Source organism: Pseudothauera nasutitermitis (genome assembly GCF_004801295.1).
Lineage (GTDB): Bacteria > Pseudomonadota > Gammaproteobacteria > Burkholderiales > Rhodocyclaceae > Pseudothauera > Pseudothauera nasutitermitis.
Genome location: NZ_SSOC01000001.1, coordinates 1 through 225,337 on the forward strand (window position 1 = coordinate 1; position 225,337 = coordinate 225,337).

The window sequence follows — 225,337 nt, forward strand, 5'->3', positions numbered from 1 at the left end:
CATCCCGAACAGGACCGTGAAACGAGAACGCGCCGATGATAGTGAGGCTCCCCTCGCGAAAGTAGGTCATCGTCAGACTAACCACATACCAAGCCCGCTTGCTCAGCACAAACAGCAAGCGGGCTTCAGTTCGTCTACGGGCGGGAAAGCAAAACCTACAAAAAATACGTACTCTCACGGGGGCGGCATTTCGTCTCATTGGTTCTTTCCTGGCGGTGCTATCGTCGATGGCATCTTGCGTGGTCCAGGGGAGAAGCTTGATGAAGGTCCAGCCTGTGATTCTGTGCGGTGGGGCTGGCACGCGCCTGTGGCCGATGTCCCGCGATCAGCATCCCAAGCAACTGCTGTCCTTGCTGGGGGAGCGGACCTTGCTGCAGGCTACTGTCGGACGGGTCGAGCCCCTGGGAGCATTGTTGGAAGTCGAACGCTCGCCAATCGTGGTCTGCAATGAGGCCTACCGCTTCATCACTGCGGAGCAGCTACGCCAGGCCGGGGTGCCACAGCCGACGATCCTGCTGGAGCCGGCGGGGCGCAATACCGCACCGGCACTGACTCTCGCGGCGCTTCAAGTGGAGCGACAGGCGGAGGATGCATTGCTGCTGGTGATGCCGGCCGATCATTTGATCGATGATTCGGCTGCCTTTGCCGACGCGGTGCTCCGCGCAGCGGAGTGTGCCGCAGCCGGTGCCGTGCTGACGTTCGGTATTCGCCCTCGCCGGGCCGAGACCGGGTATGGCTATTTGCAGGTAGAGAGGGATGATGGCGGTTCTGGCGTGCCCTTGCCGGTTCTGGCCTTCGTTGAGAAACCGGATGCGCCCACTGCCGAACGCTACATGGAAGACGGCTCTTACCTCTGGAACAGCGGAATCTTCTTGCTGCGCGCCTCGGTGTGGCTGAGGGCGATGGAACGTTTTGCGCCGGACATTCTGGCCCAATGCCGAAAGGCCATTGATGCGGCGCAGGCCGACATGGATTTCATCCGGGTCGCCTCGGATGTGTTCACCGCATGCCGGAGCGAATCGATCGACTATGCGGTGATGGAACGCTTGTCCGGGGATGCGGAAAGCGGTATCGACATCGCCGTTGTGCCCATGGAGGCCGGTTGGTCGGACGTAGGGACCTGGGATGCGCTCTGGGAGGCCGCGCCACGTGATGACGAGGACAACGCGCTGCGGGGCGATGTTCTGGCCCAGGATACGGAAGGCTGCCTGGTGCAGGCCACGCACCGGATGGTGGCCTGCGTGGGAGTTCGCGATTTGATCGTGGTGGAAACGGCCGATGCGGTGCTGGTTGCGCGCCGTGGAAGCGGCCAGGGGCTGCGCGAGGTAGTGGCACGGCTGAAGGCGGAAGGGCGGACGCAGTACGCCGTGCATCGCAAGATCCACCGTCCGTGGGGCTGCTATGACGCCATCGATGCCGGAGAGCGCTTCCAGGTCAAGCACATCATTGTCGAGCCCGGCGCCACGTTGAGTCTGCAGATGCACCATCACCGCGCGGAGCACTGGGTCGTGGTGCGTGGTACGGCCAAGGTGACGCGTGGGGACGAGAGCTTCCTGCTGGCCGAAAACGAGTCCACCTACATTCCCATCGGCGTGCATCATCGGCTGGAAAACCCCGGAAAGCTGCCCTTGGAACTCATCGAGGTACAGTCGGGCAGCTATCTTGGGGAGGACGATATCGTCCGTCTCGAGGACTACTACGGACGCGATTGACCGGGGGCCTGAAAAGAAAAGGGCCGGACGGTGCCGGCCCTTGCGGGTTCAGACTGCTTGGCGAATCACCAGAGTTGCCACCACGGGCGGCTGTCCTTGGGGCCTCCGGACAGATGCACGCTGTTGGGGAAGTTGGCGAGGAGCACGCGATTGGCGTCGTCGCGCAGATCGGTCATGCCGAGCACTTCGTAATTCTTGACCAGCAGATACAGGGCCTCCTCGACAGCCGGCGCATGGGGGTAGTTGGCGATGGCAGCCTGGGCGCGGTTGATCGATGCCACATAGGCGCCACGGCTGTGGTAATAGCGCGCCACATGCACTTCGTGGCTGGCCAGCGAATTCACCAGATAGGTCATGCGCTGCTGGGCATCGGCAGCGTAGCGGCTTTCCGGGTAGCGGGTGACCAGTTCCTTGAAGGTATCGAAGGACTCCTGCGCGCCCTTGGGGTCGCGTTCGGACAGATCCTGATTGGCCAGCGCGCCCAGCAGGCCGAGATCCTCGTTGAAGGTCACCAGCCCCTTCAGGTAATAGGCGTAATCGACATGTGGATGGTTGGGATGCAGGCGGATGAAGCGGTCCACCGCGGCGATGGCCAGCGCAGGTTCGCCGGACTTGAAATAGGCATAGGCGATTTCGATCTGCGCCTGCTGTGCGTAACGCCCGTAGGGGTAGCGTGCCTCGAGTTTTTCGAACAGCTGGATGGCGCGGTCGTACCCGCCTTCCACCATCGAGGATTTTGCCTCGGAGTAGAGTCTCTGGGCGTTCCAGCCGGTCGTCTCATCGACCTGTTCGGGCAGCAGGCCGCAACCGCCGAGCAGCAGGGCGCCGATAACCGCTAAACTTCGCAGGGTGAACCTAGCCATCGAAAACACTCGCGTGAATGAACGCGACGATTATAGCCTAGAGGACGAAGCGTCCTCGCTCTGCCGACTCCGGATTCCGGAGGAATGTGCAGGCCAGCGCCTGGACCAGGCACTGGCCCGTCTGTTCCCTGAGCATTCGCGTAGCCGTCTGCAGGCCTGGCTGAAGGCCGGCCGGGTCATGCTCGACGGTACGCAGCCGGACGCCCGGCATCGCGTCCATGGCGGCGAGCAGTTGGAAATCGACCTTGCGCCGGCGCCGGAGGATCTGGCCATGGCTGCCGAGCCGATTCCGCTCGCGGTGGTGTACGAGGACGACGCCATCCTGGTGATCGACAAACCCGCCGGGCTGGTCGTGCACCCGGGGAGCGGGAACTGGAGCGGGACGCTGCTCAATGCCCTGCTGCATCACGCGCCGTCATTGGGCGCGGTGCCGCGTGCGGGCATCGTGCATCGGCTGGACAAGGATACTTCCGGGCTGCTCGTGGTGGCCAAGACCTTGCCCGCACAGACCGATCTGATCCGCCAGCTCCAGGCGCGCACCGTCAGTCGGCGCTATCTTGCGTTGGTACAGGGGGTTGTCGATCAGGGGGCACGCGTCGATGCGCCCATAGGGCGACATCCCGTGCAGCGTACGCGCATGGCGGTGGTGTCGTCCGGCAAGGAGGCCGCGACGCGCTATCGGGTGCGGGAGCGCTTCAGGCGTTGTACCTTGGTCGAGTGCGAGCTGGAAACGGGCCGCACCCACCAGATTCGGGTACACATGGCGCACGCCGGTTTTCCGCTGGTCGGGGATCCGGTCTACGGTGCGCGGCGCAATACGGGCGATGTGCTGCTCGACGGCTTTCCACGTCAGGCGCTGCACGCCTGGCGGCTGGGGCTCAACCACCCCGTGGGCCGTGTACCGATGTCCTGGGAGTCGGCGCTTCCCGGGGACTTCAGCGCCCTGCTCGCCACCCTGCGCCTGGAGGAGGGCGGGTGAACGCAGAATCCTGGATCGTGCCGGAATGGCCCGCCACGCCGCGCGTCGGCGCGCTTTCCACCACACGCCTGGGCGGGGAGGGGGCGGCGCCGTACGACCGTTTCAATCTGGCGCTGCATGTCGGCGACGATCCGCTCGTCGTCGCCGGTAACCGGGCCTTGCTGCATGCCGCCCTGCCCGCCGAACCGGCGTGGCTGGAGCAGGTGCATGGCGCCGATGTCGTCGATCTGGACTGCTTGCCGGCGGGGGAGAACCCGCCGCCGCGCGTGGATGCCGCCTTGAGCCGCCAGCCGGGTCGGGTGTGCGCAGTGATGACCGCCGACTGCCTGCCGGTACTGTTCCGCGATCTCGACGCCACCGTGGTGGCTGCCGCGCACGCGGGGTGGCGGGGGCTGCATGCCGGGGTGTTGGAGAATACCGTGCGTGCCATGGCAGTGGCTCCCGAGCGCCTGTGTGCATGGCTGGGGCCGGCAATCGGCCCGGCAGCCTTCGAGGTGGGCGATGAGGTTCGGGAAGCCTTCCTGTGTGATACGCCCGCTGCAGTCTCGGCCTTCCAGCCGGGGGAACGGCCGGGCAAATGGCTGGCGGATCTGTACGGATTGGCCCGCCTGCGGTTGGAAGCCGTAGGGGTCCGGCGTCTCTACGGTGGTGGGTTGTGCACGTACACGGACGCCGCACGCTTCTTTTCCTACCGGCGCGATGGTGCGACGGGGCGAATGGTCTCGGTGATCTGGCTGCGTCCGTGAATGCGGGGGGGTGACTATTGATTGCCTGCGGAATCGGCTCTATCGTTGTGGCTCGCCTCCTCGTCGGTCCGCCTGGCGGCCGCCCTGCGGCGCGCCGGCGTGCCGAACAGCCACAGGTACAGGGCCAGCGGAAGGATGCCGCCGAACAGGAAGGTGAGCACGCCGCCCACCGTGCTGGGGTTGGCGATGGCGACGAGGAAGGCCACGTAGAGCCAGGCGATGGCGATGATGTACATGGCTAGATTCTACCCCGCTGGCGATTCCCGCCACGGGAACGGCGGGGCCGGGCCCCGTGTATGCGATACCTCAGGGAGGGGTGATGTCGGATTCCGGTGACAAGTTTTCCACGGCGGCCATGCAGGGCATGCTGCAGTTCGGTCAGACGATGGCGCAGGGCTTCTTCGATGCCTTGGCCCGCCAGCACGCTGCCATGGAGGATTCCAGCGGTTCGGCGGCGCCCAGTCTGCAATTGCCGGACACCGAGGTGTTCGCCGCCTTGCAGAAGGAGCTTGCCGAGAAGCACATGGCGCTGTGGTCGTCGATGCTCGCTCGTACAAAGGACGAGCCCGCCCAAGCAGTGGTGCAGCCGCAGCCGGGCGACCGGCGTTTCAGTGCCCCGGAATGGGCGGAAAGCCCGGTGTTCGATTACGTTCGCCAGGCCTATCTGCTCAATTCCGGCTTCCTGCAGCAGGTCGCGGAGCACATGCCGATCGCCGACGGCCGCGCCAAGTCGCGCATCCAGTTCCTGACCCGGCAGTACGTGGATGCGCTGGCACCCACCAATTTCGCCGCGACCAACCCGGAGTTCATCAAGACCGCAGTGGAAACCAAGGGCGAAAGTATCGCCCGCGGCATCCAGAACATGCTGGCCGACCTGGAAAAGGGGCGTATCTCGATGACCGACGACGCGGCCTTCGAAGTCGGCCGCAATCTCGCGCTCACCCCGGGGTCGGTGATCTACGAAAACGAGTTGATGCAGCTCATCCAGTACGCGCCGCTCACCGACAAGGTGGCCCAGGTACCGCTGCTGATCGTGCCGCCGTGCATCAACAAGTTCTACATCATGGACCTGCAGCCGGAGAACTCGCTGGTCCGCTTCGTCGTCGAGCAGGGCTTCACCGTCTTCCTCGTGTCGTGGAAGAACCCCGGCCAGGCGGAAGCGCGGGCCACCTGGGATGATTATCTGGAGAAGGGGCCGCTGGCCGCGCTGGAGGTGGTGCGGGCGGTCACCAAGGTCGCCAAACCCAACGTGCTGGGTTTCTGCGTCGGCGGCACGCTGCTGACCTCCGCGCTGGCGGTGGCGCGCGCGCGTGGTGAAGACCCCGTGACCAGCCTCACGCTGATGACCACGCTGCTCGATTTCGCCGATGCCGGAGAACTGGGCTGCCTGGTCGACGAGGCCAGCGTCACCGCCCGCGAGGCGGCCATCGGCAAGGGCGGGCTGCTCAAAGGCCAGGAGTTGGCCAATGTATTCTCCGCGCTGCGTGCCAACGATCTGGTCTGGCAGTACGTGGTGGGCAACTACCTGAAGGGCAACACGCCGCAGGCCTTCGACCTGCTGTACTGGAATTCCGACAGCACCAACCTGCCGGGACCCTTCCTTACCTGGTATCTGCGCAACATGTACTTGGAGAACAACCTGCGCGTGCCGGGGCGTCTGAAGATGCTGGGCGCGAAGGTGGATCTGGGCAAGGTGGAGGTGCCGGCCTACGTCATGGCGGCCCGCGAGGACCACATCGTGCCGTGGAAGAGCGCCTACCTGTCACGCAATCTGCTGGGCGGCGAAACCACCTTCGTGCTGGGCGCCAGCGGCCATATCGCCGGCGCGATCAACCCGGCGGGCAAGAACCGGCGCAGCTATTGGATCAGCGAGGCGGGCGCGAGCGATCCGGATGAGTGGCTGGAAGGCGCAACCGAGCAGCCGGGCAGCTGGTGGCGGCACTGGGCCGAATGGCTGCGCGCGTTTGGCGGCAAGCAGGTCGCCGCGCGTGGCCGCATGGGCAATGCGAAGTACAAGCCGATCGAGCCCGCGCCGGGCCGTTATGTGAAGGAAAGGGCCTGACACAGAGCGGTCGCCGCAAGATCTCCAAGAACAAGACGGCAGCGGTGGCGGGAAACCGGCGGGACGCCACCGCATGAATTGCGAATCCCCCGGAGAGACTGCAAGGGAGGAGAAGACATGACCAGAGTTGCACTCGTGACCGGCGGCATGGGTGGTCTGGGCGAAGCGATCTGCATCAAGCTCGCGGCGCTCGGCTATCGCGTGGTGACCACCCATTCGCCCGGCAACGGCAAGGCCGCGGAATGGCTGCAGACCATGAACAACATGGGCTACGGCTTCAAGGGCTATTCCTGCGACGTGGCGGATTTCGATGCCTGCACGGCCTGCGTCGAGCAGGTGAGCGCCGAGGTGGGGCCCGTGGATGTGCTGGTCAACAACGCCGGCATCACCCGCGACATGACCTTCAAGAAGATGACCAAGGCGGACTGGGACGCGGTGATCGGCACCAACCTGGACAGCGTGTTCAACATGACCAAGCAGGTCATGGAGGGCATGGTGGCGCGGCGCTGGGGCCGGGTGATCAACGTCTCGTCGGTGAACGGGCAGAAAGGCGCCTTCGGGCAGACCAACTACTCCGCCGCAAAGGCCGGCATGCACGGCTTCACCAAGGCGCTGGCGCTGGAAGTGGCGCGCAGCGGGGTGACCGTGAACACCATCTCGCCGGGCTACATCGGTACCAAGATGGTCATGGCCATTCCGCAGGAGATCCTCGACTCCAAGATCCTGCCGCAGATTCCGGTGGGCCGCCTGGGCAAGCCCGAGGAAATCGCCGGCCTGGTGGCCTATCTGGCATCGGAAGAAGCGGCCTTCGTCACCGGCGCCAACATCTCCATCAACGGCGGCCAGCATATGTTCTGAACCTGCCAGGGTTCCATGGCGAATGCACGCGCCCTCCGGGGCGCGTGTTTTTTGCCGCCGGGCCGCCCCAAGGCAAAAAACGCCCCCCCGGGGGGCAGCGACCCGCGCAGCGGTGGAGCGTGGGGTTTTTTTGCGATGCAGCATCCGTCATCCAAAACCGTTTATAATCGCCGGCGCGGTGGCTTGCGCAGCGCCGCAGCGTGTCATCGAAAGGGCGGTTCGCGCCGTGCGCTCCGGCCCCTCTTCAACCGAACTGCAGCAAAAGGACTTGAAAATGACTCAGAAAGTCGCGCTCGTCACCGGTGCCATGGGTGGCCTCGGTACCGCCATCAGCCAGTCGCTGGCCAAGGAAGGCTACAAGGTGGTGGCCAACTGTCTGCCGGGCTTCCCGCAGAAGGATGAGTGGCTGGCCCAGCAGAAGGCCGCCGGTTTCGATTTCGTCGCCGCCGAAGGCGACGTGTCCGACTACGAATCCTGCAAGAACATGGTTGCCAAGATCGAAGCCGAAGTCGGCCCGATCGACGTGCTGGTGAACAACGCCGGCATCACCCGCGACAAGTTCTTCCCCAAGATGGAAAAGGCGCAGTGGGACGCGGTGATCAGCACCAACCTGAACAGCCTGTTCAACGTCACCCATCACATCTCCGCGAAGATGGCCGAGCGCGGCTGGGGCCGCATCATCAACATCTCCTCGGTCAACGGCGTCAAGGGCCAGGCCGGGCAGACCAACTACTCCACCGCCAAGGCTGGCGTGCTGGGCTTCACCAAGGCGCTGGCGGCCGAACTGGCCACCAAGGGCGTTACCGTGAACGCCATCGCCCCGGGCTACATCGGCACCGACATGGTCATGGCCATCCGCGACGACATCCGCCAGGCGATCATCGACACCGTGCCGATGAAGCGTCTCGGCAAGCCGGAAGAAATCGGCGCGCTGTGCGCCTACCTGGCCTCCGATCTGGCCGGCTACGTGACCGGCGCGACCATCAACATCAATGGCGGCCTGCACATGTGCTGATGCGGTCGTGGCCGTGCATGCCACCCGTGAATCAACCCCGTCCCGCGACGGGGTTTTTTATTGCGCGGCGCGGTATAATTTCGCACCATGAGAGTGCGGTCGAACCGCCGCCGAGGAGATGACCGAAAATGGCCGAACAAGTGCGCCTGATCAAGAAATATCCGAATCGCCGCCTGTATGACACCCGTACCAGTTCCTACATCACGCTGGCTGATGTGAAGGAGCTCGTGCTGGGCAGCGAGGAATTCCAGGTGGTCGATGCGAAGTCCGGCGAGGACCTCACGCGCAGCATCCTGCTGCAGATCATCCTCGAGGAAGAGGCAGGCGGCGCGCCCATGTTCACCAGCGACCTGCTCGCCCAGATGATCCGTTTCTACGGCAACGCCATGCAGGGCATGCTCGGCAAGTACCTGGAAAACAACATCAAGGCCTTCACCGACATGCAGGCCAAGCTGCAGGAGCAGGCGCGCGCGATCTACGGTGAGAACAGCCCGATCAACAAGGATTTGTGGACCCAGTTCCTCAACTTCCAGGGGCCGGCCATGCAGAGCATGATGGGCGCCTACGTGGAACAGAGCAAGAAGATGTTCCAGCAGATGCAGGACCAGATCGAAAGCCAGACCCGCAACATCTTCACGGGATTCCAGTTCCCCCCCTATACCAGCAAGACCGGTCAGGACGAGCAGGCCGAAGAAGCCTCCTCCACCGGCAAGGGCCGCAGCGGCAATTCCTGACGCCGCCGGCCACGGGCGCCGCCCGGGAGGGGGCGTGCGCCTTCCCGGAGTTTCCCCCGACAGCATGAACAAACAGACCATCCGGGACGTGCCGCGCGTCGGCTTCGTCTCTCTCGGTTGCCCGAAGGCGACCTCCGATTCCGAACACATCCTCACCCGCCTGCGTGCCGAGGGCTACGAGATCTCCGGCAGTTATGACGCCGCCGATCTGGTGGTGGTGAATACCTGTGGCTTCATCGACGCGGCCGTCGAAGAATCGCTCGACGCCATCGGCGAGGCGCTCACCGAGAACGGCCGGGTGATCGTCACCGGCTGTCTGGGCGCCAAGGACGACGTGGTGCGGGCCGCCCATCCGCAGGTGCTCGCAGTGACCGGCCCGCACGCCACCGAGGAGGTCATGCGCGCGGTGCACCAGCACCTGCCCAAGCCGCACGACCCCTTCGTCGATCTGGTGCCGCCGCAGGGTGTGCGCCTGACCCCGCCGCACTATGCCTACCTGAAAATCTCGGAAGGCTGTAACCACCGCTGTACGTTCTGCATCATCCCGTCGATGCGCGGCGATCTGCTCAGCCGGCCCATCCACGACGTCATGCGCGAGGCCGAGGCGCTGGTGGACTCGGGTGTGCGGGAAATCCTGGTGATCTCGCAGGACACCAGCGCCTACGGCGTGGATGTGAAGTACCGCACCGGCTTCTGGGGCGGCAAGCCGCTCAAGACCCGCCTGCTGGACCTGGCCAACGCACTGGGCGAACTGGGCGTGTGGATCCGCATGCACTACGTCTATCCCTACCCCAGCGTGGATGAGTTGATCCCGCTGATGGCCGAGGGCAAGATCCTGCCTTACTTGGACGTGCCCTTCCAGCACGCCAGCCCGCGCATCCTCAAGGCCATGAAGCGCCCGGCCAACGCCGAGAACGTGCTGGAGCGCGTGCGCAAGTGGCGCAGCATCTGTCCGGAGCTGACCATCCGGTCGACCTTCATCACCGGCTTCCCCGGCGAAACCGAAGAGGATTTCGAACTGCTGCTCAACTTCCTGGAAGAGGCGCAGCTCGACCGTGTCGGGGCCTTTGCCTATTCTCCGGTGGAAGGTGCGGCGGCCAACGATCTGGCCGAGCCGGTGCCCGACGATGTGCGCGAGGAGCGCCGCATGCGCCTGATGGCTTTCCAGGAAGACATTTCCACCCAGCGCCTGGAAGCGCGCATCGGCAGCGAAATGACCGTATTGGTCGACGACGTGGATGAGGAGGGCGCGCTGGCGCGCTCGCCCGGCGATGCGCCGGAGATCGACGGCCTGGTCATCGTGCCCGATGGCGACGGGCTGGAACCCGGTGATTTCGTGCGTGTGCGCATCACCGACTGTGACGTGCACGACCTCTACGCCGAGCGTCTCGACTAGAATCTTCCCATGCTCGATCTTGCCCACCTCCCGCGCAAGGAACACGGACCGATCATCGGCCTGGCGCTGGGTGGCGGTGCCGCGCGCGGCTGGGCCCATCTGGGCGTGCTGCGCGCGCTGCGCGCGGAAGGCGTGGAGCCCGATGTGGTGTGTGGCTGCTCCATCGGCGCGCTGGTCGGGGCCGCGTACGCTTCCGGCAAGCTCGACGAAATGACCGCGTGGACCGAGGCGCTCGACTGGCAGGGCGTCGTCGGCATGCTAGACATCAGCCTGAAAGGCGGGCTGGTGCGCGGCGACCGGGTCATGCAGTACTGTGCCAAGAATTTCATCGCTGAAAGCTTCACCGACCTGCGCCTGCCCTTCGCCTGCGTCGCCACCGAATTGTCCAGCGGGCGGGAGATCTGGCTGCGCGAAGGCAACGTGGCCGATGCGGTGCGCGCCTCGATCGCCCTGCCGGGGCTGATCGCTCCCGCGCTGCGCGAAGGCCGCGTGCTGGTCGATGGCGGCCTGGTCAACCCGGTGCCGGTGTCGCTGTGCCGCGCCATGGGCGCGGAGCTGGTGATCGCGGTGGACCTGGGCTCCGATCTGGTCGGCCGTCCGCTCAAGCGCAGGCCCAAGTCCAAGCAGGAGCCGCCCGCCGACGGCTGGACCCAGCGCCTGCTGGCGATGGCCGGGCTGGGCAATGGCAATGCGCAGAATGTCGATGAAGAGGCCAATCTGCCGTCGCTCGCGGCCATCCTCACCGGCAGCATCAACATCATGCAGATGCGCATCGCACGCAGCCGCCTGGCCGGAGAACCCGCCGACATGATGATCACCCCCAGAGTGGCGCAGCTCGGCATCATGGACTTCGACCACGCGGCCGAAGCCATTGCGGAAGGCGAGGCGGCCGTGGAGCGTGCGCGGCCCATGCTGCACCATCTGTTCGGCAGGGAACACGGATGAATGCCGATGCGCAGCTGCTGGCCGCCCTGGCCGGCGTGGTCGGCGCGCCCAACGTATTGAGTGCGGCCGGCGATCTGGCGCCCTATGTGAATGACTGGCGAGGCCGCTACAGCGGCCGCGCATGCGCCGTGGTGCGCCCGGGGAGTGCGGCGGAAGTCGCCGAGGTGGTGCGTCGATGCGCCGCGGCCGGCGTGCCGCTGGTGCCGCAGGGTGGCAATACGGGGTTGTGTGGGGGGGCCACGCCGGCGGACGACGGCCGGGCCGTGCTGATCAGCTTGTCACGCTTGCAGCGCATCCGCGCGGTCGATCCCGACAACAACACCCTGGTGGCGGAAGCCGGCTGCACCCTGGCGGCCGTGCATGAAGCGGCCGAGCGGGTCGGCAGGCTGTTCCCCCTGTCGCTGGCCGCCGAGGGCAGTTGCCAGATCGGCGGCAATCTGTCCACCAATGCCGGCGGGGTGCATGTGCTGCGCTACGGCAACATGCGCGAACTCACCCTCGGGCTGGAAGTGGTACTGCCCGACGGCCGCCTGTGGGACGGCCTGCGCGGTCTGCGCAAGGACAATACCGGCTACGATCTGAAGCAGCTGTTCATCGGCGCGGAAGGCACGCTGGGCATCATCACCGCCGCCGTATTGAAGCTGTTTCCGCTGCCCCGCGCGCAGGCGGTGGCCTGGGTCGCCACGGCTGATCCGGCCACGGCGGTGAGCCTGCTGGGTTTTCTGCGCGATCGCCTCGGCGAGCGCCTGAGCGCCTTCGAACTGATCGGTCGCGCGGCGCTGGATCTGGTGCTCGAGCACATCCCCGGCGCCCGCCCGCCACTGGCCGAAGTGCCGGAATGGTCGGTGCTGATCGAATTGGGCGATCCGGATGCTGGAGTCCGGCTGGACGAACTGCTGGAGCAGGCCCTCGCCGATGCGTTGGAGGCCGGTTTGATCGCCGATGCCGTGGTGGCCGCCAGCCTGGCGCAGCGTGCCGCCTTGTGGGCGTTGCGTGAAAATGCCTCGGAAGCGCAGAAAATTGAAGGCGTCAGCATCAAGCACGACATCGCGGTACCGGTCGGGCGCATCCCGGTCTTCCTCGAACGTGCCGGCGAAGCCTTGCGCCAGGTCTGGCCCGGGGTGCGCATCGTCGCCTTCGGGCATCTCGGCGATGGTAATCTGCACTACAACCTGTCGCATGGGCGGGAGGCAGAAAACACCGCCTTTATCGCCCGCGGCGGCGAAGTGAACCGCATCGTCCACGACCTTGTGGATGCACTCGGCGGCTCCATTTCTGCGGAGCACGGCATCGGCCAGTTGAAACGCGGTGAACTGCAGCGCTACAAGTCGGCCGTGGAGCTCGATATGATGCGCGCGCTCAAGCAGGCGCTCGATCCGCAGGGCCTGATGAACCCCGGCAAGGTGCTCTGAGCGGAAACGCAAAAAAGCGCGCCGGGGCGCTTTACACGGCCCTGGGCTGTTCATATAATGCGCGCTCTTTCGCGGTCGGGGGTATAGCTCAGCTGGGAGAGCGCTTGCATGGCATGCAAGAGGTCAGCGGTTCGATCCCGCTTACCTCCACCAGTCCGAAAGAACAGGTCCCCATCGTCTAGAGGCCTAGGACACCGCCCTTTCACGGCGATAACCGGGGTTCGAATCCCCGTGGGGACGCCAGAACATGGCGAGCCTGCGATGAGCAGGCAAGCAAACCGGCAGCGATGCCGGGCAGGTCAGCGCGGAGTGGTAGTTCAGTTGGTTAGAATACCGGCCTGTCACGCCGGGGGTCGCGGGTTCGAGTCCCGTCCACTCCGCCACGTAGTACCCGTGAAGTCGGCATGATTCGCGGTTCCGGACGAAGATGAAATCCGGAAGAGCTTGCGGTGGCATCGACCGCTTGCTATAATCTTCGACTCTGTTGGGGGTATAGCTCAGCTGGGAGAGCGCTTGCATGGCATGCAAGAGGTCAGCGGTTCGATCCCGCTTACCTCCACCAACACTAGGTCCCCATCGTCTAGAGGCCTAGGACACCGCCCTTTCACGGCGATAACCGGGGTTCGAATCCCCGTGGGGACGCCAGAACATGGCGAACCTGCGAAAGCAGGCAAGCAGACCGGCAGCGATGCCGGGCAGGTCAGCGCGGAGTGGTAGTTCAGTCGGTTAGAATACCGGCCTGTCACGCCGGGGGTCGCGGGTTCGAGTCCCGTCCACTCCGCCACCAAGTAGAACGGGAAGCCTTCTGGCTTCCCGTTTTGCTTTTGTGCGCCGTCATCGCATGCGTCTCCCTGTGCTGGTTCCGCCTGTAAGTTCTGCCTCCTGTGGCGGGCTTCGTTGTCGTTACCTGGATTTCAGGGCTGGCGTGCTTAAGGCGAGTTGCGCTACATTGCCGTCCATACGTAACGGTATGGTGGTGCATGCCGGGGCGTCTTGAATTCGTCACAGGGGAGAGAAGCGAGATGGCAATCCAGAAAATCGGCGTGATCGGCGCGGGCACCATGGGCAACGGTATCGCCCAGGCATTCGCGGTGGCGGGCTACCAGGTGGTGATGACCGACGTGGCCGAGGCGGCCCTGCAGCGTGGCGTGGCCACGGTGAGCGGCAGCCTGGACCGCCTGATCAAGAAGGAAAAGATGACTGCCGCCGAGAAGGACGCGGCGCTCGCGCTGATTTCCACGTCCACGGATCTCGCGGCCGTGGCCGGTTGCGATCTGGTGATCGAGGCGGCGACCGAGAATCTCGAACTGAAGCTGAAGATCTTCGCCCAGCTCGACGCCGCACTGCAGCCGGGGGCGATCATCGCCACCAACACTTCGTCGATCTCGGTGACCAAGCTGGCGGCGGCCACCGGGCGTGCGGACCGGGTGATCGGCATGCATTTCTTCAATCCGGTGCCGCTGATGGCGCTGGTCGAGCTGATTCGTGGCCTGCAGACCTCCGATGAAACCTATGCGGAAGTCGAGGCAGTGTCGCGCGCGGTGGGCAAGACGCCGGTGCAGGTGAAGAACAGCCCGGGCTTTGTGGTGAACCGCATGCTGTGCCCGATGATCAACGAGGCGATCTTCACGCTGGGCGAGGGGCTGGCCACTGCGGCGGAGATCGACGAAGCGATGAAGCTGGGCTGCAACCATCCGATCGGCCCGCTGGCCTTGTGCGACCTGATCGGCCTGGACGTGCAGCTTGCGGTGATGCAGGTGCTGTTCGAGGGCTTCAAGGATCCCAAGTATCGTCCGGCGCCGCTGCTGGTGGAAATGGTCGAGGCGGGCTACCTGGGCCGCAAGACCGGCCGAGGTTTCTTCGACTACTCGAAGTAGGCGCCGGCGAGCGGAAAACGAAAAAGCCACCCGCGGGTGGCTTTTTCATTGGACGCCCGGGCGGGGCGTTCAGCGGCCGGAGCGCATCGCGTCGAAGAACTCCGCGTTGCTCTTGGTGGCCTTGACCTTGTCGAGCAGGAATTCCATCGCGTCGATGTCGTCCATGCCGTACAGCAGCTTGCGCAGAATCCACACCTTTTGCAGCACGTCGGACTTCATCAGCAGCTCTTCGCGGCGGGTGCCGGAGCGGTTGACGTTGATCGCCGGATAGACGCGTTTCTCGGCCATGCGGCGGTCGAGGTGGAGCTCCATGTTGCCGGTGCCCTTGAATTCCTCGTAGATCACATCGTCCATGCGGCTGCCGGTGTCGATCAGCGTGGTGGCGATGATGGTCAGCGAGCCGCCTTCCTCGATGTTGCGCGCCGCGCCGAAGAAGCGCTTGGGCTTCTGCAGGGCGTTGGCGTCCACGCCGCCGGTGAGCACCTTGCCGGAGGCCGGCTGCACGGTGTTGTAGGCGCGCGCCAGGCGGGTGAGCGAGTCGAGCAGGATCACCACGTCGCACTTGTGCTCGACCAGGCGCTTGGCCTTTTCGATGACCATCTCGGCGACCTGCACGTGGCGGGTGGCCGGCTCGTCGAAGGTGGAGGCGACGACCTCGCCCTTCACCGAGCGCTGCATTTCGGTCACTTCTTCCGGGCGTTCGTCGATCAGCAGCACGATCAGCGTGACGTCCGGGTGATTGGCCGTGATGGCGTGGGCGATGTGCTGCAGCATGACCGTCTTGCCGCTCTTCGGCGGTGCCACCAGCAGGCCGCGCTGGCCCTTGCCGATGGGGGCGATCATGTCGATGATGCGGCTGGTGACGTTTTCCTCGCCGCGCATGTCGCGTTCGAGCTTCAGGCACTCCTGCGGGTGCAGCGGCGTGAGGTTCTCGAACAGGATCTTGTGCTTGCACTCTTCCGGCGGGCGGCCGTTGATCTTGTCCAGCTTCACCAGCGCGAAATAGCGCTCGCCATCCTTGGGCGTGCGAATCTCGCCCTCGATGGTGTCGCCGGTGTGCAGGTTGAAGCGGCGGATCTGCGAGGGCGACACGTAGATGTCGTCGGTGCCGGCCAGATACGAAGCTTCCGGCGAACGCAGGAAGCCGAAACCGTCGGGCAGTACCTCCAGGGCGCCGTCGCCGTAGATCGGCTCGCCTTTCTTGGCGCGGTTTTTCAGCAGCGCGAATACCAGTTCCTGCTTGCGCAGGCGGTTGGCGCCTTCGATTTCATTGGCGACGGCCATCTCCAGCAGTTCGCTGACGTGGAGGGCCTTGAGCTCCGATAGATGCATGGCAGCGGACGGGTTCGAGACGTCGGTGGAAGAGTCGATTGCCGGAGAGGGCAGAGGAGGGGGTGTTTCACGGCGCCGCGTGGTGCGGCGAACGGGGCGGGGGGCGCCGTCGGCGGTGGCCGGAGCAAGCTCCGGCTCCAGGTTAGAGATTGCTGTCAATGAATGCCGTCAGTTGAGATTTGGACAGGGCGCCGACCTTGGTGGCTTCCACATTGCCGCCCTTGAACAGCATCAGCGTGGGGATGCCACGAATGCCGAACTTGGCGGGGGTGTCCTGGTTTTCGTCGATGTTGAGTTTGGCAACCTTGAGTTTGCCGGCGTATTCCTTGGCGACTTCGTCAAGGATCGGGGCGATCATCTTGCACGGACCGCACCATTCGGCCCAGTAGTCCACGAGTACGGGCGTGGACGACCGCAGCACTTCGGACTCGAAGCTAGCGTCGGTCACGTAATGGATATGCTCGCTCATGATTCCTCACGTCAGGGGGCTGTGTTGCTGAATCGGGTCGGAGATCGGGGCCGGAGCGGCCCGTCGGGGCAAGGCCGGGAATCCGGTCTTGCTTGAGAATTTTGCGAAAGTTATGCGAACCCGGGGCCGGCGTCAAGAAAATATGGGGGTTTGGCGCGTGCGCCGTCGCCTGGCGTGGCGAAAATGGGATGCGCTGGACTATATTGAAGGCCCGGCCGCGCCCTGAAGTGCGTTGCGCCAACGGAGATAGAGAAAATGGCTTATGTGGTGACCGAGGCGTGCATCCGCTGCAAATACACGGATTGTGTGGATGTATGCCCTGTGGACTGTTTTCGTGAAGGCCCCAATTTTCTGGTGATCGATCCGGAGGAGTGCATCGACTGTACGCTGTGCGTGGCCGAGTGCCCGGTGGAGGCCATCTACGCGGAGGACGACGTGCCCGACGACCAGCGCCGTTTCATCGCGCTCAACGCCGAACTGTCCCGTGAGTGGAAGGCCATCGTCGAGCGCAAGGAACCGCTGCCCGACGCGGACGAATGGGCAAAGGTGAAGGACAAGCTCGATCAGCTGGAGCGCTGAGTTCCGCTGGAAATGCCGGGCGGGTCCCGCCCGCCCTTTTCGCTGTGGCGCCAATGCACTACCATGGCGCACAACCGTGGCAACCGTACCAAGAGGATGAACATGCTGGTCAGCGAAATTCTCGCGATCAAGGGCAAGGTGCTCTACACCATCGCGCCGGGCCGCAGTCTGGCCGAGGCGGTGGAGGTCATGACCGAACAGGACGTCGGCTCGCTGGTGGTGTTCGACCAGGGCCGCATGACCGGCATGCTGACCTTCCGCGAAGTGCTCGGCGCCGTCCATGCCGGTGGCGCGCAATGGCAGGAAATGACGGTGGAGCAGGCCATGCTGCGCGATCCGCAGACCGCTTCCCCGAACATGGAAATGGACGAGTTGCGCCGGCTGATGGTCGATCGCCGCCAGCGCTATCTGCCGGTGATGGACGAAGGAACGCTGCTTGGCGTGGTGTCCTTCCACGACGTGGCCAAGGCGGTGCTCGAAGAGCAGAGCTTCGAGAACCGCATGCTGAAGAACTACATCCGTAACTGGCCTGCCGAGGCCAACGAACAGAACTGAACGGCTGACAGCCGTCTGCCGTGTCGCACGCCGCAGGGGGGCGTGCGATGCGGGAACAACAATAAGGTCCGGACCTCTACGGACAAACAGGTTGGAAACCGGGTGGCCGTTTTGCGGCACCCGGATCGCCTTGGGAGGGCGGTGCCGTGATCCGCGTATGTCGCGGCCGGCATTTTTTCCACCAAGAGGAGGAGACAACTTGGACAAGATCTGGCTGAAAAGCTACCCCCCTGGCGTACCGGCCGAGGTCGACATGGGCGAATTCCGTTCGCTGGTCGACCTGTTCGAACACGGCGTGCGCAAGTTCGGTCCCAAGACGGCCTATGTCAACATGGGCAAGTCGATCAGTTACGACGAACTGGACCGGCTGTCGGCGCGTTTCGCCGCCTGGCTGCAGAGCGAGCTCAAGCTGGAGCACGGTGCCCGCGTGGCGCTGATGATGCCCAACGTGCTGCAGTACCCGGTGGCCATGTTCGGCGCCCTGCGCGCCGGCTGCACGGTGGTCAACGTCAATCCGTTGTACACCGCCCGCGAACTGGAGCACCAGCTGCGCGACTCCGGGGCCGAGGTCATCGTCATCCTGGAGAACTTCGCGCGCACACTGGAGCAGGTGCTGCCCAAGCTCGCGTTGCGCGCGGTGGTGGTCACCAGCCTGGGGGAACTGCTCGGTTTCCCGAAGGGGGCACTGGTCAATTTCGTCGTGCGCCGCGTGCGCAAGATGGTGCCGCAGTGGAAGCTGCCTGGTCATGTCCGGCTGAGTGATGCCCTGGCGCGCGGGGCCGCGCACGCGCTGCGGCCCGTGGCGCTCAGCCACGATGACGTGGCCTATCTGCAGTACACCGGCGGCACCACCGGAACGGCCAAGGGCGCGGTCCTCACCCACGGCAACATCGTCGGCAACCTGCAGCAGGCACACGCGTGGATCGGCCCTTACGTGAAGGAGGGCGAGGAGATCATCATCACCGCGTTGCCGCTCTATCACATCTTCTCGCTGACCGCGAACTGCCTGACCTTCTTCAAGATCGGCGCGACCAATGTGCTGATCACCAACCCGCGCGACATTCCCGGATTCGTCAAGGAACTCGGCAAGGTTCCGTTCACGGTGATCACCGGGGTGAATACGCTGTTCAACGCCTTGCTCAACAATCCGGATTTCGCCCGCCTGGACTTTTCCTCGTTCAAGCTCGCGCTGGGCGGCGGCATGGCAGTGCAGCAGGCGGTCGCCGACAAGTGGCAGGAAGTGACCGGCAAGGTGCTGCTGGAAGCCTACGGGCTCACCGAGACTTCGCCGGCGGTGACCATCAACCCGCTGGATCTGCCCGCCTTCAACCACACCATCGGCCTGCCGGTGTCGTCCACCGAGATCAGCATCCGCGACGACGAGGGCAACGAGGTGGCGCTGGGCCAGCGCGGCGAACTGTGCGTGCGCGGTCCGCAGGTCATGCGCGGCTACTGGAACCGCCCGGAGGATACCGCGCGGGTGTTCACCGCCGACGGCTATCTGCGCACCGGCGACATCGCGGTGATGGACCCGAAGGGCTTCATCCGCCTGGTCGACCGCAAGAAGGACATGATCCTGGTGTCCGGTTTCAACGTCTATCCGAACGAGGTGGAGGACGTGGTGGCCAGCCATCCGGGGGTGATGGAGGTGGCGGCGGTCGGCATTCCGGACGAGCGCAGCGGTGAAGCGGTGAAGGTTTTCGTGGTGCGCAAGGACCCCGAACTCACCGCCGAGGCGCTGATCGCCCATTGCCGGGAGAATCTCACCGGCTACAAGGTGCCGCACCACATCGAGTTCCGCGATGAACTGCCGAAGACCAACGTCGGCAAGATCCTGCGCCGCGCGTTGCGGGACGAACCGGATCGGACAGGCTGATCGGCAGGTGGGCCAGCCGCACGAATGCCCCGGTCGCAAACGCCGCCGATTGCTCGTTGAGAATCCGGTGTTTGCACGGGGGGCTGTTCATAACGATTTGATATGAATGGTATTTTCTGGCTGAATCAATAAGCGCCGGCCGTCCGCGAGCGGATGGCCCGGCCGCGTCTTTTTCCGGCATGTCTTATCATTGCCGGCATCATGAAAATCCTGATCGTTGACGACGAGCCGGCCATCGCCGACACGCTGGCCTACGCGCTCAAAGGCGAAGGTTTCGCCAGCGCGCACTGCGCCCTGGGCGGCGAGGCGCTCGACCGGCTGGCGCCGGCGCGGGCCGGGGACTTCGCGCTGGTCGTGCTCGACGTCGGTCTGCCGGATATGAGCGGCTTCGACGTCTGCCGGCGGCTGCGCCGTCATTCGGACATCCCGGTGCTGTTCCTGACCGCTCGTGCCGACGAGGTCGATCGCATCGTCGGGCTGGAGTTGGGCGCTGATGACTACGTTCCCAAGCCGTTCAGCCCGCGCGAGGTGGTGTCGCGCATCCGCGCCATTCTGCGCCGCCTGCGTCCGGACACCCGGCAACCCGCCGCAGCCGGCAACCAGCCGGCAACCGACAGCCGCTTCGCCGTCGACCGCGCCGGCCTGCGCATCGCCTTCCACGACCGCTGGCTCGATCTGACCCGCTACGAATACCTGCTGCTGGCGCTGCTGCTTGAATGTCCCGGGCGCATCCTGTCGCGCACGCAGATCATGGAGGCGGTCTGGCAGGACGGTGGCGAAAGTCTCGAACGCACCGTCGACACGCACGTCAAGACCCTGCGCGGCAAGCTGCGCGCGGTGTGCGACGAGGAGGTCATCCATACCCATCGTGGCCTTGGCTACAGCCTGCGCGGATGAGGGCGCGGTGAACATCTCCGTACGGCTGTTCTTCGGTTATTTTCTGATCGTCGGGCTGGCCGCCTGGTTCGTGCTCAACACCTTCGTGAAGGAGAGCGAGCTGGGCATCCGCCAGGCCACTGAGGAAACCTTGGTCGATACAGCCCAAGTCCTGGCCGAGATGGCGGCGGGCGACCTGGCCGCTGGCCGGATCGAGCACGGGCCGTTCGCCGAGGCCGTGCGCGAAGCGCTGCGGCGCCGGCCGCAGGCCGAGATTTCCGGTGTATACAAGGAAAGCGTCGACCTGCGCATCTATGTCACCGACGCGCGCGGCATCGTCGTCTACGACTCGAAGCGGGCCGCCGTTGGCGAGGATTTCTCGCAGTGGCGCGACATCGCCCGCGTTCTGCGCGGTGAGTACGGCGCCCGCCAGACGCGCGAGGATCCGTACGATCCGAGCACCTCGGTGATGCACGTCGCGGCGCCTGTCGTCTACCTCGGCGAGCGGATCGGCGTACTGTCCCTGGCCAAACCGATGTCGTCCCTGGCGCCCTACATCGAGCGCGCCGCAGGTCGCGTCAAGGCTTCCGGGCTGATCCTGCTGGCGGCGACGGCGGCCATCGGCCTGCTGTTCACCGCCTGGCTGAGCTGGTCGATCCATCGCCTGCGAGATTACGCCCGCGCCGTCGCCAGCGGCCACAAGGCCAAGGTGCCGACCGGCGGTGGCCGGCAACTGTCGGAGTTGGCCTGCGCCCTGGCGACGATGCGCGAGAAGCTCGAAGGCAAGCAGTACGTCGAGCGCTACGTGCAGAACCTGACGCACGAGATGAAAAGCCCGCTGACCGCCATCCGCGGCGCCGCCGAGATTCTTGAAGGCGACCCGCCGGCCAAAGACCGCCGCCGCTTCGTCGACAGCATCGTCGAGCAGGCGCAGCGGCTACAGGCGACCATCGAGCGCATGCTGATGCTGGCCCGCGTCGAACAGTTGCAGGCGGCGGAAGGCCCGCAGACGCTGCAACCGGCCGCGCTGCTCAAGGGCTGCCTCGAACTGCGCCGGCCAGCCCTGGCCGCGCGCGGCCTGCACGCCCGGCTGCAGCTCGACGAGACCCGCCAGATCAAGGGAGACGCCTTTCTGCTGCAGCAGGCGCTCCTCAATCTGCTCGACAACGCCATCGAATTCTCGCCGGACGGCGGCGACATCGAACTCGCAGCCCGCGGGTGCGGCGACATGGTCGAATTTTCGGTACGCGATCACGGCGACGGCGCCCCCGACTATGCCCTGCCGCAACTCTTCACCCGTTTCTACTCGCTGCCCCGGCCTGCCTCCGGCAAGAAGAGCACCGGCCTGGGCCTCGCCCTGGTCCGCGAAGTTGCCCGCCTGCACGGCGGCGAGGCAGGGTTCGCCAACCACCCGGAAGGCGGCGGAGAGGCCTGCTTCCGGGTCGCTGCGGCCTGACGCGGCCCCGCTTAGGGGGGGACACCCCCTAAGCGGCCGCACCGTCGTCGAGGCGGAACAGCCGCGCGCCGGGATGATCGCGCTGGAGCCGGCGGTTCTCCTTGTCGGCCAGCAGAAAATCGGGCCACTCGGATCCCCGCCGGAAACAGAAACGGCGCGGCAGATCGGTGTACAGCGAACGCGGCGGCGATTGCCACCTGATGCGCTTCAACAAACGGCCGCTGTCTTCGCTGTGGTAGTAAATGGTACGCAAGCCCAGTTCGTCCCGCAGGAAGGCGACGGCCGCCCAGAGCATGGCCTCGGCCCAGATGGGGTTGTAACGTTCGCCGACAAGGCGGCAGTAGTCGAGCGTCGGGCGCAGGCGAACTTGATGGCGGCGGTAGGGAATCAGCGCATCGTCAGCGGCCTCGGCGCGGCGGCGCGCCAGCAGCCAGCGTTCGAGATCGGCCGCCCGGCGCAGCCAGTCGGTCTGGATTTCCTCGATCAGCGCGCTGCCGCTGGCCCAGTCGAGGTCGATGCGCGCCCAGGCCAGCGTGCTGCGTTGGCGGGCAATGGGATGGCCGTAATACTGGAACAACCCGTCAACCTCGCCGAGGCGGCGGTAATGCAGTTCGTGTTCGCGGTTGAAATTGAGCTGCAGGACGAGATTGACTCCGGGGCGCGAGGTCTGCTGGGCGTGCCAACCGCTGCGGCGTTCGCCGCCCCAGGTGGACAGGGTGAGGACGAAGGCGGTCTGGGCGGCGTCGTAGTCGCTGGCGGCGAGTACGGCGTCGTCGAGGGCGTGGCTGCAGCCGGCGAGGATGGCGCGGATGCGCGGCTTCTCCAGCAGGCCGGCGTAGGCGGAACGGCGCAGCGCGGCGATCGGGGCGCGCTGGCCCGGCTGCCGGCGGCAATGGTGCCGCAGCAGGCCGATGCCGTAGCGGTCACGATAATAGGGATAGACGGTGCGTTCGCCTTGCAGGCAGGCGACGATTTCGTCGGCGAGTTGACGCTGCATGGATGGCTCCGTGGGATGCGCTAAAAAATGGCTGGCTGTGCGTTATTTCGGGCAGGGTTGTCATGGTTTTCTCCTTGGAGAAGTCCGCCGCCGTAGCGGCGGATGGTTTTTTCAGTCGATTTCGAATTCGGCGATATCACCGGCGAGGAGCGCCGCCAGAGATTGCTGCGTGCGCTGTCGCGCCTGTTGGCGGGCGGCCTTGCGGGTGTTGCCGTGCGGCCCGGCGCGGCGGGTCAGTCCGGGCACCCGCAGCGGGTTGCGCGGCCGGCTTTGCGGCAGGACGAGGGTGAGGTTTTTCTTGGTCATCGCTCACCCCTTCACGCACAGGACCTGTTTCAGGGTATGGACGACTTCCACCAGATCGCGCTGGTTGTCCATGACCCGGTCGATGTCCTTGTAGGCAGCCGGGATCTCATCCACGACGCCGCCGTCCTTGCGGCACTCGACCCCCACCGTCTGCGCTTCCAGGTCGAAGCGGGAAAACCGCCGTTTGGCGGCGCTGCGGCTCATGCGCCGTCCGGCTCCGTGCGCGCATGAACAGAACGATCGTTCGTCGCCCAGTCCGCGCACGATGTAGGAACGCGCACCCATGCTGCCGGGGATGATGCCCAGTTCGCCCGTCCGTGCCGAAATGGCGCCCTTGCGGGTGATGAACAGATCTTCCCCGAAGTGCCGTTCGCGGGCCACGTAGTTGTGGTGGCAGTTGATCGCCTCACCGTCGAGGCGGAAGGGCGGCAATTGCGCCTTCAGCACGTCGAGCACGGCGGCCAGCATCTGCCGGCGGTTGAGCAGCGCGTAATCCTGCGCCCACTCCACCGCCTCCACGTAGTCGTCGAACAGGTCCGAGCCCTCGCTGAAGTAGGCGAGGTCGCGGTCCGGCAGACGGATCTGGTGACGCCGCATGTCTTTCTGCGCGGCGGCAATGAAGTAGCGCCCGATGACGTTGCCGATGCCGCGCGAACCGGAATGCAGCATCACCCACACCGTATCGGTCTCGTCCAGGCACAGCTCGATGAAGTGGTTGCCGCCGCCCAGCGTGCCGAGCTGGCACAGCCAGGTTTCGTTGAAGCGGCGCAGCATCTTCATCAGCCCCGGATGCTTGCCGACGGTGGCATCCAGCCGTGCGTCGAGCGCCCGCCCGGCCCGCTGCAAAGCGCTGCCGCGCATGCGGCTGGCGGCGTGCTGCGCGAAGCCGCAGGGTACCGCGCCCTCGATGCCCAGGCGCAGGGCACGCAGGGTATCGGGCAATTGCCCGGCGCGCAGCGACGTGCGTACCGCGTTCATGCCGCAGCCGATGTCGACGCCGACGGCGGCCGGAATGATCGCCCGCTTGGTCGGAATCACGCTGCCGACAGTGGCGCCGATGCCGGCATGCACGTCCGGCATCGCGGCGATGTGGCCATGCACGATCGGCAGGGAAGCCACGTTCAGCAGTTGCTGGATGGCCTCGGGTTCGATGTCGCGCGCCCATACCTTGACCGGAACGCGCCCTTTGTTGAGCTCGATTTGAATGCCCATGTTGGATTCCTGGGTGTTGCTTTGGATTGGAATCCGGGCAGCGACGGCGATGCTGCGGTCAACCGCCGGCGGAAAAGAAAAAACCCCGGCAGTCGGCCAGGGTTTTCATTCCCGGCCCGGATTCGCTTGGCAGCGCGTTCCGGGCGACGACTCGCCTGCGGCTCAGCGCTGGAAAACCTCGTTGGCAATGGCGGGCATGTCGTGTTCCTTGCGGTGAAATGGGTGGGTGAAGCGAAGTGGCAGTGTCGCGGCTGAAGAATGACAAGGTCAAGTGAAGGAAGCATCGGAAATAGCGTACAAACAATACTTGTTGCGAACATGCAACAACTGTGATCTGTCCGGAAAACGTCTGGCAGAAATTCCGCCGCCGGTTGCCCGGTCTCTCTTCACTCCCGCTTCACACGGCTTCACCGCCGCTTCGCCATGTCCTCACCCGGCGGCCCGAGACTGCTCCCGTCACTTCAACCGGGGAGTCCATCGTGGATCGCAAACTGTTCTACAAGATTCTTGCCGTCGCCGGCCTGACCGTCCTGCTGCTGATCCCTCTCGCGCTGGTCGAAGGCCAGATCCGCGAACGCAGCCAGCGCCAGGAGGAAGTACAGCGGAACATCGCCCACAGCTCGGCCGGGCCGCAGACGCTGATCGGGCCGGTGATCCTGCTGCGTACCCGCGAGCGCGTGCCGGAAATCCGGCGCGACACGGACAGCAACCTGCCCGTCACGACCACCAAGACCGTCGAGCACACCCGGCTGATCGCCCCGGAAACGCTGAGCATCGAGGGCGAGGCCAAGGTCGAGACGCGCCATCGCGGCATCTACCAGGCGCGCCTGTTCCACCTCGACGCGGCCAGCCAGAGCCGCTTCAGCGTCAGCGTGCCGGCGGCCGACGCCAACGAGCGGCTGATCGACGCCGAGGCCGTGCTGATTCTCGGCCTGTCCGACCCGCGCGGCGTCGATAGCGACCCGGACGTGTTGATCAACGGCCAGCGCCACCGCTTCGGCACCGGCAAGCCGGCGGGCGACGCGCTGCCGCTGGCGCAGTTGAGCGTGCCGCTCGGCCGGTTGGAACTGGGCAAGACGCACAATTTCGCGGTCAGCTTTCCGCTGCAATTGACCGGTACGACGCGCCTGAGCATCGCGCCGACCGGCGAGACCAACCGCATCCGGCTCAACTCGGCCTGGCCACATCCCAATTTCGGCGGCCGCTTCCTGCCGCGCGAACGCAGCGTCGGCGCCGGCGGCTTCGAAGCCCGCTGGGAAGTCTCCCATCTCGCCCGCGATTTCGCCAACGCGCTGAACCCGAACAGCGGCGAAGCGCTGTCGATTGATTTCATCGACCCGGTGAACGTTTACCTGCAATCCGAACGCGCAGTGAAGTACGGCGTGCTGTTCATCGTGCTGACCTTCGCCGGCTTCTTCCTGACCGAGACTCTGCGCCGGGCGCCGATCCATCCGCTGCAATACCTGCTGGTGGGCCTGGCGCTCGCCATCTTCTTCCTGCTGCTGATCGCCTTCTCCGAACACATGGCTTTCGCCGCCGCCTACGGCCTGGCGGCCGGCGCCTGCATCGGGCTGATCGCCTGGTACCTGGCCGGCGCGCTCGGCGACTGGCGCCGGGGCGCCGCCTTCGGCGCCGGGCTGACCGGCCTCTACGGCGTGCTCTACGGCGTGCTGCTGTCGGAAGACAACGCCTTGCTGATGGGCAGTTTGCTGCTGTTCATCGCCCTCGGCGCCGTGATGCTCGCCACCCGCCGGCTGGATTGGTACGGGCTGGGTCAGCGCCCGCCGGAGCGGGCGCAATGAGCGGCCTTGCGCCGAGTCGCGCCCCGGCGTGGCGCTTGACCGGGCTGCCGGGCCTGGTCAGCGCCGCATTGCGGGCAATGTGGCCGATCGTCCTGCTGCTGCCGGCCTGGTACTACAAGCATCCGCTGCTGTTCGGGCTGCGCCATCTGGAAACGGCGGCATGGATCGCCCTGGCCGTTTTCGCGCTGTGGCGCTGGAAGCACTGGATGCCGGCCGCCCGCATCCTGTTCGCCACCGCCCTGCTGCTGGCCGGCGGCCAGGAACTCGCCTGGCGCCTGCAGCGCGAGGCCGTGCTCGCCGCCGGACCGGCGATGCAGGCCGTCGGCCGGCATTTCATCGTCGGCTACACAGACTTCGCGGAGGTCGCCGAACTGGCGGAAAAGGGGCTGATCGGCGGCATCTACGTCGGCCGGCGCAACATCCGCGACCGCAGCTTTGCCGAAGTCCGCGCCGAGATCGCCGCGCTGCAGGAACGGCGGCGGTGGGCCGGGCTGCCGCCACTGCTCGTCGCCGCCGACCAGGAAGGTGGTCGGGTCAGCCACCTGTCGCCCCTGCTCGACCGGCTGCCGCCGCTGGCCATGCTGGCGGAAGAACCCGATCCCGGCCGGGCGGCGCGGGCCTACGGCCAGCGCCAGGGCAGCGCGCTGGCGGCGCTCGGCGTCAATCTCAATTTCAGCCCGGTGGTCGACCTGAAGCCGGCCGGGCGGCCGGACGGCGACCTGTTCAGCGACATTCCGGCGCGTGCCATCGGCACCGATCCGGAAGGCGTCGCCGAAATCGCCGCCGGCTATCTGGACGGGTTGTCGGCCGCCGGCGTGCGCGGCACACTGAAGCACTTCCCCGGCCTGCGCCGCATCGACCGCGATACCCACCTGCACCCGGCCCGCCTCGCCGTCAGCCCCGGCGAAATGGCCGGCGACTGGCTACCCTTCCGTACCCTGGCCGGCCATGCCGGCAGCGCCATGATGCTCGGCCACGTGACCCTCGAAGCTCTCGACCCCCGGCATGCTGCCTCGCATTCGCCGGCCGTCGTCGCCGGCCTGTTGCGCGGGGACTGGGCCTACGACGGCATCCTGCTCACCGACGATCTCAACATGGGCGCGGTCTACAACCTCGGCATCGGCCGGGTGGCGGCCGAAGCGCTGGCCGCCGGCGTCGATCTGGTGCTGGTCACCTATGATCCGCGCCAGGTATACCGGGCACTGTACGGCGCGGCGGCGGCTTTCGAGGACGGTCGCATCGCCGCCGCGAGACTGGCCGAGAGCGCCCGGCGGCTGGCCGATTTCCTCGCCGCGGTGCGCTGATCGGTGGACGGGCCAATCGCACGAATGCCCCGTGATGCTTGCCAGCCGCCCGCGATTCGTGGTTAGATCGCTGCCACCGGTCCGCAAGGCTTCGTAATGAACCGCTTCACCCGCAAGCTCGCCGTAGTCCTGTCCGTACGCGTAGTAGTAGGCGTAGGCAGTCGCGCGTCGTAACGGGTCCAGGCACACCGCAGCAACCGTATCCAGAACCCCCGTCGGCGCGCAGGCCGGCGGGGGTTTCGTTTTTTGCGCCGCCGGTCTTGACGCCACGGACCATCCGAGGAGAGAGACCATGAAGCAGATGTCCGGCGCCGAACTCATCGTGCGCCTGTTGGAACGCCAGGGTGTGCGCACCATCGCCGGGATTCCCGGCGGCGCGATCCTGCCCTTGTACGACGCGCTGTCCGGCAGCGAACTGATCCACCACGTGCTGGCGCGCCACGAGCAGGGCGCGGGCTTCATGGCCCAGGGCATGGCGCGGGTGTCCGGCGTGCCGCAGGTGTGCTTCGCTTCCAGCGGCCCGGGGGCCACCAACCTGGTCACGGCGATTGCCGATGCACGGCTGGATTCCATTCCGATGGTGGCGATCACCGGCCAGGTGCCGCTGTCGATGATCGGCACGGATGCCTTCCAGGAAGTGGATATCTACGGCATGACCGTGCCGATCACCAAGCACAACTTCCTGGTGCGTTCGGCCGAGGAACTGCTGGAGGTGATTCCCGCCGCGTTTCGCATCGCCATGTCGGGCCGTCCCGGCCCGGTGCTGGTGGATGTGCCCAAGGATGTGCAGAACCAGCAGGTGAGTTTCGAGGATTTTCCGCCGCCGGCCGCCGCCGAGGCGCTGCCGGCCTCCGACCGCGCGGGCATCGAGGAGGCCGCGCGGATGATCAACGCGGCCGAGCGCCCGGTGCTCTATCTGGGCGGGGGCGTGGTGCATTCGGGGGCGTCGGCGCAGGCCGTGGCGCTGGCCGAGAAGGCCGGGCTGCCGACCACGATGACGCTGATGGCGCTGGGCACCATGCCGGTGGACCATCCGCTGTCCATCGGCATGCTGGGCATGCATGCCGCGCGCTACACCAATTTCGTGCTGGAAGAGGCCGACGTGCTGGTGTGCGTGGGCGCGCGCTTCGACGACCGTGCCATCGGCAAGGCCGCCAGGTTCTGCCCCGACGCGCGCATCGTGCATATCGACATCGACCGTTCCGAACTGCACAAGATCAAGCAGGCCCATGTGGGCATCCATGGCGATGTGGGGCAGGTGCTCGAAGCGCTGGCGCCGCTGGTCGATGCGAATCCGCGCCCGTCCTGGCTGGCGCGCGTGAATGAACTGAAGGCGGGCCATCCGGTGGAATGGGCCACGCAGAACGATCCGCGCACCCATTACGGCCTGGTGCGCACGGTGGCCGCCGCGCTCGACGACGAAGCGGTGATCGCCACCGACGTGGGCCAGCACCAGATGTGGGTGGCGCAGGCCTATCCGTTCCGCCGTCCGCGCCAGTGGCTAACTTCCGGTGGGTTGGGGACCATGGGCTTCGGCGTGCCGGCGGCCATCGGCGCGGCGCTGGCCGAGCCGCAGCGCACGGTGGTGTGCTTTTCCGGCGACGGCAGCCTGATGATGAACATCCAGGAATTCGCCACGCTCGCCGAGGAATGGCTGAACGTGAAGATCGTGCTGATGAACAACAACTCGCTGGGGCTGGTGTACCAGCAGCAGAACCTGTTCTACGGCAAGCGGGTGTTCGCTTCCAGGTATCGCGGTGCACCGGATTTCGCGCGCATCGCCGAGGGCTTCGGCGTGCCGTCGGTCGATCTGGACAGCGCGCCCAATCCGCGCGGGGCGCTGACCCAGGCGTTGACCACGCCGGGGCCGTGCCTGATCCATGTTTCCATCGACCGCGAGCAATTCGTCTATCCCATGGTGCCGCCGGGTGCCGCCAACACTGAAATGATCGGAGGCTGACCATGATCGAACAGGTCGCTGAACCCCTGCGCCAATCCACCTTCGCCAAGGTGGTGCTGGAAATCGACGTGAACAACCACCCCGGGGTGATGAGCCACATCTGCAACCTCTTTGCGCGGCGTGCGTTCAACATGGAAGGCATCCTGTGCATGCCGGTGTCCGACGGCAAGCGCAGCCGCATCTGGCTGCTGGTCTACGACGACCAGCGTCTGGAACAGATGGTGCGCCAGCTGGAGAAGCTGAACGATGTGCGCGCGGTGCGCCGCCACGGTGCCGAGCACGAGGTCTTCGAACGTCTGGAGGACTTCTTCCACTGAGCGCCGGCCGGCGGGGCGGCAGGGGCGCTGTGCTAAACTGCCGACCCTTGCGCCCCCGCGTTTCCCGCACGAGTTCAACGATGTCCGGCAATACCCTAGGCACGCTGTTCACCGTCACGTCCTTCGGCGAATCCCACGGCCCGGCCATCGGCTGCGTGGTCGATGGCTGCCCGCCGGGACTGGCGCTGGACGCCGCTGACATCCAGGCGGAACTGGATCGGCGCAAGCCGGGCACGTCGCGCCACGTTACCCAGCGCCGCGAACCGGACGAGGTGGAAATCCTTTCCGGCGTGTTCGAGGGCCGCACCACCGGCACCCCCATCGCGCTGCTGATCCGCAACCAGGATCAGCGCTCCAAGGACTACGGCAACATCGCCGAGACCTTCCGCCCCGGGCATGCCGATTACCCCTACTGGCAGAAGTACGGCATCCGCGATCCGCGCGGCGGCGGACGCTCCTCGGCGCGCGAGACCGCGGTGCGCGTGGCTGCCGGGGCGATCGCGCGCAAGTGGCTGCAGGAGCGCTACGGCATCGTCATCCGCGGCTGGATGGCACAGCTCGGGCCCATCGAGATTCCCTTCGTGGCCTGGGAAGAGCTCGACAACCCGTTCTTCGCGCCCAATGCCGCCATCGTGCCGCAGCTGGAAAGCTACATGGACGAGTTGCGCAAGTCCGGTGATTCCATCGGCGCGCGCATCAACGTCATGGCCCGCGGCGTGCCGGTGGGCTGGGGCGAGCCGGTGTACGACCGCCTGGATGCCGACATCGCCCATGCCATGATGGGCATCAACGCGGTCAAGGGTGTGGAGATCGGTGCCGGCTTCGCCTGCATCGCGCAGCACGGCAGCGAACATGGCGACGAGCTGACACCGGACGGTTTTCTGTCCAACCACGCTGGCGGTGTGCTGGGCGGCCTCTCCACCGGACAGGACGTCCTGGTGAGCATGGCGATCAAGCCGACTTCCAGCATCCGCCTGGAACGCCGCTCGATCGACAAGCAGGGCAAGCCGGCCATCGTCAGTACCCATGGCCGCCACGACCCCTGCGTGGGCATCCGCGCCACGCCGATCGCCGAGGCCATGCTGGCGCTGGTGCTGATCGACCACGCCTTGCGCCATCGCGCGCAGTGCGGTGACGTCGTCACCACGACGCCGAAGATCGACGGCCTGGCGCCCGACGGGGAACAGTGGCCTCCATCGCCGCGTTGAGGGTGCGAGCGCGCGTCGGTTGACCGTTGTCTACCGCTCTTTGTGCCAGAGCGGGTATGCTGGAGGCGACCTGCAGATTTTTCCCTGTACTACCAAGGAGGCTGCATGGTGCTCGAACCCCACGATCTGCACAGTGAATTTCCGGAATATCAGCAACAGATTCACGATCTGAAAGTGGCGGATGCGCATTTCGCCAAACTGTTCGATGAGTATCACAGCGTGAATCGTCACGTCCAACGGATCGAACTCGATGCCGAATTGGCCACCGATCTTGAACTCGAAGTGCTCAAGAAGCGGCGGCTGATTCTGAAGGACGATCTGTACCGGATGCTGGTCGCGCAAGCGGCAGGCTGAGTGTGCGCCGGGTTGCTGCGGCATGCCGTGCCGCAGCCCCGGAGTGCGGGGCGGCCCGCGCGCGGTTAAAATCTCCCGGATGTTCCCGTATTGGCGCCTGTCCGCCTACTATTTCTTCTACTTCGGTTTCATCGGCGCGTTCTCGCCGTACTTCACCCTGTACCTGCAATCCCTGCGTTTCTCGGCCACCGACATCGCCATCCTGATGTCGCTGATGCAGGGGATGCGCATGCTCGCGCCCAACCTGTGGGGCTGGCTGGCGGATCGCCTCGGGGTGCCGGTGCTCATCGTGCGCCTGTCGGCGTTCGCCAGTCTGGCGGGCTTCTCGATCTTCTTCCTCACCGAATCCTTCGCCGGCGTGTTCGTCGGCATGGCGCTGATGGCGTTTTTCTGGAGCGCTGCGCTGCCGCTCATCGAGGGTGTCACCTTTGCCCATCTCGGCAGCCAGGGCAACCGTTATGGCAGCATCCGCGCCTGGGGTTCAGTGGGCTTCGTGGTTGCCGTGCTGGGCATCGGCTATGGACTCGACCATCTGCCCATCGCTTCGGTGCTGTGGATGACCGCGCTGGTGCTGGGCGGCATCCTGTTCTGTGCGCTGTGGCTGCCCGATGCGCCGCGTGCGCTGGTGCGCAGGGATGGCGGGGCCAGTCTGGGCGAGACCTTGCGCCGCCCCGAAGTGCGCGCCTTGCTCGGGGCGTGCTTCTTCATGTCGGCCGCGCATGGCGCGCTGTACGTGTTCTATTCGATCTACCTGGTCGATTACGGCTACGGCAAGGCGCTCGTGGGCTGGATGTGGACGCTCGGGGTGGTGGCGGAGATCGCCGTCTTCCTGTTCATGCCCAGGCTGCTGCGTCGCTTCACGCTGCGCGCCATCCTGCTGTTCGCCTTCGCGGCGGCGGTGCTGCGCTTCGTGCTGATCGGCTGGGGCGTGGGCAGCCTGCCGGTGCTGGTGTTCGCCCAGCTGTTACATGGCGCCACATTCGGCGCCTACCACGGGGCGGCCATCGCGGCGGTGAACCTGTGGTTTCCGGGTAAGCTCCAATCCAGAGGGCAGGCCTTGTATGGCAGTGTGTCGTTCGGCGCGGGCGGCATGCTGGGGGGGCTGTCGAGCGGGCTGACCTGGGACGGCATCGGTCCGGCATGGACGTACACCATGGGCTCGCTGTTCGCGCTGGCCGGGCTGCTCTGGCTGGTGTATGGCTGGCGCCCGGGGCGCGAACTGCAAGGGCGCGCGAACGAAGGAGAATGATGATGCGCAGAGTGTTGGGCAATGTGTTGCCGGTCGTGCTGGCGGCCGCCATGGTGTTGGCCTGCCAGACCGTGCAGACCACGGGCGGCGGCGCGGTGGGGGTGGATCGTGCGCAGATGATGATGGTGTCCGCGCAGGAGGTGGAGCAGGCGTCCGCCAAGCAGTACCAGGAGGTGCTCGCCGAGGCGCGCAAGAAGAATGCGCTGAACCGCGATGCGGCGACGGTGCAGCGCGTGCGCCGCATCGCCGATCGTCTGGCGGCGCAGACCGGCGTGTTCCGCGCGGATGCGCCGCGCTGGAACTGGGAGGTGAATGTGCTGACCTCCAATGAACTCAACGCCTGGTGCATGGCCGGCGGCAAGATGGTCATCTACACCGGGCTGATCGAACAATTGAAGCTCACCGACGACGAGATCGCCGCGGTGATGGGGCACGAGATCGCCCATGCGCTGCGCGAGCATGCGCGCGAGCGCATCTCCAAATCGATGGCCACCGGCCTCGGCGTCTCGGTGGCCGGCGCGCTGCTCGGCGTGGGCGACGCTGGGCAGAGCCTGATGGGGCAGGTGGCGGCGGTGACTTTCGAGCTGCCCAACTCGCGCCTGCACGAAACCGAGGCCGACCGCATCGGCGTGGAGCTGGCCGCACGCGCCGGCTACGATCCGCGCGCGGCGGTCACGCTGTGGAACAAGATGGCGGCGCGCTCGTCCGGAGCGCCGCCGCAGTGGCTGTCCACCCACCCTTCGCATTCCACCCGCCAGCGTGATCTGGCCGACTATGCGCAGCGTGTGATGCCGCTGTACCGTCCTGCGGGTGGGGGCTGAACCCGCGGCGGGCCTTGTTCCGCCGCCTGTTCAGGCTCCCGGCCCTGTGAAATAATCAAAACCTTTTCCTTTAGCGCGGAAGAAACACGGATGCTCCCCCAAACGCTGTACGAAAAGCTCTGGTCGAGTCACGTTGTGCACCAGGAGGCCGACGGCACGGCGCTGATCTACATCGATCGCCACCTCGTGCATGAAGTCACCAGCCCGCAGGCCTTCGAGGGTCTGAAACTGGCCGGGCGCAAGCCGTGGCGGGTGACCTCCATCGTGGCCACCGCCGATCACAACACGCCCACCGACCATTGGGAGCGGGGCATCGAGGACCCGGTGTCGCGCCAGCAGGTCGAGACGCTGGACGCCAACCTGCGCGAGGTCGGTTCGCTGGCCTATTTCCCGTTCATGGACGCGCGCCAGGGCATCATCCACGTGATCGGGCCGGAAAACGGCACCACGCTGCCGGGCATGACCGTGGTGTGCGGGGATTCGCACACTTCCACCCACGGGGCCTTCGCCTGTCTGGCGCACGGCATCGGCACGTCCGAGGTCGAGCACGTGATGGCCACCCAGTGCCTGCTGCAGAAGAAGTCCAGGACCATGCTGGTGCAGGTGGACGGCCAACTGGGGCGCGGCGTGACCGCCAAGGACGTGGTGCTCGCCATCATCGGCGAGATCGGCACGGCCGGCGGCACCGGCTACGCCATCGAATTCGCCGGCAGCGCGATCCGTTCGCTGTCCATGGAAGGCCGCATGACGGTGTGCAACATGGCCATCGAGGCCGGTGCGCGCGCCGGGCTGGTGGCGGTGGATGAAACCACCATCGATTACCTGCGCGACAAGCCCTTCTCCCCCAGGGGTGTCCAGTGGGACGCGGCGGTGGCCTACTGGAAGACGCTGCGCTCCGACGAAGGCGCGCAGTTCGACAAGGTGGTGCGCATCGATGCCTCCGCCATCGCCCCGCAGGTGACCTGGGGCACCTCGCCGGAGATGGTCACCACGGTCACCGGCAAGGTGCCGGACCCTGCGCGCATCGACGATCCGGTCAAGCGCGAGGGCGTGGAGCGTGCGCTCAAGTACATGGGCCTGGAGGCCAACACGCCGATCACCGAGATCGCCGTGCAGCAGGTGTTCATCGGTTCGTGCACCAACTCGCGCATCGAGGATCTGCGCGAGGCGGCGGCGGTGGCCCGTGGCCGCAGGAAGGCCGACAGCGTGCGCCGCGTGCTGGTGGTGCCGGGCTCCGGGCTGGTCAAGCAGCAGGCCGAGGCCGAGGGGCTGGACCGCATCTTCATCGATGCCGGCTTCGAATGGCGCGAACCGGGCTGTTCGATGTGTCTGGCGATGAATGCCGACCGGCTGGAGCCGGGGGAACACTGTGCGTCCACCTCGAACCGCAATTTCGAGGGACGCCAGGGAGCAGGTGGGCGTACGCACCTGGTCAGTCCGGCCATGGCCGCTGCGGCGGCGGTGACCGGTCGTTTCACCGATGTACGCGAATTGAGCCAATAACCATAGGAGAGACTGGCATGAAGACGATCGTGGTTGCAGTATTGGTCGCGGCAGGCATGGCGCTTTCAGGTTGCAATACCGTCAAGGGCATTGGCAAGGATGTTCAGAAAGGTGGCCAGGCCATCGAGAAGGCCGCGGACAAATGAAGCCTTTTGATGTCGTCGATGGGCTGACGGTCCCGCTCGATCGCGCCAACGTGGATACGGATGCGATCATCCCCAAGCAGTTCCTCAAGTCGATCCAGCGCAGCGGCTTCGGCCCCAACCTGTTCGACGAGTGGCGCTACCTGGACGTGGGCCAGCCGGGGCAGGATTGTTCGGGCCGCCCGAAGAACCCGGACTTCGTCCTCAACCAGCCGCGCTACCAGGGCGCGCAGGTGCTGCTCGCGCGTGACAACTTCGGTTGTGGCAGTTCGCGCGAACATGCCCCGTGGGCGCTGGAGGATTACGGCTTCCGGGTGATCATCGCGCCGAGCTTCGCCGACATCTTCTTCAACAACTGCTTCAAGAACGGGCTATTGCCGATCCGTCTGGACGCGGTGATCCTGGACGAGCTGTTCCGCCAGTGCGAAACCACCGAGGGCTACCGCCTGAAGGTGGATCTGGCCGCCCAGACCATCACCCGTCCGGACGGCGAGGTGATTGCCTTCGACGTGGATCCGTTCCGCAAGGAATGCCTGCTCAACGGCTGGGACGACATCGGCCTTACCCTGCGCCACGCCGACAAGATTCGCGCCTTCGAAGAGCAGCGGCGCGCCCAACACCCGTATTACTACGCCTGAGTCTGTTCGGGCGCACTGGAGAGTCTGGATGAAGATTTGCGTTCTGCCCGGTGACGGCATTGGCCCGGAAATCACCGCCGAGGCCGTGCGTGTGCTGCGCGCGCTGGACCTGAAGTTCGAACTGGAAGAGGCCCTGCTGGGCGGCTGCGCGGTGGATGCCACCGGCCAGCCGTATCCGGAGGCCACTTCGAAGCTCGCGCGCGCAGCCGACGCGGTACTGCTGGGTGCCGTGGGCGGACCGAAATGGGATACGCTGCCGCGCGAGCAGCGTCCGGAACGCGGCCTGCTCGCCATCCGCAAGGAACTTGGGCTGTTCGCCAACCTGCGTCCGGCCATCCTGTATCCGGAACTGGCCAATGCGTCCTCGCTGAAGCCGGAAGTGGTCGCCGGGCTGGACATCCTGATCGTGCGCGAACTCACCGGCGACATCTACTTCGGCCAGCCGCGCGGCATCGAACAGCGTGACGGTGAGCGCTACGGCTTCAACACCATGCACTACACCGAGTCGGAAATCCGCCGCATCCTGCGCGTGGCCTTCGAGGCCGCGCGCAAGCGCAACAAGAAGCTGTGCTCGGTGGACAAGATGAACGTGCTGGAAACCACCCAGCTGTGGCGCGACGTGGCCAATGAACTGGCACCGGAATACCCGGACGTGGAACTCACCCACATGCTGGTGGACAACGCCGCCATGCAGCTGGTGCGTGCGCCCAAGCAGTTCGACGTGATGGTCACCGGCAACATGTTCGGCGACATCCTCTCGGACGAGGCCTCCATGCTCACCGGCTCCATCGGCATGCTGCCCTCGGCCTCGCTGGACGAGCACAACAAGGGCCTGTACGAACCCTCGCACGGCTCGGCGCCGGACATCGCCGGCCAGGGCGTGGCCAACCCGCTGGCCACCATCCTGTCGGCGGCCATGCTGCTGCGCTACACCTTCGGCCTGGAAGAGGCCGCGCAGCGTGTCGAGGGCGCGGTCAAGAAGGTGCTCGCCCAAGGCTACCGCACCGGCGACATCTTCGAGCCGGGCACCAAAAAGGTCGGCACGCGGGAAATGGGCGACGCCGTGCTGGCGGCGCTGTAGGATTCGTTGAAACTGGCTTAAAGGAAAGGCAATGAGCAAGGTAGGTCTGGTCGGCTGGCGCGGCATGGTCGGTTCCGTGCTGATGCAGCGCATGGTGGAAGAGGGTGACTTCGCCCTGATCGATCCGGTGTATTTCTCCACGTCCAACGCCGGCGGCAAGGCGCCGTCCTTCGGCGGCAAGGAAGCGGGCGCGGCCCTGCAGGACGCCTCGGACATCGACGCGCTGAAGGCCTGCGACATCATCGTCACCTGCCAGGGCGGCGACTACACCAAGGAGGTGTACCCCAGGCTGCGCGCCGCCGGCTGGAACGGCCACTGGATCGACGCCGCCTCCGCGCTGCGCATGGCCGACGACGCGGTGATCGTGCTCGACCCGGTCAACCGCCACGTCATCGACCAGGCGCTGGCCCAGGGCGGCAGGAACTGGATCGGTGGCAACTGTACCGTGTCGCTGATGCTGATGGGCCTGGGCGGCCTGTTCAAGCACGACCTGGTGGAATGGATCTCCGCGATGACCTACCAGGCCGCCTCCGGCGCCGGCGCGCAGAACATGCGCGAACTGATCGCGCAGATGGGTGCCATCCACGGCTCGGTGGCCGACCTGCTGGCCGATCCGGCCTCGGCCATCCTCGACATCGACCGCAAGGTCGCCGAAACCATCCGCTCGGATGCCTTCCCGAAGAAGAACTTCCGCAACACCCCGCTGGCCGGCAGCCTGATCCCGTGGATCGACGTGCCGGTGGAGCACGGCCAGTCCAAGGAAGAGTGGAAGGGCGGCGCGGAGTGCAACAAGATCCTCGGCAAGCCGGCCTTCCGCAGCGCGGGCAGCATTCCGATCGACGGCCTGTGCGTGCGCATCGGCGCGATGCGCTGCCATTCTCAGGGGCTGACCATCAAGCTGAAGAAGGACGTACCGCTGGATGAGGTCAGCGAAATCATCGCATCGGCCAACCAGTGGGTGAAGGTGGTGCCCAACGAACGCGAGATCACCGAGCGCGAACTGTCGCCCGCCACCGTCACCGGCACGCTGTCCATCCCGGTCGGCCGGCTGCACAAGCTGGCCATGGGGCCGGAATACCTGGGCGCCTTCACCGTGGGCGACCAGCTGCTATGGGGCGCGGCCGAACCGCTGCGCCGCATGCTGCGCATCCTGCTGGAGCGCTGAGGCGACAGCGGAACGGGCATCTCGAAAGAGATGCCCGTTCTTCTTTTGGGTATTTGAAAAGCCTTGTTGTCTCGGCGTTTCTTTAATCTTGCGGATTAAACAATTGCTGCGAGAAGTTAAAGAAGATGCTAGATTGCTAGCCCAAGTCCATGATGCTATGTTCTTTATAGCTCGGCTTCGGTAAGGGAACGCGCAGAAAACGATGAAAACTTTGCTCAAGGCATCCCTGATCGCGACCGCGATTGCATCCATCCCCTCCGGCGCCTATGCGCTCGGCGCGGGGCCGATCAATGTGTTGACTGGCCTTGGCCAGCCGCTGCGTGCGGAAGTTCCCCTGACCGCCACGCCGCAGGAATTGCAGACGCTCAGCGCGCGCATCGCCTCGCCGGAAGCCTTCCGTCAGGCCAATATCCAGTATTCCGCCGCGCTGTCGCTGCTCAAGGTTAGCGTGGATGTCAGCGGTGCGCGCCCGGTGCTGCGCATCAGCAGCGACCGGCCGGTCAACGAACCTTTCCTCGATCTCCTGCTGGAGTTCAACTGGGCTGCCGGCAATCTGGTGCGGGAATACACCTTCCTGCTCGATCCGGTCGATCTGGCGCCGCCCCCGCCGGTCGTGCCGCGTCCCGCGGCCGCGCAGGCCCCGGCCGCCGCCGCCATTGCACCCGCCGCTCCGGTCAGGCCGGCCCCGGCCGCGCCCGTGATTGCCCCGCAGGCGAGCCCGGATTCCTACCGCGTGCAGCGGGGCGACACCCTGCACCGCATCGCCGGCGCCCACCGTCCGGAAGGCGCCTCGCTCGATCAGGCGCTGATCGCATTGCAGCGCGCCAATCCGGAGTCCTTCGACGGTAGCAACATCAACCGCCTGCGCGCCGGCAGCATCCTGCGCATACCGGAGGCTGATGAAGTACGCGCGGTGAACGCGCAGGAAGCGCGTCGCGAAGTGCTTGCCCATGCCGCCGATTTCGACGCCTATCGCCAGCAACTCGCCGGGGCCGCCGCGTCGGTTCCCGCTGCCGCGCCGGCCACCCAGGAAAGCGCCGGCAAGATCACCCCGCGCGTGGCGGAACCGCCGCCGGTCGCGCCGGGGACGGACCATGTGCAGGTTTCCCGCGCGCCCGATGCGTCGGCGCCGGCTACCGACCAGGCATTGCTCGAGCGCCTGCGCGCGCTGGAAGAAGACCAGATCGCGCGCGAGAACGAGATCAACGAGGCGCGTGCCCGCCAGGCGGAGCTGGAGCGCAGTATCCGCGATCTGCAGCAACTGCTCGAACTGAAGAGCGAACAGTTCGCCGAACTGCAGCGTCAACTGGGTATCGACCCCGCTGCGCAACCGGCCGCCGCCGCACCGGCCGAGCCGGCGCCCCAGGCAGCGGTCGAAACGCCGGCAGCGCCCGCGCCGGCAGCACCTGAACCTGCGCCGGCTCCCGCACCTGAACCTGCGCCGGCCGCTGCGGCCGCGCAACCGGCGGAGCCGCCCGCTGCGCCCAAGCCGCCGGCCCCGCGGCGGCCCGCACCGCCGCCCGCGCCGGTGCCTCCGCCACCCAGTTTCCTCGAGGAGCTCCTGGGCAATCCGCTGACGCTCGCCGCCGGTGGCGGTGTGCTGGCCCTGCTGCTCGGCTATGCCGGGTACAAGGTCCGCCAGCGGCGCAAGCAGGATGCCGCGCCGGATGGCCATTCCGTGCTGCTCTCCGCGGCCCCCACCGGCCCCAATTCGGTGTTCGGCGCGACCGGCGGGCAGAGTGTGGATACCAGCAGCAGTAGCGTGCTGCAGACCGATTTCAGCCAGTCCGGGCTGTCCTCCATCGATACCGACGAGGGTGTGGACCCGGTTGCCGAGGCCGACGTGTACATGGCCTACGGGCGTGATGCGCAGGCCGAAGAGATTCTCGTCGATGCGCTGAAGGCCGATCCGTCCCGTCTGGCCATCTACCTCAAGCTGCTCGAGGTGTATGCCGCGCGCAAGAGCCTTCAGCAATTCGAGACCACCGCGGCCGAGCTTTATGCACGTACCGAAGGCAATGGACCGGAATGGGCCAAGGCCGCCGCGATGGGCCGGGAGATCGATCCGGCCAATCCGCTCTATGCCAGTGGCGGGGACGAGCCCGCCAGCGGGCCGCGTACCGAGAGTGGCCTGAAGCCGGCCGAAGCCGCCGCGCTGGGAGCCGCCGCAGCCGGCGGGGCGGCCGTGGCAGCGCAAGACGATGCGGCCTTGCCGGCCATCGAGGAAGCGTCCACCGTCGAGGAGTCGGCTTTCGCCGCGGAAGATTCCCTCGGCGCACTCGATTTCGAACTGCCCGATCTGGCTCCCGCGGCGGTGGAGCCCGCGCCGGAGCAGGTTTCCGCGCCTGCGGAGCCGGAGGCGCCAAGCGTGCCGTCCGCTGCCGCGGATGCCCAGCAGTTGAAGGATACCTGGGCGATGCCGGGCGGCCTGTCGCCGTTCGCCGAAGGCGGTGAAATACCCGCTGAGGCGACTCCGGAAGCCGAGGTGCCGGCCGCTGAGGCGTCGGCCACCGAGGATGCCGCCGGGATCGATACCAACGTGCTCGACTTCGATCTGGGTTTCGACCTGGACGAGCAGCCCGCTGCGGAGGCTGCCGAAGCGCCGGTCGAGGCGCCGCCGGTCGATGAGTTCTCCCTCGATTTCGACCTGCCCGCTGCCGCGCCGTCGGAGCAGGGCGCCTCGACCGAGATGCCGCTGGAGGCCTTCGCCGAGCCCGCCGCAGCGTCGGCGGAGAAGGCTGGGGAACCGGCCGCCGCGGCTGCCGTGCCGTTCGATGCGGCCTCCACCGTGGTCGAATCCTCTGGCACCTTCACCGGCGGGCAGGCCGACGAGCGCAGGCTCGACCTCGAATCGGGTGAGGCCACGCTGTTCGATCTGGCCGACACGGTGATCGAGTCTTCCGGCACCTTTGGTTCGGAGAGTACCGAGGAAGGTGTGATTGATCTGGAGAAGACCAGCTTCGACAACAGCCTGCTGGACTTCGACCTGGAAATCGACGCGCCGCCGCAGGCGCCGGAGAGCGAGCCGCCCGCGCTCGATCTGTCGAGCATCGACCTGAACCTCGAACCGCCGGCCGCCGAGGAAACTCCGGCAGAGGCCGCGCCGGTTGCAGAGAGCGGAGCGTTTTCCGCGCTGGGCGATCTGCCCAGCCAGGAAGTCGACACCAAGCTCGAACTGGCGCGCGCCTACGAGGAAATGGGCGACAAGGAAGGTGCCCGCGAGTTGCTCGAGGAAGTGCTGCGCGAAGGCAGCGAAGCACAGCAGGGCGCTGCGCGCGATTTGCTCGCCCGTCTCGACTGAGGTTTCGTGCACGCACGCGTTTCAATGCTGTCCCGCCACCCGGCCGCTTGCGGCCGGGTTTGTTTTGGATGCCTGGTTTTTCCGTTCTGCGCGCGCGCATGCACGCCGGTGTGTTGATCTTCGCCTGGATGTTCGGGGTAGGCCTGCTGCAGTTCCTGCCTCCGCGATCCCTGGCCTTCGCCGTTGCCGTGCTGCTCGTGCTGGCCCTGCTGCTCGCGCCCGTCCGGGTCCAGCGGCTGGTGCGCCGGGTGCGGGTGTTGCTGATCGCCATCGTGGTGCTGTTCGCCGGCTTCACGCCGGGCGAGGCGTTCTTTCCGGCATGGCCGGCATGGAGCCCGAGCCGCGAGGGGGTGCGGCAGGCGCTCGAACACGCGGGGCGTCTGCTCGCGGTGGTGTGCTGCGTGGCCATCCTGCTGGAGAAACTGCCGACCGAGCGCTTGATCGGCGGCCTGTATGCCTTGAGCCGGCCGCTGGCCTGGGCCGGCCTGTCGGCCGAGCGTGTGGCGGTGCGCATGCTGCTGGTGCTGCGCTACGTCGATGCGCCGGGCGGCAGGGGCTGGCGGGACTGGCTGGCGGATGAGCCGGCGACCGGGCCGGAAGAAGTCCTGCTGCTGCGCCGCGAACGTTTTCGTGCATGGGATGTTGTGCTGCTGGCGGGGTTGATCGCGGTGTCGTGCTGGATGGTGAAATGACCCCCACGCTCACTACGTTCGCGGAGGGCCGGCTTTGCACAGCCGGCCCGTTCGGCAGGCACGGCACAATGCGCCGTGAAACCCCTGCCTTACCCCCCCAGGGGGGCGCAGGCCTTCCTTGGGGCGGCCCGGCGGGAGGCCTGGGATGAGAATCGCGTTGGGGGTGGAGTACGCCGGCGATGCCTTTCTCGGCTGGCAGAGCCAGCCGCACGGGCGCGGCGTGCAGGATGCGCTGGAGCAGGCGCTGGCGGGCATCTGCGCGCATCCGGTGCGCGTGCATTGCGCCGGGCGTACCGATGCCGGGGTGCATGCCAGCGCGCAGGTGGTGCATTTCGATACCGCCAGCGTGCGCCCGCCCGGCGCCTGGGTGCGCGGGGTGAATGCCTTGCTGCCCGCCGCCGTGGCGGTGCGCTGGGCGGTGGAGATCGATGAGGATTTCCATGCCCGCTACCGCGCCGTCGCGCGGCGCTACCGCTATCTGCTGCACAACACACCGGTGCGGCCGGCCTTGCTGGCCGGGCGGGTGGGCTGGTTCCATTCGCCGCTGGACGTGGAGCGCATGGCCGCCGCCGCCGCGCTGCTGCGTGGAAGGCATGATTTCAGCGCGTTCCGCGCGGCGGGCTGCCAGGCGCGCACACCGGTGCGCGACCTGTACCAGGCCGAGGTGACGCGGCACGGGGAGTACGTGGTGTTCGACTTCCATGCCGACGGTTTCCTGCATCACATGATCCGCAACCTGGTCGGCGCGCTGTGCTACGTCGGCAAGGGCAAGCATCCGCCGGCATGGATCGGCGAATTGTTGATGCAGCGCGACCGTACCCGCGCGGCGCCGACCTTCATGCCGGACGGCCTGTATCTGTGCGGGGTGGACTATCCGGCGCGGTGGTCCCTGCCCGACGAAGGGCGTATCATCGCGCTGCCCCGGATTCCCCTGATCTGAATGTCCCGTACCCGCATCAAGATCTGCGGCCTGACTCGGCCGGAAGACGTACGCGCCGCCGTCGAGGCGGGCGCGGACGCGATCGGTTTCGTGTTCTATCCGCCCAGCCCGCGCCATGTGGATGTCGAGCGCGCGGCGGAGCTTGCCGCGCTGCTGCCGCCCTTCGTGACCGCGGTGGGCCTGTTCGTCAATGCGGACGAGGCATATGTACGCCAGGTGCTGGCGCGTGTGCCGCTGCAGTTGCTGCAGTTCCACGGCGACGAGGATGAGTCCGAGTGCGCGCGCTACGGTCGGCCGTGGATCAAGGCGGCGCGGATGCGTGCCGGAGTCGATCTGGTAGAATTCGCGGCTTCCCATCCCGGGGCGCGAGGAATTCTCCTCGATGCTTTCGTGGATGGTTATGGCGGCGGCGGCAAGGTGTTCGACTGGTCGCTGATTCCGCATGGCTTCGCGCGTCCGCTGGTGCTGTCGGGCGGCCTTGCGCCGGACAACGTCGCCGAGGCGGTGCGGCGGGTGCGTCCCTGGGCGGTGGATGTGTCCAGCGGGGTCGAAGCCGCCAAGGGCATCAAGGACGCCCGCCTGATCACCGCTTTCATCGCCGGAGTTCGCAATGCAGATGGCTGACACGCCTTATCCGTTTCCCGACGCCAGCGGCCACTTCGGCCCCTATGGCGGCGTGTTCGTCGCCGAGACGCTGATCCCGGCGCTCGACGAACTGCGCGTGGCGTATGAAGCCGCGAGCCGGGACCCCGCATTCATCGCCGAATACGAATACGAACTGGCCCATTACGTCGGCCGCCCCAGTCCCATCTACCACGCCCGGCGCTGGTCCGACATGCTCGGCGGCGCGCAGATCTACCTGAAGCGTGAGGATCTCAACCATACCGGCGCGCACAAGGTGAACAACTGCATCGGCCAGGCACTGCTCGCCAGGCGCATGGGCAAGCCGCGCGTGATCGCCGAGACCGGCGCCGGCCAGCACGGCGTGGCCAGCGCCACCGTGGCGGCGCGCTACGGCATGGAATGCGTGGTGTACATGGGCGCCGAGGACGTCAAGCGCCAGGCCGCCAACGTGTATCGCATGAAGCTGCTGGGTGCCACCGTGGTGCCGGTGGAATCCGGTTCGCGCACCCTCAAGGACGCGCTCAACGAAGCCATGCGCGACTGGGTCACCAACATCGGCAATACCTTCTACATCATCGGCACGGTCGCCGGCCCGCACCCCTATCCAGTGATGGTGCGCGACTTCCAGACGGTGATCGGCAAGGAATGCAAGGTGCAGATGGCCGAGATGGCGGGCCGCCAGCCCGACTACGTGATCGCCTGCGTGGGCGGCGGCTCCAACGCCATCGGCATCTTCCACCCCTATCTCGACGTGCCGGGCGTCAAGCTGGTGGGCGTCGAGGCCGCCGGCGACGGCATCGACACCGGCCGCCACGCCGCGCCGCTGACCGCCAACGCCAAGGCCGGCGTGTTGCACGGCAACCGCACCTACTTGATGCAGGACGAGGACGGGCAGATCATCGAGACGCATTCGATCTCCGCTGGCCTGGATTACCCCGGTGTGGGCCCCGAGCACGCCTGGCTGAAGGACAGCGAGCGTGCCGAGTACGTCGCGGTGACCGACGCCGAGGCGCTCGCTGCCTTCCATACGCTGTGCCGCACCGAGGGCATCATCCCGGCGCTGGAGTCTTCCCACGCGCTCGCCCAGGCCGCCAAGCTGGCGCCGCAACTGGGGCGCGACAAGATCCTGCTGGTCAATCTTTCCGGCCGCGGCGACAAGGACATGCACACCGTCGCCGAGCGTTCGGGCATCCGTTTCTGACTCTACCGGGGCGTGTCGAACGCCCCGCCGCGTGTATACGAACATGTCGAAAATCCAAGCCAGCTTTCAGCGTTTGCAGGCCGCCGGCCGCAAGGCGCTGATTCCCTTCATCACCGCCGGCGATCCCGATCCAGCGTTGACCGTGCCGCTGATGCACGCGCTGGTCGAGGGCGGCGCGGACGTCATCGAACTGGGCGTGCCGTTTTCCGACCCGATGGCCGACGGCCCGACCATCCAACGTGCCTCCGAGCGCGCGCTGGCCAAGGGCATGAGCCTGCGCAAGGTGCTGGGGCTGGTGCGCGAATTCCGCCAGACCGATACGGACACCCCGGTGGTGCTGATGGGCTACGCCAATCCCATCGAGGCCATGGGACAGGGTGCCTTCATCGAGGCCGCGGTGGCCGCCGGCGTGGATGGCGTGCTGGTGGTCGATTACCCGCCGCAGGAGTGCGTGGAGTTTTCCACCGCCGCCAAGGCCGCCGGGCTCGATCCCATCTTCCTGCTCGCGCCGACCTCGCTGGACGAGCGTTTCGCCGAGGTGGCGCGCGCGGGCAGCGGCTATATCTACTATGTGTCGCTGAAGGGCGTGACCGGTTCGGCCAGCATCGACCTCGACGAGGTCGCCCAGCGCATTCCGCAGATCCGTGCCGCCGTGGGCCTGCCGGTGGGCGTGGGGTTCGGCATCCGCGATGCGGAATCCGCGCGGTGCATCGGCGAACTGGCCGACGGCGTGGTGATCGGCAGCCGCATCATCGAAGAAATCGAAAACAGTGCCCCGGACCAGGTCACGGTCCGGGTGCGGGACTTCATCCGGGGCATCCGCAGCGCCCTGGACCAGATCGGAGAAACGGCCCGATGAGCTGGCTGCAGAAACTGCTTCCCCCGAAGATCAAGCGCGCCGAGGTCAGCGCGCGCAACAAGTCCATTCCGGAAGGCCTGTGGAGCAAGTGCACGGCCTGCGAGGCGGTGCTCTACCGCTCGGATCTGGAAAGCAACCTCAATGTGTGCCCCAAGTGCGGCCATCATCAGCGCGTCCGCGCGCGCGCGCGGTTGGACATGCTGCTCGACGCCGAGGGGCGCTTCGAGATCGGCGCCGAGGTGGTGCCGGTCGATCCGCTCAAGTTCAAGGACTCGCGCCGCTATACCGAGCGCCTGTCGGCGGCCAACAAGGACACCGACGAGGCCGACGCCATGGTGGTCATGCAGGGCGCCATCCAGACCGTGCCGGTGGTGGTGGCCTGCTTCGAATTCGAATTCCTCGGCGGTTCGATGGGTTCGGTGGTCGGCGAACGCTTCGTGCGCGGCGCCAGGGCCGCGCTGGAGCAGCGCCTGCCCTTCATCTGCATCACCGCCACCGGCGGCGCGCGCATGCAGGAAGGGCTGTTCTCGCTGATGCAGATGTCCAAGACCACTGCGGCCATCACCCAGCTTGCCCAGCGCAAGCTGCCCTTCATCACCATTCTCACCGATCCGACCATGGGCGGGGTATCCGCCAGCTTCGCCTTCATGGGTGACGTGGTGATCGCCGAGCCGGGCGCGCTGATCGGCTTCGCCGGCCCGCGCGTGATCGAGCAGACCGTGCGCGAGAAGCTGCCGGAAGGCTTCCAGCGTTCCGAGTTCCTGCTGGAGAAGGGCGCCATCGACCTGATCGTCGACCGCCGCCAGATGCGCGCCAAGCTGGCCGAACTGCTCACCCTGCTGACCCGCCAGCCGGCGGTCGGCGCCTGAGCGGCGCCCGTCCATGCCGGCAGCGAAAACGCCGGCCAGTACCGCAGACTGGCTGGCGCTGATCGAACAACGCCATGGGCAGGCCATCGAACTGGGCCTGGAGCGGGTATGCCGCGTGCGCGATGCGCTGGACGCGCGCAGCGCTGCGTTGATCCTCACGGTCGGCGGCACCAACGGCAAGGGTTCCACCTGTGCGATGCTGGAGACCATTCTGGTGGCCGCCGGCTATCGCGTCGGCTGCTACACCTCGCCGCACCTGCTGCGCTACCACGAGCGCGTGCGCATCGACGGGCGCGAGATCGACGATGCCGCGCTGGCGGCTGCCTTCGCGGCGGTGGAGGCCGCGCGCGGCGACACGCCGCTGACCTACTTCGAGCACGGCACGCTGGCCGCCTGGTGGGCGTTCTGCCGCGAGCCGCTGGATGCCATCATCCTCGAAGTGGGCCTGGGCGGGCGGCTGGACGCGGTGAACGTGTTCGATGCCGATTGCGCCATCGTCTCCAGCGTGGCCATGGATCACATGGATTTCCTCGGCGGCACGCGCGAACGGATCGGTTTCGAGAAAGCTGGCATTTTCCGTGCCGGCCGCCCGGCGGTGTGCGGCGATCCGCAGCCACCCGCCAGCCTGATCGCCCATGCCGAGGCCATCGGTGCGCCGCTGTGGATCAGCGGGCGCGATTTCGGCTTTGGCGGCGACCGTCAGCAGTGGGGCTACTGGCGCTATGCCGCGCCGCCCGCGCAGGGGGTGCTGACGCGCCGGGGTGGGCTGGCCTATCCGGCGCTGCGCGGCGTCAACCAACTGCTTAACGCCTCGGCGGTGCTGACCGCCCTGGACCTGGTGCGCACGCGCCTGCCGGTGCCGATGCAGGCGGTGCGCGAGGGCCTGATGCTGGTCGAGGTGCCCGGCCGCTTCCAGGTACTGCCCGGGCGCCCGGCGGTGGTGCTCGACGTGGCGCACAATCCCCAGGCCGCCGGCGTGCTGGCCGAGAACCTGGGCAGCATGGGGTTCTATCCGGGGACCTGGGCGGTGCTCGGCATGCTGGGCGACAAGGACGTCGAAGGCGTGGCGGCGCTGCTGCGCGAGCGCGTCGACCACTGGCTGCTCGCCAGCCTGCCCGGACCGCGCGGCCTGTCGTCCGAAGAGCTCGCCGTGCGTCTGCGCGCCGCCGGCATCGACGCGGATGCAAGCTGTTTCGATTCGCCGCGCGAGGCGTATGCGGCAGCGCGGAAAAGCGCCGCCGAGGGTGATAGAATCGTCGCCCTTGGTTCCTTTCTGACCGTGGCCGATGTGCTGGCCGCGATCCGTGCCGAACGCCACTGAGGTGAGCGCGTGACCGACACAGACAACGTCGAGCTGAAAAAGCGCTCGCGGCGTCGCCTGGTGGGCGCAGCCGCGCTCGCGCTGCTGGCCGCCATCATCCTGCCGATGGTGATGGACCAGGAGCCTGGCCCTTCCGGCCAGGATATCCAGATCACCATTCCCGACCGCGATGCCGAGTTGTCGCGCCCCATCGCCGGGCGCGCGCCGCTGAACGTCGAACCCGACGTAGCGCCACCGCCGCAGGAGCAGCCGCCCGCACCGCCGGCGGCCCCGGCGCCGCAAACAGCGCCGCCGGAAAGCCGTCCCCCCGCCACGCCAGCGGCACCGCCCGCCGCGCAGCCGCAGCAGCCGGCACCCCCCGCACAGACGAAACCGCCCTCCCAGCCTGCCGCCGCACCGCAGCAGCCCGCGCCCGCCACCCGGCCGCCGGCACAGCCGCCGCAGGACGAGGCCGCGCGCGTGCGCGCCATCCTGGAAGGGCAGACGCCGCCTCCGGCCGCGCCGGCAGCGGCCAACGGATTCGTGGTGCAGATTGCCGCGTTCGGCGAATCCGCCCGTGCCGAGGCGCTGGCCGCCGAATTGAAGGGCAAGGGCTTCGCCGCCTATACCGAGCGGGCCGGCACGGTCACCCGGGTGCGTGTCGGGCCGTTCGGCAACCGCGCCGAGGCCGACCGGGCCGCCGAGCGGCTGAAGACGCTGGGGCAGAATCCAGTGGTGACCGCGCGGTAGACGGCTGCGGATGACGGTTTTCGATTACGTGTTTCTCGGCGTGCTGGCGCTGTCGGCCGCCATCGGCATGTGGCGCGGGCTGGTCAGCGAGGTGATGGCGCTGGTGGCCTGGATCCTCGCCTTGTTTCTGGCCTGGCGTTATGCCAACGAGGGCGCGGCGTTGTTCTCCGGGATGATCGCGGAGCCGGCATGGCGGCATGTGGCCGGGTTCGCGCTGATCTTCGTGGTGGTCCTGCTGCTCGCCGCGCTGGTGCGTTTTCTGCTGCGCGAATTGCTGCGCGCGATCGGGCTGGGCACCGTCGACCGCTTCTTCGGTGCCGTGTTCGGTCTGGCGCGCGGCTTGGCGATTGCGTTTGTTGTGGTGTTGCTGGGTGGCATGGTGGGGATTTCGCGTGAGCCCTGGTGGTCCAACGCGTTGTTCGCGCCGCCGCTCGAAACGGCGGTAATTGCCGCCAAACCGTGGCTGCCCGATGCGGTGGCCGATCGAGTCCGTTTCAGATAGGCAGGTCTTCCATGTGCGGAATCCTTGGGGTGGTCGCCACCTCTCCGGTGAATCAGTTGCTCTACGACGGGCTGCAGGTGCTCCAGCACCGGGGGCAGGACGCGGCGGGCATCGCCACCTCGGAAGAGGGGCGCTTCCACATGCACAAGGGGCCCGGCCTGGTGCGCGACGTGTTCCGCACGCGCAACATGCGCAACCTGACCGGCAACTGGGGCATCGGCCACGTGCGCTACCCCACCGCCGGTTCGGCCTACAACCCGGCCGAGGCACAACCCTTCTACGTCAATTCGCCGTTCGGCCTGCTGCTGGCGCACAACGGCAATCTGACCAATTCCGAAGAGCTCAAGCGCGAGATGTTCCTCGCCGATCTGCGCCACATCAACACCAATTCCGATTCGGAAGTGCTGCTCAACGTGCTCGCGCACGAGCTGCAGCATGCCGCCAACGGGCTGAAGCTCGATGAAGAGGCGGTGTTCCGCGCGGTGGCCGGCGTGCACCGGCGCTGTCGGGGCGCCTACGCGGCGGTGGTGATGATCGCCGGCTACGGCCTGCTCGCCTTCCGCGACCCCTACGGCATCCGCCCGCTGGTGGTGGGGCGCAACGATACCGCCGAAGGCACCGAATGGATGGTGGCCTCGGAATCCGTGGCACTGGACGTGCTGGGCTACAAGCTGCTGCGCGACGTGGCGCCGGGCGAGGCGATCCTGGTGGATACCGCCGGCAACTTCAAGAGTCGCCAGTGTGCCGAGCGCACGGTGGAAGCGCCGTGCATGTTCGAGTTCGTCTATCTGGCGCGCCCGGATTCGATCATCGACGGGGTGTCGGTGTACGAATCGCGCGTGAAGATGGGCGAATTCCTCGCCGACAAGCTCAAGCGCACGCTGCCGCACGTGAACATCGACGTGGTCATCCCGATTCCCGACTCCAGCCGGCCGGCGGCCATGGAAATGGCCCACAGGCTGAACCTGCCGTACCGCGAAGGCTTCGTGAAGAACCGCTACATCGGCCGCACCTTCATCATGCCGGGGCAGGCCACGCGCAAGAAATCGGTGCGCCAGAAGCTCAACACCATTCCGCAGGAATTCCGCGGCAAGTCGGTGCTGCTGGTCGATGATTCCATCGTGCGCGGCACCACCAGCAAGGAAATCGTCAGCATGGCGCGCGAGGCCGGCGCGGCCAAGGTCTATCTGGCCTCGGCGGCGCCGCCGGTGCGTTACGCCAACGTGTACGGCATCGACATGCCGACGCGTACCGAACTGATCGCCTCCGACCGCGACGAAGCACAGATCTGTGCGGAAATCGGTGCCGACGGACTGATCTACCAGGATCTGTCCGATCTGAAGGCGGCTGTGCGCGCGGTCAATCCGGGCATCAGCTTCTTCGAGACTTCCTGCTTCGACGGCTGCTACGTCACCGGCGACATCACCGCCGAGTACCTCGACGGCGTGGAGAATCTGCGCGCCGAGAGCAAGCCGGCCCGCCCGGAGGATGGCGAGGACGGTCAGCTGGATCTGAACCTGGTAGCCGCCAACGACCAATAAAACAAGGCAACGCGATGGATTCCCTGGATTTCGACACCCTGGCGGTACGCGCCGGCATCGAGCGCAGCCAGTTCAACGAACACAGCGAGGCCCTGTATCTGACCTCCAGCTTCGTGTTCCAGAACGCGGCGCAGGCGGCTGCGCGTTTTTCCGGCGAGGAGGCGGGCAACGTCTATGCGCGCTTCTCCAACCCGACGGTCACCGCCATGCAGCAGCGCCTGGCCGCGCTGGAAGGCGCACAGGCCTGCGTGGCGACCGCCTCGGGGATGTCGGCGATCCTTGCGCTGGTCATGGCCACCCTGCAGGCCGGTGACCATATCATCGCCTCGCGCGGGCTGTTCGGCGCCACGCAGCAGTTGTTCGGCAACATCCTGAACAAGTTCGACATCGAAACCAGCTTCGTGCCGGCCACCGACCTGGCCGCCTATCGCGCCGCCCTGCGGCCGCGTACCCGGCTGGTGTTCGTCGAAACCCCGTCGAATCCGCTCACCGAGGTCGTCGATATCGCCGCCGTGGCGCGCATCGCCCACGAGGCGGGCGCCCTGCTGGCGGTGGACAACTGCTTCTGCACGCCGGCCCTGCAGCGCCCGCTGGAATTCGGCGCCGACGTGGTGGTGCATTCGGCCACCAAGTATCTGGACGGCCAGGGGCGCGTGCTGGGCGGCGCGGTGGCCGGGCGTGCCGAGGTGGTCGAGGAGGTGTTCAAGTTCCTGCGCACCGCCGGGCCGTGCATCTCGCCGTTCAACGCCTGGATCATCCTGAAGGGCCTGGAAACCCTGCGCATCCGCATGGAAGCGCAATCCGCCGCCGCGCTCGAACTGGCACGCTGGCTGGAAACCCGGCCCGGCGTGCGCCGCGTGCATTACCCTGGCCTGTCTTCGCACCCGCAGCACGAACTGGCGATGCGCCAGCAGCGCACCGGCGGGGCGATCGTCAGCTTCGAGGTCGAGGGCGGCCGCGAGCACGCCTGGCGCGTGGTCGATTCCACCCGGGTGATCTCGATCACCGCCAACCTGGGCGATACCAAGACCACCATCACCCACCCGGCGTCCACCACCCATGGCCGGATCAGCGCCGAAGCGCGCGAGGCGGCGGGGGTTTCCGAGGGCTTGCTGCGCATCGCGGTCGGCCTGGAGTCGGTCGAGGACCTGAAGGCCGATCTGCTGCGCGGGTTGTCCGGCTGAGTCGCTGCGGGCGCCGCATCGCGGCCGGGGCTGTTCCTACGGAGTCGTCGGCTCGTTGCTGTGGAGGCGCCCGCCCTCCAGGGCGAGATAACGTGCCTCGCTGTGCCAGTCCGCCAGCACCCAGCGCTGGCAGGGGCGGCCGTCGATCAGCAGGTCGTGGCGCGCCGGGCGGTGAGTGTGGCCGTGCACCAGGATCGGATAGCCGTGTTCGCGCAGCAGGGTTTCCACGGCGGCGCGATTGACGTCCATGATCGCCATCGGTTTCTCCCGCTTTCCCGCTTCGCTGCGCTGGCGCAGGCTTTCGATGAAGGCCTTGCGTTCGGCCAGCGGACGGGCGAGGAAGGCGGCCTGCCAGGCCGGGTCGCGCACCTGGCGGCGATAGGCCTGGTAGGCGTCGTCGTCGGTGCACAGCAGGTCGCCGTGGCTGAGCAGCAGGCGCTGACCGTCGAGTTCGAGGACGAAGGGGTCGGGCAGCAGGATCAGCCCGGCGCGTTCGGCATAGGCCGGGCCGAGCAGGAAATCCCGGTTGCCGGCCATGAAATGCACGCGTGTGCCGGTCTCGGCCAGGGCGCGCAGGGCATCGGCGATGCGCAGGTTGAGCGGGGCGTCGTCATCGTCGCCGGCCCAGTACTCGAACAGGTCGCCCAGAATGTACAACGCCGGGGCGGTTCGGGCCGGCCCGGCGAGGAAGGCGAGGAAGGCCTCGACGGTTTCGGGGCGTTCCTCGGCCAGATGGAGATCGGCGATGAACAGTGCCTGCACCGCCGTCTTCCGTGCCTGCGTGTTCAGACGATTTCCGCGCGCTCGATCAGCACGTCTTCCACCGGCACGTCCTGGTGGAAGCCCTTGGAGCCGGTCTTCACCGCGCGGATCTTGTCGAGCACGTCCAGGCCTTCGCTGACCTGGCCGAACACGCAGTAGCCCCAGCCTTGCGTGTCGGGCGAGCGGAAGTTGAGGAAGTCGTTGTCGGCGACGTTGATGAAGAACTGCGCGGTGGCCGAATGCGGCGCCTGGGTGCGCGCCATGGCGATGGTGCCGCGGTTGTTCTTCAGGCCGTTGTCGGCTTCGTTCTTGATCGCCTCGCGGGTCGGCTTCTGGTTCATGCCGGGTTCGAAGCCGCCGCCCTGGATCATGAAGCCGTCGATGACGCGGTGGAACACCGTGTTGTCGTAGTGGCCGGATTCGACGTAGGCGAGGAAGTTCTCGACGGTTACCGGGGCCTTCTCGGCGTCCAGTTCCAGGGTGATGGTGCCGAGGCTGGTGTGCAGCTTGACGGCCATGTGTGTTCTCCTTGTGGTGTTGGGGGTGTGGCGCTCAGCGCGCCTCGTTGAGCACGCGGGCGCTGTTGACCACGATGTGTTCGGCCGGCACGTTCTGGTGGAAGCCGATGTTGCGCACCGGCAGTTTGGCGATCTTGCGCACCACGTCCATGCCCTCGGTGACCTTGCCGAACACAGCGTAGCCCCAATCGTCCGGCGAGGGGAAGTCGAGCGAGGCGTTATCCACCAGGTTGATGAAGAACTGCGCCGAGGCCGAATGCGGGGCCTGCATGCGGGCCATGGCCAGCGTGCCGGCCTGGTTCTTCAGGCCGTTGCGGGCCTCGTTCTCGATGGGCGCGCGGGTGGGCTTCTGGGTCATGCTGGCGTCGAAACCGCCGCCCTGGATCATGAAGCCGTCGATGACACGGTGGAACACCGTGCCATTGTAGAAGCCGCTGTTCACGTACTCCAGGAAGTTGGCGACGGTCTTGGGCGCCTTTTCCGGGTACAGCTCCACGGTGATCTTGCCCTGGGTGGTATCGAACTCCACCAGCGGGTTGGCGGCATTGGCCAGCGGCATACAGGCGAGCAGGGCGAGCAGGGCGAAAAAGCGTTTCATCGGCGGGTCTCCTTCGGTTTGCCGGGCGGGGGCTTACGCGCGCCCTTCGTAGATGATCTTCCAGCGCCCGTCTTCCTTGATCCAGTACTGGCGCTTGCGCATGCGGTCGGAGTAGCCGTCGCTGCTGTATTCCTGGTCGAAGGTGATGTCGATCATCTCCTTCTCTCCGGGCATGCGGAACATGCTGATGTTCTGCATGCCGACCCGGATGCGGGCGTTGGCGCTGAGCACACGGCTTTTCTGTGCGGCCCAGGTTTCGTAGTCCTGCTGACGGTCGCTGCGGAAATCCCTGGAGTAATGGGCCAGGTAGCGCTGTGCGTCGGCGCTTTCCCAGTCGGTGCGCCAGGTCTCGATGGCTTCGTTGAGCGCGCTGCGCTCGGCCTGCCAGTCGTCCAGCGACAGCCACTCGATCTCGTTGGAGATGATCACCGGGGTCAGCCCGGGCTGTACATAGTTGGCCAGGGTGATGAGGTCCTGGTTGGAGAGCGCCACGCAGCCTTCGGTGGAACGCGGGGTGCGCGCGTAGTTGTCGCTGGGCGTGCCGTGCAGCCAGATGCCGTAGCCGGTGCGGCCCAGGCGGCGGTCCCAGGTGTTCGGGTAGTTGAGCGGAAAGGCACCGCTGCCGTACAGGTCGGGCAGCTTGGCGGCTTCGATGCGGGAGGTGACGTGGTAGACGCCCAGCGGCGTCTTGTTGTCGCCCTCGTACTGCTTGGCCGAGCCGGCCTTGCCGTGGGTGGAGTAGAAATCGGCCACGAAGCGCGGCTTGCCGTTTTCGTTGCGATAGACGTACAGCCGGGCGCGTTCAGTGTCGACCACCACCGCGTACTCCTGGTCGGCGCGCATCTGCAGCAGATAGCGCGGCACATAGTCGGCCATGCCCGGACGTTCGCGGTAGGCGCGCAGGCGGGCGACGGCTTCTTCGCGCAGGGCCTGCACGCGGTCGGCGTGTTCGCTGACCTCGCCGAAGGTAGACAGCGGGCGGGTACGGGCAAGCAGCAGATCGCCGCGGATCAGATGCCCCAGGCGGAAGGTCGGATAGGCCTGCAGCAGAGCCTCGGTGCGGTCGAGCGCGGCGTCCAGGCGGTTGGCCTCGATCTCGGCGAACACCTGCCGCAGGGCGGCTTCCGGTCCGGCATCGGAGATGCGCCGGTCTTCCGGGGCGGCGGCCAGTTGTGCCGCAGCCAGGGCCAAGGTGCCCGCCAGCAGTGCCGCACGCGGGCGAATGCGCGAAAACAGGGAAGGCTTCATCGCCCCACGCGCTCCTGAGTGATCTGCCACTGGTTGCCGCGGCGCACCAGATCCAGGGTCTTCATGGTACTGGCGTTGAAGTCCACCGAACGGTAACGCTGCAGGAAGCGTACCGAAGCCTGGTCACCATTCACGCTGACCTGCGGGCTGTCCACTTCCACGGTGATCTTGCCGGGCTTGTTCAGGCGCTGTTCGCGTTCACGTTCCCAGGCCTGCCGGGAACGGCCGCCCGGCACCTGGAAGCTGGCGTCATAGTGGCTGAAATAGGCCTTCACATCCTGGCGTGCCCAGGCGTCGGCCCAGGCCTGTACAGCAGACAGCACGGTGGTTTCGACGGCGTTGTCGCCGGCGGCCGGCGCGGCGGGTTGTGCCGGTGTGGCGGCGGCCGTGGTCTGCGCCGGGGCAGTGCCGGCCGGAACCGGCGGTTCCGGTTTTGCCGGCGCGGCGGCAGGCGCGGGTTCCACGGGTTTGGCCGGCGCGCTCGCGGCCGGCGGAGGCGGCGCGGCCGGAGCCTGGGCGGTCTGTGCCGGCGCGGGAGTCTCCTGCGCCGCCGGGGGGCGGGCGGCTGCGGGCGGCGCCGCGACCGGCGTCGAGGCACTGGCGACGACCAGCGGGGCGCTGGCCGCCGGGCCGAGATCGCGGATCAGCGCCAGGGTGGAGCGCGGCGCGGTGCTGCGGCGGGTTTCGCGGCCATCGTCGAGCTGCAGCGCGCGCTCGTAGGCATCGTTGGCCAGACGGGCGTACAGATCCGCCAGATTGGTGTGCGCGGTGGCGTAGCTAGGGTGCGTGCGGATGGCGCTCTCCAGCGCGCTGCGCGCCTTGTCGTAGTCGCGCTGCTGGGCGTAGAGCACCGCCAGATTGTTATAGGGTTCCGGCAGCTGCGGGAAATCCTCGGTGAGCTTCTGGAAGGCGGCGATGGCTTCCGCGCTGCGGTTCAGTTCGGCCAGCGCCACGGCCCGCAGGAAGCGCGCTTCGGCATCCCTGGGATTGGCCGAGGCCAGCCGGTCGGCGGCGGCGAGCGCGCGTTCGGCCTGCCCCTGTTGCAGCAGGTTGCGGACGTTCTGTGCGGCTTCCGAGGCAAGGAGGGCGGGCGAGCCAAAAGACAGGGCTGCGGCCAGGGTGCCCAGGGCGACGTAGGGACGGATTCTCATGTACTATAATGCGTTGATTTTCGGGAAATGTCCCGGCGACACAGCGGGCGATTCTACCAATAACCGCGGATGTCCCACAATCGAGCCAAGGCGGATCGCGGGCCGCCTGATCGACACCGGCGGGTTCGTTTCGAACCCGCTTTTTATTGTTCGTTCCCCCGCTGGCGCGGTGGTCGGCCGACCGCCGCGCCAGGTACTCGGATTTTGTCATGCTAGCGATTCATAACACCCTGACCAAGAAGAAGGAAACGTTTACCCCCATCGAGCCGGGCAAGGTCCGCATGTACGTGTGCGGCATGACCGTGTATGACTACTGCCACCTCGGCCATGCCCGCGTGATGGTGGTGTTCGACATGGTGGCGCGCTGGCTGCGCGCGAGCGGCTACCAGGTGACCTATGTACGCAACATCACCGACATCGACGACAAGATCATCCGCCGCGCGGGCGAGAACGGCGAGTCGATCCGCGCGCTGACCGACCGCTTCATCGCCGCGATGCACGAGGACGCCGATGCGCTCGGCGTGCTGCGCCCGGACCACGAGCCGCGCGCCACCGACTACGTGGCGCAGATGCAGGACATCATCGACAAGCTGCAGAAGAACGGTTTGGCCTACGTGGCGGCCAACCGCGACGTGTGCTATTCGGTGCGCAAGTTCCCGTGCTACGGCAAGCTGTCCGGCAAGTCGCTGGACGAACTGCGCGCCGGCGAGCGCGTGGATGTGGCCGCCGACAAGCAGGATCCGCTGGATTTCGTGTTGTGGAAGCACGCCCGCACGGAAGAACCGGAAGAAGTGAAGTGGGCCTCGCCATGGGGCACCGGCCGGCCGGGCTGGCACATCGAGTGCTCGGCGATGAGTTCCGAACTGCTCGGCGATCACTTCGACATCCACGGCGGCGGGCAGGATCTGCAGTTTCCCCACCACGAGAACGAGATCGCCCAGTCGGAAGGCGCGCATGGCCATGCCTTCGTGAATTACTGGATGCACAACGGCTTCGTGCGCGTGGACGACGAGAAGATGTCCAAGTCGCTGGGCAACTTCTTCACCATCCGCGACGTGCTCGAGAAGTTCGATCCGGAGGTGGTGCGCTTCTTCATCCTGCGCGCGCACTACCGTAGCCCGCTGAACTATTCCGACACCCACCTGGAAGACGCGCGCAACGCGCTGACCCGTCTGTACACCGCGCTGAAGAACGTGCCGGCGGGTGCGGCGGCCTCGGTGGATTGGCAGGAAGCCCACGCGCGGCGCTTCCAGGCCGCGATGGATGACGACTTCAATACCGCCGAGGCGGTGGCGGCGCTGTTCGAACTGGCTTCCGAGGTCAATCGCAGCAGTTCCGCCGCGCTGGCCGGGCAGTTGAAGGCGCTCGGCGGCGTGCTCGGTCTGCTGGAGCGCGATCCGCGGGCCTTCCTGCAAGGCGGCGAGAGTGACGAATCCGCGCGCGTGGAAGCGCTGATCGCCGCGCGCGCGGCGGCCAAGAAGGCCAAGGATTACGCCGAGGCCGACCGCATCCGCGCCGAATTGCTGGCCGGCGGCATCGTGCTGGAGGATTCGGCGCAGGGCACCACCTGGCGGCGCGCCTGAGGCGTGCTCAGCGGGTGAAGTTGCCCCGGCTGATCACGCTCAGGTCCACATAGTCCAAGCCCACCTGGCGGCGCGCGGAAAACTGCATGCGCAGCCCGCCCGCGTCCCAGTTGCCCATGCCCTGCAGGGCGCCGATCAGTTTCTCGCGATTCAGTTCGCGGCCGGCGCGGCGCAGCCCTTCGGCGAAGGTCTTGGCGGCCAGGAAGCCTTCCAGGGCGGTATACGAATAGGGCTGGCCGGCCTGGTCGGCGAGCTTGCGGTATTCGCGCACCACGCTGTGGTCGAGGCGGAAGGGCGAGGGCACCACCTGGGCGATCACCAGGCCGTGGGCATCCGCGCCCAACTCGCGGATCAACTGGCGGCTGCTGATCACCGACAGGCCGTACAGCATCGGCCGCGCGTCGGTGAGGCGCAGCGCGCGCAGGAAGGCCGCAGAACTGTCGCCCGCGGTCACCAGGATCAGCGCGGCCGGATTGGCGGCCACCACCCGGCGCGCGGCATTCGGCGCATCCGCGCCGCTGGAGGCGATGGGGGCGACCACTGCGGGCAACAGCTGGTGGCGCCGCAGTGCCTGTTCAGCGGCGACCAGACCGGCCTGGCCGAACGGGTCGGCATGGTGCACCACGCCGATGGCGCGTACCCCCAGGGTGACCAGGTGCGAAACCATGGCGTCGATCTCCTGCGCGTAGGAAGCACGCAGGTGGAAAACATAGGGATCGGCCGGTTCGCGCAGGGCGTCGGCGCCCGTATAGGGTGCGAAGAACGGCACGCGCGCGCGGCTGGCCAGCGGCACGGCGCGCACGCTGGGGCCGGTGCCGAAACAGCCGAACAGGGCGAAGACCTTTTCCTGCTCGATCAGCCGGGCGACGTTGGCGGCGGCCTTGTCCGGATCGTAGGCGTCATCGAGCGAAAGCAGGGCAATGCGCCGGTTGTTGACGCCGCCGCGGCCGTTGAGATCGTCGAAGTACAGCGTGGCGCCGGACAGGTATTCGCGGCTGAGCTCGGCGAGTGGACCACTGAGAGCGCCGGAATGGCCGAGCAGGATGGTTTCGTCGGTGATGCCTTGCTGGGCTTGCGCCGGCGCGGCGGCGAGCAGGGCAGCGCAGCCGGCCAGCAGGATGGCCGGGCAGAGGGTGCGCAGCAGCTTCATGAGGTCTCCCGTTTCCCATGTTGCGGTTCTTGGCGGTGGAAGGCGCCGAGAGGCGCGTTGCGGCCTGGGCGGCCGTCTGATGATCCATCCGCCCGCCAGTATAGCCAAGAAGCCACGCCCACGGCCATGCTTCGGGAATGCTCCGTTGGCATGGCGGCGGGCGTGTCGGGAACGGTCCGGTGTTGTGAATCAGGGCGTGAAGAACTCGCGCACCTTGTGGCTGCGCCGAAAAGTACGTGATCTATGTCCCGAAGAATTCACATACTTTTTGACTGCGTCGCAAGGTCCGCCGTCAAGGTGTAAAAAATTCGCGGACCTTGTCCATCCAGGACTTGGCCTTGGGGTTGTGGCGTTCGGCATCGCCGCGCGAGAGCTCCTCGAACTCGCGCAGCAGGTCGCGCTGGCGCTCGGTGAGATCCACCGGGGTTTCCACCAGCACGTGGCACATCAGGTCGCCGTGGGCGTGGCTGCGCACGTTCTTGATGCCCTTGCCGCGCAGGCGGAAGACCTTGCCGGTCTGCGTCTCAGCGGGGATCTTCAGGCGGGCCATGCCGTCCAGCGTGGGAATTTCGATCTCGCCGCCGAGCGCGGCGGTGGTGAAGCTGATCGGCATCTCGCAGTGCAGGTCGTCGTGGTCGCGCTCGAACACCGGGTGCTTGCGGATGTGGATTTCCACGTACAGGTCGCCCGGCGGGCCGCCATTGACGCCCGGTTCGCCGTGGCCGGCGTGGCGCAGGCGCATGCCCTCGTCGATGCCGGCGGGAATCTTCACTTCCAGCGTCTTCTGCTTCTTCACCCGGCCGGCGCCGTGGCAGCTGGTGCACGGGTCGGGGATGATGCGGCCGCTGCCGTGGCACTTCGGGCAGGTCTGCTGGATGGAGAAGAAACCCTGCTGGATGCGCACCTGGCCGGCGCCGCCGCAGGTCGGGCAGGGCTTGGGCTGGGTACCGGGTTTGGCGCCGCTGCCGTGGCAGGTGTCGCACTCTTCCACGGTGGGGATGCGGATGGTCTTCTCGGCGCCGCGCGCGGCTTCTTCCAGCGAGATTTCCAGGTTGTAGCGCAGGTCGGCGCCGCGATAGACGTTGGAGCGTCCGCCGCCGCGCCCGCCGCCGAAGATCTCGTCGAAGATGCCGCCGAAGGCATCGCCAAAGTCGCCGAAGCCTTGGCCGCCGCCGGGGCCCGCGCCCACCGAGGGGTCGACGCCGGCATGGCCGTAGCGGTCGTAGGCGGCCTTCTTCTGCGCGTCGGAGAGCACCTCGTAGGCCTCCTTGGCCTCCTTGAACTTCTCCTCGGCTTCCTTGTTGTCCGGATTGCGATCCGGATGGTACTTCATGGCCAGCTTGCGGTAGGCCTTCTTGATCTCGTCGTCGCCAGCGTCGCGGTTGACGCCGAGCACTTCGTAAAAATCGCGTTTCGACATGGTGGGTCGCTCAGGCTGATTTGAGTCATCCCGGCCTGAAGGCCGGGGCTTCCTCGCCACAGGTTTGAAGAGCCTTCGGCTCTAGGGGCACTCGTCTCGCTGACCCCGCCATGAATGGCGGGCTTGCTCTCGATCCATGGTCATGCAAAGGCCGAACCCGCGCCGGAGGCGGGCTCCGGCGGGGGTTCGGCCGTTGGGTTGCCGCCCGGCGGGCGCTTACTTGTTGTCCTTCACCTCGGTGAATTCGGCATCCACCACGTCGGCATCGGCCGCCTTGCCGCCGTTCGCGGCGGCTTCCGGCTGGGCGCCGGCTTCGGCCTGCTGCTGGGCGTACATCTTTTCGCCCAGCTTCTGGCTGGCCTTGGCGAGCGCCTCGCTCTTGGCTTCGATGACGGCCTTGTCGCTGCCCTGGATGGCCTCTTCGGCTTCCTTGATGGCGGCTTCGATGGCGGCCTTCTCGTCGGCGTCGAGCTGCTCGCCGTGTTCGCCGAGCGCCTTCTTCACCGAGTGGATCAGGGTGTCGAGCTGGTTGCGCGCATCGACCAGTTCGTGCGCCTTCTTGTCTTCCTCGGCGTGCGCGGCGGCGTCCTGCACCATGCGCTCGATCTCGGCGTCCGACAGGCCGGAGTTGGCCTGGATCTTGATCTTGTTCTCCTTGCCGGTGGCCTTGTCCTTGGCGGAGACGTGCAGGATGCCGTTGGCGTCGATGTCGAAGGTGACCTCGATCTGCGGCATGCCGCGCGGCGCCGGCGGGATGTCGGACAGGTTGAACTGGCCCAGGCTCTTGTTGCCGGCGGCCATCTCGCGCTCACCCTGCAGCACGTGGATGGTCACCGCGCTCTGGTTGTCGTCGGCGGTGGAGAACACCTGGCTCGCCTTGGTCGGGATGGTGGTGTTCTTCTGGATCAGCTTGGTCATCACACCGCCCAGGGTTTCGATGCCCAGCGACAGCGGGGTGACGTCGAGCAGCAGCACGTCCTTGACCTCGCCCTGCAGCACGCCGCCCTGGATGGAGGCGCCCACGGCCACGGCCTCGTCCGGGTTCACGTCCTTGCGCGGCTCCTTGCCGAAGAACTCCTTGACCTTCTCCTGCACCTTGGGCATGCGGGTCTGGCCGCCGACCAGGATCACGTCGTCGATGTCGGAAACCTTCAGGCCGGCATCCTTCAGCGCGATGCGGCAGGGCTCGATGGAGCGTTCGACGAGGTCTTCCACCAGCGCTTCGAACTTGGCGCGGGTGATCTTCACCGCGAGGTGCTTCGGACCGCTGGCGTCGGCGGTGATGTAGGGCAGGTTGACTTCGGTCTGCGTGCTGGAGGACAGCTCGATCTTGGCCTTTTCGGCGGCTTCCTTCAGGCGTTGCAGGGCCAGTACGTCGTTCTTCAGGTCGACGCCCTGTTCCTTCTTGAACTCGGTGACGATGTAATCGATCAGGCGCTGGTCGAAGTCCTCGCCGCCGAGGAAGGTGTCGCCGTTGGTGGCCAGCACTTCGAACTGGTGCTCGCCGTCGAGGTCGGCGATCTCGATGATGGAGATGTCGAAGGTGCCGCCGCCCAGGTCATACACGGCGATCTTGGAGTCGCCCGGCTTCTTGTCCATGCCGAAGGCGAGCGCGGCCGCGGTCGGCTCGTTGATGATGCGCTTGACTTCCAGGCCGGCGATCTTGCCGGCGTCCTTGGTGGCCTGGCGCTGGCTGTCGTTGAAGTAGGCCGGCACGGTGATGACCGCTTCGGTGACTTCCTCGCCGAGGTAGTCCTCGGCGGTCTTCTTCATCTTGCGCAGCACTTCGGCGGACACCTGCGGCGGGGCGATCTTCTTGCCGCGCACTTCCACCCAGGCGTCGCCGTTGTCGGCCTTGGCGATGGTGTAGGGCATCAGGTCGATGTCCTTCTGCACTTCCTTCTCTTCGAAGCGGCGGCCGATCAGGCGCTTGATGGCGAACAGGGTGTTCCTGGCGTTGGTGACGGCCTGGCGCTTGGCCGGTGCACCGCACAGGATTTCGCCGTCTTCGGCGTAGGCCACCACCGACGGGGTGGTGCGCGCGCCTTCCGAGTTTTCGATGACTTTCGGCTTGCCGCCTTCCATCACGGAGACGCAGCTGTTGGTGGTGCCGAGGTCGATACCGATGATCTTGCCCATTTGAGGTCCTTTGTTTTCCTGAATGTTCGGATGGGTCGCGGCCCGCGGCCCGTGTCTGGTTCGAATATGGGGCGGGCCGGCACGCTTTCAAGCGTCCGGCCGGCCGTTCGTCAGTCCTTGCCCTTGGCGACCATCACCATCGCCGGGCGCAGCACGCGCTCATGCAGCAGGTAGCCCTTCTGCAGCACGTTGATCACCGTGTTCGGCTCGGCGTCGGACTCCAGCGTGCCGATGGCCTGGTGGCGGTTCGGGTCGAACTTGCGGTTCAGCGGGTCTTCCTCGGTCAACCCGGCGCCCTCGAAGGCGGACACCAACTGCTTCAGGGTCAGCTCGACGCCCTCGCGCAGCTTTTCCAGGGTCTGGTTCTCGGTGGCCAGCGCGGCCTCCAGGCTGTCCTTCACCGGCAACATGGCGCCGGCGAATTTTTCCGCAGCGAACTTGGCGGCCTTGGCGACGTCTTCTTCCGCGCGGCGGCGCACGTTCTCGGTCTCGGCCTTGGCGCGCAACCACGCATCGTAGTGCTCGGCGGCCTTCAGTTCGGCCTGGCGCAGGCTTTCCTCCAGACCGGGCACCACGTCGATATGGCGCTCGGCGTTCTCCGCCGCGTTCTCGGCCGCTTGGTCGATGGCTTCCGCGCTTTCCGGCGCCTTGTCGTGTTCCTGCATGTTCCGGGACTCCCTGTGTTCTCGATCCGGGCTAGCTGGGGGTGCGTGGCGCGATTTCAAGGGGGCGGCGGAACTTTTTCCCGGGCCGTGCAAATTCGCACGTCCGCCGCCGCCCGTGCCAAAATGGACGCACGCGTGCACGACCGTCGGACATGGGCGAACTTCCTCAAAAAATCGGCAAGTACCGCATCGTCAAGGAAATCGGACGAGGAGCGACGGCGGTCGTCTACCTGGCCGAGAACCCGCATTACCCCGACCCGGTGGCGGTCAAGCACGTGCGCTTCAACGACCGCGCCAAGGACGAGGCCAAGTGGAACCGCCGCCTGATCAAGCTGCTGAAGGCGGAGCAGGCGGTGGCCAGCCGTCTGGATCACCCCAACATCATCCGCATCTTCGACGCGGTGATCGAGCCGGAACAGGCCTATGTGGTGATGGAGTACTTCGCCGGCGAGTCGCTGGAGCGCTACTGCGGCTTCGAGCGCCTGCTGCCGGTGCACCGCGCCATCAGCATCGTGTTCAAGTGCTGCATGGCGCTGGACCACGCCTACCGCCAGGGCATCGTGCATCGCGACATCAAGCCGGCCAACATCCTGGTCGACGAGCACGACAACGTGAAGATCACCGACTTCGGCCTGGCGATGAACGTGGACAAGAAGGTGGATACCGACTCCACCTTCATCATGGGCGTGGGCTCGCCGGCCTACATGAGCCCGGAGCAGATCAAGAACTACCCGCTCAACCAGAAGACCGACCTGTATTCGCTCGGCGTGGTGCTGTTCCACCTGCTCACCGGGCGGCTGCCGTTCCGCGCCTCGAACCCGGCGCAGTTGATCTACAAGATCATCAACGCCGATCCGCCGTCGGCCTCGCAGATCAACCCGGACGTGCCCGAGCAGATGGATGCGGTGATCCGCAAGGCGCTGGAGAAGGATCTGTACTCGCGCTACAAGAACGGCGCGGAATTCGCCAAGGATCTGACCGCGGTGCGCTACAAGATCCTCGACGACCAGTACGTGCCGCCGGACACCACGCGTTTTGCCGTGCTGCGCAAGCTGGGCTTCTTCACCGAGTTCGACGACGTCGAGGTATGGGAGGTGCTGCGCATGTGTTCCTGGCGCCGGGTGGATGAATTCACCACGCTGATGCGCGAGGGCGACGCCGACCAGCGTTTCGGCCTGCTGCTGGACGGCGAGGTGGAAATATCGGTGAAGAATCGCCGGGTGATGCGCCTGGGGCCCGGCGAGGTGTTCGGCGAACAGGCGTGGCTGGACCATCGCGACCATCGCCAGAGTCTGAGCGTGATCACCACCAGGCCATCGACCTATCTGGACGTGAGCCCCGCCGCGCTGGCACTGGCGACCGAGGAGGTGCGCGAACGCTTCCGCGACCGGCTCACCACCTGTCTGGTCGAACGCATGGCCGCGCTGGCCGAGCGCGCCAGCGCAGGGGCCGAGGAGGCCGCACGCGGCAACTACACCGCGACCGCCGGCCTGGACCTGCGTCTGGTCGAGGACTGATGCAGGCGTTCAGAGCCTGTCTACGATCTTTTCATGGGTCCCGCAGCGGCCCAAAGCGTTCCGATCAAGGCGCGCGGCGCAGCCAATACCGGGTGTCTTGGCAAGGCGCGTAACGCGGAGCGGAGCGCTTTGGGCCGCTGCCCTTCGGGTTGCCCCGCCAGGCCGGCCGCTGCCGCGTTGCAAATGCTCGCCGGGCCACCAGCCCGACTGCGCTTTGCGCCTTGCATCGACCGGCCTGGCGGGGCAACGGGATCCACGAAAAGATCGTAGACAGGCTCTCAGACGCTCAGATCGATCTGGCTGATGGTGCCCGCACCGCCATCCTCGCGCAGGTAGATGCCGGTGGAGCGCATCACCCCGAGCGTGTCGTTGGCCGCGCCGCGCAGATCGAAGGGCGTGGATACGCGCCCCAGGTGGATCGCGCCGACGCCCGCATCCTTCAGTGAAACCAGGGAACCCGAGCCGTCGGCCGACGGATACCACACGTAGAGCTTGGAAAAGTCGAGATCGGCCTCGTCGATCCAACCGTTGCGGTCGGAATCCAGCGCGGCCAGTTCGGCGAAGCCATCGCCGGAGGTCGGGCCGAACAGTTCGCGGCCGTTGTCGATGCGCCCGTTGCCGTCGCGGTCGAAGGCCAGGAAGCCCTTGCCGTTGAGCAGCGGCACGCTGTCCAGCGTGCCGTCGGCATCCAGATCGAAATCGAAGCGCAGGTCGCTGAGCGCGCTGGCCGGCCCGCCGAAGTCGAATACCAGCGGATCCTGCAAGCGGCGCTGGTCGCCCGCGCGGATGCTCACCTGGCTGGTTTCCACGTAGCTGCGCTGCATCTCGAAAGCGAGCTGGAAGCTGATCTCGCGGCCGTCCGCGGTACGCACCGTGCCTTCGGCGGCAAAGCCGACCTGCTCGAATTCGGCATAGGTGGATTGGTAGTCGTATTCCAGGCCGAAACCGGCACGCGGCGCCTCCTGCGCGGGCGCGGCACCGTTGGGCCCGGAAGCGCCTTGCAGTTCCTGTGCGTTGAATACGCGAATCTGCCGGCCGGTGAGGCGTTCGATCATGGTTACCAGCAGGCGCAGGCGCGCGTCCAGCGGGTCCTGCGCTTCGGTTTCGGACGCGGCCGCACGTTCGGTGGTGGCTGCGTTCTGCGCCGCGAGCGCCTGGGCGGAAAGGCTGACCCGGGTGGCGGCGCTGGCGGCATTGCCGGTGTTCGTCTGTTCGCGGCTCGTGCCGCCGCGTCCGTCCACCCACATGTTCAGGCGCTCGGAGGATTCGAAGCGTGTCGTGGATGTGTGTGACGCCCGCATGCGGATGTCCGCTTCGGCGATCTTCATGGCCGTCCCCCGGAAAATGATGCTGCCCGGAGGTATTAACGGCCGCTGGGTGGAAAACTTGAGAGCAGGGGAGGCGGTGTTCAGTCGGCTGCGTCCGGCGCATGGGCGCGTCGTGCGTTGGGGGCCAGTTCCGCCTCGGCGGTGGCGGGCAGTGCCAGCCAGTGGCCCAGCTGGGTGCGCACGATGGCGCTCAGCGCCTCGATCCACGCATGGTCCTCGTTGAGGCAGGGGATGTAGCCGAAGTGCTCGCCGCCCTTTTCCAGAAAGGCGTCGCGGCATTCCATGGCGATCTCTTCCAGGGTTTCCAGGCAGTCGGCGACGAAGCCCGGGCACATCACGTCCACGCTGCGCAGCCCGCCGGCGGCCAGCGCCTCCAGCGTGGGCTGGGTATAGGGCTGCAGCCATTCGGCGCGCCCGAAGCGCGACTGGAAGGTGATCAGCACGCGCTCTTCCGGCAGGCCCAGTTCGGCGGCCAGCAGGCGGGCAGTTTCGTGGCATTCGTAGTAGTACGGGTCACCCTGGTCCCGCGTGCTGCGCGGCAGGCCGTGGAAGCTCAGCAGCAGGCGCTCGCCCTGCCGGCCCTCGCGCATCCAGTGCGCGCGCACGCTGGCGGCCAGCGCGCCGATGTAGCCGGGGTCGTCGTGGAAGCTGCGCACGTAGCGGATTTCCGGCAGGTTGCGCCATTCGAGCAGGCAGTGCGCCACGTCGTCCATCACGCTGCCGGTGGTGCTGGCGGCGTACTGCGGATACATCGGCACGATCAGGATGCGCGTGCAGCCTTGCGCGCGCAGGCGGTCGAGCACCTCGGCGATGGAGGGCGCGCCATAGCGCATGGCCCAATCCACTTCCAGGCCGGAAATGCCGGCGTGACCCAGATAGCCGGCCAGCAGCCTGGCCTGGCGTTCAGTATGCACCTTGAGCGGCGAACCTTCCTCCATCCACACGCTGGCGTATTTCTCCGCCGATTTGCGCGGCCGGGTGTTGAGGATGATGCCGTTGAGGATGGGCCACCACAGCAGGCGGGGCAGCTCGATGACGCGCGGATCGGAGAGAAACTGTTTGAGATAGGGGCGCAGGGCGGCGGCGGTGGGGGCGGCGGGCGTGCCCAGATTGACCAGCAGGATGGCAGTGCGTGGCGCGCGGTCGTGGGTGTGGGGCGGTTCGGGCCGGTAGCGGGCCATGGGCGTCCTTGTTCTGGATGTTCCGGGCTCAGTCTCGTGCGGAGAGTGCGCTGGAGAGCAGGCGGGCGGTGATGTCCACGATGGGGATCACCCGGTCGTAGGCCATGCGCGTGGGGCCGATGACGCCCACCGAGCCGAGCACCTGGCCGTCGACCTCGTAGGGGGCGGTGATCACGCTGCAGCCGTCGAGCGGGGCCAGCCCGGATTCGCCGCCGATGAAGATCTGCACGCCTTCGGCGCGGTTCGACAGGTCGAGCAGCTGCAGCAGGCCGGTGCGCTTCTCGAACAGTTTGAACAGCTCGCGCAGGCGGGCCATGTTGGAGGACAGATCCTCCACGTCGAGCAGGTTGGTCTCGCCGCTGATCACGTAGTTGCCGGCGCTTTCCTGGGCCGCCTCGGAACCGGCCTCGACGGCGGCGGCCATCAGCTCGGTCATGTCGCTGCGCAGCTGCTTCAGTTCGTCCTGGATGCGCAGGCGGATTTCTTCGAAGGCCAGGCCGGCGAAATGTTCGTTGAGATAGCTTGCCGCCTGCGCCAGTTCGCCCGCACCGTACGCGCGCCGGGTCAGCAGGATGCGATTCTGCACGTCGCCGGCGGTGGTGACGATGATCAGCAGGATGCGCGTCTCCGACAGGCGGATGAACTCGATCTGGCGGATGCGTACGGCTTCCTTGCGCGGGGTGACGACGATGCCGGCGAACTGGGTGAGTTCGGAGAGCAGGTGGGAGGCCGAGTTGATCAGGCGCTGCGGCTGGTCAGGCTGCAGATGCCCGCGCAGTTCGCTGATGCGCGTGCCCTCGAGCGGCTGCACGGTGAGCAGAGAATCGACGAAGAAGCGGTAGCCGCGCGCCGTGGGGATGCGCCCTGCGGAGGTATGCGGGCTGGAGATGAAGCCCATTTCCTCCAGATCGCTCATCACGTTGCGCACCGTGGCCGGCGACAGCTCCAGCCCGGAATAGCGCGACAGCGCCCGCGAACCGACCGGCTGGCCGTCGGCGATGTAGCGTTCGATCAGGGTCTTCAGGAGGATCTGCGAGCGGGCGTCGAGCTGGTCGTTCATTGCGGAACCAACTATAGCGCGGATCGCGGTGGGTTGCAGCGGGGCGGTGGCCGCCCTGCATCGGTCTGGGCGGATGTGGTTTAATCGCCTTCCATGAGCCAGCGCTTTCGCACCCTTGCCCTGATCGGCAAATACCAGAGCCCGGACGTGGCCGAATCGGTCATGCAGCTGGCCGAGCATTTGCGCGGGCGCGGCCTGGAGGTGCTGGTCGAGCAGGGCACGGCAAGCTCCATCGGCATGACCAATGGCTTCCCGATGGCCACCTACGACGAGATCGGCGCGCGCGCCCACTTGGCCGTGGTGCTCGGCGGCGACGGCACCATGCTCAACACCGCGCGCCGCCTGGCCGAGCACGAGGTGCCGCTGGTCGGCGTCAACCAGGGGCGCCTGGGCTTTCTCACCGACATCGCGCGCGAGGACGCGCAGGCGCGCCTCGACGAAATTCTCGATGGCCAGTTCATCGCCGAATCGCGCTTCATGCTCGATGCGGAAGTGCTGCGTGCCGGCCAGCGTGTGTTTCAGACCCTGGCGCTCAACGACGTGGTAGTGAACAAGGGCGACCTGGGCCGCATGATCGAGTTCGACGTGGCGATCGACGACGAATTCGTCTACACCCAGCGTTCCGACGGCATGATCATCAGCACGCCCACCGGCTCCACCGCCTACGCGCTATCGTCGAACGGCCCCATCCTGCATCCCAGCGTGGGCGGCATCGCCCTGGTGCCGTTGTGCCCGCACGCGCTCACCGCGCGTCCGGTGACTCTGCCCGACACCTGCCGCATCGACATCACCCTGCTGCCGCCGCACGATGCCCGCGTGCATTTCGACGGCCAGGCCCGTTTCGATGCGCGCGCCGGCGACTGCGTGCGCCTGACCCGTTCGGCCCTGCAGGTGCGTCTGCTGCACCCGCGCGGCTACAGCTATTTCGCCATGCTGCGCGAGAAGCTGCACTGGAGCGCGATTCCGCGCCACCCCTGAGACCGATTCCACCATGCTGCGCCGTCTGACCATCCGCGACTTCGTCATCGTCGACCACCTCGAACTCGACTTCCAGGCCGGCTTCGGCGCGCTCACCGGGGAAACTGGCGCCGGCAAGTCGATCCTGCTCGATGCGCTGGGCCTGGCCCTGGGCGATCGCGCGGACGCCGGTGCGGTACGCGGCGGGCGCGAACGCGCCGAAGTGTGCGCCGAGTTCGACCTGCCGGCCGACGGCGCGCTGGCGGCCTGGCTCGCCGAGCAGGCGCTGGACGCGGAGGAGGGCAGCGTGATGCTGCGCCGCGTGGTCGATGCCGGCGGGCGCTCGCGCGCCTGGCTCAACGGCACGCCGGTGACCCTCGCCCAGCTGCGCGAGGCGGGTGAATTCCTCTGCGACATCCACGGGCAGCATGCCCACCATGCGCTGTTGCGCGCCGACGCACAGCGCGCGCTGCTCGACACGCACGCCGGCGCCGTGGAACTGGCCGCCGCCGTCGCTGCAGCGCACCGTGCCTGGCGCCAGGCGCTGGAGCGTCGCCAGCACGCCGAACGGGACTCCGCCGCGACCGAGCGCGAGCGCGAACTGCTGGCCTGGCAGGTGCGCGAACTGGAAGAACTGGCTTTCGACCCGGACGAGTGGGCGGAACTCAACCAGGAGCATGGCCGCCTCGCGCACGCCGCCTCACTGATGGGCGGTGCGGACGAAGTGCTCGCTGCGCTCGGCGACAACGACCTGGCCGTTGCCCCCTTGCTCGCCCGGCTGGGCGCGCGGGTCGGCGAGATGGCCGGTATCGATGGCTCGCTCGACGAAACCCGTTCGCTGCTGGCCGACGCCGCCATCCAGGCCGACGAGGCGTTGCACGCGCTGCGCCGCTACCGCGACCGGCTGGACCTGGACCCCGAGCGCCTGACCGAGATCGAGGCGCGCATCGGCGCGGTGACCGATCTGGCGCGCAAGCACCGCGCCGCGCCGGAAGAGCTGCCCGCCTTGCTGGACGATTGCCGGGCGCGGCTGGAGGCCTTGAGCGCGAGCGCGGACCCCGGACGGCTGGCGGAACAGGAAGCACAGGCCCGCGCTGCCTTCGAGGATGCCGCCAGACGCTTGTCGGCGGCGCGCAAGCCGGCCGCCGAGGCGCTGTCCGCCGAGGTCACCGCCGCCATACAGACCCTGGCGATGGCCGGCGGGCGTTTCGAGATCGCCCTGGAGCCGTTGCCGGAAGGTTGCGCGCATGGACTGGAAAATGTGGAGTTCCGCGTGGCGGCGAATGCCAGCCAGCCGCCGCGCGCGCTGGCACGGGTGGCCTCGGGCGGCGAACTGTCGCGCATCGGTCTGGCCATCCAGGTGACCGCCAGCCGCGATTCGGCCACGCCCACGATGATCTTCGACGAAGTGGACGTGGGCATCGGTGGCGGCGTGGCGGAAATCGTCGGCCAGCTGCTGCATCGCCTGGGGCGTGAGCGTCAGGTGTTGTGCGTGACCCATCTGGCGCAGGTGGCCGCGCGCGCCGACTGGCAGTGGAGCATTGCCAAGGCCGAACGCAACGGCGAAGTGCTGAGCCGGGTTGCGGTGCTCGACGAAGGCGGACGGGTGGAAGAGATCGCCCGCATGCTGGGCGGGGTGCGCATCACCGACACGACGCGCCAGCACGCCGCCGAGATGCTCGGCCAAGGCTGACCCGCAGTGTACGGCCAAGTGCGCGCGGCGCCTGCCGCGCGGTGGCCCGGCAGTCGACGCCTGCTTACTCTTCGACGTCGCGGTTCGGACAGTCCTTCTTGATGCACTCGGCGTACAGGTAGAGCGCGTGGTCCTTCATGCGGAAACCGCGCGCTTCGGCCACGGCGTTCTGCCGGCGCTCGATTTCCGGGTCGAAGAACTCTTCCACCTTGCCGCACTGGATGCATACCAGGTGGTCGTGGTGGCCGCCTTCGTGCAGTTCGAAGACCGCCTTGCCGGACTCGAAGTAATGGCGCTCGAGCAGGCCTGCCTGCTCGAACTGGGTCAGCACGCGGTAAACCGTGGCCAGACCGATGTCCATGCCTTCGTTCATCAGCATGCGGTATACGTCTTCGGCCGTCAGGTGACGCTGTTCGGAAGTCTGGAACAGGTCGAGGATTTTCAGGCGCGGATAGGTCGCCTTGAGGCCGATGTTTTTGAGACTTTGAGAGTTTTCGGACATGATCGCCTGTTGGGGAGTGGCAGGAACTGGCGCCGGGACGCGCGCCAACCGCTGAGACCCGACTTGCCTATGATATATTTTTTACCTTGACCTGAGAACGATGCGCCATCCGGCGCGCAACCCTGGACCTTCGATCCTCCATGCGCCTCACGCACCTGACCGTAGTGTTCGCGGCTTTCGGCCTGTTGGCCGGCTGCTCCGCAAACTCCATTGTAGAACGTCTCAATCCATATCGCATCGATGTCCGGCAGGGCAATTATGTTGACCAGGAAATGGTCGCCCAGTTGCGCCGGGGCATGACGCGGGAACAAGTGCGCTTCCTGTTGGGGACACCGCTGGTCGTCGATATGTTCCGCAACGACCGTTGGGACTACGTTTACGTGTTCGCGCCCGGGCGCGGCCAGCAGGAGCAGCGCGTCCTCTCGGTGTTCTTCGAGGGCGACCGGCTGGACCGGCTGGAGGGCGACATCGAGGCCGGCGATGCGCAGGCCGAGGCCGAGGCGGCGCGCGGCGAACGTGGCCGGGTGATCGACATCGAGGCGCCGGCCGGCAAGAAATAAGGCCCGGCGCGCAAGCAAGGAAACGCAGCATCCATGGAACGTATTCGTGTAGCCATCGCCGGCGCGTCCGGACGCATGGGGCGCATGCTCATCGAGGCGGCGCTGAAGGATGAGGGCATCGAACTGGCTGCGGCCTTCGATCGCCCGGGCACGCCCTTCGTCGGCCGCGACGCCGGCGAGATGGCGGGGGCCCACACCGGCGTGGCGATCGGCGACGACGCCCGTGCCGCCATCGCCGCCAGTGATTGCCTGATCGACTTCACCCGCCCGGAAGGCACGCTCGCGCATCTGGCGCTGGCGCGCGAATTGGGCAAGGCGGTGGTGATCGGCACCACGGGCTTCGATGCCGCCGGCAAGCAGGCCATCGCCGAGGCGGCGCGCGAGGTGCCGGTGGTGTTCGCACCCAACATGGCGGTGGGCGTCAATGCGGTGTTCAAGCTGCTCGAAGTGGCCGCGCGCATCCTCAATGAAGGCTACGACGTCGAGGTCATCGAGGCGCACCACCGCTTCAAGGTGGATGCGCCGTCCGGCACCGCGCTGCGCATGGGCGAAGTGGTCGCCCGCGAGCTCGGGCGCGATCTGGATTCCTGCGCGATCTACGGGCGCGAAGGCGTCACCGGCGAGCGCAAGGCCGAGACCATCGGTTTCTCGACGATTCGCGGCGGCGACGTGGTGGGTGACCACACCGTGCTGTTCGCCGGCATCGGCGAGCGCATCGAGATCACCCACAAGTCCGGCAGCCGCATGCCGTACGCGCTGGGTTCGATGCGCGCGGCCCGCTTCCTGGCCGGGCGCACCGCCGGACTGTTCGACATGCAGGACGTGCTCGGCCTGCGCTGAGCATCGCGGCGGAGAGCGCCTGCGCTGCCCTCGAGCGCAGGCGGCTGGCGGGATTGCGGCGGATTCCGTGGTGCAGCCGGCGGGCCGTTCGCCAGGGATGCCGGTGCTTGCCGCGTTGCCTACGGCGCGTTAAAACATTACAATCTCAAGGATTTGAAGCGGGATTGGCCGGACGGCTCGTCCCGTTTTTTCACATATGGACTTGAGCGCTGGTGGGCTTGCCGATGCGGGCCCGGCGCGTCCCGGTTTCCAGTTTCAATCCAGGAGTTTCTCGTGACTGCTTTCCCGCCCGCCCTTCTTGCGCTTGCCGACGGGACGATCTTCCACGGCAAGGGTATCGGCGCGGCAGGCAGCACGGTCGGCGAGGTGGTGTTCAATACCTCCATGTCGGGCTATCAGGAGATCCTGACCGACCCCAGCTACTGCCGCCAGATCGTTACGCTGACCTACCCGCACATCGGCAACACCGGTGTGAACAGTGAGGACGTCGAGGCCGGCCGCGTGCATGCCGCCGGCCTGGTGATCCGCGACCTGCCCCTGCTTGCTTCCAACTTCCGCCTGCAGCAGACCCTCGACGCCTACCTGAAGGCGGAGAACGTGGTGGCCATCGCCGGCATCGACACCCGCAAGCTCACCCGCGTGCTGCGCGAGAAGGGCGCGCAGGCGGGCTGCATCGTCACCGGCGAAGCCGGTGGCGTGATCGACGTCGAGGCGGCCATTGCCCAGGCGCGGGCTTTCCCGGGCCTGGCCGGCATGGACCTGGCCAAGGTGGTGAGCGCCACCGAATCCTTCCCGTGGAACGAAGGCGAATGGGTGCTGGGGCAGGGCTATGTGGCGCAGGAGCAGCCCCGCTTCCATGTGGTGGCCTACGACTTCGGCGTCAAGTTCAACATCCTGCGCATGCTCGCCTCGCGCGGCTGCCGGCTCACCGTGGTGCCGGCGCAGACGCCGGCCAGGGACGTGCTGGCGCTCAAGCCCGACGGCGTGTTCCTGTCCAACGGCCCCGGCGACCCGGAGCCCTGCGACTACGCCATCGAGGCGATCCGCGAGATCCTCGCTGCGCGCGTGCCGACCTTCGGCATCTGCCTGGGCCATCAGTTGCTGGCGCTGGCTTCCGGAGCGAAGACCATGAAGATGGCCACCGGCCATCACGGCGCCAACCACCCGGTGAAGGATCTGGATTCCGGCAAGGTGCTGATCACCAGCCAGAACCACGGCTTCGCCGTCGATCCGGCCGCCATGCCGGCCAGTCTGCGTGCCACCCATGTGTCGCTGTTCGATGGCACCAACCAGGGCATCGCGCGCACCGACGTGCCGGCGTTCTCCTTCCAGGGCCACCCGGAAGCCAGCCCCGGCCCGCACGACGTCGCCTACCTCTTCGACCGTTTCATCCAACTGATCGAAGCGGCCAAATAAGATTGCATTCAGGCGGGCCATAGCCCGCCGTCACCGACCCCGAGACAAGGCAATGCCCAAGCGTACAGACATCCAGTCCATCCTGATCATCGGCGCCGGCCCGATCATCATCGGCCAGGCCTGTGAGTTCGACTATTCCGGCGCCCAGGCCTGCAAGGCCCTGCGCGAAGAAGGCTACAAGGTCATCCTGGTGAACTCCAACCCGGCCACGATCATGACCGATCCGGGTACCGCCGATGTGACCTACATCGAGCCGATCACCTGGCAGGTGGTCGAGCGCATCATCGAGAAGGAACGCCCGGACGCCATCCTGCCCACCATGGGCGGGCAGACCGCGCTCAACTGCGCGCTCGACCTGGCGCGCAACGGCGTGCTGGCGAAGTACGGCGTGGAACTGATCGGCGCCTCCGAAGAGGCCATCGACAAGGCCGAGGACCGCCTCAAGTTCAAGGACGCGATGACCAAGATCGGCCTCGGCTCGGCGCGTTCCGGCATCGCCCACAGCATGGAAGAGGCGTTGCAGGTGCAGGGCGGCATCGGCTTCCCGGTGATCATCCGCCCGAGCTTTACGCTAGGCGGCACCGGCGGCGGCATCGCCTACAACATGGAAGAGTTCCACGAGATCTGCAAGCGCGGTCTCGAGGCCAGCCCGACCAACGAACTGCTGATCGAGGAATCCCTGCTGGGCTGGAAGGAATACGAGATGGAAGTCGTGCGCGACCGCGCCGACAACTGCATCATCGTGTGTTCCATCGAGAACCTCGACCCGATGGGCGTGCACACCGGCGACTCGATCACCGTGGCCCCGGCGCAGACGCTCACCGACAAGGAATACCAGATCCTGCGCAACGCCTCGATCGCGGTGCTGCGCGAGATCGGCGTGGATACCGGCGGCTCCAACGTGCAGTTCGCCATCAATCCGAAGGACGGTCGGATGATCGTCATCGAGATGAATCCGCGGGTGTCGCGCTCTTCCGCGCTGGCTTCCAAGGCCACCGGCTTCCCGATTGCCAAGGTCGCCGCCAAGCTGGCGGTGGGCTACACGCTGGACGAACTGAAGAATGACATCACCGGCGGCGCCACGCCGGCCTCGTTCGAGCCGTCCATCGACTACGTGGTCACCAAGATCCCGCGCTTCGCCTTCGAGAAGTTCCCCCAGGCCAACGACCGCCTGACCACGCAGATGAAGTCGGTGGGCGAGGTCATGGCCATGGGCCGCTGCTTCCAGGAATCCTTCCAGAAGGCCCTGCGCGGCCTGGAAGTGGGTGCCTACGGCCTGGACGAGGTGGAGGCCGATCGCGAGGATCTGGAACACGAACTGGTCAATCCGGGTGCCCAGCGCATCTGGTACGTGGGCCAGGCCTTCCGCGAGGGCTATACCCAGGAGCAGGTGCATAACCTGACCAAGATCGATCCCTGGTTCCTCGCCCAGATCGAAGACATCGTGCTCACCGAAAAGGCGTTGGTCGGCCGTTCGCTGAAGGCGCTGCAGGCCGCCGAACTGCGCGCGCTGAAGCAGAAGGGTTTCTCCGACCGCCGTCTGGCCAAGCTGCTCGGCAGCGACGAGACCGCCGTGCGCCTGCACCGCCACACCCTGGGCGTGCGTCCGGTGTTCAAGCGCGTGGACACCTGCGCGGCCGAATTCGCCACGTCCACCGCCTACCTGTATTCCTCCTACGAGGAAGAGTGCGAGGCACGCCCCACCGGCAAGAAGAAGATCATGGTGCTCGGCGGCGGACCGAACCGCATCGGCCAGGGCATCGAGTTCGACTACTGCTGCGTGCATGCCGCGCTGGCGCTGCGCGAGGACGGGTACGAGACCATCATGGTCAACTGCAACCCGGAAACCGTGTCCACCGACTACGATACCTCCGACCGCCTGTACTTCGAACCGATCACCCTGGAAGACATCCTGGAGATCGTGCATATCGAGAAGCCGGTCGGCGTGATCGTGCAGTTCGGCGGCCAGACCCCGCTGAAGCGCGCCCAGGCCCTGCAGGACAACGGCGTGCCCATCATCGGCACCACGCCGGACATGATCGATGCTGCCGAGGACCGCGAGCGCTTCCAGAAGCTGCTCAACGACCTGGGTCTCAAGCAGCCGCCCAACCGCACCGCGCGCACGCCGGACGAAGCCGTGCGCCTGGCCGCCGAGATCGGCTACCCGCTGGTGGTGCGCCCCAGCTACGTGCTGGGCGGCCGGGCGATGGAGATCGTCCATGAACAGAAGGACCTGGAGCGCTACATGCGCGAGGCCGTCAAGGTCTCCAACGAATCCCCGGTGCTGCTCGACCGCTTCCTCAACGACGCCACCGAGGTGGACGTGGATGCTCTGTCCGACGGCCAGCAGGTGATCATCGGCGGCATCATGGAGCACATCGAGCAGGCCGGCGTGCACTCGGGTGACTCCGCCTGCTCGCTGCCGCCCTACACCCTGTCGGCCGCGCTGCAAGACGAACTGCGCCGCCAGACCGAGGCGATGGCCCGCGCCCTCAACGTGTGCGGCCTGATGAACGTGCAGTTCGCCATCCAGGGCGAGGGCGACAATGCCGTGGTCTACGTGCTGGAAGTGAACCCGCGCGCCTCGCGCACCGTGCCCTTCGTCTCCAAGGCGTGCAGCCTGCCGCTGGCCAAGATCGCCGCGCGCTGCATGGCCAGCCAGAGCCTGGCCAGCCAGGGCGTTGCCGGCGAGGTCGTGCCGCCGTATTACTCGGTGAAGGAGGCGGTGTTCCCCTTCGTCAAGTTCCCCGGCGTCGACACCATCCTGGGGCCGGAAATGAAGTCCACCGGCGAGGTCATGGGCGTGGGCCGCAGCTTCGCCGAGGCCTTCGTGAAGAGCCAGATCGCCGCCAGCGTGCGCCTGCCGGAAGCCGGCACGGTGTTCATCAGCGTCAAGCCCACCGACCGCCCGGCTGCGGTGGAGGTGGCGCGCGAGCTGCACGACCTGGGCTTCCGCCTGGTGGCCACCCGTGGCACCGGCGGCGCGCTGGAGGCCGCCGGCATCCCAGTGGCCATGGTGAACAAGGTCACCGAGGGCCGTCCGCACATCGTGGACATGATCAAGAACGATGAAATCGTGCTGGTCATCAACACGGTGGAAGAAAAGCGCCAGGCGGTCACCGACTCGCGCTCCATCCGTACCAGCGCACTGGCCGCCAAGGTCACCGTGTACACCACCATCGAGGGCGCGCGCGCCGCCTGCATGGGCATGCGCCATCTGGCCGGCCTCGAGGTGTATTCCCTGCAGTCCCTGCACGCCGAACTGAAGCAAGCATGAACAAGACACCCCTGACCGTGGAAGGCGCGGAAATGCTGCGCGCCGAGCTGCACCGCATGAAGACGGTGGAACGCCCCAACGTGATTGCCGCGATCGCCGAGGCGCGTTCGCACGGCGACCTGTCGGAAAACGCCGAATACGAGGCCGCCAAGGATCGCCAGGGCTTCATCGAAGGCCGCATCATGGAGCTGGAGGCCAAGCTGGCCACCGCGCAGATCATCGACCCGAAGCTGCTCGATGCCGACGGCCGCTGCGTGTTCGGCGCCACCGTCGAGCTGGAGGACATGGACTCCGGGCAGGCGGTGACCTACCAGATCGTCGGCGACGACGAGGCGGACATCAAGCTGAACAAGATTTCCATCAGTTCGCCGATCGCCCGCGCGCTGATCGGCAAGTACGCCGGCGACATCGCCGAGGTACAGGCGCCGGGCGGCCTGCGCGAGTACGAGATCGTCGACGTACGCTACATCTGAAGCGCTTCCCCCGGCGGCGCCGGGGCCGGGCACCCCAAGGCGCCGCCCGATGGGGCGGCAACGCGAGGCGTGGCGGCATCATCCGGGGCGCTGGGAAGCGGCGGCGGCTCGATGCGCCGCGAACACCCCGGGCGGTATTACTTCTTGCGGGGCGTGTAGGGGCGCGGGGCGCCCGGGCGGCTGGTGGTGCGTGTGCGCTTTTGCTCGGCCGCCTGCTTGAGGGCCGCGCGGCGCGCGGTGGCGGCGAAGGCGCCGGCCGACTTGGCGGTGGAAGGCCGCGCGGCGCGTCCGCGCCTGGGGGCGGTGGCGTTGGCCGCCGGCGCTTCCTCGCGGCGTTCGCGCCAGACCACCAGGATGTTGCCGATGTGTTGCACGGGGGCGGCTTGCAGCGCGGCGCACAACTGGCTCATCAGCGCCTCGCGGATATCGCGCTCGGTGCCGTACACGCGCACCTTGATGAGTTCGTGGGCCTGCAGCGCGCGTTCGATTTCGGCGAGCACCGCGTCGGTCAGGCCGTTGCCCGCGATGGCGGCCACCGGGTTCAGGTGGTGGGCGCGGGCGCGCAGGTCGCGGCGCTGGGCGGGAGTCAGTTCGATCATGTATTTTCTCGATTTTTTCAGGGGACGGATTCTACTCCGATGAAGCGAACCAAGACCAGCAAGGCCTGGATGCGCGAGCACGTCACCGATGCCTACGTGCAGCAGGCCAAGGCCCAGGGCTACCGCTCGCGCGCGGCCTTCAAGCTGGCGGAGATCGACGAGCGCGACCGCCTGTTGCGCGCCGGCATGGTGGTGGTGGATCTGGGCGCGGCGCCGGGCTCGTGGTCCCAGGTGGCGGTGCAGCGCATCGGCGCGAAGGGGCGGGTGTTCGCGCTCGACCTGCTGCCGATCGAGCCGATCCCCGGTGTCGAGTTCCTGCAGGGCGACTTCACCGACGACGGTATCGCCGAGCGCTTCGAGGCCGGATTGGAGGGCGCGGCGGTGGACCTTGTACTTTCCGACATGGCCCCCAATATGTCTGGGGTGCCCACAGTGGATCAGGCGCGTTCGATCCATCTGTGCGAACTGGCGCTGGACTTCGCCGCGCGCCACCTGAAACCGGGCGGCAACTTCCTGGTCAAGGTCTTCCAGGGTGAGGGCTTCGATGAACTGCGCCGCGCCATGCAGGAGGTGTTCCGCGTCGTGCAGGTGCGCAAACCCAAGGCGTCGCGGGATCGCAGCGCCGAGGTCTATCTGCTCGGGCAGGGGCTCAAATAGGCCTTTCCGGGTCAGCCGATTGGTTTTTTGCATCACGGTCATTGGTTTGCCGGCGGGAACGTTCGCCACTAGAATGGGTCCATCTTGCGCTGGCCCCAGCCGGGCTTTCGAGGAATCACGTTGAACAATCTCTTCAAGAATCTCGCAATCTGGATGGTGATCGGCGTCGTGCTGATGACGGTCTTCAACCAGTTCAACGAGCGCCAGGTCGCGCCCAACACCATGGAGTACTCCCAGTTCATGGAGGAGGCCAAGTCCGGGCGCATCACCAAGGTCACCGTGGATGGCCGCACGCTGCGCGCGATCACCCAGGATGGCCGCTCGCTGACCGTGTATACCCCGGGCGTGCAGGACATCTGGATGGTGTCCGACCTGATGCGCTACGGCGTCGCGGTGACCGCGGCCAAGCCGGAAGAAGAACAGTCCTTCCTCGCCAGCATCTTCATCTCCTGGTTCCCCATGCTGCTGCTGATCGGCGTATGGATCTTCTTCATGCGCCAGATGCAGGGCGGCGGCAAGGGCGGTGCGTTCTCGTTCGGCAAGAGCAAGGCGCGCATGCTCGACGATTCCGCCAACTCCATCACCTTCGCAGACGTTGCGGGTTGCGACGAGGCCAAGGAGGAAGTGGGCGAACTGGTGGACTTCCTGCGTGATCCGTCCAAGTTCCAGAAGCTCGGTGGGCGTATTCCCAAGGGCGTGCTGATGGTCGGCTCGCCGGGTACCGGCAAGACCCTGCTCGCCAAGGCCATCGCCGGCGAGGCCAAGGTGCCGTTCTTCTCCATCTCCGGTTCGGACTTCGTCGAGATGTTCGTCGGCGTGGGTGCCGCGCGCGTGCGCGACATGTTCGAGCAGGCCAAGAAGCACGCACCGTGCATCATCTTCATCGATGAAATCGACGCGGTCGGCCGCCAGCGCGGCGCCGGCCTGGGCGGCGGCAACGACGAGCGCGAGCAGACCCTGAACCAGCTGCTGGTGGAGATGGACGGCTTCGAGGGCCAGACCGGGGTGATCGTCATCGCCGCCACCAACCGTCCGGACGTGCTCGACCCCGCGCTGCTGCGCCCGGGCCGCTTCGACCGCCAGGTGGTGGTGCCGCTGCCGGACATCCGCGGCCGCGAGCAGATCCTCAAGGTGCACATGCGCAAGGTGCCCATCGCGCCGGACGTCGAGCCGCAGGTGCTGGCGCGCGGCACGCCGGGCTTCGCCGGCGCCGATCTGGCCAACCTGGTCAACGAGGCCGCGCTGTTCGCCGCGCGCGCCAACAAGCGCCTGGTGGACATGGACGACTTCGAGCGTGCCAAGGACAAGATCATGATGGGCGCCGAGCGCCGCTCCGTGGTCATGCCCGAGGAAGAGCGCAAGAACACCGCCTACCACGAGTCCGGCCACGCCGTGGTCGCCAAGCTGCTGGACAAGACCGACCCGGTGCACAAGGTCACCATCATCCCGCGCGGCCGCGCGCTGGGCGTGACCATGCAGCTGCCCACCGAAGACCGCTACAGCCAGGACCGCGACCGTCTGCTGCAGATGATCGCCGTGCTGTTCGGCGGGCGCATCTGCGAAGAGATCTTCATGAAGCAGATGACCACCGGTGCGTCCAACGACTTCGCGCGCGCCACCGACCTGGCCCGCCGCATGGTCACCCAGTGGGGCATGTCGGACAACCTGGGGCCGATGGTGTATGGCGAGGAGGAAGGAGAGATCTTCCTCGGCCGTCAGGTCACCACGCACCGCAACGTGTCGGAAGCCACCATGCAGCAGGTGGATGCGGAAATCCGCCGCATCATCGACGAGCAGTACGCGCTGGCGCGCCGCCTGATCGAGGAGAACCGCGACAAGGTCGAGGCCATGACCCAGGCGCTGCTCGAATGGGAGACCATCGATGCCGAGCAGGTCAACGACATCATGGCCGGCCGACCGCCGCGTCCGCCCAAGCCGGTCAACCAGCCCAGCCCGCCGCCCTCCGACGACAGCGCGGGCCAGGAGCCCAACGCACCGGCGCCGGCCGCCTGAGGCCTCGCCGACCACACCCTCGCGGGCCGGCCATGCCGGCCCGTTGTCTTTTCCGGAGCCCCGAATGCAAACCGTCCTGCAATGCGGACGTTTCCGTCTCGATCTGTCCAGGCCGCGGGTGATGGCCATCATCAACCTGACGCCCGATTCGTTTTCCGGCGATGGGGTGGGGCGTGATCTTTCCGCGGCGCTGGCGCGCGCCGAGGCCGCGCTGGCGGCCGGCGCGGAGTTGCTCGACCTGGGCGCCGAATCCACCCGGCCGGGTTCCGACCCGGTGCCCGAGGCGGAGGAGATCGCCCGCGTGGTGCCCGCCGTGAAGGCGCTTACCGGGCTGGAGGTGCCGATTTCGGTGGATACCCTGAAGCCCGCGGTGATGCGCGCCGCGCTGGATGCGGGCGCGGACATGATCAACGACGTGGCCGGCTTCCGCTCCCCCGGCGCGCTCGACGCAGTGGCGGCTGGAAACGCCGGCCTGTGCGTGATGCACATGCGCGGCGAGCCGCGCACCATGCAGGCCGATCCGCGCTACGCCGACGTGGTCGGCGAGGTGGAGTCCTTCCTGGCCGAACGCGTGCATGCGCTGGAGGCCGCCGGGGTGGCGCGTGAGCGCATCGTGCTCGACCCCGGTTTCGGCTTCGGCAAGACGCTGGCGCACAATCTGGCCCTGCTGCGTGCGCTGGCGCGCATGCGGGTGGAGGGCCTGCCCGTGCTTGCGGGGCTGTCGCGCAAGTCGATGCTGGGCGCGATCACCGGCCGGCCGGTGGATCAGCGCCTGGGCGCGAGCGTGGCGGCGGCGCTGCTCGCCGTGCAGCACGGCGCGCGTATCGTGCGCGTGCATGATGTGGCGGTCACGGTGGATGCGCTGAAGGTGCTGGCCGCGCTGGAGGAGGCCGCCGCATAGCTTCCGGGCGGCCGGTGGCGGGTCAGGAATCCGCGAACGGCGGATTGGGGCTGGGCGGATTGGGGCTGGTCTGCCGATGCTGGCCGCAGGGCGGCTCCTCGGCGCACTCCACCCGGTTGCGTCCCGCGCGCTTGGCCCGGTACAGCGCCTCGTCCGCGCGTCCGTAGGCCGCATCGAAACTGCTGCCGGCCACGTTCCAGCTCACCCCCAGACTGACCGTCACGCTGCGGCCGACCGGTGCCGCGAAGGGATGCCGCTCGATGCACGCGCGGATGTGTTCGGCCAGCGCACAGGCCTGGGCCGCGCCGTGGCCGGGCAGCAGCACGGTGAACTCTTCGCCGCCGACGCGTCCGATGTGTTCGCCATCGGTGACCACCGGGCCCAGGCAGGCCACCAGATCACGCAGGACCATGTCGCCGGCGGGATGGCCGTGGGCGTCGTTGATGCGCTTGAAGAAATCGATGTCGAAGACGATCAGGGCCACCGCCTCGTCCGCCAGCAGCCGGGTGCCGCGTTCGATGATCGCCGCGCGGTTGAGGATGCCGGTGAGCGCATCGTGCGTGGCGCGGTATTCGAGCTGGGCGGCGAGTTCCTGCAACTGCCGGTTGAGGCGGTTGGTTTCCAGCTCGGCGCGATCGCTGTGGCGGATCAGCCGGGAGGTTTCGCGCATCAGCCGCTGAAACTCGACGATCAGCGTGCCCAGGGCGTCGCGGTACTCGGCCGCGCTGGCGTTGTTGCGGCCCTGTATCCAGAGGGCCTGCTCCAGGGTGGCGAGCTCGCTTTGGAACAGATCGGCGTTGTTCATGGGCGGTGGCGTACGGGATGGTCGTGGAAGTCCAGGGCCTGGAAATCCTCTTCCAGTTCCTGGCCGAATTCGAAGATCGTGTCGTCTTCTTCTTCGTGGAACCAGTTCAGGGTGATGCGGCGTCCGTCACGGGCGGCCTGGTCGAGCACGCCGAACAGCGTGAACAGCATCTTGGTGCTGGAGCTGTTGAAATAGCTGAGCGAGACGTTCACCGTCAGCGGCCTGTCTTCCGTGCGGGCCAGGTAGCCGCGCAGGGCTTCCAGCACCGGGCCGTAGAAGGCCGCCGCGTTTTCCGGGTAGGACTCCCCTTGCAGGGACAGCAGGTGCTGGTCGAAGCGGAAATCGATTTCCGGCGTGTTCGGGCTGGCGGCGATGAGCAGGTTCTGCATGGGGTCGTCGTTTCCGCTGTCCGGTGATGGCGGCAGGCGGTTCTTCGGTGTTCTCCGGTAGGTGGATGGTTTTCCCGGCCGCCGCGCGGCGGGATCTCCGGAATGCATCGGCCGGCGAGGCGCGAATCACCACGGCGTGCGTTGGCGGCCATCATGGCGCTCCTTCGTTGCCACGATATTTCATCGCTCCCCGGAATCATGGGCGCACTGGCCCGGGAAGCATTGCGCCGGTCACGTTTCCGGTCCTGTCCGGGTTGCGTCGCGGCGGGGTGCTTCTGCGATAATCCCAGCCTTTCTCCAACGAGGGGTGCGGGCGATGGCGCGCAAGTATTTCGGCACCGATGGTGTGCGCGGACGGGTGGGGCAGGCGCCGATCACCCCGGAGTTCATCATGCGCCTGGGCCATGCCGCCGGGGTGACCCTGGCGGCGCGCGAACATCTGCCGCACGGCGAGCGCCCGGCGGTGCTGATCGGCAAGGACACGCGGGTGTCCGGCTACATGCTGGAGGCCGCGCTGGAAGCCGGCTTCGCCGCCGCCGGCGTGGATGTGATGCTGGCCGGGCCGGTGCCCACGCCGGCGGTGGCCTATCTCACCCGCGCGCTGCGCCTGCAGGCCGGGGTGGTGATCTCCGCCTCGCACAATCCGTTCTTCGACAACGGCATCAAGTTCTTCTCGGCCGGCGGCGCCAAGCTGCCGGACGCGGTGGAACTGGAGATCGAGCAGCGCCTGGAGCAGCCGATGGGTTGCGTGGATTCCGCCCGCCTGGGGCGCGCGCGGCGCATCGATGATGCCGCCGGGCGCTACATCGAGTTCTGCAAGAGCACCTTCCCCAACGAGCTGGACCTGCGCGGCCTGCGCATCGCGCTCGACTGCGCGCACGGCGCGGCCTACCACATCGCGCCGGCGGTATTCCACGAACTGGGCGCCGAGGTGGTGCCGGTGGGCGTGGAGCCCAACGGGCTCAACATCAACGACGGGGTGGGGGCCACCCGTCCCGAGAATCTGCGCAACGCGGTGCTGGCCAATGCCGCCGATCTGGGCATCGCGCTGGACGGCGACGGCGACCGGCTGATCATGGTGGACCGCGCCGGCGAGATCTACGACGGCGACAAGCTGCTCTACGTGATCGCGCGCGCGCGCCATGCCGAAGGCCGGCTGGAGGGCGTGGTCGGCACCTTGATGAGCAATCTGGGCTTCGAACATGCCATCGGCCGTCTCGGCGTACCGTTCGCGCGTGCCAGGGTGGGCGACCGCTACGTGCTGGAAACCTTGCACGAGCGTGGCTGGAAGCTGGGCGGCGAGAACTCCGGCCACATCATCTGCCTGGACCGCCATACCACCGGCGACGGCATCGTCTCGGCCCTGCAGGTGCTGGCCGCGCTCAAGCAGCGCGGCGAGGAGCTGGCCGGCGCATGCGCGGACCTGGCCTTCTACCCGCAGCGCCTCATCAATGTGCGCCTGTCCGCCGCCTTCGACTGGCAGTCCGACCGGGACATCGCCGCCGCGCGCGCGTCCGCCGAGGCCGAACTGGGCGACAGCGGACGCGTGCTGCTGCGCCCTTCGGGCACCGAACCGCTGCTGCGCGTGATGGTGGAAGGACGCGACGCGACGCAGGTCGAGCGCCTGGCGGAACAGATCGCCGAGGCCGTCAAGCAGGCCAGCGAGTAAGGCGCAGAGCGTGTGGACTCGGTCCGCCGCGGATCGCGTCCACACGCCCTGCGCCCTCGCCGGCAGGGTTCCTGCCGGGGCCGGCGGCAGTGCCGGCAAGGTTTTCGAACGGTTTCGTGACGTTTAACGGAACTGTCATCTTCGCCACGGATAATCCGTTTCGTTCCCGCTACAGCGGGAGCCCGCCCCCGACCCGGGCAAGCTCATAGACGAGACTGGAGAAACCGTACATGTTCAAGAAGAGCCTCATCGCGACCGCCCTCGTGGCTGTTGGTGCTTCCTTCGCTGCCCCGGCCATGGCCCGCGACAATCTGCAGATCGCCGGTTCGTCCACCGTGCTGCCGTTCGCCAGCATCGTCGCCGAGGAATTCGGCAACGCCTTCCCGCAGTTCAAGACCCCGGTGGTCGGCTCCGGCGGCACCGGCGGCGGTCTGCGCCAGTTCTGCCAGGGCGTCGGCGCCAACACCATCGACATCGCCAACGCTTCGCGCGCCATCAGGTCCGCCGAAGTGGAAAGCTGCAAGAAGGCCGGTGTGAACAAGATCCATGAAGTGCAGTTCGGCTACGACGGCATCGTGTTCGCCTCGCGCGCCGACAAGGGCAGCTTCGCGCTGACCCCGCGCCACGTCTTCCTGGCCGCTGCCGCCGAAGTGCCGCAGGGCGGCAAGTTCGTCGCCAACCCCTACACCCGCTGGGCGCAGATCGACAAGGCGCTGCCGGACCAGGAAATCGTGCTGGTGATCCCGGCCTCCAACCACGGCACCCGCGAAGTGTTCGAAGAGAAGGTGACCCACGCCGGTTGCAATGCGCTGGACGAAGTGAAGGCGCTCGACGCCGACGGTAAGAAGAAGGCCTGCAACACCCTGCGCCAGGACGGCCGCATCATCGAGATCGCCGGCGACTACACCGAAACCCTGGCCCGTCTGCAGGCCCAGGCCGACGCCGTGGGCGTGTTCGGCCTGAGCTTCTACGACCAGAACCGCGACCGCCTCAAGGTGGCCACGGTGGATGGCGTGACCCCGAGCCTGCAGACCATCGCTTCCGGCGTCTATCCGGTTTCCCGCCCGCTGTACTTCTACGTCAAGGGCGAGCACATCGGTGTGATCCCCGGCCTCAAGGAATTCGCCGAATTCTTCCTGACCGAGCAGATTTCCGGCGCCGGCAGCGCGCTGGAAAGCGCGGGCCTGATCCCGCTGGGCGACAGCGAGCGCGCCAAGATCGTGGCCGACCTGCGCGCCGGCAAGACGGTACAGTAAGCGGATGCGGCGGCGGACCGATGGCGGTCCGCCAGCCTTTCCGGAATGACCGGATGACCACCCCGGGCGGCCGCTGGCGCTCCCCGGGGTGGTTGCCGAAAGCGGAGTGGAGATGAATAACTGGGTTCTGGTGTGCGTGCTGCTGGTGGCGATGGGTTTTGCCTACCAGTTCGGCACGATGCGCAGCAGGTCGCTGGTCGATGGGAAGGCGCGCATGCATTCCCGGCCGGTCCATCATGGTCTGCTGGTGGCGCTGTGGTGCGGGCTGCCGGCTTTTACCGTGTTCCTGCTGTGGTCCCTGTTCGAACCGGGCATCCTGCGCTCGGCCGTGCTCAACCAGCTGCCGCCGGACATGGCCGGCCTGCAGGGACACGAGTTGGAAGTGCTGATGCGCCGCGTGCAGTCCATCGCTTCCGGCTTCGGCGTGTCCGATCAGCCGGCTGCCTATGAGCTGGCCGCCGCCGAGCGTCTGCGCAGCCTGCAGGGCACCGGACGGCTGGCGATGATCGCCAGCATGGCGGTGCTGGCGGTGACCGGGCTGGTGTACGCGCTGCGCCGCCTGTCCCCCGCGCTGCGCGCACGCAATCACGTCGAAGCGGTGTTCCGCGTGCTGCTGGTGGTGTGTTCCACCATCGCCATCCTGACCACCATCGGCATCGTGCTGTCGATGGTCGGCGAGGCGCTGCACTTCTTCCGCTTCGTCAATCCGGTCGATTTCTTCTTCGGCACGGTGTGGAATCCGCGTTTCTCCACCACCGGGGCCGGTGAGCTGGGCCAGTTCGGCCTGCTGCCGCTGCTGTGGGGCACGGTGATGGTGAGCATCATCGCGCTGCTGGTGGCGGTGCCGGTCGGCCTGATGACCGCGGTGTTCATGGCCGAGTACGCGCCCGGCTGGGTGCGTGCGCTGGCCAAGCCGATCATCGAGGTGCTGGCCGGGGTGCCGACCATCGTGTATGGCTTCTTCGCGCTGGTCATGGTCGGGCCATTCTTCCACAGCGCGGGACTCGCGGTGGGGCTGGACATCCGCGCCACCAGCGCGCTGACCGCAGGGGTGGTGATGGGCATCATGATCATCCCGTTCATCTCCTCGCTGTCCGACGACATCATCACCCAGGTACCCAAGGCCATGCGCGACGGCTCGCTGGGCCTGGGCGCCACCAAGTCCGAGACCATCCGCAAGGTGGTGCTGCCGGCCGCGCTGCCGGGCATCGTCGGCGCGGTGCTGCTGGCCGCCAGCCGTGCCATCGGCGAGACCATGATCGTGGTGCTGGCGGCGGGCAACAGCCCGATCCTGCACGCCAACCCGCTGGAGGCGGTGTCCACGGTGACGGTGACCATCGTCAATCAGCTCACCGGCGACATCGACTTCGCCAGCCCGCAATCGCTGGTGGCCTTCGCCCTGGGCCTGACGCTGTTCGCGATCACCCTGTCGCTGAACATCGTTGCCCTCTACATCGTGCGCAAGTACCGCGAACAGTACGAGTAAGAATCCGTGGATATCCAACAAGCCCAGCCCAACCCGCCCGCCGCAGCGTCCGACAAGCGCCGCGTGCGGGTGGAAAAGTCGCTGCAGCGGCGCCACCGCGCCGAGCGGCGCTTCCGTTTCATCGGCATGTCGGCGGTGGTCTTCGGCCTCGGCATGGTCGCGCTGCTGTTCATCAGCATCCTGGCGAAGGGCCTGCCGGCGTTCTGGCAGGCCACGGTGGTCACCGAGGTGTATTTCGACCCGGAGATCATCCGCGTCGATCCGCGCCCGGTGGCCCAGCCCGGCGAGAGCCCCGCGCAGCTGCGCGAGCGCGAGATGGCCTGGCAGACCCAGGTCACCATGGTGAACTGGAACCGCATCCTGGAAGACAGCCTGATCGCCCACCTGCCCGAGGCGGCCTCGGCGCGCCCGCGCGTGCGCCAGCTGGTCACCTCCGGGGAACGTTTCAAGCTGCGCGACATGGTGGTCGAGAACCCCGGACTGATCGGCCAGCGCGCGCAGCTGAAGCTGCTCGCCGACGCCAACGTGGATGTCTGGCTGAAGGGCAACATCGACCGCAGCCTGCCGGATGCGCAGCAGCAGCTGCCCCCCGAGGTGCGTGCCTGGGCCGACCAGCTGTACGAGCGCGGCGTGATCCAGATGCGCTTCAGCACCACGCTGTTCGTCAATCCGGACTCGCGCGGTTCGCTGGCCTCAGCCGGTCTGGCGGGCGCCTTCGTCGGCTCGCTGTACATGATGCTGATCGTCATCCTGCTGGCGGTGCCGGTGGGCGTGGCCAGCGCGGTGTATCTGGAAGAGTTCGCGCCGCGCAACCGCTTCACCGACCTGATCGAGGTGAACATCAACAACCTCGCCGCGGTGCCGTCGATCATCTTCGGCCTGCTCGGCGCGGCGGTGTTCATCAACTGGTTCGGCATGCCGCTGTCGGCGCCCATCGTCGGCGGCCTGGTGCTGTCGCTGATGACGCTGCCCACGGTGATCATCGCCACGCGCTCCACGCTGAAGGCGATTCCGCCGTCGATCCGCCAGGCCGCGCTGGGCATCGGTGCCTCCAAGGTGCAGACCATCCTGCACCACGTGCTGCCGCTGGCCCTGCCGGGCATCCTCACCGGCGCGATCATCGGCGTGGCGCAGGCCATCGGCGAGACCGCGCCGCTGCTGCTGATCGGCATGAGCGCCTTCGTGGCCGCGATTCCGGGCACGCCGTTCGATCAATCGACCGCGCTTCCGGTGCAAATCTATCTGTGGCAGGGTAACGAGCTGCGCAACTTCTTCGAAGCCCGTACCTCCGCCGCCATCATCGTGCTGCTGGCCCTGATGCTCAGCCTGAACGCGTTCGCCATCTGGCTGCGCAAGCGATTCGAGAAAAGGTGGTAAGGATGAAAATGGAAAACGACGTCATGCGAGCCTCGCTGGCCAGCGCCGAAGCGGCGCAGAATAATCACACCCCCGAACTGAAGATGAGCGCGCGCGATGTGCGCGTGTTCTACGGCGAAAGCGAAGCCCTGCACGGGGTGGATCTGGATATCTACGCCAACGAGGTGCTGGCCTTCATCGGCCCCTCCGGCTGCGGCAAATCCACCTTCCTGCGCTGCCTGAACCGCATGAACGACACCATCGACGGCTGCCGCGTCACCGGCCGCATTGAGCTGGACGGCGAGGACATCTACGATCGCCGCCTGGACGTGGTGCTGCTGCGCGCGCGGGTCGGTATGGTGTTCCAGAAGCCCAACCCGTTCCCCAAGTCGATCTACGAGAACATCGCCTACGGCCCGCGCCTGCACGGCCTGGCCGAGAGCCGCGCCGAACTCGACGAGATCGTCCAGCGCAGCCTGACGCGCGCCGGCTTGTGGGACGAGGTGAAGGACCGCCTGGACCAGCCCGGCACCGGTCTGTCCGGCGGCCAGCAGCAGCGTCTGTGCATCGCCCGCGCCATCGCGGTGAGCCCGGAAGTGATCCTGATGGACGAACCGTGCTCGGCGCTCGACCCGATCGCCACCGCCAAGGTGGAGCAACTGATCACCGAGCTGTCCGAGAGCTACACCATCGTCATCGTCACCCACAACATGCAGCAGGCCGCGCGCATTTCCAAGCGCACCGCCTTCTTCCACCTGGGCAACCTGGTGGAGGTGGACGAGACCACCAAGATCTTCACCACGCCGAGCGACAGCCGCACCGAGGACTACATCACCGGCCGCTTCGGCTGAGGCCGGCGCGCGCCTCGCGGCGCGCGTTTCAGCGGCCGGGCGCGAGCCGCCACAGCGCGGTGCGCTCGGCAGCGCGCGCGGCGTGCAGCGGGTCGTCGGCATCCTGGGCGCGTGGGTGGCAGGGGCGGATTTCCTGCCGGTCGACCACCTTCAGCCCGGCGTCGGCGATCCAGCCGAGCAACTGCTCGCGGCTGCGCAGACCGAGGTGCTCGGCCAGATCCGAGAGGATCAGCCAGCCTTCCCCGTGCGCGTTCAGGTGTTCTGCCAGGCCGTCGAGAAAGCCGCGCAGCATGCGGCTGTCCGGGTCGTACACGGCGGCATCCAGCGCCGAGCCGGCGCGTCCCGGCAGCCACGGCGGATTGCACACCACCAGGTCGGCGCGGCCGGGCGGATACAGATCGGCGGCATGCAGCGCCACGCGCGCGGCGCAGCCCAGGCGTTCGAGGTTCTCCCGCGCGCAGGCCAGCGCGCGTGGCGACAGGTCGGTGGCCACGATCCGCTCCACGCCGCGTCTGGCCAGCAGCGCCGCCAGCACCCCGGTGCCGGTGCCCAGATCGAAGGCCAGCCGGGGGGCGGGCGAGGGCAGCGGGGCCCGCGCGAGCAGATCCACGTATTCGTCGCGCACCGGCGCGAACACGCCGTAGTGCGGATGGATGCGTGCGCCCAGGGCCGGCACTTCCACGCCTTTCTTCCACCATTCGTAGGCGCCGATGGCGCCGAGCAACTCGCGCAGCGGCAGGGCGAACGGCGTGTCCGGCGAGGGCCCGAAGGCCGCCTCGCAGGCCGCGCGCACGTCCGGCGCGCGGCGCAGCGGCACCATATAGCCGGGTTCGCAGGGCAGCAGCAGGCCGCCGAGCAGGCGGGCGCGCTGGGCGCGCGCCATGCGTTCGCGGTGAAAGCGCGCCGCCGGGTCGCTTGCATCCGCCGCAACAGGTTTGCCGCGCTTGGCGGGCCCGCGTGTCGTCCGCCGCCCCAGGGCCTGCAGCAACTGGCGGGCGTTGTGGTAGTCGCCCTGCCATAGCAGGGCCTCGCCCTGGCTGAGCAGGCGGTAGGCCGCGTCGGCGCTCAGGCGGTCGTCGGCGGCGCTGACCCGGCGCGGCGCGGGGGTGGAAGCCTCGGCCCGCCAGGCGAGCTGGTGTGTACCGTCCGCGTCTTCCCAGCGGATCGTGTCGGTGGCGGATGGCGTGGAGTCGGACATGGAAGAGGGGCGTCGGGCTGAATGGATGGGGCGGCCGGGGCGGGCGTCTCGCGTATGCTCATGAATCGCGTGGCCGGCACGATATCAGCCATTGTCGGTCCGGTGGTGCTCAGCAGCATTCCCCGCAGCAGGAGCCGCCCTCTTCCTTGGGGCGCAGCGTGGGCAGGCCGGCCCAGCGTGCGAATTCGCTGCGTCCGGGGTAGCGGCCCACCAGGGTGACGGCGCCATCGACCAGGACCAGCGGCAGCGCCTCCGCCCCGGCGCTGTCCAGATAGGTCTTGGCGGCGGGGTGGTCGGCGAGTGCCTCGGCTTGCTGCGCGATGTCGATGCGTTCGATCCGCAGGCCCTGCTGCTGGGCCCAGGCCAGATCGCCGGCGGCGTCGAGCAGGGTCTGGTCGGCAGTGTTGCCGGAGGTGGTGTGGAAGATCTGGATCGATTTCATTTCGTGCTTCCTTGTTGCGGTTGGGGGGAATTCGCCGGGTCCTCATAGGGGACGGCTGGTCGTTGGGTGTGTGTGTTCGGTACAGGTCTGCGCGGGCACTTCACTGGTCGCCCGGGCCTGCGGCGTCGTGGGCCAGCGGAGGCAGGAATGCCGCCGCGTCCGGCGCATGCCCGCGCAGGCGGGCGCACTCGTCCGGATCGCCGCCGCAGCAGTGCGCGGTGAGATAGGCGATGGTTTCCAGCATCAGCGGAATATTGGCGCGGTAGCGCTGGAAGCGGCCTTCCTGCTCCACGCTGACCAGCCCGGCGGCGAGCAGGCCCTTGAGATGGAAGGACAGGTTGGTGGGCGATACGTCCAGCGCCGTGGCGATCTCGCCGGCTACGCGGCCCGGTTTGCCGGCTTGTACCAGAAGGCGGAACACGTCCAGACGCACGCCCGAGGACAGGGCTTCGAAGATGCGCAGGGCGGCGGCTTTCTGCATGGGTTTCAGGTTTCAATATTTCAAAAAATATTGAATTATTCTGCCCCCACCTCCGTCCGGCGTCAATGCGCCGCCCGTCCAGGCGGCGCAAGCAAGGCGCTTCAGGCGGTCTCGCTGGCCACCAGATTGAATTCCAGGGCGTCGAACTCTTCTTTCAGATCCAGCCCGAACTCCGCCATCATGTCGTCCTCCGGATCGTGGTACCAATGCGCGATCACGCGCACGCCGGCGGCGGCCTTCTGGTGCAGCATGCCGACCAGCGCGCGGATCAGCTTGGTGCTGGAACTGTTGAAGTAGCGCAGGTTGAAGTGGGCCTGCACGCCGCGGGCGCTGTCCGGCGCTTCCAGGAAGCTTTGCAGGCTGGCGCGGATGGGGGCGTAGAAGGCCATGGCGTTTTCCGGGTAGGACTCGCCGACCAGATGGAAGCTCATGCTGCCGGGGTCCAGGCGAACTTCCGGGGTTTCCTTGGTGGCGGGAATGTGCAGGTTTTCCATCGCAGGTTCTCCTCGATGTTTATGGAGGTCTAGATGACCGCGCGCAGATAGAACTCCGCGTGCGTGCTTTCATCGGCGCGGAAGACGATGTGGTAGTCGATGGGTTCGCTGGCCTCGCGCGCCACGGTCAGGAAGCCCAGCCCGGCGCCCTTGCTGATGGGGTCGCCGGCGTTGGTGTCGCTGCGCAACTGGTCGCGGTAGGCGGCCTTGATCTCGTCCAGGGTCATGCGGCGCAGCGGATCGAGGCGGGCGCGGAGGCGCTCGACGTGATCGGTGCGCACCGGATTGCCGCACAGCACGTAGAACTTGCCGTGTTCCTGGCCGACCGCCAGGGCGCCGATGCGGCCCCCTTCGCAGGCCGTCTCGTCGGCGTAGTGCAGGATGTTCTGCGCCATTTCCATGAAGGTGGAGAACACCTTGCGGCCGAGGCGCCCCGGGGTGCCCAGGGCCTCCAGGCGTTCGCGCACGGTGTCGGACATGGCGCCGATGACGTTGGCGGAGAATTCGCCGGTGTAGTAGAACAGCACGCCGTCGCTGGAGGCGCGCTGGCGGAATACGCTGAAGTCTTCGAGGTTCAAGGGTGCTTCTCCGTGAATCAGACGCGCAGGCCGATGGCGCTGACGTCGTCCTTGCGCGGTTCGTCGCCCTGGTAGGCGCTCAGCGCAGCGAGCAGGGCCTGGCGCTGTTCGGGCATCGGGCGCTCGCGGTGCTCGGTCAGGCAGGCGCGTACCCGGCGCTTGCCGAAGGCGATGCGCTTGTCGCCGCCGAGCTGGTCGAACACGCCGTCGGTGAACAGATACACGCTGCTGTCCGGCGGCAGGGTCATCTCGTGGTTCTGCCAGGTCTGTTCGAGCGCGGTGGTGGCGTAGCCCACGCCGTGGCGATCGCCGTCGAGCGTGACGATCTCGTCCGCGCCGGGCAGGGCGAGCATCAGCGGCATGTGCGCGCCGGCATACACCAGGCGGCGGGTGGCCGGTTCGAACCAGCAGAACGCGGCGTCCATGCCGTCGTCGGAGTGACTTTCGGCGTTCGGGTCGGTCTGCTCGTCGAACTGGCCCATGGCGATCTTGACCTTGCGGTTGATCTCGCCGATCAGCGCGCCCGGGTCGCGGCAGCGTTCGGCATCCAGCGCCCCGCGCAGGAAGGCGGACATGATCAGCGTCATGAATGCCCCCGGCACGCCGTGTCCGGTGCAGTCGAACAGCACCAGCAGGAAGCCGTCGCCGAAATGCTGGAAGTGGTAGAAGTCGCCGCTGACCACGTCGCGCGGTTCCCAGATCAGGAAATGGTCGGGCAGGTGCTCGCGCATGCCCTCGCGCGCGGCGCGCGACAGCGAGCGCTGGATGATGCTGCCGTAGTCGATGGATTCCATCACCAGGCGGTTCTTCTCGGCCTGCAGGTGGGCCAGCGCGGCCAGCATGTCCTGCGCCAGGCCCAGGCCGCGATAGAAGCCGTCGCGCACCACGACGAAACCGTCGGCCAGTACCTTGCTGCCGTCGGCCAGCACGCGGAAGGACAGCTCCTCGATGCTGGTGTCCTCGTCGATGAGCAGCGGGCGCTTGTCCATGAAGGCGATGCAGCTCTTGCGCAGGTAGATCTCGCGATGGAAGGGGCGCGCCAGGCTTTCCATGAAGATGTGCCGGTTGATCAGGCCGATGGGGCGGCCATCCTCGACCACCGGCAGGCTGATCAGTTGGTCCTGATCCTCGAAGAGCCGGAATACCTCTTCGTTGGTCACCGCCGGAGTGATCGGCGGCACGGGAATCAGCAACTCGCGGGTGGACCGCCGGATGATTTCGCGCGCGGGGCGGGAGGGCTGGATGGAAAGAGGCGCCGGGTTCGGCTGATGGCTCATCGTTGATGCTCCGGAAGGGCGGGTGGGGGCATGCGTATCGGAGGGCAACGATAGCGGCGTCCTGTTGCACGGGGGTGACGGCGGGCGAGAATGCGGCCGTCGGCGAGCCGTGGCATGGCCCGCCGGTTTGCCTGGCCTTGAGGGGGGCTTTATAATTCCCCGGTTTTACTGGCTGGAACTCTGCGTGAACAAGCTCGTTGCCGGAAACTGGAAGATGAATGGCAGCCTGGCGGCCAATGCGGCCCTGCTGGGTGAGCTGGCGTCGTCCGGCGTGGCGGGCGTCGAGTGTGCGGTCTGCGTGCCGTATCCATACCTCGCCCAGGCGCGTGCATTGCTTGATGGGGGTGTGCTGATGCTCGGCGCGCAGGATGTCAGCGAATATGCCGTGGGTGCCTATACCGGTGAGGTGTCCGGCGCGATGTTGGCCGAGTTTGGCTGCCGCTACGCCATCGTCGGCCACTCCGAGCGCCGGGCGCTGTTCGGTGAGGACGACGCGGCCGTCGGGCGCAAGGCGGCTGCGGCGCTGGCAGCCGGGCTGACGCCCATCGTCTGCGTGGGCGAAACCCTCGCCGAGCGCGAGGGCGGCGTGACCCTGGCGGTGCTGGAGCGCCAGCTGGACGCGGTGGCTGCGGTGCTCGGCCGCGAAGCACTTGCCGGCGTGGTGCTGGCCTACGAACCGGTGTGGGCGATCGGCAGCGGCCGGTCCGCCTCCATCGGACAGGTCGGCGAGGCGCATGCGGGCATCCGGGCCTGGCTGCGCGAGCATTGCGCGCGTCCGGCCGACGTGCCCATTCTTTATGGTGGCAGCGTCAAACCGGAGAACGCGGCGGAGCTTTTTTCCGTGGACGAGGTCGACGGTGGGCTGATCGGCGGCGCGTCCCTGGTGGCGAATGATTTTCTGGCAATCTGCCGCGCGGCGGCGGATGCCCAACCCTGAAACCTTTCCTTAAGGTCTGCAATGAACAACTTCTTGTTTTCCCTGGTGCTTTCGGTCCACGTCATCGTCGGTCTGGCCGTCATCGGCCTGGTGCTGATGCAGCATGGCAAGGGCGCCGACATGGGGGCCGCGTTCGGCAGCGGCTCTTCCGGCAGCCTGTTCGGTTCGTCCGGTTCGGCCAACTTCCTCAGCCGCACCACCGCGGTGCTGGCGACCGTGTTCTTCCTCACCAGCCTGGGGCTGAGCTATATCGCCAGTGATAAGCCGTCCGCGCCCGCCAGTGTGATGGAAGGCGCCTTGCCGGTCGCGCCGAGTACGGCCGATCAGGCGCCTGCTGATGATTCGCGTGCGCGGGAAATTCCGCGCTGAGCGATATGGGAAGGAATCTCATGATTGATGGCCGTCTGCCGCGGAAGTGGTAGATGCCTGACTTTTTGGGCAAACGGCTATTCGGTGCGTCGGAAATTTCCTATTGCAAGAGGCGGCACCCTACCGGGGTTTTAAATTTCTTCTGATTTTATTTTCCTTCATGCAGTAGGAAAATTTGCTGAAGATTTATATGGGAAATGCCTGCCGATCGTTTGCCAATGGAGGCTTGCTAGTGGTGGAGTAAGGATGTATGATTCCGCTGCTTAACAAGGCCGTGCCGACGTGGTGAAATTGGTAGACACGCCATCTTGAGGGGGTGGTGGCGCAAGCCGTGTGAGTTCGAGTCTCACCGTCGGCACCAAAGATTAGGGACACGCCCGCGCAAAGCGGGCGTTTCCACGCAGGATCGACATAAAACAATAACAATTTCATAATCACGGGGGCTTAATCGCGATGCTGGAAGGATATTTTCCCGTCCTGGTCTTCATTTTCGTAGGCCTTGCATTCGGCGTCGTTCCCATCCTGCTTGGGCGTATCCTGGGTCCTCATCGCCCGGATGCCGCAAAGCTGTCGCCCTACGAGTGCGGCTTTGAGGCGTTCGAAGACGCTCGAATGAAATTCGACGTCCGCTACTACCTGATCGCCATTCTCTTCATTCTTTTCGATCTCGAGATCGCCTTCCTCTTTCCGTGGGCGACGGTCTTCCATGATTTTGTCGCGGCCGGCGAGCAGGCGTGGTTCGTGTTCGGTTCGGTCATGGTCTTTCTCGCTGTGCTGGTCATCGGTTACATCGTCGAGTGGAAGAACGGTGCACTCGATTGGGAGTAATGCATGAGTATCGAAGGGGTACTGCGCGAAGGGTTCGTCACCACTTCGCTTGACGCGGTCATCAACTGGACGCGCACCGGCTCTCTCTGGCCCGTGACTTTCGGGCTGGCCTGTTGCGCGGTGGAGATGATGCATGCGGGCATGTCGCGTTACGACCTCGACCGCTTCGGCGTCATCTTCCGCGCCAGTCCTCGCCAGTCCGATCTGATGATCGTCGCCGGCACGCTGTGCAACAAGATGGCGCCGGCGCTGCGCAGGGTGTATGACCAGATGCCCGAGCCGCGCTGGGTGATCTCCATGGGGTCCTGTGCCAACGGCGGCGGCTATTACCACTATTCCTATTCGGTGGTGCGCGGCTGTGACCGTATCGTGCCGGTCGACGTCTATGTGCCGGGCTGTCCGCCCACGGCCGAGGCGCTGCTCTACGGCATCTTCCAGTTGCAGAACAAGATCAAGCGCACCAACACGATCGCACGCTGACGGGTAGCCAAAGCATGAGTGCCAAGCTGGAAAGACTGAGTCAGACGCTGCGCGACGTTCTCGGCGACGCGCTGCTGAATCTGGTGACCGACCGCGGCGAAGTGACCATCGAGGTGGCCGCCGCCGACTATCTGCGCGTGGCGCAGACCCTGCGCGATACGCCGGAACTGGGGTTCGAGCAGCTGATCGACGTGTCCGGGGTGGACTATTCGGCCTGGGCGAACGGCGAATGGGCGGGCAAGCGCTTCGCCGCTGCCACGCATCTGCTGTCGGTGCGGCACAACTGGCGCCTGCGCCTGCGTGCATTCGCCGAGGACGACGAATTCCCCGTGCTCGATTCGCTGGTCGGTGTATGGCCGTCGGCGAACTGGTACGAGCGCGAGACCTTCGACCTCTACGGCATCCTGTTCAGCGGCCATCCGGACCTGCGTCGCATCCTCACCGACTACGGCTTCGTCGGTCATCCGTTCCGCAAGGATTTCCCCGTTTCCGGCCATGTCGAGATGCGCTACGACCCTGAAACCGGCCGCGTGGTCTATCAGCCGGTGACCATCGAGCCGCGCGAGAACACCCCGCGCATCGTGCGCGAAGAACACTACGGGGACGTCGGCCATGGCTGAGATCCGCAACTACACGATCAACTTTGGCCCGCAGCATCCGGCGGCGCACGGCGTGCTGCGCCTGGTGCTGGAACTGGCCGGCGAGGTCGTCGAACGCGCCGACCCGCACATCGGCCTGCTGCACCGCGGCACCGAGAAGCTCGCCGAGACGCGTACCTGGGTGCAGTCCGTGCCCTACATGGACCGCCTCGACTACGTTTCGATGATGTGCAACGAGCACGCCTACTGTATGGCCATCGAGCGCCTGCTGGGCATCGAGGTGCCGGAGCGTGCGCAGTACATCCGCGTGATGTTCGACGAGATCACGCGCATCCTGAACCACCTGATGAACATCGGCACGCACGGCCTGGACATCGGCGCGATGACGATGGTGCTGTACACCTTCCGCGAGCGCGAAGACCTGATGGACGCCTACGAGGCGGTTTCCGGCGCGCGCATGCACGCGGCCTACTACCGGCCGGGCGGCGTCTATCGCGATCTGCCCGACCGCATGCCGAAGTACGAGGTCAACCGTTTCAAGAACGAGAAGACCGTGCGCGAACTCAACGCCGCGCGCGAGGGCTCGCTGCTCGACTTCCTGGAAGACTTCACCGAACGCTTCTCGAAGTGCTGTGACGAATACGAGAACCTGCTGAGCGATAACCGTATCTGGAAGCAGCGTACCGTGGGCATCGGCGTGGTGTCGCCGGAGCAGGCGCTGGCCTTGGGGTTTACCGGGCCGATGCTGCGCGGTTCGGGCATCGCCTGGGACGTGCGCAAGAAACAGCCCTACGAGGTCTACGACAAGGTCGATTTCGACATTCCGGTGGGCAAGAACGGCGACTGCTACGACCGTTACCTGTGCCGCATGGAAGAGATGCGCCAGTCCAACCGCATCATCCGCCAGTGCATCGACTGGCTGCGCAAGAATCCGGGGCCGGTGATCACCGACAACCACAAGGTCGCTCCGCCGCCGCGCGAGAAGATGAAGGCCAACATGGAAGAGCTGATCCACCATTTCAAGCTCTTCACCGAAGGCATCCACGTGCCGGCCGGCGAGGTCTATGCCGCGATCGAGCACCCCAAGGGCGAATTCGGCGTGTATGCGGTGTCCGACGGCGCCAACAAACCCTACCGGCTGAAGATGCGCGCCCCCGGGTTCGCGCATCTGGCGGCCATGGACGAATTGTCGCGCGGGCACATGATCGCCGACGTGGTGGCGATCATCGGTACGATGGACATCGTGTTCGGCGAGATCGACCGCTAGCGCGGGGCAGGCGAGGCAAGAGCAGCCGCCGGCCAGGCGGCGGAGCACACGAGAACAGGCAGGCTGACGGGAAGAAGAGTACGCAATGCTGAGCCAGGAATCACTCCAACAGATCGATCGCGAGATCGCCAAGTATCCGCCCGACCAGAAGCAGTCCGCGGTGATGGCCGCCCTGCGCATCGCCCAGGTCGAGAAGGGCTGGCTGGCCAACGAGACCATCGAGTTCGTCGCCGCCTACCTCGACATGCCGGCCATCGCCGTCTACGAGATCGCCAGCTTCTACAACATGTACGACCTGGAGCCGGTCGGCCGCCACAAGATCACCGTGTGCACCAACCTGCCCTGTGCCCTGTCCGGTGGCGTGCATGCGGCCGAGTACCTCAAGGAAAAGCTCGGCATCGGCTTCAACGAGACCACGCCCGACGGCAAGTTCACCTTGAAGGAAGGCGAGTGCATGGGGGCCTGTGGTGACGCGCCCGTGCTGCTGCACAACAACCATCGCATGTGCAGCTGGATGACCCGTGAAAAGATCGACCAGCTGCTGGCCGAACTGGATGGCAAATGAGCACGCAAGGCATGATCCTCGCCGGCTGTGACGGCGACCGCACCTGGCGGCTCCAGGACTATCTCGCCCGCGGCGGCTACTCGGCGCTGAAGAAGATCGTCGCCGAACGCATTCCGCAGGACACCATCATTGCCGAGCTGAAGGCCTCGGTACTGCGCGGCCGTGGCGGCGCGGGCTTCCCGACCGGCCTGAAGTGGAGCTTCATGCCGCGTTCCTTCCCGGGCGACAAGTACCTCGCGTGCAACTCCGACGAGGGCGAGCCGGGAACCTTCAAGGACCGCGACATCCTGCGCTACAACCCGCACAGCGTCATCGAGGGCATGGCCATCGCCGCCTACGCGATGGGCGCGGCGCGCGGCTACAACTACATCCACGGCGAAATCTTCGAGATCTACCAGCGCTTCGAGGAGGCTCTGGAAGAGGCGAGGGCGGCCAAGCTGATCGGCCAGAACATCCTCGGCTCGGATTTCTCCTTCGAACTGTTCGCCCACCACGGCTACGGCGCCTACATCTGCGGCGAGGAAACCGCGCTGCTCGAGTCCATCGAGGGCAAGAAGGGCCAGCCGCGCTTCAAGCCGCCGTTCCCGGCGAGCTACGGCCTGTACGGCAAGCCGACGACGATCAACAACACCGAAACCTTCGCCTCCGTGCCGTTCATCATGAACATGGGCGGCGAGTCCTTCCTCAACCTCGGCAAGCCCAACAACGGCGGGATGAAGCTGTTCTCGGTGTCCGGCCACGTCAATCGTCCGGGCAACTACGAGATTCCGCTGGGCACGCCGTTCGCCGAACTGCTGGAAATGGCCGGCGGGGTGCGCGGCGGGCGCAAGCTCAAGGCGGTGATCCCCGGCGGTTCGTCCGCCCCGGTGCTGCCGGCCGACATCATGATGGGCTGCACCATGGACTACGATTCGATCTCCAAGGCGGGGTCGATGCTCGGTTCCGGCGCGGTCATCGTCATGGACGAGACCACCTGCATGGTCAAGGCGCTGGAGCGTCTGTCCTACTTCTACTTCGAGGAATCCTGCGGCCAATGCACGCCGTGCCGCGAAGGCACCGGCTGGCTGTATCGCGTGGTGCATCGCATCGAGCACGGCCTGGGCCGCCAGGACGATCTGGATCTCCTCAATTCGGTCACCGGCAACATCATGGGCCGTACCATCTGTGCCCTGGGTGACGCCGCTTCGATGCCGGTGCAGAGTTTCGTCAAGCACTTCGGCGACGAATTCATGTACCACATCGAAAACAAGAAATGCCTCGTATCGCCTGAAGCGCAGTACGCCGGCAGCAACATCTACGTGAGCCCCTCATGCTAGAGATCGAAATCGACGGCAAGCAGGTATCGGTGCAGGACGGTAGCACCGTGATGGATGCCGCCAATCAGGCCGGCGTCTACATTCCCCACTTCTGCTATCACAAGAAGCTGTCCATCGCGGCCAACTGCCGGATGTGTCTGGTTCAGGTGGAAAAGGCGCCCAAGCCGCTGCCGGCCTGTGCGACCCCGGTCACCGCCGGCATGAAGGTATGGACCCACTCCGAGGCAGCGGTGAAGGCGCAGAAGGGGGTGATGGAGTTCCTGCTGATCAACCACCCGCTGGACTGCCCGATCTGCGACCAGGGCGGCGAATGCCAACTGCAGGATCTGGCCGTCGGCTACGGCGGCGCGGCCTCGCGCTATCAGGAAGAAAAGCGCGTGGTGTTCAACAAGAACCTCGGGCCGCTGGTATCCACCGACATGACCCGGTGCATCAACTGCACCCGCTGCGTGCGCTTCACCGCCGAGATCGCCGGCGAGATGGAACTGGGCCAGGCCTTCCGCGGCGAGCACGCGGAGATCATGCCGTTCATCGAAAAGACGGTGGACTCCGAACTCTCCGGCAACATCATCGACCTGTGCCCGGTGGGCGCACTGACCTCCAAGCCTTTCCGCTTCTCCGCGCGCACCTGGGAAATGTCCCGTCGCCGCTCGGTGAGTCCGCACGATTCGCTGGGTGCCAACCTGATCGTGCAGACCAAGCACGACGTGGTCAAGCGCGTGCTGCCGCTGGAGAACGAGGAAGTCAATGAATGCTGGCTGTCCGACAAGGACCGCTTCTCCTACGAAGGCCTGGAAAGCGAAGAGCGCCTGACCACGCCGATGATCAAGCAGGATGGCGAGTGGAAGGCGGTCGATTGGCAGAGCGCGCTGGAATTCACCGCCAACGGCCTGCTCGACGTGTCCCGCGAGCATGGTCCGGCGGCCATCGGCGCGCTGGGCTCGCCGCACGCCACCGTCGAAGAACTCTACCTGCTGCAGAAGCTCGTCCGCGGGCTGGGTTCCGGCAACGTGGATTTCCGCCTGCGCCAGGCCGATTTCCGCGCCGACGCGAATCCCACCGGCGCTCCGTGGCTGGGCATGAAGATCGCCGAAGTGGGCGAACTGAATCGCCTGCTGGTGGTTGGCAGCTTCCTGCGCAAGGACAATCCGCTGCTCGCCCAGCGCGTACGCCAGGCTGCCAAGCGCGGCCTGCACGTCAGCGTGGTGGGCCCCACCGCCGACGAATGGCTGCTGCCGGTGCGCCATCGCGCGCTGGTCGCGCCGTCCGCGCTGGTCGGCACGCTGGGGCAGATCGTCGTGGCGCTGGCCGCGGCGAAGGGTGTGGCGATCGATGAGCGCCTGGCCGGTGCGCTGCCGACGGAGGTTTCCGCCGAGGCGCGCGCCATCGCCGGCAGTCTGGATTCCGGGCGCAAGGTCGCGGTGTGGCTGGGCAACCTAGCCGCGCAGGATCAGCGCGCCGCCGAACTGCGCCTGCTGGCCAATGAGATCGCCCGCCTGACCGACGGCACAGTCGGCGTGATCGGCGAGGCGGCCAATAGCGTGGGCGGCTATCTGGCCGGTGCGCTGCCGTCCGCCGACGGACTCAACGCGCGCCGCATGATCGAGGAGCCGCGCAAGGCCTACGTGCTGCTCGGCGCCGAGCCCGATCTGGACTTCGCCGACCCGGCCGCCACGGTGGCCGCGCTGGGCGGCGCACGCCTGGTGGTGGCGCTGTCTGCCTTCACTTCGGCCAGCCTGCGCGAAGTCGCCGACGTGCTGTTGCCGGTGGCGCCGTTCGCCGAGACTTCGGGTACCTTCGTGAATACCGAAGGCCGCGCGCAGAGCTTCGTCGCGGTGGCCCGTCCGCTGGGCGAGACGCGCCCGGCCTGGAAGGTGCTGCGCGTGCTGGGCAACCTGTTGCAGCTGTCCGGCTTCGACTACAGCGATTCCGAGGCGGTACGCGCCGACGCGTTGCCCGCCGAGCCGGCCGCCTACCTGAGCAACCGTGTCGAGGGCGTGGCGCTGAGCGCAGCCCAGGATCTGCCGGTGGGCGTGCTGGAACGCGTGGCCGACGTGCCCATCCATTTCGCCGATCCGCTGGCGCGCCGCGCGGATGCGCTGCGCCGCACGCGCGACGCCGCCGCGCCGCAGGCGCGCATCAGCCCGGCCACGCTGGCCGCGCTGGGTCTGGCCGGCGGGGAGCGGGTGCGCCTGGTGCAGGGTTCGGCTGGTGCCGAATTGACCGTGGTCGCCGATGAGCGCCTGGCCGAAGGCTGCGTGCGCGTGGCGGCGGCCCATCCGGACAGCGCGACGCTGGGCGCGCTGAGCGGTGCAATCAGCGTGGAGCGTATCTGATGGAAGCATTGCTCGAACCGGTGGCGCAGTTCTTCGGTCCGACTTGGCCGCTGGTATGGACCCTGGTCAAGATCGTCGCCATCCTCGCCCCGCTGATGACCTGCGTGGCCTACATGACCTACGCGGAACGCAAGGTCATCGGCGCCATGCAGGTGCGCAAGGGGCCCAACGTGGTGGGACCGCTCGGCCTGCTGCAGCCGATCGCGGACGCGCTCAAGCTGCTGTTCAAGGAAGTCATCGTCCCCAGCGGCGCCAGCAAAGGCCTGTACATCATCGGCCCCATCTTGGCGCTCGCGCCGTCGCTGGCGGCCTGGGCCGTGGTGCCGTTCGACGACGGTCTGGTGCTGGCCGACATCAATGCCGGCCTGCTGTTCATCCTGGCCATCCTGTCGCTGGAAATCTACGGGGTGATCATCGCCGGCTGGGCGTCCAACTCCAAGTACGCCTTCGTCGGCGCGATGCGGGCCACCGCGCAGATGGTGTCCTACGAAGTGTCGATGGGCTTCGCGCTGATCTGCGTGCTGCTGGTTTCGGCCAGTCTCAATCTCACCGACATCGTCACCTCGCAGGGCACCGGGCGCTTCCACGACATGGGGCTGTCCTTCCTGTCGTGGAACTGGCTGCCGCTGCTGCCGATGTTCGTGGTGTATCTGGTGTCCGGCATCGCCGAGACCAACCGCGCGCCGTTCGACGTGGTGGAAGGCGAGGCGGAAGTGGTGGCCGGCCACATGGTGGAATACTCCGGCATGGCCTTCGCGCTGTTCTTCCTGGCCGAGTACGCCAACATGATCCTGGTTTCCATTCTGACCTCGATCCTGTTCCTCGGCGGCTGGCTGTCGCCGGTGGGTTTCCTGCCCGACGGTTTCCACTGGCTGGCGGCCAAGACCGCTGCCATCCTGTTCGTCTTCCTGTGGGTGCGCGCGACTTTCCCGCGTTTCCGCTACGACCAGGTGATGCGCCTGGGCTGGAAGGTGTTCATTCCCGTCACCCTGGTATGGGTGGTGGTCGTGGCGGTGTGGATGATGTCCCCGCTGTCGATCTGGAAGTGAGATAAAGACCATGGGTGCCAAGGACTTCATCGGTAGCCTGTTCCTCAAGGAACTGCTTAAGGGCATGCAGATCACCGGGCGGCACATGTTCGCCCGCAAGATCACCATCATGTTCCCGGAGGAGAGGACGCCGCAGAGCAACCGCTTCCGCGGTCTGCACGCGCTGCGCCGCTATCCCAACGGCGAGGAACGCTGCATCGCCTGCAAGCTGTGCGAGGCGATCTGCCCGGCGATGGCGATCACCATCGAGTCCGAGCAGCGCGCCGACGGTTCGCGCCGTACCTCGCGCTACGACATCGATCTGACCAAGTGCATCTTCTGCGGGTTCTGCGAGGAAGCCTGTCCCGTCGATGCGATCGTTGAAACACGGGTGCTCGAGTATCACGGCGAACAGCGCGGGGATCTCTACTACACCAAGCAGATGCTGCTGGCGGTGGGCGACAGGCATGAAGCCCAGATCGCCGCGGACCGCGAGCAGGATGCCAAGTATCGCTAAGGGGAGGGCGCCCGCCGGAGCGGCGGCGCGGAACTGAACATGGAATTCAAGACTTTCGTCTTCTACTTATTCGCCGCGATCCTGGTGTTCGCCGCGCTGCGCGTGATCACCGCGCGCAATCCGGTGCACGCGGCGCTGCACCTGGTGCTGGCGTTCTTCACCGCGGGGGGCATCTGGCTGCTGCTGCAGGCCGAGTTCCTCGCCATCGTGCTGGTGATGACCTACGTGGGCGCGGTGATGGTGCTGTTCCTCTTCGTGGTGATGATGCTCGATATCAACCTCGACCGCCTGCGCGAGGGTTTCTGGGGCTACCTGCCGGTGGGGGCGCTGATCGGCATCCTGCTGGTGGTCGAGATGGCCATCGTGCTGGGCGGGCGCTATTTCGGCCTGGATGCCATGCCGACCCCGGCGGCCGCGGCCGAGGGCTACAGCAACACCCGCGAACTGGGCATGGTGCTGTATACCGAATATGTCTATCCGTTCGAACTGGCTTCCCTGGTGTTGCTGGTGGCGATGGTCGCGGCGGTCACGCTGACGCTGCGCAAGCGCAAGGGCGTCAAGTACATCGATCCGGCCGATCAGGTGGCGGTGAAGCGCGATGGCCGTGTCGAACTGGTGAGCATGCCGGCCGAAAAGGAATAAGAACCGCGCCGGCCGCGTGGCCGGGGCGATCAGGGAGTCATAGATGCTTTCGCTTTCCCATTACCTCATCCTGGGCGCGATCCTGTTCGCGATCGGCGTGGTCGGGATCTTCCTCAACCGGAAGAACCTGATCGTGCTGCTGATGGCCATTGAACTGATGCTGCTCGCGGTGAACCTCAACTTCGTCGCCTTCTCGCACTATCTGGGCGACATCGCGGGGCAGGTCTTCGTATTCTTCATCCTCACCGTGGCGGCGGCCGAATCGGCCATCGGCCTGGCGATTCTGGTGGTGCTGTTCCGCAATCTGCGCACCATCCACGTGGATGATCTGGACAGCCTCAAGGGTTAAGGAAGCGGCGCGATGACCGACATGCAAACGCTCTATCTCCTGGTTCCGCTGGCTCCGCTGGCCGGTGCCATCCTCGCCGGCCTGTTCGGCAAGGCCATCGGCCGCAGCGGCGCGCACGTCGTCACCATCCTCGGGGTGGCGGTGGCGCTTGCGGCCTCGGTGGTGATCTACCAGGACGTGGCGGCCGGCAACACCTTCAACGGCCCGGTGTACACCTGGCTGGAAAGCGGCGGCATCACCTTCCAGATCGGCTTCCTGATCGACTCGCTCACGGTGATGATGATGCTGGTGGTCACCTTCGTGTCGCTCATGGTGCACCTCTACACCATCGGCTACATGTCGGAAGACCCCGGCTACCAACGCTTCTTCAGCTACATCTCGCTGTTCACCTTCTCCATGCTGATGTTGGTGATGTCGAACAACTTCCTCCAGCTGTTCTTCGGCTGGGAGGCGGTGGGCCTGGTGTCCTACCTGCTGATCGGCTTCTGGTACAAGCGTCCGACCGCCATCTACGCCAACATGAAGGCCTTCCTGGTCAACCGCGTGGGCGACTTCGGCTTCCTGCTCGGCATCGGCCTGATCGCCGCCTACACCGGCTCGCTGGACTACGCCGAGGTGTTCGCCCAGGCCGAAAGCCTGGCCGCGCAGGACATGGCGGTGACCGGCTGGCCGCTGATCACGGCGATCTGCATCTGTCTGTTCATTGGCGCGATGGGCAAGTCCGCGCAGGTGCCGCTGCACGTCTGGCTGCCGGATTCCATGGAAGGCCCCACGCCGATCTCCGCGCTGATCCACGCAGCGACCATGGTGACCGCGGGCATCTTCATGGTGGCGCGCATGTCGCCGCTGTTCGAACTGTCCGACACGGCACTGTCCTTCGTGCTGGTGATCGGCGCCACCACCGCGCTGTTCATGGGCTTCCTGGGCATCGTGCAGAACGACATCAAGCGCGTGGTGGCCTACTCCACGCTCTCCCAGCTCGGCTACATGACCGTGGCGCTGGGTGTGTCAGCCTACTCGGCGGCGGTGTTCCACCTGATGACCCACGCCTTCTTCAAGGCCCTGCTGTTCCTCGGCGCCGGCTCGGTGATCATCGGCATGCACCACGACCAGGACATGCGCAACATGGGCGGCCTGTGGAAGCACATGCCGATCACCTGGATCACCTCGCTGCTGGGCTCGCTGGCGCTGATCGGCTTCCCGCTGTTCGCCGGCTTCTACTCCAAGGACTCGATCATCGAGGCCGTGCATGCGGCGCAGATCCCGGGTGCCGGCTACGCGCTGTTCTGCGTGCTGGTGGGCGTGTTCGTCACCGCGTTCTATTCCTTCCGCATGTACTTCCTGGTGTTCCACGGCGAGGAGCGCTTCGGCAAGGCGCACGACGCCCACCACGGCCACCATGCGGATGCGCATGCCGACGACGGGCACGCGGACGACCAGCACGACGAGCACCACCACGGCCTCGCGCCCGGCCAGAAGCCGCACGAATCGCCCTGGGTGGTCACCGTGCCGCTGGTGCTGCTGGCGATTCCTTCCGTGCTGATCGGCTATTTCACCATCGAGCCGATGCTGTTCGGTGAATGGTTCAAGGACGTGATCTTCGTCGGCGACAACCACGTCGGCCTGTCCGAACTGGCCGCCAGCTTCCACGGCCCGCTGGGCATGGCCGTCCATGGCCTGCAGACCGCGCCGTTCTGGCTGGCGATCAGCGGCGTGGCGGTGGCCTGGTTCTTCTACCTGAAGCGCCCGGACATCCCGGCCGCCATCCAGCGCGCCTGCCAGCCGATCTACACGCTGCTGGAGAACAAGTACTACTTCGATCGCTTCAACGAAGTGTTCTTCGCCGCCGGCTCGCGCCTGCTGGGCCGCGGCCTGTGGAAGGGCGGCGATCAGGCGGTGATCGACGGCGTCGCGGTCAACGGCACCGCCAGGCTGGTGGGCTGGATCGCCCAGGCCAGCCGCCTGTTCCAGACCGGACACCTGTACCAGTACGCCTTCGCGATGATCGTCGGCGTATTCGTGCTGCTCACCTTCTGGTTCAACCGCGGGTGAGCGGGACTGCTGGACATTGAATAACGACAAAGACGCCACGGCGGCGACGTACTGAACGGACTTTACGATGACGGGTATGCCTCTCCTCAGCCTAGCGATCTGGATTCCGATCCTCGGGGGCCTGCTGGTGCTCGCCACCGGCGGCGATCGCAACGCGCCGTTGGCGCGCGCCCTGGCCCTGTTGGTCGCACTGGCCGGCTTCGCGGTCACCATCCCGCTGTACACCGGGTTCGACACCGGTACGGCGACGATGCAGTTCGTCGAACTCAGCCCGTGGATCCTGCTGTTCAACATCAACTATCACCTGGGCGTGGATGGCATCTCGGTGCTGTTCGTGATTCTCAACGCCTTCATCACGATCATCGTGGTGGTCGCCGGCTGGCAGGTCATCCAGCAGAAAGTGGCGCAGTACCTCGCCGCCTTCCTGATCATGTCCGGGCTGATGAACGGCATCTTCTCCGCGCTCGACGGCATCCTGTTCTACGTGTTCTTCGAAGCCTCGCTGATCCCGCTGTACCTGGTGATCGGCATCTGGGGCGGCAACAACCGCGTGTATGCGGCGATCAAGTTCTTCCTCTACACCCTGGTCGGCTCGCTGATGATGCTGGTCGCGCTGCTCTACCTGTTCATGCAGGCCGGCGGCAGCTTCAGCATCCTCGACTGGCACCAGCTGCCGATCCCGATGGGCGCGCAGACGCTGATCTTCTTCGCCTTCCTGGCGGCCTTCGCGGTCAAGGTGCCGATGTGGCCGGTGCATACTTGGCTGCCCGACGCCCACGTGCAGGCGCCCACCGGCGGCTCGGTGGTGCTGGCGGCCATCGCGCTGAAGCTCGGTGCCTACGGTTTCCTGCGCTTCTCCCTGCCGATCGTGCCGGACGCCGCGCAGGCCTATGCGCCGCTGATGATCGCGCTGTCGCTGATCGCCGTGGTGTACATCGGCTTCGTCGCCCTGGTGCAGACCGACATGAAGAAGCTAGTGGCCTATTCGTCGATCGCCCACATGGGCTTCGTCACGCTGGGTTTCTTCATGTTCAACCAGCTCGGCATCGAAGGCGCGCTGGTGCAGATGATCTCCCACGGCTTCGTGTCGGGCGCCATGTTCCTGTGCATCGGCGTGCTGTACGACCGCATGCACTCCCGCGAGATTTCCGACTACGGCGGCGTGGTCAATCGCATGCCCAAGTTCGCCGCCTTCTTCATGCTGTTCGCCATGGCCAACGCCGGCCTGCCGGGCACCAGCGGCTTCGTCGGCGAATTCATGGTGGTGCTGGGCGCGGTGGAATTCAACTTCTGGGTGGCCTTCCTGGCGGCGACCACGCTGATCCTCGGCGCGGCCTACACCCTGTGGATGTACAAGCGCGTGGTGTTCGGCGACGTGGCCAACCCGCACGTGGCGGAACTGGAAGACATCAACGGGCGTGAATTCGCCTTCCTCGCGGTGCTGGCGCTGTGCGTGCTGGCGATGGGCGTCTATCCCTTCCCGTTCACCGAAGTGATGCATGCCTCGGTCGATGAACTCCTGCGGCATGTTGCCGTGAGCAAGCTCTGAGCGAGCAGGCGAACACCTATTACGGATCGGTCAGAAGATGAACTTCGTAGTCCCCGACTTCTACCCCGCAGCGGCCGAGATCTTCGTCGCCGTGATGGCCCTCGTGATCATGCTGGCGAGCACCTTCGCCCGCCGCGTCGGACGCACGCTGGCCTACGTGCTCGCCCAATTCACGCTGATCGGCGCGGCCTTCATCACGATCTTCGTGACCATGAGCGACCAGGTCGTGTATACCTTCAGCGACATGTTCGTCGGCGACCTGTTGGGCAACTTCCTCAAGCTGCTGATCTACTTCGCGGTGGCCATCGCCCTGCTGTACGGCCGCGGCTACCTGGCCGACCGCAACATGGATCGCCCGGAATACCACCTGCTGGCCGTGCTGATGACCCTGGGCATGATGGTCATGGTCACCGCCAACCATCTGCTCACGCTGTACATCGGCCTGGAGATGATGTCGCTGTCGCTGTACGCCATGGTGGCCTTCGACCGTGATTCCGCGCGCTCCACCGAAGCGGGGATGAAGTACTTCGTGCTCGGCGCACTGGCCTCCGGCCTGCTGCTGTACGGCATGTCGATGATCTACGGCGCCACCGGCGCGCTCGATTTCGGCTCCATCCACGAAGCGCTGTACTACCAGTCCGCCAACAAGACCGTGCTGCTGTTCGGCCTGGTGTTCCTGATGGCCGGCATCGCCTTCAAGCTCGGCGTGGTGCCCTTCCACATGTGGGTGCCCGACGTCTATCAGGGCGCGCCCACCGCGGTCACCCTGCTGATCGCCACCGCGCCCAAGCTGGCCGCCTTCGCCATGGCCATGCGCCTGCTGGTGTTCGGCCTGTTCGAACTGGCCGAGCAGTGGCAGGCCATGCTGATGTTCCTCGCCGTGCTGTCCATCATCCTGGGCAACCTGGCGGCCATCGCGCAGAGCAACATCAAGCGCATGCTGGCCTACTCGGGCATCTCGCACATGGGCTTCATGCTGCTGGGTCTGCTCTCCGGCGTGGTGGACGGCGACCGCCACTACGCCTTCGGCGCCTACAGCTCAGCGATGTTCTACGCGGTGTCCTACGTCATCATGAGCCTGGCCTCGTTCGGCATGGTCATCCTGCTCTCGCGCGCCGGCTTCGAAGCCGAGAACATCGACGACTTCAAGGGCCTCAACAAGCGCAGCCCGTGGTTTGCCGCGATGATGATGATCGTCATGTTCTCCATGGCCGGCATCCCGTTCTTCATCGGTTTCTTCGCCAAGCTGGCCGTGCTGCAGTCGGTGGTGGCCGCCGGCTACATCTGGCTGGCCGTGCTGGCGGTGATCATGTCGGTGATCGGCGCGTACTACTACCTGCGCGTGGTCAAGGTCATGTACTTCGACGAGCCGGTGGATAGCGCGCCCATCCATGCGCCGGCCGACGTGCGCGTGATGTTGTCGGTGAATGGCCTGTCCATCGCCGTGCTCGGCCTGATGCCGAACGCGCTGATGTCGCTGTGCGTGTTCGCGCTGCTGGCCTCGCTGGTCTGATCGGCGGGGAGCGCGTCGCGCGATGAGTCAGGAAGCCGCCGGCGTCTACATCCTGCTCGCGCTGGCCTTCGTGGCCGCCAACCTGCCGTTCCTGTTCGAGCGCATCCTGTTCATCCGGCGCCCGGCCGCCGGGCAGAAGGGCCTCGCCTGGCGCCTGCTCGAACTGCTGCTGCTGTACTTCGTGGCCGGCGCGCTGGCGCACCTGATCGAATCGAGCAGCCACGGCGGCGCCTATGCACAGAACTGGGAGTTCTACGCGACCACGCTGAGCATGTTCGTGGTCTTCGCCTTCCCCGGTTTCGTCTACCGCTATCTGTGGCACGGCAGCCGGCGCCGCAGTACGCCGCAGCGTGCATGAGCGAACCGCTCGGCGCAGATCCGCTTGAAGAGGTCGAACTGGCCTCCGAACTGGTCTTCGACGGCCGCCTGCTGAAAGTCCGCCGCGACCGGGTCCGCCTGCCCGATGGCGCCGAGGGCGGGCGCGAATACATCCGCCACCCCGGCGCGGTGGCCATCGTCGCCCAGCTTCCCGATGGCGCCCTGGTGTTCGAGCGCCAGTTCCGCTACCCCCTGCGTCGCGCCTTCCTGGAGATTCCCGCCGGCAAGCTCGACGCCGGCGAGGAGCCGCTGGCCTGCGCGCGCCGCGAGTTGCGCGAGGAGGCCGGCTACGAGGCGAGCGACTGGTACTATCTCGGGGTGATGCACCCGTGCATCGGCTATTCCGACGAACGCATCGAACTCTTCCTGGCGCGCGGTCTCACCCAGGTCGGCAATGCGCTCGACGAGGGCGAATTCCTCGAACTGCTCAGCCTGTCGCCAGCCGAAGCCGAGGCCGCCGTACACGACGGCCGCATCACCGACGGCAAGACCATCTCCGCGCTGTTCCGTGCGCTGCCCCTGCTGCGCGGCTGATACACTCCCCGTAGGAGCGGCCTTGGCCGCGATGCGGCCTATGCGGAAACCACAGCCGCATCGCGGCCAAGGCCGCTCCTGCACGGATGCCGACAACGACAACGGAGACCCGCCATGCCCATGTTCGTCGATACCTCGCCGCCCGGCCAGTGCATCTTCTGCCGGCTGATCGCCGGCGAGATACCCGCCGCGCGCGTATACGAGGACGAACTGACCCTCGCCTTCATGGACATCGGCCAGTGCAATCCGGGCCACGTGCTGGTGGCGGTGAAGCGCCACGCGGCCAACCTGCTCGAACTCACCGAGGAAGAGGCCGGCGCGGTCCTGCGCACCGCTCGTCGGGTGGCGCTGGCGGTGCGCGACACCTTCGACCCGCCCGGCCTCACGCTGCTGCAGGCCAACGGCAGGGAAGGCGACCAGACCGTGTTCCACTTCCACATGCACGTGGTGCCGCGCCACGCCGACGACGGCATCGCGCTCACCTGGCCGCGCAAGGAGCCGCCGTTCGAGGTGCTGCAGGGCCATGCGCAGCGCCTGCGCGCCGCGCTGGAGCAGGCCTGAACCTGCCTGCCTGTCCGCTGTGCGGGGGCACGGCCATCCGGCCGCTGGTCCGTGCCGGGGGACGTGATTATTGGCGGTGCGAAGACTGCCGGCTGAGTTTCCTCGAACCGGCGCAGCGCCTCGGCCGCGATGCCGAGCGCGCGTTCTACGACACCCACCGGAACGCGCCGGACGATCCCGGCTACCGCCGCTTTCTCGCCCGTATCGCCGAGCCGCTGATGCAGCGCCTGTCCGGTTCCGCAGAGGGCCTGGACTACGGCTGCGGACCGGGGCCGGCGCTGGCGGCCATGCTGGCGGAGGGCGGCCACCGGGTGGCCTGCTATGACCCCTACTATTGTCCGGATGCGGCCGTGCTGGCGCGCGACTACGATTTCATCACCTGCACCGAGGTCGCCGAGCATTTCCACGATCCGGCCGCCGAGTTCGTGCGCCTGGCCGGCCTGCTGCGCCCGGGCGGCTGGCTGGCGGTGATGACCTGCTTCCAGACCGACGACGCGCGTTTCGCCAACTGGCACTACCGGCGTGATCCCACCCATGTGGTGTTCTACCGGGAGGAGACGTTTGCCTGGCTGGCCGGACACCTGGGCTGGCATCTGGAGGTGCCGGCCAAGGACGTGGCGCTGCTGCGCCGCCCGCTCCTGGCCTAGGGCGTGTTCACGCGATCCGCCGCGGATCGCGTGAACACGCCCTAGAGTACGCTCTCGGCCAGATTGTGCTGCTCGGCCACCGAGCGCAGCGTGTTGCCGGTGCACGGCCCCTCGTAGCTGCAGCAGTAGTCCACCGCGGCCCGGCCGCCCAGCTGCGGGCAGGCGGCGAAGAGTTCGGCCACCCAGTCCACGAAGGCACGCACCTTGGCCGACAGGTGGCGGTTGGCGGGATAGACCACCGAGATCGGCAGGGGTGACGGCTGCCATTGGGGCAGCACCTCGCGCAGGGCGCCGGACTCCAGGTGGGGCAGGGCCATGAAGCGGGGCGCCTGCACCAGGCCGAAGCCCTGCAGCGCGCAGGCGAGATAGGCGTCGCTGTCGTTGACCGACACCACGCTGCGCATCTTGACCTCGGTGACCACGCCATCCACGACGAAATCCCAGTCGATGCCGCGGCCGGTGAGGCTGGAGAAGTAATGCACCGCGTGGTGGCCGGAGAGGTCGGCGATGGTGCGCGGTTCGCCATAGTCTTCCAGGTAGTTCGGTGCCGCGCAGGTGACGCCGAAGAGGGTGCCGATGCGGCGCGCCACCAGCGAGGAGTCCGGCAGGCTGCCGATGCGGATGGCGCAGTCCACCGCCTCGCGCACCATGTCCACCGGGCGGTCGCTCATGCCGATGGCCAGCTCCAGTTCGGGGCAGCGTTCGTGGAACTCGCACAGTTGCGGGATCAGCACCAGGCGGCCGATCGCGGCCGGCACGTCGATGCGCAGCCGGCCGCGCGGCCTGCGCGCGGCTTCGCGGAAGGAGGCTTCGGTTTCCTCCACGTCGGCCAGGATGGCGACGCAGCGCTCGTAATAGGCGGCGCCGTCCTGGGTCAGGCTCAGCCGCCGCGTGCTGCGGTTGAGCAGCCGCACCTGCAGCAGGCGTTCCAGGTTCTGGATGATGGTGGTGACCGTGGCGCGCGGCAGCCCGAGGCTGTCGGCCGCGCGCGAAAAGCTGTTGGCGTCCACCACGCGGGTGAACACCTGCATGGCCTGAAAACGATCCATTCCCTCTGCTCCTTGCGCCTGCCCGCGATCCCGTCAGTGGCTGAATTATCCGCCAATTACTGACTGGATTATTCGCCATTCACGAATAGTGTTTCCGAATCCGGCACATTTATCCGGGCCGAAACAACACCCAAGATTGATGCACTGCGGCATGACCGAAGCCGGTGCCGCCATTCCCGACAGGAGCACCACGATGTCCCTTCCGCGCAAACCCTATCTCCTCGCCATCACGGCTGCGGTGCTGCTCGCCCTGGGCGGTAGTCTCGCCGTGCTCGGCGTGCAGTCCGACGCCCAGGCCGTCGCCGCGCCGCCGCCCAGCCCGGTGGATGTGGCCACCGTCGCCAGCCGGCAGATCACCGATTGGCAAAGCTACTCCGGCCGCCTGGAAGCGGTGGACCGGGTGGAAATCCGGCCGCAGGTCTCCGGCACCCTCACCGAAGTGCATTTCCACGATGGCGCCCTGGTGAACAAGGGCGATCCGCTGTTCACCATAGACCCCCGGCCCTACGCCGCCGCCCTCGAACATGCCCACGCCCAGCTTGCCGCCGCCGAGGCGCGCGCCGCCTACACCGCCGGCGAACTCGCCCGCGGCGAGCGGCTGATCGCCGACAACGCCATCGCCCGGCGCGATTTCGAGGAAAAGCGCAACGCCGCGCGCGAGGCCGAGGCCAACCGGCTGGCCGCCCGCGCCGCGCTGGAATCGGCCCGCCTCAACCTGGAATACACCCGCATCACCGCGCCGGTGGCGGGCAAGCTGTCGCGGGCGGAAGTGACCGTCGGCAACGTGGTCGCTGCAGGTCCGGGCAGCCCGCCGCTCACCACGCTGGTGTCGGTGGTGCGCATGTACGCCGCCTTCGACGTGGACGAGCAAAGCTTCCTCGCCATCATCAACGGCCGCCAGGGCGAGGCCGGCGTGCCGGTGCACCTGGGGCTGGCCAACGAGGACGGCCACCCGCGTAGCGGCACGGTCAGCTCGGTGGACAACCGCATGGACACCTCCAGCGGCACGATCCGAGTGCGCGCGGTGTTCGACAACGCCGACGGCACCCTGCTGCCCGGCCTCTACGCCCGCATCCGGCTGGGCAGCAGCACGCCGCGCGAGGCCCTGCTGATCGACGAGAAGGCGATCGGCACCGACCAGGACAAGCGCTTCGTGCTGGTGGTGGACGAGTCCAACCGCAGCGCCTACCGCGAAGTCACGCTGGGCGCGGCGCAGGGTCCGCTGCGGGTGGTGGAGAGCGGCCTGCAGGCGGGCGAGCGCATCGTGGTCAACGGCCTGCAGCGCGCCCGCCCCGGCCAGACCGTGCAGCCCAACCCGGTATTGATGTCGGGCGAAGCCGCCCCGGCCACTCCCGCCGCTTCTGCGAACGACGCCGGCAGCGCCGGCAGGAGCTGAGCACCCCGCCATGAACATCTCGAAATTCTTCATCGACCGGCCCATCTTCGCCGGCGTGCTGTCCATCCTGATCCTGCTCGGCGGCCTGCTGGCGATGTTCCAGTTGCCGATTTCCGAGTACCCGGAAGTGGTGCCGCCCTCGGTGGTGGTGCGCGCCCAGTACCCCGGCGCCAACCCCAGGGTAATCGCCGAGACTGTGGCCTCGCCGCTGGAAGAGGCGATCAACGGCGTCGAGGACATGCTGTACATGCAGTCCCAGGCCAACAGCGACGGCAACCTCGCGCTCACCGTGCATTTCCGCCTCGGCATGGACCCGGACAAGGCCCAGCAACTGGTGCAGAACCGCGTTTCCCAGGCGCTGCCGCGGCTGCCGGAGGACGTGCAGCGCCTTGGCGTGACCACGGTGAAAAGCTCGCCGACGCTGACCCTGGTGGTGCACCTCATCTCGCCCGACGACCGCTACGACGCCACCTACCTGCGCAACTACGCGGTGCTCAACGTCAAGGACCGCCTGTCGCGCATCTCCGGCGTCGGCGAGGTGAGCATCTGGGGCGCCGGCAACTACGCCATGCGCGTCTGGCTGGACCCCAGCAAGGTCGCCCAGCGCGGCCTCACCGCCAGCGACGTGGTGCGCGCCATCCGCGAGCAGAACGTGCAGGTCGCGGCCGGCGTGATCGGCGCCTCGCCCACGCTCGCCGACGTGCCGCTGCAGTTCTCGGTGAATGCCCAGGGGCGGCTCACCACCGAGGTGGAATTCCGCGATATCGTGCTGAAGACCTCGGTCGACGGCGGCGTCACCCGGCTGGGAGACGTCGCCCGCGTCGAGCTGGACGCGGCCGAATACGGCCTGCGCTCGCTGCTCGACAACAAGCCCGCCATCGGCATGGGCATCATGCAGGCGCCGGGCGCCAACGCGCTGGCGGTGTCTGAGCAGGTGCGCGCGGCGATGGCCGAGCTGAAGCAGGACTTCCCCGAATCGGTGGACTACCGCATCGAGTACGACCCCACCCAGTTCGTGCGCGCCAGCATCAAGGCGGTGATCACCACGCTGCTCGAAGCGGTGGCGCTGGTGGTGCTGGTGGTCATCCTGTTTTTGCAGACCTGGCGCGCCTCCATCATCCCGCTGCTGGCGGTGCCGGTGTCCATCGTCGGCACCTTTGGCCTGATGCTGGCCTTCGGCTACTCGATCAACGCCCTGTCGCTGTTCGGCATGGTGCTGGCGATCGGCATCGTGGTGGACGACGCCATCGTCGTGGTGGAGAACGTGGAGCGCAACATCGCCGCCGGGCTCACACCGCGCGACGCCACCTACCGGGCGATGCAGGAGGTCAGCGGCCCGATCATCGCCATCGCGCTCACGCTGGTGGCGGTGTTCGTGCCGCTCGCCTTCATGACCGGGCTCACCGGCCAGTTCTACAAGCAGTTCGCGATGACCATCGCCATCTCCACGGTGATCTCCGCCTTCAACTCGCTGACCCTGTCGCCGGCGCTGGCCGCGCTGCTGCTCAAGGGCCACCACGACCACCAGCGGCCGGACTGGCTCACCCGCGCGATGAACCGCGCGCTCGGCGGCTTCTTCGCCGGCTTCAACCGCGTCTTCGGCCGCGCCTCGGAGGACTACGGCCGCGGCGTCGCCGGCGCGATCTCGCGCAAGAGCAGGGTGATGGGCGTGTATGCGGTACTGCTGGCGCTCACGGCAGGAGTTTCCTGGGTGCTGCCCGGCGGCTTCGTGCCGGCGCAGGACAAGCAGTACCTGATCAGCTTCGCCCAACTGCCCAACGGCGCCTCGCTGGACCGCAGCGAGGACGTCATCCGCCGCATGGGCGAGATCGCCCTGGAACAGCCTGGCGTGCAGAGCGCCATCGCCTTCCCCGGCCTGTCGATCAACGGCTTCACCAACAGCTCGTCGGCGGGCATTGTGTTCGTCACCCTCAAGCCCTTCGACGAACGGCGCGCGCCGGAACTGTCCGCTGATGCGATCTCCGCCGCGCTCAACGGCAAGTACGCGGCGATCAAGGATTCCTTCATCGCCGTGTTCCCGCCCCCGCCGGTGATGGGCCTGGGCACGCTGGGCGGCTTCAAGCTGCAGATCGAGGACCGCGGCGCGCTCGGCTACGCTGAACTGGACGCTGCCGCCAAGGCCTTCATCGCCGCCGCGCAACAGGCGCCGGAACTCGGCCCCGCCTTTACCAGCTACCAGATCAACGTGCCGCAGCTCGACGTGGATCTGGACCGGGTCAAGGCCAAGCAGCTCGGCGTGTCGGTCACCGACGTGTTCGACACCATGCAGATCTACCTCGGCTCGCTTTACGTGAACGACTTCAACCGCTTCGGCCGCGTCTACCAGGTGCGCGCCCAGGCCGACGCGCCCTTCCGCGCCCGGCCGGAGGACATCGGCCAGCTGAAGACGCGCAACGCCGCCGGCGAGATGGTGCCGCTGTCCTCGCTGCTGCGGGTACACAACGGCTTCGGCCCGGAAATGGTGGTGCGCTACAACGGCTACACCGCGGCCGACATCAACGGCGGCCCGGCGCCCGGCTACTCCTCCGACCAGGCCCAGGCCGCGGCTGAGCGCATCGCCGCCGAAACTCTGCCGCCCGGCATCAAGTTCGAATGGACGGACCTCACCTACCAGCAGATCCTGGCGGGCAACGCCGGCCTCTGGGTCTTCCCGATCAGCGTGCTGCTGGTCTTCCTGGTGCTGGCCGCGCAGTACGAGAGCCTGACCCTGCCGCTGGCGGTGATCATGATCGTGCCCATGAGCATCCTCGCCGCTCTCACCGGAGTGTGGCTGACCGGCGGCGACAACAACCTGTTCACCCAGATCGGGCTGATGGTGCTGGTGGGGCTGTCGGCCAAGAACGCCATCCTCATCGTCGAGTTCGCCCGCGAACTGGAACTGCACGGCAGCACGCCCAGGGAAGCCGCGATCGAAGCCAGCCGGCTGCGCCTGCGTCCCATCCTGATGACCTCCATCGCCTTCATCATGGGCGTGGTACCGCTGGTGCTGTCCTCCGGTGCCGGCGCCGAGATGCGCCAGGCGATGGGCATCGCGGTGTTCTTCGGCATGCTGGGCGTGACGCTGTTCGGCCTCTTCCTGACGCCGGTGTTCTACGTGCTGCTGCGCAGCCTGGGCAAGGGCAGCAAGCTGCACACGGCCAGCCCGCACGCGGCGCCGATCCCCGCGCCCCATCTGGCGTCCTGAGCCCGGAGCCGACGACATGAATACGATTCCCTTCGCGCGGCGGATTCCGCTGCTGCTCGCCACCCTGCTCACGCTCGCAGGCTGCTCGCTGGCGCCGGTGTACGAGCGCCCGCAAGTCGCCACCCCAGCCGCCTTCAAGGAGGCCGACCCGGCGCAGGGAGCCGCCGCCGCGGCACGCTGGAAGACCGCCACGCCGGCCGAGGAGCGGCACCGGGGCGAATGGTGGCGGCTGTTCGGCGACGAGACGCTGAACGCGCTCGAAGCCGAGGCGCTGGCCGCCAACCAGGACCTCAAGGCCGCCGCCGCCCGTCTCGCCCAGGCGCGCGCACTGGAAGGCAGCGCCCGTTCCGAGCGCGTGCCGCAGGTGGACGCCGGCTTCGGCCCCACCCGCCAGCGCCCTTCGCCCGCCTCCCAGGGGCTGGACGAGGATGCTTCCGTTTCGCCGAATACCCTGTGGCGCGTCCAGGCCGGCATCTCGTATGAAGTGGACCTGTTCGGCCGCGTCGCCTCGACGGTGGAAGCGGCCTCTGCCGACACCCAGCAGTACGAAGCCCTGCTGCGCTCGGTGCAGCTCGCGCTGCAGGCCGACGTCGCCCAGGCCTACTTCCTGCTGCGCGAACTCGACGCCGAGCAGGCGCTGTTCCGCGCCACCGTGGCACTGCGCGGCGAGGCGCTGAAGCTGGTGCAGCGCCGCTTCGAGGCCGGCGACATCGGCGAGCTGGACGTGGCCCGCGCCCGCACCGAGCTGGCCTCGGCCCAGTCGGAAGCCCACGGCGTCGCCCGCCGCCGCGCCGTGGCGGAACACGCGCTGGCCATCCTGCTCGGCAAGCCGCCGTCCGAATTCGCCTTCGCCGCCCGGCCGCTGGACCGTGTCGCGGTCCACGTGCCTGCCGGCCTGCCCTCGGCGCTGCTCGAACGCCGCCCCGACATCGCCGCCGCCGAGCGCGCCATGGCCGCGGCCAATGCCCGCATCGGCGCGGCGCGCGCCGCCTTCTTCCCGCGCCTGACGCTGACCGGCGCGCTCGGCTACGAGTCCGCCGAACTGGGCGACCTGTTCCAGTGGTCGAGCCGGACCTTCCTGCTCGGCCCGCTGGCGGGCGCCATGCTGTCGCTGCCGATCTTCGACGGCGGCCGCCGGCAGGCCGCACTCGACCGCAGCCGCGCGGCCTACGAGGAAGACGTGGCGCGCTACCGCCAGACCGTGCTGGGTGCCTTCCGCGAGGTGGAGGACGGACTGGCCAGCCTGCGCATCCTCGGCAACCAGACCCAGGCCCAGGACGAGGCGGTGGCGGCGGCCGAGCGCGCCGCACGGCTGTCGCAACTGCAGTACCGTGAAGGCGCGGCGAGCTACTTCGAGGTCATCGACGCCGACCGCAGCGTGCTGCAGCAGCGCCGGGTGTCCGTACAGCTCGACGGCGAGCGCGCGCGTTCGACGGTGGCACTGATCCGCGCGCTGGGCGGCGGCTGGGACGCAGAGCCGGGCCGGCTGCCGCTGGCCGCCGCCGCGGCCGACTGAACCGGCAGCCGGGAAAACAAAAGGCCGCGTGCCCAAGCACGCGGCCTTTCGCCGTGACGGCGGCCGGAATCAGCCGCAGGTGCCCACCGCGCCGCAGGCGGTGCAGAAGTCGCAGCCGTCCTTGCGGATCACCGTGTGGTTGCCGCATTCGTTGCACCGCGCGCCCTGCATCAGCTGCGGTTCGCTGTCGTCGCGCGGCGATTCCAGGATGCCCATCTCGCGGGTCGGGTAGCCTTTTTCATCCAGCACCCCGAGCATGGCGTAGCGGTGGATCATCAGCTGGGCGATGTAGGCCACGGTGCTGGGGTAGTTCTGCTGGCGCTTGGTGCCGGGGATGAAGGCCATGAAGTCGCCCAGCGGCTCGGGGTAATCCAGCAGCTTGCGCAGCTTCATGCCGATCCACGCCGGGTCCATGACGCGCATGTCGAGCGACAGGATGCGGGTCAGGCCGTCCAGGGCGCGCGGGTAGTTGCCGGACAGCCACACCGAGTAGGGGCGGGTGACACCGTCCGGCAGGGTGATTTCCTTCAGGCCGAGGACGAAATCCTCGCTGGTGGCCGGGTTGTAGATGTCCACCGTCCACGACAGCGTGCCGTCGGTGCCGGTCTTGGGCTCTTCCTGGCTGAACAGGGTCTCCAGTACCGGCGAGGCTTCCTCGGTGCCGAAGGCGTTGAGCTGCTCGCAGCGGTAGCGCACCACCTGGGCGAAGGCGGACACCGCGCCGGGCATCAGCTTCTTCTCGCCGTGGGGCGGGAAGGGCATCTCGAAGGACTTCTCGCCCACGGTGCGCGCCAGGGTGTCGAGCTTGAGCTTGAGCCAGCCGCGGTCGTTGGCGCGCATGTCCATCGACAGGGTCTTGGCCACCGCGCCCAGGCCGCGCGGCTGGTCGGCGCCGTTCACCCACACCTCGAAGGGGAAGCTGCCGCCGTTGTTGCCGTCCTGGCCGACGAACAGGGCGAAGTCGCCGCTGGGGGTGCTGAGCATGTAGGTCCATGCCATGTTGCCGTCCGGCATCTCGGGGCGGCCCGGCCAGCGCAGGCTGGCGAGTACCGGGGCGGGCAGGCTCTTGATCGACAGGCGCTTGTTGGCGTCGGCGATCTCCACGTCGTGCGGCTGCTTCTGCTCGGCGGAGGGGGTGACCGAGAGCACCGAGCCGAGCACCGAGTTGGGCCGGTAGGTGGCCAGGCCCTTCAGGCCGGCCTTCCAGGCGGTGAGGTAGAGATCCTCGAACTCGGCGTAGGGGTAGTCTTCCGGCACGTTGACGGTCTTGGAGATCGACGTGTCGATGTACGGGGCCACTACCGCCACCATGTCCTTGTGCGCCTGCGCGGAGATTTCCAGCGCGGTGACGAAGTAGGGCGGCAGCTTGTCCACGTTGCCGCCGGTGTGGCGGTACAGGCGCCAGGCGTAGTCCTCGACGGCGTATTCCTTGAAGGTGCCGTCGGCCATGCGCTTGCGCCGCGTGTAGGTGTAGGAGAACGGCGGCTCGATGCCGTTGGAGGCGTTGTCGGCGAAGGCCAGGCTGATGGTGCCGGTGGGCGCGATGGACAACAGGTGCGAGTTGCGCACGCCGTGCTTGCGGATCTTGTCCTTCACGTCGGCCGGCAGGCGCGAGGCGAAGTTGCCGCCGGACAGGTACAGGTCCGCGTTGAACAGCGGGAAGGCGCCGCGCTCGCGCGCCAGCTCCACCGAGGCCAGATAGGCGCGGTTGCGCATGTACTCGGAGATCTTGCGCGCTTCCTCGCGCGCTTCCGGCGTGTCGTAGCGCTTGGCGAGCATGATCAGCGTGTCGCCCAGGCCGGTGAAGCCGAGGCCGACGCGGCGCTTGGACTGCGCTTCGTTGGACTGCTGCTCCAGCGGCCAGTGGGTGACGTCGAGCACGTTGTCCAGCATGCGGATGGACACGTCCACGACCTTGCCGAAGGCCGGGTAGTCGAACTCGGCCTGCGCGGTGAACGGGTTCTTGACGAAGGGGGTGAGGTTGATCGACCCCAGGCAGCAGCAGCCATACGGCGGCAGCGGCTGCTCGGCGCACGGGTTGGTGGCCTCGATGGTCTCGCAGTAGTACAGGTTGTTGTCCTGGTTCATGCGGTCGAGGAACAGGATGCCCGGTTCGGCGTGGTCGTAGGTGGAGCGCATCACCTGGTCCCACAGCTCGCGCGCGCGCACCTTGCGATAGACCCACAGGCCGTCGTCGCGCTGGTAGGCGCCGTTGTCCTTCAGTTCGGCGGTCGGTTCGGCCTTGTGCAGCAGTTCAACGTCGCCGTCGGCTTCCACCGCCTGCATGAAGAGGTCGGAGACGCCTACCGAGATGTTGAAGTTGGTCAGGTCGCCCTGGTCCTTGGCGTGGATGAATTCCTCGATATCCGGGTGGTCGCAGCGCAGCACGCCCATCTGCGCGCCGCGCCGCGCCCCGGCGGATTCCACCGTCTCGCACGAGCGGTCGAACACGCGCATGTAGGACACCGGGCCGGAGGCGTTGGAGTGTGTGCCCTTGACCAGCGCGCCCTTCGGGCGGATGGAGGAGAAGTCATAACCCACGCCGCCACCGCGCCGCATGGTCTCGGCGGCCTGTGCCAGCGCGGTGTAGATGCCCGGACGGCCGTCCACGGCCTCGGTGACGGAGTCGCCCACCGGCTGCACGAAGCAGTTGATCAGCGTGGCCTGCAGCTTGGTGCCGGCGGCGCTGTTGATGCGCCCGGCGGGCACGAAGCCCTTTTCCTGCGCTTCGAGGAACTTGGCTTCCCAGTGGGCGCGCTTGTCTTCCGCCTCGACGGCGGCCAGCGCGCGCGCCACGCGGCGGCGCACTTCGGTGATGGTGGCTTCGTCGCCCTTGGCGTACTTCTCGAGCAGCACTTCGCCGGAGATTTCCTGCGGCGCGAGCGTGGAGGCGTCGGCCTTGCCGCCCGCCTGGGTGTGGGTGGTTGCGCTCATGGGTGGTGGGGTCCGTTGTCGTTTGTGCGTGGGAGCTGGAACGCTGTGAAGCATAGCCCCAAATACTTCTCAGTGCAAAAAAATAAAAATCAACAAAAACAAGTAATTATAAAAAATCATCGTATGTCAATGATTGATCATCTACTACATCTAGTAGCGATGATTTGCCGATATGGGGGCTGAAACCTTTGAAAATACGGGGAAAGGAATGCCTCCGGCATCGGTTCCATGCAGGGGGCAGAGTGGTGTCGAGAGGGACGCGCATCCGCATGATCCGGTGCCGTGTCGGCAGCGCGCTGGGGCAGCGCAGGAACGGCACGCGGCGGCGCCCCGCGTGGCGCGGGCCGCCTCCGCCCGGGCTCTACTGAACGCCCAGCTTGGGGAAGAACAGCGCCACGTAGGCCGCCAGATGCAGTTCCGCTTCCTCGCGGATGCGCCCCAGCTTGGCCGGCGACATCGCCAGCTGCATCCATACCGAGCTGTCGATGCGCGCGGCGGCCTCCTCGCTCGATTCGCCGTTGCGGTCGGCGTGCACCACCTGGTTGGCGACGTGCAGGATGGCTGCGTCGAACGCGCTGTCGCCGCCCAGGCGCGGCTGCAGCTGCGCGCCCAGGGCCTCGGCGAAGCACGGCGGCAGGCGCCAGTGGTCGACCAGCGTGGCGCCCACCTCGGCGAAATCGCAGCCGATCAGGCGGCGCTCGGCCTCGTGCAGGGGTTCGCCGGTCTCGTCGGCGGCCTGCTGCGCCTCACCGGCCAGTTCCGGCACCACCTGATACATCGCCAGGTGTCCCAGATCGGCCAGCATGCCCAGGACGAACAGGCGCTCCGCGCTGGGCAGCCCGCAGTTGCGCGCAATCGCCCGCGAAGCCAGCGCGCACATCACGCTGCCGCGCCAGAAGCGGTTCATGTCCATGCGGTCCGGGCGGATGCCGGCGAACACCGAACTCACCGACATCGCCAGCACCAGGTCGTGGATCTGTTGCAGCCCCAGAATCTGCACCGCGCGGCTCACCGTATCCACCTGGCCGCCGTAGCCGTACAGCGCGCTGTTGACCACGCGCAGCAGGCGGGCGGTGAGTGCCGGGTCGGCGGCCACCAGATGGCCCACCCCGGTCACCGAGCCCTCGGGGGAATCCAGCTCTTCCCGGATGCGGTAATACACCCTGGGCAGGGACGCGAGCGCGTCGAGCTGGGAGACCAGTTCCTGGGCCGAATGCATGAAGGGTTTCCGAAGGGCTGACGTGGGAATTATGGGCGAAGCGCGGCGCGCGGGAAACGTCGCGGCACGCATTGCCACAAGGCGGCCGGTGGACGGGCGGGGCCGTGCGGGCTGGCGAGCGGGGTTCGGGATGGGCGCGGGCGACTGGGCATGGGCGCGGGTGGGTGGTTCGTGGTGGGCGGCATTATGCCCCGGCGCGCGCGCCGGGGGCAGGGGTGTGCGCAGCTTGCCTCATAATCCGCCGGACGAATGGCAAAGGGAGACAGGGCGATGGACGCCACGGTGCGCATGGTGAGCTGGAACATCCAGTGGGGGCGCGGCGCGGACGGGCGCGTGGATCTGCGCCGCAGCGCGGACGATCTGCGCCGCCTGGGCGGCGGCGCAGGGCCGGAAGTGATCTGCCTGCAGGAGGTGGCGAGCAACTTTGCCGGGCTGCCGGGCGGCGCGCGCGAGGACGAGGTGGCCTTCTTCGCCGAGGCTTTTCCCGAACATGAGGCGGTGTTCGGCGCGGCCATCGACGCGCGCGACGATGAAGGCGGGCGGGCGCGCTTCGGCAACCTGATCCTGTCGCGCCTGCCGGTGGATCAGGTATTCCGCCATGCCCTGCCGGCGCCGGCCGATCCCGGCCTGCCATCGATGCCGCGCGCCTGCCTGGAAGTGGTGGTGGAGGCGCCATGGGGCTGGCTGCGGGTGATGACCACGCATCTGGAGTACTACTCCGGGCGCCAGCGCCGCGCCCAGGCCGAGGCCCTGCGGGAACTGCAGCGCGAGATCGCCGGGCGCGCGGGCAGCGTGGCCGGCAAGGAGGGCAACCCGGCCTTCGCCGCCCGTCCGCGTCCGCCTTCGGCAGTGCTGTGCGGGGATTTCAACTGCACGCCGGACAGCGCCGAGCACGCCGCGCTGTGCCGATCGCCGGATGCCGCGCTGCCGGGCTGGCGCGACGCCTGGCCGCTGGTGCACGGCACGGCGGCGCATGCGCCCACGGTGGGGCTGCACGGCGCCGAATGGCCGGACCGGCCGTACTGCTGCGATTACTTCCTGGTCAGTGCCGATCTGGCCGCGCGCGTGCGCGACCTGCAGGTGGATGCGCACAGCGCGGCGTCCGACCACCAGCCGGTGCTGCTGGTGCTGGGGGCGGACGCCTGAAGCGGCTCAGCGCGCGGCGAGGAAGCCGCGCAGCGCGTCGGTGACGCCGTCCGGCGCCTCGGCCATCAGCGCGTGGCCGGTGGCCGGCAGGGTGACCACGCGGGTGCCGCCGGGCACGGCGGTGAATGCCTCGCGCAGCGGGCGCGCGGCGCGCGCCGGGGTCATCTGGTCTCGTTCGCCGTAGATCAGCAGGGTGGGGCAGCGGATTTCCGCGGCGGCCTGCTGGCCGTGCTGGTAGGCGTTGCAGGCCGCCAGGTCGGTGGCCAGCACGCCGGCGTGCTGGTGCCCCATCAGCCGGGCATTGGCGCCGGGCAGCCACAGGCCGGGCGCCGGGCTGGCGCCCAGGTGCGAGGCCGGCGTGTAGGACCACTGGTTGATCATGCCGTGGGCCTTGGGGCGGTCGGTTTCGGCGGCTTCCTGCAGCACCGGGGCCACCGGCATCGGCGCGGCGCTGCCGATCAGCGCCAGCGCGGCGGCGCGCGCCGGGTGGCGGGCGGCGGCTTCCAGGGCGATCAGCGAGCCCATGCTGTGGCCGGCCAGCGTGGCGCGTTCCACGCCCACAGCGTCGAGCACGGCGGCCAGCCAGTCGGCCAGGGCCTCGATGGAGGCCAGCGGCTGGCCGGCGGAGGCGCCGTGGCCGGGCAGGTCCGGGGCGAGCACGCCGAAGCCGTGATGGGCCAGGTGGCGGGCCTGATGGTTCCATACGCTGTGGTCGTGGCCGGCGCCATGCACCAGCACCACGGCGGGCAGGCGGCGGTCGAAGGCGCGCCCGCCTGTATACAGGCGCGTGCGCTGGCCGAGTACGTCTAGATCCATGGCGCTTACTCTTTCAACAGTTTGGCGACCGCGTGCAGGCCGCGGTCGAGGTCGGCGATCAGGTCCCCGGCCGATTCCAGGCCCACCGACAGGCGCACCGTGCCTTCGCCGATGCCGGAAGCGGCCAGATCGGCTGCGGACATGCGGAAATGGGTAGTGCTGGCCGGGTGGATGACCAGTGATTTGGCGTCGCCGACGTTGGCGAGATGGGAGAACAGCTTGAGCGCCTCGATGAAGGCACGCCCGGCCGGGCGCCCGCCCTTCAGTTCGAAGGACAGGATGGAGCCGCAGCCGAAGGGCAGCAGGCGGGCGGCCAGATCGTGGTCGGGGTGGCTTTCCAGGCCGGGGTAGGAGACGCGCTCGACCACCGCATGCCCATCCAGGTGGGCGACCACCGCGCGGGCGTTGTCCACGTGGGCGCGCATGCGCAGCGGCAGGGTTTCCAGGCCCTGCAGGAGCTGGAAGGCGTTCATCGGCGACAGGCAGGCGCCGAAGTCGCGCAGGCCCTCGCGCCGCGTGCGCAGCAGGAAGGCGGTGACCGGCGATTCCTCGGCGAAGTCCATGCCGTGGAAGCCGTCGTAGGGTTCGGTGAGGGTGGGGAACAGGCCGGAGGCTTCCCAGTCGAAGCGGCCGCCATCGACCACCACGCCGCCCACCGCCACGCCGTGGCCGCCGAGGAACTTGGTGGCCGAGTGCATCACCAGATCGGCGCCCAGTTCCAGCGGGCGCTGCAGGCAGGGGCTGACCAGGGTGGCATCGACCAGCAGCGGCACGCGATGCTCGTGGGCGATGGCCGAGACGCTGGGAATGTCCAGCACGTCCAGCCCCGGGTTGCCCAGCGATTCGCCGAAGAACAGCCGGGTTTCCGGGCGCACGGCGGCGCGCCAGGCGTCCGGGTCGCGGGGATCGACGAAGGTGGTGGCGATGCCGAAACGCGGCAGGGTGTAGCCCAGCAGGTTGTGCGAGCCGCCGTACAGCGAGCGCGAGGCGACGATGTGCCCGCCGGCGCCCATCAGCGTGGCAATGGCCAGATGCAGCGCGGCCTGGCCGCTGGCGCAGGCCACCGCGCCGACGCCGTCTTCCAGCGCGGCGACGCGTTCTTCCAGCACCGCGTTGGTCGGGTTGGAGATGCGCGAATAGACGTGGCCGGGGCGTTCCAGATTGAACAGTTCGGCGGCGCGGTCCGCGTCGGGGAACACGTAGCTGGTGGTGAAGTGGATGGGCGCGGCGCGCGAGCCGTGGGTGGGGTCGGGGGATTGGCCCGCGTGCAGCGCGAGCGTCTCCCGTCCGTAAGGCGTGGTGGTCATGGGCGGATGGGTCCGGTGGGGCGTGGGTGGGGCGGATCAGGCCAGTTCGTCGGGTTCCAGCGCGCGCTCCAGTGCGGTGATGCGGTCCTTGAGCGCGAGCTTGCGCTTCTTCAGGCGGCGCAGCAGCAGTTCGTCTTCCGCGGGCGCCTCGGAGAGGCGGGCGATGGCGTCGTCCAGATCGCGGTGCTCGGCGCGCAGGGCTTCGAGGCGGGCCTGCGGGCTGGTCGGTTCGTCGAAGGAGCTGTCGTTCATCGAAGGGCGATCCGGCGATGGCGCAGGGGCGCGGTTGATCGGTTCGGTTCCGGGGCAATGGTATGCGCGTGCGCCGCGCGTGACAATGTGCGGCGCGGCTGCGCGGGATGCGGAGGGTGGATTACCATTCCGTTTCGATCAGCGTTTTTTCAGGCTTTTCCCGTGAACAAGGCATTCGTCAAGGAAGGCGACGGCGAGGACGACGACGAAACCCTCGCCCCGGCCCTGCGCCTGCCGCCCGGCAGCAAGAACTACATGACCCGGCGCGGCCACCATGCGCTGCACGAGGAACTCGACCAGCTGGTGCGCGTCGAGCGTCCAAAACTGGTGGAAACCGTGTCCTGGGCGGCGGGCAATGGCGACCGCTCGGAAAACGGCGACTACATCTACGGCAAGAAGCGCCTGCGCGAGATCGACCGGCGCATCCGCTTCCTGATCAAGCGTCTGGAGAACGCCACGGTGGTCAATCCGGCCGATCAGGAGAATACCGATCAGGTGTTCTTCGGCGCCACGGTGACCATCTGCGACGTGGACGGCGGCGAGGAGCAGACCTGGCAGATCGTCGGCGTGGACGAGGCCGATGCCTCGGCCGGGCGCATCAGCTGGATCGCCCCGCTGGCGCGCGCATTGCTGAAGGCGCGCGAGGGCGAGGTGGTGCGTTTCATGAGTCCGGCCGGGCCGCGCGAGATCGAGGTGCTGGAGATCGCCTACCGCTGACGGAACGGCATGCGGCCGGGTGGATTGGTCTGCCTGAAGACGGATGGGCCGGTGGGAAACCGCGACATTTAAATGGTTTATCACCGGACAGGCTAAACTTATGTGCCATTTGGCCGTAAGTCATAGAGCCTCGCGGCGTTTTCCGCGCCGTTGCAACGCCTCGCCGTGAAAGGAAGCATCATGTTGTTCAAATCCATGTCGGTCATGCACCGCTTCGTGCTGGTGCTCGTCGTCGCGCTCGCCGGTACCCTGCTGCTTTCCGCGCTGGCCCTGCAGCAGTACCGCGCGCGCATGGTGGAAGACTATCAGCGCGCGGTGCGCAGCCTGGTGGAGGTCGCCCATGGCGTGGTGGCCCACTACCACGAGGAGGAGCGCACGGGCCGGCTGGGCCGCGCCGAGGCGCAGGAGGCCGCCAAGGCTGCGCTGCGTGGGCTGCGCTACGACGGCGTGGAATATTTCTGGATCAACGACAGCACGCCGCGCATGGTCATGCACCCGATCCGTCCGGAACTGGACGGGCGCGACCTGGGGGGTGATCGCGACCCGACCGGCAAATATCTGTTCCGTGAATTTGTCCGCGTGGCCAGCACCCAGGGCGCTGGCTTCGTCGATTACCTGTGGCCGAAGCCGGGCGCGGAGGCGCCGCAGCCCAAGCTGTCCTACGTGAAGCAGTTCCAGCCGTGGGATTGGGTGATCGGTTCCGGCATTTATGTGGACGACATCCGCGCGACCTTCTTCGCCCATCTGTACCAGTTCGCCGCCGTCGTGCTGGGGCTGATGGTGCTGCTCGGCTTCTTCGTCTGGCGCGTGGTGCGCGGGGTGATCAATCAACTGGGCGGCGAGCCGGCCTACGCGGCCGAGGTGATGCGCAGCGTGGCCGGCGGCGATCTGACCGTGGACGTGCGCGCCGGCGGCGACCGCGACAGCCTGCTCGGCGCGCTGGCGCAGATGGTCGCCGGCCTGCGCGGCATGGTCGGCGAGATCGGCGCCAACGCCGAGCGCGTCACCGGCAACGCGCACGAATTGTCCGGGGTGTCGCGCTCGGTGGCCGAGGCCTCGCACGGGCAATCGTCGGCAGCCTCGTCGATTGCCGCGGCGGTGGAGCAGATGACCACCAGCATTTCCCACATCTCCGACAGTGCGCGCGAGACCGAGGACAACTCCGCCCGCGCGGCGGTGCTCGCCGAGCAGGGCGAGGCGCGCGCCGACGAGGCGATGCGCGAGATGGAGGCGATGTCCGCCACCGTGGAACGCGCGGCGGAAAAGATCCGCGAACTGGTGGCGCGCGCCGACGAGATCGGCTCCATCGCCGGGGTGATCAAGGAGATCGCCACGCAGACCGACCTGCTCGCGCTCAACGCCGCCATCGAGGCCGCGCGCGCCGGCGAACAGGGGCGCGGCTTCGCCGTGGTGGCCGACGAGGTGCGCAGCCTGGCCGAGCGCACGGCGAACGCCACCGTGCAGATCGGCAGGATGATCGCCAGCATCCAGGCCGACACGCGCAGCGCGGTGGACGTCATGGGGCAGGCTGCCGGGCAGGTGCATGCCGGGGTGGAGTTGGTGCAGGGCGCGGCCGGCTCGCTGCGCGAAATCCGCAGCGGCACCGGGGTCGCGCTGGAACGCATCCGCGCGGTGGCCGGCGCCACCAGGGAACAGACCGCCGTGTCCGCGGCCATCGGCGGGCAGGTCGAACACATCGCCCGCATGGTCGAAGGCACCAGTGACTCCATGGGTGCGGCAGTGGAAGTGGTCGATGAACTGGAGCGCCTGGCGGTGGCGCTGCGCGATCTGGTGGGGCGCTTCCGCTACTGAGCGGCAGCGTTTCGCATGGGATGGCGGCGGGGGCTTGAAATACGCCCCCCGCGTACCCATCTGCGGCGCGTTCACCTGAAAAACGGAGTTTCATCGATGTCCGAGACCGCGACCGCCCAGACCCTGAACTTCCAGGCCGAGGTGAAGCAGCTGCTTCACCTGATGATCCATTCCCTGTACTCGAACCGCGAGATCTTCCTGCGCGAGTTGATCTCCAACGCCTCCGACGCCTGCGACAAGCTGCGCTTCGAAGCGCTGGACAAGGCAGAACTGTTCGAGGGCGACGGCGAGCTGAAGATCCGCGTGGATTTCGACAAGGACGCGCGCACCGTCACCATCACCGACAACGGCATCGGCATGAGCCGCGACGAGGTGGTCGCCAACCTGGGCACCATCGCCAAGTCGGGCACCAGGGAATTCTTCGGCCAGCTCACCGGCGACCAGCAGAAGGACGCCCACCTGATCGGCCAGTTCGGCGTGGGCTTCTACTCCGCCTTCATCGTCGCCGACAAGGTCACCGTGCATACCCGCCGCGCCGGCCTGCCGGCCGCCGAGGGCGTGCGCTGGGAATGCGCGATGAGCGGCGACACGGCCGGTGAATACAGCATCGAGCCGATCGAACGTGCCGAACGCGGCACGCGCATCACCCTGCACCTGCGCGAGGGCCAGGATGACCTGCTGTCCTCGTGGAAGCTGAAGAGCCTGATCAGCAAGTATTCGGACCACATCGTCCAGCCCATCCAGATGAAGAAGGAAGAGTGGGACGAGGAGAAGAAGGAGCAGGTGGTCCGCGACGAGTACGAGACCGTCAACCAGGCCAGCGCGCTGTGGGCCAGGCCCAGGAACGAGATTGCCGAGGACGACTACAAGGCCTTCTACAAGCACGTCGGCCACGACTACGACGAACCGCTGGCGTGGACCCACGCGCGCGTCGAGGGCCGCCAGGAATACACCCAGCTGCTCTACGTGCCCGCGCACGCCCCCTTCGACCTGTGGGACCGCAACGCGCGCCACGGCGTCAAGCTGTACGTGAAGCGCGTGTTCATCATGGACGACGCCGAAAAGCTGATGCCCACCTACCTGCGCTTCGTGCGCGGGGTGGTGGATTCCGCCGACCTGCCGCTCAACGTCTCGCGCGAGATCCTGCAGGAATCCAAGGACATCGACGCCATCCGCCAGGGCTGCACGAAGAAGGTGCTGGCCCTGCTGGAAAGCCTGGCCAACAGCGACGAGGCCGCCGAGAAGGAAAAGTACGCCACCTTCTGGAAGGAATTCGGCAAGGTGCTCAAGGAAGGCGTGGGCGAGGACTTCGCCAACAAGGAGAAGATCGCCGGCCTGCTGCGCTTCGCCTCCACCCACGCCGACACGCCGGACGAAACGGTGTCGCTGGCCGACTACATCGGCCGCATGAAGGAAGGCCAGGACAAGATCTACTACGTCACCGCCGAGACCTTCAACGCCGCCAGGAACAGCCCGCACCTGGAAGTGTTCCGCAAGAAGGGCATCGAGGTGCTGCTGCTGTCCGACCGCGTGGATGAATGGGTCACCGGCAACCTCACCGAATTCGACGGCAAGCAGCTCGTTTCCGTCGCCAAGGGCGGCCTGGATCTGGGCGCGCTGGAGGACGAGGCCGAGAAGAAGGAAGCCGAGAAGGCCGCCGACGAGTACAAGGAACTGCTGGAAAAGATGAAGGCCAGCCTGGGCGAGCGCGTCAAGGACGTCCAGGTCACCCTGCGCCTGACCGACTCGCCCGCCTGCCTGGTGGCCGACGAGCACGACCTGGGCATGAACCTGGCGCGCATCCTCAAGGCCGCCGGGCAGAACGCGCCGGCGTCCAGACCCATCCTGGAGATCAACCCCAGCCATCCGGCGGTGCTGCGCCTGAAGGGCGAAACGCAGCACTTCGACGACTGGGCGGCGGTGCTGTTCGACCAGGCCCTGCTGGCCGAAGGCGGCACGCTGGACGATCCGGCCTCGTTCGTGAAGCGCATCAACCAGTTGATGCTGGCGATGAGCGGCAACTGAGCCGCGTAGCCATCGCGGCTTGAAGAAGGGGCCGGCGCCTGTGCGCCGGCCCTTGTTTTTTCAGTTCAGCCGCGCCACGGCCGCCGTGTTGCTGGCGTCCAGGTGCAGCAGGCGCAGTTCGTCCGTCTCGGGTGGGCGCTTGTAACGCACCGCGAAGTCACGCACGGCGGTCAGCAGGCGTTCCGCCTGTGCCGCATCCAGTTCCGTGCCCAGCTCCCGGCAGGCGCGCATCAGCGCGCCGGTGCCGGAGTGCTTGCCGAGCACGACGGCGTGGCGGCGGCCGAGCAGGGCGGGGTCGAGCGACTGGTAGGTGGCGGGATGCTTGAACAGGCCGTCCACGTGGATGCCGGCCTCGTGGGTGAACACGCCGCTGCCGACGATGCTCTTGTTGGCCGCCACCGGCCGGCCGGAGGCCTGCGCGACGAGGTCGGACAGCGGCTGCAGGCGGTCCGGGCGCACGCCGGTGACGATGCCGTACAGCGTGCGCAGCGCCACCACCGATTCCTCCAGCGCAGCGTTGCCGGCACGTTCGCCCAGGCCATTCACCGTGGTGTTGATGTGGGTCGCTCCGCCGCGCACGGCGGCCAGCGTATTCGCGGTCGCCAGGCCGAGGTCGTCGTGGGCGTGCATCTCGATTTCCAGATCGCTGCGCGCGCGCAGCGCGACCACGCGCTCGTAGGTGGAAAACGGGTCGAGCACGCCGGTGGTGTCGGCGAAGCGGAAGCGCCGTGCGCCGGCACGCTGGGCGGTTTCCAGCACCTGGAAGAGGAATTCCGCATCGGCGCGCGAGCCGTCCTCGCCGCCCAGGCAGACCTCGGCGCCGCGCTCCAGCGCGCGCGGCACCAGTGCGCGGATGGTGTTCAGCACCCAGTCGCGGTCGCGGCGCAGCTTGTGGCCGATCTGGATGTCGGAAACCGGAATGGACAGGTTGAGCAGGTCGGCGCCGGTGGCCGCGCAACAGCCCAGGTCGGCCTCGCACAGCCGGCCCCAGACCATGGTGCGCGCGGGCAGGCGCTCGGCGACGATGGCGCGGATGACTTCCTGCTCGGCGGGGCCCATGGGCGGAATGCCGATCTCCAGTTCGGGCACGCCGGCCTCGGCCAGTCCGCGTGCGATGCGCAGTTTCTCATCGGCGGTGAAGGCCACGCCGGCGGTCTGCTCGCCGTCGCGCAGCGTGGTGTCGTTGATGGTGACGCTTGCCATGAGGTCCGCCCCCGGGAATCGACCTGACGGCATCCATCTGCAAAAGCGATGCCAGTATTGGCGGAATACCGGAAGCCGCGCGCGGCAAGGCGTTGGGTACGGCAGCGGGGAGGGGCGATGGTGGGGAATGCGACAGGCGGCGGTGCGCCGTGTCGGATTTGCGCCGCGTGATGGAACGGAGCCGTTCAGCGCGGCAGGCGCAGGGTGAAGTGGGCGCCGTGGTCGTTGTGCAGCAGCACCACGCCGCGCAGGCCGTCATGGGTGTGCAGGTCGGCGACCAGGCGGGCCAGGTACAGCCCGAGACCGGTGCCCTGGCCGGAAACGCCGGCGGGGCAGGCGGATTCGGCCAGTTGTTCGGACGGGAAGCCCGGCCCGTCGTCGGTGACGATGAATTCCAGCCAGCGCTCGTCGGCGCGCGCGCCGATGTACACCTCGTGCTGCGCATGGCGCAGCGCGTTGTGCAGCGCGCCGTTGACCGCCAGGCGCACCAGGTTCTCGTCGTAGAAGAACACCTCGCCGGGCACGTCGGGGCGCATGCGCACCGGCAGGCTGGCCAGGCGCGCCGAGTCGGCGGCCAGTTCCTCGATCAGGTCGATGGGGGCGTGGGCGTCGATGTCGGCGCCCAGCCAGCCGTTCTCGGCCTTGTAGCACACCAGCAGGGCAGTGAGCAGCTCGGCGGCGTTGAGGGCCTCGCGCACGGTATCCACGTCGCCGCGCGCCTGCGCCCGGTTGGCCAGCGTGGCCAGACGGTTCTTGACGTCGTGGATGGTCAGCGCGGCGTAGGCCTGAAAGCTCACGGCTACTCCAGCGCGTTCTGCCTGGCGGCCAGCCGGGCCCACAGCGCGTCGATGTCGGCGAGCTTGCGGTGGTTGGGGGCGCGTTCGCGCACCGCCTGGCGGAAGCGTTCGGCCTCGCGCAGCTTGTCGGCGTCGTGGCCGTTGGCGAGCAGGGCCACCAGCAGGGCATAGGCCGCGTTGGCGACGATCTGCAGGTTGCCGGGCAGGCGGTTGGCGGCCGCGGTGAGCATCTCCGCGGCTTCGCCGATGCGTCCTTCCTTGCCGAAGCGCACCGCGTCGTTGTTGAGCTGGATGACTTCCTCGACGCTGTCGGCGACCAGCTTGCGGGCCTGGTCCGCGCTGCCGTGGCGCTCCATCAGGCTGGTGACCCGGGCATGCACATCCTTGGCCTCGGGGTTGGTCTGCACCACCTGCTTGAGCAGGGCCTGGCCCTGGTCGGCGCGGCCGCTGTCCAGGCAGGCCTGCGCCAGCGTCAGCATCGCGCTGGCCGGCAGCAGGCCGAGGTCGCCGCCCTGCAGCGCGCGCTCCAGCGCGGCTTCAGCCTTGGCGGGATTGCCCAGCGAGTGGTGGGCGATGGCTTCCACGGCGGCCAGCGCCGGATTCTCGGCCTCCCCGCGGAAGGCCTCGCGCGCCTCGTCGACCACGGCGAGCGCCTTGTCGGCCTGCCCGGTGGCGGTCAGCGCGCTGCCCAGGCGGGCGAAGTCCGAGGTTTCGCGCAGCGGGGTGTTGCGGGTCTTGTCCACCACCTGGCTGAGGCTCTTCTCCACGCGTTCGAAATCGCCGGCGCTCTCGGCGACTTCGGCGATGGCGCGCAGGCGGGCCAGCGAGTGGGGGGAGCGCCGCGAGGCGTCGTCGAGCACCTGCAGCGCGGCGGCCGAATCGCCCTCGGCGGCGTGGATGTGGCCGAGCAGGTCGTAGGCGGCCATCAGGTGCGGCGCCTCGGCGATCAGCGTGGTGAGCTGCTCGCGCGCCTCGTCCAGCTTGCCGGTTTCGCGCAGCGCGCGGCTCAGCCCCAGGCGCGCCCAGGGCAGCGGGCGCATGTCGTTGATCTTGCGGTAGTAGGCGGCGGCCTCTTCATGGCGCCCGGACTGGATCAGCGCGTTGCCCTTGATGCGCATGGCGTCCACCTGGTAGCGGTCGCGCGCGGAGATGATCTCGTCGCAGGTGGCGATCACCTCGGCCCAGCGCCCCTTGTCCTGCATGGCGTCGATCTCGGCCAGGCGCGCCTTGCGGTCGAGCAGGCGCTCGACGCGGGTCTTGAACAGCTCGGCGGTGAACGGCTTCAGCAGGTAGTCGTCCGGCATGCACTCGGCGGCGGTGATCACCGCGTCGTGGTTCTTCTCGGCGGTGATCATGATGAACAGCGTGCTGCGCGGAATCATCCTGCGGGTGCGCAGGTATTCGAGGAACTGCTGGCCGTTGGTGCCCGAACCGAGGTAGTAGTCGCACAGGATGATGTCGAACGGAGTCTGCCGGAGGGCGTCGAGCGCCTCGCGCAGATGGCCGCAGGCGGTCACCTTCTGGAAGCCGATGGAAGTGGCCTGGCTGCGCAGCGAACTGCGCATCTCCGGCATGTCGTCGATGATCAACAGCCGCTTGCCGGCGTACTCGGTTACGGAAGCCAATTCGAGTTCCTATTACTTTGGTAGAGCGGAGTATGCCACCGCAGGGGCTGCCGGCCTATGGCCCGCACGCCCCCCGCGCGCGGCACGGGCTCAGCGGGCCGTGCCGGCGCGCGCCGCCGCCTCGGCGGCCACTTCGGCCTCCGCCCTGCGCAGGGTCGGGAAGGCGAGCGCATGGTACAGCGACATGGGCGCCACCGTCTTGGAAAAGGCGTGGGCGACCACCGCCGTGGCCATCAGCGGCAGCAGCATCTGGTGGTTGGCGGTCATTTCCATGACGATCACGAAGGCGGTGATCGGCGTCTGCGTCATGCCGGCGAGGAAGCCCACCATGCCCAGCACCAGGATCGCCGAACCGTGCTCGGAGGGCAGCAGCAGCGCGATGTTGGCGCCCAGGCCGGCGCCCACCGCGAGCGCCGGGGCGAACACGCCGCCGGGAATGCGCGACAGGAAGGCCAGCCAGATCACCGCCATCTTGGCCAGCAGGAAATACACCGGCAGCGTGGCGCTGCCTTCCAGCGCGGCCTTGGATTCGGCGTAGCCGGTGCCGTAGGTCAGTCCGCCGGTGGCCAGGCCGATCAGCGCGGTGCCCAGTCCGCACAGCGCGGCGAAGGCCACCGGGCGGCTGGAGGAGAGTTCGCCGAGGCGGCCGGGCAGGCCGCGCGCGGAGACGATCAGCAGGCGGCTGAAGCCGCCGCCGAGCAGGCCGCCGATGGCGCCGCACAGCAGTACCGGCCAGAGTCCGTCCGGCCAGCTCACGGCGGCCGGCGTACGGCCGAAATAGGTGTAGTTGCCCAGCACGGCGAGCGACATCAGGCCGGCGAAGATCACCGCGATCAGCGTGGTGCTGTTGGCCTTGAAGGCGCGGTAGCGGCACAGTTCCTCGATGGCGAACATGATGCCGCCCAGCGGCGTGTTGAACGCCGCCGCCACCCCCGCGCCGCCGCCGGCCACCATCAGATCCTGGCTGGAGGCCAGCCGGCGGATCTTCTTGCCGGCGATCATGCTCATCACCGAGGCGCCGATCTGCACCGAGGGGCCTTCGCGCCCGATCGACGCGCCCGACAGCAGCCCGCCCAGGGTCAGGAAGACCTTGGCGATCGCCAGGCGCAGGGAAAGCAGCTTCTTGCGTACCCGGCCGTCCTCGGTATCCATTGCCGCGATGGTCTGCGGAATGCCGCTGCCCATCGCGCCGGGGAACCACCTGCGCGACAGCCAGGCCATCAGCGCGAAGCCGGCCGGTGCGATGATCAGTGCCAGCCAGGGCGCGGCGTTCATTACGCCGGCATGGGTCTCGATGGCCAGTTCGGCGCCGATGGCGAACAGGATGGCGATCAGGCCGGCGAGCAGGGCGGCACCGACGAACTTCAGGCGCAGGGTCCAGCGCCGGACCGAAAGCCAGGGCAGAGCATAGCGCCGGCTGCCGCGGGCGATCTGGCGCAGGGCGCGGTCGGCGGCGCGATCGCGCCGTTCACCACGCGCGGGGGACGGTGGGGGAGGCTCCATGGGGTGTGGATTGTGGATTCGTCGCAATGGGCAGGCAACGCGGGTTGCGCCGGGCGTTGTTTCCCGGCCACAGCCCCGGCGCGTGTGTTGCACCCGCCATACAATACGCTGTTACGGGGTTCTTGTTAATTTTTTGACAATCACAATTCGAGCAAATATAGTCCGGAGCGGCTCATCAGATGCCTACCAAGCCTTCCTTGAAGAAAAATCAGACTTCCATCCAGTCTGGAATCTCTCCCTTGTCGGTGCTGCAGCGTTTCCGGGTGCTCATCCGCACCGCCCAGCGACACTCGCAATGGATCGAACGCCAGAGCGGCGTGACCGGCGCCCAGCTGTGGGCGATGCAGGAACTGGTGGAGGCTCCGGGGCTGCGGGTGGGCGAACTGGCCAACCGCATGGCATTGCATCAGTCCACCGCGTCGAACATGGTCGACCGGCTGGAAACCTCCGGGCTGATCCGCAAGGAACGCACCAGTGCCGATCAGCGCGTGGTCCGGCTGTACCTGACCGAGGCGGGCACGCACCTGCTGGCGCGCGCGCCGTCTCCCGCGCGCGGGGTGCTGCCGGAGGCGCTGCGCAAGCTCGACGAGGAATCGCTGCTGCGCCTGCAGAACGAGCTGGACGGTCTGCTGGTGCAGATCAAGAATATGGATGAAGGCTTCGGCATGCAGCCGCTGCCGTTCACCGAATAGGCATTACCCCCGCCGGCGGGTCAAGTCGGCAAACGGTTTCGCACATGTGCGGACAGCAGTTTGAAAGCGGCCCCAGGGCCGCTTCTTTTTTGCCGCCGGGCCATCCCAAACAAGGCAAAAAGCCGCGCAGTGGCACAGCAGGGGGTGGTTTTTTTGATCGAGGTCAAGTTATCGCGGCATGGCACACACGGGCCATGGGGCGCTCCGGTAGAGTTACGCCGGCTTCATGACGGCGTCCCGCCCGCGCGGCGGCGGCTTCCCTAGTCTTCCCTGCGATAGCGAAATGGCGGTCGAACTCTTCAACGACGGCAAGCACGTTTGCCTGGCCTTCTACGATCTGGTACACGAGGGGGCCGATTACGCGGTGCAGTCCAACCAGTTCCTGGTGGTGGACGGCGATCACGGCGCGCTGATCGATCCCGGCGGCAACATGACCTACAACGGTCTGCTGATGGGCATGCAGCGTTTCTTCCCGATCCGCAACCTCGACTACATTCTCGCCTCGCATCCCGACCCGGACATCATCGCCTCGCTGAACAAATGGATGGTGACCACCAATGCGCGGGTGCTGATTTCCAAGCTGTGGACGCGCTTCCTGCCGCACTTCACCACCGGGCGCGACTATTCCGCGCGCACCATCGGCATTCCCGACGAGGGCATGCTGATCCCGCTGGGCAGCTGCAGGCTGAAGGCGGTGCCCGGCCATTTCATGCACTCCGAGGGCAACTTCCAGTTCTACGATCCGGTGTCGCGCATCCTGTTCTCCGGCGACCTGGGCGCCTCGCTGGTGGACCACGGACACGCCTCCGAGCCGGTCAGCGATTTCGAGCAGCACCTGCCGCTGATGGAAGGCTTCCACCGCCGCTACATGGTGTCCAACAAGGTCTGCCGGCTGTGGGCGAACATGGTGCGCGAGCTGGACATCGAGATGATCGTGCCGCAGCATGGCGCGCGCTTCGTCGGCAAGGAGATGGTCAACCGCTTCATCGACTGGGTCGAGCAGCTCGAATGCGGTGTGGACCTGATGACCCAGCAGAATTACCGCGCACCCTGAGCGCGCGGCGCCTTCCCGCCAGAAAGGGAGGTCAGGCGACGTCCCGCCACAGCTGATCCAGATTCTTGAAGTGCCAGCGCGTCGGGTCTTCGGTGGCGACGATGCGTTCGGCGCAGCCCGGGCGCGCCAGATCGACGATCTCCGGCTGGATGTGCGCATCGGCGCGGGTGGAGTAGAACACCCGCAGGCGCGGCTTGAGCAGTGACTTGCTGCCCTGGTCCATGACCACGCCGAGGCGTCCCGACTCCAGGCGCACCAGCGAACCCACCGGGTAGATGCCCACGCTGCGCACGAAGGCCTGGAAGACCTTCTCGTCGAAGTGCCCCTTGCTCCATTCCACCATGCGGCGGATCGACTCGCCGGGATCCCAGCCGGCCTTGTAGGGCCGGTTGGAGGTGATCGCGTCATATACGTCGCACACCGCGCCCATCTTGGCGAACAGGCTGATCTGTTCGCCGTTCAGGCGGTGCGGGTAGCCCGTGCCGTCCATCTTCTCGTGGTGGTGCAGGCAGACGTCCAGGGCCACCGCGTCGGCGCCGGCGGCCTCGAGCAGCATCTCGTGGCCCTTCACCGGATGGGCCTTGACGATGTCGAACTCGGTGTCGGTGAGCTTGCCCGGCTTGTTCAGCACTTCATTGGGAATCAGCGCCTTGCCCAGGTCGTGCAGCAGTCCGGCCAGCCCGGCCTGGCGTACCTGGTCCTCGGTCATGTCGAACTGGCGGGCCAGGGCGATCATCAGCGCGCACACCGCCACCGAGTGCATGTAGGTGTAGTCGTCGGCGGTCTTCAGGCGCGCCAGGCTGATCAGCGCGCCGGGGTTGCGCGACACCGAGCGGGAGATTTCATCGACCAGCGGCAGCGCCGCCTCGGCCTCGATGGCGCGGCCCATGCGCGCCTCGCCGAACATCGACACCACTGCGCCGCGCGCACGCGCGCAGATCTGCGTGGCGCGCTCCACTTCCTCGCGCATGGAGGCGCGCTGCACCGCCGGGGCCGCCGCCGCGCGCTGCAGTTCGTCCTCGACCTCGCGGTCGCGGCTGGCCTTGTCCACCGCGCCCTCGATTTCGCCGAGCGCGTCCAGCCCCTTGTCCGTGTCGATCCACACTTCATGGATGCCGCATTCGGCGATGCGCCGGATGTCGCCCGGGTCGTCGAGCAGGAAGGAGTTGCGCCAGAACGGATGCTCCATCCAGGAGCCGCAGAGTTCCTGGATGTACATGCCGGGTCGGAGGTGGGTGATGGGGATGCGCTTGAGCATGATGGGGACGGAGGACGCGCGGCTCAGTGCCGCCGGTTGAGCCGGGCGGTGGCTTGCGCCAGGCCCGACAGGGTGAGTGGATACATGCGGTCGCCCAGCATGTCGCGGACGATCTCGATGGATTTGCGGTAGGGCCACAGGCGCTCGGGCTCGGGGTTGAGCCAGGCGGCGGCCGGGTAGGCGTCGAGCAGGCGGCGCAGCCAGGCCGCGCCGGGTTCGGCGTTCATGTGTTCGACGGAGCCGTGCGGGTGCAGGATCTCGTACGGGCTCATGGTGGCGTCGCCGACGAAGATCAGCTTGTAGTCCGGGCCGTAGCGGTGGATCACGTCGGACAGCGGAATGCGTTCGGTGTGCCGCCGGGCGCCGTCGCGCCACACGCTCTCGTACACGCAATTGTGGAAGTAGTAGTGCTCCAGATGCTTGAATTCGGTGCGGCAGGCGGAGAACAATTCCTCGCACACGCGGATGTGGTCGTCCATGGAACCGCCCACGTCGAGGAACAGCAGCACCTTCACGGCGTTGTGGCGCTCCGGGCGCATCAGCAGGTCCAGCCAGCCGGCGTTCCTGGCGGTGGCGGCGATGGTGCCGTCCAGGTCGAGCTCCTCGGCTGCGCCGCTGCGCGCGAAGCGGCGCAGCCGGCGCAAGGCCACCTTGATGTTGCGCGTGCCCAGTTCCACGCTGTCGTCGAGGTTGCGGAATTCGCGCTGGTCCCACACTTTGACCGCCGTGCGGTTGCCGGCGGATGGGCCGCCCACGCGGATGCCTTCCGGGTGGAAGCCGCTGTTGCCGAACGGCGAGGAACCGCCGGTGCCGATCCATTTGCTGCCGCCCTGGTGGCGCGCCTTCTGCTCTTCCAGGCGCTTGCGGAATTCGTCCATCAAGCGGTCCCAGCCGAGCTTTTCCAGGCGTGCGCGCTCGGCGTCGGAGAGGTGGCGGCGTACCGCCGCGCGCAGCCAGTCCTCGGGCAGATCGGCCTCCAGGCCGGGCAGGGCCTCGATGCCCTTGAAGTACTCGCCGAAGGCGCGGTCGAAACGGTCGAACAGCGCTTCGTCCTTGATCAGGCAGGCGCGCGCGAAGTAGTAGAAGGATTCGGTGTCGTGCCCGCACACCCGTGCGCGCAGACCTTCGAGCAGGGTCAGGTATTCGCGCGTGGAAACCGGCAGCCCGCGCTCCTTGAGGTGCAGGAAGAAGTCGATCAGCACGGGGCATGCTCCCGCCGCGGGACGGCCATGTGGCGGTTCATGCCTGCAGCTCCATGGCCCACATCACCGCTTCCAGGTGGCGGATCGAGGCCTGGTGCGGCGCGACGCCGCAGCGTTCGGCGGCGCACCGTACGCGCTGCGCGTCGGCGTGTCCGTTCTCGGTGGCGATGGCCAGTTCGAGCAGCGGATACAGCGGGCCTTCCGCGTTCAGCAGCGCCGTCCGGATTGCCGGCGCCAGTGCCAGCTGGGCGAGGATCTTGCCGAGCGGCGCCCGCATGATGACATCGGCCAGCGACAGCAGGCCGACCAGGAACAGTTCCTCGCGTTCCGCCGGCGCGCGCCGGGCCGCCAGCAGTTCCATCATGCGCGCGCGGATCAGCGCGGCCTCCAGCGCGGCGGCGGAGCGTCCGCCGCGTTGTGCCGTGCCGCAGTTCAGCAGGATCAGCCAGCGTTGCAGCGGCGCACGGCCGAGGATCAGCAGCGCGTGTTCGATGGACTGGATGGGCTCCGGCAGCGCGTTGGCGGCCGAATTGATGTAGCGCAGCAGGCGCAGGGCCAGCGCGGCATCCTGCTTGATCAGCGCGGCGATCTTGCGGGTGTCGGCGTCCTCGCGCAGATGCTTGATCAGCGCGGCGATGCGCAGCGTGTCGGGGCTCAGTTCGCCTTCGCTCCAGTCTTCCCGGCTGGTGATGAAGGGGCCCTGGAACAGCGCGCCGCCCATCTTGTAGGCGAAGCGGAAATCCTCCAGCGCCGGCAGGTCGCGCACCAGCAGGCGCGCGTTGGGGGCGCTGGCGGCGATCAGGCGGCCGAGTTCGACGTGGCGCAGGGCATCCAGGGTGGGCGCGCGCGCGACCACCACGTCGGCCTGGGGCAGCAGCGCGGCATGCTCCGGCACGGCCTGCGGATTGGGCAGGCCGATGCGGAAGCCCGCCTGGCGCAGGCCACGCACGGTTTCCACCAGCGCTTCCGGCGCCGGCGCGCCCGGATCGGGGTGGGGCATGATCTCCAGCACCACGTTGCCCGCCGGCAGGTCCGCCAGGCAGGGGTGGGCGAGGAAGGAATCCGGCACCTGGATGAAGGCCAGGCGATGGCCGAGCAGGCGGCCGATGTCGGCATGGATCAGGTTGCGCACCAGCACTTCGGCGTACACGTGGTGGATGCGCCGGCTGCTGTTGCGGATGTTGCCGCGCGTGCCCTCGTGCAGCATGAACTGGTAGCCGGCGACGTGCTGGTCGCGCCCCAGCACGGCCTCGCGGCACAGGTAGGAGAGCGAGGCCGCGGCGCTGTCTTCTCCCGTGGCGGTTCCGGCGCGCAGCGGCGCGTTGCGGTTCAATTGAGCGAATGCCTGCGCGCCGGCCGGAGGGGGTGTGGGTCCTGGGGGTTCGCGACGGTCGCTCAGCCAGTCGCGCAGCGCCTTCAGCATGATGGCCGTCCGGGTCAGCGATGGTTGCGCGCCATGAACACGAGGCGTTCGAACAGGTGCAGGTCCTGCTCGTTCTTCAGCAGCGCGCCGGCCAGCGGCGGCATGGCCTCCCGGCCGTCCTGGGCGCGCAGCGCCTCGGGGGGGATGTCCTCGGCCATCAGCAGCTTCAGCCAGTCGAGCAGTTCGGAGGTGGAGGGCTTCTTCTTCAGGCCGGGGACGTCGCGCAGGCCGAAGAACACTTCCAGCGCCTCGGCGACCAGCGCCTGCTTGAGGCCGGGGAAGTGCACATCCACGATGGCCTGCATGGTGGCGCGGTCGGGAAAGCGGATGTAGTGGAAGAAGCAGCGGCGCAGGAAGGCGTCCGGCAGCTCCTTCTCGTTGTTCGAGGTGATGAACACCAACGGGCGATGGCGCGCGCGCACGGTCTGGCGGGTTTCGTACACATGGAATTCCATGCGGTCGAGTTCGCGCAGCAGGTCGTTGGGGAATTCGATGTCGGCCTTGTCGATCTCGTCGATCAGCACCACGGTGGGGGTGTCGGCCTCGAAGGCCTGCCACAGTACGCCCTTGACGATGTAGTGGGCGATGTCGCGCACGCGGTCGTCGCCCAGCTGCGAGTCGCGCAGGCGCGAGACGGCGTCGTATTCGTACAGCCCCTGCTGCGCCTTGGTGGTGGATTTGACGTGCCATTGCAGCAGCGGCAGGCCGAGCGCCTCGGCCACCTGCTCGGCCAGCATGGTCTTGCCGGTGCCCGGCTCCCCCTTGATCAGCAGCGGACGCTGCAGGGTGATGGCGGCGTTGACCGCCAGGGTGAGATCGGGCGTGGCGATGTAGCTGTCGGTTCCGTCGAAACGCATATCGTCGTCCGGCTGGGCCCGCTGGGCAGAAGTCATGATTATAGATGTGCCCGGCCCGGCACCGCTGTGCGGAACGAGCCGGAACATCCGCCCTGCGGGTATCTGCCGCCGGACGGTGCGTTCTCTGCAATGCCCCGGTTTCCTTGTGGATGCTGGGAAATCGTGCCGGCCGGGCACGGCTGGACGGAGCGGACTGGAACATTGTCAATTGTTGATACATTTGCCGATTCCGTGCTTGCCGGCAGGGCCCTTGCCGATACCCGCATTGCAACACAAAGGTAATAGGCGCGGGCTGCGCCGGCGATCGCCCGGTGCTGCCGGTGCCGGCGTGCGAGCTTTCGTTTGCCGCGCCGCGCCGGCTTGCGTAGAATCCGCCCCCGTCATTGGGGAGTAGCCGCCCGGCAACGCGACCGGGGCCTGCGTCAACAGACTTGCCCGTCCGGGCATGGCGCAGACAGTGGCGGGCGCGATGCGCCCGCGGGCCTGGCGAGACCTTTGACCGTGCCACCCCGCGAGGGCCGGGGGGCGGCGCGGTCAATGGTTCCAACCTGCCGGCCCGGAGTTCGTCCCCGTTCATGGAAGCCTTTCTCGTCTCCACCGGCATCGTCGCGCTCGCTGAAATCGGCGACAAGACGCAACTGCTGTCCTTCGTGCTCGCCGCGCGTTTCCGCAAACCCTGGCCGATCGTGCTGGGCATCCTCGTGGCCACGCTGGCCAACCACGCCTTCGCCGCCGCCGTCGGCACCTGGATCACCAGCGTGCTCGGCCCCGACGTGCTGCGCTGGGTGCTCGGCCTTTCGTTCATCGCCATGGCGGCGTGGATCCTGGTGCCCGACAAGCTGGACGAGGAGGAGGTCAAACCGCTGCGCTACGGCATCTTCGGCACCACCTTGCTGGCCTTCTTCCTGGCCGAGATGGGCGACAAGACGCAGGTTGCCACGGTGGCCCTGGCGGCGCAGTACGACGCCTTCTTCTGGGTGGTCTGTGGCACCACGCTCGGCATGATGCTGGCCAACGCGCCGGCCGTGCTGATCGGCGACCGGCTGGCGCACCGCATGCCGGTGCGCCTGGTGCACGGCATCGCCGCGCTGATCTTCCTGGTGCTCGGCCTGCTGGCACTGTTCGGCGCAGGCAGCTGATGCGCGGCGAACCGGTCTCCTGTCAGCCCTGACCCGGCGGAGCGCCCCGGTCCACGCCGGGCAGCGCCGGCAGCGGGCATTCCAGCGCTTCGCAGAGCGCGCGCAGAATTTCCATCTCGGCCGCCTCGATGCGCCCGTCGTGCAGCACGGTGGCGGCGCAGGCCTGTACCAGCCGGCGGCGGAACGGCGGGGCGGTGCCAGCCAGGCGGTCGAGGGCGTGGTCGACGCGCTCGGGGCGCACGTCGGCCTGCGCGAAGATGCGCCATGGACCGTCCAGCGGCGCTTCGCGCGCGCCGGCGGTGAAGGCGGCTTCCACCTGTTGCTCGTCGGCATGGCCGGCGCGCGCCAGCAGGCTGAGCAGCAGGCCGATGTCCTCGCGCAGCGCGGCCGGCGAAGCCGGCAGGCTCAGGCCGCGCCGGGCCGCGCGCAGGCCGTCGCCGAGCAGGCGGCGCACGGCGAATTCGAACAGCGAGACCCGGCCATCGGCGCGGATCAGCGCATCCACGGTTTCCAGCGTGCGCTGGCGGGCTTCGTCGCCGAGTTCCTTGAGCGTCGGCAGGGCCAGATCGAGCAGCGGCAGGCGGGCCTCGCGGCCGGCCGCGCGCACGCTGTCGCGCAGTTCTTCGGTGCGCCGCGCGCACGGGTCGCCGTGCGCGGCCCGCACCGCTTCCAGCTGCTGGGCGGCGATGGCCCGCAGATCGCTGAGCAGCAGGGCGAATACCACGGCCTGCGCCTCGCCGGGACGGTGCGCACTGTCGACCAGGCCGGCGGGCAGGGTGGACAGCAGGTCGCGGGCGTGGTCGACGTCTTCCGGGCGCACGGTGCCCACCGCGTCGGCCAGGGTGCCGGCGGAAAAACCCGCCGCGCCCTCCGGCACCGTGGCGGCTTGCGGCGCCGGCGTGCCCGCGCGGGTTTCCCGGCCCCCATCGAAGGACGGATCGATGCGGCGGATGCGCTCCTCGATCGGCGGATGGGTGGCGAACGCGGCCGATAGCGCCATGCCGCTGCCGAAGAACATGTGGCTGGCTTCCTCGGCGCGCGGGTGGGCGAGGGTGGAGCCGAAACCGGCGATGCGCTTGAGCGCGCCGGCGATGCCGGACGGATTGCGGGTGAATTGCACCGCCGCGGCGTCGGCGAGGAACTCGCGCTGGCGCGACACGGCGGCCTTGATGATCTTGCCGAACAGCACGCCGATGTAGCCCACCACGATCAGCACCAGGCCCATCAGGATCATCGGCGCGGCGCCCTTGTCGGAACCGCGCGCGCCGCGCGCCAGGATGCGGCCGATGATGGTCAGCAGCAGGATGCCGTGCAGCACGCCGATCAGGCGCAGGTTGAGGCGCATGTCGCCGTTGAGGATGTGGCTGAACTCGTGCGCGATCACGCCCTGCAGTTCGTCGCGCGAGAGCTTTTCCAGCGTGCCGCGGGTCACCGCCACCACGCCCTCGGTGCTGCGCGTGCCGGCGGCGAAGGCGTTGATGCCTTGCTCGGCGTCGAGGATGTACACCGGCGGGGCGGGCATGCCGGCGGCGATGGCCATCTCGTCCACCACGTTGATCAGCCGGCGTTCCAGCGCATCGGTGCTGGCGCGCGGCACCAGCCGCCCGCCCAGCGACTCGGCCACCGCCTTGCCGCCCCCGGAAGCCAGCACGATGATCTTGTACAGCGAACCGAGCAGGATGAAGCCGCCCACCACCACCGCCGTGCCCAGCAGCAGATCCGGCTGCCACAGGCGGGTGGGCTGGCCGGGCGGCCCGTCCATGCCGAGCAGGAAGGCGAGCACCACGTAGATGACCAGGATGATCGCCGCCACGGCGGCGGCGAACCAGCCCACCAGTTGCCGGCTGGCGCGGCGGGCGTGGTCCTGTGCGGCGAAGAAGTCCATTGCCGCGCGTTTAGTTGAAGCTCACCTTCACCGGCTGGCGCGCCGCGTTGTCGTCCAGCGTCCATTGTTCGGCGGCCTTGAAGCCGAAGCTGTTGGCGATCAGGCCGTCGGGGAACTGCTCGCGCTTGATGTTGTAGGCGGTCACCGCGTCGTTGTAGGCCTGGCGGGCGAAGGCGATGCGGTTTTCGGTGCTGGCCAGTTCTTCCTGCAGCTGCGCCATGTTCTGGTTGGCCTTGAGGTCCGGATAGGCCTCGGCCAGTGCGAAGAAGCGCCCCAGCGCGCCGCCCAGCACGTTCTCCGCGCCCACCAGGGCCTGGATGGCGGCGGCATCGGCCGGGTCACCCTCGGCGCGACGCGCGGCGGACTGCGCCTGGTTGCGCGCGTTGATCACCGCTTCCAGGGTGTCGCGCTCGTGCTGCATGTAGCCCTTGGCGGTTTCCACCAGATTGGGAATCAGGTCGTAGCGGCGCTGCAACTGCACGTCGATCTGCGAGAAGGCGTTCTTGACCCGGTTGCGCAGGGCCACCAGGCCGTTGTAGATGGCGATCAGGTAGATCGCCAGCACGATCAGGATGCCGGGGATGATCCAGGTACTCATGACAGGGTACTCCAGAGGCGGGTGGGCGAAGCCCGCATGCTACCGTGGAATCGGCCGCGGCGGCAGCACGCCGGCCGGATGGCGCCGGGGCGGGGCGCTTGTGGGCGTGCGGCAGCGGGGCTATGCTGGGACAGTGACCTCACCGCTTGCCGCCATGCGCTTCCCATCCGTCCCCGTGCTGCTCGCCGCGTTCGTCCTGGCCGCCGCCGTGCCGGCCGGTGCCGCGCCTGCGCCCTGGTACGTATGGCGCAGCACCCTGGATGGCGCGGAGCATTGCGCGCAGACTTCGCCGGGGCCGGCCTGGGAGCGCGTGCGCGGGCCGTTCCGCGATGTGCACTGTTCGCGCCCGCTGCGCACATCACCGGCGGCGATGCCCAGAAACTGATTTGATCGTGGGCCGGTGATTGTGGGCATCGGCCTGTGGGGCTTTGCTCATCCACACAACAGCGCAGGCAGCACAGTCGCGGCGGATCCCCTGAGGTTGAAGCGCGCCAGCGCATCGAAGGCGGTGCGTCCCGGATTCACCTGCACCAGCAGGGCGCCCGCGCGCACCGCCCGTTCCGGTAGCGCGGCCGCCGGGTAGACCAGCGCCGAAGTGCCCACGCACAGCACCAGATCGCAATCGCCCAGCGCGGCCGACGCGGCGGCCCACGCCGCTTCCGGCAAACCCTCGCCGAACCACACTACGCCTGGCCGTATCGTTCCCCCGCAGTGTGCGCAATGGGGTGGTTCCAGGTGGCGGCCGTCTTCCGGCTCCAGCGGATCGGCCTCGGCGAATGCCCCCGGTGCTGCGCAGGCGCTGCAGCGCGGGGCGAACAGGCTGCCGTGAAGATGCACCGCCGCCGGCGTGCCCGCGCGTTCATGCAGATCGTCCACGTTCTGCGTCACCACCGTCACGCAGCCGCCGTCGTCCGCCGCGCGGTGGGCGGCGAATGCGGCGATTGCCCGGTGCCCCGCATTCGGCTGTGCGGCCCGCACCCTCGCCCTGCGCCATTCGTACCAGCCCCAGACCAGCGCCGGATCGCGCGCGAAGGCTTCCGGCGTGGCCAGCGCCTCGGCGGAAAAGCGCGCCCACAGGCCGGTCAGCGCATCGCGGAAGGTGGGGACGCCGCTTTCCGCGGACATGCCGGCACCGGTGAACACGACGATGCGGCGGGCCTGCATCAGTGCCTTGCGGGCCTCGTGCAGCATCGCGTCGTCCTGGTCCATGGGGCTCCTGCAAACCATCGTGTCGGTGGGAGCCCCGATCTTATCGCCAGCCGCCGCGGGCAGGCTTACAGTTTGTACTCCAGCGTCAGCATCACGTTGCGCGGTTCGCCATAGATGTTGGCGAAGCCGGTGCCGCTCACCAGTTCGAAGTAGCGGCGGTCGAACAGGTTGTTCACCGCCAGCGTGGCGTTCCAGTGGCGATTCGCCCGGTAGCCGACCTGCAGCGCAGCCACCGCGTAGCCCGGCTGTTCGCGGCGCTTCACCGTGGCGGTGGAGGTGCCGAAATAGATGCCGCTCTGGGCGCGCAGGCCGGCGCCCACGCTCCAGCCGGCCAGGGCGCCGTCGAACGGACGGTGGTCGAAGCGGTAGTGCGCCCACAGCTTGAGCAGATGCCTGGGCGTGGCGCTGTTGAAGCGTTCGCCGACGTTGGCGGCGCTGGTGTCGCGCAGATATTCGGTCTGGTTGTAGGTATAGCCGGCGCTGAGGTCCCAGCCCGGCGCCGGGCTGCCGCTCACCTCGGCTTCCCAGCCCTGGCTCTGCACCAGGCCGGCGGCAGTGTAGCAGGTGCCGGTGGACGTGCCGCCGCAACCGATGTGGGTGGTATCGGTCATCGCGCGGTTCTTGTCGCGGATGCGGAACGCCGCCAGCGAGGCATTCAGTGCGCCGTCGAAGAACTCTCCCTTCACGCCGACCTCGCCCTGCCAGCCCACCCGCGGGTCCAGCACCTTGCCGCCGACGTCCATCTGGGTCTGCGGCACGAAGATGTCGGTGTAGCTGGCATACAGCGATATTGCCCTGCTGAAGTCCCAGATCAGCCCGCCGTACGGGGTGAACTCGCCGTCCGCCTCGGCCTTGCTGCGCGTCCATGCGGCCTTCGCCGGCCGTACCGCGCGGCTCTTGCTCTCGTAGTCGGTCCAGCGCCCGCCGAGCACCAGGGTGAGCGGGTCGGCCAGTTTGATGCGCGCCATGCCGTAGTAGCCGGACTGCTCGGTCACCGTCTGGCTCTTGTTGATGACGCGGGTGGGCAGCAAGGCGTCGAAATCGTGGTCGTTGAACAGGTCCACGTTGCCGGCGCTGACGTAGTTGGCCCCGCCGGTGTAGTCCTGGATGGCCTTGTTGTAACCGAAGGCCAGCACATGGCTGCGTCCGAACAGCTCCACCGGACCACTGACACTGATGTCGGCGCCGTCGCGCCGCGTCGTCGACTGGATCAGGCCGATGGCCAGGCCACCCAGGCCGGTGGCGCGATCCACGCCGCCGGTGTTGTTGTAGGCGCCGTAGCCATCGAAGCGGTGCGCCCGCTTGGACAGCGCGCCCTTGGCTTCCCAGCCGTTGTCGAAGCGGTGCCGGATGTCCACCGAGCTTTCCTCGACCTTCATCAGGTAGCCGGTGTCCGGGCCGACGAAGGCGGAGCGCGACTTCACGAAACTGCCGTCGGTATAGGTCGGCAGCCCCCAGAAGGCATGGCCGTCGCGTTTCACGTAGGTGTGGGAAGCGCCGATCGTGGTGCGCGGCGTGAGGTCGTACTCCAGCGTGATGAAGGTGGTGCTGCGGCGGTTGTGGGCGACGTCGTAGAAGAAATCGCGTTCCTGGTAGGCGCCGACCACGCGGCCGCGGAAGGAACCGTCTTCGCTCAGGGGCACATTCACATCCACGGTGGCGCGGCGGTTGTTCCAGCTGCCGGCGGCCAGCGCGGCGCCGACGCCGAATTCGGCCTGCGGGCGCTTACGCACGTAGTTCACTGCGCCGCCCGGTTCGCCGCTGCCGGACAGCAGGCCGGAAGAGCCGCGCAGGATCTCGATGCGGTCGTAGATCGCCAGGTCCGGCGCCAGTCCGCTGCTGCCGCCCTGCTGGGGCACGCCGTCGTGCTGTTCGTTCATGTTGAAGCCGCGCGCGGAAGGTGCTTCCTGGTCGTAGTAGCCGGTGGAGATGACGCCGGTGGCGGTGCGCAGCGCGCTGGTCACGCTGGTGAGCTGCTGGTCGTCCATGCGCTGGCGGGTGATCACGCTGACCGACTGGGGAATCTCGCGCAGGGTCTGGGCGGTCTTGCCGATGGTGGCCGCCCGGGCGGCGTAGCTGCCGCTGCCCTCGCTGGTGGCGGAGCGTTCGGCGCTGGCCGTGACCCGCAGTTCCGCCAGCAGGGTGGCGGACACGTTGACCGGCGCCAGCGAGGTTTCGCCCTGGCGTACGCTCAGTGCGCCGCTGGGCGTCACCACCAGCTCCAGACCGCTGCCGGCCAGCGCCAGGCGCGCGGCTTCCTCGGCGCTGTAGTGGCCGCGCAGCGCCGGTGCGCTGCGGCCGGCGAGCAGTTCCGGGGCCACCGAGATGCCGCGTCCGCTCTCGCGGGCGATGCGGGTCAGCGTGTCGCCCAGCGGGCCGGCGGGAATGTCGTACTGGAACAGCGCGGCGGAGGATTCCGCGGGCTGGGCGAGGGCACCGGGTGCGGTGGCAAGCGCGCCGCAGCCCAATGCGAGGGCAAGGGCGAAGGGCAGCAGGCGGACGCGGGGGCCGCGTTCGCGGCGGGAGGGCAAGGGATGCATCGAACAATTCTCCGGGCTCGGGATTCACAGGGGCTTCCTGCAAGGGTTGTGTAACGAGCCGGAAAATGTGTTCAGCGCAGATCGACGACGATCAGCCAGGGGCCGTAATACTGCACGCGCAGCGGCAGGGTTTCGGCCAGCGAGGCCAGCGCCGCCTGGGGATCGTCCAGAGAATAGACGCCCAGCACCCGCAGCCGGGCCGCCTCCGGGGAGACGCGCAGATAGGCGCCCAGATAGGGCCGCAGGCCGTCGGCGACGCGGGCCAGCGGCTCGTCGTGTACCTCCAGCATGCCGCCGGTCCAGGCGGCCAGGGACTCGGCCGGTGCCGGATGGGCTTCGACCCGGCCGGCGTCGAACCAGGCGGATTCGCCCTCCCCGACCCGGTGCCGGACGCCGTTGCGGGTCTCCACCGCCACCGCATGCTCCAGTACCGCTACCTGGAACCCTTCGGCTTGCTGCCGCACGAGGAAGCGGGTGCCCAGTGCGCGCACCGTGCCGTGCGCGGTACGAACGACGAAAGGGGCCGGCTGCCCGGGTGCCACGGTGGCGATCAGTTCGCCGCTGCGCAGGCGCAGTTCGCGGCGGCCGGCGGAGAAGTCGATGTCCACCGCCGAGCGTGCGTTGAGCATCACGCTGCTGCCGTCCGGCAAGGCATAGCTGCGCCGCTCGCCGGTACTGGTGCGCAGATCGGCGGTGAGCTGGGCGAGCGGCAGGCGGCGGTCCAGTATCGCGCCGGCCCCCAGGCCGAGACCGGCAAGGGCCAGGGCGCCGCGGATGATCCGGCGGCGGTCGCCGCGGTAAAGAAGGATGTGGCGGGCAAGGCCATCGCGTTCCGCCCCGCGCGACTGGATCGCCTGCACCGGAGCGAAGGTGCCGTCCAAGGCTCCGGCGATGCGCCGCCAGGCCGCGGCATGCCGGGCGTCCGCCGCCTGCCAGGCGGCGAAGGCATCGCGCTGTGCCCCGGAGGCCTCGCCGGAGCGCAGCAGCACCATCCAGTCGATGGCATCGCGGGTGATGTCGTCCAGCGCCAGGCCGTCGTTTTCGTTCATCACAGGGTGGCCGCCACGCACCTGGCGATGCCCTGGGTCACATAGCGCCGTACCGACATCGCCGAAATGCTCAGCCGCTCGGCGATTTCGCGGTAAGTCAGTTCGTCCAGCTGGCTGTACAGGAAGGCCTGCTTGGCCACCGGCGGCATGCCGGCCAGCGCCTGGTCGATGCGCAACAGGGCTTCCATCAGCAGCGCGCGCTCTTCTTCCGAGGGCAGGGCGGGCTCGGGCAGGCCGGCGATGGAATCCAGATAGGCCTGTTCCAGATCGCGCCGGCGCCAGAAATGGAACACCAGACGCTTGGCGATGGTGGTGAGGAAGGCCTTGGGCTCGACGATGGTGGACGGGTCGGGATGGGCCACCACATGCGCGAAGGTTTCGGCGGCAAGGTCTTCCGCATCTGCCGCGTTGCCCAGGCGTCGCCTCAGGCGGTCCAGCAGCCAGGACTGGTGGCCGGCATAGAGGTGGTGCAGCAGGCTGGCGTGGCGATGCGTTTCATTGCCCATCGCGGCGGTTCCATCGGGGTAAAGGAGTTGATTATAATCGCAATCAATTCTCATTTACAAAAAGTGGGCAAATAGGCGGCGCGGGTGCATGAACCATCGGGGGAAGGCATGGTTGCCTGGGGCGTGTGATCGGAGATTTCGCCACTACACCGCCTGGCCCGCTACGGGGGACAGCAGCAGGCCGCGCGTGGGGAGATCCCCGGCGTGGCTGGGGTGCGGAATGTCGGCAACCGCGGAAAGGTCGGCGGCGGGCGGGGGCGCGGACCTTCCCCGCGCTGCAGGAATACGCTCAGCTGCCGCCGCGCCGGCGGATGCACGCCAGGTAGGCCGTGCCGTCCGGCTGGGTGTTGTTGCGCTGGGCGTTGAACATGGTTTCGCCCAGGCATTCCAGCACCTCGTGCAGGGCGTCGTGGCGGTTGCCACGCGCCAGTTGCAGCGTGGCGGTAGCCGCGCGGATGCCCGGCGGCTGGTCGATGGAGAGCTGTTCCTCGATGGCCAGGTGCAGCGACAGGTGCAGGAAGGGGTTGATCTGCCCGTCGTCCGGGCTGAACTCGCGCTGGATGGCCTCGGGGTCTTCGAGCACCGCGTGGTATTCGGGATGCAGGCCGATGATGTCCACCGCCATGCTTTCCATCGCGGTCAGGGGTTCGGCGGCGCGCTGCTTGCGCCAGGATTCGATGAAGAAGCTGCGTACCTGGTCGCGGGTGGGGTTGAACATGGGGGCTCCGGGTCTCAGTCGGTCTTGTCGCGGAAGTCGCACAGGTCGCGCACGATACAGGCGCCGCAGGCGGGCTTGCGCGCGGTGCATACGTAGCGGCCGTGCAGGATCAGCCAGTGGTGGGCGTCCTGCAGGTATTCCCTGGGCACGCGGCGCATCAGCGCCTGTTCCACCGCCAGCACGTCCTTGCCGGGCGCCAGCCCGGTGCGGTTGGAGAGGCGGAAGATGTGCGTGTCGACCGCCATCACCGGATCGCCGAACACGGTGTTGAGCACCACGTTGGCGGTCTTGCGGCCGACGCCGGGCAGGGCCTCCAGCGCGGCGCGGTCGTGCGGCACCTCGCCGCCGTGGCGTTCGAGCAGCAGGCGCGAGAGCGCCACGGTGTTCTTCGCCTTGTTGCGGAACAGGCCGATGGTCTTGATGTGTCCGGCCACGCCGTCCTCGCCCAGCGCGATCATCGCCTCGGGCGTGGGCGCCACGGCGAACAGCTTGCGGGTGGCGAGGTTCACGCTCTTGTCGGTGGCCTGCGCGGAGAGCACCACGGCCACCAGCAGCTGGTAGGGCGAACCGTATTCCAGTTCGGTGGTGGGCTGCGGATTGGCCGCCGCGAGGCGGCGGAAGAATTCGTGGATGGCTGCGCGTTTCATCGGGTCATCAGCCGGCGGCCGGCGCTTCGGCGGCATCGTCGGTACGCGCGTGCCGGTGTTCCCCGGCGCGCTGGTTGATCCAGTTGAACGCGGCGATCAGCACGCCCAGGGCGAAGAAGGCGCCGGGCGGCAGGATGGCCAGCAGGAAACCGGGGTAGTCCTCGCCGAACAACTGGATGGCCGACAGGCCGGGCACGATCATGTCGATGCCGGAGAGCAGCGTGCCGCTGCCGATCAGTTCGCGCAGGCCGCCCAGCACGGCGAGCACCCAGACCAGGCCGAAGCCCATCATCAGCCCGTCCACGGTGGAACTGAGCGGGTCGTTCTTGGCAGCGTAGGCTTCCACGCGGGCGAGCACGATGCAGTTGGTGGTGATGAGCGGGATGAAGATGCCCAGCACCAGGTACAGGTCGTGCAGCCAGGCGTTGAAGGCCAGATCCACCATGGTGACCAGCGCGGCGATGATCAGCACGAACACCGGAATGCGGATCTCGAAGGGGATGAAGTTGCGCAGGCTGGCGATGGTGAAGTTGACCACGGCCATCACCAGCACGGTGGCCAGCCCCAGGCTGACGGCGTTGACCATGCTGGTGCTGATCGCCAGGATCGGGCACAGGCCGAGGATCTGCACCAGGCCGGGGTTCTGCTTCCACAGGCCGTTCCAGGCGTTCTCGCGGAATCTCTGCAGGTTCATGGGGTGGGCTCCTTGGGCGCGTCCAGCGTGTCGCCCGCCGCGGCGGCGAACAGCGCGTCGCGGTGCGCCAGCGTCCAGGCCAGCGCGCGCGCCGTGGCATGGGTGACCGCGCGCGCGCTGATGGTGGCGCCGGTGGGGGCGTCGAACACGCCGCCGTCGCGTTTGACCTTCCAGTCTGCCCGGGCGATCCCGTCGAAGCCCGCGCCGTTGAACTGGCCGATCCACGGGCGTTCCTTGTTGCGGTCCTTGCGCGGGTCGATGTAGTCGCCCAGGCCGGGGGTTTCCTTGTGCGCGGTGACGCGCACGCCGCCGATGCGGCCGTCGGCGGCGACCGCCAGCACCAGCTGGATGCGCCCGGCGTAGCCGTCCGGGGCCTCGGCTTCCAGCACCAGCGCCGCCGCCTCGCCGCCCAGGCGGGCGCGATAGACGGTGCCGCCGCGTGCGAGGCCGAGCGCCGGGGTCGGACCGAGGGCGACGGAATCGTCGAGCAGGGCGTTGTCGTAGCTGCCGGGCGGCAGCACCTCGTTGATCAGGCGCATCTTCTCCTGCAGCTCGGAGGCCTCGATGGCCGGGCGGGTGAGCTGGTGGATGAAGGCCATGGCGGCGGTGAACACCAGGGTGAACACCAGCATGATCACGGCGGTGCGCAGGGAACTGCGGGCCGCGCTGTAGCGGGCGCTCATGAACGATCCCCGCGATGCCCGAACACCTTGGGCTGGGTCTTCATGTCGATCAGCGGCACGCACAGGTTCATCAGCAGCACGGCAAAGGCGACGCCTTCCGGGTAGGCGCCGAAGTTGCGGATCAGCCAGGCGAGGATGCCTGCCCCGGCAGCGAAGATCAGCTTGCCGCGCGGCGTGGTGGCGCCGCTGACCGGGTCGGTGACGATGAAGAAGGCCGCCAGCATGGCGCCGCCGCTGGCGAGGTGGAACAGCGGCGAGGCGAACTGCTCCGGGTGCACGGCCCAGAACAGCGCGGCGATGCCCGCCAGCGCGGCGGTGAAGGCCACCGGCATGTGCCAGGTGATCACCCCGCGCGCGAGCAGGTACAGCCCGCCGATGAGATAGCCCAGTGCTACCCACTCGAAGCCGCGTCCGCCCAGCGCGCCGAAGGCCTCCTGGCCGAGCAGGGTGGCGACGTCGGTGCCGCCGCCGCGCAGGCCGGTGCGCAGCGCGTCCAGCGCGGTGGCGCCGGTGATGGCGTCCACATCGCGCGAGCCGCCGAGAATCAGCGCGAGCTGGGTGGAGAAGTCGAGCTGGCCGGCCGACGGCCATTGGGACATCAGCGCCGGGTAGGCGACGATCATCGCGCAGTAGGCGGCCATCGCCGGGTTGAACGGGTTCTGCCCCAGGCCGCCGTACAGGTGCTTGACCGCGACGATGGCGGTCAGCACGCCCAGCGCGGTGACCCACCAGGGCACGATGAGCGGAAAGCACAGCGCCACCAGCCAGGCGGTGACCACCGCCGACAGGTCGCCCAGGGCGAGGCCCACGGGGCGGCGGCGCAGGCGCAGCACGAACGCCTCGGCGGCCAGCGCGACCACGGTGGCGATGGCCAGATTGACCAGGATGCCGGCGCCGATCTGCCAGACGTAGGCGGCGATGCCCGGCAGCAGTGCGACCAGCACGGTGAACATCACCTGCCGGACGCTGACGGGTTTGCGGAGGTAGGGGGAATGGATCATCGCGGCTCGGGGCGGTCAGGCGTCACGGGCAGGGGTGTCGGGCGCCGCCGTGCCGTCGGCCGTTTCGGCCAGCCCGAGCGCGCGGCGGCGGCGTTCGATCTCGTCGATCTCGGCCTGTGTGCCGGCGCTCAGCCCTTCGGTGTTCTTCGGCGCGGCAGCGGCTTGCTGCGCCTTGGCACGTGCCAGCGCGGCGGCGATCAGCGCCTTCTTGGGGTCTTCGGCGGCGGGCGGGGCGTCGGCCGCCACCGCTTCGCCGCCTTCGGCCGCCAGTCTGGCGCGCGTCTCGGCGGCCTTGGCAGCCAGTTTGGCGGCCTTCTCCTCCTTCTCGCGCTCCTGGCGCCAGTTGCGGAATTCGAAGCGTTCGCGGGCCTGGTCGGCGGCGCTCTTGTCGCGTTCGCGCGCCCAGATCTCGCTCTTGGCGAAGCGGTAGTAATCCACCAGCGGAATGTGGGCGGGGCACACGTAGGCGCAGCAGCCGCACTCGATGCAGTCGAACAGGTGGTATTCCTGCGCCTTGCCGAAGTTCTTCGAACGCGCGAACCAGTACAGCTCGAAGGGCTGCAGCTCGGCCGGGCAGGCGCGCGCGCAGGCGCCGCAGCGGATGCACGCCTGTTCCGGCGGCGCGGGCGGGAACAGGCGGGGCGAGGCGGCGATCAGGCAGTTGGTGGCCTTGAGCACCGGCACGGTGAGCGAGGGCAGGGCGAAGCCCATCATCGGCCCACCCATCAGCACGCGGTCGGTATCGGCGCGGCGCGGGCCGGCGAGCGCCAGCAGGTCTTCGATGGGCGTGCCGATGAGCGCCTCGACGTTGCCCGGCCGGTCCACGTTGCCGGTCAGCGTGACCACGCGCGACACCATCGGCTCGCCGAAGGCCATGGCGCGATACACCGCGTGCGCGGTGGCCACGTTGAAGCACTGCACGCCGAACTCGCCGCCCAGGCGGCCGTAGGGAATCTCGATGCCGGTGAGGGTGCGGATCAGCTGCTTCTCGCCGCCCGCCGGGTAGCGCGCGGGCACCGGCACGACCGCCACGCCGCCGTCCAGTCCGGCGGCGGCCGCGTGCATGGCCTCGATGGCTTCCGGCTTGTTGTCCTCGATGCCCACCACCAGCCGGCCGGCGCCGATCAGTTCGCGCAGGATCTGCGCGCCGGCGAGGATGTCGGCGGCGCGCTCGCGCATCAGGCGGTCGTCGCAGGTGATCCACGGCTCGCATTCCGCGCCGTTGAGGATCAGCACCTCGATACCGGTACCCGTGCCCAGCTTGACGTGGCTGGGGAAGGTGGCCCCGCCCAGGCCGACGATGCCGCAGTCGCGCAGATGGGCCAGCGCCTCGTTGCGCGGGCGCGCGCGCCAGTCGAAGGGGTGCAGCGCGGTCCAGCGCTCCTCGCCGTCCGGCTCGATGACCACCGACAGCGTGCTGAGCCCCGAAGGGTGCGGCATGGGGTATTCGGCCACCTCGATTACGGTGCCGGAGGTGGGCGCATGCACGGCCGTGCCCAGCACGCCCTCGGGGGCGCCGATGCGTTCGCCCTTGAGCACCTGCTGGCCGGGCGCCACCAGGCATTCGGCCACTGCCCGCGCGCTCTGGCGCAGCGGCACCACCAGGCGGGCGGGCAGCGGCGCGGGCACGATGGGCGCGCCGGACGATTCGTGCTTGTGGGCATCGGGCTCGATGCCGCCGTGGAAGCCGGACAGGCGCATGGTCATTGGACTGCCCTCCTGTCGCTGCGCGACGGAGGGCCGGCTTTGCATGGCCGGTCCGCTGCGCAGGCGCCCAGCAGTGCTGGGCGAAACCCCTGCTCCGCCCTCCCCGGGGGAGGATGAGCGCCCCCTTCGGGCGGCCGGGCGGGGGCGCTCATGCCGCCCTCCTGATATCGACCACCGGGTACTTCCACTTCCAGGTCTCGACCGTTTCGGGCAGCGCTTCCATGGTGATGCAATCCACCGGACAGGGTGCGATGCACAGTTCGCAGCCCGTGCACAGTGGCGCCACCACGGTGTGCATCTGCTTGGCCGCGCCGACGATGGCGTCCACCGGACAGGCCTGGATGCACAAGGTACAGCCGATGCAGCGCTGCTCGTCGATGAAGGCCACCGATTTGGGCTTTTCGACGCCGTGTTCCTCGGACAGCGGCTTGAATTCGCGGCCGAGCAGGTCGGCCAGCTTGCGGATGCCTTCCTCGCCGCCCGGCGGGCACTGGTTGATGTCGGCCTCGCCGTTGGCGATGGCCTGCGCATAGGGCTTGCAGCCGGGGTAGCCGCACTGGCCGCACTGGGTCTGCGGCAGGATGGCGTCGATCTTCTCCACCAGCGGATCGCCTTCCACCTTGAAGCGGATGGCGGCGTAGCCGAGCACGGCGCCCAGCGCGACGGCGATGCTGGCCATGATCAGCAGCGCGCTCAGCATGCGCGGAACCCTCCGCCGCTCACTGGAAGCGGTCCAGGCCGGCGAAGCCCATGAAGGCCAGGCTCATGAAACCGGCGGTGATCATGGCGATGGAGACCCCGCGGAAGGGCTTCGGCACGTCCGCGCCTTCCAGGCGCTCGCGGATGCCGGCGAACAGCACCAGCGCCAGCGTGAAACCGAGGGAGGAGCCGAAGCCGAACAGCAGCGATTCGAGCAGGTCGTGGCCCAGCCCGATGTTGAGCAGCGGCACGCCCAGCACCGCGCAGTTGGTGGTGATCAGCGGCAGATAGATGCCCAGCACCTGGTGCAGCAGCGGGCTGGTCTTCTGGATCACCAGTTCGGTGACCTGCACGATGGCGGCAATCACCACGATGAAGGCCAGCGTGCGCAGATAGCCCAGATCGTTGGGGGCGAGCAGGTACTGGTCGATCAGATAGCTGGTGCCGGCGCCCAGGGTGAGCACGAAGGTGGTCGCCACGCCCATGCCGATGGCCGTCTCCAGCTTCCTGGACACGCCCATGAACGGACAGAGGCCCAGGATGCGGATGAACACCACGTTGTTCACCAGGACCGCGCCGATGACGATGAAGAGGTAGCTGCTCATGATTCAATGGCCGGCTGCAATCGCGAAATTATCCCCTGCCCCCGGAAGCGGCTCAAGCCTGCGGGGGAGAGGGGGCCACGCAGGCGCAGAAAAGCGTGGCCTCGTGGGCCGGTCCGTCCGGGTTGCTAAGCGGCAGCGGCCGGGGGGAGGTCGGTGGCGCGCACGCATTCGCGCACCAGCGCCGGGCCGCGATAGATCAGCCCGCTGTACACCTGCACCAGCGTGGCCCCGGCGTCCAGCTTGGCGCGCGCCGCGCGCCCGTCGAGGATGCCGCCGGCGGCGATGATCGGCAGTTCGTTGCCCAGGCGCGCGGCCAGCTTGCCGACCACCGCCGTGGACGCCTCCAGCACCGGCGCGCCGGACAGCCCGCCCTGCTGCTCGGCGTAGCGCACGCCCTGCACCTTGTCGCGCGAGATCGTCGTGTTGGTGGCGATCACCGCATCCACGCGGTGGCGGCGCAGCGCGTCGGCGATGCCGGCGATCTGCGGGTCGTCCAGGTCGGGGGCGATCTTCAGCGCCAGCGGCACGTAGCGCCCGTGCGCATCGGCCAGGCGCTCCTGCGCGGCCTTCAGCCGGCCGAGCAGGTCGTCCAGCTCGGATTCGCCCTGCAACTGGCGCAGGTTCTGCGTGTTCGGCGAAGAAATGTTCACCGTCACGTAGCTTGCCAGCGCATAGACCTTCTCCAGGCAGGCCAGGTAATCGTCGGCGGCGCGCTCGATCGGCGTATCGAAGTTCTTGCCGATGTTGATGCCCAGCACGCCCCGGAACCGGGCCGCCTTCACGTTGGCCACCAGCGCATCCACGCCGTGGTTGTTGAAGCCCATGCGGTTGATGATGCCGCGCACCTCGGGCAGGCGGAACAGGCGCGGGCGCGGATTGCCCGGCTGGCCGCGCGGGGTCACCGTGCCGATCTCGATGAAGCCGAAGCCCATGCGCGCCAGGCCGTCGATGGCCTCGCCGTTCTTGTCCAGCCCGGCGGCCAGGCCGACGCGGTTCGGAAAGGTGATGCCCATGGCCTGCACCGGCTCGGCCGGTTCGGGGCGGCCGGCGGGCAGCACGCGGCCGGCTACGTTGAGGGCGGCAAGGGAGAATTCGTGGGCGGTTTCCGCGTCGAGCGAAAACAGCAGGGGGCGGGCGAGGTCGTAGAGCATCGGCGGATTCTACCGCCGTGGCGGGGGAATGGGGCGTCGGCAGACCACGCCGCACCGTGGCGCGGCTGTCGGGAATGGGCAACGGATCGCGGCAGAGGCCTGGCGGAGCGTGCCGGCCGGTGGATTCTCCCGGGCTGTGCAACGGGATGGCCCAGCTCTGCGGCGGCTGCGGGCCGCCGCAGTTGTCGCCTGACGGCGACGGCCCGGCTCCGGCGCAGGCGCCGGATGCTGCCGGCCTGCCAGCGCGGCTGTCGTCCCACGGGAACAGTACCGCAAGCTCCGCAAAGGCCCCCGGCGGCGTGCCGCGGGCGCTCGTGAAGCCCGGAAACCCCCGGCATACGGGGCATTGCGGCCCGCCGGAGAACGCATCCGGGCGGGCTGGCACAGCCCTTGCAGAAAGTGGCCCAGGGCGATGTCCCGGCGCATCCGCCGCACGGCGGTGCAACCCTGTTCAATCGATGCCGCAAGGCAGGAGGACCAGATGAACACGAAACTGCGCAATACCCTGATGGGCGGTGCGATCGCACTGCTGGCGGCCTCGCCGGTGTGGGCCGCCGAGGAATCACCGGGCACCTACGGCGAGCCCATCCCGCGTTCCGACACGGTGGTGCCGCAGGAAAGCGCCCCGGCACAAGGCGGCATGGTGGGCCCCGCTCCGGCGGTGAGTGCCAACCCGTTGTATGCACGCACGCCGGCAGACCTGCGCGGCCTCGACGTGGTCGATGCGGCCGGCAACCGAGTCGGCAAGCTGAAGACCCTGCTGCTTGGTCCGGACGGGCAAAGTGCGCATGTGGTGATCTCGTCCGGCGGCTTCCTCGGCCTGGGGGCGAGCGAGAACATCGTGCCGCTCGACCAGCTGCAGCTGCTCGAAGGCCGTCTGCAGGCCAATTTCCTGGGCGAGGATCTCGTGGCCGGCGACGACTACGATCCGGGGCAGTATGTCGAGCTGAGGCCCGACCGGCCGATCAGCGAGTTCTCGGCCTTCGAACCGGTGCTGCGAGACTGAGCCAGGCCGGAACGGTGATGGCCCGGCGCGCCGTGCTTGTTGGTGCGGCGTAGGGCGTGTTCCCACGCTCCGCGGCGGATCGTGGGAACACGCCCTAGCGGGCCTGTTCGTTCAGTCCGTCCGCAGTCCGGCCAGTTCCGCCGTCTCCAGGGGGGTGGTGCTGTCGCAGTTGCTGAGTACCAGGCGCGGCGGTTCGAACGAGAAGATGAACGGAGCGGCGCGCTGCAGCACGTTGAGGCCGAGGATGGGGCGGGTGTTGCCCGGGAACACCGCGGCTTCCACATCATGCAGCCAGCAGGCGTCGCCGATGCTCACCGATTCGAGCAGGTACACCGGCACCTCCAGTTCGCTGCCGTTGGCCAGCCGGCCGCGCAGCGTGCGCAGGAAGCGCACCTGGCCGCCGACCTGCAGGGCCGCGAGGATTTCCTCGTTGATGGTCATGTAGCCCGAGCCGGTATCGACCATCAGTTCCACCGTCCCGGCGCCGGCGATCTGCCCGGGCACGTAGTAGGTCGTCCCGCCCTTGGCGTGCATGTCGATCGGCGTGTTGAAGTCGCCGGCGGAGGCGGCGGTGCACAGACCGGCCAGCAGCGGAGCGAGGAGGCGGATGAAACGGCGCATGGTGAGGCACTCCGGCTGACGGTGCTGACCGAGGGGCAAACGGGGCCGGCAGTCGGGCCGGTACCCCGGAGTGCCACGCGGCGGGGCGGAGGTTGGAAACGGCGGGGACGGCGTTTTGCGCCGCTTGCGGGCAAGTATCCGTGGTGCCGCGGCCGGGGGTCAAGGGCTGCGCCGTGCCGGTCGCGGGCCGCGAGCCATGGCGCGAAATCGGGATTCGGCGCAAAGCCGCGGCCGTGCTGCATCGCCGGGATTGCATTTGATTACTGCGGGCGGAATTGCAGGCGGCTAGGGTCTGTTGACATCCGTTTCATGGGTCGCGCTCGGCCGGGTGGGCTTCCAGTGCAAGGCGCGGCGACGCGGATTGGGTGGTTCCCAATCGAGGAGCCGCAACGCGGCAATGGAGGCCCACCCGGCCGAGCCCTTCGGGTTGTGTCCAAACGCCCCCGCTACGGCGTTGCGCGCCTTGCCAAGGGAACCACCCTTGCGGCGGCGTGCGCCTTGTAGCGAGAGCGTTTGGACACAACGCGACCCATGAAACGGATGTCAACAGACCCTAAACTGAAAAACGGTGTCCATCGACCGCTGGCCGATGTTCGCCACGGCGCCGCGGCCGTGCGGTGCGCCTCTCGACCCCACTCCTTGCCTGGCTGCCTGCGTGTCCCGCCTGTCGTTCAGTCACACCCTGTTGGCAAGCTTCCTGTTGATCGCCGCGATCCTCGGCTCGGCGGCGCTCAACGGGCTGCTCGCCTTCGAAGAATTCGCCGCGCGCAGCCACGAGGACGCGCGCAGCGGCCTGTACGCCACCGCGGCGGTGCAGCAACTGGCCGAACGCACGGTGGACATGGAGCGCAGCGCGCGGCAGTACCTGGTGCTCGAGAACCCGGAGCTGCTGAAGCATTTCGCCGAAGCCCACCGCGAGTCGCTCGGCGCCCTCGAGCGCATCGAGGCGTTCGGCCTGCCGCATGCCGCGGCCCTGGTCGCCGGCTGGCGCGAGGCCGCCGCCGAGGCCGCCGGGGCGCTCGCCCGCCCGGCCCGGCAGGACGGCGAAGTCACCCTGCCGCTCACCCGGCTCACGCCGCTCAACGAACAACTGGCGACCGCACTGCGGGTGCACCTGGGGCGCAACAGCCAGGGCCTGCTCGCCGACCTGGAAGCGCATCGGGCCATCCTGGCGTGGCATGTACTGGCCGCGTTCGTGGCCGCCGGGTTGTTCGCCGCGCTCACCGGATGGTGGATGCTGCGCCCGCTGAAGGCGGTGGAGAACGCCATCGAGCACCTGGGGGAAAGCCGCTTCGACCAGCCGGTGGCGATCGCCGGGCCGGCCGACCTGCGCCGCCTCGGCCGCCGCCTGGACTGGCTGCGCGAACGCCTGGCCGATCTCGAGGCCAACCGCGCGCGCCTGCTGCGCCACGTCTCGCACGAACTCAAGACGCCGCTCGCCGCGCTGCGCGAGGGCATTGCGCTGCTCGACGATCACGTGGTGGGGGAACTGAGCGGCGAGCAGCACGAGGTGGTGGCGATCCTGGAGAACAACGTCAGGGTGCTGCAGGCACGCATCGAGAGCCTGCTCGGCTACAACGCCGCGGTGTTCGACGCGCGCAGCCTGAAGCGGCGGAGCGTCGCGCTTGATACGCTGCTTGGCGCCGTGCTGGCCGGGCAGCGCCTGCAACTGCAGGCGCGCGGCCTGCGCGCCACGGTGAGCGGCACGGCGCCGCAGATCGATGCCGATCCGGACAAGCTGCAGATCGTGTTCGCGAACCTGGTGGGCAACGCGGTGTCCTTCAGTCCGGACGGCGGCGAGATCCGCCTGCAACTGTCGCGCGTGCCGGGCTGGGTGAGGGTGGATTGCATCGACGAAGGGCCGGGCGTGCCCGCCGAGGAGGCCGCGCGCATCTTCGAGCCCTTCTTCCAGGGCAGCCGCCAGCCGTCGGCCCCGCGTCACGGCAGCGGGCTGGGGCTGTCGATCGTGCGCGAATTCGTGCTTGCCCACGGTGGCCGGGTGCACTGGATGCCGGCTGCGCGCGGCGCGCATTTCCGTGTGGAGTTGCCTCATGACTTTTGAACTGCCCGGGCGCCCGTCCGCCCCCCGCCGGTACGCCGTGGCGCTGGCGGCCGTCGCACTGGCCGGCTGCAGCCCGTTCGGCCAACTGGCCGCGCGCGACGAGATGCCCGCCGACCCGCCGGCGAGTCCGCCTGTGGCCGCTCCGCCCGCCTGCCCGGCCGCCGGTGCACGCGGTCCGGCGCCGGTCGATGCGCTGCTCGCCTACCATAGCGCGCTACGCGGCTACACGGGCTTCGACCGGCTGCGCGCCCAGGCGCTGGCCGCACCGGGCGGGCACGCGTTTGCGCGCCTGTGCCAGGCGATGGTGCTCAGCCGGCCGGGCGGGCAAGCCGACCTGACGCGTGCGCGTGCGCTGCTCGACGCGGTGCTGGCCGGCGAGGACGAAGACGCGCTGGCGGTGCGTCAACTGGCGCGCCTGCTCGCCGACAACGTCGGCGAACGCCAGCGTCTGGGTCGCCTGATCGAACGCCTGGAGGCCCGGCTGGCAGCCAGCGAGCAGGCGCGCGCCACCCTGCAGGAAAAGCTCGACGCGCTCACCGAGATCGAACGCAGCCTGCCTACCCGCCCGACGCCGGACTCCAGCCTGCCGCCGCCTGCCGAGCCGGTGCCGCCACGGAGAGAAAGCCAATGAAATCCCCCCGTCCCGACGCCGCGCCCAGTGGCGCCCACCTGCTGGTGGTCGACGACGACCGAGACCTGCTGCGCCTGCTGTCGATGCGCCTGCGTGCCAATGGCTACCGGGTCAGCACCGCGGAGAGCGCGGAGGCGGCGGTGGGGCTGCTGGCGGTCGAGCGCTTTGCGCTGGTGGTCAGCGACGTACGCCTGCCCGACCGCGACGGACTGGCGTTGTTCGAGGATATCCGGCGCAGCAACCCGGCGCTGCCGGTGATCCTGCTGACCGCCCACGGCACGATTCCGGACGCGGTCGAGGCCACCGCGCGCGGCGTGTTCGGCTACCTGACCAAACCCTTCGACGGCAAGGCCCTGCTCGACAAGATCGCCCAGGCGCTGCAGGTCGCCGGCGCGCCGCAGGAGGCCGATGCGCATGCGCCGGAAGACTGGCGCGCGGGCATCATCAGCCGCAGCAGCCACATGGCGGCCGTGCTCGACGAGGCCCGCCTGGTGGCCACGGCGGATGCCAGCGTGCTGATCCGCGGCGCCAGCGGCACCGGCAAGGAACTGCTCGCGCGTGCCATCCACCGCGCCAGCCCGCGCGCCGCGCGCCCCTTCGTGGCGATCAACTGCGGCGCGATCCCCGAGGCGCTGCTCGAATCCGAACTGTTCGGCCACGTGCGCGGCGCGTTCACCGGCGCGGCCAGTGCGCGCAGCGGCCTGTTCGTGGCGGCCGACGGCGGCACCCTGTTCCTCGACGAGATCGGCGACATGCCGCCCGCGCTGCAGGTCAAGCTGCTGCGCGTGCTGCAGGAGCGCGTGGTGCGCCCGGTGGGGGCGAGCCGCGCCGAGCCGATCGACGTGCGCATCCTGTCGGCCACCCACCGCGACCTGGAAGCCGCACTGACCACCGGCGAATTCCGCGAGGACCTGTACTACCGCCTGAACGTGGTCAGCCTCACCCTGCCGACCCTGGACGAGCGGCGCGAGGACATCCCGCTGCTCGCCAAGCATTTCCTCGGCACCCTGGCGCACAAGTACCGCAAGACCCTGCACGGCTTCGCCCCGGACGCGCTGGAGGCGCTGGGCACCGCGGCCTGGCCGGGCAACGTGCGCCAGTTGCACAACGTGGTCGAGCAGGCCTGCGCGCTGGCCACCACGCCGCTGATTCCACTGGCGCTGATCGAGCGCGCGCTGCGCGTGCGCAGCATGGAGGTACCAAGCTATGCGCAAGCCAAACAGCGCTTCGAGCGCGATTATCTGGTCCGCCTGCTCAAGCTCACCGACGGCAACGTGTCGGACGCCGCGCGGCTGGCCGAGCGCAACCGCACCGAGTTCTACCGCCTGCTGCAGCGCCACGCCCTGGTGCCCAGCCTGTTCCGCAGCGAAGGCGCGGGCGGCGCGCTGCAGGAAAGTGGTGAGCACTGAGCATCGCGGCGTGGAGGCGGTGGACACCTCATCCCGGCGCGCCGGAGGCATTGAAGACACAGTACGCGGAGCGTGCGCGCTTGGCCTGGTACATGGCCTGGTCCGCGTGGCGCAGCAGGGCGTCGGGGCTGTCCGGATCGGTGGGATAGAAGGTCACGCCGATGCTGGCGCTGATGTGGGTGTCTTCCAGGCCGTCGATGGGGCTGGCGATGATGGCGCCGATGCGTTGCAGGGCGGGGCCGATCTGTTCCGGCCCGTCCAGTCCGGTCAGCAGCAGGGCGAACTCGTCGCCGCCGAGGCGGGCGACGGTGTCGCCCTCGCGGACGGCATGCTGCAGGCGGCGGGAAATCACCGTCAGCACGTGATCGCCGCAGTGGTGTCCCCCACGGTCGTTGATGTCCTTGAAGCCGTCCAGGTCGACGTAGCAGACGGCGACCTGGCGGCCGCTGCGCCTGGCAAGGGCCAGCGTCTGGCGCATCCGCTCCATCAGGAACACCCGGTTGGGCAGGCCGGTGAGCGGATCGGTGTAGGCCAGCAGTTCCAGTTGCTGCTGTTTTTGCCGCAGTGGCGCGATATCGAGGAAAACGCCCAGATAGTAGCTTGGGGCCCCGTCGTCATCGAAGACGGTGCTGATTGTCAGGTATTCGGTGGTGAGATGGCCGTTCTTGTGGCGATTGACGATTTCCCCCTGCCACGTGCCGCTTTCGCGCAGGGCGTTCCAGAGACGCGCGTAGAAACCGGCGCCCTGCTTGCCGGATTGCAGCAGGCGTGGATTGCGGCCGACCAGTTCCGCGTGCGCGTATCCCGTGCGTTGGGTGACCGCGGGGTTGACGTAGAGGATGTTGCCCCCGGCATCCGTGATGATGACGCCGTCGCGTGCCTGATCGATTGCGCGGGCAATGTGTTCCTGCGTGGATGGGTCTGGCAGAAGAGGGCGTTTCCACTGCTGGCCGGGCTTTTCCTTCCGTCGACTCATGATGGAACCGGTCAGTACGATGTGCTATCGAAGTTTCGATTGTGACGTAAACACAGCTGACTTAAAAGCGACTTCCCATAAGGATTGGCCTCCCCTTTCCCGGAGCCGTCCTCATGACGCCACAGCATCCGCCGGTCCCCGGGGTTTCCGCACGCCAGGTGTTGGCCCGCAACATCAAGAGGCTACGGGGCGAGAAGGGATGGTCGCAGGAGGCGCTGGCCTTCGAGGCCGGCCTGCACCGGACCTTCATCGCCCACGTCGAGCGCGCGGGGCGCAACATCTCCATCGACAACATCGAGCGGATTGCCAGGGCGCTCGGCGTGGAGCCCGCGTATCTGCTCACCTGTCACGGGGCGAGTGGAGCGACGTGATCACGTTGTTGAGATTGATTATCGATTACAATGCAGGCCATACTCAATCCACCTGTCTGCCGACACCGTGACGGACGTCAACCGAAAGCTCGATCTGTACCTGACGCACCGCAGCGCACTGATCGATTACGCCGCTTCGATCGCGGGGGCGCGGGCCACGGCCGAGGATGTCGTCCAGGAGGCCTGGCTGCGCTTCGAGCATGCGGCGGGGGGAAACTTCCACAACCCGGTGGGCTATCTGTACCGCATCGTGCGCAACCTGGCACTGGATCTGGCCCGGCGGACGGCCAGCGAGCAGCATGTGCCCGACGGCGACGAGGAACTGGAGGTGCTGCCGGCCAACACGCCCTCGCCGGAAACCCAGGTCTGCGACAGCAACGCCCTGCGGATCGTCGCCGAGGCGCTGGCCGAACTGCCGGCACGCACCCGCACCGCGTTCGAGATGCACCGCCTGGGCGGCCACACCCTGCAGGAGATTGCCGGACACCTGGGCATATCGGTCGGCCTGGCCCATGGCCTGGTGCGCGATGCCCTGACCCACTGTGCGGAGCGTTTGGGCGATGATGACGATTGATGCGACACTTGCCGCCCGTTTTGCCGATGAAGCGCTAGCCATGGAAGACAGCAGACCGGACCGTCTGGCGGAAGACCCGAGCTGGCAGGCCGCGCTGGACTGGCACCTGCGCCTGCAGGCCGCGCCGGAAGACGCCGCGCTGAAGCGGGCCTGCGCAGCCTGGCAGGCGGAGGATGCGCGCCATGCGCGGGCCTGGCGCAGGCTTCAGCGCGTCTGGCGGCTGACCGGAGAGCTGCCCGCCACGCAGGCCGTGCCGGACCAGCCCGCCGCGCCGGTGCTGCGCTTTCCCCGCCGCTTCCAGGGGCGCCGTGCGGTCTGGGGCGGCGCGCTGGCCGCCTGTCTGTGCCTGGCCCTGCTGCCTTTGCTGATCGACGGGCCGGGTGGCGATTTTTCCAGTCCGCCGGGCCAGGTCAGCGAGCTGACCCTGGAGGACGGCAGCCAGGTGACGCTGGACGGCGATAGCGCGCTGGCCAGCCGTTTCGACGACACGGGACGCCGCGTGCAACTGCTGCGCGGGCGCGCCTACTTCCAGGTGGTAGCCGACCAGGGCCGGCCCTTCACGGTGGAAGCCGGCAGCAGCCGGGTGGTGGTGACCGGCACGGCCTTCAATGTGCGCTGGAACAAGCGCCAACTGGAAGTCGCCGTCGAGCACGGCTCCGTCGAGGTCGCGGACCCCGGTCTCGGCCAGCGCTCCGTGCTGAAGCCGGGCGATCGCCTGCAACTCGACCAGGCGGACGGGAACGCGCGGCGCACCCGCCAGCCGGCCGCGCAGATGGGGGCCTGGCGCAAGGGGCTGCTGGTCGCCAACGGCACGCCGCTGGCCGAACTGGTCGAAGCGCTGGAAAGCCGCCAGCGTGGCGTGATCCTGCTGGATGACGAGCAACTGGGGCGCCAGCAGGTGACCGGCGTTTTCGATCTGAACGATCCGCGCCAGGCATTGCAGGCGATGGTGGCCCCGCACGGCGGCCGGATCAAGACCTACGGGCCCTGGCTGACCCGCATTTCCAGGGAGCCCTGAGCCCCGGCGCAGCGCGGGTCTGCGCGGCGCCCATCCACCCTGCCGGGCGGCCGAAGCAGAAAATTTCCGGATTCTGCTGAAAATTTCCGCTCTCCCAACGTCTTGTGTCAACGACGCAGTCGCAATTGATAGTCGTTCGCAAAACGTGGCGCATTCGCGCGCCCGCTGGGAGAGAACAACCGATGAAGTGCAACCCGAACCGGACCGCGGCCTTCGCGCCCCGCCGGCACACCGCCCGATGGCTCGGCACCATGGGCCTGTCCGCATTGCTGCTGATCCAGCCCGCGCGTGCGCAGGAAGGCAGCGTGGAACAACGTCTGGAACAGCGCCAGTCGTTCGCCGTGGCCGCGCAGCCGCTGGCCGACGCACTGACCGAATTCGCCTTGCAGGCCGGCGTGCAGATCGCCGTCGATAGTGCGCTGGTGAAGGGGCTGGACTCCCCCGGCGTGGCCGGCGAATGGTCCGCTCGCCAGGCCCTGCAGCGCCTGCTCGGCGGCACCCGCCTGCGCTGGCGGCCGAGCGACGGCAACAGCCTGACCCTGGAGCCGGACCCGAGGGCAGCCGACGAAGAGGCTCCCTTGCTGCTCCCGGACATCGTGGTGCTTTCCAGCGCGGAGCAGAACTACCAGGGCGAGGCGGTGATCGACCGGCGCGCCATCGAGCACTTCCCCGGCGCCAACGGCGACCTCACCACGCTGCTGAAGATGCACCCCAGCGTGCGCTTCGACACCACCCAGCAGAGTTCCAGCACGCCCGGCGAGATCAGCCCGGCGGACATCAGCATCAACGGCGCCAAGTTCTACCAGAACAACTTCATGAACAAGGTCGGCCGCGTCGGCGCGGCGCTGACCTGGGACACCCGCATCAAGTTCGACTTGCCGCTGCGGCGCGGCGAGTCCGCCTATGCGGCCGTGACCATCACCAACCTCACCAATCGCGTCAACGAGATTCTCGGCGACAGCGGCACGCTGAGCTACGAGGTGGGTCGCCAGTACTGGCTCGAACTCGGCTACCAGTTCTGAGGCATCCCGATGATTTCTCGTTTTCTGGCAGGCCTGGCGGCCTGCCTGCTGCTTTCCGCGTGCGCGTCCACCCCGGCCGCGCTGGAATGGGATGCGCGGGTGATCCGCGGCGAACTGGCCAACGGCCTGCGCTATCAGCTCATTCCCGACCATGCCGACGCCGGTCGGCTCGACCTGCGGCTGACCGTGCATGCCGGCTCGGTGGACGAGGACGACGATCAGGTCGGCGTCGCCCACCTGGTCGAACATCTGGCCTTCTACAGCCACGGCGGCCATCCCGAGGACGTGCGTGCCCGGCTGCAGGCCGCCGGCTTCCAGCAGGGCAGCCACTACAACGCGGTGACCAACCACGAGCGCACCCAGTACCTGCTCAGCCCGCCGGCCGGCGGCAAGCAGGCCGAACTGGCCCTGCAGGCCCTGGCCACGCTGGCGTTCGCCGCCGACTACGAGGCCGCCGACCTGGAGCGCGAGCGCCCCATCGTCATCGAGGAATGGCGCGGCGGCTTGGGCGTAGCCGAGCGCATGAACGGGCAGCGCATCGCTGCGCAGCGCGTCGGGTCGCGCTATCCGGCGCACCGCAGCATCGGCAACCGCGAGGCCATCGAAGGCGCTGCGCTGGAACGGCTCAAGGCCTACCAGCAACGCTGGTACAAGCCGAACAACATGGTGCTCAGCGTAGTCGGCGACTTCGACCCGCAGATTCTGCGCGCACAGATCGAGCGGGCCTTCGGTGCCGCCGAGGCCGCAGCGCTGCCGGACCGCGAGCACCTGGAACTGCCGCTGGACGACCACCTGAAGGTGTTCCGCGTGCAGGACAGCCAGAGCGGCAGCAATCAGGTGGTGCTGCTGTTCCGCTTCCATGACCCCGCCAGCCGCCGGCAGGACGAACTGGGGGTGCGCGAGCGCTTGATCGACCGTCTGACCCTCGCCGCGCTCAAGCGCCAGTTGCGCCGCCAGGCGCGGCCCGAAGGCGTGACCAGCCTGACCGCGGTGAAGACGCAGATCGGCCGCCGCAGCGAGGTGTTCGGCGTGGCCGCCGGGCTGCGCGGCGATGCGCATGAGCAGGGGCTGAGCACCCTGCTGCGCGAACTGGAGCGCCTGCGCCGCCACGGCTTGCACCCCGAGGACGTCGAGGCGGCGCGTACCGAGGTGCGCGAGTTGGCGGAGCGCATGCTGGCCGGCAGCGCCGAAGCGGATTTCGCCGCTTGGGTGCGCAAGCTCAACGACGCCACCATCGCCGAGCGGCCGCTGCTCCATCCGCATGCCATCGCCCGCCACACCCTGGCCGCGCTGCAGGACATCGACGGCGCCGACCTGCTGGCCCGCCTGCGGCGCTGGAGCGGCAGCCCCGACCGCGTGCTGCAACTCAGCGCGCCGGGGGAGCGCCCGCTGGTGTTGCCCACGGAAGAAGAAGTGCTGGCGCTGGACCGGCGCATCGCCGCCGAACCACTCGAACCGCCCGCCGTGCCGCGTGCGGAAAGCGCCGAAACGCCGGTCGAGCCGCCGCCCGCCGCACAGGCCGGCATCATCCGGGAAGAACGCAGCTTCCCGGAACAGCGGGTGGAGTACTGGACGCTCGGCAACGGCGACCGCCTGGTCTGGCTGCGCCAGCCGGGGGAGGGCGGGCGCATCCGCTTGCAGGTGGAAACGGCGGCCGGTTTCGCCGATGCCGAAGTGCCGGCCTGGCAGGCGCAGTTCGCCAGCCAGCTGGCCGCGCAGGCCCTGCCGCCGTTCTGGAGCGCCGCCCAGCAGAAAGCCTGGCAGGAGGCCGCCGGCCTGCGCCTGTCGGTCGATCAGCAGGCCCGCCGGCGGGTGCTCGTGGCCAGCGCGCCGCCCGACCGCCTGGGGGAACTGCTGGCGCTGTACCGCGTACGCCAGACCCTGGTCGAACTCGACCCGGACGGTCTGGACGAGGCGCGGGGCGAGTTCGGCGAAGCCTTGCGCCGGCGGGTGGACAGCCGGCGTGCCGAGCAGGATCGCGTCTGGCAGCGTTTGAAGACGGGGCGTGCCGAGGATCGCCTGCCCACCGCCGAGGCGCTCGACGCGTTGACCGCGGAGCGCGTGCGCGAGCTGTGGCAGCGCCAGCTCGGTGCGCCGGCGACCTACTACCTGATGGCCGACGTGGAGCCCGAGCGCCTGCGCGAACTGGTACGCCGCGAACTGGCCGGCATCCCGCGCGGGACGGTGCCGCGCATGAAGGCCGACGAGCGTCTGGCCGGCAGGCGCGAGGCCAGCCTGGCCGGCGCCCTGGAGCCGCGCACCAGCCTGCAGGCGGTGAGCTTCGCCGAACAGCCGTGGACGCCCGAGGACGCCGTGCACGTGGCGATGCTCCGCGAACTGGCGCGCGAGGCCCTGAAGGCCCGGCTGCGCGGCGAGGCCGCCGGCGTCTATCGGCTGGACTTCGATGCCGAACTGTCGCCCGACGAGCAGCGCATCCTCAGCGAACTGCGCTTCGTCAGCGCGCCGCAGCGCTTCGAGGAATTGTGGGCGCTGGCACAGGAAACCCTGGCGGAGCTGCCCGCCAGCCTGGACGAAAGCCGCCTCGCGCCCTTGCGCGAACGCCTGCGCCGGCAGGAAGCCGAGCGTCTGCGCGACCCGGCTACCCAGTTCCACCGGCTGGTGCTCAGCGACCGCGCCTGGGGCGACCCGCGCTATCTGGCGCGTCAGGCGCACCTGGCCGACGCGCTGCAACTGGCGCCGATGCGGACGCTGGCACAGCGCCTGTTCTCCGCCGACAACCGCGCCGTGCTCAAGGTGCTGCCACAGGCGGCGCAATGAGGCTGCTGCGCGTCTTCCTCGCCCTGGCCCGGCCGTTCTGGTGGAGCCGGGCGGGCTGGCCGGGCTGGCTGCTGCTGGCCGCGGTGTTCGCCATGGGCATGGGCATCGTCCAGGTCAATGTGCACATCAACGCCTGGAGCAAGACCTTCTACGACACCCTGGCGACCTTCGACGGTGCCGCGCTGCTCGACCTGATGGGGGAGTACGCGCTGGCCATCGTGGTGCTGATCCTGGTGGTGGTGTCCAAGGACTGGCTGACCAAGGCGCTGATCCTGCGCTGGCGCCAGCACCTCAACGACCACCTGCTCGAAGCCTGGTTCGCCGACCGCAGCTACTACCGCCTGGGGCTGGAAGGGGAGCCGGACCACCCCGACCAGCGCATCGCCGAGGATGCCCGCCTGCTGGCCGAAAGCAGCGTCGGCCTGCTGGTGTCCTTCTTCATCAACACCTTGCAGATCGGCGCCTTCGTCGGCGTGCTGTGGGGGCTTTCCGGCACGCAGACCTTCAGCCTCGGCGGCTACAGCCTGACGCTGGACGGCTACCTGGTGTGGGCCGCCGTGCTCTACACTTTGATCGGGACGCTGCTCACCCACTGGCTGGGGCGTCCGCTGCACGGCCTCAACTACGAGCGCCAGCGCCACGAGGCGGCGTTCCGCGCCGACCTGCTGCGTAAGCGCGACCACGCCGAACAGATCGCCCTCTACGCCGGTGAAGCCGCCGAGCGGCAGGGCCTCGGCGAACGCTTCGCGGCCATCGCCGGCAACTGGCGGGCACTGATGCACCGCGAGTTCAATCTGGGCCTGTTCACCGTCGGCTACAGCCGCTTCAGCAACATCGTGCCGGTGTTCGTCGCGCTGCCGGCCTTCCTCGCCAAGACCATCACCCTGGGCGGGCTGATGCAGATCCGCACCGCCTTCGGCGCGGTGCAGGGCTCGCTGAGCTGGTTCATCTCCGCCTACCGCGAACTGGCGGCGTGGAGCGCCACGGTGGAGCGTCTCGGGCAGTTCCAGCAGGCGCTGGAGCGCAGCCACCGGACGCGGGTCGAAATACGCCGGGGCGAGATCTTTGCTACCTGTGCGCTGGATGTGCTGAAGCCGAGCGGCGAGGTACTGCTGCACCGCCTGAACCTGCACGCGGCACCGGGCGAATGGCTGCTGCTGGCCGGCGCCAGCGGCCTGGGCAAATCGACCCTGCTGCGCACCCTGGGCGGGCTGTGGCCCTACTACAGTGGAGACTGGCAGCTCCCGGCCGGGCGCTGCCTGCTGCTACCGCAACGTCCATATCTGGCCGGCGGGCGGCTGGATCGCGTGCTGGCCTATCCGGGGCTCGAAGTGCCGGACGAGGCGACCTTGCGCGTGGCGCTGGCGGTGGTCGGCCTGGAACGTCTGGGCGATGGGCTGGCGCGCGAGGCGGAATGGTCGCGCGAACTCTCCGGCGGCGAGCAGCAGCGGCTGTCGCTGGCGCGCGCGCTGCTGTGGCGTCCGGACACGCTGTTTCTCGACGAGGCCACCAACCAGCTGGAAGAGCAGGCCGCGCGCGGTCTGCTGCAGTGCCTGCGCGAATGGCTGCCGACCTGTACGGTGATCGCGGTCAGCCACCAGCCGGGCGTGCAGACGCTGTTCGCGCGCCGCGTGGAACTGTCGATGGTCGCCGGAAGACTGGCCGCGGTACCGGCCTGAGCGCGCTAATCGGCCGGCGGCGCGGGCGCTTCGGGAAACTCGCCGACGAATTCCCCGTACGCCCGCCATTCCCCCCGCACCCGTCCTTCCAGCGGGTGGAAGCGCGATTTGTAGGACATCTTGGGGCTTTCGGCGATCCAGTAGCCCAGGTACAGGTAGGGCAGGTGGAGGCGTCGGCAGGCCTCGATCTGCCAGAGGATGCCGTAGGTGCCCAGGCTGCCCCGGGGCAGATCGGGGTCGTAGAAGGTGTAGACGCTGGACAGCCCGTCGGTGAGCCGGTCGATGACGCTGACCATGCGCAGCGCGCCGCGCTCGCGGAATTCCACCAGGCGGGTATCCACGTGGCTTTGCAGCAGGAAGTGGGCGTACTGCTCGCGGTTGTCCTGGTCCATGCCGCCGCCGGCGTGGCGGGCGGTCTGGTAGCGCTGGTAGAGCGCGTAGTGCTCTTCCTGGAAGGCGAGCGGGGCTTCGCTGGCGTGCAGGCCGGCGTGGCGGCGCATGGCGCGGCGCTGGCCGCGGTCGGGCTGGAAGCCTTCCACCGCCACGCGCACCGGCACGCAGGCACGGCAGTTGTCGCAGTACGGGCGGTAGGTGAAGGTGCCGCTGCGGCGGAAGCCGTTGCGCACCAGTTCGCTGTAGATGTGCGGGTCGATCAGGTGGCCGGGGGTGGCGACCTGCGAGCGCGCCATGCGCTCGGGCAGGTAGGAACAGGCGTAGGGCGCCGTGGCGTAGAACTGGATCAGCGCGTAGGGATAGTCTTTCTGCATGGCGGTCCCCGGTGCGGTCGGTTCGGCTATCCCCAGTCGATCCCGCGCGCAGCCTCGGCGGGCCAGCGCGCGGGGGGCGGACCGCTGCGGGTCCAGGTCTCCAGACCGGCGGCGAACACGGCCCGGGGAATCTCCCGCGCGCCCATCGACAGCAGGTGTGGCGTGGTCATCTGGCAATCTATCACGGCGTAATCGCGCGCCTCAAGGAAGCGCGCCAGGTGGGCGAGAGCGACCTTGGAGGCGTCGGTGGCGCGGCTGAACATCGATTCGCCGAAGAACGCGCGGCCCAGTCCGATGCCGTACAGCCCGCCGACCAGTTCGCCGTCGAGCCAGCTTTCGACACTGTGGGCGTACCCCAGTTCGTGCATGGCGAGGTAGGCGGCGCGCATCTCGGCGGTGATCCAGGTGCTGCCGCCGGGTTCGCGCGGCGCGGCGCAGTGCTCGACGACTTCGGCGAAGGCGGTGTCCAGGCGGATTTCGAAGCGCCGCCGGCGCAGCGTCCGGCGCAGCGAGCGAGTGATGTGGATTTCGGCGGGAAGCAGCACCAGGCGCGGGTTCGGGCTCCACCACAGGATGGGTTCGCCGGCGCTGTACCAGGGGAAGATGCCGCGCCGGTAGGCGGCCAGCAGCCAGTCCGGGGTGAGTTCGCCGCCGGCCGCGAGCAGGCCGGCGGGTTCGGCGAGCGCGCGTTCGACCGGCGGGAACTGCGGACGGCCGACCAGCCAGGGGATCATGAAACGGCCCGGGCGGGCTGGACGCCCCGGGAGGCAGTGCCCGGGCCGGCCGGCGCCTCCTGGTGGAAGGTCACCACGTGGTCCGCCGCCAGGCGGATGCCGATGGCTTCGCCGATGGCGTGGTCGTGGTGGCTGGGCACCAGCGAAAGCACGCGCGTGCCGCTGGGCAGTGCCAGCGTGTACAGGATGTCCGCGCCGCGAAAGGCCTTCTTGAGCACACGCGCGCGCAGCGGGCTGGCGTCGTCATGCACGATGTCGTCGGGGCGCAGCAGCACGTCCACCGGGCAGGGTTCGCCGCGCTCGCTGCAGCCGTTGCAGCATTCCACCGGGGTGCTGCTGTGCAGGGTGCCCAGTTCCACGTGCACGCGGCGGTCGTCGAGCACGGTGCCGTGCAGCAGCACGCCCTGGCCGATGAAGTCGGCGACGAAGCGATTGGCCGGGCGGTGGTAGAGGTTGTACGGGGTGTCCCACTGCTGGATGCGGCCTTCGTGCATGATGCCGATCTCGTCGGCCACGGCGAAGGCTTCGTGCTGGTCGTGGGTGACCAGGATGGCGGTGGTGCCGCTGGCCTTGATGATGTCGCGCACCTCGTGCGAGAGGCGTTCGCGCAGATCGACGTCCAGATTGGAGAACGGCTCGTCGAGCAGCAGCAGGGCGGGGCGGGGGGCCAGCGCGCGGGCCAGCGCCACGCGCTGCTGCTGGCCGCCGGACATTTCGTGGGGATACTTGCGGCCCTGGTCGGCCAGGCCCACGGTGGCGAGCAGTTCATCGACCCGCGCGCGCCTGTCCGCCGCCGGCAGGCCGCGCAGGCCGAAGGCGATGTTCTCGGCGACGGTGAGATGGGGGAACAGCGCGTAATCCTGGAACACCATGCCGATGCGGCGCTGTTCGGGCGGGCGATGCACCTGTGTGCTGCTGACCAGTTCGCCGTCCAGGCGGATCTCGCCGCCGGCCACGCGTTCGAAGCCGGCGATGCAGCGCAGCACGGTGGTCTTGCCGCAGCCCGAAGGGCCGAGCAGGCAGCCGATGCGGCCCTGGTCGAGACGCAGGCCGAGCCGGCGGACCACGCGTTGGCCGGCGAAGGCGAGGTCGATGTCGGCGAGTTCCAGGTGGGACATGGGTACAACCTTGTGCGGGGGCGGGCAGGCGGGAAACGATTATTGCATCGCGGCCCCCCAAATGCGATCCATTACAATTCCCCGCATGGCCGATCCGATTCCTTCACCCGCGGGCAGCGCCCCGCTTGCAGCCCCCGCGGCGCCCGGCCTGGGCGCGCGCCTGCGCCAGCGCTGGTCGTGGCTGACCGTGCTGGCGGTGCTGATCGCCGCGCTGATTTCCCTGCCGGTGCTGTCGGTGTTCTCCAACGTGCTCAGCGGCGGCACCTCGGAGACCTGGCGCCATCTGGCCGACACCGTGCTCGGCGAGTTCGTCTGGAACACGGTGATCCTGTGTGTGGGCGTGGGCCTGGGGGCGGCCAGCATCGGCGTGACCGCCGCGTGGCTGACCGCCATGCACGATTTTCCCGGCCGGCGCTTCTTCGAGTGGGCGCTGGTGCTGCCGCTGGCGGTGCCGGCCTACGTGATGGCCTACGTGTATACCGACACCCTGCAGTTCGTCGGCCCGGTGCAGAGCTGGCTGCGCGAGACCTTCGAATGGCGGCGCGGGGACTACTGGTTTCCCGACGTGCGCTCGGTGGGCGGCGCGGTGGCCATGTTCACCTTCGTACTCTACCCGTACGTGTACATGCTGGCGCGCACCGCCTTCCTGGAGCGCGCCGCCGGCATGCTGGAGGCCGGGCGCTCGCTGGGGCTGGGGCCGTGGGGCAGCTTCTTCCGCGTGTCGCTGCCGCTGGCCCGTCCGGCGGTGGTGGCCGGCACCGCGCTGGCGCTGATGGAAACCCTGGCGGATTTCGGCACGGTGTCCTACTTCGGCGTGCAGACCTTCACCACCGGCATCTACCGTGCGTGGTTCTCGCTGGGCGACCGGGTGGCCGCCGCGCAGCTGTCGGCCTCGCTGCTCGCCTTCGTGATCCTGGTGCTGCTGCTGGAACGCGCCAGCCGGGGCCGCGCGCGCTTCAACAACACCTCGCGCAATGCCGGAGGCGCGCCGCGCAGGCGCCTGTCGCCGCCGGCCGGCGCGCTGGCGGCGCTGGCCTGCTTCCTGCCGCTGTTCCTTGGTTTCCTGCTGCCGGGCTATCTGCTGCTGAGCATGGCGATCACCCAGGGCGACGCGCAGTTCGGCCCGCGCTTCGTGCAGTTGTCGCGCAACAGTTTCGTGCTTGCGGCGGTCACCGCCGTGCTGGCGGTGCTGCTCGCCGTGCTGCTGGCCTACGCCGCGCGGCTGGCGCGCTCGCGCCTGCCGGAGATGCTCAACCGCATCGTCGCCCTGGGCTATGCGGTGCCCGGTTCGGTGATCGCCGTGGGCGTGCTGATTCCGGTGACCCGGCTGGACACGCGCATCGCCGCGTGGTGGGAAGGTGCCTTCGGGGTGAATCCGGGGCTGATCCTCACCGGCGGCATCGCCGCGCTGGTGTATGCCTACCTGAGCCGCTTCCTGGCCGTGGCGCTGCACACCGTGGAGGCCAGCCTGGGCAAGATCACCCCCAGCATGGACGATGCCGCGCGCAGCCTGGGGCACGGCAAGTGGGCCACGCTGGGCCGCGTGCACGTGCCCATCCTGCGCGGCAGCCTGCTCACCGCCGGCCTGCTGGTGTTCGTCGATGTGATGAAGGAACTGCCGGCCACCCTGGTGATGCGGCCGTTCAACTTCGACACGCTGGCCACCCAGGCGCATACGCTGGCGGCCGACGAGCGCCTGGCGGAGGCTTCCACCTCGGCGCTGAGCATCGTCGTGGTGGGCCTGCTGCCGATGTTCATCATTTCCCGGCAGATCGTGAAGGGCGCGCGCGGCAAGGGTTGAGGATTGGGAGAGGCGGGAAGGCCGGGGAGAGGCTGCCCTCAGGCGTTGATGGTGAAGCGGGCGACGCGGGTTTCCAGACTGTCGGCCAGTTGTTTGAGCTGCTCCGCATAGCCGGCCGAGTGCTGCACCAGCTGGTAGTTCTCGTCGGCCATCTGGGCGATCTGCTCGACGTTGCGGGCGATGTCGGCCGAGGCGGCACTCTGTTCGGCAAGTGCCGTGGATATGTCGGCCACGGCCCGGGTGACCTGGCCGGCGCCGTGGCGGATGTCGGCGATGCTGCTGCCGGCCTGGGTGGCGCAGAGCATGCCTTCCTCCACCTGATGCACGCCGGTTTCCATGTTGTTGACCGCGTCGGTGGTGCCGCTCTGGATGCGGCCGATCATGTCTTCGATCTCCTGCGTGGACAACGAGGTGCGCTCGGCCAGCTTGCGCACTTCGTCGGCCACCACGGAGAAGCCCCGCCCGCTTTCGCCGGCGCGTGCGGCCTCGATCGCGGCGTTGAGGGCGAGCAGGTTGGTCTGGTCGGCGATTTCCTTGATGGCGTACACGATGGCGGAGATGGCCTGGGACTGCTCGCCGAGCTGGGCGACCGCCTGTGAAGCCTCGCGCACGGTGTCGGCGATGCGGGTCATGTTGGCCGCCGCCTGGCCGATGATCTCGCCGCCGGTGCTGGAGACCTGCGCCGAAGAGGCGGAGATGTTCTGCGCGGTGCGTGCGTTGTCGGCGATCTGGGAGATGCTGGCGTTCATCTGTTCGATGATCGCGGCCATCGCCGCGGCGGAGCCGCTTTGCTGCGAGGAGCGGGCGGACAGTTGCACGGACGTGGTGGACAGGTGCTCCGCGCAGTCCACCAGGCGGTGCGCGGCGGTCTTGATGTCGGCGATGGCCTCACCCATGCGGGCGGCCATGGTCCGGGTGGCCCCCACCAGACGGCCGATCTCGTCGTCGCCGCGCGGTTCGATGGCCACCGTGAGGTCGCCCTCGGCAATACGCTGCATCGCCGCCACTGTGGCGCTGAGGGGGCGGCCGACCCAGCGGCGCACACTGTACGACATCAGCCCGAACAGCAGCGCGGCCAGGCCCAGGGCAGCCAGGATCAGCCGGTCGCGCAGCGCGGCGGCTTCCTCGGCCAGTTCGTCGCGGTAGGTGCCGGCAGCGACCACCCAGTCCCAGGGGGCGAAGTGGGCGAAGGCCACCACCTTGTCCCGCGGCCGGGTCTCGCCGCGTGCGGTGTTGGCGAACTGATAGTCGAGGATGCCGGTCCGGCGCTCGATCATCTCCTGGATGAAGGCGATGCCGTTGGCGTCCACGGCGCCGAGCAGATTGCTCCCTTCCTCGCCCGGATGCACCACCAGAGTGCCCCTGTCCCGCCCCGCATCGACCGCGAAGAGGTAGCCGCTGCGGCCGAACGCGATGCCGAGCAGGCGCTCCTTGAGGGTGTGCAGCTCGGCGGTGAAATCCAGGCCGATGAACAGCACCGCGACCACCTGCCCGGCCGCGTCGAGCTGGGGCTGGTAGTGGGTCATGTAATCGCGCCCGAACAGGTGGGCCCTGCCGGTGTAGGACTCGCCCTTGAGCAGCCGGACATGGGCCGGGTGCGCGGCGCCTAGCAGCGTGCCCACCGCGCGGTCGCCGTTCTCCTGGCGCAGCGAGGTGCTCACCCGCACGAAATCGTCCCCGTCCCGTGCGAACACCGTGGCGACCGCGCCGGTGACGGCGGTGAAGGCGTCCACGCCGTCGAAGTGGCTGTTGAGCACGGTCTCGCCGGAACGCAGCAGCGGGGTGGGGCGGCCGTCCACGTCGATGCTCGTCCGCTCGTCCAGTGCGAAGCCGGCCGGGTAGCCGCTCGCCAGTACTCCGCCCAGGCGCTGTGCGGTGCTTTCCAGCAACTGGTTGGAGACCGACAGCATGTCGATGGCCTGCCGGTTGGCCTGCTCGATGGCAGCCAGGCTCTTCTGCTCCAGCTTGTCGCCCAGCCACGGCACCAGCGCAATGACGGCCGCGCTGAATACCATGCCGAGCACCAGCAGTTGCACGACGCCGAGCTTGGTGGCGATCGGCCAGTTGCGGAAATCGTCCATGTCCAGCCGGCTGGGGGGCAGCGCTGCTGCCCTGGATGAAGCTGAAGCGTTTCTTTTCACTTTGATCCCCCCTTTTTGTTCAACCTTTTGGGGTGATTGTCGGTCTATTGGGTCCTTCATGTCAAAAGGTTGATAGACCACCATTCAGGTTGAATGGAGGTCGCCGTGAAGATGGACGAACGCACTTTGGCGAAAGTGGTCGGCAAGGCCATCTCGAAAAGAAGACTGGCCTGCGGGCTCACCCAGGAAGAAGTTGCCGAGCGCATCGGCGTCGGCAACGAAGCAGTGTCGCGCATGGAGCGGGGTTTGGTGATGCCAACCGTTGCGCGCTTGGTGGAACTGGCGGGGATCTTCGGCTGCGCGGCCGGCGATCTGCTGGTGGAATCGAGCAACAGGGCCGATGACCAGGGGCGTGCGATCTCGAACCTGATCGCCACGCTGTCCGAACGCGATCGGGCGTTCGTGGTGGAAATTGTCGAGAGCCTGTCGCTGCACCTGGCCGCTCCGTAGCGCACCCGGCTGATTCCGCCATGAATGGCGGAGCTTGCGTTCGACCCTGGTCAATGTGCGGTCCGCTCTGCTGGTGTTCGTCGATCCAGCCGGGCCGGCGGTTTCGGCGGCGGACGCGGTATGCTGTGCGTGGTGCGCCACCCGGGTGGCGCGCCTTCCCGTGCATCGAATCCTCTCCACCCCATGATCGAACTGGAAAAACTGCTCGCCGTGCTCCCCGGCAACTGGGAGCGCTTCATCGCCACGGTGATCCTGCTGCTGGCCGGCGTCGCGCTGTCGCAGCTGTGGGCGCGCTATCTGGCGCGCGAGGAGCTGTCCACCGAGAAGCGCCGCCAGCGCCTGGTGTGGGCGCGCAACGTGATCTGGGCGTTCACCTTCTTCACTGTGGTGTCGGTGTGGGCCTCCACCATCGCCGGCTTCGCGCTGTCACTGGCGGCGGTGGCGGGCGCCATGCTCATCGTCAGCAAGGAATTGCTGATGTGCGTGCTGGGCTACGCCTATCTCACCCTGGTGCGCCCGTTCCGCATCGGCGACATGATCGAACTGGGTGCGGTCAGCGGGCGGGTCATCGACGTGGACATGTTCGCCACCACGCTCGCCGAGTTCGGCCACGCCGGGCAACTCACCGGCAAGACCACCGGGTTCCCCAACGGCCTGCTGCTCACCCAGCCGCTGAAGAACAATTCCGCCACCGGCGAGTACATCATCCATCTGTTCCGCATGCCCCTGCCGGCCGGCGCCGAGCGCGATCTGGAGCGTGCCGAACGCGCTGCGACGGCCGCCGCCGACCACGCCACCGAGGCCTGGCGCGGCAAGGCGGAGGTGCATTTCCGCAAGCTCTCGGACGACAGCTTCATCTCGCTGCCGTCCGGGCGCACCAAGATCCTGTGGGATTTCTCCGATCCCAAGCATTTGCTCATCGTGGTGCGCGTGGCCTGCCCGCCGATGGAGCGGCTGAACGTGGAGCAGGCGGTGTTCCGCGAAACCTGGAAGCGCCTGTCGGCGGTGGTGGAGGCCGAATCGCCGGCCGAAACGGCTGGCCCCGCGGAGCCGGTGCCGAGCACGTAAGGCATCGGGTATTCCGAGCGGCCGGCGGGCGCCCGAGGCGGGCCTCGCGGGCCATATCCTTCTGATCGACGACGGGAGCCTCCATGGCGATCGAGCTCATTCCCATCATCAAGGCGGTGCTGCCCTACGTGGCCCAGGTGGCCACGGCCGCCATTCCGGTGTTTTCCTCGAAGTCCGACAAGACCGCCAAGGCGGATCCGGTGGTCGCCCGGCAGATCGAGGAACTGCAGTCCGCGGTGACGCAGAACGCCGAGTCCATCCACGTGCTGGCGGACAACCTGCGGCGCGCCATCCAGGGCATCGAGGGCGCGGCGCAGGAGGCCAGGCGCCAGGCCGCGGCCTACCGGACGATGCTGTTCGTGGCGCTCGGGCTGTCGGTCGCTTCCTTGCTGATTGCCTTGTTCCTGCTCGTCCGCTGAGCACGGGCCGGGTGTTCCGGGCGATCCGTGGGCAGGCCGAAGCGCGCTTGGCTTGGCGGGCGATCACGATTCCCAGGCAGAAATCTCATGAAACTCCCGTACTGGCCGGCCTTGCTCTGCGCCGCGCTGTTTTCCGCATCCGTCCTTGCGCAGGAGACGGTGCGCGAACGCGCGGACTGGGCGCGCCATTTCGATGCATTCGATGCGCGCGGCACGATGGTCGTCGAAGATGCGCGGGGCGAGGTGCCGGCCACCTTGGTCTTCGACGCGCGACGGGCTGCGCAACGCTATTCGCCGGCGTCCACGTTCAAGATTCCACACACCCTGTTCGCGCTCGACGCGGGCGTGCTGCGCGATGAATTCCAGGTGTTCGCATGGGATGGTGCCGTGGGCGGCATCCCCGCCCACAACCGCGACCAGCGCCTGCGCTCGGCAATGGCCGCTTCGGTCGTGTGGGTGTACCGCCAGCTTGCTGGCGCGATCGGCGAAGACGGCGCGCGACGCTATCTCGCGGCCCTGGACTACGGCAACGGGGCCTCGGCGGACGTGGCCGGCGATTACTGGCTCGACGGCAAGCTCGCCATCTCCGCACACGAGCAGGTCGCCTTCCTGAAGCGTCTGTACCGGAACGAGCTGCCATTCCGGGTGGCGCATCAGCGCCTGGTCAAGGACGTCACCATCGTGGAAGCGGGACGCGACTGGATCTTGCGTGCGAAGACCGGCTGGGATGGACGGATAGGCTGGTGGGTCGGCTGGGTGGAGCGGCCCGAGGGCCCGGTGTTCTTCGCGCTCAACATCGATACGCCGGAACGCGTCGCCGATCTGCCCAAACGCGAGGCCATCGCGCGCGCCGTGCTGCGCTCCCTGGAGGCGCTGCCCGAGTAGCGGCGGACGCTCAGGTGGTTTTCCCCGTGCGTTCCCGGCGCACGCGCGCGGCGAATTCCGCCGCCTCCGGAAGAAAGGCCAGAAAGTCTTCCTCGAAGCCGGCGTAGTGCTCCAGCAGTTCTCCGCCGGCGCCCTGCAAGGCATTGGGCTGGCGCAGGCGGTAGGCGCCGATGCGGTCGAGCGCGAGGCTGACGTTGGCCGGGTCGCGGTAGCTGGCCAGCCAGTCCTGCGCGGCCATGCGCGCGAACACCGTGGTGAACCCGGGCGGCAGCGGTTCCGGGTGGGCGGCGATGAGCCGGTAGGTGTTGGCGGTGAAGGTTTCCAGCTCGCCTTCGCCCGGCAATCGGGCCGCCAGCCGCTGCCAATGCACGGCGAGGAAGTGGTCGTAGAACAGGTCGACCATGATGCCGGCCACGCGGCGGCGCGGCGCGCTGATGCGTGCGCGGCTGCGCTGGAAGGCGGGATGGGTGTCGGCGTAGGCGTCGATGCGCCGGTGCAGCATGACCCCGGCGGCGAGCAGGGGGCCGATGCCCTCCGGTAGCGGGACCAGCCTTCCCTTGACGAAGTCGCCGGCCACGCCGCCGACACGGTCGGCGGGCAAGGGGCCGGCGAGGTAGGCGTGGGCCAGATAGTTCATGCCGCATTGTGCGCCGGATCGCCGCCGCCGGGGAACGGCGCCGATCCGGAGGCGGTGGCGCTTCGGGCGTGCGGCGATGGTCCGGCCCCGTGCGATGGGGGAGGCCTGTCCGCCCATGTCCGGCGTGCGCGGGCCTTCCACCGGCACGGCCTGGAGGGCTTCGAGGGATGGCGCCGCCGGCCGGCGGCAGCGCCGGTACGGCGCAGGGGACGGCGAGCCGGGAAAGGCTCGGGAGCCTGTGTGACTTTTCGCATGCGTCGCGTCGAAGTTGCCTCGTTCGCCGTTCTTGCAGTACGCGCCGCGCATGATAGGCTGATATTGTCGCGGTCGAGAGGCCGTGCGCCTGGCGGCGGGAGAGCCACGATGAAGATCGTATTCGGCATCTGCATGGGCCTGCTGTGGATTCCTTCGCCGGGTGCGCCGGGCGGCATCGTCGGCGTGCGCTTCGTGGCCAAGGCGGAGGACGGAGCGATGCGCGCTCCTTCACGCCTTTCCCGTGTGCTGGCAACGGCCGGCGGCGGATGCATCGACCAGCGGCCATACCGATACCGTCGGCGGTGCCGGGGACGACCGAGTGCCGGCGATGGTGCCCACGGCGGACGATACGCCGGAACCCCGCAACCGGCGTCTGGCAGTCTCCTGCGCTGATGCACGGCCTCCTTTCCATTTCGACCGCGTCATCGGAATCCGCATGCCGCACCGACTGAACATCCGTTTCCAGCACTGGGTGCTGGGGTCCACCTTCCTGGTGGTGTCCGTGCTGTCGGCGGCGGTGTTGCTCACCGTGTTCCAGACCTTCCGCCAGATGGCCGAGGATGGCGCCTCCGGGCGCTTTTCGCTGATCGCCAACCGGGCCTGGAGCGAACTGGACGGCATGATCGGGCAGAACACCCGGTTCACCGCCGCGCAGGCCGATGCCGAACCCGCATTGTTCGTGACCCCCGGGGGACGCCTCAATACGCGCGACATGGTGCCCCTGTTCATCGGCTCGCTGAGCGCCCATCCCAGCACGTATTCGCATTTCTTCGGCTTGCCCAACGAGGAGTTCCTGCAGGTCATCGGTGTGCGCGGGCAACCCGGCGTGGCGGCGGCGCTGGGCGCGCCGGCGGGTACCGAATACGCGGTACGGCGCATCCTGCTGGAAGGCGGCGGACGCGGCGAATCCTGGGAATTTCTGGACCGCCGCCGCAAGCTGCTCGGCGAAGCGCGCCGGCCGGTCACCTTCGTGCCCACCGAGCGGCCGTGGTTCGCCGAGACCATGCAGCAAGACGGGCTGGTGATCACCGCACCCTACCTGTTCGCCTCCAGCGGCGCGCCGGGCGTCACCGTGGCGGCGCCGCTGCCCGGCCGCATCGGCGTGCTGGGGACCGATGTCAGCCTGGAGGCGCTGCAGACCCTGGTTGAAACCCTGCCCCTGCCGGACAACGGCGCCATCGCGGTGTTCGATGTCGATGACCAGTTGCTGGCCTTCGAAGGCCGCGGCAAGTACTTCGGGCACCTGAGGATCTTGCCGCTGGAGCGCATCGGCAGCATCGGCAGCCCCTACCTGCGCCCGGTGCATGAACGTACCGGCTCGAACGAATCGTCCATCGTCGAACTCGGCGCGGAGCGCGAGCAGTTCGTGCTCACCCGCTTCGAGTCGGGGCCGCCGGACGGGCGGCGCTTCGGCGTGGTGGTACTGGCGCCGCTGAGCGACTTTCTCGGCCCCTTCGCGCAGGCCAAGGACAATGTGATCGTGGTCACCGTGCTGATCATGCTGGTGTTCGCGCCGCTGTCCTGGATCGGCTCGCGCCAGGTGGTCAACGCGCTGAGCGTGCTGGCGGCCGATTCCGAGCGCCTCAAGCGCATGGATTTCTCCCGCAAGCCGCATCCGCCGGAAACCTTCCTGTACGAGGTCAATGCGCTGGGCGAGGCGCAGTGCGTGATGCAGGAGGCCATCGAACAACGCACCAGGCAACGCGACAGGGCGCAGCTCAAGCTTGCCCGCCTGGTCGATAACGGCATCCGCCTGTCGCGCCAGCAGGACCGCGACGCGCTGCTGCGCCACATCCTGTTCGGCGCGCGCGAGATCGCCAACTGCGCCGCCGCCACGCTGTACCTGAAGACCGAGCGCAATACCCTGATGCTCGCCCACCGCACTCAGGAAGACACCTTGCCGGTGGCGGAAATTCCGCTCTACGACGAAGCCGGCCAGCCCAACGAGCGCTTTCTGGCGGCCCACGTCGTCCTGCACGGCGAGAGCGTGGCGATCGACGACGTGCATGCGGAAACGCGTTTCGACCTGACCGGCACGCGCAGCTTCAGCGAGGCCAGCGGTTTCCGTACCGTATCCATGCTGGCCGTGCCGCTGAGCCCGCGCGCGGGCGAGGTGAGCGGGGTGATCCAGCTGCTCGACGCGCTGGACCCGGACACCGGCGAGGCGGTTTCCTTCGCCCCGGACATCGTCGGCTTCGTCGATGCGCTGGCCGCGCAGTCCGCCGTGGCGCTGGAGAACCGCAACCTGGTCGATGCCCAGCGCGAGCTGATGGATGCGCTGATCAAACTGCTGGCCGGCGCCATCGACGCCAAGAGCGCCTACACCGGCGGGCACTGCGAACGCGTGCCGGAACTCGCGCTGATGCTCGCGCGCGCGGCGGAAGACACCACGCACGGCCCGCTGGCCGATTTCCGCTTCCGTTCCGAGGACGAGCGCCGCGAGTTCCGCATCGGCGCCTGGCTGCACGACTGCGGCAAGGTCACCACGCCGGAATACGTGGTGGACAAGGCCACCAAGCTGGAAACCCTGTACAACCGCATCCACGAGATCCGCACGCGTTTCGAGGTGCTGCTGCGCGACGCGCGCATCGAGCAACTGGAGGCGGTGCATCTGCGCGGCGAGGATGCGGCGTGGGCCGAAGCGCGCTTCCAGGCCTGCCGTGCGCAGCTGATCGAGGATTTCGCCTTCATCGCCACGGCCAACATCGGCGGCGAGTCCATGGCGCCCGAGGACATCGAGCGCGTGCGCCGCATCGGCGCGCGGGTGTGGCTGCGCCATTTCGACGACCGCCTGGGGCTCTCGCAGGACGAACTGCGCCGCCGCGCCGCGCATCCCGCGCCTGCGCTGCCCGTGCCCGAGCCGCTGCTGGCCGACCAGCCCTGGCACGCGGTGCCACGCGAGACGCACTCGCGCGCCTACGACGCCAGCCACGGCTGGAAGCTGCGCATCCCGGAAAAGCTCTACGACTTCGGCGAGGTGTACAACCTGACGATCACGCGCGGCACGTTGACCGACGAAGAGCGCTTCAAGATCAACGAGCACATCATGCAGACCATCCTGATGCTCGAAAGCCTGCCGCTGCCGGGCAATCTGCGCCGCGTGCCGGAGTACGCCGGCACCCATCACGAAACCATGATCGGCACCGGCTATCCGCGCGGCCTGAGCGCCGAGCAGCTGTCGGTGCCCTCGCGCATCATGGCGGTGGCCGACATCTTCGAGGCGCTCACCGCCTCGGACCGGCCCTACAAGCCGATGAAGACGCTTTCCGAGGCCATCCGCATCCTGCACGGCTTCAAGCGCCGGCAGCACATCGACCCGGCGGTGTTCGACCTGTTCCTGACCTCCGGGGTGTATCTGGAATACGCCCGCCGCTTCCTGCGACCCGAGCAGATCGACGTGGTGGATATCACCCCGTACCTGGGTTGAGCGGCGGGGCGGCGCCCCGCTGCGCTCACATACCCAGCGATTTCAGCAGTTCATCGTGTTCGGAGGAGGTGCTTGCCGGCGCGGGACGGGCCGCCGCCGCGCGTTCATTGGCGCGCACCTGTTCGAGCAGCAGGTCGGGGTCCGGCTCTTCCTGGGCGTCGAAATCGCGCAGCTTGATGAACTCGGTGTGGTCGATCGCCAGTTCGAGATAGAAGATGTTCTGGCGGCCGGTATAGAAGGTCACGCGGCGCACCTCGGGCTTTTCCAGGCGGGTATCCACGCTGAGGATCACCGGATTGGTCAGCGCCAGCATCTTCGGCTGGTTCTGCGTGATGTGGGTCTGCAGTTCGCGCGCCACCTTGCCGGTGAAGTCGCCGACGATCTGGTTCATCAGTTCGCCCATCACGTTGCCGACCTCGTCCGAGGTGAACGAACTGGCCAGATCCGCGCGCGCCATGCCCATGTTGAGCATGTAGCTCTCGTACAGCTCCATCGCGGCGTGCGCGGAGAAGTTGATCACCACCAGCCCGGAGAAGCCGCCGTCGAACAGCACGAAGCAGCCGATGTCCGGCTTCAGCGAGGTCTTGGTGATGCGCTGGACCATGCCGGAGTAGCGGATTTCGCTCTGCGTGGCGATGTTGAGCACCTTGCTGACGGAATCGCACAGGCTGCGCAGGATGTCGTCGGTGCCGTAGACGGTTGGGTATTGTTGAGTGCTCATGATGGTGGGTGGCGTACGCGGTGGGTCGTGACGCGCATGTATAGCACATACCGGCCCCGGCGAGCGGGCCGGTTTCGTCCGCGTCACGCGGCGGCGCGGCGGCGCAGGGCGTGCAGGGTGGCGAGGCCGAACACCAGCCCCCAGAACGCTCCGCCGATGCCGAGCAGGCCGAACCCGGAGGCGGTGGTCAGGAAGGTGACCAGCGCGGCCTCGCGTTCCGCCTCGTGTTCGAGCGCCACCGCCAGGCTGTTGGCGATGGTGCCGATCAGCGCCAGCCCGGCGATGGCCGCCACCAGCGCGTGCGGAAACGCGGCGAACAGCCCGGCCACGGTGGCGCCCAGCAGGCCGGTGATCAGGTAGAACACCCCGGCCCACACCGAGGCCAGATAGCGCCTCGCCGGATCGGGGTCGGCGTCGCGGCTCATGCAGATCGCCGCGGTGATCGCCGCCAGGTTGTACGCGAAGCCGCCGAAGGGCGCGAGCAGCACGCCGGTGGCGCCGGTCCAGCCCACCAGCGGGGCGGCCGGCACGCTGTAGCCGTTGGCACGCAGCACGGCCAGCCCCGGCACGTTCTGCGAGGCCATGGTGACCACGAACAGCGGCAGGCCGACACCGATCAGCGTGGACAGCGAGAATTCTGGCGCGGTGAACAACGGGCGGGCGAAGGCCAGTTCGATGGCCTCGAAGCGGATCTGCCCCTGCGCGGCGGCGATCAGCAGCCCGCCGGCCAGCGCCAGCGGCACCGCGTAGCGCGGCAGCAGCCGGCGCCCGCCCAGGTACAGCGCGCACATGCCGGCCACCATCCACGGCGCGGCGCGCAGGGCGCCGAACAGCTCCAGGCCGAAGCGCAGCAGCACCCCGGCCAGCATGGCGGCGGCCAGCGCGCGCGGCACGTGGCGCATCAGGCGGTCGAACCAGCCCAGGAAGCCGCACAGCGCGATCAGCGCCGAGCAGAACAGGAAGGCGCCCACCGCCTGGCCCATCGACAGGCCGGCCAGCGCGCTCACCAGCAGCGCCGCACCGGGCGTCGACCAGGCAGTGAGGATGGGCGCGCGGAAGGCCAGCGACAGGCCGATGCAGGTCACCCCCATGCCGATGCCCAGTGCCCACAGCCAGGAACCCAGCTCCGCCGGCCCGGCGCCGGCCGCGCCGACGGCCTGGAAGATGATCGCCGCCGAGCTGGTGTAGCCGACCAGCACGGCGACGAAGCCGGCGGAAACGTGCGAGAGGCTGAAATGCTTGAACACGGCGGGCGGCTCCGGTGGGCTAGAATTTGTGCGTTATGGCGCACGGGCGGCACAGCCTAGCATTCGTGCGCTATAGCGCACAAGAAGAGGAGGCGATGGAAACGGTGGAAGCGAACGATGCAGGCATGCGTGCCGACCTGGCCAGCCGCCATCTGGCCGGCGCCCTGCGCGCGCGGCGCAAGGCGCTGGGCTGGAGCCTGGACCGCGCGGCGGCGGAAACCGGGGTCAGCAAGGCCATGCTGGGGCAGATCGAACGCGGCGAATCCAGCCCCACGGTGGCCACGCTATGGAAGATCGCCGGCGGGCTGGGCATGTCCTTGTCCAGCCTGTTGGAGCCTGCGGCCGCTGCCGGTACGCACCCGCGCCGCGCCGCCGAACTGCGCAGCCGCCCTGCGGGCGAGGGCATGCTGGTGGCGCCGCTGTTCCCGTTCGACGCGCGCACCGGCTTCGAGATCTTCGAACTGACCCTGCTGCCGGCCTACGAGCGTCTTTCCGAACCGCACGTGGCCGGCGTGGAGGAATACGTGCTGGTGGTGCGCGGCGCGCTGGAGGTGCTGGTCGAGGGTTCTTGGGTGGCGCTGGGCGAGGGCGAGGCGCTGCGCTTCGCCGGCGACCGCCCGCACGGCTACCGCAACCGTGGCGCCGCGCCGGCGGTGTTCCACAACCTCATCCACTACCCTGCCGCCACGCGCTGAGCTACAGCCCGAGCAGATTGCGCACCGCCAGCCCCTCGCCGCTCAGGTGGGCGAGCAGTTCGCGCTGGTGGTCGAAGTCGCGCGTCTCCATCTGCAGGATCACCTCGGTCATGCCCACCGGCACGTGCAGTTCGCCGCGCCGGTGCTCGACGTGGCGGATGTTCATGCCCAGTTCGGCCACGTTGCGGATCAGCCGCATCAACTGGCCGGGCGCGTCGCCGATGGTCACCGCCACGCTCATCAGGCGGCCGCTGGAGGCCAGGCCGTAGTCGATCGAGCGGCCCACCAGCGGCATGTCCACGTTGCCGCCGGAAATCACGCACACCGCGCGTTCGTTGGCGCCCAGGGTGATCTTCCTCTGCATCAGCGCGGCCAGGCCGACCACCCCGGCACCCTCGCCGATGGTGCGGGTGCGCTCCAGCAGGGTGACGATGGCCTCGGCGATGGCGTTGTCGTCCACGGTGACGATCTCGTCCACGTGGCGGGCGATGACCTGGCGGGTGAGCTCGCCGGGGCGCTTCACCTTGATGCCGTCGGCGATGGTGTGCGCGCCGGGCGGCACCTCTTCGAGGGTGCCGTCGGCGAGGAAGCGGCGGTAGGGCGCCACCGCCTCGGTCTGCACGCCGATCACGCGGATCGCCGGGTTCTGCAGCTTGAGTGCCAGCGCGATCCCCGAGATCAGCCCGCCGCCGCCCAGCGGCACGATGGCCAGGGTGAGGTCCGGCGCGTCTTCCAGCATCTCCAGCCCGCAACTGGCCTGGCCGGCGATCACGTCCCAGTCGTCGTAGGGGTGCAGGAAGGCCAGCCCGTCCGCCGCGGCCACGCGGCGCGCCTCGTCGGCGGCCTGTTCCAGGTTCTCGCCGTGCAGGCGAATGTCCGCGCCCAGCTTGCGGCAGGCCTGGATCTTGGTGAGCGGGGCGTTGGTGGGCATCACCACCACCGCACGCAGCCCGGCGAGCATCGCCGCGCGCGCCACGCCCTGCGCGTGATTGCCGGCCGAGGCGGCCACCACGCCCGGTGGGCGTCGGGTGGCCAGCAGGCGGTCGATCTTGTGGGTGGCGCCGCGGATCTTGAACGAGCCGGTGCGCTGCAGGTTCTCCAGCTTGAGTTGCAGGGCCAGGCCGAGTTCTTCGGAAAGCGGATCGTTGTGCCACTGCACGCTGCGGATCACCGCGTCGGCGATGCGCGTGCGGGCCTGCCGCAGGGCGGTGAGATCGAGTGGAATGGAGGCGGGCATGGGGCGATCGCAGGGGAGGTGGAGGGATGGTGGTGCATCATCGCACCGCGCGCGGTTCGGGAGAACCGCTTGTTCCGCGCTGTGCCGAAGAAAGCGAAAAGCCGCCCGGAGGCGGCCTTTCGCGGGCATGCGCAGGGCAGCGGATCAACGATAGCCGGCGCGGTCGAAGATGCGCTGCGCTTCGGCCACCGAGTCGGCCAGGCGGGTCATCGGCAGGGTGTCGACCTTGAACTCGCCCATCTTTTCCAGCGCCGGGTTGTCGACCTTCACGCCGGGCACGGCCGGCCATTCGTTGTTGCCGTCGGCGAAGTAGACCTGGGCCTGGTCGGAGGCCAGGTATTCGAGGAACTGCGCGGCCGCGGCCTTGTTCGGCGAGTGCTTCAGGATGCCGGCGCCGGACACGTTGATGTGCGTGCCCACGCCCTGCTGGTTGGGCCACACGAAGGCGACGGCCTCGACCACCTTCTGGTCTTCCGGCTTGGTGGAGTTGATCAAACGGGCCAGGTAGTAGCTGTTGGCGATGGCCACGCCGCACTCGCCGGCGGCCACGGCGCGGATCTGGTCGGTGTCGCCGCCGCGCGGCGGCCGGGCGAAGTTGGCCACCAGGCCGCGCGCCCATTCCTCGGTCCTGGCGGCACCGATGTGCTCGATCAGCGCGGCGCCCAGCGAGAGGTTGTAGGGGTGGCTGCCGGAGCGCGAGCACACCTGGCCCTTGAGCGCCGGGTTGGCGAGATCCTCATAGGTCTGCACCTGCTCGGGACGGATGGTGTCCTTGTTGTAGACGATGATGCGCGCGCGCGTGGAGAAGGCGATCCAGGTGTCGGTGCGCAGATGCGCGGGGATGCGCGCGTCGATGGCCGCCGACTTGAACGGGGCGAACAGGCCCATGTCGTTGGCGCGGCCCAGGCGGGAGGCGTCCACGGTGACGAAGACGTCGGCGGGACTGTGCTCGCCCTCGTTGCGGATGCGTTCGATCAGCTCGTCCTCGCGTGCCTCGATGCGGTTCACCTTGATGCCGGTGGCCTTGGTGAAGTTGCCGTAGAGATCTTCGTCGGTCTGGTAATGGCGCGCGGAATATACGTTGACGACCTGTTCGGCGTGTACGGCCGGGGCACTCAGCCCAAGGGCGACGGCCAGGGAGGCGAGGACGGTTTTCCTGATCATTTTCGGGTGTCTCCTTGTGGATGTGGCAGTTCGGATGCGTCTTCGAATCCTAGCGATACCAATTCCCAGTTGCAAATGAATCGTATTGCGGCTAATGTTATTGAAAATCATTCGCAAGCAGGAGAAACGCATGAACGCACTGATCGTCGGCGCCGACCGCCTCGGCAACATTCCCGGCGTGCTGGAGCAGTTCGGCATCCGCATCGCCGCCCACGTCAGCGGGCGGGATACCACCCACCAGCGCCGCAGCGCGCCGCTGCCGGCGGGCATTCAGGTGGTCATTCTGTTCACCGATTTCCTCGGCCACAACGTGATGCAGCGCTTCCGCGAGGCAGCCAGCCGCGAAGGCGTGATGTTCGTCTGTTGCCGGCGTTCGGTCTGCGCGCTGCAGGAAGCGCTGGGCCGGCGGATGAACGAGAGCGACTGCTCGAGCTGCGCCGGCAGCAACGGCTGCAAGCGCAAGAAGCGCTGAGGCCCCGGGAGGGCCGTGCAAGGATTCAGGAAAGGCGGGGAGGGCGCCGCGCTCAGCGCGTCGCCAGATTTTCCGTCGACGGCGCTTCGTCGCTGACCAGCCGGCGCGCGCCGCTGAAGCGCTGCGTCCAGTAGCTGGTCTGCATGCTTTCCACCCGCACCGAACCGCCCTTGGCGGGAGCGTGCACGAACTGGCCATCGCCCAGGTAGATGCCGACGTGCGAGAAGGTGCGTCGCATGGTGTTGAAGAACACCAGATCGCCGGGCTGCAGGTCGCGGCGCGTGACGCGGTTGCCCAGGCTGGCCATTTCCCGCGCGGTGCGCGGCAGATCGAGGCCGACCGCGTTGCGGAACACGTTCTGCACCAGTCCGCTGCAATCCAGGCCGGTTTCCGGGGAGGTGCCGCCGAAACGGTAGCGGATGCCCAGATAGCTCATGGCCTGATTGACCAGATGCTGCGTCTCGCTGACATAGTCGGCCACCGGCGCGCCGGTTTCAGCGTCGTCCGGATCGAACTCCACTGCCTGCGCGCTGGCGGGCAGCAAGATCGACAGGGCGAGGGCGGCAAGGAGTGGACGGGCACGCATCGCGCGGACTATACGCACGCGCATGGACGCTGTAAAGACGTAAGGCCTTGAATTGCTGCGCGGTTCACGCTCGCGAGGCGAGTTTGCGGCGGGTGCGTTCAAGCTCGCCGAGCGCGCGCGGCGTGGCCGCGCCGCGCGCGGTGGCATGGCCCTGCAGGGCTAGGAACAACTGGGCGATGGCCCAGGCATCGCCCAGGGCGTGGTGGCGTTGGAAGGTTTCCACGTCCATGGCCTTCATCCACTGGGCGAGCCGGGAGGGGCCGTCCGGCCCGGGCTCGAACACCGCCGGCATCAGCCAGTACAGATCCAGCCAGGTGAATTCCGGCGCATCGCCCAGCCATTGCCGCCAGGCCGCTTCCAGCATGTTGCGGTGGAATGCGGCGCCGAATACCACCAGCGGCGCCTTGCCGGCGAAGGCCAGCAAGCCCCCCAGGGCCGCGGCCGGGTCAGGCTCCAGCGCCGCATGGTAGCTGTCGAGCGGGTTCAGCAGGCCGCCATCCACGGCGATGGCAGCCACCGCGAGCAGGCGGTCGTGTTCGGTGTCCAGCCCGCTGGCCTCGGTGTTGACCACCACGTAGCGGGTATCGCTGTGCGGCCGGCCGAGTTCCGCCTCGGGCAGCGCGCGCCAGCGTTCGAATGCTTCGCCGGGCGCCGGAGCGGATTGTCCGGGAAGGAAGCGGCCGAGCCAGTTCATAGCTGGTAGTCCAGGCGCAGGCGCGATTGCAGCTTGCGCGCCTGGCGGAAGGCTTCCTTGAGGATGCGGCGGTCCAGTTCGTTGAGCCGGTCGGGGTTGATGCGGTTGTCTCCCGGCGCGTCGTGCTCGGTTTCCAGGTGTTGGGCACGCAGGCGCAGGAGCTGGATGAAGTGGAAGCCATCGACGATGGCCGACACTTCCTCGTTGGAAATCCCCATGCGCACCGCCGACTGGCGCAGGCGCTGCACCGTGCCGCTGGCGCTCACCCCGGTGCGCAGGGCGAAGATGCGCGCGGCGTCGACGAACAGGCGGGTGCCGAACTTCTTCAGGTCCAGCGTGCCGTCGTCCTCCACCACGAAGTCGCGCAGGCGGCCGAGCGGCGGCGCGACCTGCATGGCATTGACCGCCAGCAGGCGCTGGAAGGCGGAATTGGCGCGCGCGTTCTTGTTCAGCCAGCCCTGCAACTGGTCGCCCAGCAGCCGGTTGCCGTAGAGCACGCGGAAGTCGAAGAAGATCGAGGCGTTGAGCAGGGCCTGCGGGTCCGGCTCGCTGATCCAGCGGCCGAAGCGTTGGCGCCATTCCTCCGGGGTCAGGCACAGGTCCGGGTTGCTCGCCATGATGTTGCCCTTGCACAGCGGGAAGCCGCAGGCCGCCAGGTCGTCGTTCACCTCGCGGGCGAATTCCAGCAGGCGCAGCTTGAGCGGCTCCTTGTCCATCAGTTCGGGGCAGACGAAGATCAGCCCGTTGTCCTGGTCGGTGGACAGGGTCTGTTCGTGGCGCCCTTCGGAGCCGAAGGCCAGCCAGGCGTAGTCGATGCCGTAGAGATCATGACGTTCCAGCGCGAGGGTGATGATGCGCTGGGTGAGCGCGTCGTTGAGCGCGGAGATGAAGCGGGTGAGCTGTTCGGCGCCCACGCCCTGGGCGATCAGGTTGAGCGCCAGCGCGCGGATGTCGGTGGCCGCGCGCTGCAGTGCCTCGATGTCGCCGGCGTGTTCGATGCTGGCGCGCACTTGGCGCAGGCTGAGGCGCTGCAGGCTGAACAGGTCGCGTTCCGAGACCACGCCGCAGAGGCGGCCTTCGACATCCACGACGAGCAGGTGGCGAACGCCGTGGGTAGCCATCTCCAGCGCCGCCTCGTAGGCCGAGGCGCTGGCCGGCAGCACGCGCGGCGCGGGGGTCATGACTTCCTCGATGGGGCGGGCGAGGTCGAAGGCGGGCAGCACCACGCGCGGCAGCAGATCGCTCTGGGTGAGCACGCCGACCGGGTGTTCTTCCTCGTCGGCGACCACGATGCAGCCGATGCGCAGTTCGGCCATCTTCTCCAGCGCGGCGCGCGTGGGGGTATCCGGCGAGACCCAGGCCGGCGCCTGCTTGACCAGTTCGCCCAGCGGCGTGGTCATGGTCTGCTGCTCGGCGGCGCGCTGCGCGAAGGTGGTCTGCAACTGCTGGCGCGACTGGTTGAGCAGGCTGGCGATGTACTGCGTGCAGAACAGGTGGAACACCGGGCTGATGCGCATCAGCTCGATGAACTCTTCCACGCTGATCTGGAAGACGAAGCTGTCGTCCACAGCCAGGTAGGTGTTGGTGGACGGGCGCTGCGCGGATACCGCGCCGATCGGAAAGCACTCGCCCGGCCCCAGCGTCAGCGCGGTGTACTCGGTGACCGTGGCCGGCCCCTGCTGGCGGGCCTGCACCTTGCCGCGCTGGACGATGTAGAAGTGGCGCGGGTGCCCCATCTCGGGGGTGAGGATGGCGCTGCCGCGCGGATGGAAGCCCAGGGTGGCGCGCTCGGCCAGAAAGGCCAGCGCCTCCGGCTCCATGCGGTCGAAGGGCGAGAAGCGCTTGAGGAAGTCCGAACTGGCTCCCACCAGCAGTTCGGGGGCGGTCTGGGTCATGGCGCGCGATTCCGCGGGAATGAGTGCGCCATTATCCCGTATCCGCGCACCGGCGGGCGATTCACCGGTGCGCGGGAGGGGGGGCTTCAGAGCACCTCGGCTGCGTGGTCCGCCAGGCGCGAACGCTCGCCGCGCTGCAGGGTGATGTGGCCGGAGTGCGGCCAGCCCTTGAAACGGTCGACGGCGAAGGTGAGGCCGGAGCTGCCTTCGGTGAGGTAGGGCGTGTCGATCTGCGCGATATTGCCCAGGCAGACCACCTTGGTGCCGGGGCCGGCGCGGGTGATCAGCGTCTTCATCTGCTTGGGGGTGAGGTTCTGCGCCTCGTCGATGATCAGGAACTTGTTGATGAAGGTGCGCCCGCGCATGAAGTTCAGGCTCTTGATCTTGATGCGGCTGCGGATCAGGTCGCGGGTGGCCGCACGGCCCCACTCGCCGCCTTCGCCGGTGGTGCCGTTGAGCACGTCCAGGTTGTCTTCCAGCGCGCCCATCCAGGGCGCCATCTTCTCTTCCTCGGTGCCCGGCAGGAAGCCGATGTCCTCGCCCACCGGGACGGTCACGCGGGTCATGATGATCTCGGAGTAGCGCTTGGTCTCCAGCACCTGGGTGAGCCCGGCGGCGAGCGTCAGCAGGGTCTTGCCGGTGCCGGCCTGGCCGAGCAGGGTGACGAAGTCGATGTTCGGGTTCATCAGCAGGTTGAGCGCGAAGTTCTGCTCGCGGTTGCGCGCGGTGATGCCCCAGATGTTGTTCTTGTGGTGCGAGTAGTCGGTGAGCGTCTGCAGCACGGCGGTGCGCCCGGACTGCTCGGTCACCCAGGCCTGCAGCGCGTTCTCGCCGTCCTGGTAGACGAATTCGTTGATCAGCAGGTCGGTGGTCAGCGGGCCTTTCACGCGGTACCAGGTGTGACCTTCCTCCTTCCAGGATTCCATGCCCTTGGCGTGGGTGTCCCAGAAGTCGGCGGGCAGTTCGCGCGTGCCGGTGTACAGGAGGTCGGTGTCCTCCAGTACCTTGTCGTTGAAGTAGTCCTGCGCTTCCAGGCCCAGCGCGCGGGCCTTGATGCGCATGTTGATGTCCTTGGAGACCAGGATCACCGGGCGCTTGGGGAAGCGCTCGGCTAGGTGCATGACCACCGCGAGGATCTGGTTGTCGCCCTTGGCGGTGGGCAGCGCGGCGGGCAGCTCGACGTTGATGGCCTCGGTCTGCAGGAACAGCTTGCCGCTGGCCAGGCCGCGCGAGGGTTCTTCCAGGGCGATGCCGTCGTGCATGTCCTCCAGCGACGAGGTGACGATCTCGTCCATCGTGCGGCTGGCCTGGCGGGCGTTGCGCGCCACTTCGCTCATGCCCTTCTTGTTGGCGTCGAGTTCCTCGAGCGTCATGATCGGCACGTAGAGGTCGTGCTCTTCGAAGCGGAACAGGCTGGTGGGGTCGTGCATCAGCACGTTGGTGTCGAGGACGAACAGCTTGGTTGCGGATTTGGACTTGCTGCGGGTGCTGCGGGATGCGCGCTGGGTCATCGTGGCGGCTCGCTGGTCGGGGGAATCTGCGGGGATTGGCGCTTACAGGGCGCGGACGAATTCGAGCACTTCCTGGGCATGGCCGGGCACCTTCACGCCGCGCCACTCGCGCGCCAGGCTGCCGTCGGCGGCGAACACGAAGGTGCTGCGCTCGATGCCGCGCACCTGCTTGCCGTACATGTTCTTCATCTTGATCACGCCGAAGGCGGTGCACAGCGCCTCGTCGGCGTCGGAGATCAGTTCGAAGGGCAGTTCCAGCTTGGCCTTGAAGTTCTCGTGCGACTTCAGGCTGTCGCGGCTGACGCCGAACACCCGGCAGCCGGCGGCGGCGAAATCGGCGTGCAGGGCGCCGAAATCCCTGGTTTCGTTGGTGCAGCCCGGGGTGTTGTCCTTGGGGTAGAAGTACAGCACCAGCTTGTTGCCTTGCAGGTTGCCGAGGGCGAGCGGGCCGCCGGTGGCCGGCAGGGTGAGCGTGGGAAGATTCATGGCGCCTCCGTGGGGTCGATGCCCCGAGCGTAGCGGACGAGGGCGGGCGCTGACAATCGTGCTTTGTTTACACGGAAGGGTCGAACAGCAGCGCGGCGACCACCTTGCGCCCTTCTCCGGCGAGGATGTTGTAGGTGCGGCAGGCGGCGGGCAGGTCCATCGCCTCGAAGCCGATGCCGGCCTCGATCAGCGGGCGCAGCAGCGCCGGGGCGGGAAAGCGCTGGCGTGTCCCGGTGCCGATCAGCACCACCTGCGGGGCCAGATCCCGCAATGCGGCGAAGTCCTCGGCACGCAGCCCGGCGAAGCCGCCGGGCGCCCAACCGGCGTGCAGTGCGTCGGGGGTGACGAGCAGGTTGCCGTCGTGGCGCACCTTGTTGATCAGCACGTGGTCGGTGCCGTAACCGGTGATCAGGTTGAGGCCGGCAGGTTGGTCGATGTGCAGCTTCATGGTCTTGTGTGGAGCGGGCTTGAGGGGTGATGCGGGCAAATTGCCGCGCTGCGGCAGCGCGGCTAAGATAGCAATCTTTGCTCCGTCAACACGGAGCAGACGCGAATCCGCCGCGACGAGCGGACGATACGACGAGGACGACGGAAATGAAAGCGGCGAAACCCCTGAACCTGGCTGTGGCACCCACCGAGGCGGTCAAGGCCGAGGCCGCCGCCGCGCCGCGCGTCATCCGCAAGTCCGCCAAGCTCGCCGACGTGTGCTACGACATCCGCGGCCCGGTGCTCACGCGCGCCAAGCAGATGGAGGACGAGGGCCACAAGATCGTCAAGCTGAACATCGGCAACCTGGCCGCGTTCGGCTTCGACGCGCCCGAAGAGATCCAGATGGACATGATCCGCAACCTGCCGAATTCGGCGGGCTATTCGGATTCCAAGGGCATCTTCTCCGCGCGCAAGGCGGTGATGCACTACACCCAGCAGAAGGGCATCAAGGGCGTGGACATCGAGGACATCTACATCGGCAACGGCGTGTCCGAGCTGATCGTGATGGCCATGAACGCGCTGCTCAACCAGGGCGACGAGGTGCTGGTGCCGGCGCCCGACTATCCGCTGTGGACGGCGGCGGTGAGCCTGTCCGGCGGGCGCCCGGTGCACTACCTGTGCGACGAGGCCAGCGGCTGGATGCCGGACATCGCCGACATGCGCGCCAGGATCACGCCCAACACGCGCGCCATCGTGGTGATCAACCCGAACAATCCCACCGGCGCGCTGTACCCGGACGAGGTGCTCAGGGAGATCATCGCCCTGGCCCGCGAGCACGACCTGATCCTGTTCGCCGACGAGGTGTACGACAAGGTGCTGTACGAGGGCGCCACGCACACCTCGATGGCCGCGCTCTCCGAGGACGTGCTCACCATCGTGTTCAACGGCCTGTCGAAGAACTACCGTTCCTGCGGCTACCGCGCCGGCTGGATGGTGGTGTGCGGCGACAAGCGGCGCGCCACGGATTACATCGAGGGCCTCAACATGCTGGCCTCGATGCGCCTGTGCGCCAACGTGCCCGGCCAATACGCCATCCAGACCGCGCTGGGCGGCTACCAGAGCATCGACGACCTGGTGGCCGAGGGCGGGCGCATGCGCCGCCAGCGCGACCTGGCCTGGGAACTGATCTCGGCGATTCCGGGGGTGTCCTGCGTCAAGCCCAAGGCCACGCTGTACATGTTCCCGCGCCTGGACCCGAAGATCTATCCCATCGAGGACGACCAGGCCTTCATCACCGAACTGCTGGAAGAAGAACGCGTGCTGCTGGTGCAGGGCACCGGCTTCAACTGGCCGCATCCGGACCACTTCCGCCTGGTTTTCCTGCCGCACGAGGACGACCTGCGCGATGCCATCGGGCGCATCGCGCGCTTCCTGGAGCATTACCGCAAACGCCACGGCGCCACCGCCTGAGCGGCGCCGCGTTCCACCTTCTTTCAACGACGACACGGAAACACACTGCATGAAACCGATCAACGTAGGCCTGCTCGGCATCGGAACCGTCGGCGGCGGCACCTTCAACGTTCTGAAGCGCAACGAGGAAGAGATTACCCGGCGCGCCGGGCGGCCGATCCGCATCACCACGGTGGCCGACAAGAACCTCGAGCTGGCCCGCTCGGTGACCGGTGGCGCGGTGAAACTGACCGACGACGCCTTCGCGGTGGTCGCCGACCCCGAGATCGACATCGTCGTCGAACTGATCGGCGGCTACGGCGTGGCCAGGGAACTGGTGCTGAAGGCCATCGAAAACGGCAAGCACGTGGTCACCGCCAACAAGGCGCTGCTGGCCGTGCATGGCAACGAGATCTTCGCCGCCGCGCAGAAGAAGGGCGTCATGGTGGCCTTCGAGGCCGCGGTGGCCGGCGGCATCCCCATCATCAAGGCGCTGCGCGAGGGCCTCACCGCCAACCGCATCCAGTGGCTGGCCGGCATCATCAACGGCACCACCAACTTCATCCTGTCCGAGATGCGCGACAAGGGCCTGCCGTTCGCCGAAGTGCTCAAGCAGGCCCAGGCCCTGGGCTATGCCGAGGCCGACCCCACCTTCGACATCGAGGGCGTGGACGCCGCGCACAAGGCCACCATCATGAGCGCCATCGCCTTCGGCATTCCCATGCAGTTCGACAAGGCCCACGTGGAAGGCATCACCAGCCTGGAATCGGCCGACATCACCTACGCCGAACAGCTCGGCTACCGCATCAAGCTGCTGGGCATCGCGCGCCGCCGCGACAACGGCGTGGAACTGCGCGTGCATCCCACGCTGATCCCCGCCAAGCGCCTGATCGCCAACGTGGAAGGCGCGATGAACGCCGTGCTGGTGCAGGGCGATGCCGTGGGCGCCACGCTGTACTACGGCAAGGGCGCCGGCGCCGAACCCACCGCCAGCGCGGTGATCGCCGATCTGGTGGACGTCACCCGCCTGCACACCGCCGATCCGGAACACCGCGTGCCGCACCTGGCCTTCCAGCCCGACCAGGTGCGCGACGTGGCGGTGCTGCCGATCGACGAGGTGGTGACCTCCTACTATCTGCGCCTGCGGGTCGAGGACAAGCCCGGCGTGCTGGCCGACATCACCCGCATTCTGGCCGACAGCGACATCTCCATCGACGCGATGATCCAGAAGGAGCCGGCCGAAGGCGAGACGCAGACCGACATCATCATGCTGACCCACCAGACCGTGGAGAAGAACGCCAATGCCGCCATCGCGCGCATCGAGGCGCTGCCGGTGGTGTGCGGCAAGGTGACCCGCCTGCGCCTGGAAAACCTGCAGTAAGCCGGCGCGGCGCGTGCGGGTGCTGGTGCAGCGCGTGCGCGCCGCGCGGGTCGAGGTCGAGGGCCGGGTCACCGGCGCCATCGGCCCCGGCCTGCTGTTGCTGATCGGCTTCGAAAGTGCCGACGCCCCGGCCGACGCCGAAGACCAGGCGTGGATGGCCGGCAAGCTGCTGCGCCTGCGCCTGTTCGGCGACGAGGCTGGGGTGATGAACCGCAGCGTTACCGACGTGGGCGGGGAACTGCTGGCGGTCAGCCAGTTCACCCTGTTCGCTTCCACCCGCAAGGGCAACCGGCCGTCGTGGAGCCGGGCCGCGCCGCCGGAGGTGGCGGGGCCGCTGTTCGACGGCTTCGTTGCCCGGCTTGCGCAGGAGTTTGGCCGTCCGCTGCCGACCGGGGTGTTCGGCGCCGACATGCGGGTCCATCTGGAAAACGATGGCCCGGTGACCCTGATGATCGATTCGCGGGCGCGCGAGTGAGGCCGCGCCCTTCCTGACCCAGACCAAGGAATCCGCCGTGAAATACCTTTCCACCCGCGGCCATGCCGGCCGGCCCGAATTCTGCGACATCCTGCTCGGCGGCCTGGCGCCGGACGGCGGCCTGTACCTGCCGGAAGCCTACCCGCAGATCAGCCGCGCCGAACTGGATGCCTGGCGCAAGCTCTCCTACGCTGGACTGGCCTTCGAGATTCTCTCCCGCTTCATCACCGACATTCCGCCCGCCGACCTCGAGGCGATCTGCGACAAGACCTACACCGCCCAGGTGTACCGCCACGCGCGTCCCGGCGACGACGCGGCCGAGATCACCCCGGTGCATTGGCTGGAAGAAGGCAAGCTGGGCCTGCTGGAACTGTCCAATGGCCCCACGCTGGCCTTCAAGGACATGGCCATGCAGCTGCTCGGCAACCTGTTCGAGTACGTGCTGGCCCGGCGCGGCGAATCCATCAACATCCTCGGCGCCACCTCGGGCGACACCGGCTCGGCGGCCGAGTACGCCATGCGCGGCAAGCGCGGCGTGCGCGTGTTCATGCTCTCGCCGCACGGCAAGATGAGCGCCTTCCAGCGCGCGCAGATGTATTCGCTGCAGGATGAAAACATCTTCAACATCGCCGTCACCGGCATGTTCGACGATGCCCAGGACATCGTGAAGGCGGTGTCCAACGACGCCGCGTTCAAGGCCGCGCACAAGATCGGCGCGGTGAACTCGATCAACTGGGCGCGCGTGGCTGCGCAGGTGGTGTACTACTTCAAGGGCTATTTCGCCGCCACCGAATCCAACGACCAGCAGGTGGCGTTCTGCGTGCCCTCGGGCAACTTCGGCAACATCTGCGCCGGCCACATCGCGCGCATGATGGGCCTGCCGGTGGCCAAACTGATCCTCGCCACCAACGAGAACGACGTGCTCGACGAGTTCTTCCGTACCGGCGTGTACCGCCCGCGCAAGACCAGCGAGACGCGCGTGACCTCCAGCCCGTCGATGGACATCTCCAAGGCCTCCAACTTCGAGCGCTTCGTGTTCGATCTGGTCGGCCGCGACCCGGCCAGGGTGGCCGCGCTGTGGGCCGAGGTGGATGCCGGACGCGCCTTCGATCTGTCGGTCTCGGCGGAATTCGCCGCCATCGACCGGTTCGGTTTCGTCTCCGGGGCGAGCACGCACGCCGACCGCCTGGCGACCATCCGCAAGGTCTTTGAGCGGTACGGCGTGACCATCGACCCCCACACCGCCGACGGCGTCAAGGTGGCCTGGGAGCGCGCCGCCGAGGTGCCGGCCGGCGTGCCGTTGGTGGTGCTGGAAACCGCGCTGCCGGTGAAGTTCGCCGAAACCATCCGCGAGGCGCTGGGGCGCGAGCCGGAACGCCCGGCGGACTTCGACGGCATCGAGGCGCTGCCGCAGCGCGTCGAGGTGATGGCGCCCGACGTCGAGGCGGTCAAGCGTTTCATCGTCGAGCATCTGGATTGAGGCGCGGCCGCCGTACCCCATCCCGCCGGGAGAACGGACCATGCTGTTCAAGCTGACCGTGTTCGGGCTGATCCTGCTGGCCATCGGCGTGCTGTCGACGCGCGGCTACCGCGCCGCACTGCGCGCGCACGAGCACGCCCGCGAGCGGGCGGGCGAAGAAGCTTCCAGGGAGTGACGGGCGCGCCGGCCAGGCGCGCCCCGTCTCATTCCTCGATATGCCGCAGCGACAGATCGAGGGCGTGCACGTCCTTGGTCAGGCTGCCGATGGAGATGCGGTCCACGCCGGTTTCGGCGATGGCGCGCACACGCTCCAGGTTCACCCCGCCGGAGGCTTCCAGTTCGGCGCGCCCGGCGTTGATGCCCACCGCCTCGCGCATGTCTTCCAGGCTCATGTTGTCGAGCAGCACCATGGCGACGCCGGCGTCGAGCGCCTCGCGCAGCTGCGCCAGGGTTTCCACCTCGACCTCGATGAACACGTTGGACGGCGCGATGGCACGCGCCTGCTCGACCACCTGGCGGATGCCGCCGGCGGCGATGATGTGGTTTTCCTTGATCAGGATGCCGTCGTACAGGCCGATGCGGTGATTGGTGCCGCCGCCCGTGGCCACCGCGTATTTCTGCGCCAGGCGCAGGCCGGGCAGGGTCTTGCGGGTATCGACGATCTTCGCGTTGGTGCCGGCCACCGCGTCGACGAAGCGGCGTGTCACCGTGGCGGTGCCGGAAAGCAACTGCAGGAAATTCAGCGCGGTGCGCTCGGCGGTGAGCAGGGTGCGTGCATCGGCATCGATGTCGCACAGCGGCTGGCCGGCTTCCACGCGCTCGCCGTCGCGCACGTGCCAGAGCACGGAGGCAACCGGGCTGAGCGCGGCGAAGGTGGCGTCGAACCATGCGGTGCCGCACACCACCGCGTCTTCGCGGGTGACTACCCGGCCGCGCGCCTGGGTGGCGGCGGGAATCAGCTGGGCGGTGAGGTCGCCGGTGCCGACGTCCTCGGCGAGCGAGGCGGCCACGGTGCGCTGGATTTCGATGCGGAGCTGTGCGGTGAGGGTCATGTCGGTGCCGGGATGCGCTTGAATCGGCGATTCTAGCGCGGATGCACGCGGGCGGGAGGCCGCGGACACCGCCGGGCATCGTCCGGCACCGAAACCCCGGACGGACCGTACGCCAGTCCGTCCGGGTGAGGAACGCTCAGTGCCGCGCGGCGATCACCGAATCGATGGCGGCGGCGAGGATGTCCAGGCCCTCGTCGAGCACCGTCTGCTCGATGGTCAGCGGAATCATCAGGCGCAGCACGTTGCCGTAGCTGCCGCAGGACAGCAGCAGCAGGCCGCGCCGGAAGGCCTCGGCGATGACCGCCCTGGCGATGTCGGCGGCCGGCCGCGCGGGGTCGTCGTCGTGGAGGAATTCCAGTGCCACCATCGCGCCCAGGCCGCGCACGTCGCCGATCACGGGATGGCGCGCAGCGATCGAGCGCAGGCGCGCCTGCATGTGCTCGCCCAGCCGGGCGGCGCGCTGGCACAGGTCTTCCTCGGCCACCACGTCGAGCACGGCCAGCGCCGCCGCGCACGCCATCGGGCTGCCGGCATAGGTGCCGCCGAGACCGCCGGGGGCGAGGCCGTCCATGACGTCGGCGCGGCCGACGATCGCCGCCACCGGGAAGCCGCCGCCCAGGCCCTTGGCCAGCGTGACCAGGTCGGGCACCACGTCGTAGTGCTCCATGGCGAACAGCTTGCCGGTGCGCCCGATGCCGGTCTGCACCTCGTCGGCGATCAGCAGGATGCCGTGGCGGTCGGCCAGCGCGCGCAGGCCGCGCAGGAATTCCGCCGGGGCCGGGTAGTAGCCGCCTTCGCCCTGCACCGGCTCGACGATGAAGGCGGCGACGCGCTCGGGCTCGATGTCGTGCTTGAACAGCAGTTCGATGCCGTGCAGCGCGTCGTCGACGCTGATGCCGTGCAGCGCGCAGGGGAAGGGCGCGTGGTGGATCTCGGCGGGGAAGGGACCGACGCCGCGCTTGTAGGGATCGACCTTGCCGGTCAGCCCCAAGGTCAGCAGGGTGCGGCCATGGAAGCCGCCGTTGAAGGCGATCACGCCGGGCCGGCCGGTGAATGCGCGGGCGATCTTGATGGCGTTCTCGACCGCCTCCGCGCCGCTGTTGACCAGCATGCTCTTCTTCGGCGCGTCGCCCGGGGCCAGCGCGTTGAGGCGCTCGCACAGGCGCAGGTAGCTGTCGTAGGCGACGACCTGGAAGCAGGTGTGGGTGAATTCGGGGATCTGCGCCTGCGCCGCGGCGATGACGCGCGGATGGGCATGGCCGGTGTTCACCACCGCGATGCCGGCGACGAAATCGATGTAGCGGCGGCCTTCGACGTCCCAGATTTCTGCGTTGCGCGCGCGCGTGGCGAACAGCTGGTGGGCTTGGCCGACGCCGCGCGGCAGTGCGGCGGCGCGCCGCGCGAGCAGCGCGGCGTTGGTCTGGTCGGTATCGGGGGGCAGGGTATTGGCGTTCATGGGGTGCTCCGGAGACGACGGATGGAAGAGACCTGGCGAAGCCCGGTCCGAAAAAGGAAATGGGTAGCGCTGACGGGTGGCCGCTACTGCACGCCGCCCATGCACAGGTACTTGATTTCGAGGTAGTCCTCGATGCCGTACTTGGAGCCTTCGCGGCCCAGGCCGGAGGCCTTCATGCCGCCGAACGGCGCCACCTCGGTGGAGATCAGCCCGGTGTTGATGCCGACGATGCCGTATTCCAGCGCCGCCGAAACGCGCCACACGCGGTTCATGCCGGCGGCGAAGAAGTAGGCCGCCAGGCCGAATTCGGTGTCGTTGGCCATGCGGATCGCCTCGGCCTCGTCGCGGAAGCGGAACAGTGGCGCCAGCGGGCCGAAGGTTTCCTCGCGCGCCACCTTCATGTCCGGGGTGACGTCGGCGAGGATGGTCGGCTCGAAGAAGCTGCCGCCCAGCGCGTGGCGCTTGCCGCCGGCCACCAGGCGCGCGCCCTTGGCGAGCGCGTCGGCGATGTGTTCCTCGACCTTGTCCACCGCGCGTCCGTCGATCAGCGGGCCCTGCGTGACGCCCGGCTCCAGGCCGTTGCCGACCTTGAGCTGGGCGACCGCGGCGGCGAGTTTTTCGGCGAAGGCGTCATACACGCCGTCCTGCACCAGCAGGCGGTTGGCGCACACGCAGGTCTGGCCGGTGTTGCGGTACTTGGAGGCCAGCGCGCCTTCCACGGCGGCGTCCAGGTCGGCGTCGTCGAAGACGATGAAGGGCGCGTTGCCGCCCAGTTCCAGCGACAGTTTCTTGATGGTCGGCGCGCATTGCGCCATCAGCTTGACGCCGACCTCGGTGGAGCCGGTGAAGCTGAGCTTGCGCACGATGGGGTTTTCGGTGAGTTCGGCGCCGATCTCGGCCGACGAGCCGGTGACCACGCTGAACACGCCCGCCGGCACGCCGGCCTGTTCCGCCAGCGCGGCCAGCGCCAGCGCGGAGTAGGGGGTCTGGGTGGCCGGCTTGAGCACCATGGTGCAGCCGGCGGCCAGCGCCGGGCCGGCCTTGCGGGTGATCATCGCCAGCGGAAAATTCCACGGCGTGATCGCCGCGCACACGCCGATGGGTTCCTTGGTGACGACGATGCGCTTGTCGCCCTGGTGGCCGGGGATCACGTCGCCGTAGATGCGCTTGCCTTCCTCGGCGAACCATTCGATGAAGGAGGCCGCGTAGGCGACCTCGCCGCGCGCCTCGGCGAGCGGCTTGCCCTGTTCCAGGGTCATCAGCAGGGCGAGGTCTTCCTGGTTGGCCAGGATCAGTTCGAACCACTTGCGCAGGATGCGTGCACGCGCGCCGGCGGTCAGCGCCCGCCACGCCGGCCAGGCGGCGTTGGCGGCGTCGATGGCGCGGCGGGTTTCGGCGCGGCCGAGTCTGGGCACGCTGCCGAGGGGGCTGCCGTCGGCGGGGTTGTGGACGGTCAGTACGGTGCCGTCGTCGGCGTCGCACCAGATGCCGGCGACGTAGCACTGCTGACGGAACAGGTGGGGGTTGGCAAGGCTTGGGCTCATGAAGGCTCCTGGTATGCGGCGGTGCGCCGGGACGGCGCACCGTGGTCGATTGTTCGGGGAGGCGTCCGTGGGCTGCGGCTCAGCCGGGCGAGACGCCGCGCAGGCGCTCGTTGCGCCGCCGCAGCCATTCCAGCGTCAGCAGCATCAGCGTGGACATCAGCACGAGGATGGTGGCCGCCGCCGCGATGGTCGGGCTGATGTTCTCGCGGATGCCGGAGAACATCTGGCGCGGCAGGGTGGCCTGCTCCGGGCTGGCGAGGAACAGCGTCACCACCACCTCGTCGAAGGAGATGGCGAAGGCGAACAGCCCGCCGGAGATCACCCCCGGCGCCACCTGCGGCAGGGTGACGCGGAAGAAGGTGGTCAGCGGCCCGGCGCCCAGGCTGCCGGCGGCGCGCACCAGGTTGAAGTCGAAGCCCTGCAGCGTGGCGGTGACGGTGGTGACCACGAAGGGCACGCCGAGCACCGCGTGGGCCAGCACCAGCCCGGTATAGGTGCCGGTCAGGCCGAAGGGCGCGAAGGCCATGTACAGGGCCACCGCGACGATCACCACCGGCACCACCATCGGCGAGATCAGGATGGCGGTGAGCAGCGCCTTGCCGGGAAAGCGCGCGCGCACCAGGCCGATCGCCGCCATGGTGCCGAGCACCATCGCCAGCAGGGTGGCCAGCGGCGAGATGATCAGGCTGTTGGCGAGCGAGCGGCGCCAGGCCGGCGAGGTGAAGAAGTCCTCGTACCAGCGCAGCGAGAAGCCCGACATCGGGTACATCAGGAAGCTGTCGGCGTTGAACGACAGCGGGATGATGACCAGGATGGGCAGGATCAGGAACAGCAGGATCAGGCCGACCAGCACGCGCAGGCCCACGTACCAGGCACGTTCCAGCGGAGAGGCATAGGGTTGCAGCATGAGCTTCCTCCGTCAGCGCGCGTCGGTGTTCGGCGTGCCGAGATAGCGCACGTAGAAGCCGTAGAGCACCAGGGTGGCGGCCAGCAGCACCACCGACAGCGCGGAGGCCATGCCCCAGTTCACCGTCTGGTTGGTGTAGAAGGCGATGAAGTAGCTGATCATCTGGTCGTTGGGGCCGCCCAGCAGCGCCGGGGTGATGTAGTAGCCCATGCACAGGATGAACACCAGCAGCGCGCCGGCGCCGATGCCCGGCAGGGTGAGCGGGAAATACACCCGCCAGAAGCTGCGCAGCGGCGGGCAGCCCAGCGACACGGCGGCGCGCAGGTAGGCCGGCGGGATGCCCTTCATCACCGAATACAGCGGCAGCACCATGAAGGGCAGCAGGATGTGCACCATCGCCACATACACGCCGAAGCGGTTGAACAGCATCTGGACCGGCGCCTCGGTGACGCCGGTCCACATCAGCAACTGGTTGATCAGGCCTTCGTTCTGCAGCAGCACGATCCACGCCGCCACGCGCACCAGCACCGAGGTCCAGAACGGCAGCAGCACCAGGATCATCAGCAGGTTGGCGTGGCGCGCCGGCAGGGTGGCCATCAGGTAGGCGAGCGGGAAACCGAGCAGCAGGCAGACTGCCGTCACCACGATGCTCATGACGAAGGTGCGCTTGAGCACGTCGAGATACACCGCTTCCTCGGGCGGAGAGGCGACGATGTTGCCGTCGGCGTCCACCGTGCGGTCCACCGCCGACAGCAGGTAGAAGCCGGTGAATGCGCCGCCGGCGTTGCGCAGCAGGTGCCAGGTCTGCGTTTCGCCCCAGCGCGCGTCGAGCTGGATCAGTCCTTCGCGGGCGGGTGTGCCCTCGGGCAGCGGCAGTCCGCGCGCGGTGCGCATCACCAGGGTGCGCGTGCCCGGCTGCTCGCGGTTGAGGCGCTTGGCGATGTTGGCGACCGCCGGGGTGCCGGCGGCCTGCGTCAGTTCGTGCGCCAGGCTGGCGAAGGTGGCGTCGTCCGGCAGGGCGTCGCCGGACCAGTCTTCCAGCAGGGCCAGGGTCTGCGGCAGATTGCCATGCACTTCGGGGTTGTCGATGCTCTTGCCCAGCAGCGAGGCGATCGGCACGATGAAGCTGGCCAGCACGAAGAAGGCCAGCGGCCCGATGAGGGCGGCGAACAGCAGGTTCCTGCGCCGCTCCGCGTGGCGCAGGCGCCGCTTCAGGGCGCGCGGCGCGATGGGGGCGTCGGCGGTTTCGCAAAGCGCGGTCATGGCGTGTCTTCCGGATGGTCCGCGACGGCGCACGGCGGTGCATGCGCCATCGCGGGACGGATGGGGACGGGGGAAGCGGCCGGTCAGCGCAGCGCCCAGGCGTTGAAGCGCTGCTCCAGATCCTCGCCGTACTCCACCCAGAACTCGGTGTCGGTGGCGAACGCGCCTTGCAGGTTGGCCGGCGCGGTGGGCAGGTCCGCCGCCAGTTCCGCCGGCATGCCGCCGACCGCGTCCTTGTGGGTCGGGCCGTAGGCGATTTCCTCGGCCATCACGCGCTGGCCCTCGGGCCGGCTGGCGAAGGCGATGAAGCGGTAGGCCTCGTCGCGCTGCCTGGTGCCGACCGGGATGGCCCAGTAGTCGAGATCGTAGATGCTGCCGTTCCACACGATCCTGAGGTTGCGCCCTTCCTTGCGCGCGGCGGCGATGCGGCCGTTGTAGGCCGAGCTCATCACCAGATCGCCGGCGGCGAGCAGCTGCGGCGGCTGGGCGCCGGCCTCCCACCAGACGATGTGCGGCTTGAGTTCGTCGAGCTTGGCGAAGGCGCGGCTCACGCCCGCCGGGGTGGCGAGCGTCTCGTAGACCTTCTCCGGCGGCACGCCGTCGGCGAGCAGGGCGAATTCCAGGGTGTACTTGGCGCCCTTGCGCAGGCCGCGCTTACCGGGGATCTTGTTCACGTCCCAGAAGTCGGTCCAGCCCCTGGGGGCTTCCTTGAGGCGGTCGGCGTCGTAGGCGATGGCGGTCGACCAGACGAAGATGCCGATGCCGCAGGGCGTGACGGCCTCGGGCAGGAAGTCCTCGGTCTTGCCGATGCGGCTGTAGTCGAGTTTTTCGAACAGTCCTTCGTCGCAGCCGCGCACCAGTTCGGGGGATTCCATTTCCACCACGTCCCAGGTGACGTTGCCGGCCTGCACCATGGCGCTCACCCGCGCCAGTTCGCCGTTGTATTCGCCGGCGATCACCCTGCTGCCGGTGCTGGCGGTGTAGGGCTGGTAGAAGGCCTTGTCCTGTGCGGCCTGGTTGGCCCCACCGAAGGAAATCACGGTGACGTCGGCGTGCGCGATGCCGCCCAGGCCGAGGCAGGCCAGCGAGGCGGCGAGGGCACTGCGCAGCAGGGTGCGGGAGAGACGGGCGTTCATGTAAACCTCCTGGTGTGGGTGGTGCGGCAATGGAACGGGGAAGGTGGCGCGCCGCCGCCGTCAGGCGGCCAGCGCCAGCAGGTGCTCGGGGGCGAGCGCCAGGTCGACGTGCTCGCCGGCGGCCGGACAGCGGTCCAGGCGCGAGATCGGCGTCTTCATGGTGAAGTTGTCGCAGCCGGCCACCTGCATGCGCAGCCGCACGTGGTCGCCGAGATAGATGTGTTCGAGCACGGTGGCGCGCAGCAGGTTGTCGCGCGGGGCGCGCTCCCGCGCCAGCCGGACCCGCTCCGGGCGGATCGACACCAGCGTGTCGCTGCCGGGGCCGCCGGCATCGCCGGCGCTCACGGCGATGCGGTTGCCGTCGGGCAGCAGCACCGAGACGATGTCGCCGGTGCGGCTGTCGATACGGCCGGACAGGGCATTGTTCTCGCCGATGAAGCTGGCCACGAAGGCATTGGCCGGTTTTTCATAGAGGACTTCCGGCACGTCGATCTGCTGGATCACCCCGTGGTTGAACACCGCGATGCGGTCCGACATGGTGAGCGCCTCGCCCTGGTCGTGGGTGACGAACACGAAGGTGATGCCCAGGGTCTGGTGGATGTGCTTGATCTCCAGCTGCATGTGCTCGCGCAGCTGCTTGTCCAGCGCGCCGAGCGGCTCGTCCATCAGCACCAGCTGCGGCTCGAACACCAGCGCCCGGGCCAGCGCCACGCGCTGCTGCTGCCCGCCGGAGAGTTGCGCGGGACGGCGGTTCTCGAAACCGCCCAGTTGCACCATCTCCAGCGCGCGCTTGACCTTGGCGTCGATTTCGGCGGCGGAGAATTTTCGTACGGACAGCGGAAAACGCAGGTTTTCCCGCACGGTCATGTTGGGAAACAGCGCGTAGTTCTGGAACACCATGCCGATGTTGCGCTTGTGCGGCGGCAGGCGGTTGATGACACAGTCGCCCAGGCGGATCTCGCCGGCGGTGGGGGTCTCGAAACCGGCCAGCATCATCAGGCAGGTGGTCTTGCCCGAGCCGGAGGGGCCCAGCAGGGTGATGAATTCACCGCGGCGGATGTCCAGATCGAGATTGCGCACGATCAGGTTTTCGCCATCGTAGGTCTTCTGCACGCCACGGAAGCTGACGTGGGCGGGTGGCGTCTCCTGCGCCGCTTGTCGTGTCTCGGTCGCCATGGGTTGTCTCCAAGGGTGAAGGCTGCTGGTCATCGCCACGCGCCTGGCATCACGCGGCTGGAATCAAGCGTTGATGCATCCTAGGCAAAAAATCGGATTTGATATGAACCAATTTTGCTAAACTTGGTGGGGCCAATTTTCTTGCTCCGCAGCAAAAGCGTGTCCAACCAGCTCGCCCGTGAAATCATCCAGCAGGCCTTCCGCGCCCAGCCCGGCGGCGCCGGCCAGCGCCTGCGGCTGTATTTGTGCGTGCGCCAGGCGATCCTCGAACAGCGCCTCGAATCCGGCACGGTTCTCCCGCCCACGCGCGTGCTGGCCGCCGATCTCGGCCTGGGGCGCAACACCGTGGTGCGTGCCTACGATCTGCTGGTGGCCGAGGGCTATCTGGACAGCGTGGTCGGCTCGGGCACCTTCGTTTCCGACAAGATCCGCGACACCCTGACGCCGCCGCATCCGCGCCGCATGATCGGCACGCGGCGCGAGGGCCTGTCGCGGCGCGGCAACCGCATCGCGGCCAATGCGTCGAGCAGCCGGGTGCAGGCCGGCGCGTTCATCCCCGGCTTTCCCGACGTCGCGCATTTCCCGTTCGCCACCTGGCGCCGTCTGGTGGCCAAGCACCTGCGCCACGAGCAGCGCCATCTGGCGCAGTACGGCTACGGGGGATACGGGCCGCTCAAGGCGGTGCTGGCCGATTACCTGCGGGTGACCCGCATGATGTCGTGTTCGCCGCGCCAGATCATGATCGTCAACGGCTCCCACCAGGCCCTCGACCTGTGCGCCCGCCTGCTGTGCGACGCGGGCGATACCGTATGGATGGAAGACCCCGGCTACTGGGGGGCGCGCAACGTACTCTCGGCCTCCGACCTGACGGTGGCGCCGATCCGCGTGGATGCCGATGGCCTGGCGCCCACCGACGACGAATGGAACGGGCCGCCGCCGCGCATGGTGTTCGTCTCGCCGTCCAGCCAGTACCCCACCGGCGCGATGCTGCCGCTGGAGCGCCGCCTGCGCCTGCTCGACTACGCGGAGAAGAACCGCATCTGGATCATCGAGGACGACTACGACAACGAAATCTGCAACCACTCGCGCCCGGTGGCCTCGCTGTTCGGCCTGTCCACGGCGCAGCGCGTGGTGTATATCGGCACCTTCAGCAAGGTGCTGTATCCGGGTCTGCGGCTGGCCTACCTGGTAGTGCCGGAAGACCTGGTCGAAGCGTTCTCCATCGGCAATGCCGAGCTGTACCGCGAGGGGCGCATGCTGGAACAGGCGGCGCTCGCCGAGTTCATCGAGGCCGGCCATTTCACCGGCCACATCCGCCGCATGCGCGGCATCTACCAGGAGCGCCGCGACTATCTGCGCAACTTCCTCGAAGCGCGCCTGGGCGGGCTGATCGACACCCCCGACGTGCTCACCGGCCTGCACCTGCCGGTACGCTTCGTGCCGCCGCTCGACGATGCCACGCTGGCCTCGCAGGCCCTGCTCAACGGCGTGGTCTTCCGCCCGCTGTCGATGTACGCCATCCATCCCGACAACCACCTGTGCGGCATGAACCTGGGCTTTGCCGCCGTCCCGGTGGACAAGATGGACGCACCGGCCGGCACCCTGGTCCGTCTGGTCGAGGAAGCCCTGAAAAGCGAGGACGGCCGGGCGAGAAGATAGGCGCAGGTACCCCCGTCGTGCGCCGTCCCGATAGTCGATCTGCTATCGTGCGGCGTTGCCGGCGCGGGGCCGCCCGCGTTCCGTCGGTAACGCGTTTCCGGAATCTCCCGCCCTGTGAAGCCCCGCGATTTTCTCGATCTGTTCCTGCTCGCCGCCCTGTGGGGCGCCGCCTTCCTGTTCATCCGCGTGGCGGTGCCGGCGTTCGGCCCCTTTGCGCTGATCGAGCTGCGCGTCGGGCTGGCCGCGCTGGTGCTGCTGCCCTTTCTGGCGATGGCGGGCGGGCTGGCCGAGCTGTGGCGGCGGGCGGGCGTGCTGATCGTGCTGGGGCTGGGCAGTTCTGCGCTGCCTTTCGTGCTGTACGCCTACGCCACGCTCACGGTGACCGCCGGCTTCGCGTCCGTGGTCAATGCCACCACGCCGTTGTTCACCGCGCTGGTGGCCTGGCTGTGGCTGCGCGACCGGCTGCGCCGCGGCGCGCTGCTGGGGCTGTGCGTCGGCGTGTTCGGGGTGGGCGTGCTGGTGTGGGACAAGCTGGCGCTGACCGGCCTGGGGAGCGCGCCGGCGATCCTGGCCTGCCTGGGCGCCGCCTTGAGCTACGGGGTTTCGGCGAGTTTCACCAAACGCTATCTGGCCGGCGTCGCGCCGCTGGTCGCGGCCACCGGCAGCCAGTTCTACGCCGCGCTGATCCTTGCGCCGCTGGCGGTGGCCTACTGGCCGGCGGAGCCGCCGCCGCCGGGTTCCTGGGTCGCGGCCGTGCTGTTGGCGGTGTTCTCCACCGGGGCGGCCTTCGTGTTGTTCTTCCGCCTGGTGGAGCGCGTGGGGCCGCAGCGCGCGGTCACCGTCACCTTGTTGATCCCCATTTTCGGCATGCTGTGGGGCGCGCTGTTCATCGGCGAACGCATCACCCTGCCGATGCTGGCCGGCAGCGCGGTGATCCTGCTCGGTACCGCGCTGGCGACCGGCGTGCTGCGGCCGCGACCCTAGTGTCGCGACACCCATCGAATGTCACAGGCTGTGCGCCGCCATCGGATCGCAGCGCAAGGCGCAGGCCGCTGCCCAGACTGGACGTCTGGGCAAGGGCTGCAACGCGGCGATGCGATTCGAGGGCAAGCACGGACCGGCATTTGGTGGGTGTCGCGACACTAGCCGGTGCGCCCGGCACGGCGGGCGTGCAGGGCGATCAATGCGCCGGCGGCGCCGATCACCAGGATGCCGGTCAAGGCCAGGCCGTCCGGAAAATCGCCGAACACCAGCCAGCCGACCAGCGCCGCCCAGGCCAGCTGCACGTACAGGATGGGGGTCAGCGTGGAAGCCGGCGCGTCGCGGAAGGCGCGCGTGAGCAGGAAATGGCCCGCGCCGCCGTACACCCCGAGCGAACAGATCAGCAGCGCATCGAAGGCGGTGGGCAGCGGCCCGGCCCAGATCCACGGCAGCAGCACGCTCATGCCGGCGGTCCCGACCAGCGCGGTGTAGAACACCATGGTCACCGGATGCTCGGTGGCGGTGAGCTGGCGGGTCATGATCTGGTAGCTGGCATAGCTGACCGCGCCGCCCAGTGCGAGCAGCACGCCGTCGACGACCAGCCCGCTGCCCGGGCGGGCGATCATCAGCACGCCGGCAAAGCCGATCAGCACGGCGGTCCAGCGCACCGCGCCGATCTGTTCACCGAGGATGGGGCGGGCCATCAGCGTGACCAGCAGCGGGGCGGCGAACAGCAGCGCGGTGGTCTCCGCCAGCGGCATGCGCGCGAGGGCGGCCATGCTGAAGAAAGTGACCGCGAGCAGGCAGAACGCGCGCAGTACCTGGCGCACCGGCCGGCCGGTGGAAACCAGCCGGCCGCGCATCGACGGGCCGAGCAGCACCACCATCAGCACCAGATGCACGGCGTAGCGCGCCCACACCAGCATGGGCACCGGGTAGGTTTGCGCAAGATGCTTGGCGGTGGCGTCGAGCAGCACGAACAGGAACAGCGCGCCGAGCAGCAGCACGATGCTGCGCAGGACGGCGGAGGGGGAGACGGACATGGGGGCGGAAGGAGAGGGTGGCCGGTTCTGCCGGACGAATGCATGGATATGGTAATCCAGGCCGCCATGGAGAACGCGGCATTTCGCCATCCGCCCCGGCGATGGCGGCCGGCCGGGCACGGAAGACCCTGCATGGCGTCTTCATGATGCCTTTTCCGCGCCAGGGGCTTCGGCAGGATGGAGACGGCGGGCGCGCAGGCGCACCGGGGTTGCCAGCCAGCCGGGCTGCATCTCGGGCGCAGCGATGAAGAAGCCCTGGACGGCGGTGGCGCCCGCGCCGACGGCCCGCCGCAGCAGTCCCTCGCTGTCGATGCCTTCCACCACCACGCAGGGGCTCAGGCGTGTGCCCAGGCCGACCATGGCGGCCAGCAGCTCTGTGTTCTCGCCGGCTTGTCCGGGAGCGGGCGCGAGAATGCTGCGATCGATCTTGATCACCTCCGGCCGGCAGTCGCGCACGAAGGCCAGCGCCGTCCGTCCGCTGCCCAGATCGTCGATGGCCACCCTGCAGGCCAGCCGCCGGAGGGCGGCGATGATCGACAGGGCTTCGTCTGGATCCTGCAGGGCCGCGGTTTCGGTGATCTCCAGCGTCAACCGCCTGGCCACCGAGCCGTTGCGCCGCAGGCGTGCGAGGATCGCCCGCCATCCCAATTCCAGGCGCAGGCTGAGGGACGACAGGTTGCAGCCCAGGCGGACCCCGGGATGCGCTTCCAGCAGGTCGATGACGGTGTTGAGCACGAGCCGGTCGTACCAGACGATGCAGCCCAGCCGCTCCATGGCCAGCATGGTCTCGCCGCAGGGCAGCCACTGGCCGCCACCGTATTGGCGGGTCAGCGCCTCGTGATAGAGCACCTCTCCGCCGCGCCCGGCGACCGCCTGCACGGGCTGAAACGCCAACCCGACCGAGCCGCGCGCAAGCGCCAGGAGAAAGGCGCCGACGGCGGCGCCATCGCGCCGCTGCGGCCCGATGGCGTCTTTCATCAGCCTCCACGCCGAACCGGCGCTTCCTGGTACGTGCATGCTTCCTCCAATGGATCCACGAAAGAGCGACGTACGGCCATTGGCAGCGCGAGTCCGGCTCACTAGAATCTGCAAGTAAACAATGGTGATGATGCGATCGGTTCTTTTGCGACGAGAAGCCGCAACGACGGAATTCATTTCACCGCATGGCGAAGATGAGATACGGTCCTGAATCACTCATCATCGAACACGCTTATAAGTATCCAGCGCAAAGGCATGAGCATGAATGCGGTACGCTGGACTTATAAATTCCCTTGCTTTTTCCGTAAATTTGCCGATGCACTCCGCAGTGCGCCGGCGGGGTTGTCCGGGTAATGCGAATAACATATGAAAAACCATTGCCTTCAATGGCGATTCTGCGTGATCGGATTGCGCGGTCCGGTTTGTGATGTGACACGATGAATACTCTTTTGCATTGAATCGGCTTCGGTGCGATTCGGGATTGCAATCTCATTCGTATTGATTTGGATCAATATGTGCTTCATTCGAACCGACGATATTCAAAAACCCATTGGAAGTTAATCAAATGGCTTCCGCTCGGGCCGTTGCACGAGTCATTGCGCCGACCAATTCCCTTCTCCAGGAACATCAAGAAACAGGCCGCACCATGACGGGCAAGTCCTATCGAAATGTCGATGTCTACGAGGCCGCCAAGGCCCGCATCCGGCTGGTCTTCACGCATTTCGAGCGTGTGTGCGTGGCCTTTTCCGGTGGCAAGGACAGTTCCGTCACGCTGCATCTGGCACTGGAGGTCGCGCGCGAGATGGGCCGCGCTCCGGTGCATGCGCTGTTCATCGACCTGGAGGGGCAGTACCGCGCGACCATCGCCCACGTTGCCGAGATGTTCGGGCGCGAGGACGTGCGGCCGTGGTGGATCTGCCTGCCGCTCAACCTGCGCAACGCCTCCAGCCTGCAGGAACCCTACTGGTGCGCCTGGGAGCCGGGGCGCGAGGCGGACTGGATCCGGCCGATGCCGGCCCATCCGTCGGTGATCAGCGACCAAGGGTTCTTCCCTTTCTACCGCTATCGCATGGAGTTCGAGGAGTTCGTGCCCGCCTTCAACGAATGGCTGGCGCAGGACGTGCCCACGGCCTTCCTGGTGGGCATCCGCTCCGACGAATCGCTCAACCGCTACCTGGCGGTGAAGCGCCGGGCGCGGGTGAAGAAGTGCGCCTGGACGCCGCCCGGCGCCGATGCGGCGGTGCCGTGGAGCGCTCGCGACCTGGCCGGCGGCCGGGCGGTGACCTTCTTCCCGATCTACGACTGGAAGTTCGCCGATCTGTGGCGCTACACCGCCGAGCACGGCCATGCCTACAACCGGCTGTACGACCACATGCACCTGGCGGGGGTGCCGTTTTCGCAGATGCGCATCTGCCAGCCCTACGGCGACGACCAGCGCAAGGGCCTGGATCTGTTCCACCGGCTGGAGCCGGAAACCTGGTTCCGCGTCGTCCGGCGCGTGGCCGGCGCCAACTATGCGGCGCGCTACTGCCGCCAGCGCCTGCTCGGCTATCGCGGCGGGCTGGGCCTGCCGCCCACCTTCAGCACCTGGCGGCAGTACAGCCGGTTCCTGCTGCAGAGCATGCCCCCGCCACTGCGCATGGTCTATGCGCGGCGTATCGAGCGCTTCATCCACTGGTGGGCGCAGCACGACTATCCGCTGGCGGACTGGCCGGACGCCGGCGTGCCGGCGCTGGAAAACCGCAAGGCGCAGCCGTCCTGGCGGCGCGTGGCGCTGTCGCTGCTCAAGCAGGACATGGCGCGTTCGCTGTCGTTCGGCTTCGCGCGGCGCGACATCGACACGCTGGCGCTGGCCGAGGAGAGGGGATCGTGATCCGCCCGGAACATTGCGAATTCGTCCAACTGCGCTCGGCCGACGACGAGGCCGCGTTCTTCGCCCAGATGGGGCGCTTCTTCGCCAGCGCCACGGTGCGGCGCGAATGCGGCGGCTATCCGCTCAACGACGGGCCGCGCTACCGCTGGTTCATCGTGCGCCTCAAGGGCCAGGCGCGGGTGCTGGGCTTCATCAGCATCGAGCAGCAAGCGGACGTGGTGCGCATCCGCGAAGGCTATGTGCGCGCCGAGGCGCGCGGGCTCGGCCTGTTCCGCGCGCTGCGCGGCCAGGTGCTGGACTACGTCGACGGCCTGGGCCTGGACTGCACGATGCGGATGCCGGAGGCGTGCGCGCGCTTCCTGGCGCCCCATGGATTTCAGGTACGGAGCACCCGGGGACGCTGGGTGACCTTGGTGAGGAATGTGCATGCCGGAAGTCACGAAGCTGACGGAACGGGCAGAGGCCCTGTTCCGCGAGTTGGATCGCCTGCCGCTGGAGCAGCGGGTGGAGGCCATCAACCGGATACGCCAGTGCCTGCATGAGCACAGCCCGTTCGCCGGCGAGCCGGTGGATTGCGTGCAGTGGGTGCGGGGCGACCAGGTCGAGGGCAACGACTACAACCCCAACACCGTCGCGCCGCCGGAGATGAGGCTGCTGGCGCTGTCCATCGAGGCGGACGGCTTCACCCAGCCGATCGTCGCGCACCAGGCGGGGAAGGACCGCTTCGTGATCGTCGATGGCTTCCACCGGCAGCGCGTGGGCAAGAAGCCCGGCCGCATCCAGCAACGGCTGCACGGCTATCTGCCGGTGGTGGCCATCCGCGCCGCGCGCGAAAGCGAGGCGGACCGCATCGCCGCCACCATCCGCCACAATCGCGCGCGCGGCGTGCATGGCGTGTTGCCGATGACCGACGTCGTCGTCACCCTGCTGCAGGCGGGCTGGCGTGAAGCCGAGGTGGCCCGCGAACTGGGCATGGACGACGACGAGGTGCTGCGCTTCAAGCAGGTGTCGGGGCTGCCCGAGTTGTTCCGCGACCACGTGTATTCATGGTCCTGGGATTGAAGCCCGCCGGAATGAAAAAACACCCGGCGCAGCGGATGTGCGCTGCGCCGGGGGTGTGGCGGAAGGCCTTTCCGCCCGCTTACTTCAGGGTACTGGCCGTGGTGCTGCCCAGCTTATAGGCCTGCTGCGAGGGGATCAGCACCCCCTTGTTGTCGTCACGCCCCTGCAGCAGGTACTTGGCGTCCGGCTTGCCGTAACTGTCCACCGCAAGCTTGGACATCTTGCCGATGTCGTTGCCGCGCAGGCGGTTGATGATGAGCACGTACCGGGTGTCGGCGAAGTCCTGCATCATGTTCTGGTCGCCTTCGCTGTCGCCGGCGATGAACAGCGGCCCGTAGCCGTACCTGGGCACCAGGAACTGCTTGATCGTCTCGGTCTTGCCCGGCCCCTGGGTCTGCGCGTAGCCCTTGCGGAACTGCGTCTGGATCACGCCCCTGGCGTCGCGCTCGAGTTCCATCGCATAGACGTTGTCGACCGCGTTGGCGTAGCCGAACTCGGGGTTCGACGACACTTCGCGGATCACGTCGCGGAAGGAGGCCGAGCACACATAGACGTCGAATCCGCTGGCGCGCAGTTTCTGGTAGAGATCCTGCATTTCCGGCACCGGCCGCAGGCCGTTCTTCCACGAGATGCTGACCACGCCCGCCTTGCCCGGCAGCGCTGCGGGGCTGGTCCACTTGACCGCCTCGACCGGCTGGGTCTGCTGCCAGCGGAAGGTTTCCGCCGCCAGCGCGCGCACGTCCTGCTCGGTCATGCCGGTGAAGTGGTAGGTGATCCACGGGTAGGAGACGGCATGGTCGAAGGTGTTGCCGATGGCTTCGTAGAGGAAGCGCATCTTGACGATGAAGTCCTGGTACTGCGGGCTCTGCCTGATCTGCGCGAGCGGCTGCCTGCCCTGGAAGCCCTGGTAGTTGTCGTACAGCCAGGTGTAGCTGGAGACGATGTCCTGGGCGATCTTGTCGATGTTGATGGCCTGCCCGGCATCGTTGCGGCTGTCCGCGTCGAAGTCGGTGGTCGGAATGTCCTTGCGGATCGCCTTGTCCAGTTGCGCGGGCGTCATGGCGAAGCGCAGGTTTTGCAGTTGATGGATCAGCAGGGCTTCCTCGATGTCGAGGAAGATCGAGGTGTTGTCCCAGTCGAACACCACGTAGGGCGGCTTGTTGGCGTCGTAGCCCGGGCTGGTCTTGCCGTGGGTGGCGATCATCTTGTCGAGCTGGGCGCGGTTGAAGGTGTCCCAGTTGCCCGTTTCCAGCGTCAATGGCGCCTGCTGCACCACGCTCTGCGCGGCGTGCGGCGACGGTGCCTGCGAGGCGGTCTGGCACCCTGCGATCAAGGTGATGGACAGCAGCGCGGCGGCGACGGCGGACAGTCTGAAAGTCGATTGCATCATCTCTCCCCTTTTTACGGACTGCGAAAACGAAGAAAACGTGCTGCCGGGCCCGCGTTACAGCAAGGCATCGACCAGTTGCGGGTGCGGTCTCGGCAGCACGGTGTATTGCACCAACAGGCCCTTCGCGGCGGCCAGATCGGCGCCGGTCCTGACTGCGGCGGTGACGTCGGCGACGTCGCCGTTGAGCACGTAGTAGCACTTGCCGCCGATGCCGAAGGCCAGGTGCGTGCGGATCGGCACGACGCTGGCGGCCTTGACGGCCGCGTCGGCGGATTCGATACAGGCGCCCACGCTGTAGGTCTCCACCACGCCCACCGCCTGCACCTTGTCGATCGGCGTCACGCCGCTGATCGACGGCAGGATGGAGGCGTGGATGTTGGGGATGGTGAATTGGTCCACCAGCGTGTGCTCGGCCGCCTCGGTGCCGACCTCGACCGCCCGGTGGGTGGCGGCGACGTCACCGCCGACCATCACGATGTATTTCCCCGGGCAGATGGTCTTGGCCACCAGCAGGGTGACCTCGGCCGCTTTCAGCATCGCGTCGCCGGCCTCGATGCCCTTGGCGATGCTGTTCAGTTCGATCAATCCGATGGCGTGCAACACGGCTTACGCCCTCCTGATGACGATGGCGTCTTCGCCGATCGATTCGACCACGCCGTCGATGCTGGCATGGACCGGCACGCCCAGCGCGTTGGCCGGCATGTCGGCGATGCGCTGCCCGCAGCGCACCGCATCGCCGACGCCGATACAGGGCTGCGCCGGGGCGCCGATGTGCTGGCGCAGGCGGATCCACACCCGCTCCGGCGCATGCACCGCGTCCGACCACGGCGCCTTGACGTTGAAGCGCGTCAGCCCCAGGCGCGCCACCAGCCGGCCCACCGGCAGCAGCCGTCCTTCGATCATCGGGTCGGCCTTGCGCAGTTCGCCCTGGTAGCGCGCGCCTTCCTTGCGGAACTGCGCCTTGAGTTCCTGGTTGATGCGCATCGGCGAGATGTCCACCGGGCAGGCGTAGGCTTCGCAGATGCCGCATTCCGAACAGGTCAGCGCCGACAGCAGCACCGAGGGCTGGGCCACGTGGTTGTAGTTCACCGAGCGCACGATCAGGTGCGGCGGCAGTTCGTGGCCGATCAGGTGGCGCGGGCACAGTTCGGTGCACAGCAGGCACTGTTCGCACACCGTGCGCGCCATGCTGATGACGCTGCGCAGGTCGGCGCGGCGGCGGCGGATCAGCAGGTGGTCGGCGGGCAGCGCGATCAGCCCGCCGGTGGTCTTGGTCACCGGCGCGTCGAGCGATTCGAGCAGGCCGCCCATCATCGGGCCGCCGTCGATGAAGGCCGCGTCGGCGGCCGGGATGCTCAGCCCGCCGGCGAGTTCCAGCGCCTCGCGCAGGGGCGTGCCCAGCGGCAGGGTGAGGGTGAGCGGCTGCCTGACCGCGCCGGTCACGGTGAGGCAGCGCTGGGTCACCGGCTGGTCGCGGTCCACCGCGCGCGCCACGTTGATCAGCGTCTGCACGTTGTTGACCACCACGCCGATGTTCAGCGGAATGCCGCCCGGCGGCACGCGCCGGCCGGTGGCCATCCAGATGGTGATGACCTCGTCGCCGGCGGGATACACGTCCTGCAGGATGTGGATGCGCATGTCCGCGCGCAGCAGCGGGGTGATCGCGGCGATGGCTTCGGCGTACTTGGCCTTCAGCGCGACGATGCCCTCGCGCGCGCCGGTGGCCTGCATCGCCAGCGCCAGCCCGCGCACCAGTTCGTCGGCGTGGCGCGCGGCAAGCTGCTGGTCCACCTTGAGCAGCGGTTCGCATTCGGCGCCGTTGACCAGCACGATCTCGGCCCGGGCGCCCAGCTTGACGTGGGTCGGGAAGCCGGCGCCGCCCGAGCCGACCACGCCGGCCTCATACACTTTGCGGACGATGTCCTGGGTTTCCATGGCGTTCGGCCTCGGCTGCGTTCAATCCCGCATGTTTCCGTGCGCGCTCACGCGCCGGGGATGCGGTAGCGGGCGCCCGCCTTGCGCAGGCGGCCGCCGGCCACCAGCGCCTCCAGCCGTGCCTTGTCGAGCGCCGCGCCGAAGCGCGTCTTCAGTTCGGTCAGCGTACGGCCGCGCGGCGCGGCGGCGATGAAGGCCAGCAGGTCTTCGTCGCCGGGTGCGGCGTGGTGTGGGGTCTCACCGCCCGCCACCGGGGAGGGGGCCGGCTGAACGGCGGGCGATGAGGGAGGTACAGCGCTGGCCGCGGCGGCGGCGGGCGGGTCGTCTCTTGTCGGGGTCGGGGGCGCGCCGGACGCGCCTGGGGTCGGGGTGCCGGGCGTCTTGCGCGCCACGGGCCTGGCGGCTTGCTTCTTGCCGGGCTTCTTGTCTTCTTTCGAGCGGCCGACCAGATCCACCACCATCCACTCGGTGTCGGCATCGGGCCGGCCGATTTCCAGGCGGCTGACCACTTCGCCCAGGCGCGCCGCGGCGGCCTTGCCGGCATCGACGGCGGCGCGGCAGGCGGACAGGTCGCCTTCGACCACCAGGGTGATGAAGCGCGGGTCCACCTGATGCTGGCGGATCAGCCGGACGTCGGCCGCCTTGGCCATGGCGTCGGCGGCCTCGATGGCCGCGACCAGGCCGCGGACTTCCAGAAAACCCAGTGCGTCGATCTTCATGACGAAACCTTCCCGCGTGAATCGGAGGGAAACATGGCGGCACCCATCTGTCCGGCGTCCGCTCAGTAGCGGATGTTGTTGCGCCCGACTTCCAGCACCGCCTCGCCGAAGGCGCCGCAGGCTGCCTTGCACGCCGCCTGGCTGCCGGTCAGGAAGGCGCCGGCGTAGTTGGTTTCGGACGGCGGCGCGATGTAGGTGGCCAGCGTCACGTCGGCGGCCTTGATCGCCGCGTCCAGGCCGTACAGGGCTTCCAGCGGCGGCGCGATCAGGTAGGCGATGGAGTCGCCGAGCGGAATCTTGGCCTGCGCCGACAGGTAGCTGCCGGTGCGCGACACCAGATGCGCTAGGAAGGCGGCGGTGTGCGCGTCGTCGGCCCAGCGGAAGGCCGGGCCGTTCTCGATGGTGGCGACCATCGCGTCCAGTCCGGCCTTGACCTCGGCCGGCGTCGGGCCGCCGAGCACGATGATGACCTCGCCCGCGGTGGGCGACGAACTGTGCGCCGCGCCGGCATACAGCGAACGCCCGTAGATGACTTCCACCTGCGCCTGCTTGGTGGCCTCGTCGGCGGCGATGTAGGTCACGTCGTCCGAGTCGGCGGTGAGCAGGCCGATGCTGTTCATGTGCGCCGGCAGGCCCAGTTGTTCCTTGAAGTCCTTCGCCACCGAGGCGATCAGGCGAACCGCCTTGACGCTGGGCTGGATGGGATCGAATGCGGCCATGACTGTGCTCTCCACGAATAGCCGGTACGGCTGGTTGTCCGCTGTGCGCGTCCGCGTTACTTGTTCAGGGCGATGCCCGAGGCCTTCTGCGCCAGCATGCGCTTGGCCAGATCGACGATCACCGCCGCCGCTTCCACCGGCGGCGTGCCGGCGCGGTGGATGTTGGAAATGCAGGTGCGGTCCGCTTCCACGGTCTGCGAGGTGGGGCTGTACACCATGTAGCAGGACAGGCTTTCGGACTGCCCCAGGCCCGGCCGCTCGCCGATCAGCAGGATCACCACCTGGGCGCCGAGCAGCTCGCCGATCTGGTCC

The 225,337-nt window shown here is 67.9% G+C and carries 208 protein-coding genes, 7 tRNA genes and 1 riboswitch (1 of these 216 cut by a window edge); of the genes, 125 read left to right on the top strand and 90 right to left on the bottom strand.

Annotation, left to right across the window (positions count from 1 at the left end; all coding sequences use genetic code 11):
• Positions 1–260: 260 nt before the first annotated feature.
• Positions 261–1,712, top strand: a complete 1,452-nt coding sequence (locus E6C76_RS00005; RefSeq protein WP_136346230.1) for a mannose-1-phosphate guanylyltransferase/mannose-6-phosphate isomerase — start codon at positions 261–263, stop codon at positions 1,710–1,712.
• 65 nt (positions 1,713–1,777) lie between these two features.
• On the opposite strand, the gene E6C76_RS00010 is transcribed toward E6C76_RS00005, so the two are convergent.
• Entirely contained in the window at positions 1,778–2,575 is a 798-nt protein-coding gene (locus tag E6C76_RS00010) for an outer membrane protein assembly factor BamD (protein ID WP_136346231.1), read from the bottom strand.
• Between the two features lie 13 nt (positions 2,576–2,588).
• On the opposite strand from E6C76_RS00010, the gene rluD reads away from it, so the two are divergent.
• Both rluD and pgeF read left to right on the top strand, forming a co-directional pair.
• Entirely contained in the window at positions 2,589–3,554 is a 966-nt protein-coding gene (rluD, locus tag E6C76_RS00015; RefSeq protein WP_230976112.1) for a 23S rRNA pseudouridine(1911/1915/1917) synthase RluD, read from the top strand.
• Positions 3,551–4,300 carry a peptidoglycan editing factor PgeF gene (pgeF, locus tag E6C76_RS00020; protein WP_136346233.1) on the top strand — a complete coding sequence of 250 codons (750 nt, stop codon included), beginning with the start codon at positions 3,551–3,553 and terminating at the stop codon, positions 4,298–4,300. The genes rluD and pgeF overlap by 4 nt, the downstream gene beginning before the upstream one ends.
• A 14-nt stretch (positions 4,301–4,314) precedes the next feature.
• Here the strand turns inward: pgeF and E6C76_RS00025 are convergent, their stop codons facing one another.
• Positions 4,315–4,536 carry a hypothetical protein gene (locus tag E6C76_RS00025; RefSeq protein WP_136346234.1) on the bottom strand — a complete coding sequence of 74 codons (222 nt, stop codon included), beginning with the start codon at positions 4,534–4,536 and terminating at the stop codon, positions 4,315–4,317.
• Between the two features lie 83 nt (positions 4,537–4,619).
• Here E6C76_RS00025 and E6C76_RS00030 point away from each other — a divergent pair, with 83 nt between their 5' ends.
• From E6C76_RS00030 to E6C76_RS00100, 14 genes are all read left to right on the top strand, one after another.
• Positions 4,620–6,362, top strand: coding sequence for a PHA/PHB synthase family protein (locus E6C76_RS00030; RefSeq protein ID WP_136346235.1), 1,743 nt, complete (start codon positions 4,620–4,622; stop codon positions 6,360–6,362).
• A 117-nt stretch (positions 6,363–6,479) separates the two neighbouring features.
• The gene (gene phbB / locus E6C76_RS00035; RefSeq protein WP_136346236.1) at positions 6,480–7,220 is read left to right on the top strand and encodes an acetoacetyl-CoA reductase; all 741 of its coding nucleotides are present in this window, start codon (positions 6,480–6,482) and stop codon (positions 7,218–7,220) included.
• Positions 7,221–7,494: 274 nt separating this feature from the next.
• Positions 7,495–8,235 carry a beta-ketoacyl-ACP reductase gene (phbB, locus tag E6C76_RS00045; RefSeq protein WP_136346238.1) on the top strand — a complete coding sequence of 247 codons (741 nt, stop codon included), beginning with the start codon at positions 7,495–7,497 and terminating at the stop codon, positions 8,233–8,235.
• Positions 8,236–8,363: 128 nt separating this feature from the next.
• A complete protein-coding gene (gene phaR, locus E6C76_RS00050; RefSeq protein ID WP_136346239.1) occupies positions 8,364–8,969 on the top strand; it encodes a polyhydroxyalkanoate synthesis repressor PhaR in 606 nt (201 codons plus the stop codon).
• Between the two features lie 64 nt (positions 8,970–9,033).
• Positions 9,034–10,365 carry a 30S ribosomal protein S12 methylthiotransferase RimO gene (gene rimO / locus E6C76_RS00055; RefSeq protein WP_136346240.1) on the top strand — a complete coding sequence of 444 codons (1,332 nt, stop codon included), beginning with the start codon at positions 9,034–9,036 and terminating at the stop codon, positions 10,363–10,365.
• A gap of 9 nt (positions 10,366–10,374) precedes the next feature.
• Positions 10,375–11,310, top strand: a complete 936-nt coding sequence (gene rssA / locus E6C76_RS00060; RefSeq protein WP_136346241.1) for a patatin-like phospholipase RssA — start codon at positions 10,375–10,377, stop codon at positions 11,308–11,310.
• Positions 11,307–12,722, top strand: a complete 1,416-nt coding sequence (locus E6C76_RS00065) for an FAD-binding oxidoreductase (RefSeq protein WP_136346242.1) — start codon at positions 11,307–11,309, stop codon at positions 12,720–12,722. Before rssA ends, E6C76_RS00065 begins: the two co-directional genes overlap by 4 nt.
• Before the next feature lie 77 nt (positions 12,723–12,799).
• Positions 12,800–12,875: transfer RNA gene (locus E6C76_RS00070), tRNA-Ala, on the top strand.
• A 14-nt stretch (positions 12,876–12,889) separates the two neighbouring features.
• Positions 12,890–12,965: transfer RNA gene (locus E6C76_RS00075), tRNA-Glu, on the top strand.
• A gap of 63 nt (positions 12,966–13,028) precedes the next feature.
• Positions 13,029–13,105 (top strand) — tRNA-Asp (locus tag E6C76_RS00080).
• 103 nt (positions 13,106–13,208) lie between these two features.
• Positions 13,209–13,284: transfer RNA gene (locus E6C76_RS00085), tRNA-Ala, on the top strand.
• Between the two features lie 7 nt (positions 13,285–13,291).
• Positions 13,292–13,367 (top strand) — tRNA-Glu (locus tag E6C76_RS00090).
• Positions 13,368–13,429: 62 nt separating this feature from the next.
• Positions 13,430–13,506 (top strand) — tRNA-Asp (locus E6C76_RS00095).
• A gap of 238 nt (positions 13,507–13,744) precedes the next feature.
• Positions 13,745–14,599, top strand: coding sequence for a 3-hydroxybutyryl-CoA dehydrogenase (locus E6C76_RS00100; RefSeq protein WP_136346243.1), 855 nt, complete (start codon positions 13,745–13,747; stop codon positions 14,597–14,599).
• A 69-nt stretch (positions 14,600–14,668) separates the two neighbouring features.
• Here E6C76_RS00100 and rho read toward each other — a convergent pair whose 3' ends face one another.
• Both rho and trxA read right to left on the bottom strand, forming a co-directional pair.
• Positions 14,669–15,931, bottom strand: coding sequence for a transcription termination factor Rho (rho, locus tag E6C76_RS00105; RefSeq protein ID WP_136346244.1), 1,263 nt, complete (start codon positions 15,929–15,931; stop codon positions 14,669–14,671).
• Positions 15,932–16,073: 142 nt separating this feature from the next.
• A complete protein-coding gene (trxA, locus tag E6C76_RS00110) occupies positions 16,074–16,400 on the bottom strand; it encodes a thioredoxin TrxA (RefSeq protein ID WP_136346245.1) in 327 nt (108 codons plus the stop codon).
• Positions 16,401–16,655: 255 nt separating this feature from the next.
• On the opposite strand from trxA, the gene fdxA reads away from it, so the two are divergent.
• The 5 genes from fdxA to creC all read left to right on the top strand — a co-directional run bounded on the left by fdxA (position 16,656) and on the right by creC (position 21,742).
• A complete protein-coding gene (gene fdxA / locus E6C76_RS00115; protein ID WP_136346246.1) occupies positions 16,656–16,979 on the top strand; it encodes a ferredoxin FdxA in 324 nt (107 codons plus the stop codon).
• Positions 16,980–17,081: 102 nt separating this feature from the next.
• Positions 17,082–17,534 carry a CBS domain-containing protein gene (locus E6C76_RS00120; protein WP_136346949.1) on the top strand — a complete coding sequence of 151 codons (453 nt, stop codon included), beginning with the start codon at positions 17,082–17,084 and terminating at the stop codon, positions 17,532–17,534.
• A gap of 199 nt (positions 17,535–17,733) precedes the next feature.
• Positions 17,734–19,410 (top strand): long-chain-fatty-acid--CoA ligase, encoded by a 1,677-nt coding sequence (locus E6C76_RS00125; RefSeq protein WP_136346247.1) that lies wholly within the window; start codon positions 17,734–17,736, stop codon positions 19,408–19,410.
• Positions 19,411–19,611: 201 nt separating this feature from the next.
• Positions 19,612–20,307, top strand: a complete 696-nt coding sequence (gene creB / locus E6C76_RS00130) for a two-component system response regulator CreB (protein ID WP_136346248.1) — start codon at positions 19,612–19,614, stop codon at positions 20,305–20,307.
• 7 nt (positions 20,308–20,314) lie between these two features.
• Positions 20,315–21,742 carry a two-component system sensor histidine kinase CreC gene (gene creC, locus E6C76_RS00135; RefSeq protein ID WP_136346249.1) on the top strand — a complete coding sequence of 476 codons (1,428 nt, stop codon included), beginning with the start codon at positions 20,315–20,317 and terminating at the stop codon, positions 21,740–21,742.
• Positions 21,743–21,770: 28 nt separating this feature from the next.
• Here creC and E6C76_RS00140 read toward each other — a convergent pair whose 3' ends face one another.
• From E6C76_RS00140 to E6C76_RS00150, 3 genes are all read right to left on the bottom strand, one after another.
• Entirely contained in the window at positions 21,771–22,739 is a 969-nt protein-coding gene (locus tag E6C76_RS00140; protein WP_136346250.1) for a hypothetical protein, read from the bottom strand.
• Between the two features lie 111 nt (positions 22,740–22,850).
• On the bottom strand, positions 22,851–23,045 hold the full coding sequence (locus E6C76_RS00145) for a hypothetical protein (RefSeq protein WP_136346251.1): 195 nt from the start codon (positions 23,043–23,045) through the stop codon (positions 22,851–22,853).
• A gap of 3 nt (positions 23,046–23,048) precedes the next feature.
• Positions 23,049–24,257: an RtcB family protein gene (locus E6C76_RS00150; protein WP_136346252.1), complete on the bottom strand. Its 1,209-nt coding sequence runs from the start codon at positions 24,255–24,257 to the stop codon at positions 23,049–23,051.
• 479 nt (positions 24,258–24,736) lie between these two features.
• Between E6C76_RS00150 and creD the strand changes: the two genes are divergently transcribed.
• The 25 genes from creD (at position 24,737) to E6C76_RS00275 (ending at position 51,565) form a co-directional block, all read left to right on the top strand.
• Positions 24,737–26,059: a cell envelope integrity protein CreD gene (gene creD / locus E6C76_RS00155; protein ID WP_136346253.1), complete on the top strand. Its 1,323-nt coding sequence runs from the start codon at positions 24,737–24,739 to the stop codon at positions 26,057–26,059.
• A 35-nt stretch (positions 26,060–26,094) separates the two neighbouring features.
• Entirely contained in the window at positions 26,095–27,363 is a 1,269-nt protein-coding gene (locus E6C76_RS00160; protein WP_168734194.1) for a glycoside hydrolase family 3 N-terminal domain-containing protein, read from the top strand.
• A 292-nt stretch (positions 27,364–27,655) separates the two neighbouring features.
• Positions 27,656–29,323 carry an acetolactate synthase large subunit gene (ilvB, locus tag E6C76_RS00165; RefSeq protein ID WP_136346255.1) on the top strand — a complete coding sequence of 556 codons (1,668 nt, stop codon included), beginning with the start codon at positions 27,656–27,658 and terminating at the stop codon, positions 29,321–29,323.
• A gap of 2 nt (positions 29,324–29,325) precedes the next feature.
• Complete coding sequence (gene ilvN / locus E6C76_RS00170) at positions 29,326–29,640, top strand: acetolactate synthase small subunit (RefSeq protein WP_136346256.1); 315 nt, start codon at positions 29,326–29,328, stop codon at positions 29,638–29,640.
• A gap of 80 nt (positions 29,641–29,720) precedes the next feature.
• Entirely contained in the window at positions 29,721–30,848 is a 1,128-nt protein-coding gene (gene aroC, locus E6C76_RS00175) for a chorismate synthase (RefSeq protein ID WP_136346257.1), read from the top strand.
• A gap of 105 nt (positions 30,849–30,953) precedes the next feature.
• Positions 30,954–31,202: a YdcH family protein gene (locus tag E6C76_RS00180; protein WP_136346258.1), complete on the top strand. Its 249-nt coding sequence runs from the start codon at positions 30,954–30,956 to the stop codon at positions 31,200–31,202.
• Positions 31,203–31,281: 79 nt separating this feature from the next.
• Complete coding sequence (locus E6C76_RS00185; RefSeq protein ID WP_136346259.1) at positions 31,282–32,451, top strand: MFS transporter; 1,170 nt, start codon at positions 31,282–31,284, stop codon at positions 32,449–32,451.
• A 2-nt stretch (positions 32,452–32,453) separates the two neighbouring features.
• Positions 32,454–33,272, top strand: coding sequence for a M48 family metallopeptidase (locus tag E6C76_RS00190; RefSeq protein ID WP_136346260.1), 819 nt, complete (start codon positions 32,454–32,456; stop codon positions 33,270–33,272).
• 90 nt (positions 33,273–33,362) lie between these two features.
• Complete coding sequence (gene leuC / locus E6C76_RS00195) at positions 33,363–34,775, top strand: 3-isopropylmalate dehydratase large subunit (RefSeq protein ID WP_136346261.1); 1,413 nt, start codon at positions 33,363–33,365, stop codon at positions 34,773–34,775.
• A 17-nt stretch (positions 34,776–34,792) separates the two neighbouring features.
• Positions 34,793–34,921 carry an entericidin A/B family lipoprotein gene (locus E6C76_RS00200; RefSeq protein WP_136346262.1) on the top strand — a complete coding sequence of 43 codons (129 nt, stop codon included), beginning with the start codon at positions 34,793–34,795 and terminating at the stop codon, positions 34,919–34,921.
• The gene (leuD, locus tag E6C76_RS00205; protein WP_136346263.1) at positions 34,918–35,556 is read left to right on the top strand and encodes a 3-isopropylmalate dehydratase small subunit; all 639 of its coding nucleotides are present in this window, start codon (positions 34,918–34,920) and stop codon (positions 35,554–35,556) included. The genes E6C76_RS00200 and leuD overlap by 4 nt, the downstream gene beginning before the upstream one ends.
• A gap of 28 nt (positions 35,557–35,584) precedes the next feature.
• Entirely contained in the window at positions 35,585–36,637 is a 1,053-nt protein-coding gene (leuB, locus tag E6C76_RS00210) for a 3-isopropylmalate dehydrogenase (RefSeq protein ID WP_136346264.1), read from the top strand.
• Between the two features lie 31 nt (positions 36,638–36,668).
• Positions 36,669–37,802: an aspartate-semialdehyde dehydrogenase gene (gene asd, locus E6C76_RS00215; RefSeq protein WP_136346265.1), complete on the top strand. Its 1,134-nt coding sequence runs from the start codon at positions 36,669–36,671 to the stop codon at positions 37,800–37,802.
• Between the two features lie 202 nt (positions 37,803–38,004).
• The gene (locus tag E6C76_RS00220; protein WP_136346266.1) at positions 38,005–41,103 is read left to right on the top strand and encodes a FimV/HubP family polar landmark protein; all 3,099 of its coding nucleotides are present in this window, start codon (positions 38,005–38,007) and stop codon (positions 41,101–41,103) included.
• Between the two features lie 68 nt (positions 41,104–41,171).
• Entirely contained in the window at positions 41,172–41,795 is a 624-nt protein-coding gene (locus tag E6C76_RS00225) for a CbiQ family ECF transporter T component (RefSeq protein WP_230976113.1), read from the top strand.
• Positions 41,796–41,940: 145 nt separating this feature from the next.
• A complete protein-coding gene (truA, locus tag E6C76_RS00230) occupies positions 41,941–42,735 on the top strand; it encodes a tRNA pseudouridine(38-40) synthase TruA (RefSeq protein ID WP_136346267.1) in 795 nt (264 codons plus the stop codon).
• Complete coding sequence (locus tag E6C76_RS00235) at positions 42,736–43,359, top strand: phosphoribosylanthranilate isomerase (RefSeq protein WP_136346268.1); 624 nt, start codon at positions 42,736–42,738, stop codon at positions 43,357–43,359.
• Entirely contained in the window at positions 43,346–44,560 is a 1,215-nt protein-coding gene (gene trpB / locus E6C76_RS00240; RefSeq protein WP_136346269.1) for a tryptophan synthase subunit beta, read from the top strand. Before E6C76_RS00235 ends, trpB begins: the two co-directional genes overlap by 14 nt.
• A 43-nt stretch (positions 44,561–44,603) precedes the next feature.
• The gene (gene trpA / locus E6C76_RS00245) at positions 44,604–45,419 is read left to right on the top strand and encodes a tryptophan synthase subunit alpha (RefSeq protein ID WP_136346270.1); all 816 of its coding nucleotides are present in this window, start codon (positions 44,604–44,606) and stop codon (positions 45,417–45,419) included.
• Positions 45,416–46,288 (top strand): acetyl-CoA carboxylase, carboxyltransferase subunit beta, encoded by an 873-nt coding sequence (accD, locus tag E6C76_RS00250; protein ID WP_136346271.1) that lies wholly within the window; start codon positions 45,416–45,418, stop codon positions 46,286–46,288. Before trpA ends, accD begins: the two co-directional genes overlap by 4 nt.
• Before the next feature lie 13 nt (positions 46,289–46,301).
• Complete coding sequence (gene folC, locus E6C76_RS00255) at positions 46,302–47,609, top strand: bifunctional tetrahydrofolate synthase/dihydrofolate synthase (protein ID WP_136346272.1); 1,308 nt, start codon at positions 46,302–46,304, stop codon at positions 47,607–47,609.
• A 9-nt stretch (positions 47,610–47,618) separates the two neighbouring features.
• Positions 47,619–48,338, top strand: a complete 720-nt coding sequence (locus E6C76_RS00260) for an SPOR domain-containing protein (protein ID WP_136346273.1) — start codon at positions 47,619–47,621, stop codon at positions 48,336–48,338.
• Positions 48,339–48,348: 10 nt separating this feature from the next.
• Complete coding sequence (locus E6C76_RS00265; protein WP_136346274.1) at positions 48,349–48,840, top strand: CvpA family protein; 492 nt, start codon at positions 48,349–48,351, stop codon at positions 48,838–48,840.
• A gap of 11 nt (positions 48,841–48,851) precedes the next feature.
• Positions 48,852–50,381 carry an amidophosphoribosyltransferase gene (gene purF / locus E6C76_RS00270; RefSeq protein ID WP_136346275.1) on the top strand — a complete coding sequence of 510 codons (1,530 nt, stop codon included), beginning with the start codon at positions 48,852–48,854 and terminating at the stop codon, positions 50,379–50,381.
• Between the two features lie 14 nt (positions 50,382–50,395).
• On the top strand, positions 50,396–51,565 hold the full coding sequence (locus E6C76_RS00275; RefSeq protein WP_136346276.1) for an O-succinylhomoserine sulfhydrylase: 1,170 nt from the start codon (positions 50,396–50,398) through the stop codon (positions 51,563–51,565).
• Positions 51,566–51,601: 36 nt separating this feature from the next.
• Here the strand turns inward: E6C76_RS00275 and E6C76_RS00280 are convergent, their stop codons facing one another.
• From E6C76_RS00280 to E6C76_RS00300, 5 genes are read right to left on the bottom strand one after another with little or no spacing between them, the layout of a single operon-like run.
• Positions 51,602–52,327: a UDP-2,3-diacylglucosamine diphosphatase gene (locus E6C76_RS00280; protein ID WP_136346277.1), complete on the bottom strand. Its 726-nt coding sequence runs from the start codon at positions 52,325–52,327 to the stop codon at positions 51,602–51,604.
• 23 nt (positions 52,328–52,350) lie between these two features.
• On the bottom strand, positions 52,351–52,845 hold the full coding sequence (locus E6C76_RS00285) for a peptidylprolyl isomerase (protein ID WP_136346278.1): 495 nt from the start codon (positions 52,843–52,845) through the stop codon (positions 52,351–52,353).
• A gap of 34 nt (positions 52,846–52,879) precedes the next feature.
• Entirely contained in the window at positions 52,880–53,443 is a 564-nt protein-coding gene (locus E6C76_RS00290) for a peptidylprolyl isomerase (protein ID WP_136346279.1), read from the bottom strand.
• Between the two features lie 33 nt (positions 53,444–53,476).
• Positions 53,477–54,691: a L,D-transpeptidase family protein gene (locus E6C76_RS00295; protein ID WP_136346280.1), complete on the bottom strand. Its 1,215-nt coding sequence runs from the start codon at positions 54,689–54,691 to the stop codon at positions 53,477–53,479.
• Positions 54,688–55,842, bottom strand: coding sequence for a nuclear transport factor 2 family protein (locus E6C76_RS00300; protein WP_136346281.1), 1,155 nt, complete (start codon positions 55,840–55,842; stop codon positions 54,688–54,690). Before E6C76_RS00300 ends, E6C76_RS00295 begins: the two co-directional genes overlap by 4 nt.
• A gap of 209 nt (positions 55,843–56,051) precedes the next feature.
• Here E6C76_RS00300 and cysS point away from each other — a divergent pair, with 209 nt between their 5' ends.
• The gene (cysS, locus tag E6C76_RS00305; protein WP_136346282.1) at positions 56,052–57,425 is read left to right on the top strand and encodes a cysteine--tRNA ligase; all 1,374 of its coding nucleotides are present in this window, start codon (positions 56,052–56,054) and stop codon (positions 57,423–57,425) included.
• Positions 57,426–57,432: 7 nt separating this feature from the next.
• On the opposite strand, the gene E6C76_RS00310 is transcribed toward cysS, so the two are convergent.
• From E6C76_RS00310 to grpE, 4 genes are all read right to left on the bottom strand, one after another.
• Positions 57,433–58,575 carry an ABC transporter substrate-binding protein gene (locus E6C76_RS00310; RefSeq protein WP_136346283.1) on the bottom strand — a complete coding sequence of 381 codons (1,143 nt, stop codon included), beginning with the start codon at positions 58,573–58,575 and terminating at the stop codon, positions 57,433–57,435.
• Positions 58,576–58,867: 292 nt separating this feature from the next.
• Positions 58,868–59,995, bottom strand: a complete 1,128-nt coding sequence (dnaJ, locus tag E6C76_RS00315) for a molecular chaperone DnaJ (protein ID WP_136346284.1) — start codon at positions 59,993–59,995, stop codon at positions 58,868–58,870.
• A gap of 216 nt (positions 59,996–60,211) precedes the next feature.
• Positions 60,212–62,134 (bottom strand): molecular chaperone DnaK, encoded by a 1,923-nt coding sequence (gene dnaK / locus E6C76_RS00320; RefSeq protein WP_136346285.1) that lies wholly within the window; start codon positions 62,132–62,134, stop codon positions 60,212–60,214.
• Between the two features lie 110 nt (positions 62,135–62,244).
• On the bottom strand, positions 62,245–62,799 hold the full coding sequence (grpE, locus tag E6C76_RS00325) for a nucleotide exchange factor GrpE (protein WP_136346286.1): 555 nt from the start codon (positions 62,797–62,799) through the stop codon (positions 62,245–62,247).
• Between the two features lie 152 nt (positions 62,800–62,951).
• On the opposite strand from grpE, the gene E6C76_RS00330 reads away from it, so the two are divergent.
• Positions 62,952–64,316, top strand: coding sequence for a serine/threonine-protein kinase (locus tag E6C76_RS00330; RefSeq protein ID WP_136346287.1), 1,365 nt, complete (start codon positions 62,952–62,954; stop codon positions 64,314–64,316).
• A 278-nt stretch (positions 64,317–64,594) separates the two neighbouring features.
• Here E6C76_RS00330 and E6C76_RS00335 read toward each other — a convergent pair whose 3' ends face one another.
• From E6C76_RS00335 to hrcA, 3 genes are all read right to left on the bottom strand, one after another.
• Positions 64,595–65,644 (bottom strand): hypothetical protein, encoded by a 1,050-nt coding sequence (locus E6C76_RS00335; RefSeq protein ID WP_136346288.1) that lies wholly within the window; start codon positions 65,642–65,644, stop codon positions 64,595–64,597.
• Between the two features lie 80 nt (positions 65,645–65,724).
• Positions 65,725–66,825, bottom strand: a complete 1,101-nt coding sequence (gene hemH, locus E6C76_RS00340) for a ferrochelatase (protein WP_136346289.1) — start codon at positions 66,823–66,825, stop codon at positions 65,725–65,727.
• Positions 66,826–66,853: 28 nt separating this feature from the next.
• On the bottom strand, positions 66,854–67,885 hold the full coding sequence (gene hrcA / locus E6C76_RS00345; RefSeq protein WP_136346290.1) for a heat-inducible transcriptional repressor HrcA: 1,032 nt from the start codon (positions 67,883–67,885) through the stop codon (positions 66,854–66,856).
• Between the two features lie 93 nt (positions 67,886–67,978).
• Between hrcA and E6C76_RS00350 the strand changes: the two genes are divergently transcribed.
• Together E6C76_RS00350 and recN are read left to right on the top strand one after the other, a co-directional pair.
• A complete protein-coding gene (locus E6C76_RS00350) occupies positions 67,979–68,863 on the top strand; it encodes an NAD kinase (RefSeq protein ID WP_136346291.1) in 885 nt (294 codons plus the stop codon).
• 13 nt (positions 68,864–68,876) lie between these two features.
• Positions 68,877–70,535 (top strand): DNA repair protein RecN, encoded by a 1,659-nt coding sequence (recN, locus tag E6C76_RS00355; protein ID WP_136346292.1) that lies wholly within the window; start codon positions 68,877–68,879, stop codon positions 70,533–70,535.
• A gap of 64 nt (positions 70,536–70,599) precedes the next feature.
• Here recN and fur read toward each other — a convergent pair whose 3' ends face one another.
• On the bottom strand, positions 70,600–71,037 hold the full coding sequence (fur, locus tag E6C76_RS00360; RefSeq protein ID WP_136346293.1) for a ferric iron uptake transcriptional regulator: 438 nt from the start codon (positions 71,035–71,037) through the stop codon (positions 70,600–70,602).
• 140 nt (positions 71,038–71,177) lie between these two features.
• On the opposite strand from fur, the gene E6C76_RS00365 reads away from it, so the two are divergent.
• From E6C76_RS00365 to greA, 5 genes are all read left to right on the top strand, one after another.
• On the top strand, positions 71,178–71,597 hold the full coding sequence (locus E6C76_RS00365) for an outer membrane protein assembly factor BamE (RefSeq protein ID WP_136346294.1): 420 nt from the start codon (positions 71,178–71,180) through the stop codon (positions 71,595–71,597).
• Positions 71,598–71,630: 33 nt separating this feature from the next.
• Positions 71,631–72,437 (top strand): 4-hydroxy-tetrahydrodipicolinate reductase, encoded by an 807-nt coding sequence (gene dapB / locus E6C76_RS00370; protein ID WP_136346295.1) that lies wholly within the window; start codon positions 71,631–71,633, stop codon positions 72,435–72,437.
• A 273-nt stretch (positions 72,438–72,710) separates the two neighbouring features.
• Positions 72,711–73,853: a glutamine-hydrolyzing carbamoyl-phosphate synthase small subunit gene (carA, locus tag E6C76_RS00375; RefSeq protein WP_136346296.1), complete on the top strand. Its 1,143-nt coding sequence runs from the start codon at positions 72,711–72,713 to the stop codon at positions 73,851–73,853.
• Between the two features lie 52 nt (positions 73,854–73,905).
• On the top strand, positions 73,906–77,130 hold the full coding sequence (gene carB, locus E6C76_RS00380; RefSeq protein WP_136346297.1) for a carbamoyl-phosphate synthase large subunit: 3,225 nt from the start codon (positions 73,906–73,908) through the stop codon (positions 77,128–77,130).
• Positions 77,127–77,603 carry a transcription elongation factor GreA gene (gene greA, locus E6C76_RS00385; protein WP_136346298.1) on the top strand — a complete coding sequence of 159 codons (477 nt, stop codon included), beginning with the start codon at positions 77,127–77,129 and terminating at the stop codon, positions 77,601–77,603. Before carB ends, greA begins: the two co-directional genes overlap by 4 nt.
• 137 nt (positions 77,604–77,740) lie before the next feature.
• Here the strand turns inward: greA and E6C76_RS00390 are convergent, their stop codons facing one another.
• The gene (locus E6C76_RS00390) at positions 77,741–78,202 is read right to left on the bottom strand and encodes a YhbY family RNA-binding protein (RefSeq protein WP_136346299.1); all 462 of its coding nucleotides are present in this window, start codon (positions 78,200–78,202) and stop codon (positions 77,741–77,743) included.
• A 39-nt stretch (positions 78,203–78,241) separates the two neighbouring features.
• Here E6C76_RS00390 and rlmE point away from each other — a divergent pair, with 39 nt between their 5' ends.
• From rlmE to folP, 3 genes are all read left to right on the top strand, one after another.
• Positions 78,242–78,859 carry a 23S rRNA (uridine(2552)-2'-O)-methyltransferase RlmE gene (gene rlmE / locus E6C76_RS00395; protein ID WP_136346300.1) on the top strand — a complete coding sequence of 206 codons (618 nt, stop codon included), beginning with the start codon at positions 78,242–78,244 and terminating at the stop codon, positions 78,857–78,859.
• A gap of 120 nt (positions 78,860–78,979) precedes the next feature.
• Positions 78,980–80,872: an ATP-dependent zinc metalloprotease FtsH gene (gene ftsH, locus E6C76_RS00400; protein WP_136346301.1), complete on the top strand. Its 1,893-nt coding sequence runs from the start codon at positions 78,980–78,982 to the stop codon at positions 80,870–80,872.
• 64 nt (positions 80,873–80,936) lie between these two features.
• Positions 80,937–81,773 (top strand): dihydropteroate synthase, encoded by an 837-nt coding sequence (gene folP / locus E6C76_RS00405; protein WP_168734195.1) that lies wholly within the window; start codon positions 80,937–80,939, stop codon positions 81,771–81,773.
• Between the two features lie 22 nt (positions 81,774–81,795).
• Here folP and E6C76_RS00410 read toward each other — a convergent pair whose 3' ends face one another.
• A complete protein-coding gene (locus E6C76_RS00410; protein ID WP_136346302.1) occupies positions 81,796–82,578 on the bottom strand; it encodes a GGDEF domain-containing protein in 783 nt (260 codons plus the stop codon).
• Positions 82,575–82,967, bottom strand: a complete 393-nt coding sequence (locus E6C76_RS00415) for a DUF1987 domain-containing protein (protein WP_136346303.1) — start codon at positions 82,965–82,967, stop codon at positions 82,575–82,577. The genes E6C76_RS00410 and E6C76_RS00415 overlap by 4 nt, the downstream gene beginning before the upstream one ends.
• Before the next feature lie 316 nt (positions 82,968–83,283).
• Between E6C76_RS00415 and glmM the strand changes: the two genes are divergently transcribed.
• The 5 genes from glmM to pstB all read left to right on the top strand — a co-directional run bounded on the left by glmM (position 83,284) and on the right by pstB (position 89,585).
• A complete protein-coding gene (glmM, locus tag E6C76_RS00420; protein WP_136346304.1) occupies positions 83,284–84,636 on the top strand; it encodes a phosphoglucosamine mutase in 1,353 nt (450 codons plus the stop codon).
• Positions 84,637–84,866: 230 nt separating this feature from the next.
• The gene (locus E6C76_RS00425; protein ID WP_136346305.1) at positions 84,867–85,892 is read left to right on the top strand and encodes a substrate-binding domain-containing protein; all 1,026 of its coding nucleotides are present in this window, start codon (positions 84,867–84,869) and stop codon (positions 85,890–85,892) included.
• Positions 85,893–86,004: 112 nt separating this feature from the next.
• A complete protein-coding gene (gene pstC / locus E6C76_RS00430) occupies positions 86,005–87,378 on the top strand; it encodes a phosphate ABC transporter permease subunit PstC (protein WP_136346306.1) in 1,374 nt (457 codons plus the stop codon).
• Between the two features lie 6 nt (positions 87,379–87,384).
• Complete coding sequence (gene pstA / locus E6C76_RS00435) at positions 87,385–88,755, top strand: phosphate ABC transporter permease PstA (protein ID WP_136346307.1); 1,371 nt, start codon at positions 87,385–87,387, stop codon at positions 88,753–88,755.
• A 23-nt stretch (positions 88,756–88,778) separates the two neighbouring features.
• A complete protein-coding gene (pstB, locus tag E6C76_RS00440; protein ID WP_211090066.1) occupies positions 88,779–89,585 on the top strand; it encodes a phosphate ABC transporter ATP-binding protein PstB in 807 nt (268 codons plus the stop codon).
• A gap of 28 nt (positions 89,586–89,613) precedes the next feature.
• On the opposite strand, the gene E6C76_RS00445 is transcribed toward pstB, so the two are convergent.
• From E6C76_RS00445 to E6C76_RS00470, 6 genes are all read right to left on the bottom strand, one after another.
• Positions 89,614–90,783 carry a methyltransferase gene (locus E6C76_RS00445; RefSeq protein WP_136346309.1) on the bottom strand — a complete coding sequence of 390 codons (1,170 nt, stop codon included), beginning with the start codon at positions 90,781–90,783 and terminating at the stop codon, positions 89,614–89,616.
• Between the two features lie 109 nt (positions 90,784–90,892).
• The gene (locus E6C76_RS00450) at positions 90,893–91,225 is read right to left on the bottom strand and encodes an arsenic metallochaperone ArsD family protein (protein WP_136346310.1); all 333 of its coding nucleotides are present in this window, start codon (positions 91,223–91,225) and stop codon (positions 90,893–90,895) included.
• A 100-nt stretch (positions 91,226–91,325) separates the two neighbouring features.
• Complete coding sequence (locus E6C76_RS00455) at positions 91,326–91,706, bottom strand: ArsR/SmtB family transcription factor (RefSeq protein WP_136346311.1); 381 nt, start codon at positions 91,704–91,706, stop codon at positions 91,326–91,328.
• A 101-nt stretch (positions 91,707–91,807) separates the two neighbouring features.
• Positions 91,808–92,200, bottom strand: a complete 393-nt coding sequence (locus tag E6C76_RS00460; protein WP_136346312.1) for a DUF1987 domain-containing protein — start codon at positions 92,198–92,200, stop codon at positions 91,808–91,810.
• 29 nt (positions 92,201–92,229) lie between these two features.
• Positions 92,230–92,778 (bottom strand): SiaB family protein kinase, encoded by a 549-nt coding sequence (locus E6C76_RS00465; protein ID WP_136346313.1) that lies wholly within the window; start codon positions 92,776–92,778, stop codon positions 92,230–92,232.
• A gap of 17 nt (positions 92,779–92,795) precedes the next feature.
• Positions 92,796–94,055 (bottom strand): SpoIIE family protein phosphatase, encoded by a 1,260-nt coding sequence (locus E6C76_RS00470; RefSeq protein ID WP_136346314.1) that lies wholly within the window; start codon positions 94,053–94,055, stop codon positions 92,796–92,798.
• A gap of 184 nt (positions 94,056–94,239) precedes the next feature.
• Here E6C76_RS00470 and tpiA point away from each other — a divergent pair, with 184 nt between their 5' ends.
• The 21 genes from tpiA (at position 94,240) to E6C76_RS00575 (ending at position 112,522) form a co-directional block, all read left to right on the top strand.
• Positions 94,240–94,992: a triose-phosphate isomerase gene (gene tpiA / locus E6C76_RS00475; RefSeq protein WP_136346315.1), complete on the top strand. Its 753-nt coding sequence runs from the start codon at positions 94,240–94,242 to the stop codon at positions 94,990–94,992.
• A 21-nt stretch (positions 94,993–95,013) separates the two neighbouring features.
• A complete protein-coding gene (secG, locus tag E6C76_RS00480) occupies positions 95,014–95,361 on the top strand; it encodes a preprotein translocase subunit SecG (RefSeq protein ID WP_136346316.1) in 348 nt (115 codons plus the stop codon).
• Between the two features lie 276 nt (positions 95,362–95,637).
• Positions 95,638–95,722, top strand: a tRNA-Leu gene (locus tag E6C76_RS00485).
• 92 nt (positions 95,723–95,814) lie between these two features.
• Positions 95,815–96,189, top strand: a complete 375-nt coding sequence (ndhC, locus tag E6C76_RS00490) for an NADH-quinone oxidoreductase subunit A (protein WP_136346317.1) — start codon at positions 95,815–95,817, stop codon at positions 96,187–96,189.
• Between the two features lie 3 nt (positions 96,190–96,192).
• On the top strand, positions 96,193–96,669 hold the full coding sequence (locus E6C76_RS00495) for a NuoB/complex I 20 kDa subunit family protein (RefSeq protein WP_136346318.1): 477 nt from the start codon (positions 96,193–96,195) through the stop codon (positions 96,667–96,669).
• Between the two features lie 14 nt (positions 96,670–96,683).
• Complete coding sequence (locus tag E6C76_RS00500) at positions 96,684–97,289, top strand: NADH-quinone oxidoreductase subunit C (protein WP_136346319.1); 606 nt, start codon at positions 96,684–96,686, stop codon at positions 97,287–97,289.
• On the top strand, positions 97,282–98,535 hold the full coding sequence (locus E6C76_RS00505) for an NADH-quinone oxidoreductase subunit D (protein ID WP_136346320.1): 1,254 nt from the start codon (positions 97,282–97,284) through the stop codon (positions 98,533–98,535). The genes E6C76_RS00500 and E6C76_RS00505 overlap by 8 nt, the downstream gene beginning before the upstream one ends.
• An 85-nt stretch (positions 98,536–98,620) precedes the next feature.
• Positions 98,621–99,100: an NADH-quinone oxidoreductase subunit NuoE gene (gene nuoE / locus E6C76_RS00510; protein WP_136346321.1), complete on the top strand. Its 480-nt coding sequence runs from the start codon at positions 98,621–98,623 to the stop codon at positions 99,098–99,100.
• Between the two features lie 11 nt (positions 99,101–99,111).
• A complete protein-coding gene (nuoF, locus tag E6C76_RS00515; protein ID WP_136346952.1) occupies positions 99,112–100,416 on the top strand; it encodes an NADH-quinone oxidoreductase subunit NuoF in 1,305 nt (434 codons plus the stop codon).
• The gene (gene nuoG / locus E6C76_RS00520; RefSeq protein WP_136346322.1) at positions 100,410–102,752 is read left to right on the top strand and encodes an NADH-quinone oxidoreductase subunit NuoG; all 2,343 of its coding nucleotides are present in this window, start codon (positions 100,410–100,412) and stop codon (positions 102,750–102,752) included. Before nuoF ends, nuoG begins: the two co-directional genes overlap by 7 nt.
• Positions 102,752–103,801, top strand: a complete 1,050-nt coding sequence (gene nuoH / locus E6C76_RS00525) for an NADH-quinone oxidoreductase subunit NuoH (RefSeq protein WP_136346323.1) — start codon at positions 102,752–102,754, stop codon at positions 103,799–103,801. The genes nuoG and nuoH overlap by 1 nt, the downstream gene beginning before the upstream one ends.
• 10 nt (positions 103,802–103,811) lie before the next feature.
• A complete protein-coding gene (nuoI, locus tag E6C76_RS00530) occupies positions 103,812–104,297 on the top strand; it encodes an NADH-quinone oxidoreductase subunit NuoI (RefSeq protein WP_136346324.1) in 486 nt (161 codons plus the stop codon).
• Between the two features lie 39 nt (positions 104,298–104,336).
• Positions 104,337–104,939, top strand: a complete 603-nt coding sequence (locus E6C76_RS00535; protein ID WP_136346325.1) for an NADH-quinone oxidoreductase subunit J — start codon at positions 104,337–104,339, stop codon at positions 104,937–104,939.
• Between the two features lie 43 nt (positions 104,940–104,982).
• Positions 104,983–105,288, top strand: a complete 306-nt coding sequence (nuoK, locus tag E6C76_RS00540; RefSeq protein ID WP_136346326.1) for an NADH-quinone oxidoreductase subunit NuoK — start codon at positions 104,983–104,985, stop codon at positions 105,286–105,288.
• Positions 105,289–105,300: 12 nt separating this feature from the next.
• The gene (gene nuoL / locus E6C76_RS00545) at positions 105,301–107,340 is read left to right on the top strand and encodes an NADH-quinone oxidoreductase subunit L (protein ID WP_136346327.1); all 2,040 of its coding nucleotides are present in this window, start codon (positions 105,301–105,303) and stop codon (positions 107,338–107,340) included.
• Between the two features lie 67 nt (positions 107,341–107,407).
• Complete coding sequence (locus E6C76_RS00550; protein ID WP_136346328.1) at positions 107,408–108,889, top strand: NADH-quinone oxidoreductase subunit M; 1,482 nt, start codon at positions 107,408–107,410, stop codon at positions 108,887–108,889.
• Between the two features lie 37 nt (positions 108,890–108,926).
• Positions 108,927–110,402 carry an NADH-quinone oxidoreductase subunit NuoN gene (gene nuoN, locus E6C76_RS00555; protein ID WP_136346329.1) on the top strand — a complete coding sequence of 492 codons (1,476 nt, stop codon included), beginning with the start codon at positions 108,927–108,929 and terminating at the stop codon, positions 110,400–110,402.
• Positions 110,403–110,424: 22 nt separating this feature from the next.
• Positions 110,425–110,760, top strand: coding sequence for a DUF2818 family protein (locus tag E6C76_RS00560; RefSeq protein ID WP_136346330.1), 336 nt, complete (start codon positions 110,425–110,427; stop codon positions 110,758–110,760).
• Positions 110,757–111,314, top strand: a complete 558-nt coding sequence (locus E6C76_RS00565) for an NUDIX domain-containing protein (RefSeq protein WP_136346331.1) — start codon at positions 110,757–110,759, stop codon at positions 111,312–111,314. Before E6C76_RS00560 ends, E6C76_RS00565 begins: the two co-directional genes overlap by 4 nt.
• A 114-nt stretch (positions 111,315–111,428) precedes the next feature.
• Entirely contained in the window at positions 111,429–111,875 is a 447-nt protein-coding gene (locus E6C76_RS00570) for an HIT family protein (protein ID WP_136346332.1), read from the top strand.
• 92 nt (positions 111,876–111,967) lie between these two features.
• On the top strand, positions 111,968–112,522 hold the full coding sequence (locus tag E6C76_RS00575; RefSeq protein WP_269140150.1) for a class I SAM-dependent methyltransferase: 555 nt from the start codon (positions 111,968–111,970) through the stop codon (positions 112,520–112,522).
• Positions 112,523–112,563: 41 nt separating this feature from the next.
• Here E6C76_RS00575 and E6C76_RS00580 read toward each other — a convergent pair whose 3' ends face one another.
• Positions 112,564–113,571, bottom strand: a complete 1,008-nt coding sequence (locus E6C76_RS00580; RefSeq protein ID WP_136346333.1) for a LysR family transcriptional regulator — start codon at positions 113,569–113,571, stop codon at positions 112,564–112,566.
• A 193-nt stretch (positions 113,572–113,764) separates the two neighbouring features.
• Here E6C76_RS00580 and E6C76_RS00585 point away from each other — a divergent pair, with 193 nt between their 5' ends.
• The 3 genes from E6C76_RS00585 to E6C76_RS00595 are packed head-to-tail and all read left to right on the top strand — an operon-like array spanning position 113,765 to position 119,688.
• Positions 113,765–114,967 (top strand): efflux RND transporter periplasmic adaptor subunit, encoded by a 1,203-nt coding sequence (locus tag E6C76_RS00585; protein ID WP_136346334.1) that lies wholly within the window; start codon positions 113,765–113,767, stop codon positions 114,965–114,967.
• 10 nt (positions 114,968–114,977) lie between these two features.
• Complete coding sequence (locus E6C76_RS00590; RefSeq protein WP_136346335.1) at positions 114,978–118,172, top strand: efflux RND transporter permease subunit; 3,195 nt, start codon at positions 114,978–114,980, stop codon at positions 118,170–118,172.
• A gap of 16 nt (positions 118,173–118,188) precedes the next feature.
• Positions 118,189–119,688: an efflux transporter outer membrane subunit gene (locus E6C76_RS00595; RefSeq protein WP_136346336.1), complete on the top strand. Its 1,500-nt coding sequence runs from the start codon at positions 118,189–118,191 to the stop codon at positions 119,686–119,688.
• Between the two features lie 69 nt (positions 119,689–119,757).
• On the opposite strand, the gene E6C76_RS00600 is transcribed toward E6C76_RS00595, so the two are convergent.
• Together E6C76_RS00600 and E6C76_RS00605 are read right to left on the bottom strand one after the other, a co-directional pair.
• Positions 119,758–122,622 (bottom strand): adenosylcobalamin-dependent ribonucleoside-diphosphate reductase, encoded by a 2,865-nt coding sequence (locus E6C76_RS00600; RefSeq protein WP_136346337.1) that lies wholly within the window; start codon positions 122,620–122,622, stop codon positions 119,758–119,760.
• A 361-nt stretch (positions 122,623–122,983) separates the two neighbouring features.
• Entirely contained in the window at positions 122,984–123,841 is an 858-nt protein-coding gene (locus E6C76_RS00605; RefSeq protein WP_136346338.1) for an HDOD domain-containing protein, read from the bottom strand.
• A gap of 270 nt (positions 123,842–124,111) precedes the next feature.
• Between E6C76_RS00605 and E6C76_RS00610 the strand changes: the two genes are divergently transcribed.
• Positions 124,112–124,987, top strand: a complete 876-nt coding sequence (locus E6C76_RS00610) for an endonuclease/exonuclease/phosphatase family protein (protein WP_230976115.1) — start codon at positions 124,112–124,114, stop codon at positions 124,985–124,987.
• 6 nt (positions 124,988–124,993) lie between these two features.
• On the opposite strand, the gene E6C76_RS00615 is transcribed toward E6C76_RS00610, so the two are convergent.
• Genes E6C76_RS00615 through E6C76_RS00625 form a run of 3 tightly spaced genes read right to left on the bottom strand, consistent with a single transcriptional unit; the run spans position 124,994 to position 127,362 of the window.
• Positions 124,994–125,803: an alpha/beta fold hydrolase gene (locus E6C76_RS00615; RefSeq protein WP_136346339.1), complete on the bottom strand. Its 810-nt coding sequence runs from the start codon at positions 125,801–125,803 to the stop codon at positions 124,994–124,996.
• A 5-nt stretch (positions 125,804–125,808) separates the two neighbouring features.
• Entirely contained in the window at positions 125,809–127,110 is a 1,302-nt protein-coding gene (locus E6C76_RS00620; RefSeq protein WP_136346340.1) for an O-acetylhomoserine aminocarboxypropyltransferase, read from the bottom strand.
• Positions 127,111–127,146: 36 nt separating this feature from the next.
• A complete protein-coding gene (locus tag E6C76_RS00625) occupies positions 127,147–127,362 on the bottom strand; it encodes a YdcH family protein (protein ID WP_136346341.1) in 216 nt (71 codons plus the stop codon).
• 162 nt (positions 127,363–127,524) lie between these two features.
• On the opposite strand from E6C76_RS00625, the gene greB reads away from it, so the two are divergent.
• From greB to htpG, 3 genes are all read left to right on the top strand, one after another.
• Positions 127,525–128,079: a transcription elongation factor GreB gene (gene greB, locus E6C76_RS00630; RefSeq protein WP_136346342.1), complete on the top strand. Its 555-nt coding sequence runs from the start codon at positions 127,525–127,527 to the stop codon at positions 128,077–128,079.
• A 180-nt stretch (positions 128,080–128,259) separates the two neighbouring features.
• A complete protein-coding gene (locus E6C76_RS00635) occupies positions 128,260–129,891 on the top strand; it encodes a methyl-accepting chemotaxis protein (protein WP_136346343.1) in 1,632 nt (543 codons plus the stop codon).
• 96 nt (positions 129,892–129,987) lie between these two features.
• Entirely contained in the window at positions 129,988–131,916 is a 1,929-nt protein-coding gene (gene htpG, locus E6C76_RS00640; RefSeq protein ID WP_136346344.1) for a molecular chaperone HtpG, read from the top strand.
• Positions 131,917–131,976: 60 nt separating this feature from the next.
• Here the strand turns inward: htpG and nifV are convergent, their stop codons facing one another.
• The 4 genes from nifV to E6C76_RS00660 all read right to left on the bottom strand — a co-directional run bounded on the left by nifV (position 131,977) and on the right by E6C76_RS00660 (position 137,044).
• A complete protein-coding gene (gene nifV, locus E6C76_RS00645) occupies positions 131,977–133,119 on the bottom strand; it encodes a homocitrate synthase (RefSeq protein WP_136346345.1) in 1,143 nt (380 codons plus the stop codon).
• A 185-nt stretch (positions 133,120–133,304) separates the two neighbouring features.
• Positions 133,305–133,916, bottom strand: coding sequence for a sensor histidine kinase (locus tag E6C76_RS00650; protein ID WP_136346346.1), 612 nt, complete (start codon positions 133,914–133,916; stop codon positions 133,305–133,307).
• A 2-nt stretch (positions 133,917–133,918) separates the two neighbouring features.
• On the bottom strand, positions 133,919–135,541 hold the full coding sequence (locus E6C76_RS00655) for a tetratricopeptide repeat-containing response regulator (RefSeq protein ID WP_136346347.1): 1,623 nt from the start codon (positions 135,539–135,541) through the stop codon (positions 133,919–133,921).
• 90 nt (positions 135,542–135,631) lie between these two features.
• Positions 135,632–137,044 (bottom strand): chloride channel protein, encoded by a 1,413-nt coding sequence (locus E6C76_RS00660; RefSeq protein WP_136346348.1) that lies wholly within the window; start codon positions 137,042–137,044, stop codon positions 135,632–135,634.
• A 179-nt stretch (positions 137,045–137,223) separates the two neighbouring features.
• Between E6C76_RS00660 and E6C76_RS00665 the strand changes: the two genes are divergently transcribed.
• On the top strand, positions 137,224–137,736 hold the full coding sequence (locus E6C76_RS00665) for a MarR family winged helix-turn-helix transcriptional regulator (protein ID WP_136346349.1): 513 nt from the start codon (positions 137,224–137,226) through the stop codon (positions 137,734–137,736).
• 283 nt (positions 137,737–138,019) lie between these two features.
• Entirely contained in the window at positions 138,020–138,790 is a 771-nt protein-coding gene (locus E6C76_RS00670) for an oxygen-binding di-iron domain-containing protein (RefSeq protein WP_136346350.1), read from the top strand.
• A gap of 31 nt (positions 138,791–138,821) precedes the next feature.
• Here E6C76_RS00670 and E6C76_RS00675 read toward each other — a convergent pair whose 3' ends face one another.
• Genes E6C76_RS00675 through E6C76_RS00690 form a run of 4 tightly spaced genes read right to left on the bottom strand, consistent with a single transcriptional unit; the run spans position 138,822 to position 143,530 of the window.
• Positions 138,822–140,048 (bottom strand): HD-GYP domain-containing protein, encoded by a 1,227-nt coding sequence (locus E6C76_RS00675; RefSeq protein WP_136346351.1) that lies wholly within the window; start codon positions 140,046–140,048, stop codon positions 138,822–138,824.
• 23 nt (positions 140,049–140,071) lie between these two features.
• A complete protein-coding gene (locus tag E6C76_RS00680; RefSeq protein WP_136346352.1) occupies positions 140,072–141,250 on the bottom strand; it encodes a vWA domain-containing protein in 1,179 nt (392 codons plus the stop codon).
• Positions 141,251–141,287: 37 nt separating this feature from the next.
• Positions 141,288–142,673: an EAL and HDOD domain-containing protein gene (locus E6C76_RS00685; RefSeq protein ID WP_136346353.1), complete on the bottom strand. Its 1,386-nt coding sequence runs from the start codon at positions 142,671–142,673 to the stop codon at positions 141,288–141,290.
• A gap of 14 nt (positions 142,674–142,687) precedes the next feature.
• Positions 142,688–143,530, bottom strand: a complete 843-nt coding sequence (locus E6C76_RS00690; protein ID WP_136346354.1) for an AAA family ATPase — start codon at positions 143,528–143,530, stop codon at positions 142,688–142,690.
• A gap of 373 nt (positions 143,531–143,903) precedes the next feature.
• A riboswitch (yybP-ykoY riboswitch) is annotated at positions 143,904–144,039 on the top strand.
• 66 nt (positions 144,040–144,105) lie between these two features.
• On the opposite strand from E6C76_RS00690, the gene E6C76_RS00695 reads away from it, so the two are divergent.
• On the top strand, positions 144,106–144,669 hold the full coding sequence (locus tag E6C76_RS00695) for a TMEM165/GDT1 family protein (RefSeq protein ID WP_136346355.1): 564 nt from the start codon (positions 144,106–144,108) through the stop codon (positions 144,667–144,669).
• Between the two features lie 22 nt (positions 144,670–144,691).
• Here the strand turns inward: E6C76_RS00695 and E6C76_RS00700 are convergent, their stop codons facing one another.
• Both E6C76_RS00700 and E6C76_RS00705 read right to left on the bottom strand, forming a co-directional pair.
• Positions 144,692–146,554 (bottom strand): M48 family metallopeptidase, encoded by a 1,863-nt coding sequence (locus E6C76_RS00700; protein WP_136346356.1) that lies wholly within the window; start codon positions 146,552–146,554, stop codon positions 144,692–144,694.
• Positions 146,555–146,564: 10 nt separating this feature from the next.
• Positions 146,565–147,152 (bottom strand): LemA family protein, encoded by a 588-nt coding sequence (locus tag E6C76_RS00705; protein WP_136346357.1) that lies wholly within the window; start codon positions 147,150–147,152, stop codon positions 146,565–146,567.
• A gap of 154 nt (positions 147,153–147,306) precedes the next feature.
• Between E6C76_RS00705 and E6C76_RS00710 the strand changes: the two genes are divergently transcribed.
• Positions 147,307–147,537 (top strand): hypothetical protein, encoded by a 231-nt coding sequence (locus E6C76_RS00710; RefSeq protein ID WP_136346358.1) that lies wholly within the window; start codon positions 147,307–147,309, stop codon positions 147,535–147,537.
• Positions 147,538–147,584: 47 nt separating this feature from the next.
• On the opposite strand, the gene E6C76_RS00715 is transcribed toward E6C76_RS00710, so the two are convergent.
• The 13 genes from E6C76_RS00715 to E6C76_RS00775 form a co-directional block, all read right to left on the bottom strand.
• On the bottom strand, positions 147,585–148,361 hold the full coding sequence (locus tag E6C76_RS00715; RefSeq protein WP_269140147.1) for an SIR2 family NAD-dependent protein deacylase: 777 nt from the start codon (positions 148,359–148,361) through the stop codon (positions 147,585–147,587).
• Positions 148,362–148,426: 65 nt separating this feature from the next.
• Positions 148,427–150,901, bottom strand: a complete 2,475-nt coding sequence (locus E6C76_RS00720; protein WP_136346359.1) for a TonB-dependent siderophore receptor — start codon at positions 150,899–150,901, stop codon at positions 148,427–148,429.
• 71 nt (positions 150,902–150,972) lie between these two features.
• Complete coding sequence (locus tag E6C76_RS00725; RefSeq protein WP_136346360.1) at positions 150,973–151,950, bottom strand: FecR family protein; 978 nt, start codon at positions 151,948–151,950, stop codon at positions 150,973–150,975.
• Entirely contained in the window at positions 151,950–152,456 is a 507-nt protein-coding gene (locus tag E6C76_RS00730; protein ID WP_136346361.1) for a sigma-70 family RNA polymerase sigma factor, read from the bottom strand. The genes E6C76_RS00725 and E6C76_RS00730 overlap by 1 nt, the downstream gene beginning before the upstream one ends.
• Positions 152,457–152,745: 289 nt before the next feature.
• Positions 152,746–153,174 carry a DUF1841 family protein gene (locus E6C76_RS00735; protein ID WP_136346362.1) on the bottom strand — a complete coding sequence of 143 codons (429 nt, stop codon included), beginning with the start codon at positions 153,172–153,174 and terminating at the stop codon, positions 152,746–152,748.
• 14 nt (positions 153,175–153,188) lie between these two features.
• Complete coding sequence (nth, locus tag E6C76_RS00740) at positions 153,189–153,821, bottom strand: endonuclease III (protein WP_136346363.1); 633 nt, start codon at positions 153,819–153,821, stop codon at positions 153,189–153,191.
• A 7-nt stretch (positions 153,822–153,828) separates the two neighbouring features.
• On the bottom strand, positions 153,829–154,515 hold the full coding sequence (locus E6C76_RS00745) for an electron transport complex subunit E (protein WP_136346364.1): 687 nt from the start codon (positions 154,513–154,515) through the stop codon (positions 153,829–153,831).
• The gene (locus tag E6C76_RS00750) at positions 154,512–155,198 is read right to left on the bottom strand and encodes an RnfABCDGE type electron transport complex subunit G (RefSeq protein WP_136346365.1); all 687 of its coding nucleotides are present in this window, start codon (positions 155,196–155,198) and stop codon (positions 154,512–154,514) included. The genes E6C76_RS00745 and E6C76_RS00750 overlap by 4 nt, the downstream gene beginning before the upstream one ends.
• Positions 155,195–156,199 carry an RnfABCDGE type electron transport complex subunit D gene (locus E6C76_RS00755; protein ID WP_136346366.1) on the bottom strand — a complete coding sequence of 335 codons (1,005 nt, stop codon included), beginning with the start codon at positions 156,197–156,199 and terminating at the stop codon, positions 155,195–155,197. The genes E6C76_RS00750 and E6C76_RS00755 overlap by 4 nt, the downstream gene beginning before the upstream one ends.
• Positions 156,200–156,214: 15 nt before the next feature.
• Positions 156,215–157,906, bottom strand: a complete 1,692-nt coding sequence (gene rsxC, locus E6C76_RS00760) for an electron transport complex subunit RsxC (RefSeq protein ID WP_136346367.1) — start codon at positions 157,904–157,906, stop codon at positions 156,215–156,217.
• A gap of 148 nt (positions 157,907–158,054) precedes the next feature.
• A complete protein-coding gene (gene rsxB, locus E6C76_RS00765; protein ID WP_136346368.1) occupies positions 158,055–158,606 on the bottom strand; it encodes an electron transport complex subunit RsxB in 552 nt (183 codons plus the stop codon).
• Between the two features lie 19 nt (positions 158,607–158,625).
• Entirely contained in the window at positions 158,626–159,210 is a 585-nt protein-coding gene (gene rsxA / locus E6C76_RS00770; RefSeq protein WP_136346369.1) for an electron transport complex subunit RsxA, read from the bottom strand.
• Positions 159,211–159,335: 125 nt separating this feature from the next.
• Positions 159,336–160,361 (bottom strand): quinone-dependent dihydroorotate dehydrogenase, encoded by a 1,026-nt coding sequence (locus E6C76_RS00775; protein ID WP_136346370.1) that lies wholly within the window; start codon positions 160,359–160,361, stop codon positions 159,336–159,338.
• A 481-nt stretch (positions 160,362–160,842) separates the two neighbouring features.
• Between E6C76_RS00775 and E6C76_RS00780 the strand changes: the two genes are divergently transcribed.
• Positions 160,843–161,367: a PRC-barrel domain-containing protein gene (locus tag E6C76_RS00780; protein ID WP_168734196.1), complete on the top strand. Its 525-nt coding sequence runs from the start codon at positions 160,843–160,845 to the stop codon at positions 161,365–161,367.
• A gap of 111 nt (positions 161,368–161,478) precedes the next feature.
• Here the strand turns inward: E6C76_RS00780 and E6C76_RS00785 are convergent, their stop codons facing one another.
• Positions 161,479–161,988 carry a retropepsin-like aspartic protease family protein gene (locus E6C76_RS00785; protein ID WP_136346372.1) on the bottom strand — a complete coding sequence of 170 codons (510 nt, stop codon included), beginning with the start codon at positions 161,986–161,988 and terminating at the stop codon, positions 161,479–161,481.
• Positions 161,989–162,556: 568 nt separating this feature from the next.
• Between E6C76_RS00785 and E6C76_RS00790 the strand changes: the two genes are divergently transcribed.
• The 3 genes from E6C76_RS00790 to E6C76_RS00800 are packed head-to-tail and all read left to right on the top strand — an operon-like array spanning position 162,557 to position 166,090.
• On the top strand, positions 162,557–164,050 hold the full coding sequence (locus E6C76_RS00790; RefSeq protein ID WP_330999993.1) for a sensor histidine kinase: 1,494 nt from the start codon (positions 162,557–162,559) through the stop codon (positions 164,048–164,050).
• Positions 164,040–164,681 carry a hypothetical protein gene (locus E6C76_RS00795; RefSeq protein WP_136346373.1) on the top strand — a complete coding sequence of 214 codons (642 nt, stop codon included), beginning with the start codon at positions 164,040–164,042 and terminating at the stop codon, positions 164,679–164,681. The genes E6C76_RS00790 and E6C76_RS00795 overlap by 11 nt, the downstream gene beginning before the upstream one ends.
• Positions 164,678–166,090, top strand: coding sequence for a sigma 54-interacting transcriptional regulator (locus E6C76_RS00800; protein ID WP_136346374.1), 1,413 nt, complete (start codon positions 164,678–164,680; stop codon positions 166,088–166,090). The genes E6C76_RS00795 and E6C76_RS00800 overlap by 4 nt, the downstream gene beginning before the upstream one ends.
• A 28-nt stretch (positions 166,091–166,118) precedes the next feature.
• Here E6C76_RS00800 and E6C76_RS00805 read toward each other — a convergent pair whose 3' ends face one another.
• A complete protein-coding gene (locus E6C76_RS00805) occupies positions 166,119–167,066 on the bottom strand; it encodes a GGDEF domain-containing protein (RefSeq protein WP_136346375.1) in 948 nt (315 codons plus the stop codon).
• 113 nt (positions 167,067–167,179) lie between these two features.
• Here E6C76_RS00805 and E6C76_RS00810 point away from each other — a divergent pair, with 113 nt between their 5' ends.
• From E6C76_RS00810 to E6C76_RS00835, 6 genes are all read left to right on the top strand, one after another.
• Positions 167,180–167,437 (top strand): helix-turn-helix domain-containing protein, encoded by a 258-nt coding sequence (locus E6C76_RS00810; protein WP_136346376.1) that lies wholly within the window; start codon positions 167,180–167,182, stop codon positions 167,435–167,437.
• 67 nt (positions 167,438–167,504) lie between these two features.
• A complete protein-coding gene (locus tag E6C76_RS00815) occupies positions 167,505–168,011 on the top strand; it encodes a sigma-70 family RNA polymerase sigma factor (protein WP_136346377.1) in 507 nt (168 codons plus the stop codon).
• The gene (locus E6C76_RS00820) at positions 167,998–169,029 is read left to right on the top strand and encodes a FecR family protein (protein WP_136346378.1); all 1,032 of its coding nucleotides are present in this window, start codon (positions 167,998–168,000) and stop codon (positions 169,027–169,029) included. Before E6C76_RS00815 ends, E6C76_RS00820 begins: the two co-directional genes overlap by 14 nt.
• Positions 169,030–169,211: 182 nt before the next feature.
• Complete coding sequence (locus tag E6C76_RS00825) at positions 169,212–170,051, top strand: STN domain-containing protein (protein ID WP_168734197.1); 840 nt, start codon at positions 169,212–169,214, stop codon at positions 170,049–170,051.
• 9 nt (positions 170,052–170,060) lie between these two features.
• On the top strand, positions 170,061–172,829 hold the full coding sequence (locus E6C76_RS00830) for a M16 family metallopeptidase (protein ID WP_211090067.1): 2,769 nt from the start codon (positions 170,061–170,063) through the stop codon (positions 172,827–172,829).
• Complete coding sequence (locus E6C76_RS00835; RefSeq protein ID WP_136346380.1) at positions 172,826–174,508, top strand: ABC transporter ATP-binding protein/permease; 1,683 nt, start codon at positions 172,826–172,828, stop codon at positions 174,506–174,508. The genes E6C76_RS00830 and E6C76_RS00835 overlap by 4 nt, the downstream gene beginning before the upstream one ends.
• Before the next feature lie 5 nt (positions 174,509–174,513).
• Here the strand turns inward: E6C76_RS00835 and E6C76_RS00840 are convergent, their stop codons facing one another.
• The 3 genes from E6C76_RS00840 to E6C76_RS00850 are packed head-to-tail and all read right to left on the bottom strand — an operon-like array spanning position 174,514 to position 177,127.
• A complete protein-coding gene (locus E6C76_RS00840) occupies positions 174,514–175,275 on the bottom strand; it encodes an arginyltransferase (protein WP_136346381.1) in 762 nt (253 codons plus the stop codon).
• A gap of 26 nt (positions 175,276–175,301) precedes the next feature.
• Positions 175,302–176,009, bottom strand: a complete 708-nt coding sequence (aat, locus tag E6C76_RS00845) for a leucyl/phenylalanyl-tRNA--protein transferase (protein WP_136346382.1) — start codon at positions 176,007–176,009, stop codon at positions 175,302–175,304.
• Positions 176,006–177,127, bottom strand: coding sequence for an ABC transporter ATP-binding protein (locus E6C76_RS00850; RefSeq protein WP_136346383.1), 1,122 nt, complete (start codon positions 177,125–177,127; stop codon positions 176,006–176,008). The genes aat and E6C76_RS00850 overlap by 4 nt, the downstream gene beginning before the upstream one ends.
• A 160-nt stretch (positions 177,128–177,287) precedes the next feature.
• On the opposite strand from E6C76_RS00850, the gene E6C76_RS00855 reads away from it, so the two are divergent.
• Positions 177,288–178,928 (top strand): ABC transporter permease, encoded by a 1,641-nt coding sequence (locus E6C76_RS00855; RefSeq protein ID WP_230976154.1) that lies wholly within the window; start codon positions 177,288–177,290, stop codon positions 178,926–178,928.
• A 38-nt stretch (positions 178,929–178,966) separates the two neighbouring features.
• On the opposite strand, the gene E6C76_RS00860 is transcribed toward E6C76_RS00855, so the two are convergent.
• On the bottom strand, positions 178,967–181,009 hold the full coding sequence (locus E6C76_RS00860; RefSeq protein WP_168734198.1) for a methyl-accepting chemotaxis protein: 2,043 nt from the start codon (positions 181,007–181,009) through the stop codon (positions 178,967–178,969).
• A 171-nt stretch (positions 181,010–181,180) separates the two neighbouring features.
• Here E6C76_RS00860 and E6C76_RS00865 point away from each other — a divergent pair, with 171 nt between their 5' ends.
• The 4 genes from E6C76_RS00865 to blaOXA all read left to right on the top strand — a co-directional run bounded on the left by E6C76_RS00865 (position 181,181) and on the right by blaOXA (position 183,891).
• Positions 181,181–181,519, top strand: coding sequence for a helix-turn-helix domain-containing protein (locus E6C76_RS00865; protein WP_230976155.1), 339 nt, complete (start codon positions 181,181–181,183; stop codon positions 181,517–181,519).
• Between the two features lie 183 nt (positions 181,520–181,702).
• Complete coding sequence (locus tag E6C76_RS00870) at positions 181,703–182,587, top strand: mechanosensitive ion channel family protein (protein WP_230976116.1); 885 nt, start codon at positions 181,703–181,705, stop codon at positions 182,585–182,587.
• 83 nt (positions 182,588–182,670) lie between these two features.
• Complete coding sequence (locus tag E6C76_RS00875) at positions 182,671–183,006, top strand: hypothetical protein (protein ID WP_136346388.1); 336 nt, start codon at positions 182,671–182,673, stop codon at positions 183,004–183,006.
• Positions 183,007–183,093: 87 nt separating this feature from the next.
• The gene (blaOXA, locus tag E6C76_RS00880; RefSeq protein WP_136346389.1) at positions 183,094–183,891 is read left to right on the top strand and encodes a class D beta-lactamase; all 798 of its coding nucleotides are present in this window, start codon (positions 183,094–183,096) and stop codon (positions 183,889–183,891) included.
• Positions 183,892–183,901: 10 nt separating this feature from the next.
• Here the strand turns inward: blaOXA and E6C76_RS00885 are convergent, their stop codons facing one another.
• On the bottom strand, positions 183,902–184,528 hold the full coding sequence (locus E6C76_RS00885; RefSeq protein WP_136346390.1) for an acyl carrier protein phosphodiesterase: 627 nt from the start codon (positions 184,526–184,528) through the stop codon (positions 183,902–183,904).
• A 363-nt stretch (positions 184,529–184,891) separates the two neighbouring features.
• Here E6C76_RS00885 and E6C76_RS00890 point away from each other — a divergent pair, with 363 nt between their 5' ends.
• A complete protein-coding gene (locus E6C76_RS00890; RefSeq protein WP_136346391.1) occupies positions 184,892–185,176 on the top strand; it encodes a hypothetical protein in 285 nt (94 codons plus the stop codon).
• Between the two features lie 43 nt (positions 185,177–185,219).
• Entirely contained in the window at positions 185,220–188,210 is a 2,991-nt protein-coding gene (locus E6C76_RS22165) for an HD domain-containing phosphohydrolase (protein ID WP_211090069.1), read from the top strand.
• Between the two features lie 25 nt (positions 188,211–188,235).
• Here E6C76_RS22165 and E6C76_RS00900 read toward each other — a convergent pair whose 3' ends face one another.
• Complete coding sequence (locus E6C76_RS00900) at positions 188,236–188,931, bottom strand: DUF3334 family protein (protein WP_136346392.1); 696 nt, start codon at positions 188,929–188,931, stop codon at positions 188,236–188,238.
• Between the two features lie 83 nt (positions 188,932–189,014).
• On the bottom strand, positions 189,015–190,178 hold the full coding sequence (locus E6C76_RS00905) for a benzoate/H(+) symporter BenE family transporter (protein WP_136346393.1): 1,164 nt from the start codon (positions 190,176–190,178) through the stop codon (positions 189,015–189,017).
• 95 nt (positions 190,179–190,273) lie between these two features.
• On the opposite strand from E6C76_RS00905, the gene E6C76_RS00910 reads away from it, so the two are divergent.
• Positions 190,274–190,873 (top strand): helix-turn-helix domain-containing protein, encoded by a 600-nt coding sequence (locus tag E6C76_RS00910; protein ID WP_136346394.1) that lies wholly within the window; start codon positions 190,274–190,276, stop codon positions 190,871–190,873.
• Between the two features lies 1 nt (position 190,874).
• Here E6C76_RS00910 and ilvA read toward each other — a convergent pair whose 3' ends face one another.
• Both ilvA and E6C76_RS00920 read right to left on the bottom strand, forming a co-directional pair.
• Positions 190,875–192,110, bottom strand: coding sequence for a threonine ammonia-lyase (gene ilvA, locus E6C76_RS00915; protein ID WP_136346395.1), 1,236 nt, complete (start codon positions 192,108–192,110; stop codon positions 190,875–190,877).
• Positions 192,111–192,254: 144 nt separating this feature from the next.
• On the bottom strand, positions 192,255–193,274 hold the full coding sequence (locus E6C76_RS00920; RefSeq protein ID WP_136346396.1) for a Fe(3+) ABC transporter substrate-binding protein: 1,020 nt from the start codon (positions 193,272–193,274) through the stop codon (positions 192,255–192,257).
• Positions 193,275–193,404: 130 nt separating this feature from the next.
• On the opposite strand from E6C76_RS00920, the gene E6C76_RS00925 reads away from it, so the two are divergent.
• Positions 193,405–193,746, top strand: coding sequence for a DUF2325 domain-containing protein (locus E6C76_RS00925; RefSeq protein ID WP_136346397.1), 342 nt, complete (start codon positions 193,405–193,407; stop codon positions 193,744–193,746).
• 52 nt (positions 193,747–193,798) lie between these two features.
• Here the strand turns inward: E6C76_RS00925 and E6C76_RS00930 are convergent, their stop codons facing one another.
• The 6 genes from E6C76_RS00930 to E6C76_RS00955 all read right to left on the bottom strand — a co-directional run bounded on the left by E6C76_RS00930 (position 193,799) and on the right by E6C76_RS00955 (position 199,366).
• A complete protein-coding gene (locus E6C76_RS00930; protein WP_136346398.1) occupies positions 193,799–194,332 on the bottom strand; it encodes a C40 family peptidase in 534 nt (177 codons plus the stop codon).
• 64 nt (positions 194,333–194,396) lie between these two features.
• Positions 194,397–195,026: a 3'-5' exonuclease gene (locus tag E6C76_RS00935; RefSeq protein ID WP_136346399.1), complete on the bottom strand. Its 630-nt coding sequence runs from the start codon at positions 195,024–195,026 to the stop codon at positions 194,397–194,399.
• Positions 195,023–196,921 carry a DUF294 nucleotidyltransferase-like domain-containing protein gene (locus E6C76_RS00940; protein ID WP_136346400.1) on the bottom strand — a complete coding sequence of 633 codons (1,899 nt, stop codon included), beginning with the start codon at positions 196,919–196,921 and terminating at the stop codon, positions 195,023–195,025. The genes E6C76_RS00935 and E6C76_RS00940 overlap by 4 nt, the downstream gene beginning before the upstream one ends.
• Before the next feature lie 86 nt (positions 196,922–197,007).
• Positions 197,008–198,432, bottom strand: a complete 1,425-nt coding sequence (locus E6C76_RS00945) for a PhoH family protein (protein ID WP_136346401.1) — start codon at positions 198,430–198,432, stop codon at positions 197,008–197,010.
• Positions 198,433–198,474: 42 nt separating this feature from the next.
• On the bottom strand, positions 198,475–198,918 hold the full coding sequence (locus E6C76_RS00950; RefSeq protein ID WP_136346402.1) for a peroxiredoxin: 444 nt from the start codon (positions 198,916–198,918) through the stop codon (positions 198,475–198,477).
• A 67-nt stretch (positions 198,919–198,985) separates the two neighbouring features.
• Complete coding sequence (locus tag E6C76_RS00955; RefSeq protein ID WP_136346403.1) at positions 198,986–199,366, bottom strand: Mth938-like domain-containing protein; 381 nt, start codon at positions 199,364–199,366, stop codon at positions 198,986–198,988.
• Between the two features lie 146 nt (positions 199,367–199,512).
• On the opposite strand from E6C76_RS00955, the gene E6C76_RS00960 reads away from it, so the two are divergent.
• The 5 genes from E6C76_RS00960 to E6C76_RS22540 are packed head-to-tail and all read left to right on the top strand — an operon-like array spanning position 199,513 to position 204,307.
• Positions 199,513–200,817: a pyridoxal phosphate-dependent aminotransferase gene (locus E6C76_RS00960; protein ID WP_136346404.1), complete on the top strand. Its 1,305-nt coding sequence runs from the start codon at positions 199,513–199,515 to the stop codon at positions 200,815–200,817.
• A 49-nt stretch (positions 200,818–200,866) separates the two neighbouring features.
• The gene (locus E6C76_RS00965) at positions 200,867–202,177 is read left to right on the top strand and encodes a homoserine dehydrogenase (protein ID WP_136346405.1); all 1,311 of its coding nucleotides are present in this window, start codon (positions 200,867–200,869) and stop codon (positions 202,175–202,177) included.
• 13 nt (positions 202,178–202,190) lie between these two features.
• Positions 202,191–202,652, top strand: a complete 462-nt coding sequence (gene dtd / locus E6C76_RS00970) for a D-aminoacyl-tRNA deacylase (RefSeq protein WP_136346406.1) — start codon at positions 202,191–202,193, stop codon at positions 202,650–202,652.
• Between the two features lie 37 nt (positions 202,653–202,689).
• Positions 202,690–204,132 carry a threonine synthase gene (gene thrC / locus E6C76_RS00975; RefSeq protein WP_136346407.1) on the top strand — a complete coding sequence of 481 codons (1,443 nt, stop codon included), beginning with the start codon at positions 202,690–202,692 and terminating at the stop codon, positions 204,130–204,132.
• Positions 204,133–204,172: 40 nt separating this feature from the next.
• Positions 204,173–204,307, top strand: coding sequence for a hypothetical protein (locus E6C76_RS22540; protein WP_269140148.1), 135 nt, complete (start codon positions 204,173–204,175; stop codon positions 204,305–204,307).
• A 28-nt stretch (positions 204,308–204,335) separates the two neighbouring features.
• Here the strand turns inward: E6C76_RS22540 and nadC are convergent, their stop codons facing one another.
• The 7 genes from nadC to E6C76_RS01010 form a co-directional block, all read right to left on the bottom strand.
• Positions 204,336–205,184, bottom strand: coding sequence for a carboxylating nicotinate-nucleotide diphosphorylase (gene nadC / locus E6C76_RS00980; RefSeq protein WP_136346408.1), 849 nt, complete (start codon positions 205,182–205,184; stop codon positions 204,336–204,338).
• 136 nt (positions 205,185–205,320) lie between these two features.
• Positions 205,321–206,640: a 4-aminobutyrate--2-oxoglutarate transaminase gene (gabT, locus tag E6C76_RS00985; protein WP_136346409.1), complete on the bottom strand. Its 1,320-nt coding sequence runs from the start codon at positions 206,638–206,640 to the stop codon at positions 205,321–205,323.
• A gap of 83 nt (positions 206,641–206,723) precedes the next feature.
• Positions 206,724–208,184, bottom strand: coding sequence for an NADP-dependent succinate-semialdehyde dehydrogenase (gene gabD, locus E6C76_RS00990; protein WP_136346410.1), 1,461 nt, complete (start codon positions 208,182–208,184; stop codon positions 206,724–206,726).
• 79 nt (positions 208,185–208,263) lie between these two features.
• A complete protein-coding gene (locus E6C76_RS00995) occupies positions 208,264–209,091 on the bottom strand; it encodes an ABC transporter permease (protein WP_136346411.1) in 828 nt (275 codons plus the stop codon).
• A 12-nt stretch (positions 209,092–209,103) separates the two neighbouring features.
• The gene (locus E6C76_RS01000) at positions 209,104–210,354 is read right to left on the bottom strand and encodes an ABC transporter permease (RefSeq protein WP_136346412.1); all 1,251 of its coding nucleotides are present in this window, start codon (positions 210,352–210,354) and stop codon (positions 209,104–209,106) included.
• Between the two features lie 83 nt (positions 210,355–210,437).
• Complete coding sequence (locus E6C76_RS01005) at positions 210,438–211,490, bottom strand: ABC transporter substrate-binding protein (protein WP_136346413.1); 1,053 nt, start codon at positions 211,488–211,490, stop codon at positions 210,438–210,440.
• Positions 211,491–211,550: 60 nt separating this feature from the next.
• The gene (locus tag E6C76_RS01010) at positions 211,551–212,666 is read right to left on the bottom strand and encodes an ABC transporter ATP-binding protein (RefSeq protein ID WP_136346414.1); all 1,116 of its coding nucleotides are present in this window, start codon (positions 212,664–212,666) and stop codon (positions 211,551–211,553) included.
• 159 nt (positions 212,667–212,825) lie between these two features.
• Between E6C76_RS01010 and pdxR the strand changes: the two genes are divergently transcribed.
• Together pdxR and E6C76_RS01020 are read left to right on the top strand one after the other, a co-directional pair.
• Positions 212,826–214,325 (top strand): MocR-like pyridoxine biosynthesis transcription factor PdxR, encoded by a 1,500-nt coding sequence (pdxR, locus tag E6C76_RS01015; RefSeq protein WP_136346959.1) that lies wholly within the window; start codon positions 212,826–212,828, stop codon positions 214,323–214,325.
• A 114-nt stretch (positions 214,326–214,439) separates the two neighbouring features.
• Positions 214,440–215,309 carry a DMT family transporter gene (locus E6C76_RS01020; protein ID WP_136346415.1) on the top strand — a complete coding sequence of 290 codons (870 nt, stop codon included), beginning with the start codon at positions 214,440–214,442 and terminating at the stop codon, positions 215,307–215,309.
• 158 nt (positions 215,310–215,467) lie between these two features.
• Here E6C76_RS01020 and E6C76_RS01025 read toward each other — a convergent pair whose 3' ends face one another.
• Positions 215,468–216,349, bottom strand: a complete 882-nt coding sequence (locus E6C76_RS01025) for a DMT family transporter (RefSeq protein ID WP_136346416.1) — start codon at positions 216,347–216,349, stop codon at positions 215,468–215,470.
• Positions 216,350–216,490: 141 nt separating this feature from the next.
• Positions 216,491–217,327 carry an EAL domain-containing protein gene (locus E6C76_RS01030; RefSeq protein WP_168734199.1) on the bottom strand — a complete coding sequence of 279 codons (837 nt, stop codon included), beginning with the start codon at positions 217,325–217,327 and terminating at the stop codon, positions 216,491–216,493.
• Between the two features lie 646 nt (positions 217,328–217,973).
• Here E6C76_RS01030 and E6C76_RS01035 point away from each other — a divergent pair.
• From E6C76_RS01035 to E6C76_RS01045, 3 genes are read left to right on the top strand one after another with little or no spacing between them, the layout of a single operon-like run.
• Positions 217,974–219,200: a phosphoadenosine phosphosulfate reductase gene (locus tag E6C76_RS01035; protein WP_136346418.1), complete on the top strand. Its 1,227-nt coding sequence runs from the start codon at positions 217,974–217,976 to the stop codon at positions 219,198–219,200.
• A complete protein-coding gene (locus E6C76_RS01040; RefSeq protein ID WP_211090070.1) occupies positions 219,197–219,742 on the top strand; it encodes a hypothetical protein in 546 nt (181 codons plus the stop codon). The genes E6C76_RS01035 and E6C76_RS01040 overlap by 4 nt, the downstream gene beginning before the upstream one ends.
• Positions 219,627–220,262, top strand: coding sequence for an IbrB-like domain-containing protein (locus E6C76_RS01045; RefSeq protein WP_136346419.1), 636 nt, complete (start codon positions 219,627–219,629; stop codon positions 220,260–220,262). Before E6C76_RS01040 ends, E6C76_RS01045 begins: the two co-directional genes overlap by 116 nt.
• 79 nt (positions 220,263–220,341) lie before the next feature.
• Here E6C76_RS01045 and E6C76_RS01055 read toward each other — a convergent pair whose 3' ends face one another.
• From E6C76_RS01055 to eutC, 6 genes are all read right to left on the bottom strand, one after another.
• Complete coding sequence (locus E6C76_RS01055) at positions 220,342–221,649, bottom strand: haloacid dehalogenase-like hydrolase (protein ID WP_136346420.1); 1,308 nt, start codon at positions 221,647–221,649, stop codon at positions 220,342–220,344.
• A gap of 57 nt (positions 221,650–221,706) precedes the next feature.
• Complete coding sequence (locus tag E6C76_RS01060) at positions 221,707–222,255, bottom strand: BMC domain-containing protein (protein ID WP_136346421.1); 549 nt, start codon at positions 222,253–222,255, stop codon at positions 221,707–221,709.
• Between the two features lie 3 nt (positions 222,256–222,258).
• A complete protein-coding gene (locus E6C76_RS01065; protein ID WP_136346422.1) occupies positions 222,259–223,587 on the bottom strand; it encodes a 4Fe-4S dicluster domain-containing protein in 1,329 nt (442 codons plus the stop codon).
• Between the two features lie 47 nt (positions 223,588–223,634).
• Entirely contained in the window at positions 223,635–224,306 is a 672-nt protein-coding gene (locus E6C76_RS22730; protein WP_136346423.1) for a BMC domain-containing protein, read from the bottom strand.
• Between the two features lie 62 nt (positions 224,307–224,368).
• Positions 224,369–225,025: an ethanolamine utilization microcompartment protein EutL gene (eutL, locus tag E6C76_RS01075; RefSeq protein ID WP_136346424.1), complete on the bottom strand. Its 657-nt coding sequence runs from the start codon at positions 225,023–225,025 to the stop codon at positions 224,369–224,371.
• Positions 225,026–225,081: 56 nt separating this feature from the next.
• Positions 225,082–225,337, bottom strand: the end of a protein-coding gene (gene eutC / locus E6C76_RS01080) for an ethanolamine ammonia-lyase subunit EutC (RefSeq protein WP_136346425.1). It continues 641 nt past the right edge of the window; only the last 256 of its 897 coding nucleotides appear in the window; its start codon lies beyond the right edge, outside the window; it ends in the stop codon at positions 225,082–225,084.

Coding starts and splice junctions, on each gene's coding strand:
- nadC (WP_136346408.1), bottom strand. CDS start 205,184: ATGACCCTCACCGCACAGCTCCGCATCGAAATCCAGCGCACCGTGGCC.
- E6C76_RS00460 (WP_136346312.1), bottom strand. CDS start 92,200: ATGGAAAACCTGCACATTCCCGCCACCAAGGAAACCCCGGAAGTTCGC.
- E6C76_RS01055 (WP_136346420.1), bottom strand. CDS start 221,649: ATGCAATCGACTTTCAGACTGTCCGCCGTCGCCGCCGCGCTGCTGTCC.
- dnaK (WP_136346285.1), bottom strand. CDS start 62,134: ATGGGCAAGATCATCGGTATCGACCTCGGCACCACCAACAGCTGCGTC.
- carB (WP_136346297.1), top strand. CDS start 73,906: ATGCCCAAGCGTACAGACATCCAGTCCATCCTGATCATCGGCGCCGGC.
- E6C76_RS00410 (WP_136346302.1), bottom strand. CDS start 82,578: ATGAACAACGCCGATCTGTTCCAAAGCGAGCTCGCCACCCTGGAGCAG.
- glmM (WP_136346304.1), top strand. CDS start 83,284: ATGGCGCGCAAGTATTTCGGCACCGATGGTGTGCGCGGACGGGTGGGG.
- E6C76_RS00785 (WP_136346372.1), bottom strand. CDS start 161,988: ATGCGCCGTTTCATCCGCCTCCTCGCTCCGCTGCTGGCCGGTCTGTGC.
- E6C76_RS00570 (WP_136346332.1), top strand. CDS start 111,429: ATGCCCATGTTCGTCGATACCTCGCCGCCCGGCCAGTGCATCTTCTGC.
- E6C76_RS00710 (WP_136346358.1), top strand. CDS start 147,307: ATGCGCTTCCCATCCGTCCCCGTGCTGCTCGCCGCGTTCGTCCTGGCC.
- creB (WP_136346248.1), top strand. CDS start 19,612: ATGAAAATCCTGATCGTTGACGACGAGCCGGCCATCGCCGACACGCTG.
- cysS (WP_136346282.1), top strand. CDS start 56,052: ATGCTAGCGATTCATAACACCCTGACCAAGAAGAAGGAAACGTTTACC.
- E6C76_RS00840 (WP_136346381.1), bottom strand. CDS start 175,275: ATGCAGAAAGACTATCCCTACGCGCTGATCCAGTTCTACGCCACGGCG.
- E6C76_RS00725 (WP_136346360.1), bottom strand. CDS start 151,950: ATGAACGAAAACGACGGCCTGGCGCTGGACGACATCACCCGCGATGCC.
- nuoN (WP_136346329.1), top strand. CDS start 108,927: ATGAACTTCGTAGTCCCCGACTTCTACCCCGCAGCGGCCGAGATCTTC.
- E6C76_RS00910 (WP_136346394.1), top strand. CDS start 190,274: ATGGAAACGGTGGAAGCGAACGATGCAGGCATGCGTGCCGACCTGGCC.
- nuoK (WP_136346326.1), top strand. CDS start 104,983: ATGCTTTCGCTTTCCCATTACCTCATCCTGGGCGCGATCCTGTTCGCG.
- E6C76_RS00620 (WP_136346340.1), bottom strand. CDS start 127,110: ATGACCACCACGCCTTACGGACGGGAGACGCTCGCGCTGCACGCGGGC.
- E6C76_RS00755 (WP_136346366.1), bottom strand. CDS start 156,199: ATGATCCATTCCCCCTACCTCCGCAAACCCGTCAGCGTCCGGCAGGTG.
- secG (WP_136346316.1), top strand. CDS start 95,014: ATGAACAACTTCTTGTTTTCCCTGGTGCTTTCGGTCCACGTCATCGTC.
- E6C76_RS00920 (WP_136346396.1), bottom strand. CDS start 193,274: ATGATCAGGAAAACCGTCCTCGCCTCCCTGGCCGTCGCCCTTGGGCTG.
- E6C76_RS00300 (WP_136346281.1), bottom strand. CDS start 55,842: ATGAGAATCCGTCCCTACGTCGCCCTGGGCACCCTGGCCGCAGCCCTG.
- E6C76_RS00870 (WP_230976116.1), top strand. CDS start 181,703: ATGATCGAACTGGAAAAACTGCTCGCCGTGCTCCCCGGCAACTGGGAG.
- E6C76_RS00605 (WP_136346338.1), bottom strand. CDS start 123,841: ATGCATTCGGCCCAGGAACTGGTCTCCCAGCTCGACGCGCTCGCGTCC.
- E6C76_RS00660 (WP_136346348.1), bottom strand. CDS start 137,044: ATGGAGCCTCCCCCACCGTCCCCCGCGCGTGGTGAACGGCGCGATCGC.
- E6C76_RS00995 (WP_136346411.1), bottom strand. CDS start 209,091: ATGCTGCAACCCTATGCCTCTCCGCTGGAACGTGCCTGGTACGTGGGC.
- E6C76_RS00455 (WP_136346311.1), bottom strand. CDS start 91,706: ATGCAGAAAGCCGCCGCCCTGCGCATCTTCGAAGCCCTGTCCTCGGGC.
- E6C76_RS00030 (WP_136346235.1), top strand. CDS start 4,620: ATGTCGGATTCCGGTGACAAGTTTTCCACGGCGGCCATGCAGGGCATG.
- E6C76_RS22730 (WP_136346423.1), bottom strand. CDS start 224,306: ATGAAGATCGACGCACTGGGTTTTCTGGAAGTCCGCGGCCTGGTCGCG.
- E6C76_RS00290 (WP_136346279.1), bottom strand. CDS start 53,443: ATGAAACGCTTTTTCGCCCTGCTCGCCCTGCTCGCCTGTATGCCGCTG.
- E6C76_RS00550 (WP_136346328.1), top strand. CDS start 107,408: ATGACGGGTATGCCTCTCCTCAGCCTAGCGATCTGGATTCCGATCCTC.
- E6C76_RS00795 (WP_136346373.1), top strand. CDS start 164,040: ATGACTTTTGAACTGCCCGGGCGCCCGTCCGCCCCCCGCCGGTACGCC.
- E6C76_RS00580 (WP_136346333.1), bottom strand. CDS start 113,571: ATGGATCGTTTTCAGGCCATGCAGGTGTTCACCCGCGTGGTGGACGCC.
- E6C76_RS01010 (WP_136346414.1), bottom strand. CDS start 212,666: ATGGCGACCGAGACACGACAAGCGGCGCAGGAGACGCCACCCGCCCAC.
- aat (WP_136346382.1), bottom strand. CDS start 176,009: ATGATCCCCTGGCTGGTCGGCCGTCCGCAGTTCCCGCCGGTCGAACGC.
- E6C76_RS00150 (WP_136346252.1), bottom strand. CDS start 24,257: ATGGGCATTCAAATCGAGCTCAACAAAGGGCGCGTTCCGGTCAAGGTA.
- E6C76_RS00750 (WP_136346365.1), bottom strand. CDS start 155,198: ATGAGCGCCCGCTACAGCGCGGCCCGCAGTTCCCTGCGCACCGCCGTG.
- nuoE (WP_136346321.1), top strand. CDS start 98,621: ATGCTGAGCCAGGAATCACTCCAACAGATCGATCGCGAGATCGCCAAG.
- E6C76_RS00925 (WP_136346397.1), top strand. CDS start 193,405: ATGAACGCACTGATCGTCGGCGCCGACCGCCTCGGCAACATTCCCGGC.
- E6C76_RS00500 (WP_136346319.1), top strand. CDS start 96,684: ATGAGTGCCAAGCTGGAAAGACTGAGTCAGACGCTGCGCGACGTTCTC.
- rsxB (WP_136346368.1), bottom strand. CDS start 158,606: ATGCTGAGCGCGCTGCTGATCATGGCCAGCATCGCCGTCGCGCTGGGC.
- pstB (WP_211090066.1), top strand. CDS start 88,779: ATGCGAGCCTCGCTGGCCAGCGCCGAAGCGGCGCAGAATAATCACACC.
- dapB (WP_136346295.1), top strand. CDS start 71,631: ATGGAACGTATTCGTGTAGCCATCGCCGGCGCGTCCGGACGCATGGGG.
- E6C76_RS00860 (WP_168734198.1), bottom strand. CDS start 181,009: ATGGACGATTTCCGCAACTGGCCGATCGCCACCAAGCTCGGCGTCGTG.
- E6C76_RS22165 (WP_211090069.1), top strand. CDS start 185,220: ATGCCGCACCGACTGAACATCCGTTTCCAGCACTGGGTGCTGGGGTCC.
- leuD (WP_136346263.1), top strand. CDS start 34,918: ATGAAGCCTTTTGATGTCGTCGATGGGCTGACGGTCCCGCTCGATCGC.
- E6C76_RS00190 (WP_136346260.1), top strand. CDS start 32,454: ATGCGCAGAGTGTTGGGCAATGTGTTGCCGGTCGTGCTGGCGGCCGCC.
- E6C76_RS00590 (WP_136346335.1), top strand. CDS start 114,978: ATGAACATCTCGAAATTCTTCATCGACCGGCCCATCTTCGCCGGCGTG.
- E6C76_RS00010 (WP_136346231.1), bottom strand. CDS start 2,575: ATGGCTAGGTTCACCCTGCGAAGTTTAGCGGTTATCGGCGCCCTGCTG.
- gabT (WP_136346409.1), bottom strand. CDS start 206,640: ATGAACGCCAATACCCTGCCCCCCGATACCGACCAGACCAACGCCGCG.
- E6C76_RS00560 (WP_136346330.1), top strand. CDS start 110,425: ATGAGTCAGGAAGCCGCCGGCGTCTACATCCTGCTCGCGCTGGCCTTC.
- E6C76_RS00890 (WP_136346391.1), top strand. CDS start 184,892: ATGAAGATCGTATTCGGCATCTGCATGGGCCTGCTGTGGATTCCTTCG.
- E6C76_RS00805 (WP_136346375.1), bottom strand. CDS start 167,066: ATGAGTCGACGGAAGGAAAAGCCCGGCCAGCAGTGGAAACGCCCTCTT.
- nuoG (WP_136346322.1), top strand. CDS start 100,410: ATGCTAGAGATCGAAATCGACGGCAAGCAGGTATCGGTGCAGGACGGT.
- E6C76_RS00585 (WP_136346334.1), top strand. CDS start 113,765: ATGTCCCTTCCGCGCAAACCCTATCTCCTCGCCATCACGGCTGCGGTG.
- E6C76_RS00235 (WP_136346268.1), top strand. CDS start 42,736: ATGTCCCGTACCCGCATCAAGATCTGCGGCCTGACTCGGCCGGAAGAC.
- nuoF (WP_136346952.1), top strand. CDS start 99,112: ATGATCCTCGCCGGCTGTGACGGCGACCGCACCTGGCGGCTCCAGGAC.
- E6C76_RS00820 (WP_136346378.1), top strand. CDS start 167,998: ATGATGACGATTGATGCGACACTTGCCGCCCGTTTTGCCGATGAAGCG.
- E6C76_RS00140 (WP_136346250.1), bottom strand. CDS start 22,739: ATGCAGCGTCAACTCGCCGACGAAATCGTCGCCTGCCTGCAAGGCGAA.
- E6C76_RS00695 (WP_136346355.1), top strand. CDS start 144,106: ATGGAAGCCTTTCTCGTCTCCACCGGCATCGTCGCGCTCGCTGAAATC.
- E6C76_RS00185 (WP_136346259.1), top strand. CDS start 31,282: ATGTTCCCGTATTGGCGCCTGTCCGCCTACTATTTCTTCTACTTCGGT.
- E6C76_RS00505 (WP_136346320.1), top strand. CDS start 97,282: ATGGCTGAGATCCGCAACTACACGATCAACTTTGGCCCGCAGCATCCG.
- phbB (WP_136346238.1), top strand. CDS start 7,495: ATGACTCAGAAAGTCGCGCTCGTCACCGGTGCCATGGGTGGCCTCGGT.
- nifV (WP_136346345.1), bottom strand. CDS start 133,119: ATGGCAAGCGTCACCATCAACGACACCACGCTGCGCGACGGCGAGCAG.
- rsxC (WP_136346367.1), bottom strand. CDS start 157,906: ATGACCATGCGCCTGTCCGGCTTCCACGGCGGCATCGAGCCCGATGCC.
- E6C76_RS01005 (WP_136346413.1), bottom strand. CDS start 211,490: ATGAACGCCCGTCTCTCCCGCACCCTGCTGCGCAGTGCCCTCGCCGCC.
- E6C76_RS00875 (WP_136346388.1), top strand. CDS start 182,671: ATGGCGATCGAGCTCATTCCCATCATCAAGGCGGTGCTGCCCTACGTG.
- E6C76_RS00945 (WP_136346401.1), bottom strand. CDS start 198,432: ATGACCCAGCGCGCATCCCGCAGCACCCGCAGCAAGTCCAAATCCGCA.
- aroC (WP_136346257.1), top strand. CDS start 29,721: ATGTCCGGCAATACCCTAGGCACGCTGTTCACCGTCACGTCCTTCGGC.
- E6C76_RS00705 (WP_136346357.1), bottom strand. CDS start 147,152: ATGAGTACCTGGATCATCCCCGGCATCCTGATCGTGCTGGCGATCTAC.
- pstC (WP_136346306.1), top strand. CDS start 86,005: ATGAATAACTGGGTTCTGGTGTGCGTGCTGCTGGTGGCGATGGGTTTT.
- E6C76_RS00775 (WP_136346370.1), bottom strand. CDS start 160,361: ATGCTCTACGACCTCGCCCGCCCCCTGCTGTTTTCGCTCGACGCGGAA.
- E6C76_RS00810 (WP_136346376.1), top strand. CDS start 167,180: ATGACGCCACAGCATCCGCCGGTCCCCGGGGTTTCCGCACGCCAGGTG.
- E6C76_RS01000 (WP_136346412.1), bottom strand. CDS start 210,354: ATGACCGCGCTTTGCGAAACCGCCGACGCCCCCATCGCGCCGCGCGCC.
- E6C76_RS00180 (WP_136346258.1), top strand. CDS start 30,954: ATGGTGCTCGAACCCCACGATCTGCACAGTGAATTTCCGGAATATCAG.
- E6C76_RS00200 (WP_136346262.1), top strand. CDS start 34,793: ATGAAGACGATCGTGGTTGCAGTATTGGTCGCGGCAGGCATGGCGCTT.
- E6C76_RS00625 (WP_136346341.1), bottom strand. CDS start 127,362: ATGAACGACAGCTCCTTCGACGAACCGACCAGCCCGCAGGCCCGCCTC.
- E6C76_RS00415 (WP_136346303.1), bottom strand. CDS start 82,967: ATGCAGAACCTGCTCATCGCCGCCAGCCCGAACACGCCGGAAATCGAT.
- ilvN (WP_136346256.1), top strand. CDS start 29,326: ATGATCGAACAGGTCGCTGAACCCCTGCGCCAATCCACCTTCGCCAAG.
- ilvA (WP_136346395.1), bottom strand. CDS start 192,110: ATGCCCGCCTCCATTCCACTCGATCTCACCGCCCTGCGGCAGGCCCGC.
- E6C76_RS00535 (WP_136346325.1), top strand. CDS start 104,337: ATGGAATTCAAGACTTTCGTCTTCTACTTATTCGCCGCGATCCTGGTG.
- E6C76_RS00495 (WP_136346318.1), top strand. CDS start 96,193: ATGAGTATCGAAGGGGTACTGCGCGAAGGGTTCGTCACCACTTCGCTT.
- E6C76_RS00885 (WP_136346390.1), bottom strand. CDS start 184,528: ATGAACTATCTGGCCCACGCCTACCTCGCCGGCCCCTTGCCCGCCGAC.
- gabD (WP_136346410.1), bottom strand. CDS start 208,184: ATGAGCCCAAGCCTTGCCAACCCCCACCTGTTCCGTCAGCAGTGCTAC.
- E6C76_RS00285 (WP_136346278.1), bottom strand. CDS start 52,845: ATGGCCGTCAAGCTGCACACCAGCCTCGGCACCATCACCCTGGAACTG.
- E6C76_RS00735 (WP_136346362.1), bottom strand. CDS start 153,174: ATGTTCAACCCCACCCGCGACCAGGTACGCAGCTTCTTCATCGAATCC.
- rsxA (WP_136346369.1), bottom strand. CDS start 159,210: ATGAGCAGCTACCTCTTCATCGTCATCGGCGCGGTCCTGGTGAACAAC.
- accD (WP_136346271.1), top strand. CDS start 45,416: ATGAGCTGGCTGCAGAAACTGCTTCCCCCGAAGATCAAGCGCGCCGAG.
- E6C76_RS00720 (WP_136346359.1), bottom strand. CDS start 150,901: ATGCATCCCTTGCCCTCCCGCCGCGAACGCGGCCCCCGCGTCCGCCTG.
- E6C76_RS00220 (WP_136346266.1), top strand. CDS start 38,005: ATGAAAACTTTGCTCAAGGCATCCCTGATCGCGACCGCGATTGCATCC.
- phbB (WP_136346236.1), top strand. CDS start 6,480: ATGACCAGAGTTGCACTCGTGACCGGCGGCATGGGTGGTCTGGGCGAA.
- E6C76_RS00800 (WP_136346374.1), top strand. CDS start 164,678: ATGAAATCCCCCCGTCCCGACGCCGCGCCCAGTGGCGCCCACCTGCTG.
- trpB (WP_136346269.1), top strand. CDS start 43,346: ATGCAGATGGCTGACACGCCTTATCCGTTTCCCGACGCCAGCGGCCAC.
- trpA (WP_136346270.1), top strand. CDS start 44,604: ATGTCGAAAATCCAAGCCAGCTTTCAGCGTTTGCAGGCCGCCGGCCGC.
- dnaJ (WP_136346284.1), bottom strand. CDS start 59,995: ATGTCGAAACGCGATTTTTACGAAGTGCTCGGCGTCAACCGCGACGCT.
- eutL (WP_136346424.1), bottom strand. CDS start 225,025: ATGGCCGCATTCGATCCCATCCAGCCCAGCGTCAAGGCGGTTCGCCTG.
- fur (WP_136346293.1), bottom strand. CDS start 71,037: ATGTCCGAAAACTCTCAAAGTCTCAAAAACATCGGCCTCAAGGCGACC.
- E6C76_RS00690 (WP_136346354.1), bottom strand. CDS start 143,530: ATGCGTTTCGACGGAACCGACAGCTACATCGCCACGCCCGATCTCACC.
- hrcA (WP_136346290.1), bottom strand. CDS start 67,885: ATGAACGACCAGCTCGACGCCCGCTCGCAGATCCTCCTGAAGACCCTG.
- E6C76_RS00685 (WP_136346353.1), bottom strand. CDS start 142,673: ATGCTGAAGGCGCTGCGCGACTGGCTGAGCGACCGTCGCGAACCCCCA.
- rimO (WP_136346240.1), top strand. CDS start 9,034: ATGAACAAACAGACCATCCGGGACGTGCCGCGCGTCGGCTTCGTCTCT.
- E6C76_RS00935 (WP_136346399.1), bottom strand. CDS start 195,026: ATGAACTGGCTCGGCCGCTTCCTTCCCGGACAATCCGCTCCGGCGCCC.
- E6C76_RS00390 (WP_136346299.1), bottom strand. CDS start 78,202: ATGATCGAACTGACTCCCGCCCAGCGCCGCGACCTGCGCGCCCGCGCC.
- E6C76_RS00930 (WP_136346398.1), bottom strand. CDS start 194,332: ATGCGTGCCCGTCCACTCCTTGCCGCCCTCGCCCTGTCGATCTTGCTG.
- folC (WP_136346272.1), top strand. CDS start 46,302: ATGCCGGCAGCGAAAACGCCGGCCAGTACCGCAGACTGGCTGGCGCTG.
- E6C76_RS00610 (WP_230976115.1), top strand. CDS start 124,112: ATGGACGCCACGGTGCGCATGGTGAGCTGGAACATCCAGTGGGGGCGC.
- folP (WP_168734195.1), top strand. CDS start 80,937: ATGCAAACCGTCCTGCAATGCGGACGTTTCCGTCTCGATCTGTCCAGG.
- E6C76_RS00850 (WP_136346383.1), bottom strand. CDS start 177,127: ATGTCCCACCTGGAACTCGCCGACATCGACCTCGCCTTCGCCGGCCAA.
- fdxA (WP_136346246.1), top strand. CDS start 16,656: ATGGCTTATGTGGTGACCGAGGCGTGCATCCGCTGCAAATACACGGAT.
- E6C76_RS01035 (WP_136346418.1), top strand. CDS start 217,974: ATGACGGGCAAGTCCTATCGAAATGTCGATGTCTACGAGGCCGCCAAG.
- E6C76_RS01030 (WP_168734199.1), bottom strand. CDS start 217,327: ATGAAAGACGCCATCGGGCCGCAGCGGCGCGATGGCGCCGCCGTCGGC.
- leuC (WP_136346261.1), top strand. CDS start 33,363: ATGCTCCCCCAAACGCTGTACGAAAAGCTCTGGTCGAGTCACGTTGTG.
- E6C76_RS00595 (WP_136346336.1), top strand. CDS start 118,189: ATGAATACGATTCCCTTCGCGCGGCGGATTCCGCTGCTGCTCGCCACC.
- E6C76_RS00830 (WP_211090067.1), top strand. CDS start 170,061: ATGATTTCTCGTTTTCTGGCAGGCCTGGCGGCCTGCCTGCTGCTTTCC.
- E6C76_RS00120 (WP_136346949.1), top strand. CDS start 17,082: ATGCTGGTCAGCGAAATTCTCGCGATCAAGGGCAAGGTGCTCTACACC.
- E6C76_RS01065 (WP_136346422.1), bottom strand. CDS start 223,587: ATGGAAACCCAGGACATCGTCCGCAAAGTGTATGAGGCCGGCGTGGTC.
- E6C76_RS00615 (WP_136346339.1), bottom strand. CDS start 125,803: ATGGATCTAGACGTACTCGGCCAGCGCACGCGCCTGTATACAGGCGGG.
- E6C76_RS22540 (WP_269140148.1), top strand. CDS start 204,173: ATGCTGTTCAAGCTGACCGTGTTCGGGCTGATCCTGCTGGCCATCGGC.
- trxA (WP_136346245.1), bottom strand. CDS start 16,400: ATGAGCGAGCATATCCATTACGTGACCGACGCTAGCTTCGAGTCCGAA.
- asd (WP_136346265.1), top strand. CDS start 36,669: ATGAGCAAGGTAGGTCTGGTCGGCTGGCGCGGCATGGTCGGTTCCGTG.
- E6C76_RS00965 (WP_136346405.1), top strand. CDS start 200,867: ATGAAACCGATCAACGTAGGCCTGCTCGGCATCGGAACCGTCGGCGGC.
- ilvB (WP_136346255.1), top strand. CDS start 27,656: ATGAAGCAGATGTCCGGCGCCGAACTCATCGTGCGCCTGTTGGAACGC.
- E6C76_RS00745 (WP_136346364.1), bottom strand. CDS start 154,515: ATGAACCTGCAGAGATTCCGCGAGAACGCCTGGAACGGCCTGTGGAAG.
- E6C76_RS00005 (WP_136346230.1), top strand. CDS start 261: ATGAAGGTCCAGCCTGTGATTCTGTGCGGTGGGGCTGGCACGCGCCTG.
- E6C76_RS00675 (WP_136346351.1), bottom strand. CDS start 140,048: ATGCTCAAGCGCATCCCCATCACCCACCTCCGACCCGGCATGTACATC.
- E6C76_RS00145 (WP_136346251.1), bottom strand. CDS start 23,045: ATGACCAAGAAAAACCTCACCCTCGTCCTGCCGCAAAGCCGGCCGCGC.
- E6C76_RS00025 (WP_136346234.1), bottom strand. CDS start 4,536: ATGTACATCATCGCCATCGCCTGGCTCTACGTGGCCTTCCTCGTCGCC.
- E6C76_RS00600 (WP_136346337.1), bottom strand. CDS start 122,622: ATGAGCGCAACCACCCACACCCAGGCGGGCGGCAAGGCCGACGCCTCC.
- E6C76_RS00900 (WP_136346392.1), bottom strand. CDS start 188,931: ATGAGCACTCAACAATACCCAACCGTCTACGGCACCGACGACATCCTG.
- recN (WP_136346292.1), top strand. CDS start 68,877: ATGCTGCGCCGTCTGACCATCCGCGACTTCGTCATCGTCGACCACCTC.
- nuoL (WP_136346327.1), top strand. CDS start 105,301: ATGACCGACATGCAAACGCTCTATCTCCTGGTTCCGCTGGCTCCGCTG.
- grpE (WP_136346286.1), bottom strand. CDS start 62,799: ATGCAGGAACACGACAAGGCGCCGGAAAGCGCGGAAGCCATCGACCAA.
- E6C76_RS00335 (WP_136346288.1), bottom strand. CDS start 65,644: ATGAAGATCGCCGAAGCGGACATCCGCATGCGGGCGTCACACACATCC.
- E6C76_RS00350 (WP_136346291.1), top strand. CDS start 67,979: ATGAGCCAGCGCTTTCGCACCCTTGCCCTGATCGGCAAATACCAGAGC.
- E6C76_RS00275 (WP_136346276.1), top strand. CDS start 50,396: ATGGATTCCCTGGATTTCGACACCCTGGCGGTACGCGCCGGCATCGAG.
- E6C76_RS00700 (WP_136346356.1), bottom strand. CDS start 146,554: ATGGACTTCTTCGCCGCACAGGACCACGCCCGCCGCGCCAGCCGGCAA.
- E6C76_RS00835 (WP_136346380.1), top strand. CDS start 172,826: ATGAGGCTGCTGCGCGTCTTCCTCGCCCTGGCCCGGCCGTTCTGGTGG.
- nth (WP_136346363.1), bottom strand. CDS start 153,821: ATGAAACGCGCAGCCATCCACGAATTCTTCCGCCGCCTCGCGGCGGCC.
- E6C76_RS00425 (WP_136346305.1), top strand. CDS start 84,867: ATGTTCAAGAAGAGCCTCATCGCGACCGCCCTCGTGGCTGTTGGTGCT.
- E6C76_RS00670 (WP_136346350.1), top strand. CDS start 138,020: ATGGCGGTCGAACTCTTCAACGACGGCAAGCACGTTTGCCTGGCCTTC.
- rlmE (WP_136346300.1), top strand. CDS start 78,242: ATGAAGCGAACCAAGACCAGCAAGGCCTGGATGCGCGAGCACGTCACC.
- E6C76_RS00310 (WP_136346283.1), bottom strand. CDS start 58,575: ATGAAGCTGCTGCGCACCCTCTGCCCGGCCATCCTGCTGGCCGGCTGC.
- nuoH (WP_136346323.1), top strand. CDS start 102,752: ATGGAAGCATTGCTCGAACCGGTGGCGCAGTTCTTCGGTCCGACTTGG.
- E6C76_RS00445 (WP_136346309.1), bottom strand. CDS start 90,783: ATGTCCGACTCCACGCCATCCGCCACCGACACGATCCGCTGGGAAGAC.
- E6C76_RS00940 (WP_136346400.1), bottom strand. CDS start 196,921: ATGACCCAGACCGCCCCCGAACTGCTGGTGGGAGCCAGTTCGGACTTC.
- greA (WP_136346298.1), top strand. CDS start 77,127: ATGAACAAGACACCCCTGACCGTGGAAGGCGCGGAAATGCTGCGCGCC.
- E6C76_RS00265 (WP_136346274.1), top strand. CDS start 48,349: ATGACGGTTTTCGATTACGTGTTTCTCGGCGTGCTGGCGCTGTCGGCC.
- E6C76_RS00470 (WP_136346314.1), bottom strand. CDS start 94,055: ATGAGCCATCAGCCGAACCCGGCGCCTCTTTCCATCCAGCCCTCCCGC.
- E6C76_RS01045 (WP_136346419.1), top strand. CDS start 219,627: ATGCCGGAAGTCACGAAGCTGACGGAACGGGCAGAGGCCCTGTTCCGC.
- E6C76_RS00955 (WP_136346403.1), bottom strand. CDS start 199,366: ATGAAGCTGCACATCGACCAACCTGCCGGCCTCAACCTGATCACCGGT.
- E6C76_RS00780 (WP_168734196.1), top strand. CDS start 160,843: ATGAACACGAAACTGCGCAATACCCTGATGGGCGGTGCGATCGCACTG.
- nuoI (WP_136346324.1), top strand. CDS start 103,812: ATGGGTGCCAAGGACTTCATCGGTAGCCTGTTCCTCAAGGAACTGCTT.
- E6C76_RS00450 (WP_136346310.1), bottom strand. CDS start 91,225: ATGAAATCGATCCAGATCTTCCACACCACCTCCGGCAACACTGCCGAC.
- E6C76_RS00565 (WP_136346331.1), top strand. CDS start 110,757: ATGAGCGAACCGCTCGGCGCAGATCCGCTTGAAGAGGTCGAACTGGCC.
- E6C76_RS00065 (WP_136346242.1), top strand. CDS start 11,307: ATGAATGCCGATGCGCAGCTGCTGGCCGCCCTGGCCGGCGTGGTCGGC.
- leuB (WP_136346264.1), top strand. CDS start 35,585: ATGAAGATTTGCGTTCTGCCCGGTGACGGCATTGGCCCGGAAATCACC.
- E6C76_RS00825 (WP_168734197.1), top strand. CDS start 169,212: ATGAAGTGCAACCCGAACCGGACCGCGGCCTTCGCGCCCCGCCGGCAC.
- E6C76_RS01025 (WP_136346416.1), bottom strand. CDS start 216,349: ATGTCCGTCTCCCCCTCCGCCGTCCTGCGCAGCATCGTGCTGCTGCTC.
- E6C76_RS00865 (WP_230976155.1), top strand. CDS start 181,181: ATGGACGAACGCACTTTGGCGAAAGTGGTCGGCAAGGCCATCTCGAAA.
- E6C76_RS00100 (WP_136346243.1), top strand. CDS start 13,745: ATGGCAATCCAGAAAATCGGCGTGATCGGCGCGGGCACCATGGGCAAC.
- htpG (WP_136346344.1), top strand. CDS start 129,988: ATGTCCGAGACCGCGACCGCCCAGACCCTGAACTTCCAGGCCGAGGTG.
- ndhC (WP_136346317.1), top strand. CDS start 95,815: ATGCTGGAAGGATATTTTCCCGTCCTGGTCTTCATTTTCGTAGGCCTT.
- blaOXA (WP_136346389.1), top strand. CDS start 183,094: ATGAAACTCCCGTACTGGCCGGCCTTGCTCTGCGCCGCGCTGTTTTCC.
- E6C76_RS00365 (WP_136346294.1), top strand. CDS start 71,178: ATGCGCCTCACGCACCTGACCGTAGTGTTCGCGGCTTTCGGCCTGTTG.
- E6C76_RS00635 (WP_136346343.1), top strand. CDS start 128,260: ATGTTGTTCAAATCCATGTCGGTCATGCACCGCTTCGTGCTGGTGCTC.
- E6C76_RS00730 (WP_136346361.1), bottom strand. CDS start 152,456: ATGGGCAATGAAACGCATCGCCACGCCAGCCTGCTGCACCACCTCTAT.
- E6C76_RS00715 (WP_269140147.1), bottom strand. CDS start 148,361: ATGGACCAGGACGACGCGATGCTGCACGAGGCCCGCAAGGCACTGATG.
- rho (WP_136346244.1), bottom strand. CDS start 15,931: ATGCATCTATCGGAGCTCAAGGCCCTCCACGTCAGCGAACTGCTGGAG.
- hemH (WP_136346289.1), bottom strand. CDS start 66,825: ATGGCCCGCTACCGGCCCGAACCGCCCCACACCCACGACCGCGCGCCA.
- truA (WP_136346267.1), top strand. CDS start 41,941: ATGAGAATCGCGTTGGGGGTGGAGTACGCCGGCGATGCCTTTCTCGGC.
- E6C76_RS00295 (WP_136346280.1), bottom strand. CDS start 54,691: ATGAAGCCTTCCCTGTTTTCGCGCATTCGCCCGCGTGCGGCACTGCTG.
- purF (WP_136346275.1), top strand. CDS start 48,852: ATGTGCGGAATCCTTGGGGTGGTCGCCACCTCTCCGGTGAATCAGTTG.
- E6C76_RS00225 (WP_230976113.1), top strand. CDS start 41,172: ATGCCTGGTTTTTCCGTTCTGCGCGCGCGCATGCACGCCGGTGTGTTG.
- E6C76_RS00665 (WP_136346349.1), top strand. CDS start 137,224: ATGCCTACCAAGCCTTCCTTGAAGAAAAATCAGACTTCCATCCAGTCT.
- rssA (WP_136346241.1), top strand. CDS start 10,375: ATGCTCGATCTTGCCCACCTCCCGCGCAAGGAACACGGACCGATCATC.
- E6C76_RS00950 (WP_136346402.1), bottom strand. CDS start 198,918: ATGAATCTTCCCACGCTCACCCTGCCGGCCACCGGCGGCCCGCTCGCC.
- phaR (WP_136346239.1), top strand. CDS start 8,364: ATGGCCGAACAAGTGCGCCTGATCAAGAAATATCCGAATCGCCGCCTG.
- E6C76_RS00330 (WP_136346287.1), top strand. CDS start 62,952: ATGGGCGAACTTCCTCAAAAAATCGGCAAGTACCGCATCGTCAAGGAA.
- E6C76_RS00960 (WP_136346404.1), top strand. CDS start 199,513: ATGAAAGCGGCGAAACCCCTGAACCTGGCTGTGGCACCCACCGAGGCG.